General features: G+C 64.1%; 180 protein-coding genes and 1 riboswitch (1 of these 181 cut by a window edge). Of the genes, 75 read left to right on the top strand and 105 right to left on the bottom strand.

What is annotated here, in order from left to right; all coding sequences use genetic code 11:
* Nucleotides 1-193 precede the first annotated feature (193 nt).
* The 6 genes from ACIPY3_RS09885 to ACIPY3_RS09860 all read right to left on the bottom strand — a co-directional run bounded on the left by ACIPY3_RS09885 (nucleotide 194) and on the right by ACIPY3_RS09860 (nucleotide 5,435).
* Nucleotides 194-427 (bottom strand): hypothetical protein, encoded by a 234-nt coding sequence (locus tag ACIPY3_RS09885; RefSeq protein ID WP_400333252.1) that lies wholly within the window; start codon nucleotides 425-427, stop codon nucleotides 194-196.
* Nucleotides 428-676: 249 nt separating this feature from the next.
* On the bottom strand, nucleotides 677-1,426 hold the full coding sequence (locus ACIPY3_RS09880) for an SDR family oxidoreductase (protein WP_400333249.1): 750 nt from the start codon (nucleotides 1,424-1,426) through the stop codon (nucleotides 677-679).
* A 72-nt stretch (nucleotides 1,427-1,498) separates the two neighbouring features.
* Nucleotides 1,499-2,839 (bottom strand): MFS transporter, encoded by a 1,341-nt coding sequence (locus ACIPY3_RS09875; protein WP_400333246.1) that lies wholly within the window; start codon nucleotides 2,837-2,839, stop codon nucleotides 1,499-1,501.
* Between the two features lie 58 nt (nucleotides 2,840-2,897).
* Nucleotides 2,898-3,911 carry a biotin-dependent carboxyltransferase family protein gene (locus ACIPY3_RS09870; RefSeq protein ID WP_400333244.1) on the bottom strand — a complete coding sequence of 338 codons (1,014 nt, stop codon included), beginning with the start codon at nucleotides 3,909-3,911 and terminating at the stop codon, nucleotides 2,898-2,900.
* On the bottom strand, nucleotides 3,908-4,645 hold the full coding sequence (locus ACIPY3_RS09865; protein ID WP_400333238.1) for an allophanate hydrolase subunit 1: 738 nt from the start codon (nucleotides 4,643-4,645) through the stop codon (nucleotides 3,908-3,910). Before ACIPY3_RS09865 ends, ACIPY3_RS09870 begins: the two co-directional genes overlap by 4 nt.
* A 1-nt stretch (nucleotide 4,646) precedes the next feature.
* A complete protein-coding gene (locus ACIPY3_RS09860; protein ID WP_400333233.1) occupies nucleotides 4,647-5,435 on the bottom strand; it encodes a LamB/YcsF family protein in 789 nt (262 codons plus the stop codon).
* 330 nt (nucleotides 5,436-5,765) lie between these two features.
* Here ACIPY3_RS09860 and ACIPY3_RS09855 point away from each other — a divergent pair, with 330 nt between their 5' ends.
* Both ACIPY3_RS09855 and ACIPY3_RS09850 read left to right on the top strand, forming a co-directional pair.
* A complete protein-coding gene (locus ACIPY3_RS09855) occupies nucleotides 5,766-6,710 on the top strand; it encodes a LysR substrate-binding domain-containing protein (protein WP_400333231.1) in 945 nt (314 codons plus the stop codon).
* 124 nt (nucleotides 6,711-6,834) lie between these two features.
* A complete protein-coding gene (locus tag ACIPY3_RS09850; protein ID WP_397324515.1) occupies nucleotides 6,835-7,056 on the top strand; it encodes a hypothetical protein in 222 nt (73 codons plus the stop codon).
* A gap of 360 nt (nucleotides 7,057-7,416) precedes the next feature.
* Here ACIPY3_RS09850 and ACIPY3_RS09845 read toward each other — a convergent pair whose 3' ends face one another.
* A complete protein-coding gene (locus tag ACIPY3_RS09845) occupies nucleotides 7,417-8,091 on the bottom strand; it encodes a 4-carboxy-4-hydroxy-2-oxoadipate aldolase/oxaloacetate decarboxylase (protein WP_400333228.1) in 675 nt (224 codons plus the stop codon).
* Between the two features lie 13 nt (nucleotides 8,092-8,104).
* Nucleotides 8,105-9,313: an aspartate transaminase gene (locus ACIPY3_RS09840; RefSeq protein WP_400333225.1), complete on the bottom strand. Its 1,209-nt coding sequence runs from the start codon at nucleotides 9,311-9,313 to the stop codon at nucleotides 8,105-8,107.
* A 298-nt stretch (nucleotides 9,314-9,611) separates the two neighbouring features.
* Here ACIPY3_RS09840 and ACIPY3_RS09835 point away from each other — a divergent pair, with 298 nt between their 5' ends.
* Together ACIPY3_RS09835 and ACIPY3_RS09830 are read left to right on the top strand one after the other, a co-directional pair.
* Nucleotides 9,612-10,211: a hypothetical protein gene (locus ACIPY3_RS09835; protein WP_400333222.1), complete on the top strand. Its 600-nt coding sequence runs from the start codon at nucleotides 9,612-9,614 to the stop codon at nucleotides 10,209-10,211.
* A 143-nt stretch (nucleotides 10,212-10,354) separates the two neighbouring features.
* Nucleotides 10,355-10,711 carry a nuclear transport factor 2 family protein gene (locus ACIPY3_RS09830; protein ID WP_400333219.1) on the top strand — a complete coding sequence of 119 codons (357 nt, stop codon included), beginning with the start codon at nucleotides 10,355-10,357 and terminating at the stop codon, nucleotides 10,709-10,711.
* On the opposite strand, the gene ACIPY3_RS09825 is transcribed toward ACIPY3_RS09830, so the two are convergent.
* From ACIPY3_RS09825 to ACIPY3_RS09795, 7 genes are all read right to left on the bottom strand, one after another.
* Nucleotides 10,712-11,146, bottom strand: coding sequence for a hypothetical protein (locus tag ACIPY3_RS09825; protein WP_400333216.1), 435 nt, complete (start codon nucleotides 11,144-11,146; stop codon nucleotides 10,712-10,714).
* Between the two features lie 45 nt (nucleotides 11,147-11,191).
* Nucleotides 11,192-11,995, bottom strand: coding sequence for an HpcH/HpaI aldolase/citrate lyase family protein (locus ACIPY3_RS09820; protein ID WP_400333214.1), 804 nt, complete (start codon nucleotides 11,993-11,995; stop codon nucleotides 11,192-11,194).
* Nucleotides 11,980-12,765 (bottom strand): 2-oxo-hept-4-ene-1,7-dioate hydratase, encoded by a 786-nt coding sequence (gene hpaH / locus ACIPY3_RS09815; protein ID WP_400333211.1) that lies wholly within the window; start codon nucleotides 12,763-12,765, stop codon nucleotides 11,980-11,982. The genes ACIPY3_RS09820 and hpaH overlap by 16 nt, the downstream gene beginning before the upstream one ends.
* Before the next feature lie 4 nt (nucleotides 12,766-12,769).
* Nucleotides 12,770-13,861, bottom strand: a complete 1,092-nt coding sequence (hpaD, locus tag ACIPY3_RS09810) for a 3,4-dihydroxyphenylacetate 2,3-dioxygenase (protein WP_400333208.1) — start codon at nucleotides 13,859-13,861, stop codon at nucleotides 12,770-12,772.
* Between the two features lie 117 nt (nucleotides 13,862-13,978).
* Nucleotides 13,979-15,490, bottom strand: a complete 1,512-nt coding sequence (gene hpaE, locus ACIPY3_RS09805) for a 5-carboxymethyl-2-hydroxymuconate semialdehyde dehydrogenase (RefSeq protein WP_400333205.1) — start codon at nucleotides 15,488-15,490, stop codon at nucleotides 13,979-13,981.
* A 12-nt stretch (nucleotides 15,491-15,502) separates the two neighbouring features.
* Complete coding sequence (locus tag ACIPY3_RS09800) at nucleotides 15,503-16,156, bottom strand: GntR family transcriptional regulator (protein WP_397324501.1); 654 nt, start codon at nucleotides 16,154-16,156, stop codon at nucleotides 15,503-15,505.
* Entirely contained in the window at nucleotides 16,149-17,672 is a 1,524-nt protein-coding gene (locus ACIPY3_RS09795; RefSeq protein ID WP_400333202.1) for a fumarylacetoacetate hydrolase family protein, read from the bottom strand. Before ACIPY3_RS09795 ends, ACIPY3_RS09800 begins: the two co-directional genes overlap by 8 nt.
* Nucleotides 17,673-17,910: 238 nt before the next feature.
* Here ACIPY3_RS09795 and ACIPY3_RS09790 point away from each other — a divergent pair, with 238 nt between their 5' ends.
* Entirely contained in the window at nucleotides 17,911-18,615 is a 705-nt protein-coding gene (locus tag ACIPY3_RS09790) for an alpha/beta fold hydrolase (protein WP_400333199.1), read from the top strand.
* 178 nt (nucleotides 18,616-18,793) lie between these two features.
* Here ACIPY3_RS09790 and ACIPY3_RS09785 read toward each other — a convergent pair whose 3' ends face one another.
* Entirely contained in the window at nucleotides 18,794-19,210 is a 417-nt protein-coding gene (locus tag ACIPY3_RS09785; RefSeq protein ID WP_400333196.1) for a hypothetical protein, read from the bottom strand.
* Nucleotides 19,211-19,394: 184 nt separating this feature from the next.
* Here ACIPY3_RS09785 and ACIPY3_RS09780 point away from each other — a divergent pair, with 184 nt between their 5' ends.
* From ACIPY3_RS09780 to ACIPY3_RS09765, 4 genes are all read left to right on the top strand, one after another.
* A complete protein-coding gene (locus ACIPY3_RS09780) occupies nucleotides 19,395-19,583 on the top strand; it encodes a CsbD family protein (protein ID WP_397324497.1) in 189 nt (62 codons plus the stop codon).
* A gap of 317 nt (nucleotides 19,584-19,900) precedes the next feature.
* A complete protein-coding gene (locus ACIPY3_RS09775; RefSeq protein WP_397324495.1) occupies nucleotides 19,901-20,170 on the top strand; it encodes a GlsB/YeaQ/YmgE family stress response membrane protein in 270 nt (89 codons plus the stop codon).
* Nucleotides 20,163-20,420 carry a hypothetical protein gene (locus ACIPY3_RS09770; RefSeq protein ID WP_400333193.1) on the top strand — a complete coding sequence of 86 codons (258 nt, stop codon included), beginning with the start codon at nucleotides 20,163-20,165 and terminating at the stop codon, nucleotides 20,418-20,420. The genes ACIPY3_RS09775 and ACIPY3_RS09770 overlap by 8 nt, the downstream gene beginning before the upstream one ends.
* Before the next feature lie 189 nt (nucleotides 20,421-20,609).
* Entirely contained in the window at nucleotides 20,610-21,482 is an 873-nt protein-coding gene (locus ACIPY3_RS09765) for a helix-turn-helix domain-containing protein (protein WP_400333190.1), read from the top strand.
* Nucleotides 21,483-21,612: 130 nt separating this feature from the next.
* On the opposite strand, the gene ACIPY3_RS09760 is transcribed toward ACIPY3_RS09765, so the two are convergent.
* The 3 genes from ACIPY3_RS09760 to ACIPY3_RS09750 form a co-directional block, all read right to left on the bottom strand.
* Nucleotides 21,613-22,446, bottom strand: a complete 834-nt coding sequence (locus ACIPY3_RS09760) for a DUF1206 domain-containing protein (RefSeq protein WP_400333187.1) — start codon at nucleotides 22,444-22,446, stop codon at nucleotides 21,613-21,615.
* A 59-nt stretch (nucleotides 22,447-22,505) separates the two neighbouring features.
* Nucleotides 22,506-22,706, bottom strand: a complete 201-nt coding sequence (locus ACIPY3_RS09755; protein WP_400333184.1) for a hypothetical protein — start codon at nucleotides 22,704-22,706, stop codon at nucleotides 22,506-22,508.
* A gap of 100 nt (nucleotides 22,707-22,806) precedes the next feature.
* Complete coding sequence (locus tag ACIPY3_RS09750) at nucleotides 22,807-24,705, bottom strand: DUF2264 domain-containing protein (protein WP_400333181.1); 1,899 nt, start codon at nucleotides 24,703-24,705, stop codon at nucleotides 22,807-22,809.
* 177 nt (nucleotides 24,706-24,882) lie between these two features.
* Here ACIPY3_RS09750 and ACIPY3_RS09745 point away from each other — a divergent pair, with 177 nt between their 5' ends.
* The 5 genes from ACIPY3_RS09745 (at nucleotide 24,883) to ACIPY3_RS09725 (ending at nucleotide 30,395) form a co-directional block, all read left to right on the top strand.
* Entirely contained in the window at nucleotides 24,883-25,989 is a 1,107-nt protein-coding gene (locus ACIPY3_RS09745; protein WP_400333179.1) for a substrate-binding domain-containing protein, read from the top strand.
* Nucleotides 25,990-26,179: 190 nt separating this feature from the next.
* Nucleotides 26,180-27,487, top strand: coding sequence for an ABC transporter substrate-binding protein (locus tag ACIPY3_RS09740; protein ID WP_400333177.1), 1,308 nt, complete (start codon nucleotides 26,180-26,182; stop codon nucleotides 27,485-27,487).
* A 63-nt stretch (nucleotides 27,488-27,550) separates the two neighbouring features.
* A complete protein-coding gene (locus ACIPY3_RS09735; RefSeq protein ID WP_400333175.1) occupies nucleotides 27,551-28,483 on the top strand; it encodes a carbohydrate ABC transporter permease in 933 nt (310 codons plus the stop codon).
* A complete protein-coding gene (locus ACIPY3_RS09730; protein WP_400333173.1) occupies nucleotides 28,480-29,394 on the top strand; it encodes a carbohydrate ABC transporter permease in 915 nt (304 codons plus the stop codon). The genes ACIPY3_RS09735 and ACIPY3_RS09730 overlap by 4 nt, the downstream gene beginning before the upstream one ends.
* Nucleotides 29,391-30,395 (top strand): hydroxyacid dehydrogenase, encoded by a 1,005-nt coding sequence (locus tag ACIPY3_RS09725; protein WP_400333171.1) that lies wholly within the window; start codon nucleotides 29,391-29,393, stop codon nucleotides 30,393-30,395. The genes ACIPY3_RS09730 and ACIPY3_RS09725 overlap by 4 nt, the downstream gene beginning before the upstream one ends.
* Nucleotides 30,396-30,474: 79 nt before the next feature.
* On the opposite strand, the gene ACIPY3_RS09720 is transcribed toward ACIPY3_RS09725, so the two are convergent.
* The 3 genes from ACIPY3_RS09720 to ACIPY3_RS09710 all read right to left on the bottom strand — a co-directional run bounded on the left by ACIPY3_RS09720 (nucleotide 30,475) and on the right by ACIPY3_RS09710 (nucleotide 34,577).
* Nucleotides 30,475-33,069, bottom strand: a complete 2,595-nt coding sequence (locus ACIPY3_RS09720) for a GH32 C-terminal domain-containing protein (RefSeq protein ID WP_400333169.1) — start codon at nucleotides 33,067-33,069, stop codon at nucleotides 30,475-30,477.
* Nucleotides 33,070-33,096: 27 nt separating this feature from the next.
* Complete coding sequence (locus ACIPY3_RS09715) at nucleotides 33,097-34,302, bottom strand: NosD domain-containing protein (protein ID WP_400333167.1); 1,206 nt, start codon at nucleotides 34,300-34,302, stop codon at nucleotides 33,097-33,099.
* Nucleotides 34,303-34,382: 80 nt separating this feature from the next.
* On the bottom strand, nucleotides 34,383-34,577 hold the full coding sequence (locus tag ACIPY3_RS09710) for a hypothetical protein (RefSeq protein ID WP_400333166.1): 195 nt from the start codon (nucleotides 34,575-34,577) through the stop codon (nucleotides 34,383-34,385).
* 905 nt (nucleotides 34,578-35,482) lie between these two features.
* On the opposite strand from ACIPY3_RS09710, the gene ACIPY3_RS09705 reads away from it, so the two are divergent.
* The 7 genes from ACIPY3_RS09705 (at nucleotide 35,483) to ACIPY3_RS09675 (ending at nucleotide 43,888) form a co-directional block, all read left to right on the top strand.
* A complete protein-coding gene (locus ACIPY3_RS09705; protein WP_400333165.1) occupies nucleotides 35,483-36,769 on the top strand; it encodes an ABC transporter substrate-binding protein in 1,287 nt (428 codons plus the stop codon).
* Nucleotides 36,770-36,857: 88 nt separating this feature from the next.
* Entirely contained in the window at nucleotides 36,858-37,745 is an 888-nt protein-coding gene (locus ACIPY3_RS09700; RefSeq protein ID WP_400333163.1) for a carbohydrate ABC transporter permease, read from the top strand.
* Nucleotides 37,745-38,779 carry a carbohydrate ABC transporter permease gene (locus ACIPY3_RS09695; protein ID WP_400333162.1) on the top strand — a complete coding sequence of 345 codons (1,035 nt, stop codon included), beginning with the start codon at nucleotides 37,745-37,747 and terminating at the stop codon, nucleotides 38,777-38,779. The genes ACIPY3_RS09700 and ACIPY3_RS09695 overlap by 1 nt, the downstream gene beginning before the upstream one ends.
* A gap of 84 nt (nucleotides 38,780-38,863) precedes the next feature.
* Nucleotides 38,864-39,904: a LacI family DNA-binding transcriptional regulator gene (locus ACIPY3_RS09690; RefSeq protein ID WP_400333161.1), complete on the top strand. Its 1,041-nt coding sequence runs from the start codon at nucleotides 38,864-38,866 to the stop codon at nucleotides 39,902-39,904.
* Between the two features lie 42 nt (nucleotides 39,905-39,946).
* On the top strand, nucleotides 39,947-41,512 hold the full coding sequence (locus ACIPY3_RS09685; RefSeq protein ID WP_400333160.1) for a glycoside hydrolase family 32 protein: 1,566 nt from the start codon (nucleotides 39,947-39,949) through the stop codon (nucleotides 41,510-41,512).
* A gap of 13 nt (nucleotides 41,513-41,525) precedes the next feature.
* Nucleotides 41,526-42,455 carry a carbohydrate kinase gene (locus tag ACIPY3_RS09680; RefSeq protein ID WP_400333159.1) on the top strand — a complete coding sequence of 310 codons (930 nt, stop codon included), beginning with the start codon at nucleotides 41,526-41,528 and terminating at the stop codon, nucleotides 42,453-42,455.
* Between the two features lie 41 nt (nucleotides 42,456-42,496).
* Entirely contained in the window at nucleotides 42,497-43,888 is a 1,392-nt protein-coding gene (locus ACIPY3_RS09675; RefSeq protein ID WP_400333158.1) for a right-handed parallel beta-helix repeat-containing protein, read from the top strand.
* On the opposite strand, the gene ACIPY3_RS09670 is transcribed toward ACIPY3_RS09675, so the two are convergent.
* The 3 genes from ACIPY3_RS09670 to ACIPY3_RS09660 form a co-directional block, all read right to left on the bottom strand.
* Entirely contained in the window at nucleotides 43,871-45,751 is a 1,881-nt protein-coding gene (locus ACIPY3_RS09670) for an acyltransferase (protein WP_400333157.1), read from the bottom strand. The two genes, ACIPY3_RS09675 and ACIPY3_RS09670, sit on opposite strands and share 18 nt — an antisense overlap.
* A 68-nt stretch (nucleotides 45,752-45,819) precedes the next feature.
* On the bottom strand, nucleotides 45,820-46,884 hold the full coding sequence (locus tag ACIPY3_RS09665; protein ID WP_400333156.1) for a substrate-binding domain-containing protein: 1,065 nt from the start codon (nucleotides 46,882-46,884) through the stop codon (nucleotides 45,820-45,822).
* A gap of 59 nt (nucleotides 46,885-46,943) precedes the next feature.
* Entirely contained in the window at nucleotides 46,944-47,405 is a 462-nt protein-coding gene (locus ACIPY3_RS09660; protein WP_400333155.1) for a phage tail protein, read from the bottom strand.
* A 173-nt stretch (nucleotides 47,406-47,578) separates the two neighbouring features.
* Here ACIPY3_RS09660 and ACIPY3_RS09655 point away from each other — a divergent pair, with 173 nt between their 5' ends.
* Nucleotides 47,579-48,808 carry an ATP-binding protein gene (locus ACIPY3_RS09655; protein ID WP_400333152.1) on the top strand — a complete coding sequence of 410 codons (1,230 nt, stop codon included), beginning with the start codon at nucleotides 47,579-47,581 and terminating at the stop codon, nucleotides 48,806-48,808.
* 281 nt (nucleotides 48,809-49,089) lie between these two features.
* Here ACIPY3_RS09655 and ACIPY3_RS09650 read toward each other — a convergent pair whose 3' ends face one another.
* Nucleotides 49,090-50,427, bottom strand: coding sequence for a protein kinase (locus ACIPY3_RS09650; protein ID WP_400333149.1), 1,338 nt, complete (start codon nucleotides 50,425-50,427; stop codon nucleotides 49,090-49,092).
* 199 nt (nucleotides 50,428-50,626) lie between these two features.
* Between ACIPY3_RS09650 and ACIPY3_RS09645 the strand changes: the two genes are divergently transcribed.
* Together ACIPY3_RS09645 and ACIPY3_RS09640 are read left to right on the top strand one after the other, a co-directional pair.
* On the top strand, nucleotides 50,627-51,142 hold the full coding sequence (locus ACIPY3_RS09645) for an amidohydrolase family protein (RefSeq protein ID WP_400333146.1): 516 nt from the start codon (nucleotides 50,627-50,629) through the stop codon (nucleotides 51,140-51,142).
* A gap of 100 nt (nucleotides 51,143-51,242) precedes the next feature.
* Nucleotides 51,243-51,836, top strand: a complete 594-nt coding sequence (locus tag ACIPY3_RS09640; RefSeq protein WP_400333143.1) for a histidine phosphatase family protein — start codon at nucleotides 51,243-51,245, stop codon at nucleotides 51,834-51,836.
* An 18-nt stretch (nucleotides 51,837-51,854) separates the two neighbouring features.
* Here ACIPY3_RS09640 and ACIPY3_RS09635 read toward each other — a convergent pair whose 3' ends face one another.
* The 3 genes from ACIPY3_RS09635 to ACIPY3_RS09625 form a co-directional block, all read right to left on the bottom strand.
* Nucleotides 51,855-52,139 (bottom strand): hypothetical protein, encoded by a 285-nt coding sequence (locus tag ACIPY3_RS09635; protein ID WP_400333141.1) that lies wholly within the window; start codon nucleotides 52,137-52,139, stop codon nucleotides 51,855-51,857.
* Between the two features lie 168 nt (nucleotides 52,140-52,307).
* A complete protein-coding gene (locus ACIPY3_RS09630) occupies nucleotides 52,308-52,538 on the bottom strand; it encodes a DUF6458 family protein (protein ID WP_400333138.1) in 231 nt (76 codons plus the stop codon).
* Between the two features lie 318 nt (nucleotides 52,539-52,856).
* Nucleotides 52,857-53,810 (bottom strand): SDR family oxidoreductase, encoded by a 954-nt coding sequence (locus ACIPY3_RS09625; RefSeq protein ID WP_400333136.1) that lies wholly within the window; start codon nucleotides 53,808-53,810, stop codon nucleotides 52,857-52,859.
* Nucleotides 53,811-53,942: 132 nt separating this feature from the next.
* On the opposite strand from ACIPY3_RS09625, the gene ACIPY3_RS09620 reads away from it, so the two are divergent.
* On the top strand, nucleotides 53,943-55,817 hold the full coding sequence (locus tag ACIPY3_RS09620; protein WP_400333133.1) for a glycoside hydrolase family 15 protein: 1,875 nt from the start codon (nucleotides 53,943-53,945) through the stop codon (nucleotides 55,815-55,817).
* Between the two features lie 266 nt (nucleotides 55,818-56,083).
* Here the strand turns inward: ACIPY3_RS09620 and ACIPY3_RS09615 are convergent, their stop codons facing one another.
* Nucleotides 56,084-56,290 (bottom strand): hypothetical protein, encoded by a 207-nt coding sequence (locus ACIPY3_RS09615; RefSeq protein WP_400333130.1) that lies wholly within the window; start codon nucleotides 56,288-56,290, stop codon nucleotides 56,084-56,086.
* A 144-nt stretch (nucleotides 56,291-56,434) separates the two neighbouring features.
* Between ACIPY3_RS09615 and ACIPY3_RS09610 the strand changes: the two genes are divergently transcribed.
* The 3 genes from ACIPY3_RS09610 to ACIPY3_RS09600 all read left to right on the top strand — a co-directional run bounded on the left by ACIPY3_RS09610 (nucleotide 56,435) and on the right by ACIPY3_RS09600 (nucleotide 60,766).
* Nucleotides 56,435-57,835, top strand: a complete 1,401-nt coding sequence (locus ACIPY3_RS09610; protein ID WP_400333127.1) for a glutamate decarboxylase — start codon at nucleotides 56,435-56,437, stop codon at nucleotides 57,833-57,835.
* Between the two features lie 42 nt (nucleotides 57,836-57,877).
* Nucleotides 57,878-58,744, top strand: coding sequence for a class II glutamine amidotransferase (locus tag ACIPY3_RS09605; protein ID WP_400333124.1), 867 nt, complete (start codon nucleotides 57,878-57,880; stop codon nucleotides 58,742-58,744).
* 63 nt (nucleotides 58,745-58,807) lie between these two features.
* Nucleotides 58,808-60,766 (top strand): HNH endonuclease signature motif containing protein, encoded by a 1,959-nt coding sequence (locus tag ACIPY3_RS09600; RefSeq protein ID WP_400333122.1) that lies wholly within the window; start codon nucleotides 58,808-58,810, stop codon nucleotides 60,764-60,766.
* 237 nt (nucleotides 60,767-61,003) lie between these two features.
* Here ACIPY3_RS09600 and ACIPY3_RS09595 read toward each other — a convergent pair whose 3' ends face one another.
* Complete coding sequence (locus ACIPY3_RS09595; RefSeq protein ID WP_400333119.1) at nucleotides 61,004-62,191, bottom strand: 4-hydroxybenzoate 3-monooxygenase; 1,188 nt, start codon at nucleotides 62,189-62,191, stop codon at nucleotides 61,004-61,006.
* 110 nt (nucleotides 62,192-62,301) lie between these two features.
* Nucleotides 62,302-63,042 carry an IclR family transcriptional regulator gene (locus ACIPY3_RS09590; RefSeq protein WP_400333116.1) on the bottom strand — a complete coding sequence of 247 codons (741 nt, stop codon included), beginning with the start codon at nucleotides 63,040-63,042 and terminating at the stop codon, nucleotides 62,302-62,304.
* A gap of 148 nt (nucleotides 63,043-63,190) precedes the next feature.
* Here ACIPY3_RS09590 and ACIPY3_RS09585 point away from each other — a divergent pair, with 148 nt between their 5' ends.
* Nucleotides 63,191-64,495: an MFS transporter gene (locus ACIPY3_RS09585; RefSeq protein ID WP_400333112.1), complete on the top strand. Its 1,305-nt coding sequence runs from the start codon at nucleotides 63,191-63,193 to the stop codon at nucleotides 64,493-64,495.
* A gap of 66 nt (nucleotides 64,496-64,561) precedes the next feature.
* Here ACIPY3_RS09585 and ACIPY3_RS09580 read toward each other — a convergent pair whose 3' ends face one another.
* The 20 genes from ACIPY3_RS09580 to ACIPY3_RS09485 form a co-directional block, all read right to left on the bottom strand.
* The gene (locus ACIPY3_RS09580; RefSeq protein ID WP_400333109.1) at nucleotides 64,562-65,032 is read right to left on the bottom strand and encodes an Hpt domain-containing protein; all 471 of its coding nucleotides are present in this window, start codon (nucleotides 65,030-65,032) and stop codon (nucleotides 64,562-64,564) included.
* Nucleotides 65,025-65,813, bottom strand: coding sequence for a signal peptidase I (locus tag ACIPY3_RS09575; protein WP_400333107.1), 789 nt, complete (start codon nucleotides 65,811-65,813; stop codon nucleotides 65,025-65,027). Before ACIPY3_RS09575 ends, ACIPY3_RS09580 begins: the two co-directional genes overlap by 8 nt.
* 581 nt (nucleotides 65,814-66,394) lie before the next feature.
* Nucleotides 66,395-67,000, bottom strand: coding sequence for a TasA family protein (locus ACIPY3_RS09570; RefSeq protein WP_400333104.1), 606 nt, complete (start codon nucleotides 66,998-67,000; stop codon nucleotides 66,395-66,397).
* Between the two features lie 217 nt (nucleotides 67,001-67,217).
* A complete protein-coding gene (locus ACIPY3_RS09565; protein ID WP_400333101.1) occupies nucleotides 67,218-68,510 on the bottom strand; it encodes a hypothetical protein in 1,293 nt (430 codons plus the stop codon).
* A 167-nt stretch (nucleotides 68,511-68,677) separates the two neighbouring features.
* Nucleotides 68,678-68,938, bottom strand: coding sequence for a GlsB/YeaQ/YmgE family stress response membrane protein (locus ACIPY3_RS09560; protein ID WP_397326500.1), 261 nt, complete (start codon nucleotides 68,936-68,938; stop codon nucleotides 68,678-68,680).
* Nucleotides 68,939-69,003: 65 nt separating this feature from the next.
* A complete protein-coding gene (locus ACIPY3_RS09555) occupies nucleotides 69,004-69,924 on the bottom strand; it encodes a serine/threonine-protein kinase (protein ID WP_400333097.1) in 921 nt (306 codons plus the stop codon).
* Entirely contained in the window at nucleotides 69,921-70,340 is a 420-nt protein-coding gene (locus ACIPY3_RS09550) for a hypothetical protein (protein ID WP_400333095.1), read from the bottom strand. The genes ACIPY3_RS09555 and ACIPY3_RS09550 overlap by 4 nt, the downstream gene beginning before the upstream one ends.
* Nucleotides 70,341-70,394: 54 nt before the next feature.
* The gene (locus ACIPY3_RS09545; RefSeq protein WP_400333092.1) at nucleotides 70,395-70,904 is read right to left on the bottom strand and encodes a MarR family winged helix-turn-helix transcriptional regulator; all 510 of its coding nucleotides are present in this window, start codon (nucleotides 70,902-70,904) and stop codon (nucleotides 70,395-70,397) included.
* Between the two features lie 296 nt (nucleotides 70,905-71,200).
* On the bottom strand, nucleotides 71,201-72,253 hold the full coding sequence (locus tag ACIPY3_RS09540; protein ID WP_400333089.1) for an FUSC family protein: 1,053 nt from the start codon (nucleotides 72,251-72,253) through the stop codon (nucleotides 71,201-71,203).
* 269 nt (nucleotides 72,254-72,522) lie between these two features.
* On the bottom strand, nucleotides 72,523-73,794 hold the full coding sequence (locus ACIPY3_RS09535; protein WP_400333086.1) for an Ig-like domain-containing protein: 1,272 nt from the start codon (nucleotides 73,792-73,794) through the stop codon (nucleotides 72,523-72,525).
* Nucleotides 73,791-74,300, bottom strand: a complete 510-nt coding sequence (locus ACIPY3_RS09530) for a hypothetical protein (RefSeq protein WP_400333083.1) — start codon at nucleotides 74,298-74,300, stop codon at nucleotides 73,791-73,793. The genes ACIPY3_RS09535 and ACIPY3_RS09530 overlap by 4 nt, the downstream gene beginning before the upstream one ends.
* Nucleotide 74,301: 1 nt before the next feature.
* Nucleotides 74,302-75,168: a hypothetical protein gene (locus ACIPY3_RS09525; RefSeq protein ID WP_400333080.1), complete on the bottom strand. Its 867-nt coding sequence runs from the start codon at nucleotides 75,166-75,168 to the stop codon at nucleotides 74,302-74,304.
* A gap of 92 nt (nucleotides 75,169-75,260) precedes the next feature.
* On the bottom strand, nucleotides 75,261-75,716 hold the full coding sequence (locus ACIPY3_RS09520) for a hypothetical protein (RefSeq protein WP_400333077.1): 456 nt from the start codon (nucleotides 75,714-75,716) through the stop codon (nucleotides 75,261-75,263).
* A gap of 624 nt (nucleotides 75,717-76,340) precedes the next feature.
* On the bottom strand, nucleotides 76,341-77,348 hold the full coding sequence (gene lipA / locus ACIPY3_RS09515) for a lipoyl synthase (RefSeq protein WP_400333074.1): 1,008 nt from the start codon (nucleotides 77,346-77,348) through the stop codon (nucleotides 76,341-76,343).
* A 103-nt stretch (nucleotides 77,349-77,451) separates the two neighbouring features.
* Nucleotides 77,452-78,879 carry an L-serine ammonia-lyase gene (locus ACIPY3_RS09510; RefSeq protein ID WP_400333071.1) on the bottom strand — a complete coding sequence of 476 codons (1,428 nt, stop codon included), beginning with the start codon at nucleotides 78,877-78,879 and terminating at the stop codon, nucleotides 77,452-77,454.
* Between the two features lie 1,214 nt (nucleotides 78,880-80,093).
* Nucleotides 80,094-81,413: a serine hydroxymethyltransferase gene (gene glyA / locus ACIPY3_RS09505; RefSeq protein ID WP_400333069.1), complete on the bottom strand. Its 1,320-nt coding sequence runs from the start codon at nucleotides 81,411-81,413 to the stop codon at nucleotides 80,094-80,096.
* On the bottom strand, nucleotides 81,410-81,793 hold the full coding sequence (gene gcvH / locus ACIPY3_RS09500; RefSeq protein ID WP_400333066.1) for a glycine cleavage system protein GcvH: 384 nt from the start codon (nucleotides 81,791-81,793) through the stop codon (nucleotides 81,410-81,412). Before gcvH ends, glyA begins: the two co-directional genes overlap by 4 nt.
* A gap of 433 nt (nucleotides 81,794-82,226) precedes the next feature.
* Nucleotides 82,227-83,348, bottom strand: a complete 1,122-nt coding sequence (gene gcvT, locus ACIPY3_RS09495; RefSeq protein ID WP_400333064.1) for a glycine cleavage system aminomethyltransferase GcvT — start codon at nucleotides 83,346-83,348, stop codon at nucleotides 82,227-82,229.
* Nucleotides 83,349-83,359: 11 nt separating this feature from the next.
* Nucleotides 83,360-86,230 (bottom strand): aminomethyl-transferring glycine dehydrogenase, encoded by a 2,871-nt coding sequence (gene gcvP / locus ACIPY3_RS09490; RefSeq protein WP_400333061.1) that lies wholly within the window; start codon nucleotides 86,228-86,230, stop codon nucleotides 83,360-83,362.
* Between the two features lie 157 nt (nucleotides 86,231-86,387).
* A riboswitch (glycine riboswitch) is annotated at nucleotides 86,388-86,487 on the bottom strand.
* 84 nt (nucleotides 86,488-86,571) lie between these two features.
* On the bottom strand, nucleotides 86,572-88,065 hold the full coding sequence (locus ACIPY3_RS09485) for a PucR family transcriptional regulator (RefSeq protein ID WP_400333058.1): 1,494 nt from the start codon (nucleotides 88,063-88,065) through the stop codon (nucleotides 86,572-86,574).
* Nucleotides 88,066-88,230: 165 nt separating this feature from the next.
* On the opposite strand from ACIPY3_RS09485, the gene ACIPY3_RS09480 reads away from it, so the two are divergent.
* The 5 genes from ACIPY3_RS09480 (at nucleotide 88,231) to ACIPY3_RS09460 (ending at nucleotide 93,307) form a co-directional block, all read left to right on the top strand.
* Complete coding sequence (locus ACIPY3_RS09480; protein WP_400333055.1) at nucleotides 88,231-89,613, top strand: MFS transporter; 1,383 nt, start codon at nucleotides 88,231-88,233, stop codon at nucleotides 89,611-89,613.
* A complete protein-coding gene (speB, locus tag ACIPY3_RS09475; RefSeq protein WP_400333052.1) occupies nucleotides 89,610-90,605 on the top strand; it encodes an agmatinase in 996 nt (331 codons plus the stop codon). Before ACIPY3_RS09480 ends, speB begins: the two co-directional genes overlap by 4 nt.
* A 440-nt stretch (nucleotides 90,606-91,045) precedes the next feature.
* On the top strand, nucleotides 91,046-91,495 hold the full coding sequence (mscL, locus tag ACIPY3_RS09470) for a large conductance mechanosensitive channel protein MscL (protein WP_400333049.1): 450 nt from the start codon (nucleotides 91,046-91,048) through the stop codon (nucleotides 91,493-91,495).
* Between the two features lie 761 nt (nucleotides 91,496-92,256).
* On the top strand, nucleotides 92,257-92,520 hold the full coding sequence (locus ACIPY3_RS09465) for a hypothetical protein (RefSeq protein WP_400333046.1): 264 nt from the start codon (nucleotides 92,257-92,259) through the stop codon (nucleotides 92,518-92,520).
* A gap of 181 nt (nucleotides 92,521-92,701) precedes the next feature.
* The gene (locus ACIPY3_RS09460; RefSeq protein ID WP_400333043.1) at nucleotides 92,702-93,307 is read left to right on the top strand and encodes a T6SS immunity protein Tdi1 domain-containing protein; all 606 of its coding nucleotides are present in this window, start codon (nucleotides 92,702-92,704) and stop codon (nucleotides 93,305-93,307) included.
* An 82-nt stretch (nucleotides 93,308-93,389) separates the two neighbouring features.
* Here ACIPY3_RS09460 and ACIPY3_RS09455 read toward each other — a convergent pair whose 3' ends face one another.
* Complete coding sequence (locus ACIPY3_RS09455; protein ID WP_400333040.1) at nucleotides 93,390-93,908, bottom strand: hypothetical protein; 519 nt, start codon at nucleotides 93,906-93,908, stop codon at nucleotides 93,390-93,392.
* A gap of 309 nt (nucleotides 93,909-94,217) precedes the next feature.
* Here ACIPY3_RS09455 and ACIPY3_RS09450 point away from each other — a divergent pair, with 309 nt between their 5' ends.
* Together ACIPY3_RS09450 and ACIPY3_RS09445 are read left to right on the top strand one after the other, a co-directional pair.
* Nucleotides 94,218-94,619, top strand: coding sequence for a hypothetical protein (locus ACIPY3_RS09450; RefSeq protein ID WP_400333037.1), 402 nt, complete (start codon nucleotides 94,218-94,220; stop codon nucleotides 94,617-94,619).
* A gap of 110 nt (nucleotides 94,620-94,729) precedes the next feature.
* Entirely contained in the window at nucleotides 94,730-95,152 is a 423-nt protein-coding gene (locus ACIPY3_RS09445) for a hypothetical protein (protein ID WP_400333035.1), read from the top strand.
* A gap of 114 nt (nucleotides 95,153-95,266) precedes the next feature.
* Here the strand turns inward: ACIPY3_RS09445 and ACIPY3_RS09440 are convergent, their stop codons facing one another.
* Complete coding sequence (locus tag ACIPY3_RS09440; RefSeq protein ID WP_400333032.1) at nucleotides 95,267-95,965, bottom strand: hypothetical protein; 699 nt, start codon at nucleotides 95,963-95,965, stop codon at nucleotides 95,267-95,269.
* Between the two features lie 949 nt (nucleotides 95,966-96,914).
* Here ACIPY3_RS09440 and ACIPY3_RS09435 point away from each other — a divergent pair.
* From ACIPY3_RS09435 to ACIPY3_RS09410, 6 genes are all read left to right on the top strand, one after another.
* Entirely contained in the window at nucleotides 96,915-98,255 is a 1,341-nt protein-coding gene (locus ACIPY3_RS09435) for an MFS transporter (RefSeq protein ID WP_400333023.1), read from the top strand.
* A 97-nt stretch (nucleotides 98,256-98,352) separates the two neighbouring features.
* Nucleotides 98,353-99,042 carry a GntR family transcriptional regulator gene (locus tag ACIPY3_RS09430; protein ID WP_400333015.1) on the top strand — a complete coding sequence of 230 codons (690 nt, stop codon included), beginning with the start codon at nucleotides 98,353-98,355 and terminating at the stop codon, nucleotides 99,040-99,042.
* Nucleotides 99,039-99,869: an aspartate/glutamate racemase family protein gene (locus ACIPY3_RS09425; protein ID WP_400333010.1), complete on the top strand. Its 831-nt coding sequence runs from the start codon at nucleotides 99,039-99,041 to the stop codon at nucleotides 99,867-99,869. Before ACIPY3_RS09430 ends, ACIPY3_RS09425 begins: the two co-directional genes overlap by 4 nt.
* 22 nt (nucleotides 99,870-99,891) lie before the next feature.
* Nucleotides 99,892-101,307 carry an amidohydrolase family protein gene (locus tag ACIPY3_RS09420; protein WP_400333007.1) on the top strand — a complete coding sequence of 472 codons (1,416 nt, stop codon included), beginning with the start codon at nucleotides 99,892-99,894 and terminating at the stop codon, nucleotides 101,305-101,307.
* Between the two features lie 9 nt (nucleotides 101,308-101,316).
* On the top strand, nucleotides 101,317-102,264 hold the full coding sequence (locus ACIPY3_RS09415) for an aspartate/glutamate racemase family protein (RefSeq protein WP_400333005.1): 948 nt from the start codon (nucleotides 101,317-101,319) through the stop codon (nucleotides 102,262-102,264).
* A gap of 58 nt (nucleotides 102,265-102,322) precedes the next feature.
* Nucleotides 102,323-102,754: a hypothetical protein gene (locus ACIPY3_RS09410; RefSeq protein ID WP_400333002.1), complete on the top strand. Its 432-nt coding sequence runs from the start codon at nucleotides 102,323-102,325 to the stop codon at nucleotides 102,752-102,754.
* A gap of 20 nt (nucleotides 102,755-102,774) precedes the next feature.
* On the opposite strand, the gene ACIPY3_RS09405 is transcribed toward ACIPY3_RS09410, so the two are convergent.
* The 6 genes from ACIPY3_RS09405 to ACIPY3_RS09380 all read right to left on the bottom strand — a co-directional run bounded on the left by ACIPY3_RS09405 (nucleotide 102,775) and on the right by ACIPY3_RS09380 (nucleotide 107,562).
* On the bottom strand, nucleotides 102,775-103,122 hold the full coding sequence (locus ACIPY3_RS09405) for a hypothetical protein (protein ID WP_400332999.1): 348 nt from the start codon (nucleotides 103,120-103,122) through the stop codon (nucleotides 102,775-102,777).
* 159 nt (nucleotides 103,123-103,281) lie between these two features.
* Nucleotides 103,282-104,022 (bottom strand): hypothetical protein, encoded by a 741-nt coding sequence (locus tag ACIPY3_RS09400; RefSeq protein WP_400332996.1) that lies wholly within the window; start codon nucleotides 104,020-104,022, stop codon nucleotides 103,282-103,284.
* Between the two features lie 26 nt (nucleotides 104,023-104,048).
* A complete protein-coding gene (locus ACIPY3_RS09395; RefSeq protein ID WP_400332993.1) occupies nucleotides 104,049-106,337 on the bottom strand; it encodes a hypothetical protein in 2,289 nt (762 codons plus the stop codon).
* 37 nt (nucleotides 106,338-106,374) lie between these two features.
* On the bottom strand, nucleotides 106,375-106,893 hold the full coding sequence (locus ACIPY3_RS09390) for a DUF6507 family protein (protein ID WP_400332990.1): 519 nt from the start codon (nucleotides 106,891-106,893) through the stop codon (nucleotides 106,375-106,377).
* Nucleotides 106,894-106,918: 25 nt separating this feature from the next.
* Nucleotides 106,919-107,218, bottom strand: a complete 300-nt coding sequence (locus tag ACIPY3_RS09385; RefSeq protein ID WP_400332988.1) for a pore-forming ESAT-6 family protein — start codon at nucleotides 107,216-107,218, stop codon at nucleotides 106,919-106,921.
* 5 nt (nucleotides 107,219-107,223) lie between these two features.
* Complete coding sequence (locus ACIPY3_RS09380) at nucleotides 107,224-107,562, bottom strand: hypothetical protein (RefSeq protein ID WP_400332986.1); 339 nt, start codon at nucleotides 107,560-107,562, stop codon at nucleotides 107,224-107,226.
* A 263-nt stretch (nucleotides 107,563-107,825) separates the two neighbouring features.
* Between ACIPY3_RS09380 and ACIPY3_RS09375 the strand changes: the two genes are divergently transcribed.
* Complete coding sequence (locus ACIPY3_RS09375) at nucleotides 107,826-108,263, top strand: Rid family hydrolase (RefSeq protein ID WP_400332983.1); 438 nt, start codon at nucleotides 107,826-107,828, stop codon at nucleotides 108,261-108,263.
* Nucleotide 108,264: 1 nt separating this feature from the next.
* Here ACIPY3_RS09375 and ACIPY3_RS09370 read toward each other — a convergent pair whose 3' ends face one another.
* The 3 genes from ACIPY3_RS09370 to ACIPY3_RS09360 are packed head-to-tail and all read right to left on the bottom strand — an operon-like array spanning nucleotide 108,265 to nucleotide 111,157.
* Complete coding sequence (locus ACIPY3_RS09370) at nucleotides 108,265-109,638, bottom strand: NAD(P)(+) transhydrogenase (Re/Si-specific) subunit beta (protein WP_400332980.1); 1,374 nt, start codon at nucleotides 109,636-109,638, stop codon at nucleotides 108,265-108,267.
* Entirely contained in the window at nucleotides 109,635-109,964 is a 330-nt protein-coding gene (locus ACIPY3_RS09365) for an NAD(P) transhydrogenase subunit alpha (RefSeq protein ID WP_400332977.1), read from the bottom strand. The genes ACIPY3_RS09370 and ACIPY3_RS09365 overlap by 4 nt, the downstream gene beginning before the upstream one ends.
* Entirely contained in the window at nucleotides 109,964-111,157 is a 1,194-nt protein-coding gene (locus tag ACIPY3_RS09360) for an NAD(P) transhydrogenase subunit alpha (protein ID WP_400333699.1), read from the bottom strand. The genes ACIPY3_RS09365 and ACIPY3_RS09360 overlap by 1 nt, the downstream gene beginning before the upstream one ends.
* Nucleotides 111,158-111,344: 187 nt before the next feature.
* Here ACIPY3_RS09360 and ACIPY3_RS09355 point away from each other — a divergent pair, with 187 nt between their 5' ends.
* Entirely contained in the window at nucleotides 111,345-111,956 is a 612-nt protein-coding gene (locus ACIPY3_RS09355) for an NADPH-dependent FMN reductase (protein WP_400332974.1), read from the top strand.
* Here ACIPY3_RS09355 and ACIPY3_RS09350 read toward each other — a convergent pair.
* Complete coding sequence (locus ACIPY3_RS09350; RefSeq protein ID WP_400332971.1) at nucleotides 111,953-112,636, bottom strand: HAD family hydrolase; 684 nt, start codon at nucleotides 112,634-112,636, stop codon at nucleotides 111,953-111,955. The genes ACIPY3_RS09355 and ACIPY3_RS09350 overlap by 4 nt on opposite strands.
* Nucleotides 112,636-112,902: a hypothetical protein gene (locus ACIPY3_RS09345; protein WP_400332967.1), complete on the bottom strand. Its 267-nt coding sequence runs from the start codon at nucleotides 112,900-112,902 to the stop codon at nucleotides 112,636-112,638. Before ACIPY3_RS09345 ends, ACIPY3_RS09350 begins: the two co-directional genes overlap by 1 nt.
* Nucleotides 112,903-113,049: 147 nt before the next feature.
* Here ACIPY3_RS09345 and ACIPY3_RS09340 point away from each other — a divergent pair, with 147 nt between their 5' ends.
* The 3 genes from ACIPY3_RS09340 to ACIPY3_RS09330 all read left to right on the top strand — a co-directional run bounded on the left by ACIPY3_RS09340 (nucleotide 113,050) and on the right by ACIPY3_RS09330 (nucleotide 116,348).
* A complete protein-coding gene (locus ACIPY3_RS09340) occupies nucleotides 113,050-113,691 on the top strand; it encodes an NADPH-dependent F420 reductase (protein WP_400332965.1) in 642 nt (213 codons plus the stop codon).
* 127 nt (nucleotides 113,692-113,818) lie between these two features.
* A complete protein-coding gene (locus ACIPY3_RS09335; protein WP_400332962.1) occupies nucleotides 113,819-115,453 on the top strand; it encodes a phytoene desaturase family protein in 1,635 nt (544 codons plus the stop codon).
* A gap of 121 nt (nucleotides 115,454-115,574) precedes the next feature.
* Nucleotides 115,575-116,348: a VOC family protein gene (locus ACIPY3_RS09330; RefSeq protein ID WP_400332958.1), complete on the top strand. Its 774-nt coding sequence runs from the start codon at nucleotides 115,575-115,577 to the stop codon at nucleotides 116,346-116,348.
* A 152-nt stretch (nucleotides 116,349-116,500) separates the two neighbouring features.
* Here ACIPY3_RS09330 and ACIPY3_RS09325 read toward each other — a convergent pair whose 3' ends face one another.
* The 9 genes from ACIPY3_RS09325 to ACIPY3_RS09285 all read right to left on the bottom strand — a co-directional run bounded on the left by ACIPY3_RS09325 (nucleotide 116,501) and on the right by ACIPY3_RS09285 (nucleotide 127,257).
* Nucleotides 116,501-117,400 carry a PaaX family transcriptional regulator C-terminal domain-containing protein gene (locus tag ACIPY3_RS09325; RefSeq protein WP_400332955.1) on the bottom strand — a complete coding sequence of 300 codons (900 nt, stop codon included), beginning with the start codon at nucleotides 117,398-117,400 and terminating at the stop codon, nucleotides 116,501-116,503.
* A gap of 120 nt (nucleotides 117,401-117,520) precedes the next feature.
* Nucleotides 117,521-118,633 carry an EAL domain-containing protein gene (locus ACIPY3_RS09320; RefSeq protein ID WP_400332952.1) on the bottom strand — a complete coding sequence of 371 codons (1,113 nt, stop codon included), beginning with the start codon at nucleotides 118,631-118,633 and terminating at the stop codon, nucleotides 117,521-117,523.
* Between the two features lie 418 nt (nucleotides 118,634-119,051).
* Nucleotides 119,052-119,519, bottom strand: a complete 468-nt coding sequence (locus tag ACIPY3_RS09315; RefSeq protein ID WP_400332949.1) for an acyl-CoA thioesterase — start codon at nucleotides 119,517-119,519, stop codon at nucleotides 119,052-119,054.
* A gap of 7 nt (nucleotides 119,520-119,526) precedes the next feature.
* Nucleotides 119,527-120,897 (bottom strand): MFS transporter, encoded by a 1,371-nt coding sequence (locus ACIPY3_RS09310; RefSeq protein ID WP_400332946.1) that lies wholly within the window; start codon nucleotides 120,895-120,897, stop codon nucleotides 119,527-119,529.
* Between the two features lie 2 nt (nucleotides 120,898-120,899).
* Complete coding sequence (locus tag ACIPY3_RS09305; protein ID WP_400332943.1) at nucleotides 120,900-123,290, bottom strand: bifunctional salicylyl-CoA 5-hydroxylase/oxidoreductase; 2,391 nt, start codon at nucleotides 123,288-123,290, stop codon at nucleotides 120,900-120,902.
* 13 nt (nucleotides 123,291-123,303) lie between these two features.
* Entirely contained in the window at nucleotides 123,304-124,971 is a 1,668-nt protein-coding gene (locus tag ACIPY3_RS09300; protein WP_400332940.1) for an AMP-binding protein, read from the bottom strand.
* A gap of 46 nt (nucleotides 124,972-125,017) precedes the next feature.
* Nucleotides 125,018-125,884: an acyl-CoA thioesterase gene (locus ACIPY3_RS09295; RefSeq protein ID WP_400332938.1), complete on the bottom strand. Its 867-nt coding sequence runs from the start codon at nucleotides 125,882-125,884 to the stop codon at nucleotides 125,018-125,020.
* Between the two features lie 3 nt (nucleotides 125,885-125,887).
* Entirely contained in the window at nucleotides 125,888-126,370 is a 483-nt protein-coding gene (locus ACIPY3_RS09290) for a cupin domain-containing protein (protein ID WP_400332935.1), read from the bottom strand.
* Nucleotides 126,371-126,405: 35 nt separating this feature from the next.
* Nucleotides 126,406-127,257: a fumarylacetoacetate hydrolase family protein gene (locus tag ACIPY3_RS09285; RefSeq protein ID WP_400332933.1), complete on the bottom strand. Its 852-nt coding sequence runs from the start codon at nucleotides 127,255-127,257 to the stop codon at nucleotides 126,406-126,408.
* 137 nt (nucleotides 127,258-127,394) lie between these two features.
* On the opposite strand from ACIPY3_RS09285, the gene ACIPY3_RS09280 reads away from it, so the two are divergent.
* Both ACIPY3_RS09280 and ACIPY3_RS09275 read left to right on the top strand, forming a co-directional pair.
* The gene (locus ACIPY3_RS09280) at nucleotides 127,395-127,793 is read left to right on the top strand and encodes a RidA family protein (RefSeq protein ID WP_400332931.1); all 399 of its coding nucleotides are present in this window, start codon (nucleotides 127,395-127,397) and stop codon (nucleotides 127,791-127,793) included.
* Nucleotides 127,794-127,834: 41 nt separating this feature from the next.
* Complete coding sequence (locus ACIPY3_RS09275) at nucleotides 127,835-128,179, top strand: iron chaperone (protein WP_400332928.1); 345 nt, start codon at nucleotides 127,835-127,837, stop codon at nucleotides 128,177-128,179.
* Nucleotides 128,180-128,258: 79 nt separating this feature from the next.
* Here the strand turns inward: ACIPY3_RS09275 and ACIPY3_RS09270 are convergent, their stop codons facing one another.
* From ACIPY3_RS09270 to ACIPY3_RS09215, 12 genes are all read right to left on the bottom strand, one after another.
* Nucleotides 128,259-129,056 (bottom strand): IclR family transcriptional regulator C-terminal domain-containing protein, encoded by a 798-nt coding sequence (locus ACIPY3_RS09270; RefSeq protein ID WP_400332925.1) that lies wholly within the window; start codon nucleotides 129,054-129,056, stop codon nucleotides 128,259-128,261.
* 139 nt (nucleotides 129,057-129,195) lie between these two features.
* Nucleotides 129,196-129,864: a 3-oxoacid CoA-transferase subunit B gene (locus ACIPY3_RS09265; RefSeq protein ID WP_400332922.1), complete on the bottom strand. Its 669-nt coding sequence runs from the start codon at nucleotides 129,862-129,864 to the stop codon at nucleotides 129,196-129,198.
* 2 nt (nucleotides 129,865-129,866) lie between these two features.
* Entirely contained in the window at nucleotides 129,867-130,553 is a 687-nt protein-coding gene (locus ACIPY3_RS09260) for a 3-oxoacid CoA-transferase subunit A (RefSeq protein ID WP_400332920.1), read from the bottom strand.
* A 5-nt stretch (nucleotides 130,554-130,558) separates the two neighbouring features.
* The gene (locus ACIPY3_RS09255) at nucleotides 130,559-131,776 is read right to left on the bottom strand and encodes a thiolase family protein (protein WP_400332917.1); all 1,218 of its coding nucleotides are present in this window, start codon (nucleotides 131,774-131,776) and stop codon (nucleotides 130,559-130,561) included.
* A gap of 98 nt (nucleotides 131,777-131,874) precedes the next feature.
* Nucleotides 131,875-132,339: a 4-carboxymuconolactone decarboxylase gene (gene pcaC, locus ACIPY3_RS09250; protein ID WP_400332915.1), complete on the bottom strand. Its 465-nt coding sequence runs from the start codon at nucleotides 132,337-132,339 to the stop codon at nucleotides 131,875-131,877.
* Nucleotides 132,336-133,139, bottom strand: a complete 804-nt coding sequence (locus ACIPY3_RS09245; protein WP_400332912.1) for an alpha/beta fold hydrolase — start codon at nucleotides 133,137-133,139, stop codon at nucleotides 132,336-132,338. The genes pcaC and ACIPY3_RS09245 overlap by 4 nt, the downstream gene beginning before the upstream one ends.
* Nucleotides 133,132-134,646 (bottom strand): adenylosuccinate lyase family protein, encoded by a 1,515-nt coding sequence (locus ACIPY3_RS09240; protein WP_400332909.1) that lies wholly within the window; start codon nucleotides 134,644-134,646, stop codon nucleotides 133,132-133,134. The genes ACIPY3_RS09245 and ACIPY3_RS09240 overlap by 8 nt, the downstream gene beginning before the upstream one ends.
* A complete protein-coding gene (gene pcaG, locus ACIPY3_RS09235; protein WP_400332906.1) occupies nucleotides 134,643-135,230 on the bottom strand; it encodes a protocatechuate 3,4-dioxygenase subunit alpha in 588 nt (195 codons plus the stop codon). Before pcaG ends, ACIPY3_RS09240 begins: the two co-directional genes overlap by 4 nt.
* Before the next feature lie 4 nt (nucleotides 135,231-135,234).
* Nucleotides 135,235-136,104, bottom strand: coding sequence for a protocatechuate 3,4-dioxygenase subunit beta (gene pcaH, locus ACIPY3_RS09230; protein ID WP_400332903.1), 870 nt, complete (start codon nucleotides 136,102-136,104; stop codon nucleotides 135,235-135,237).
* A gap of 41 nt (nucleotides 136,105-136,145) precedes the next feature.
* Nucleotides 136,146-138,017, bottom strand: coding sequence for a bifunctional sugar phosphate isomerase/epimerase/4-hydroxyphenylpyruvate dioxygenase family protein (locus ACIPY3_RS09225; RefSeq protein ID WP_400332901.1), 1,872 nt, complete (start codon nucleotides 138,015-138,017; stop codon nucleotides 136,146-136,148).
* A complete protein-coding gene (locus ACIPY3_RS09220) occupies nucleotides 138,017-138,919 on the bottom strand; it encodes a shikimate dehydrogenase (protein ID WP_400332898.1) in 903 nt (300 codons plus the stop codon). The genes ACIPY3_RS09225 and ACIPY3_RS09220 overlap by 1 nt, the downstream gene beginning before the upstream one ends.
* A gap of 201 nt (nucleotides 138,920-139,120) precedes the next feature.
* Nucleotides 139,121-139,891, bottom strand: coding sequence for an IclR family transcriptional regulator (locus ACIPY3_RS09215; protein WP_400332895.1), 771 nt, complete (start codon nucleotides 139,889-139,891; stop codon nucleotides 139,121-139,123).
* A gap of 204 nt (nucleotides 139,892-140,095) precedes the next feature.
* Between ACIPY3_RS09215 and ACIPY3_RS09210 the strand changes: the two genes are divergently transcribed.
* Nucleotides 140,096-141,418: an MFS transporter gene (locus ACIPY3_RS09210; RefSeq protein WP_400332892.1), complete on the top strand. Its 1,323-nt coding sequence runs from the start codon at nucleotides 140,096-140,098 to the stop codon at nucleotides 141,416-141,418.
* Between the two features lie 113 nt (nucleotides 141,419-141,531).
* Here the strand turns inward: ACIPY3_RS09210 and ACIPY3_RS09205 are convergent, their stop codons facing one another.
* Nucleotides 141,532-144,270 carry an FG-GAP-like repeat-containing protein gene (locus ACIPY3_RS09205; protein ID WP_400332890.1) on the bottom strand — a complete coding sequence of 913 codons (2,739 nt, stop codon included), beginning with the start codon at nucleotides 144,268-144,270 and terminating at the stop codon, nucleotides 141,532-141,534.
* 271 nt (nucleotides 144,271-144,541) lie between these two features.
* Here ACIPY3_RS09205 and ACIPY3_RS09200 point away from each other — a divergent pair, with 271 nt between their 5' ends.
* The gene (locus ACIPY3_RS09200) at nucleotides 144,542-144,778 is read left to right on the top strand and encodes a hypothetical protein (protein ID WP_400332887.1); all 237 of its coding nucleotides are present in this window, start codon (nucleotides 144,542-144,544) and stop codon (nucleotides 144,776-144,778) included.
* 47 nt (nucleotides 144,779-144,825) lie between these two features.
* Here the strand turns inward: ACIPY3_RS09200 and ACIPY3_RS09195 are convergent, their stop codons facing one another.
* From ACIPY3_RS09195 to ACIPY3_RS09185, 3 genes are all read right to left on the bottom strand, one after another.
* Nucleotides 144,826-145,113 carry a MoaD/ThiS family protein gene (locus tag ACIPY3_RS09195; RefSeq protein ID WP_400332884.1) on the bottom strand — a complete coding sequence of 96 codons (288 nt, stop codon included), beginning with the start codon at nucleotides 145,111-145,113 and terminating at the stop codon, nucleotides 144,826-144,828.
* 7 nt (nucleotides 145,114-145,120) lie between these two features.
* The gene (locus ACIPY3_RS09190; protein WP_400332881.1) at nucleotides 145,121-146,365 is read right to left on the bottom strand and encodes a WD40/YVTN/BNR-like repeat-containing protein; all 1,245 of its coding nucleotides are present in this window, start codon (nucleotides 146,363-146,365) and stop codon (nucleotides 145,121-145,123) included.
* 83 nt (nucleotides 146,366-146,448) lie between these two features.
* Nucleotides 146,449-147,216, bottom strand: coding sequence for an IclR family transcriptional regulator (locus ACIPY3_RS09185; protein WP_400332878.1), 768 nt, complete (start codon nucleotides 147,214-147,216; stop codon nucleotides 146,449-146,451).
* 130 nt (nucleotides 147,217-147,346) lie between these two features.
* On the opposite strand from ACIPY3_RS09185, the gene ACIPY3_RS09180 reads away from it, so the two are divergent.
* The 3 genes from ACIPY3_RS09180 (at nucleotide 147,347) to ACIPY3_RS09170 (ending at nucleotide 150,140) form a co-directional block, all read left to right on the top strand.
* On the top strand, nucleotides 147,347-148,093 hold the full coding sequence (locus ACIPY3_RS09180; RefSeq protein WP_400332875.1) for an aspartate dehydrogenase domain-containing protein: 747 nt from the start codon (nucleotides 147,347-147,349) through the stop codon (nucleotides 148,091-148,093).
* Between the two features lie 59 nt (nucleotides 148,094-148,152).
* On the top strand, nucleotides 148,153-149,481 hold the full coding sequence (locus tag ACIPY3_RS09175) for an MFS transporter (protein WP_400332872.1): 1,329 nt from the start codon (nucleotides 148,153-148,155) through the stop codon (nucleotides 149,479-149,481).
* Between the two features lie 143 nt (nucleotides 149,482-149,624).
* Nucleotides 149,625-150,140: a flavin reductase family protein gene (locus ACIPY3_RS09170; protein WP_400332869.1), complete on the top strand. Its 516-nt coding sequence runs from the start codon at nucleotides 149,625-149,627 to the stop codon at nucleotides 150,138-150,140.
* 56 nt (nucleotides 150,141-150,196) lie between these two features.
* Here the strand turns inward: ACIPY3_RS09170 and ACIPY3_RS09165 are convergent, their stop codons facing one another.
* The 7 genes from ACIPY3_RS09165 to ACIPY3_RS09135 all read right to left on the bottom strand — a co-directional run bounded on the left by ACIPY3_RS09165 (nucleotide 150,197) and on the right by ACIPY3_RS09135 (nucleotide 155,660).
* Complete coding sequence (locus ACIPY3_RS09165) at nucleotides 150,197-151,264, bottom strand: LLM class flavin-dependent oxidoreductase (RefSeq protein ID WP_400332866.1); 1,068 nt, start codon at nucleotides 151,262-151,264, stop codon at nucleotides 150,197-150,199.
* Nucleotides 151,189-151,521 (bottom strand): 4-oxalocrotonate tautomerase family protein, encoded by a 333-nt coding sequence (locus tag ACIPY3_RS09160; RefSeq protein WP_400332863.1) that lies wholly within the window; start codon nucleotides 151,519-151,521, stop codon nucleotides 151,189-151,191. Before ACIPY3_RS09160 ends, ACIPY3_RS09165 begins: the two co-directional genes overlap by 76 nt.
* 11 nt (nucleotides 151,522-151,532) lie before the next feature.
* Nucleotides 151,533-153,020 carry an aldehyde dehydrogenase gene (locus ACIPY3_RS09155; protein WP_400332860.1) on the bottom strand — a complete coding sequence of 496 codons (1,488 nt, stop codon included), beginning with the start codon at nucleotides 153,018-153,020 and terminating at the stop codon, nucleotides 151,533-151,535.
* Nucleotides 153,010-153,747 (bottom strand): alpha/beta fold hydrolase, encoded by a 738-nt coding sequence (locus ACIPY3_RS09150; protein ID WP_400332857.1) that lies wholly within the window; start codon nucleotides 153,745-153,747, stop codon nucleotides 153,010-153,012. The genes ACIPY3_RS09155 and ACIPY3_RS09150 overlap by 11 nt, the downstream gene beginning before the upstream one ends.
* A gap of 12 nt (nucleotides 153,748-153,759) precedes the next feature.
* Nucleotides 153,760-154,314, bottom strand: coding sequence for an amino acid synthesis family protein (locus ACIPY3_RS09145; protein WP_400332853.1), 555 nt, complete (start codon nucleotides 154,312-154,314; stop codon nucleotides 153,760-153,762).
* Complete coding sequence (locus ACIPY3_RS09140) at nucleotides 154,311-154,913, bottom strand: amino acid synthesis family protein (protein WP_400332850.1); 603 nt, start codon at nucleotides 154,911-154,913, stop codon at nucleotides 154,311-154,313. Before ACIPY3_RS09140 ends, ACIPY3_RS09145 begins: the two co-directional genes overlap by 4 nt.
* 63 nt (nucleotides 154,914-154,976) lie before the next feature.
* Nucleotides 154,977-155,660, bottom strand: coding sequence for a GntR family transcriptional regulator (locus tag ACIPY3_RS09135; protein WP_400332847.1), 684 nt, complete (start codon nucleotides 155,658-155,660; stop codon nucleotides 154,977-154,979).
* Between the two features lie 140 nt (nucleotides 155,661-155,800).
* Between ACIPY3_RS09135 and ACIPY3_RS09130 the strand changes: the two genes are divergently transcribed.
* The 8 genes from ACIPY3_RS09130 (at nucleotide 155,801) to ACIPY3_RS09095 (ending at nucleotide 163,109) form a co-directional block, all read left to right on the top strand.
* Nucleotides 155,801-156,739, top strand: a complete 939-nt coding sequence (locus ACIPY3_RS09130) for a flavin reductase (protein ID WP_400332845.1) — start codon at nucleotides 155,801-155,803, stop codon at nucleotides 156,737-156,739.
* A 105-nt stretch (nucleotides 156,740-156,844) separates the two neighbouring features.
* On the top strand, nucleotides 156,845-158,275 hold the full coding sequence (locus ACIPY3_RS09125) for a purine-cytosine permease family protein (protein ID WP_400332842.1): 1,431 nt from the start codon (nucleotides 156,845-156,847) through the stop codon (nucleotides 158,273-158,275).
* Nucleotides 158,272-158,808, top strand: coding sequence for a cysteine hydrolase family protein (locus tag ACIPY3_RS09120; protein ID WP_400332839.1), 537 nt, complete (start codon nucleotides 158,272-158,274; stop codon nucleotides 158,806-158,808). Before ACIPY3_RS09125 ends, ACIPY3_RS09120 begins: the two co-directional genes overlap by 4 nt.
* A gap of 35 nt (nucleotides 158,809-158,843) precedes the next feature.
* Nucleotides 158,844-159,266, top strand: a complete 423-nt coding sequence (locus tag ACIPY3_RS09115) for an NUDIX domain-containing protein (protein WP_400332836.1) — start codon at nucleotides 158,844-158,846, stop codon at nucleotides 159,264-159,266.
* Between the two features lie 27 nt (nucleotides 159,267-159,293).
* Nucleotides 159,294-160,778 (top strand): NAD-dependent succinate-semialdehyde dehydrogenase, encoded by a 1,485-nt coding sequence (locus tag ACIPY3_RS09110; RefSeq protein ID WP_400332834.1) that lies wholly within the window; start codon nucleotides 159,294-159,296, stop codon nucleotides 160,776-160,778.
* A 141-nt stretch (nucleotides 160,779-160,919) separates the two neighbouring features.
* On the top strand, nucleotides 160,920-161,936 hold the full coding sequence (locus tag ACIPY3_RS09105; RefSeq protein WP_400332826.1) for a zinc-dependent alcohol dehydrogenase family protein: 1,017 nt from the start codon (nucleotides 160,920-160,922) through the stop codon (nucleotides 161,934-161,936).
* 45 nt (nucleotides 161,937-161,981) lie between these two features.
* Nucleotides 161,982-162,377 (top strand): cupin domain-containing protein, encoded by a 396-nt coding sequence (locus tag ACIPY3_RS09100; RefSeq protein ID WP_400332824.1) that lies wholly within the window; start codon nucleotides 161,982-161,984, stop codon nucleotides 162,375-162,377.
* Nucleotides 162,378-162,521: 144 nt separating this feature from the next.
* Nucleotides 162,522-163,109, top strand: coding sequence for a TetR/AcrR family transcriptional regulator (locus tag ACIPY3_RS09095; RefSeq protein ID WP_400332821.1), 588 nt, complete (start codon nucleotides 162,522-162,524; stop codon nucleotides 163,107-163,109).
* A gap of 6 nt (nucleotides 163,110-163,115) precedes the next feature.
* On the opposite strand, the gene ACIPY3_RS09090 is transcribed toward ACIPY3_RS09095, so the two are convergent.
* Both ACIPY3_RS09090 and ACIPY3_RS09085 read right to left on the bottom strand, forming a co-directional pair.
* Nucleotides 163,116-164,627, bottom strand: a complete 1,512-nt coding sequence (locus ACIPY3_RS09090; RefSeq protein ID WP_400332818.1) for an APC family permease — start codon at nucleotides 164,625-164,627, stop codon at nucleotides 163,116-163,118.
* A gap of 197 nt (nucleotides 164,628-164,824) precedes the next feature.
* On the bottom strand, nucleotides 164,825-165,238 hold the full coding sequence (locus ACIPY3_RS09085; RefSeq protein WP_400332815.1) for a cupin domain-containing protein: 414 nt from the start codon (nucleotides 165,236-165,238) through the stop codon (nucleotides 164,825-164,827).
* Between the two features lie 355 nt (nucleotides 165,239-165,593).
* Between ACIPY3_RS09085 and ACIPY3_RS09080 the strand changes: the two genes are divergently transcribed.
* From ACIPY3_RS09080 to ACIPY3_RS09070, 3 genes are all read left to right on the top strand, one after another.
* On the top strand, nucleotides 165,594-165,971 hold the full coding sequence (locus ACIPY3_RS09080; protein WP_400332813.1) for a cupin domain-containing protein: 378 nt from the start codon (nucleotides 165,594-165,596) through the stop codon (nucleotides 165,969-165,971).
* A 39-nt stretch (nucleotides 165,972-166,010) separates the two neighbouring features.
* Nucleotides 166,011-167,405 carry an NAD(P)-binding domain-containing protein gene (locus ACIPY3_RS09075; RefSeq protein WP_400332811.1) on the top strand — a complete coding sequence of 465 codons (1,395 nt, stop codon included), beginning with the start codon at nucleotides 166,011-166,013 and terminating at the stop codon, nucleotides 167,403-167,405.
* A 70-nt stretch (nucleotides 167,406-167,475) separates the two neighbouring features.
* Complete coding sequence (locus ACIPY3_RS09070) at nucleotides 167,476-167,715, top strand: hypothetical protein (protein WP_400332808.1); 240 nt, start codon at nucleotides 167,476-167,478, stop codon at nucleotides 167,713-167,715.
* An 80-nt stretch (nucleotides 167,716-167,795) separates the two neighbouring features.
* Here the strand turns inward: ACIPY3_RS09070 and ACIPY3_RS09065 are convergent, their stop codons facing one another.
* Entirely contained in the window at nucleotides 167,796-168,875 is a 1,080-nt protein-coding gene (locus tag ACIPY3_RS09065; RefSeq protein WP_400332805.1) for an Ldh family oxidoreductase, read from the bottom strand.
* A 106-nt stretch (nucleotides 168,876-168,981) separates the two neighbouring features.
* Between ACIPY3_RS09065 and ACIPY3_RS09060 the strand changes: the two genes are divergently transcribed.
* On the top strand, nucleotides 168,982-169,299 hold the full coding sequence (locus tag ACIPY3_RS09060; protein ID WP_400332803.1) for a putative quinol monooxygenase: 318 nt from the start codon (nucleotides 168,982-168,984) through the stop codon (nucleotides 169,297-169,299).
* Between the two features lie 7 nt (nucleotides 169,300-169,306).
* Here the strand turns inward: ACIPY3_RS09060 and ACIPY3_RS09055 are convergent, their stop codons facing one another.
* On the bottom strand, nucleotides 169,307-170,023 hold the full coding sequence (locus tag ACIPY3_RS09055; RefSeq protein WP_400332800.1) for a GntR family transcriptional regulator: 717 nt from the start codon (nucleotides 170,021-170,023) through the stop codon (nucleotides 169,307-169,309).
* 129 nt (nucleotides 170,024-170,152) lie between these two features.
* Between ACIPY3_RS09055 and ACIPY3_RS09050 the strand changes: the two genes are divergently transcribed.
* Genes ACIPY3_RS09050 through ACIPY3_RS09035 form a run of 4 tightly spaced genes read left to right on the top strand, consistent with a single transcriptional unit; the run spans nucleotide 170,153 to nucleotide 173,744 of the window.
* Nucleotides 170,153-171,592 carry a CitMHS family transporter gene (locus tag ACIPY3_RS09050; RefSeq protein ID WP_400332797.1) on the top strand — a complete coding sequence of 480 codons (1,440 nt, stop codon included), beginning with the start codon at nucleotides 170,153-170,155 and terminating at the stop codon, nucleotides 171,590-171,592.
* A gap of 27 nt (nucleotides 171,593-171,619) precedes the next feature.
* Entirely contained in the window at nucleotides 171,620-172,993 is a 1,374-nt protein-coding gene (locus ACIPY3_RS09045) for an NAD-dependent succinate-semialdehyde dehydrogenase (RefSeq protein ID WP_400332794.1), read from the top strand.
* An 11-nt stretch (nucleotides 172,994-173,004) separates the two neighbouring features.
* Nucleotides 173,005-173,448: a cupin domain-containing protein gene (locus ACIPY3_RS09040; RefSeq protein ID WP_400332791.1), complete on the top strand. Its 444-nt coding sequence runs from the start codon at nucleotides 173,005-173,007 to the stop codon at nucleotides 173,446-173,448.
* Complete coding sequence (locus tag ACIPY3_RS09035) at nucleotides 173,445-173,744, top strand: antibiotic biosynthesis monooxygenase family protein (RefSeq protein ID WP_400332788.1); 300 nt, start codon at nucleotides 173,445-173,447, stop codon at nucleotides 173,742-173,744. The genes ACIPY3_RS09040 and ACIPY3_RS09035 overlap by 4 nt, the downstream gene beginning before the upstream one ends.
* 129 nt (nucleotides 173,745-173,873) lie before the next feature.
* On the opposite strand, the gene ACIPY3_RS09030 is transcribed toward ACIPY3_RS09035, so the two are convergent.
* Nucleotides 173,874-175,103 (bottom strand): amidohydrolase, encoded by a 1,230-nt coding sequence (locus tag ACIPY3_RS09030; protein WP_400332785.1) that lies wholly within the window; start codon nucleotides 175,101-175,103, stop codon nucleotides 173,874-173,876.
* A gap of 25 nt (nucleotides 175,104-175,128) precedes the next feature.
* A complete protein-coding gene (locus tag ACIPY3_RS09025; RefSeq protein WP_400332782.1) occupies nucleotides 175,129-176,595 on the bottom strand; it encodes an MFS transporter in 1,467 nt (488 codons plus the stop codon).
* An 84-nt stretch (nucleotides 176,596-176,679) separates the two neighbouring features.
* Here ACIPY3_RS09025 and ACIPY3_RS09020 point away from each other — a divergent pair, with 84 nt between their 5' ends.
* The 3 genes from ACIPY3_RS09020 to ACIPY3_RS09010 all read left to right on the top strand — a co-directional run bounded on the left by ACIPY3_RS09020 (nucleotide 176,680) and on the right by ACIPY3_RS09010 (nucleotide 180,122).
* Nucleotides 176,680-177,696 (top strand): Lrp/AsnC family transcriptional regulator, encoded by a 1,017-nt coding sequence (locus ACIPY3_RS09020; RefSeq protein WP_400332779.1) that lies wholly within the window; start codon nucleotides 176,680-176,682, stop codon nucleotides 177,694-177,696.
* A gap of 42 nt (nucleotides 177,697-177,738) precedes the next feature.
* Nucleotides 177,739-178,641: a LysR family transcriptional regulator gene (locus ACIPY3_RS09015; RefSeq protein WP_400332776.1), complete on the top strand. Its 903-nt coding sequence runs from the start codon at nucleotides 177,739-177,741 to the stop codon at nucleotides 178,639-178,641.
* Between the two features lie 110 nt (nucleotides 178,642-178,751).
* Nucleotides 178,752-180,122, top strand: a complete 1,371-nt coding sequence (locus ACIPY3_RS09010; RefSeq protein WP_400332774.1) for an L-serine ammonia-lyase — start codon at nucleotides 178,752-178,754, stop codon at nucleotides 180,120-180,122.
* Between the two features lie 3 nt (nucleotides 180,123-180,125).
* Here the strand turns inward: ACIPY3_RS09010 and ACIPY3_RS09005 are convergent, their stop codons facing one another.
* Together ACIPY3_RS09005 and ACIPY3_RS09000 are read right to left on the bottom strand one after the other, a co-directional pair.
* A complete protein-coding gene (locus tag ACIPY3_RS09005) occupies nucleotides 180,126-180,506 on the bottom strand; it encodes a nuclear transport factor 2 family protein (protein ID WP_400332771.1) in 381 nt (126 codons plus the stop codon).
* Between the two features lie 113 nt (nucleotides 180,507-180,619).
* Complete coding sequence (locus ACIPY3_RS09000; protein ID WP_400332764.1) at nucleotides 180,620-181,210, bottom strand: TetR/AcrR family transcriptional regulator; 591 nt, start codon at nucleotides 181,208-181,210, stop codon at nucleotides 180,620-180,622.
* Nucleotides 181,211-181,320: 110 nt separating this feature from the next.
* Here ACIPY3_RS09000 and ACIPY3_RS08995 point away from each other — a divergent pair, with 110 nt between their 5' ends.
* Both ACIPY3_RS08995 and ACIPY3_RS08990 read left to right on the top strand, forming a co-directional pair.
* A complete protein-coding gene (locus ACIPY3_RS08995) occupies nucleotides 181,321-182,433 on the top strand; it encodes an ABC transporter permease (RefSeq protein WP_400332762.1) in 1,113 nt (370 codons plus the stop codon).
* A 175-nt stretch (nucleotides 182,434-182,608) separates the two neighbouring features.
* Nucleotides 182,609-183,610, top strand: partial view of an ABC transporter substrate-binding protein gene (locus ACIPY3_RS08990; protein ID WP_400332760.1) — the 5' portion only. It continues 549 nt past the right edge of the window; only the first 1,002 of its 1,551 coding nucleotides appear in the window; it begins with the start codon at nucleotides 182,609-182,611; its stop codon lies beyond the right edge, outside the window.

Genomic DNA, 183,610 nt, shown 5'->3' with positions numbered 1-183,610 from the left:
CCGGGGCGCGTACCCGCCGTCGAACGCTTTCGCCGAGCGGCATGGCCACCGGGGCGCGTACCCGCCGTCGAACGCTTTCGCCGAGCGGCATGGCCACCGGGGCGCGTACCCGCCGTCGAACGCTTTCGCCGAGCGGCATGGCCACAGGGGCGCGTGATTGCCGGACGTAGGAACAATCCCCCGGTACGCGCGCCTACTGCAGGTACCGGAACACGGTCCAAGCCTGGGCATTCAGGCAGCAATCGGAGAGGTGCCGCGCGCTGAAGGTTGCTTTGCGGGTGTTTCCTGCGGAGCGGAAGATTGCCTTGCCTCCGCAGGCGAGGCACACGAATTGCTGCCGGCGGGGTTCCTGCCGGTTGTTATCCAAGTTGTCGAAATCCTCTGCGTCCCAGTCTTTGCGGTCAGCGAGGCACAGTGCCCTTCTCATGCTGTGACTTTCATTCAGCGCGGATGCGAGTTGACCCCGGGATGCGCGTCAAACCCGGACTGCGGGTTGGCTTCGGGGTGCTCAAGCGGGTAGTAATACGGGTGCTGGCGGCCGCGTGGGACGCGGCCGCCAGCTTGTGCTTTCCGGTGACGGGAGTGTGTGCCACCGGAACCTGTGGGAGCGCTGCACTGGAAAGTGACAGCGCCGGAAAGGGTTCAGCGCCGGAACGGGTTCAGCGCCGGGGAGGGGTTAGCGCCGGTCGAAGGTGAGTCCGCCGGGGACCTGGAAGGTGGGCATGAGTTCGAGCATGCCCACGTTCACGTGGCGCGGGGTTTCGATCGCGTAGTCCAGGGCGTTGACGATGTCGTCGGTGGTAAGGGATTCGTAGCCCTCGTAGTACGTCTTCCACGCCTCTTCCATGGCCTCCGGGGAGCCGCCCATGTTCCGGCCGAAGATCTCCGTCTCCACCCGGCCCGGGCAGATCTCGGTGACACGGATGCGCTTGCCCACGGTGTCGTTGCGCAACTGGCGGGAGATCTGGTGCACCGCGGCCTTGGTGGCGTGGTAGACCGTGTGGCCGTAGAAGTTGTACAGCCCGGCGATGGAGCTGATGTTCACCACGTGGCCCAGGTCCCGTTCCACCATGCCCGGCAGGACCAGGCGGGTGAGCTGGAGCAGCCCGCGCAGGTTCACGTCCACCAGTTCGTCAATGTCCTGTTCAGAGGAATCCAGGATGTTCCCGGGACGGGACACCCCGGCGCAGTTGACCAGCACGTCCACTTTGAGGTCCCCGACGGCGGCGGCCAGCGCGGCGGTGTCGGTCAGGTCCACCACGTGCGGGACAGCACCGGTGCGCTCGGCCAGTTCGGCCAGGCGTTCCTCGTTCCGGGCCACCGCGTGGACCGTGAGGCCGCGCTTGGCCAGGCGCTCAGCGATCGCGGCGCCCATACCGGTGGACGCACCCGTGACCAGGGCGGTGGTGTAATCGGAAAAAGACATGGGATCCTCCAAAAAGGTGGGAAAAGGGGCGGGCACCATCGCTCAGCGACAGCACCCGCCGGTTGTAGATACTTAGGCGTCGCGCAGTGGTTCGTGCGCGCGATCCTTGACGGTGCTGACCGCAATGAGCGTGCCCAAGGCGGTGACCACTGCATAGAAGGCCGGCATGTAGATGTTGTTGGTGCTGCTGATCAGCCAGGTCATGAGCAGCGGTGCGGTACCACCGAACAGGGCCGAGGAGATGTTGTAGCCCACGCCGTAGGCGGAGTAGCGGACGCGGGTGGGGAAAAGTTCTACGAGCAGGATGTGGATCACAGCGGTGTGGCCGGCAAAGATGACCGCCATGATGCAGGCACCAAGGATGGCGAGGCCCATCTGGCCGGTGGCGATCAGCGCGTAGGACGGGATGCCAAGGACAGCCATGGCGATGGCCGAACCGGCAATGACTTTCTTGCGTCCCAAGCGGTCGGAAAGGGCGCCCATGAACGGGATGGCAATGCAGATCACCACGAGGCTGCAGGCGGTTACCAGCAGGGCTTCGCCGATGGTGAAGTTGAGTTGCTTGCCCTTGAGGAACGTGGGCATGTAGGAGAAGAGAACGTAGTAGCCGGAGCCGTTCATCAGCGGAATGAAGAGTGCCAGGAGCATGGCGCGGCGGTGGACCGGGCTGGCCAGGGCTTCCTTGAGCGGGTTCTTCGACAGGCCGCCCTCTTCCTTGAGCTTTTCGAAGTTGGGGGTGTCGCTGATGGCCTTGCGGATGTACCAGCCGATGATGCCCATGGGGATGGCGACCAGGAACGGGATGCGCCATGCGAAGGAACCGAAGCCGCCGCCGTCGATCGCTGCCTGGGTGAGCCACGGGGACATGGCGTAGGCAACCAAGGTACCGGTGAGCAGTGCCGCGAAGGACGCGATCTGGGCGTAGGAGGTGATGATGCCGCGCTTGCCCTCGGGGGCGTGCTCAGCAAGAAAGGTCATGGCGCCGGCGGCTTCGCCGCCCACGGAGAAGCCCTGAACGAGGCGCAGGAGGACCAGCAGGATAGGGGCAGCAATGCCGATGGCCGCATAGGGCGGAAGCAGGCCGATGCCGGCGGTGGCGATGCTGATGAGCATGATCACGAAGACCAGTAGCTTCTGCCTGCCGATCCGGTCGCCGAGGTAGCCGCACACAATGGCGCCGAGCGGACGGACGAAGAAGGAGACCGCGTAGCCCGCGAACACAAAGAGCAGGGCGTTGTCCGGGTTTCCGGGGGCCAGGAACACGAGTGCCAGCGTTCCCGCCATGAAGGCGAAAATGCCGTTGTCGTACAGTTCCACGAAGATGCCAACACAACCTGCGGTGACAACCTTGCGGGTTTGGCGGCCTGTGAGCCGCTCATGCTGCTCCGGCGCAGCATTTGCTGGTGCGGTCATGACTTTTCCTTACTGGGGATGAACGTAGCAACGCCTACGGGTTACGAGGACAGGTTCTTCAGCTGCATGCCGCAACCGGCAAGTCCTGCCATTGGGGCCGGCATCCAATGCCGAGGAGTCCAAAAACGGTGGTGACGGATTCGCGGAGGATTTCAAGCTGGGAACGCGAGCGTCGATGGGCGGCAGTTGCTTCTGCCACCGAAGTCTTGCGGAACCGGACCTTGTCCCCCGGCCGCGCCTGGGCCAGGACATCCAGTCCGTTGCTGGTGACCACTGCAAGGACGGGATACCCGGCGGTGACGCCGCGTCCGCGGTGCAGGACCAGCAATTCTTCCCTTGAGGGAACCTCGACGGCGCCCACTGGCACACCTCGGGAAAGCACCTCGCCGCTTGAGGTTCTTTCCGGCAGTTCACCGCCAAGACGCAGGCCGATGTGGTTGCTGCGGCCGCTGACGGTGTACTCGGAGGTGAAGAGCAACTCACCGGACTCACCGAATTCGGTCACGTCCGGCCCGTCGGTTACGTCGACGAACAGGTTCGGTCCCATGCTGGGCCGCTCAAGATTCAACCGGAAGAGCGGGAGGTCGAAGTAGGGTTGCCGCACCGGACCGACCGTGCGCCTGGTGGCAAGGGTGGTTCCTTCTTTGAGCTGCAGGCCGAAGCCCACCACGGTGTCCGGAGCGACGCTGTCCAGCAGTGTCTCCGCTTCCACCGAACCGTGAATTGCCAGGTAGGCGCGGAGGCCGCTGTGAATGCCACGGATGGAAACCGACTCACCGGCACGGACCGAAACCGGCTCCCACTGGCTGCACGGGCGCCCACCGACAGTGAGCGTCAAGGGTGCACCGGTGACCGCGATCAGGATGTCTACGGTGGTGGTCATCCGGAAATCGAGGGCAGTGATCTCCACGAGGGGTTCGTTGTCCAGGTTGCCGGCAAGGATGTTGGCCGCACGAGCGGAGTATTGATCAAGTGCACCGTTCACGGGCAGCCCGAACCGTGGTCCCCGGAAGCGGCCCAGGTCTGTAACTACTGAATTGCCGGGCTGCTGGATGCGGATTTCGCCGATCATGGCCGTGCCTCCGCTTCCCGGGGTGCCAGTTCGTTGCCGGCCAGCGCGTCAAAGTCCTCCGCGGCGATCTGGCGGAACCGGAGGATATCGCCCGGCTTGTACGGGACCAGCGGTTCGCGGCGGATGTTGAGCACGGTCAAGGGAGTCTGGCCGATGACGCACCAGCCACCTGGTGCCACTGCCGGGGCAATGACGGCTTGGCGACCGGCAACCGAGACAGCGCCGGCTGGAACGCTGAGGCGCGGATCCTTCAGGCGGGGCACGGGCTTGGGGAATGCCGGCCCGTCCATCATGGGGGAACCGGCGGGTGCTCCCAGGCAACGGATGGTGTACGTCTTTTCGGTGTGGAGGCGGATGACGTCCTCGGTTGAGATGCCTTGGTAGTCGGCAACTTTCTCCAGGTCCGGGCCAAATTCGCCGCCGTAGATCACGGGAACGTCGAACTCACGGGGAGACGCCGGAGAACCTGCGGATCTGCCGAGTTGGCCCAGTCCAAGCTTGACGAAGGCGCGCATCTGGCCGGCGGACACCATCACGGGATCGAACTCAACCAGCACGGAGTCGTAGGTGGGAACCGCAGCATGAAGGCCCTCGGCACCGCAGTCCTCCAGCCAGTCAGCCAAGCGGTGGACCGTCATCCAGTTGTCTTCGCTGGCTGCCGAGATCGCTACCACCCGGAGCGCGGAATCACCCGATTCGTAGATCTCGGTGGGAGCCACTGTCAGGACGGACATGTCAAGCCGCCTTCCTCTTGGCATCCATGACCTCAGCCAGCGGAGCAATGCGCACGCCGGCTGCGATCAGCTCGGAGCGGATCAAGCGGGCGAGGTCCACGGCGCCGGGGTTGTCGCCGTGCAGGAGGACCGTGTCCACGTCGATGTCCATGTCTACGCCGTTGGCGCAGCGGAGCTTCCCTTCGACGACCATGCGGAGGGTCCGCTCCACGATTTCTGCGGGGTCGTGGAGGACGGCGCCGGGCTGGCTGCGGGGAACCAGCGTGCCGTCTTCCTGGTAGGCGCGGTCCACAATGCCGACGATCGCGACATCCAGCCCTGCTTCACGGGAGGCTTTGGCGAGTTCACCTTCCTGCGCCACGACGATGAGTTCGTTGTCCACGCGGGCAGCTGCGTCAGCGACGGCCTTTGCGTAGTCGGCGCGGACGGCAACCAGGTTGCCCAAGCGTCCGTGGGGCGCAAGGTGGGTCACCTTGGTGCCGTGGAAGGCCGCGAAACCATTCAGGGCGCCCATTTGGTACAAGACATCGTTCTGGACTTCGCCCGCAGAAAGGCCCATGTCCCTGCGACCGAAGCCGCGGAGGTCGGGAAAGCTCGGGTGTGCTCCGATGCCAACTCCGCGCCGCACGCACTCGGCCACAGTTGCTGCCATGATGTCCGGATCGCCGGCGTGGAACCCGCATGCGATATTGGCGCTTGAGACGATCTCCAGGAGTTCCGAGTCGTCGCCAATGGTGTAGGCGCCGAATCCTTCTCCGAGATCCGCAACAAGATCAATCATCCGGTTCACGTGGTTCTCTTTCCGTGGTTCTGCAAATATGGTCCGGACAATAAACAGCCTTCAGAAAGGCAAAGGATAATTTCCGGAGAATGGCAATCGCTGCTGGAATTCCCAAACGTTGCCGCAAGTTCTTTCCAAAAGTCTCGCACTGGTCAACCACGTTGCACAAAGACCTAATAGCTATCCCGTGATAGCTCTCCGTTATGACGTGCACCACCGTGGGCTGTGTCCGCGGTCCCACCAACCACGCGCTGGCAGTGCCGCTATATTTGATCATCGGGACTTGCCACCCTGGGACTCCCCCACCCGGCACTCGTGACTCCCAAGGAAGGTAGATCCATGGACACGCGGAAGCTTTCATACTTCGTCCAAATCGTCGATTCAGGGAGCATCACCAAGGCCGCTGCGGCCCTGCACGTGGCGCAGCCGGCGCTGAGCCAACAGGTCTCCGCGCTGGAAACGGACCTCAAGCAACGCCTGCTGATCCGCAGCAAGCAAGGGGTGGAACCCACGGCCGCGGGCCACACGCTGTACCGCCACGCCCAGTCCATCCTTCGCCTGGTTGAGCAGGCCAGGCAGGACGTTGCAACATCGGGCGCAGCACCGTCCGGGCGCGTCTCCATCGCGATCGCCCCGTACAGCATGGCTTCCAGCCTGACGCCCCAGATCATCAGCGAAGTGGGGCGGCGCTACCCGGACATCGTGGTCCACCTGACCGAGATCTTCGGTGGCGTCCTCAGCGAGGCCATCAAGAATGGCCGCCTGGACATGGCACTCATCTACGAGCCCGGGAAGATCCGGGGCGTGCAGTTCACCACCATGATCGTGGAGGACCTCCACCTGGTGGTCCACCCTGACGTGGACCTGACCCATGGCAAGAGCACCATTACCCTCAAGGAAGCCAGCTCGGTGGGGCTCTTCCTGCCAGAAAAGAACCACACCTTGCGCCAGATCATCGAGAAGGGCATGGCAGACCAGGGCCTCGAGCTCCGGCTGGTGGGCGAAGTGGAGTCCGTCCCCTCGCTCACGCGCCTCATCAGGGCAAACCTGGGTGGAACCGTGGTCCCCAAATCGGCGGCCGATGCCCTGTTCCCGGACCAGGACTTCAAGGTGCTGCGGATCGTCGAACCCGGGCTGCAAAGCAAGATTGCCCTCTGCACCCCGGACCATGAGCCGCTCTCCGAGGCTGCCTCGGCCGTGCTCCTGGTGGTCAAGGAGATGCTGCACCAACAGTTGATCTCGAAGTACGGAACGGACCCCGTGCAGCTGCCCGCGCATCCATAACAAAGTCTTATCCGGACAGACAGCTTTGGTCTTATTCAAAACCGTGTGAGTTACCTAATATCGAATTAACAAGAAATTCGAAATACAGCTCACGGAATCGCGGGCCTGTTCAAAGGATAGAACGGTGAAAAAGATCAACTCGACCGGGTGGGTTTCCAATCCAACCCGCGGAACGATCAGCGCACGTACCGGATTTCACTGCCCTCGGAATGGTTTCTGGCGTCCCATCGGCGGAGTCGGCGAACCCTTGTTCGTCTTCGAAGGCAGCCTGATGCCGGCACACGCCGGAAACAGCATCGAATGGCACCTCGTGGACACCCGCCCCGGACACGCGGGCCTCGACTAGACTCCCACGCCCCCGGCGGGCGGCCTGCCAAACCCAGCCAGCCGCCGTCGTACGGCACCGCCAAACCCGGCCAGCCGCCGTCGTACGGCACCGCCGAACCCGGCCAGCCGCCGTCGTACGTCAATCCAATCACCGCCGCACCGCACCCAAGGCGCCCTGCCGGACCCACAGTCCAGGCAAGGCGCCTTACTTGTGCGGCGCCTACTTGTGCCCGGCGCTGGGCACCGGATTGCGCCCTGCCACGCGGCACCGCCACGCCGCCCACGAACCGCGCCGGCCGCGCAGCCAGCAGCCAGCAGCCTGCACAAGCCAACGCCAAAAGGGCCGGTCACCGTGGTGACCGGCCCTGTGGCGTGGGATCTAGTCCTCGACCAGCAGGCCCTTCTGCTTGAGCTTCTCGGTCAGGCCGCAGAGCTCGATGGTGTTGCCACCGTCGTGGTAGAGCTTGATGAGCTCGCGCTCGTGGTCGTCGCGGGCCTGGGAGAGTGCGATGACTTCCTCGGCCTCTTCGCGACGGACAACCACTACACCGTCCGCGTCGCCGCGGAGGATGTCGCCCGGGTAGATGATTTCGTCGCCGAAGACGATCGGGTGGTTGATCGGGCCGAGGGTTTCCTTGACGGTGCCCTTGATGGACACGCTGCCGGAGAACACGGGCAGGCCCAGTTCGATCAGGTCCTGGGTGTCGCGGACACCGGAATCCGTGACCATCGCGGCGATGCCCTTGGCTTTCATGGCGTTGCCCAGGACGTCGCCGAACGTGCCGGCCTCGGCCATTTCCTGCGCGCCGACCAGGACGACGTCGCCGGCCTGGGCGTAGTGGATGGCCACCTGGAGCATGAGGTTGTCCTGGGGAGCGCAGGCGACGGTGACGGCCGGGCCACAGAAGGACATGGAGCGGTCGATCGGCTTGATCTTGGAGCTCAGTGCACCGCGGCGGCCTTGGGCCTCGTGGATCGTCGCTGACGAAAAGGCAGCGAGGCGGGCGACGACATCGGCGTCGGGGCGCTCGAACTTGGTCTTGACGTGGATCATTTCCTGAATCTTTCTAGTTGAGGGCGTTGACGGCGTCGCGGATGGAGTCCACGCCGGCGTTGATGGTCTCCAGCGAGGTGGCGAAGGAGATCCGGAAGTACGGGCCCAGGCCGTAGGCCGAGCCTTGGATGACGGCCACGCGGGCAGCGTCCAACAGGTAGAGCGTGAAGTCCTGGTCGTTGCCGATAACACGGCCGTCGGGCGCGGTCTTGCCGATCACGCCGGAGCAGTTCACGTAGGCGTAGAACGCGCCTTCCGCCGGCGCAACGGACAAGCCGTTGATGGCGTTCAAACCCTCGACGGCGGCATCGCGGCGCTTGCGGTAAACCTCCACACTGTCGCGAACGAAGGACTGGTCACCGTTGAGCGCGGCGGCTGCGGCCGCCTGGCTGATCGACGACGGGCAAGAAGACGTTTGCGACTGCAGCTTGTTCATCGCTGCGATCAGCGGAGCCGGCCCCACGCCGTAGCCCAGGCGCCAGCCCGTCATGGCATACGCCTTGGACACGCCGTTGACCAGCAGGATGCGGTCCTTCAGCGCCGGGGCTGCCGTGACCAAACTGGTGACGCGGCCTTCGCCGAAATACACCTCGTCGTAGATCTCGTCGGTGAGGACGAAGACGTGCGGGTTTGCTTCGAGGACGGCGCCGAGGGCCTGGAGTTCCTCACGGGAGTAGACGGCACCGGTGGGGTTGGATGGTGCGTTGAGGATGAGCCACTTGGTCTTGGGGGTGATGGCTTCCTTGAGTGCGGCCGGGGTGAGCTTGAAGCCGGTTTCCTCGCCGCACGGAACGATCACGGGAGTGCCGTCGTTGGCCAGGACCATGTCCGGGTAGGACACCCAGAACGGGGCGGGGACAATGACTTCGTCGCCCTCGTTGAGGGACGCCATGAGCGCCACGTAAAGGACCTGCTTGGCGCCGCCGCCGATGGTCAGCTGATTGCCTTCGTAGCTGTGACCGGTGTCCCGCTGGATCTTGTTCAGGATGGCTTCCTGCAGTTCAGGAGTGCCTGTCACCGAGGTGTACTTGGTCTCGCCTGCGTTGATTGCCTCGATCGCGGCGGCCTTGATGTGGTCCGGGGTGTCGAAGTCCGGCTCGCCGACGGTCAGGTCGATGATCGGGATGCCTTCAGCTTTCAATTCGCGGACGCGGGCGGCCGCGGCGACGCTGGCTGAGGCCTTGATGCGGGTGACCCTCGACGCCGGCAGGAACTCGGACATGTCTCCTCCAGGAATGTGGAACTCGGGACGCGCGGATTCGCGGATCCCTTTGTTCGAGACTAAGTACGTCCGGGGTGCCGTGGATAAGACCTAATGTGCGTGGATTCATAAGGGGGCCTTATGACGTGGGTCTCTTTATGGGTTAACCGAGCCTGAAAGCGCATGATGAGGCGCATAGGGGCCCGCATCCATGCACTTTGCTTATGGGTTCACGCGGTATTGGTATTTCCACGGGCGGGTGAACGGTGCCTAGATTCGAGGGGTCAGCAGTGTCCGAATCCTCTGTGAAAGGGAGCCCATGCCAGCGCGAACCCGGCCATCCCAGCACCCGGCTGCGGCATCACCCACGATCCAGACGGGTTCGGCACGGTCCGGTGAGCCGCACCAGGTCCAGGGGCGTTCGGCCGCGGGGCGTTACACCTACCGCGCCAACTCCAAGGTGCGGCCCGTTTCAACGCCCGACGCCGAGCACGCCAAACTCACGCACGCGCTGGGCGTCCATCGGCAGCTCCTCTCACACGCCGCCAGTTCCATCAGGACGCTGACTGCGGCCAGGAACGACCTGATCGCGCAGGCTGTGGAGGACGGACTGTCGCTGGCCACCGTCGCAGCAGTCACCGGGGAGAACCTCCGCACCGTCCGAACCATCGCTTTGGCTTATGACGATCTGCACGTGAGCGGCCTCCCCCGCCAGGCCCAACTGGATGCGCTCAAGGCCAAGAGCCAGGAGTTGCAGGCGGCCGAACACCATCGGGGGCAGATCACCGAGCGCCGGGAAGCACTGATCGTCCTGGCTTTGCGCAACCAGGTGTGCGACGACCTTGAACTCGCTTCGCTGACCGGCCTGACGCCGGACCACATCCGCCGCTCCACCCGTGGCATCGCCCGCGCTACTTAAGGGCGGGCTGCGCACTCCCCCACACACTGCAGGCACCGCACAAGGCGGGAAGGCAGCGGAAGCCGGCGGACCGCCGTCGTACGTCCGCGCGGCCAGTAGGACGGACCGTTGTCTCCCGGCGGTCGCGCCGGTAGAACAGAGTGATGAGCGACGTGAATTCGTGGATGGACCTGTACCAACGCGCGTGGACCTCGAACGAGCCGGAAGACATCAAGGCTTTGTTTACCGAGGATGCCGTCTACAACACCCGGCCCCAAGACAAGGAGGCCTGGCGCGGGCACGAGGCAATCGTGAACGAGTGGACGGGCGATTCCTCCGATAAACCCGAGGACTGGACCTTCGAGTGGACCCTCCTGGGCCAGGACGGCGACACTGCGTTCGTCCAGGGCCTGACCACCTATCTCAACGGCCAACCCGCCTACGACAACCTGTGGGTCATCCGGTTCGCCGAGGACGGGCGGGCACGCGAGTTCACGGAGTGGTACATGGCCCGGAAATAGCTACCGGGGGCTGACCAGGACGTTGTCGTGGATCTTGGTGAGTCCCTGGAACTCAGGGCGGGAAGTGTCCACGCCGTCGTTGACCAAGGTGGACTCTGAACCGTCGACGCTGGTGACAGTGACAATCCGCTGGGCGACCCCGGCCGCCGCGCAACCGGTCACCCACCGTTCGGGAAGTCCCGCCGGGACCACTGTCAAACACACGGCGCCGGCGGTTTTGCTCCTGCCGGCGTAGTACTTCACATCGTGGTAGGTAGCGAGCAGCCGGGTCGACCCGGGCTCCACCTCGAAATCCACACCGGAAAGACCCACGGAACCCGGCAACGTGTCCTCCGCCGTCGTCTCCCGGTCCAGCACCTTCAATCCGGCCGGCTGCGGCGTGCACGCAACAAGTGCGGCCAACACGGCACACACCAACAACACACGGCTCTTCATAGCTCTGCCCCCTCAGGCTGTAGATCCTTCGAGCCTACCCGAGGGTCAGTAACTGTCCCGCTCGGCCTTCTCCGACGCCGGGATGAACGTCTTCGCGAAACCCTCCGACGCGCGGGCGAGCACGGCGACATCCGCACCAACCAAAACGAAGGAGGCTCCGGCGTCGAGATACGCGCGGGCGGTGTCCGGGTTGAAGGCATTGACGCCGGCGGGCTTGCCTGCCGCTTTCGCGGCTTCCAGGCAATGCTCGACGACGGCCCTCACCAACGGGTTTTCCTGCTGTCCCAGCAGGCCCATGGACGCTGCGAGGTCCGAGGGGCCGAGGAAGATGCCGTCCACGCCGTCGACAGCGAGGATCTCTTCCACGGCGGACGCGGCGGCCTCGGATTCGATCTGGACGGTGAGGCTGATGGTTTCCGATGCCGTGGCGAGATAGTCCGGAACCCTGTTCCAGCGGGAGGCCCGGGCCAGCGCGGAGCCGACCCCGCGAACCCCGTGGGGCGGGTAACGGACGGCGGCGACGGCGGCAGCGGCCTCTTCAGCGCTGTTCACCATCGGGATCAGCAGGTTCTGCACCCCGAGGTCCAGGTACTGCTTGATCACCACGGTGTCGTTGACCGGGGGCCGGACCATGACCTGCAGCGGGTATCCGCTCACTGCATGGAGCTGGGACAGGATCGATTCGAGGCCGTTGGGGCTGTGCTCGGCGTCGATCAGGAGCCAATCCAGGCCAGAACCAGCACAGATTTCAGCCACGAGCGGGCTCCCGGAGCACACCCACATTCCCGTGAGCGGCCGGTCCGCCTCCGCAAGCGCGCTGTAGAAGGTTGGGGTCAGTTGAAGTGGCATGTGACAACTCCCAACGGTCCGTAATCAGCGTGGACGGTATCACCTTTGTACACCCAGAGGGGCCGGGTGAACGAGCCCGCCAGGATGATATCTCCGGCCTTCATCGAGTCCCCGTGGGCGGCGATTTTGTTGGCCAGCCAGTGGACTCCGTTGGCCGGGTGATCCAGCACGCCGGCCGCGACTCCGGTTTCCTCGACGGTCTGGTTTTTGTACAGGATCGCCGAGACCCAGCGCAGGTCCACGGCGTCGGGCTTCACCGGGCGTCCGCCGATCACCATGGCGCCCATCGCCGCGTTGTCCGAGATGGTGTCCACGATGGTCCGGCCCTCCATTTCGATCCTGGAATCCAGGATCTCGAGGGCCGGAACCACGTAATCGGTGGCGTTGAGGACATCGAAAATGGTGCAACCGGGACCCTTGAGCGAGTCCTTGAGGACGAACGCCAACTCCACCTCAACCCGCGGATGGGTGTACTGGTCCCAGTCCACGGAGCAGCCGGTTTCGAAGACCATGTCATCGAAGATCGCACCGTAATCCGGCTCGGTGATGCCCGTGGCTGCCTGCATGGCCTTGGACGTGAGTCCGATCTTCCGCCCCACCAACGTGCGGCCGGCTTCCTCGTTCCGCTGCCGCCAGAGCTGCTGCACGGCGTAGGAGTCCTCCACCGTCATCTCCGGGTAGCGGGCGGTCAGCCGCGGCACCGGTTTGCGGTTCCGGCCCGCTTCCACCAGTTCATCGGCAATGGCTTCGATCGTCTTCGCGTCCAGCATGGTTTTAGACCTGCGCTCCCAGTTTGAATCCTTCGGCGGAGTTGCCCTCGGTGGGTCGGGTGTAGGAGAAGCCGTCGGCGCCCACGGTCACGGCCATTTCGGACTTCTCTTCGCGTTCGATCACCGGTTGGGGGTTGCCGTCGAGGTCCAAGACGAGGGAGGCTTCGGTGTACCAGGACGGGACGACGGGGTTGCCCCACCAGTCGCGGCGCTGGTTGTCGTGCACGTCCCAGGTGATGGTGGGGTTGTCCGGGTCGCCGGTGTAGTAGTCCTGGGTGTAGATCTCGATGCGGTGCCCGTCGGGGTCCAGGATGTAGAGGTAGAACGCGTTGGACACGCCGTGGCGGCCGGGGCCTCGTTCGATCCGGTCGCTGATGCGCAGGGCGCCCATCTTGTCGCAGATCTGGATGATGTTGTGCTTCTCGTGCGTGGCGAACGCGACGTGGTGCATGCGGGGTCCGTTGCCGCCGGTCAGGGCGGTGTCGTGCACGGTCTGCTTGCGGTGCATCCACGCGGCGTAGGTGACGCCGTCGGCGTCCTTGATGTCTTCGGAAACGCGGAAGCCGAGGTCCTCGAGGTACTTCCGGCCGCGGGGGACGTCCGGGGTGACTTGGTTGAAGTGGTCCAGGCGGACCAGTTCACCGGCGGAGTACAGGTCATAGCGCTGGGTGAGGCGCTCGACGTGCTCCACGTCGTAGAAGAACTCGTACGGGAAGCCCAGCGGGTCCTCGACGCGGACGGAGTCGCCCACGCCCTTGGTGAAGCCTTCCTTCCGGCGCTCCACCCGGCACCCGAGTTCGCGATAGTAGGCCTCGGCGGCGTCCACCTCAGCCGGGGACTTCACCCGGTACGCGAACGCGGCGACCGCGGCCACCGGGCCCTTGCGCAGGACCAGGTTGTGGTGGATGAACTCTTCCAGGGAGCGCAGGTAGATCGCGTTCTCGTCTTCCTCGGTCACGTGCAGTCCGAGGACATCGACGTAGAACTCGCGGGACTTGGCCAGGTCAGTGACCACGATGTCCATGTAGGCGCAGCGGACAATGTCCGGGGCCGGGACGGTCGGGGTGGGGATGGGGCCGGTGAAGGGGTTGCTCATGATGGTCTCTCTTCGTTGAAAGCGTTTGTTTGTGGTTACCCAACTGGGTCGCATTTGTGCGCGTTATGACGGCTCAAAACGCGCACTATTGCGACTCAGTTGGGCGAGGGTTGCGTGTTAGGCGCCGAATTTGGGGGTGTGCACAGAGCCGAGGGTGATGTGCACGGCCTGCTGGTCGGTGTAGAAGTCGATGGAGCGGTAGCCGCCCTCATGGCCCAGGCCGGAGGCCTTGACGCCGCCGAACGGGGTGCGCAGGTCGCGGACGTTGTGGCTGTTGAGCCACACCATGCCGGCCTCGACATTCTGGGAGAAGTTGTGGGCCCGGGTCAGGTTCTGGGTCCAGATGTAGGCCGCCAGGCCGTACTTGGTGTTGTTCGCCAAGGCGAGGGCCTCGTCGTCGTTCTCGAACGGGGTGATGGCCACGACGGGACCGAAGATTTCCTCCTGGAAGATCCGCGCGTCAGGTGCGACGTCGGCAAACACCGTGGGTGCGATGTAGTTGCCTTCCGGCAGGTGCTCGGGTCGGCCGCCGCCGGCAAGGAGGCGGCCTTCGGACTTGCCGATCTCCACGTACGATGCCACTTTGGCGTAGTGCTCGGGGTGGACCAGTGCACCCACCTGGGTCTTGGGATCGTGCGGGTCACCGACCACGATGTTCTTGGCCCGGGCGGCGTACTTTTCGCAGAACTCCGCGTAGACGGCCCGCTCAACCAGGATCCGGGACCCGGCGGTGCAGCGTTCGCCGTTGAGCGAGAACACCCCGAACAGGGCCGAGTCGATCGCGGCATCCAGGTCAGCATCGGCGAAGACCACGCACGGAGACTTGCCGCCGAGCTCCATGGACAGGCCCTTGAGGTTGGCAGCAGCGTTTCGGAAGATCGTCTGGCCGGTGGTGGTTTCGCCGGTGAAGGAGATCAGCGGGACCTCGGGGTGCTTCACCAGCGCGTCGCCGGCTTCTTCGCCCAGGCCGTTGACCAGGTTGAACACGCCATCGGGCAGGCCGGCGTCCTTGAAGATCGTGGCCCAGAGCGATGCAGACAGCGGGGTGAACTCGGCCGGCTTCAGGACCACGGTGTTACCTGTGGCCAAGGCCGGGGCGAGCTTCCAGGACTCGAGCATGAACGGGGTGTTCCACGGCGTGATCAGGCCGGCGACGCCGATCGGCTTGCGGTTGACGTAGTTGATCTGCGACCCCGGGACCTTCATGGCATCGTCGAACTGCGCCACGATCAGGTCTGCGAAGAACCGGAAGTTCTCCGCAGCACGCAGTGCCTGGCCCTTGGCCTGGGTGATCGGCAGGCCGGTATCGAACGTCTCCAGCTCGGCGAGGCGGGCTTCCTGGGCCTCGACGGCGTCGGCGATCTTGTTCAGCACGCGGGCGCGTTCGCGTGGCTTCATCTTCGGCCACGGGCCGTTGACGAACGCTTCGCGGGCGGCGGCGACAGCGAGGTCGATGTCTTCCTTCTGCCCTGCTGCGGCGGTGGCGTAGTTCTGGTTGGACACCGGGTCCAGGGCATCGAAAGTCTTGCCGGAGACCGAATCAACGAACTCGCCGTTGATGAAGTGCTGGATGTGCGTGGGCAGATCCTCGGGAACGTAATGCTTGGTGGTTTCTACGGAGGTCGTCATCGTTGAGTTCCTTTAGTTGGTGGTTGCCAGATAGGCGTCGAGGGTGGCGGCGCGGTGTTGGCGGGCTGCTTTTTCGATGGTGTCGGCGTCCGCTCCGGACTCGATGAGCTGGAGCAGGGCCTCGTGTTCGCGCACGGATTCCTGGGCACGGCCGGGCACGAACCGGAACGTGGACGAGCGCAGGGACGCCAGCCGGTTCCAGCCGCGGTGGACCAGGTCAAGGATGTGCGGGTTGGGGCAGTGTTCAAAGAGGACGCTGTGGAAGTCCTGGTTCAGGGTGGTGAATCGTACGGGATCGAAATGTTCCAGGCACTCCCGCATCTCGGCATTCACCGCACGGGCCCGGGCGATCGTCGCAGGGTCGATCAACGGAGCAGAGAGCGCCGTGGCCGCCCCCTCCACGATGCTCAGGGTCTGCATCGTGTACAGGTACTCGGTGGGGTCGATCCCGGAGACCGTCGCGCCGACGTTCCGTTCGAATTTCACCAGTCCTTCAGCTTCGAGGCGGCGGATCGCTTCGCGGACCGGGACCACGCTGAAGCCCAGGTCCTCGGCGATCTTGGCGAGCACCAGCCGGTACCCCGGCGTGTAGGTGCCCTCCACGATCCGGGCCTTCACGGCCTCATACGCCTGCTGGGATTTGCTCCCGACGGCGGTTTCAGTCACCTTGGGCTCCTTCCGGGCCTTGTTTGGCCAGCCATTCGGCGTACCGGGCCTGCCAGTCCTTATTCATCGGGTAAAGGCCATCCACGCTGTTGCCTTCCTGGACCATCTGGAAGATGAAGACTTCCTCTTTTTCCTGGGCGATGCAGTCATCCACGAGTTCCTCGGCGATGGCCGGAGGGATCACCAGGATGCCGTCGGAGTCTGCAACGATGATGTCCCCGGGCTGCACCGTCGCTCCACCGCAGGCGATGGTGATGTCCGTGTCCCACGGGATGTGCCGGCGTCCCAGCACAGCCGGGTGCGGGTTCGCGAAGTAGGTAGGCATGTCCAGGTCCGCCACGGCCGAGTAGTCCCGGACACCGCCGTCGGTAATGATCGCCGCGGCACCACGGACCTGGGCGCGCAGGGCCAGGATGTCCCCCACCGTGCCCGTGCCCTTTTCGCCGCGGGCTTCCATGACAAGGATTTCGCCCTCGTTCACCGAATCAATCGCGCGTTTCTGGGCGTTGAACCCACCACCGTGGGTCTTGAACAAGTCCTCGCGGTTCGGAACGTAGCGCAGGGTGCGGGCCAGGCCCACCACCTTGCGGTCGGGGCGGGTGGCCTGCAGGCCGTCGATACTCACGTTGTTCAGGCCGCGCTTGCGCAGCTGCGAAGACAACGTGGCCGTGGCAACGGATTCCAGCTTGGCCTTCAACTCCGGGGTCAGCACGCTTGCGGTGGAAGCATCGGGCGCGTCCGGTGCCAGTCCAGCGGCTTCGCGGGTACCGTAGGCCTCTTCCCGCTGGGTGTCATCGGTCTTGGGGCGGGCACCAAAGTCCGCGAACGGCGTCGTACCTTCCGTCACCTTGGTGGTGAGGCGTCCGGTGCTGAAATCGCCTCCGGTGACCTCAATTTCGACGACGTCCCCCGGTACAGCCACGGAAGCTCCGGCGGGAGTGCCGGTGAGGATGATGTCGCCCTCTTCGAGGGTCAAAAGTTGGGAGAGGTCCGCGACGAGCTGCGCAAAAGGAAAGAGGAGGTCCTCGGTGGTGTCGTCCTGGACGAGTTCACCGTTGTGCCAGGTCCGGATCCGCAACTGTGCGGGGTCCACGGCGTCGGCCGGGATCAGCGCCGGACCGACCGGAGTGAAGCCGTCGCCACCCTTGGACCGGACGTTCGAGCCCTTGTCCGCGTAACGGAGGTCGTACACGCCCAGATCGTTGGAAGCAGTGACCCACTCGACGTGGCTCCACGCGTCTTCCAAACCAACGCGGCGGGCAGCCTTGCCGATCACCAGCGCGATCTCACCCTCGTAACCCAGCAGCTCACAACCGGCCGGACGCTCCACCGTGCCCGGAGCATCCGCCGAACCCAACGCCAACGACGACGACGGCTTCAGGAAGTACGACGGCTGCGCAGGGGTCCGCCCACGCTGGGCAGCACGGCTCGGGTAATTGATATGGACCGCGATCACCTTGCGCGTCCGGTCCAGCACAACCTGGCCCAACTCCTGCGTCCGGAACTCCACTGTCACGAACCGCTCCCTCCAAATATCTGATTGCCCTTCGCTATCAGGTACGAAATCGTATACGAAAACTATGGCGCGGTTTGCTGATGGCGTCAACCCCCTGTTTATCGGCGTCGGTTTTGCTGGATCGTTCGCCTGGACGCCGGCAAGTTCGCGCGAAGACGGGGCTTGCCTCCCTGGCCGAGGCAACGATCCGGCAAAAAATGGGTTCATTCTGTCAGTGGCCTCCCGTAGGGTCGGGGGCATGGACATCATCCTGGTACCTGGTTTCTGGTTGGACGCGTCGTCATGGCAGGAGGTAACACCCGCCCTCGTGGATGCGGGCCACACAATTCATCCCTTGACTTTGCCGGGCTTGGAGTCCGTTGATGCTTTACGGTCCGGGATTGGCCTGCGGACGCACATCGATGCGGTGATCGAAAAGGTCGATTCGCTGGACGGTGACGTGGTCCTGGTGGGGCACTCGGGCGGCGGCGCCATCATCCACGGCATTGCAGATGCCCGTCCGGACCGGGTTGCCCGCGCCATCTATGTAGACAGCGGACCACTCGGGGAGGGTGCCGTCATCAACGACGAACTGCCCAATGATGGCGATGACATTCCCCTGCCACCTTGGGAAGGCTTCGAGGACGCGGATCTGGTGGACCTGACGGACGAACTCCGCGACATGTTCCGCGCACGGGCCATTCCGCAGCCCAAGGGAGTGGCCTACGACCAGCAGCGTCTCCACGACGTTCGCCGCTACGAGGTTCCGGCCACGATCATCGCGTGCGAATTCCCGTCCGCCATGCTCACCGAAATGATGGACGCCGGGCATCCGTTCACCGAGGAACTGGCCCGCATCCGCGACGTTGAGCTCGTGGACCTGCCCACGGGACACTGGCCGCAGTTCACCAAGCCCGCTGAATTGGGCCAGGCGATCCTCAGGGCAGTTGAGCGGAGCGCTTAACGCAGGAGCCGGCGTCGGGCGTTAATGCCCGACGCCGGCCATCGCCTTGGGTGCGCCGCCAACGGCCCGGCCCGGCTGGGCTGAGGCGCTGCCAGGCTGGACTGACAGGCGGCCCGGCCAGGCCGAAGCGCTGCCCGACTGGACTGACAGGCGGCCCGGCCAGGCTGGCTTGCCCCGGCTAGGCCTTGGGCGGCGTGTTGGTGGCCGGGCCTTCGGGAGCTGCCCCGCCCTCGCCCGTCCAGTCGCTGCCCGTGGTGTCGTCGAGCGCGGGATCGGAGACCACATCACCTTTGACCGTAGGAACCGTGGCGGGCTCGCCTGTGGAGTGCTGGCCGTTCTTGGAGTCCAGAATCCCCGGGAACATGGTTTCGGCCTTCTCCATAAGTTTCTTGCCGGCCGCGTAAAGGTTGTCGAGGATGTCCGGAACTGATTCCTGGACGGTTTCGGCCGCGTGGTGGACGTTTTCCTGCACGTCCGGGTTCTTCCACACCTTCTCCGAGCCTCCCCGGATCCGCCGGTACACCTCCGGCCAGGACTTGGACCCCCACACGTAGCCCACAGCCACACCCGCCGCGAACAAAATCTTCCCTTTCACAGGAATCACTCCTTTCGAGGTGCCATTTCCCTTATTGACCCTAGTACCCACCAAGACACACTGTCACGCACGTTTCGGGGGCCAAATGATGGCGCATTTGCCGAATTGCCCGCAGCGGCTAAACTTTTATGCCAACCAGCGGAAAACCGCCGGCAAGGACATCGCAACCCGAGGAGTGAAAACCATGGGACTGGGTGACAAGATCAAGAATGCCGCCGAAGAACTGGGCGGAAAAGCCAAGGAGAAAACCGGCGAGGCCACTGGCGATCCGGAACTGCAGGCAGAGGGCCAAGGAGACCAGGCCTCCGCAAACCTGAAGCAGGCCGGAGAGAAGGTCAAGGATGCAGCGAAGGACCTGTTCGACAAGAAATAGGGGTCCAACTGGGCAGATGCAGCATCGCCAGGAGCCTCCGGCAACGCGGACCACGAAATAATCAGGTTACTTGCTGTTACCCCTGCGAGCGGCTAGCGTTACTGGTGTAGTGCCGACGTCGAAACAGATCGACAGGAGTGCTCTTGGCTGCATTTAACAAATGAATCGCACATTGCAGACACCACTTCATCCCCCTATTTACCGGGTCGCGACGAAGTCAAAATCACAGCGCCCGGGAACCCATATAAAAAACCCGGTGATCAACACCTTTTCATCGGGTTCCTGAAATTTTCACCATCAAGAAAGTAGGAGCAAAAATGGGTTTCTTTGGATTTCTTTTGCTCGGCCTCCTGGCAGGCGCCATCGCCAAACTGATCCTGCCGGGACGCCAAGGCGGCGGCTGGCTGGTAACCCTCCTGCTCGGCGTCGTGGGCGCCCTGCTGGGTGGCTGGATCGGAGGCCTCATCTTCGGCGAGGGACTCACGCAATTCTTCGCCATCCGGACCTGGCTCCTGGCCATCGGCGGTTCCATCATCGTGCTGCTGATCTGGGGCATGGTCACCAACCGAAGGGCACACCATGGCTGACGAAAACACGGGCGGCACCAACGAAGACCTGGAAGGCCAGTACCCCGAGGGCGATTACGGAACCGGAGGTGCTTCTCCTGAGGCATTGAAGGACGATGCCGGCGGCGACTACACCGCAGGAGACTACGCCGAGAAGACTGTCCCTTCCGCCGATGCGGAGCTGGACGAGAAGAACACCGAAGACGTCCCCGCGGATCGGCCTTTCTCGTCCGAGCCGGATGATGAGGCCGCAGGCACGGGACACCCGTAGGCCGCGGAACCAAACCACGCAAAGAGAACCCGGAGGCAGCCGTTCCTGTCTCCGGGTTCTTGCTTGCCAGCATCTTCTACGCACCACGCCCGTACGGTGGTCCAAGGTGTCCTGATACTTTCGGGCAAGGATAGTCGGGGCGGGACGCATGCCGTCCCCGTAGCGTGATTGCCAGGAATGGAGGTGCCCGTGCAGGAGTGGAACAGGGCCATCGAGCTCATTGAGAAGGACCTGACCGCCGAGGTCGATGCCAAAGCACTGGCCAGGACTGCGTTGACGTCGGAGTACCACTTCCGGCGCATGTTCGCCTCCCTGGCTGGATTGCCGATCTCCGAGTACATCCGGAGGCGCCGCTTAACGGCGGCCACTGCGGAAGTCATCGCGGGATCCACTGTCTTGGACGTTGCCGTGCGGTATGGCTACAGCTCAGCGGAGGCCTTCAACCGGGCCTTCAAGGCCTTTCACGGATTGACTCCGTCGGAGGCCAGGCTGCCCGGAGCCGTCCTCCATTCCCAACCACAGTTGAGGTTCCACCTCCGCGTCGAAGGGAATACCGCCATGAAGCACCGCATCGTCACCAAGTCCGCCTTCCGGTTGATCGGACGAAAAACCCGCGTTCCGCTGGTCCACGAAGGTCCCAATCCGGCCATCATCGAGTTCCAACGCAGCATTGATCCGTCCGACACCAAACGGCTCATCGGGCTGTCCAACACCGAACCCGGCGGGCCACTCTCGGTCACGGACAACCTGGACGACGGCCGGGCCGAAGGCAGCGAGCTCGACTATTGGCACGCCGTCGCCTCCACCGAAACCGCCCCCGCTCCGGATGGCTTCGACGTGCTCGAGGTCCCGGAGGGATGGTGGGTGGTGTTCGAAACGGAAGGAAAGTTCCCCGAGGCATTGCAACGGCTGTGGGCGGACGCAGCGACGGAGTGGTTTCCGGCCAACCCCTACCGGTGGGCACCCGGGCCGGAGTTGCTCAGCGTCAGGGCAGAGCCCGGGGGAACCCACGGCAGCGGGCAACTCTGGATTCCCGTGGAGCCCGAGGGGCAGTCAGCCTAGGGGCTGGAGCAGCGCGAGCACGTCGTCCAGTGGCAGCACCCTCTGCCGGCACTCACGGACCAGGCGCGTGATCAGCCCGGTACGTGCCTCTCAGTGAGGCTGTACCCCTCCAGCCCTTCGGCAAACCGTGTCAGGCGCGCATCGTCTTGGCCTTCACCATCAGGAACAGGCCATAAGCGATCAGGCCAACAGCCACTGCCACCAACAGGTACGGCCCGTAAGGCTGCTCCTTCAGTGCCTTGAGGCTGCCGTCCAGGCCGGTTGATTGCTCGGGCCTGGCGGACACTGTGGCAATGACCACCAGCAGACCAACCAGCAGCAGGGCGATGCCTTTGGCGATGTACCCCACGGTGCCAACCACTATCTGGAAGGTCCGGAAACCCTGACGGGAGGACAGGACCAGGTCTTTCTTGAACGACCGCGTGAAACCACGGACCGCAAAGACAACTCCGGCGATCATGATGCCGGCGCCGACGGCCACCAGCAATACCACCCCGAAGGGAGCCTGCATGAGCGTGGCTGTCCCGTCGCTGGTCGATTCACGGCTGTTCTTGGCCTGCCCCACGGCGAAGGACATGATGGTCAACGCCAAGCCTGCGAAGACGATGCCCTGGCCCGCTTCCGAAAGACGCTTGGTCAGCTTGGGATTCGTTTGCCTGCGGTGGCCAAAGATCGCGTTGGTCAGTTGCCAGAGGGCCAGCGCGGCACAGGCCGCGAAACAGACCCACAGCAGGAGCGGCCCGAATGGCTGGGAGGCCAGTTGCGCGATGGCACCGGAGACATCAGCCTCTCCGCTGTTGCCAAATGCCAGTTGCAGCGCGATCAAGCCGATCAGCACATGCAGGATGCCGCTGACGGCGAAGCCCGAACGGGCCGCTATTTCAAAGGCTCGCGAGTTCGAAGCTTCCTCGGCCGCGTCCGCGGCCTTCTTTATCTCTTCCTTGATGGCAAGCCTCCTGATCAATCATGGCGTGCACACCATGGTGCCACCGGATCACCCTCAAGGCCACGTTCCGGAAGTACCTAGTAACCGCACACGGATTGGGGCCAAATGCTCCGCAGGCCAACACCCAGGGGATTGAACGTCTCGCGGACGGACGTCACTGCGCGGTTCTGGCCGTCACCACCGGAGTGGAATCCCTCCGCTGCTCCGCCAGGACGGGAATCGGCCGCTGCGCGGGCCGTACCTGTGTTCGAGGACGGGAGGATGATCTGGTCAGGCATGTCGGCAGTCCTTCCAAGGGTTCCCGTCAGCCCGCTTGGCTGACAGTTCAACCATCGGACGGGGTCCTCAAGAACGACGCCGGGTCATCTCAAGATTTGCTCAAGATTTGGCCGGCGCCTCGAAAGTCACCTTGAGCTCCTGGCCACCTGGCAATTCAACACACGCCTCGATCAGCGCGCCGTCGAGGTGAAGTTCGACGGCGGCAGGCTCCCCGGCGGGCGGCTCACCACCGAGATACACCAGGGAAGCGAAACCGGAGCGGTCTCCGGTGAGCGGTCCTTCGAGGTAGGGGCAGCCTGCGAACGTGCCCAGTGGCGAAACTCCCTCGATGGTCAGGACTCCTGTTGAGGAGTAGCCGTGAAGCGGCCACATACGGGTGTGCAGATTGCCCGCCGAGAGGACTTCCCCGGATGATTGCACCGGTACTTCGGATGCCAACGCATATCCGCCCTCCCGCACGCCCAACCCTGGTGATCCGGGACCTTCCACCACGTGGACGCGCAGCTCATAACCGTGGGCGGCCGCCGTCCCCGTGGCAATCCGCCAGGCGGACTGCGCGGGATCGTCCGCGTCGCTCCATACAGGAGCGTGCCAACTCGCCGCCTGTCCGGATCCGGCCTCGAGGCGGTTGATCCGGGCACGGCGGCTCGGCGTCCCGGACGCGTCGAGGACGGCGACATGGTTGTCCACGGGACAATCCGTGAAGAGCGGGGCCGTGTGGCTCGAGTAGGCCAGGCGCCGGTACTGCGGATCGTCCGGGCCGGGCGCATAGTACTTGTCGCTCCCGTGGTTCAGCACGCGGGCCACGCCGTCAGCGCCAGTTGAATGCAGGAGGTAGTTGGGCCCTTCCACCCGCCTGAGCATGTCTTCGTTCTCCACAGGCGACGGTTCCTCCACAGCAGTCCACACCGGATGATCGGCGGGCAGGAGCAAGCCGACGAACGCCTTCGACGTCCAATACGGCGACGCCGGACCGGAGTACTCCTGGGTCATCGGCTCAAAAGCGCCGAACCACCCGAGGGACGGCAGGCCGCCGTCGTACGCTCCGTTGTCCAGGAAGTATTTCGCTGCACCGCTGGCAATCCGGCGGGTCTGCCCGGGGTTCAGGGGCGTGGCGCAGATGGCCTCGCCGAGGAACAGAGGCGCGACGGCGGCATAGCGGTAAATCAGGGACCGGCCTTGGAAGACAGGGGCGCCGTTTGCGCCGAAGAAAGCCAAGTGGTCCTCGAGGAACGCGGCCAGGCGGGTCCGGTACAGCTCACCTTTGGCGTCCGCCCCTGGATGGCGTCCGGCCGCGAACTCGGACCACAGCACGGGGTACAAATGAAGGGCCCAACCGCAGTAATAGTCGAAGAAATCGCCGGTGCCGTGATTGTCGCCGTCCCGGTACCACCCTCCGCCCACATACCAGTCTTCAAGGCGCTCCAGTCCATGCTCGATCTGCCCCGCGTTGTGCTCAAGACCAGCACCGGCCAGGAATTCGGCGATGAGCACTTGGAACAAGACCCAGTTGTTATCCACACAAGTGCTGGTCGAGGAACCTTGCAACCAGGCCGCCACCTGGGCTTGCTCAGCTGTGGACAACGTGTCCCACAGCCAGGGCTTGGTCAATTGGAGGCCCAGCACTATCGATGCCGCCTCCACGATGGGTTGTGAACGGTCCCTGATGGGCAACCACTCCTCGCCGCTGCCGGGCCGGGTTCCCTCCAGGAGACCGGCACGGTACAGGGCGAGGTGGCCATGGGGATCGTCGCCCCGCTCCCCCGCCACCCGGAACGCGGCAAGCATGAACGTACGCGCGAAGCCCTCCATGCCGTCGGACAGGACGCCCGACGACGACGGCCGTCCCGCCAAAGGGATCAAGGCCTTGCCCTCGGAAAAGTACGGGCGCACCGCCAGGAGCTGTTGGTCGGCGAAAGCGAGCCAGTGCTCCCTGGTCCACCCGGTGATGGGGCTCAGCTGGTAGTCCGGATGGGGCATGGTGAAGCCGGTAGCCATGGGTCTCCTGCGTTGTGCGGCGTTGCCTGCCTACCCTAGGCCAGCTGTACAGCCTCCGGAGCGAGGTGAACAGAAGTGAACGAACGGAATCCCGGGGCTTCGGACGTTCGGCCGGGTTGTCCCGTAGTCCATAATGAACAAACTGAACACAAGTGAACTTCGATAGGCGGGAACCGCATGCTGTCCGAGGATCGTCAACAGCTCATCTTGAAAGAACTGGCCCTGCACGGTTCGGTGAACGCCGCCGAATTCGCGGCAAAGCTGGGGACCTCCGGGATGACGGTGCGGAGGGATCTGGCCCTCCTCGCCGGACAGGGTTTGATCGAGAGGGTCCACGGCGGAGCGGTCCTGGCCGGTGGCCGCGCCGCCACCCCGAACCCAACGCAGCAACCATCCACGTCGTGGCGGCCGGGCGGGAGGCGTCCCCTGGCGACGATCGGCATGATTGTGCCATCGGCGTCGTACTACTTTCCCGGCGTGATCCGCGGCGCCGAAGCGGCGGCCCAGGAGTTGGGCGTCCGGCTGGTGCTGGGCGTGTCCAACTATTCAGGAGTCGAAGAACGGCGCCAGCTCCGCAGGCTCTTCGAACACGGCGTGGACGGCATCCTGGTGACTCCGAGCGAGCAGTCGTTGGCGGGCACGGAGACTCTTGAGTTGCTGGCCGAGGCGAAAGTGCCCGTGGTTGTGGTGGAGCGGTCCATCGACAACGCCCTGGACCACGGCCGGCTCGAATCTGTCCGGAGCGACCACGTCCACGGCGCCGAAATCGCGGTGAACCACCTGCTGGGACTGGGACACCGGAAGATTGCGATGTGCCTGCGTGAAAACAGCCCCACGGCACCGCAGCTGATCGACGGCTACCTCCTGGCCATGCGGCGCGCCGGGCACGATGAGAGCGACTCAATGGTCCGCTCCATGTCCCGCGCGCAGAATGATCCACAGGCTCATCGGCTGGTGGTGGACGGCATCCTGGACTGGTGCGCGGAGAACCACGTGACCGCCGCAATCGTCCACACGGACGAGGACGCCCTCCAATTCGCGAGCGCCTGCCAGGAACGCCGGATCCGCGTTCCGGAAGACTTGGCGATCATCTCCTATGACGACGAGATCGCCGCCTTGGGTGCCGTCCCGCTGACGGCGGTGGCACCGCCAAAGTACGACGTCGGCCATCAGGCTTTGGTGATGTGCCTCAACCGGATCGGAGCGAGGCTCGGGAGCACCACGGCGCTCCAGCGGGTGAACCTGTCCCCGGCGCTCGTGGTGCGGGACTCAACCCAACCGTAGGGCCACCCAAGCGGCCTCGAGGCCGAGGTTTGGCAGTACGCCAACTCGCGGAAGCAGGCCTTGTTCAATTCTGTTCATTTTGTTGAGCATGTTCACTTTTGTGGATTTTATGGATCGTAGTCACCGTGCCGGAGCCTTCCAGGTTTCCTGCACTCACGACTTCGCATCGTGAACTTCAAAGGAGAACAGAATGAAGCGTCGCCAGCTTCTGCTCGGAGCAGTAGGCCTCATGGCCAGCACTGCCCTGGTGGCCGGGTGTGGCAGCACCCCGGCAGCTACCCCCACGCCAGCGCAGGATCCAACCGGGAACATCACCTTCTGGTCCTCGATGGCGGGCATGGACAAGGTGGCCGAGGCCTTCAACGCCAGCCAGGACAACATCAAAGTAACTTTCGAGACGGTCCCCAACGGTGCCAGCGGCGGCTACGCCAAGCTCTCCACGGCCATCACCGCGGGCAACGGCCCCGACGTCGCCACCATTGAATACCCCCAACTGCCTCAGTTCGTCAGCAACGGCCAACTCCAGCCGCTGGACGGGCTGATCGACAAAGCTGCCACTGTGGACAAGCTTTCCGAGGAAACCAAGGGCTTGGTCCAGTTCGGAGACCAGACGTACGCCCTCCCCTACGATGCCGCGCCGATGATCATGTGGTACCGCAAGGACATGCTGGACAAGGCAGGCGTGGGCGTGCCGAAGACCTGGGACGAGTTCGAGGAAGCAGGCAAGTTGATCAAGGCCGTGGCGCCCGAAGCGCACCTTGCGAGCTTCAACCCGAACGAGGCTGCACTGACCGCAGCCCTGTCCTGGCAGGCAGGCGCCAAGTGGTTCGGCACCGAGGGCGACAACTGGAAGGTGGGCGTCAACGACGCCGCCACCCAGAAGGTAGCCACGTACTGGCAGAAGCTGATCGACGAAAAGATCGTGAAGGTCCAGCAGTCCTTCAGTGACGAATGGTCGGCAGATCTGGCGAGCGGCGCCGTCGTGGGTGTCCTGGGCGCCAATTGGAGTGCCACCGGCATCCAGAAGCGTACTGAAGCCAGCGGCCAGAAGGGCCAGTGGATCGCGGCCGAAGTGCCCAACTGGGGCACGCCGGCGGACGCGTTCTATGGGGGATCGAGCTTCAACATCACCAAGAGCAGCAAGAACCCCGCTGCAGCGGCGAAGTTCATTGAGTACTTGGCCACGAACCCTGACGCCATCAAGGCCCGCGGGAACACCGGCTCGGCCTTCCTCGCCTTCCCCGGCCTGACGCCGGTGGCGCAGAAGGCCTTCGACGCCAGCTACTTCGGCAACGACATCTACCAGGTCTTCGACAAGGCCTACGGCACCATCACCCCGGGCTGGCAGTGGGGACCCAACTGGGACATCACCAATACCGCCCTCAAGGACGCGTACGGAAAGCTGACTTCCAGCGGCAAGGTGAGGGACGCCGTCGAGACCGCCCAGACCGCCACCGTGGCCGGACTCAAGCAGAACGGCCTCTCCGTCAAGGAGTAGGCCCGCGTGGGCGGGCGGATCTGCACCACAAGGCAGAGCCGCCCGCCCGGCGAGGAGCACATCATGGCCCTGACCAAAACAGCCCCTGAAGCGCGGCGTAAAAGCCGTTCAATGTCCGGAACCGGCGGCCGCACCGCAGCCCTGTTCCTTACCCCCTTCTTCGCCGTCTTCGCCCTGGCGATGGTGGCACCAGTGATCTATTCGATCGTCCTCAGCTTCTTCGCCCAGCAGAAGTCGGGCCTGGGTTTCGGCCAGGCGAAGACCTCGTTCGTTGGCTTGGAGAACTACCTTCAGGTCCTGCAGTCCGAGAGCTTCGTGGGTGGCATCGGCGGGCTTGCGTTGTACTGCCTGATCTACATCCCGTGCATGGTGGGTGGCGCCCTGGCTTTCGCACTCCTGTTGGACGCGGCCGTAGCCAAGGCCAAGAAGCTCTTCCAGCTCCTCGTCTTCCTGCCGCATGCCGTGCCCGGCGTCATTGCTGCGCTGATCTGGGCGTACCTTTACACACCGGGCGTCAGCCCGATCGTTTCGGTCCTGCAAGGCGGGGGCATCTCGCTGAACTTCCTGGACAACCAGCTGATCCTGCCGTCCATTGTGAACATCGCTGTGTGGGAGTGGACGGGCTATAACGTGATCATCCTGTTCACGGCGTTGCAGGCCGTGTCCCGCGAAGTACTGGAAGCGGCACGCGTTGACGGCGCCGGGGAGATCCGCGCCGCGGTCAGCATCAAGCTGCCCCTGATCCTGCCTGCTTTGAGCGTGATCATGCTGTTCACCGTGATCGGCACCCTGCAGCTCTTCACCGAACCGTCCATCATTGGCAAGGCGACGGCCTCTGTTACCAGCACCTGGGTCCCCAACATGTGGGCCTACGACGCCGCGTTCAACAGGCACAACCTGAACCAGGCGGCCGCGGCTTCCATCCTGATCGCCCTGCTGGCAGCCGTGCTGTCCTGGGCCGTGACCCGCTTCAGCTCAAGGATGAACAAAGCATGAGCGCCCAAACACTCACCCGGCCCAAGGCAACCAGCAGGCCCGCACCCCGCGGAAACCGCAGCCGGTCAGCCCGCACCGGCGGATTCGCCAGCAAGATCACTGTCAACGCGCTGCTGCTCCTGGGCTGCGCGTACATGGTCCTCCCCGTGCTGTGGTTGTTCTTCGCTTCCACCAAGAACGCCTCGGACCTCTACGCCACCGGCGCGTACAGCTTCGGGCAGCCCGCGTTCTTCGACAATGTGGCAGCTGTCATCAACCAGGACGGCGGCGTGTTCCTCCGCTGGATGGCGAATTCCATGTTCTACGCGGCATTCGGCGCAGTCTTCGGAGGACTGATCTCCGTGATGGCTGGATACGCCTTCGACAAGTTCCAGTTCCGCGGCAAGGACTCCTTCTTCGGGATCGTCCTGGTGGGCGTACTGATCCCGAACACGGCCACGGTGCTGCCCATGTACATGCTGGCCTCCGTCTTCGGGATCACCAACACCATCTGGGCCATCCTCATCCCCGTGCTCTGCAACCCGTTCGGCGTGTACCTGGCGAGGGTCTACTCGGCAGCGTACGTTCCCGCAGAGACACTCGAGGCCGCACGGGTTGACGGCGCGGGTCCTGTCCGGAGCTTCTTTTCATTGGGCCTTCCCATGATGATGCCGGGCTACATCACCATCGCCCTGTTCCAGTTCGTGGGGGTATGGAACAACTTCATGCTCCCGCTCGTGATGCTGCAGGACCAGAAACTGCTACCCGTCAGCGTGGGCATCTCCATCTGGCAGGGCTACTCCCTGCCCCAGCCGGAGTTCACGCCCATGGTGATCACGGGCTCACTGCTCTCCGTGATTCCGCTGCTGGTGGCGTTCATCCTGCTGCAGCGTTTCTGGAAATCGGGACTCACGGCAGGGAGCGTCAAGTGACTTTGAACGTTGCCTTGGCCATGCCGGAACAAACCGCCCGGGCCGTGTTCCCTCCCCGCAGCCTGGATCCCCTGCGGCCGGCACTCAACCTCTTGGCCCGTGACCCCATTCAGGACTTCCACTCTCCCGAGGGCCAGGCACTCCTGCGGGACGCGGACATCCTCCTCACCGGCTGGGGTTGCCCCATGATCGATGATCATGTCCTGGACCACGCCCCGCGGCTCAAGTACGTCCTGCACGCCGCCGGCAGCGTGAAGCACCACATCGGCGAAGCCTGCTGGGAACGCGGCATCCAGGTCAGCTCAGCCGCGGATGCCAACGCCATTCCGGTGGCGGAGTACACCGTGGCGATGATCGTCCTGGCCAACAAACGCGTCCTCCAGATCGCCCGGGCCCTCCACAGCACCCGCACCGAAGTCCTGCCCGAACAGCTTTTCCCGGACATGGGCAATTACCGCAAGCGCGTGGGCATCATCGGTGCGTCCAGGATCGGCCGGCACGTCATCCGGCTCCTCTCCGCCTACCAGCTCGACGTCGTGGTTTCGGATCCCTACCTCAGCGCCGCGGAGGCGAGCGCCCTCGGCGTCGAACTTGTGGGCCTTGACGAGCTGGTGGCGAGCAGCGACATCGTGAGCCTCCACGCCCCGTCGTTGCCGTCCACCAGGAACCTCATCGATGCGCGGCTGATCAACCTGCTTCGTCCACAGGCTACGTTTATCAACACCTCCCGGGGCGAACTGGTGGACCAGGATGCGCTGCTGGCCCGGGTGGAGCGCGGCGACCTCTTCGCGGTCCTCGACGTGACGACCCCGTGGGTGCTGCCCTCGGGGTCGGCGTTCTACACCCACCCGAACGTGCTGCTGACACCACACGTGGCCGGCTCGCTGGGCAGCGAACTGGAGCGCATGGCCGCGAGCGCGGTGGAGGAAGCCCTGCGGGTTTACCGCGGGGAGCCGCTGCGGTTCCCCGTTCGGGCGGAAGATCTCGCCTTTACGGCGTAGTGGCTTGGGGGACGCACGACGACGGCTGGTGGGCTTTAGCGCCCTGCGGAACCAGCCGCCGTCGTGCGTTAACCGAACGTCACCACATCGCTTTATTGAGTGGCGTAACCGTCAGGCTTTCCAGCCGTGCGGTGCCTCCTTCCGAAAAGAGGGCCAGTCCATTGGCGCCCGCTGCCGGGAAAACCTGGTCCGTCAGGGTTGCCAAGCCGTCCTGGGCGAAAACTTCCACTGAGGCCCGGTCCACGTACAGCCGAAGCGTGAGCTTTCCGTTGATGAGCTGGACGGGCACATCGTCAACCGAGGCGAAGGCGGGGTGGAAGCCTTCGTTCCCGGAGTTGGTCCGGTCGATGGAGAGGCGGCCGGAGGCTGTTGTATATCCGATCTTGGTTGCTTCGGTCCCGTTGCCAAGCACCTTCAAGCCAAAGGCCGAGGCTGTTCCGGGCGAGAACTCCGCATCGAGCTGGACAACATCCCCTGTGATGGGGAGGTTGTTGGTCCCAGGAGCCAGGTCCGTTGCGGACGCTGTGTAGGCCGCTGCCGTGTTCTTCAAGGTGTCCACCTGCTGTACCGCTTTCTGGCTGAGCCTTGGACCTTGGCTGGTTTGCGTGAGGGTCACTTCACGGGGAAGGGCCATGGTTCCCCGCCCTGTGCTGCTTGGGGTTGACTGCCCGTAGTCCCAGTTGTTCATCCAGCCCAGCATGATCCGTTTCCCGTTCGGCGCATTACTGAAGGAAACGGCGGCGTAATAGTCCTTGCCCCAGTCCAGCCAATCGTGCTGCTCAAGCCGGGTGATGTCCGAGGCGACAAACTCATCGGCCAGGATGTGCCCCCAACCACCGCGGTTGTTGTCCACGATCCGGATGGTGGCCTGGCTGCCCTTGAACCCGCTGACATCCCACGTTTTCCAGTCCAAGTGTTCAGAGTCAGACCCTGTGGTGGTGCGGACCGCTTGGCCGTTGACCATAAGGTTCACCGTGGTTTCACTGCTCCGCGGCTTGGCAGGTTCCGAACCCAGGACCATGTTGTCCAAGGTCAGGTGGCCCCACGCACCGGTGGCGTTGTCCACGATGCGGATCCGGGCGATCTGGCCGTAGTACTGCGAGACATCCCAGTTCTTCCAGTTCAGGTCACCCGAGTTGCTGCCCGTGGTGGTCCGGACCGGAACGCCGCCCACCAGCAGTTCCACTTGGAGCGAGCCGTCAGTGCGATTACCGCCACCCAGCAGGAACCCGATGTTGGTGTTGGTGAGGTAGAACTCCGGGGAGGTGATGGTTCCCGTGTTGTTGTCCGCATTGGGGCCGCCCTCGAAAGTGTTGATGCGTTTTCCGATGGCGTACTCACCGCCGACCGTGGAGGGGTTCCTGGCCGCCTCGAAGTCTCCGGTCAACTGCCAGCCGGCTGAGCTCAGGGTTCCGGGGTAGTCGAAGCCTTCGAACAGCAGATAGCCCGGAGGTGGCGTATTTCCTGGTTGTTCTCCGGCTTGCCTCGGGTGGTTGCCGCCGCCGGCCAGGAAATTGATGTAGTCCTTGGTGACCGTGAAAGGTGCAGACTCCATGGTGCCGGTGGGGTTGTCTCCTCCGTTGAAACCGTTGACGAGGCCGGCACCGATGGACCCCGACACTGTTTGTTGTCCAGGCAGCGTTCCCGTGGCTGGCGAGTTCCCCCACGGACCTGATGGGTTGGCCGGGTCGTTGGACACAGTCCATCCGTTGTAGTTGCCGCCGTTGAACCCTGCGAGGAGGTTGCCTAGCGGTGGAACATCAACCGGATCGGTGGTTTCCGAAGTGAAGGTGGTGCCATCGAAACTGCCCACGAAGTACTGGCCCCCGCTGCCACCGGCCACTGCACCGGGGTTGATGTTGACCACCAGGACCCACTTGGTGTTGTCAGGGTTCCCGTCCACGGCCAACGGGAAGAGATCGGGGCACTCCCACTGACCGCCCGTGGCGTTGGCCGGCTTGAAGTCGTTCAGATAGGTCCAGTTCTTGAGGTCGGCGCTCTTGTAGAAGAGGACCCTGTGTTCATTGGCCTCGACAGCCGCCATCACCCAGTAGGAACCGGCTTGGTACCAGAACACCTTCGGATCGCGGAAGTCGCTGGTGTTCCTGTTCAGGACAGGATTGCCCCCGTACTTGGTCCACGTTTGGCCGCTGTCCGTGCTGTACGCCAGGGACTGGGCTTGCTTGCCGGCGAGCGTGGGGTGGCTGCCAGTGAAGTTGCTGGTGTACACGGCCACCAAGGGCGGATTCTGCACTGTCCCGAATCCACTGGTGTTTTGCGTGTCCGCCACGATCGATCCGGAAAAGATGTCCTCCGTGGCCTGGCCGTTGCCGTTGAACGTCTGGGCAATGGCCAGTGGCTGCTCTGTCCAGTGCAGGAGATCCGTGGAACTCGCGTGGCCCCAGCTCATGTTCCCCCACGTGGTTCCGGAGGGGTTGTACTGGTAGTACATGTGGTAGGTGCCGTTGTAGTAGACCAGCCCGTTGGGATCGTTCATCCAGTTCTTCACGGGCGTGTAGTGCAGGTAGGGCCGGTACTGCTGGGTCGCCGGATCAGGATCGCTGGCCTGCGCAGGTGTGGGCACGGTGGCCGCGGCCAAGACCGCGGCAAGTGAAACAACGACGGCGGCCGCCAGCATGGCGTGCACGCTTGGTTTGGTGCGTCTTGTCCTCATTGACAGTCCTGCTTCCTTCGCGTCGGGTCAGGGTGTGGCCCGGAACGAATAGGAACTGGAGTAATGCACGAATTCGCCTGTCCCGCCGCTGTCCAGCACTTTGGTTCCAGTGGTGGAGCCATCCAGCACTACCGTGTTCGCCGCCACGGATGACACCGTGTTGTTCGCGGCGATGTAGTTGTTGGCGCCCGAGGCCACCAGGATGATGGTGGGTTTCTGGCCGGACGGACTCACGGAGCCGGACGGGACGTCGTAGCTGAAATGGTTCCCGGTCACTGTGTTTCCGCTGCCGGCAAGGTGTACCAGTCCGAAGAGGTCATCGAGTCCGTTGTTGTACGGCTTGAGGGGATCGAAGGGTTCCATCTGCCGGAGGAAATGGTTGGCCCCCACGAGGTTCTCCGTGCAGCTGCCTTCGAAGTTCACCATGCCCGGATAGAACGCGTGGAAACGGTTGGCCGTGATGGACGACCGCGTGCAGTTCTTGAAATGGACGCTGCTCTTGCCCCGGGGGAACACGTTGTTGGCGCTGACCAGCAGGCCCATGTGCCCCTCGGCGAAGATGGAGAAGCCCACGTACCCCGCGCCGATCAAGTTGTCCGTCACCTTGGAGGCCTGCCCGGATCCCGTGAGTTCGACGCAGCTTCCGCACTCTGCCAGGAAGTTCCCGCTCACGCTGAGCGCGTCAGTGTCCCGGACCACCAGGCCGTGCTCCAGGTAAACCATGCCCATGCCTTCAATCCGGCAGGAGTCGTTTGCCGAATCGAAGCGGATGCCCGTCTTACCGTTCACATAGGAGTTCTGGTTGGAGTTGAAGGACACCCCGTCCAGGCAAAAGTTTTGGAACACGATGGAGCTGAGCCGTGGATCGCCCGTGCGGTAAACCCTGAAGGCATCGGAGTTGCCATCGGTGTTCTCCACGCGGATGCGGCTGCCGCCTGGATTGATCTCGTGCCAGCTTGAGGTGTTGCCCGCGTTGTAGCGGATGCTGCTGGACGTGAAGCCGTGCCCGGAGCCCCTGATCGTGAGGAAGCTGATGTCAACGTTGACGCGGGTCTTCAACGAGTAGTCGCCCGGCGGGATATAGATGACCGCTCCGGGTTTGGATGCCTGGCTGGTTTGCTGGGATTTCACATCGGCGATGATGCTGTTGATGATCAGCCCAATATCGTTGTAGGGCGTGGCGGACGGATTGCCGGGGACGGACCAGGTGGTGACGTCGTAAACAGTGGTCACTGCGTGTTCTCCTCACATCGTTGGGGGTAGTGCTTGAGTGGCCTGGTACTTGCGTTGCTGGTGTTGCTGACTGCTTGCTTCTAGAGCACCCCGATGATGCTGCGATGCCCTCGGGGTGCCTGGATAGCCTCGGCGGAGTGCTCCTGGTTTCGCGCCGGAGCGCTGTCCTTCGCCAGTGCCTCCCTGGCCGATAGCACGACGGCGGCGCCCGCTACTGCCGCTGCGGGAAACAGCCGGAGGATACTCCTTCGGCTGAGGGATGGGGGTCGATTCATGACTCTCCTTTGATTCGTTGACGATCTTGGATTGTGGTTGGCGTGGGCGGGCGCTGGGTTGGTGGGTGGAAGGACACTCTTGAGTGCTCGAGCGCGGGCGGCCCTACCTAGCCACGGCGCACCCCTTCGTGAAACGCGGCGCACCCGATCCCGCCCCACGCACCCCGGGGTACGGGTGCGAACGGCGCAAACAGGTGCGACCCAAGCCCACGCACCCCGGGGTACGGGTGCGAACAGCGCAAACAGGTGCGACCCAAGGAAGCAACCCCAGGCGCGCCCTTTCCCGCCCAGCGCACCCCTTCGGCGAGGCCAACGCACCCGATCCCGCCTTGCGCACCCCGGGGTACGGGTGCGAACGGCGCAAACAGGTGCGACCCAAGCCCACGCACCCCGGGGTACGGGTGCGAACGGCGCAAACAGGTGCGACCAAAGGAAGCAACCCCAGGCGCACCCTTTCCCGCCCGGCGCACCCCTTCGTGAAACGCGGCGCACCCGTTCCCGCCCGGCGCACCCCTTCGTGAAACGCGGCGCACCCGATCCCGCCTTGCGCACCCCGGGGTACGGGGGCGATCGGCGCAAACAGGCGCGACCCAATCCCACGCACCCCGGGGTACGGGTGCGAACGACGCAAACAGGTGCGGGCCTGAACAGGAAGAGCTATGCCAAACACTTGCCACATCAGCCAAAATATGCCAAAACGATTTGCCCTGCGGCGGGGATCACTTTATGGCCGCAGAATCTCCGGCGTCAAGGGGCCGAAAAATTTTCGCGACCACCGTTGACACATCAGCCTGCCCGGCCCTAATGTCGTTGCCAAGTCGTTTTGGCAAAACGATTTTTCAAAGCCAAAAGCAATCCCCACATCTCTCTGCAATTTCCGTTCAAGAGAAAGTGAGTCGACAGCGATGTCCACTCGAAAGACCATCTCCAAGCTCGTCTCCCTCGGCGGGCTGTGCACCGCTGTCGCACTCGTAGCCACCGGTTGTGGCGCCGGCGGACCCGCACCATCGTCCGGTGGATCGGGCGGCTCGAGCACCGTCAACGTCCTGGTGGAAGCCGGCGGCCATGCCGAGCTCACGGGCGTAGCCGAACAGTGCAAGAAGGACGCCGGAGTCGACGTCAATTTCGTGGAACTCCCCTACGACGGCATGTTCAACCGCCTGTCCAGCGAGTTCTCCTCCGGCAACGTCTCCTTCGACGTAGCAGCCCTCGACTCAGTGTGGCTCTCCAGCTTCAAGGACGCCGTCCAGCCCATCGACGAGCTCTTCACCGATGAGGCAAAGAAGGACATCTTCCCGGCCCTGGTGAAGGAAGCCAACGTGGACGGCCACTTCATCGGTATGCCGGCCTGGACCAACGCCGAGATCATCCTGTACCGCAAGGACCTGTTCGAGGACGCCAAGAACAAGGCTGATTTCCAGGCCAAGTACGGCTATGAACTGGCTGCCCCCAAGACCTGGAAGCAGTACCAGGACGTCTCCGAGTTCTTCACCAAGGACGGCATGTTCGGCACGGACGTCAAGGGTGCCGTGGAAACCGAATGGCTGGCCCATGTCCTCCAGGCCGGCTCCCCGATGGTCCTGGACAAGGACAACAACGTGGTGATCGACAACGCCGCGCACAAGCAGGCGCTCGACTTCTACGTGAGCCTGGCCAAGGACGCCCCAAGCGGCGCGGCGCAGGTGGACTGGGCGGCAGCACAGAACCTGTTCAACCAGGGCAAGACCGCCATGACCCGTTTCTGGGCCCACGCCTACCGCCAGATCCCCGCCGATTCCCCGGTGGCAGGAAAGGTGGGAGCGGCAGCAATGATTGGCGGCAGCGCCGGCGTCGCGGGCGTCCCCGGACCGTGGTATCTGTCCGTTCCCAAGGCCACCAAGAACACCGAGGCAGCCAAGAAGTTCGTCAAGTGCGCCTACGACTACAACAGCATGGGCATCGACTCCAAGCTCGGCCTGGCGTCCCGCATCAGTGCGTTCGAAAAGTACCAGGACAAGCCGGGCTACGAGAGCTTCAAGCCGCTTATCGAAACCCTCAACGCTCCAGCCACGGCAACCCGACCGGCAACGGCCAAGTGGCAGCAGATTGTTGACACCGTCCTGATCCCGCTGCTCCAGAAGGCGGTGGCCGGTGGCGACACCTCGGCCCTCCTTGCCGACGCCAAGAAGCAGATCCAGGACCTCCTGAAGTAGCGACTCCGCGGCCGGCACCGTCCGCAGGCAAAGGACGGTGCCGGCCGCGGCCCCAACCAGCAGAACAAACCCAGCAGAAAAGAAAACCGTGCGTATCTCCGATCGCCGCTTCGCCCTCTTCCTGATGACGCCAGCGGCTCTGTTCCTGGCAGTCTTCGTCGCCTACCCGCTGTTCCGCCTGGTGGCAGACAGCTTCTTCAAGATCTCTCCCATCGCCGGCGGACCCCGCGACTTCGTGGGTTTCCAGAACTACGTCACCGCCTTCACTTCCGAGGCCTTCACCAGCGCAGGCTGGCGGACCATCGCCTACACCGTGGTGGTGGTGACCTTGGAGTTCGCCCTCGGCCTGGGCATGGCCCTCCTCTTCACCACGCTGGGCAAGAAGTCCCAGATCTGGCGGACCGTCTTCCTGTACCCGTTGATGATCGCCCCGATCGTGGCCGGCCTGCTCTGGAAGTTCCTGATGATCGACAACTTCGGCCTCATCGGAACCCTCCTCCACCAAGCAGGACTCCTGGAGAATCCGAACCAGATCGGCTGGTTGTCCGACCCCAACATCGTGTTGTTCTCCGTCGCCATCCCGGACATCTGGCTCACCACCTCCTTCATGTGCCTCGTCCTCTTCGCGGGCCTCCAGAACATCCCCGGCGACCTCATCGAGGCAGCCCGCCTGGATGGCGCCCGGGCACCGGACCTCCTGTTCCGCATCATCATCCCGCTGCTGCGGCCAGTAATCGCCGTAGCGCTGGTGGTCCGCGGGATCGACGCAGCCCGGGCCTTCGACACCATCCTTATCCAGACCAACGGCGGCCCCCAGTCTGCCTCCGAAACCATGAGCCTGCTGATCTACCGCACCATGATCCGCTTCGGCGATCCGGGCCTCGCAAGCGCCATGGGCACCATCTACCTCATCGCGATGCTCGCCGTCGCCTTCTTCGCGGTGGCCACCATTTGGCGGCCAGGAAAGGACAGCTGATGAGCACCGCAGAATCCACGTACGACGGCGGCAGGACGGGTACCGCTTCCGCCTCACCGGAGCGCGGAACAGGCATCGCCGTCCGGCTCGCGGCGACAAATCACCCCAACGTACCTGCCGAACACAGCGGGCCGCGAGTGCCGGCGTCGAACGCTTCCGATGCCAGGCCGCCACGCAGGCGCCGTGGAGTCAACCGCGAAGGGCTCGAAGCCGGACGCCGGAGCACCCGGACCATCCTCTGGATCCTGTTGGCAGCTGCGATGGTGCTGTACGGTTTCCCGTTCCTGTACTTGCTGTTCACGTCCTTCAAGACGCCGATCGATACCATCGCGGTCCCGCCCACCATCCTCCCGAAGGAATGGACACTGGAGAACTACATCAACGCGCTGGGCAGGGGCGGAGTGGTGGCGTCGTTCATCAACTCCATCCAGACTGCGGTGATCAGCACCTTGCTTTCCCTGGTACTGGCTGTCCCCGCAGCGTATGGCATCACCCGCTACAAGACCCCGAGCGGCAGGGTGTTCATCATGGCCGCACTGGTAACGCGCATGGTGCCGCCGGTGGCCATCGGCATTCCGCTGGCGTCCATGATGGCTTCGATTGGCCTTGCGGACACGCCCATTGCACTGTCCATTGCCCACACCACCATCTCCCTGCCGCTGTCCATCTGGCTCATGTCCAGCTTCTTCGAGGCCGTTCCGCGGGACCTGGAAGAAGCGGCAACCGTTGATGGCTGCAGCAGGCTCGGCGCGCTCTGGCGGGTGGTGATCCCGGTGGTGTCCGGCGGCATCGCAGTGACGGCCATCTTCGCCTTCCTGGCGTCCTGGAACGAGTTCCTGTTCGCACTGCTCATGACGGCCATCCGTTCGCAGACCACGCCCGTGGTGATCGCGAACTTCCAGACGCAGTTCGGCCTGGACTGGGGTTCAATGACAGCCCTCGCGGCGGTCTATTCCATCCCGGTGATCCTGCTGACCCTGCTCCTGCAACGCAAGATCGTGGCGGGAATGACGCTCGGCGCAGTCAAGGGTTAGCTGGCAACACCAGCCCCGGCATCAACGAGTAGCCTACTGATAGCCCCTCCCGGGCATCGCAAACCATAAGGACGTGGAAGACAGATGAGCAACAAGAACATCGGTATCAAGGATGTGGCCGTCGCTGCCGGTGTGTCCGTTACTACCGTCTCCCATGTGCTCAACGAGGTCTCCTACGCCCGGGTCAGCCCTGAAACCAGGGACAAGGTGCGGTCCGTTGCCGAGGAGCTCGGCTATGGCCCCAACCGGCTGGCCCAGGCACTGCGCACGCAGCGGACAGGCATGCTGGGGTTGGTCAGCGAGGAAATCGCCACCACACCGCACGCGGGGCGGATCATCCTCGGCGCGGACGAAGCCGCGAAGGCCCGCGGGTACAACCTCATGATCATCAACACTCCGGGGTCGGCCAGCCTCGAGTCACGGCAAGCTGATGTCCAGGCCCTCCTGGAGCGCCGCGTGGACGGCATCCTGTACGCCACCATGTACCACCGGAACGTGGAACTGCCGTCCAACCTCGGCAGCGTTCCCTCGGTCCTGGTGGACTCTGTGGCCACCGGAGGAAACATCACGGCAGTGATCCCGGACGAGGACGGCGGCGCACGGGCTGCCGTCGGAGCGTTGCTGGCAGCGGGCCATAACCGCGTGGGCTTCATTAACAACACCGATGATGTTCCTGCCACCCGCGAGCGCCTCCATGCTTTCAGGGCCACGCTTTCGGAGGCGGGGCTCGACGGCGGCGCGGCGCCTGTCGAGTCGGAGGTTTCCGAAGTGCAGGGCGGCTATGAGGCCGCCAAGCGGATCCTGTCCCGGGAGGACCGGCCCACGGGCTTGTTCTGCTACAACGACCGGATGGCGATGGGCGCCTACCGCGCTGCGGCAGAGTTGGGCCTGAACATTCCGGCGGACCTCTCCGTAGTGGGCTTCGATGACCAGGAACTTATCGCGGCCAACCTGTACCCGGGCCTCACCACTGTGGCCCTCCCGCACTACGAAATGGGTGCCTGGGCCACAGAGCACCTGATTGACGCCATCGAGGGAAAGACAGACCTTGCCCCGATGGCCCTCCACCCCACAGTCCTGGGCTGCCCCTTGGTCCGGCGCGAATCCATCGCGGCCCCACGGTAAGCCCCACCCGAACCCTTCACCGTCCCAAAAGGAACGCACACCATGTCCAGTAGCCTTGATGCCGTACGCCCGGAAACAGCCCCGGCGGCCACTCCCTGGTTCCGGCCCGCCATCCATTTCACGGCGGCGGATACCTGGCTCAACGATCCCAATGGCCTGGTTTTTCACAACGGCCTCTACCACCTCTTCTTCCAGAACAACCCCTACGGAAATGTCTGGGGCAACATGTCCTGGGGCCATGCCACCTCGCCCGATCTGCTGCACTGGACCGAACACCCTGTGGCCATTGCCTGCGACTCCACGGAAGATATCTTCTCCGGCAGCGTAATAGTGGACCACGGCAACACCTCGGGTTTCGGCTCGGCTGCAGCGCCGGCCCTGGTGGCGGTCTACACGAGCGCCTTCAAGGACACCTCGGCGCACAGCGGCACCCAGGCCCAGTCGCTCGCATACAGCACGGACGGGGGAATGACGTGGCGCAAGTACAGCGGCAATCCTGTCCTGACCCGTCACTCGGCGCACTTCCGCGACCCCAAAGTCTTCCTCTACGAAGGCGACGCCGGCACGTATTGGGTGATGGCCGCCGTCGAGGCCCAGCAGCAAAAAGTCGTGTTCTACCGCTCGGAGGACCTCAAGTCCTGGGACTTCCTCAGTGACTTCGGACCGGCCAACGCCGACGAAGGCGAATGGGAATGCCCCGACCTCTTTCCCTTGGAAGTTGACGGTGATCCGGACAACGTCAAATGGGTGTTGATCGTCAACGTCAATCCCGGCGCGGTGGCGGGAGGCTCCGGTGGGCAGTACTTCGTGGGAGCTTTCGACGGCGTGAGCTTCGTTGCGGACGCCGATTCGCTGGTGGCGCCTTCCGGGGTCTCGACCGTCGCCAACGCCAGCGGGCGGGCAGAGGCCCTGCAGCAAAGCCTGTGGCTGGACTGGGGACGTGACTGCTACGCGTCTGTCTCCTTCAGCAACGCGCCGGACGGCCGCCGGATCATCATCGGGTGGATGAACAACTGGGACTACGCCAACCACCTGCCAACCTCCCCGTGGCGTTCCTCCATGACCTTGGCCCGGGAACTGCGGCTCTCGGGCGTCGGCGGCGTCCCGCGCCTGGTCCAACAGCCCGTGTTGCCCGCGTTCAAGGACCGCGGGCTCCCTTGGACCGAGGGTCCCTTGGAACTGGCGGATTCATCACTCAAACTGCCGGACGCCCTACCAGGCCGCGCCCAAGTGATCGAGGCCGAGATACTCCTCGGAACCGCGGAACGCCTTGGACTCACGCTCCTGGAGAGCAGCGACCGCTCCCTCGGCACGGTGCTGCGCTACGACACGGCCACTGCCCGGCTCACGCTTGACCGCACGCAATCAGGCGACACCGGATTCCACGCGAAATTCGCCTCCGTGGAATCAGTTCCAGTGGCTCCCGTGGATGGCGTGCTGAAGCTCCTCGTGGTGATGGACCACGCTTCCGTGGAAGTCTTCGCCCAGGATGGAACCGCCGTCCTGACGGACCTTGTCTTCCCCCACCCCGGACAAACCGGGAACCGGCTGGTGGTGGAGGGCGGCACGGCAACGGTCCTGAAGCTCACCGTCTCGGCACTCGCCTAAAGGAGAAACCGCAATGCACACCATCCAGCAGACACCGGACGTGGTTGTTGTTGGCGAGGCGCTCATGGACATCGTCGTCTCGCCGCAGGGCTCCGTGGAACACCCGGGCGGCTCGCCCGCCAACGTCGCCTACGGGTTGGCGCGTTTGGGGGTACCGACCGGCCTGCTCACCTCCCTGGGCGAGGACCACTACGCCGCCGCGATCGAGCAACACCTCCATGGCGCCGGCGTCAACCTCCTCTCCGGTTCCAAGCGACCGGGCAAGACCGCGACGGCGACCGCCACCCTGGCGCCCGACGGTTCGGCACTCTATGACTTCGACATCGCCTGGGACCTGCCCCTGGCGGCTCCAACCGGCCTTCCCAAAATCCTGCATACCGGCTCGATCGCGGCTTTCCTTGAGCCGGGCGCCACAAAGGTCAAGGAGCTGCTCCTGCACGCGCACAAGCGCTGCGTCATCACCTTCGACCCAAACATCCGCCCCGCCTTGCTGGGCAGCCAGGCGGAGGCCAGAATCAGCTTTGAAGATCTCATCCCTTTCACGGACGTCGTCAAACTCAGCGATGAAGACGCACTATGGCTCTATCCAGGCCTCTCGCTGGAAGACGTGCTCCAGCGGATCCTTGAATGCGGTGCGGGCCTGGTGGTTGTCACCAGAGGATCGGAGGGCTCCGTGCTGTCGACGCGAGAGGCAACAATCGTTGTTCCGTCAGTGAGGTCGGCCGTGGCAGACACCATCGGGGCCGGCGACTCCTATATGTCCGCGCTGGTTTACGGGCTCCTTCAGCATGGCGGGGCAGGTTTGACGCCAACAGCACTCGAATCCTTGGGGCACATGGCAACCAAGGCGGCGGCAATCACCGTACGCAGGCAGGGTGCCAACCCGCCGACGTTGGAGGAACTGCAGGGAGAACTTCCGCAGTTCCAAACAGCCACCCAGTAGCTCCCACCAACTCCCGCACCACCACACAGAGGGAACAAGCCATGACCAGCAACAACTACTACGACGTCACCACCTGGCCCGTCGGCAACCCGGCCGAGGACATTGGCGAAGTCATCAACAGCATCATCGCCGACATCAAAGAACGGCAAACGGACAGCGACGTGAACGACGGCGGCAAGCCGGGTGGCGTTATCTACTTGCCGCCGGGGGACTACCGCCTGCGGACCCAGGTGCTGATCGACATCAGCTTCCTGAAAATCCAAGGCTCGGGGCATGGCTTCACGTCGTCGAGCATCCGGTACAACGTGCCGCAGGAAGAATGGCCCGGCTTGCACGAGCTCTGGCCCGGCGGGAGCCGGATCCTGGTTGACCTTTCCGTCGGCTCCGACGCCGGGCAAGCCGAGGGAGCAGCCTTCCTCATCAAAAGGGAGGGCAGCCCGCGCGTCAGCTCCGTGGAGTTCACCAACTTCTGCATCGATGGCCTGCACTTCACCGCGGATGGCTCCCAACTGCCAGCCGAAAACACGTACTCCAACGGCAGGACCGGCGTTTTCGTGGCCAGTGCCAATGACTCCTTCCGTTTCAACGGAATGGGTTTCATCTACCTTGAGAACGCCCTGACCATCCACAACGCAGATGCCCTGTCCATCCACGACAACTTCATCGCAGAATGCGGCAGCTGCATCGAACTGCGTGGCTGGGGACAGGCCTCGAAGATCACCGACAATCTGATCGGGGCAGGTTTCAAGGGCCATTCGATCTTTGCCGAGAACCACGGCGGACTCCTGGTTACAGCCAACAACGTCTTTCCACGCGGTGCCAGCAGCATCCACTTGGAAGGCGTCACCCGCTCCAATATCTCCAACAACCGGTTGCACTCGTTTTATCCGGGAATGGTGGTCCTGGGATCGAACAGTTCCGAAAACCTTGTTGCCACCAACCATTTCCTCCGCGACCATGAGCCGTGGGCGCCCTTTTTCGGGATCGACAACGGCCTTGACGACATGCACGGACTTCTCAGCGTGGACGGAAGCGACAACACACTCGTTTCAAACCACTTCTCGCTGGTCATCGGGTCGGACAGCATCAAGCCGCAGGGCGCAACGCCCGTGGCCATTCGGTTGAAGGAGGGAAGCGGCAACTTCGTCTCCACCAACCACGTGGTGGCGAAGGATGTCCATGCCACCTCGAGTGAATCCTGCTTCGAAGCCCAGGTGGACGCCTTGTTGGCAGCCCGGGGCACCAACAGCCTGGACGTCACCACCGTCATGGTGGATCCCGCGTCCACACGCAACACCATCCTGGATTCCGGTACCGATGCGCAGGTGGTCGTGGACAGGGCAAGCAATGCCCTCAGGGCAACTCCCGGCATTGGCTTCCTGGCCGGGCCGGTTTCTTCCCAGATGGGCGAGGTGTCACAGCCGCGGCAGTGAAAACGCCGGCTCTGGCCTGTGCACGCCACGTGGTCGGTAGCCCAGCGCCTCGGCATGGCCGGCCATGTCAGCGAGGTACCAGATGATGGCCAGCCACATCTCGGTGCCCTGCAATGTCGGCAAGTGCTGCACGCCGCTCTCCGGCGAAGCGCTGAAGGACATGCCCTCGCCGGGGTGCCACCAGGTGATCGCCTGCTCCAGTTGGCGCGTGGCCCACGCTTTCCCGTCGCCGGCACGGTACGTGGTTTGCTTCGAGGCCAGCCACAGCGGATGGACCACGTCCAGCACGTTGCAGGCATTCTGGCTGCCTGCGGCGAAGTACCGTGGATCGGCTCCGTGTTCCAGGACCGTGTCCACGAGGTTCTCCACGTGCGGAACAGGGAGGCCAAACTGGGCGAACGTGCCTCTGGTGAGCCGGTAGTAGCCGTTCACCACTTTGAGGCGGGTGTCATGTGCCGGCGTTCCCCAGGTTCCACTGGCTGGATTCACCCGGGCCAGCAGCCAGCCGAACAAGGCCTCCACGGACCCGGCGCTGTGGGGGTTGACCCCGCTGAGCGAGTCCAGTCGGCTGGATCCGGTGGCCGCGGCAGCCAGGCGGTGCTGCCGGGCAAGGTTCCAGTAAGCCGCTGTTCCCCACGCATCCACCCATGCCCCGGACTCCCACGCTTCCTTGCGCCACGGCAGGGCCTCCAGTGCCGACACCAACTCAGCGGCGCCCGTGTTCGCGACGGCGTGGATGGGGTGCGAGAAACCGCTGCCCAGAAGGTCCAAGGCGTAGCCGACGGACAGCACGTGATAAGTGGCCGGGCCCTTTCCGAACTCAAGGGAGGCGTCCGGTTGTGTCCCGAATTCGGGAACCAGCCCTGTCACCGGATCCTGCAGCCCGGCCAGTCGACGGGCCTGTTCGGAAGCCGGCAGTTGTGGGGGCGCTGAGCCGAGCAGCAAGTCCGCGATCTCCACGGCATCGCACTGGGCGCGTACCGTACGGGCAGCACCCGGCCGGTCAACGAAATACCCGTCGTCCTCGCCTACCCAGCACCGGGCCAGCACGTCCGTCGCCTGGGCGCGTGCCGCGTCAGCGAACGCTGCGAGCCTGGACCGGAGGCCGCCGTCGTTGGCGCTGCCGGGTACCAAACCAGCCTCCGGACCTGCGACGACAGAGACCAAACCAGCCTCCGGACCCGCAACGACAGAGACCAAACCAGCGTCCCGACCCGCGATGACCGGTACCAAACCATCGTCCGGACCCGCAACGGCAGGGACCAAACCAGCCTCCGGACGCGTGCTCGCAGAGGAACCTGCCACACCATCCCGCCGGTCCCGCAGCTGCCGGGCCGGATTCCCGCCCACCACGGACCACTCCGGCACGTCCTTGGTCACCACGGCCCCTGCTGCGAGGACTGCGTGCGATCCCACGGTGACGCCGTCCAGCACCACCACGTTGGAACCGATCCAGACGTCGTCCCCGATCACGATGCCCCTGCTGCTGAGCGGCTGCCTGAAGACTGATTGGGCCGGGTCCATGGAGTGGTTGAAGCCAAGGATGGAGGTATGCGCGCCGATCCGCACGGCATCGCCCATGGTCACGGCACCCCGCACCACCGTGAAGGCGTTGATGGTGCAGTTCTCCCCCATGGACACCTCGCCCGTGACGTAGGCGTGGGCGGCAACATACGAATCCGGGCCGATGACGAACGTCTCCGCGTCTACATTGGCAAGCGGGGACAGGAATGCACGCTCCCCGATGGTCACGCCGTCGCGTTGGGCCAAGGCCTTCTGGTGCTCGATTTGTGCTTGGTGTTCCTCCGCTGAGGCGTTGTTCCAGAAGGTCCAGGGCGAGTAGTCGTAACTGAGCGCATGCATCCCCTCATTGTTGGTGGACGCCCAGGAAGGGTCAACGAACCAGTGCGCAATCGATCATTATCGGTCACCTAGATGTACCTGGTGGTGGAATTCCGCACGGCCAGTCCCGGCAGCAGGGACAAGTGCTGGACGGGCAACTCACCGCCGTCGGCGAGGCTCTGCACCCGCGACTGGAGGAGGCGCATCGCCGCGGCGCCCACCGCCTGCTTGGGAGGTGCGACGGCGGTCAACGGCACCATGGAAAACGCGGCCACTTCGTCGTCGTACGCCACGATGGAGAGGTCTTCGGGGACCCGGAGTCCGCGGGCAGTAGCCAGTTCCACCAAGCGGGAAGCGTGGGCGTCCACGTGCACAATGGCGGCACGGGTTCCCGCGGCAAGGCAGTCGTCGAGGAACAGGTTGAGGACCACATCCGCACCAGCCGGGTCCCTGCCAAGGTCCGGCAGCGCGCGGAAGGGTGCATCGCCGTCGAGCCCCAGCGCCTCCACGGTGTCCCGGTATCCGGACGTGAGGAAGGCCGCCGTCGGGGTTTCCTTGCGGAGGGCGAGGCCGATTGACCGGTGACCCAAGGCGGCGAGGTGGCGGACTGCCACCACGCCACCGTAGGCATGATCGGTGCGGACGGTGTCGTATTCACGGGCCGTCTGGGGGTAGGTGATGGACCGTTCCATGAGGACCACCGGAACCTCCAGCGAGTCCAACCACGCTCCGGTGTCCGTGGCTGTGGGTTCGTAGGTGCTGGTGGCCACCACGACGCCGCGGACGCCCAGGCCCACCAGGCGCCGCACCCGCTCCTGCTCGGTTTCCCGGTCATAGTGGGTGACGCCGAGCACCAGCCGCGTGCCCAGTTGGGCTGCGACGCTCTCCGCGCCGGCAATCACCTTGGCGTAGTAATAGTCCGACGTCGGTACCACCAGCCCGGTGATGGAACCATCCGCCGGGGTGGCCAAGCGGCCCGGCAAGGTTGCCCCGCCGTGGACACGGACCAACAATCCGGCGGCGGCGAGGTTGTTGATGGCACGCCTGGCCGTGATCTCGGAGATGCCCAGCTCCCTGGCGAGGGCAGTGGTGACCACGCGGCCATCGCGCCGGGCGAGGGTGAGGATGCGCTGGTCGCGTTCGGCAGCAAGCATGGGGCGATCATAACTGATCGAATATGACCGTTTGAATGGCGGGGGCTAGGCAGCGTGGGCTAGTACTCGCCCTTGATCACGAAGAACGAGCCACGGATTTCGCCGGCCAGCTTGGACTTCTGCCGTGCGAACTTGAAGTTGGCAGCCAGTTCTTCCGGCACCTCCATGCCCTGGGAGAGCTTGAAGCCGACGGCCCGCTTGGAACCTTCTTCGAGGCCGTAGAGCACGTTGATGGACAGCCCGGATTCGTAGAACACATAGGTCCAGCGGGTGCCCTCCACCTCGAACGAGGTCACTTCCAACGGCCGCGACTGGATCACGAGGTCCCGCTCCTTGAGCACCCGGTTCACGTAGTCAACGATCTCCGGCGACTCCTCGGCAGGCACCACGGTAAAGACGTGGTCGTACTTGTTCTTGAAGTACCGTGCTTCGTTTGCCCTCAGTCCTGCCAAGGCGTCTACTACGGGAGATGATTCCAGCCCGACGGTGGAAACGTCCTGGAAGTCTACGGTGTACGGCATGTGTCCTCCTGGGTTGTGAATTTTCTGTGTTGGCTTCACCCTACGTCCGCTGCCCACGGGCCGGCTTCTTGAATCCTGCTCGGGTTTTGCGCCCGACGACGTGACAGGAGGGCGCTCCCGCCGACGGGTATCATCAGCAAGGAATCCTAGAGAAGCTTGGGGGACAGACGTAGATGGCGCATGGACAGGGACAGCTCGCATTCACGGACGAGGTCAGCCGGGACCTGACCTTGCGTGAATATGGCCTCGACCCGTCATTGGATTCACCCCTTCTTCCCAACGCGGCCGTACTCAGCGCGCTGCAGAACCTCGTCCGGCTCGCCACGGAACTGTGCGGCGCCCCATTCGGCGTGGTCAACATCATCAGCGCCGAGTACCAGCACCAGGTGGGTGCGTGGGGCGTGGACCCGGGCGTCTGCTCCCGCGAGGATTCCATGTGCGCCAAGGTCTTCCTCTCGCGCGAAAAAACGGTGGTTCCGGACGCCAGCCTGGACCCCCGCTTCGCGGACAGTCCCTTTGTCACAGGCGAGATCGGCAACGTCCGCTTCTACGCGTCCGTTCCTCTCCAAACCGACTCAGGCTTCGTCCCCGGCACGCTCTGTGTCTTCTCCGACAAGCCCCAGGAGCTTCGACCTGAACAAGTGGGCATGCTCGAGGTCCTGGCCCGCCAAGTGGTGGAACTGCTCGAACTCCAGCACCGGACCGCCCAACTGGACCGCACGTACGCCGAGTTGCGGGACAGCAACGCCAAGCTCGCCGGTTTCGCGGGCCGGGTCAGCCACGACCTCCGGATTCCGCTGACCACCATCCTGGGGTACGTGGAACTCGTGGAGGACGATCCCGATGTCCAGACCGGCACCAGCACGGCCAAGTACCTGGACAAGATCGGCGCAAGCGGCCGCCGGATGCTCGCGATGCTGGAGGACGTGCTGAGCTACTCCCGCGTCGGCGGGGGCATCCAGCCGTCATACTCCTCGCTCAGGGAGGTGGCCGGTGAGGTTTCGCGGGACCTCGGAATCGACGACGACGGCATTCTGGACGTCCAGGACCTGGCCGTTTACGCCGATCGCGGACAACTCCGGACCTTGCTCCAGAACCTGCTGACGAACGCCATGAACTACCGCAGCCCGGAGCGCGAACTCAGCATCAGCATCGGCGGGGTTGCCAATTACCACGGCGCCACGGTCTACGTGGCGGACAACGGCAAGGGCATTGCCCCCGAGGATCGCGCCAAAGTCCTGGAACCGTTGGTGCGGCTCCGGAGGCCGGGCGACGGTTCCGGCTCTGGACTCGGCTTGGCCACGTGCAGCAGCATCGCCAAAGCCCATGGCGGGGACCTCACGCTCTCGGAAACCCCCGGCGGGGGACTCACGGTGGCGGTCAGCTTCCCGGCTGGACTCTAGCGGGACACCGGCGGGTCAACCCACGACGCCGGGCCAACGCCCCAGCGCGCGGCACCGCGGCGACTCAATCCACGACGCCGGGCCAACACTCCGCCGCGCGCGGCACCGCCGCGAGTCAGCCCACGACGACGGGCCAACGCCCCAGCGCGCGGCACCACGGCGACTCAATCCGCGACGGCGGGTCAACGCCCCCCGGGGCGTTGACCCGCGGCGACTCAACCCACGACGGCGACCTCCCGCCGTCGTGCCTTCACAAACTGGCAGTCCGGGCTGCTGCGGGCTTACCGCTGGTTGTCATTGCCCTTGTCCTTGGGCGTCTTTTTGTCGCCTTTGCTGTCGCTCTTGCCGTCACTCTTGACGGTTGCCAGGTCCCTGCCGCTGGCTCCGCCCGTCGGACCGGAAGTAGTGCGCGGAGCCGGGGCTGGCTCCTCCGGCAGGTTGGCGTGGACGGGCTGGACGGGTTCCTGCACGAGCTCGACGTTGGCTGCAGGCACCGCTTCTGCCGGGACGGTGTTGACCGGACCCACGGGAATGCTCGGCTGGCGCTCAGTGACGGAAATGCCCGGATCAGCTGTCCGTGAAGGCTCGGGTGTCCCGGTGACGGCACCTCCCTGAAGGACGAGTGCCAGGGCTACGGGGATCCCGGCGGCGGCTACGGCCACGCCCCCAAGGAGTTTGCGCCTGGACTTCCGGGGCGCCTTTGTCCCGGGAAGGGCACGAGGTGCATGGGTGGGCACCGGCGGAAGGAGGGCCGTCCGGCCGGCCGCAAACCTACGCCGGGGACTGGTCAGGACCGCCTCCACCTCGGCTGCCTTGGGACGCCGCCCGGGGTCCATGTCAGTCATGGCGCGCAGGAGCGTGCGGAGCTTCTCCGGAACACCCAGGGGAACTTCCGGCGCACGGTGGAGCCTTGCGGCGGCGCTTTCCACTGGTGTCCCGGGGTACTCCGCCTTGCCGGTGAGGCATTCCAGCAACACCAATCCGAGCGAGTAGATGTCGCTCGCCGGAGTCAGATGGAGGCCTTGTGCCTGTTCGGGGCTGAGGTATTGGGCTGTTCCCACGGTGAATCCGGTTGCGGTCAGGCGGCTTTCCGACATGACCAGCGCTACGCCGAAGTCGGCCAGTTTCACGGACCGTGCGGTGCCGGAGCCCTCCGAAACCAGGATGTTCGCCGGCTTGATGTCGCGGTGGATCACGCCTTGCCGATGAACCTGCGCCAAGGCACCGGCCAGCCGCGAACCAATGGCCCAGACATCGCTGACCTTCATGGCGCCTTCGGCCAAGGTGGCGCGCAGGTCCCGGCCTTCTGCGAGCTCCATGCCCAGGTAGGCCCGCTCGTCGTTGTTGCGGGCATCTACTCCGGCGTCGAAGGCGCGGACCAGCCCCGGGTGGTCGAAGGCTGCGAGCAGCCTCATCTCCGTCTGCTGGCGCGTCCGGAAGGATTCGTCACCGGAACCGGGCAGGAACAGCTTGACTGCCACGTCCCGCCCGAGCCGCACGTCCTGGGCCCGGTACACGGTGGACATCGCACCACGGCCCAGGACCTGGCCCAACTGGTAACGCCCACCCAGTAATTCTTCACCGGAGCCGGATACCACGGCTTCGTCGTTAGTGCCCACCAATTGCCACGCCCTCCGGGCGCACCTGGGTGCCTTGGACCTGCCAACTGTCCACCGCTACCAGGCAACGCCGTCGATCAAACTTTCACGGTAGCCGCTCGGGCCAACCTTCAGTGGTCAACGCCGTGCGGCTCGAGCAAATCCTGCGTCAGAACAGCATCATCCGGTTTCTCCAGATTGGTAATCAGGATACTTACTAATGCCGGAGGAGGGCAACCTGCCGGACACGCTCCTGCACCTACAGGGCCACTCGCAAGCCATCAACCGCGGCGCGCAGGCTGCCGATCCCGCGATCAGCGACAACTGGTGCGCCAAACTGAACGACCACCGCGTCAAGGAAGGCTTCGCATGGCCGTGGATGACGGAGGCGGGAGCACGGTTGGCGTTTGGTACCGACTCCCCCACGTCACCCCACGCACCGCTGCCCAACATGTACGTCGCCACCACCCGGGCCTCTGCTTTGGACAGTTCGGCGGGCACCAACGTCCCGGAGTTCGCGCTGCCCCTGGCTGAGTCGATCGAGCACGCCACCCGGGATTCCGCGTGGACGTGCGGCGCTGAGCATGAGGTGGGACGGCTGGCGGCCGGACTTTATGCCGACTTCGTCGTCCTGGACACCGACGTCTTCAGTGCCGGGAGCCCCACCGCCCTGCTGGAGGCCAAGGTACTCCGGACCGTAGTAGGCGGGAAGACGGTGTACCAGGAAGGACGCTAAGTCTTGGAGGGCATCAGCCTGCCCTTCCTGATGGGGTTGGCAGCGCTCAAATTGCTCCATGTGGCGCAGGAAACTGCGGCAGACGTGGAGGCAAGGCAAAATGGAAGGCATGACCCTCACAACTTTTGCCCTCGTCCGCCATGGCCAGACCGACTGGAACGCCGAGCGCAGGTTGCAGGGAGCCACAGACATTCCCCTCAACGGGATCGGCCGGCAGCAGGCCCGCGACGCCGTCGACGTCCTGTCCGGCTACGAGTGGGACACGATTGTTTCCTCGCCGCTGAGCCGGGCAGCCGAGACCGCCGACCTGATCGCGGAAGGACTCGGCTTGACGGTGGCACGCCGCGTTCCCGAGCTGATCGAGCGCAGTTTCGGGCCCGCCGAAGGCCTCCAGGCCGGACCTGAACTGGAGGCACTGCGCATCCCCGGAGGCTTCCGCGGTGGCGAGAGTGACCACGACGCCGCAACACGCGGAACGGCGGCCCTCGAAGAGCTGGCCCGCGAGTTCACAGGCCAGCGTGTGCTGGTGGTCAGCCACGGGACGTTGATCCGGCTCACCCTCAACCGCGCCATCGGCCGCACCCTGGACAGCGTCCAGAACGCGGCGCTGAACCTGGCACACCACCACCCGGTGGAGGGTTGGGAGCTTGAGTTCTACAACGGCGAGCGCCTCACCGCAGAGGTTGCCGGCTAGGCGTCCTTCGGCCGGGATTCAGCCTGCCTGCAGGCGGCTGCGGAGCTTATCGGCATAGTCCTCGTAGGCTGCAGCGATCTCCTCAAGATCCACCGTCAGCGGGAAGTCGATCACGGGCTGGTGCTCGGCCATGAAGTTGGCGGTTTCCTCCACCACGGCCTGCTGGTCGAAGCCGTCCAAGCCAATTTCGGCGAGGAAGTCCGGGGTGACCCGCACCACGGATTCACCCGACTGCCCCTCGGCGGCCCAGCGCACTGCGTATTCGTCCTGGTTCACACGTTCAATGTCGAAAGACTTCTCCATAGGAGCAGCCTACGCGGTCAAAAGAGCACGACGGCGGGGCTGCCGCCGTCGTGCTTATCGCTTTCGTCAGTCACTGCCAGGCCCCAAGTGACGGCGCACCCCGACCGCAACACCCGGCATGACCGCTATCTCCGCGGCGGCTGCCGCCGCTGACCGGCTGGCACGACGTCAGACTTCGGGGCGCCGTTCCACGATGGTGTCCGGGGCGGTGCGCCGCTCCACCACGGTATGGCGGGTCCTGCTGGACATGACGATGGAGATGATGAGGCCCAGGACTCCAACGGCCATCAGGATGTAGCCGATCAGGACTTGGTCGATGAAGGGGATCAGCCCTGGCGTCAGGGCAAAGGCCAGGATCGCTCCGATGGCTATCAGGGCTATGGAAGAACCTATTCTCATGATGTGCTCCTCTGTGTGGCGTTCGGCCCAAGGGGGAACCACTGGCCGACCGGACATGATCAGCCTACTTATCACTTTGTGATGACGCCAGCCTTTGCGCTCCGGCGGGACCGCACCGGTTCACGCCAATCGCACACCTACCCCAGGGTGCGCCGAGCGGGAACGGGTGCGCCGGGCGGAAACTGATGCACGCGCCGTGCGCTCCGGCGGGACCGCACCGGTTCACGCCAATCGCACACCTACCCCAGAGTGCGCAGGGCGGGAACGGGTGCGTCGCCAGCCCGGGACGGGTGCGTGAGGCGGGAACGGGTGCATCCGTCAGCGACCGTATTTCGCGGCGAAGCGGGCGATCGCTTCCTCGGGGGTCGGTACGGTTCCGAAGACTTCGGCTTGGCGTTCGGTTTGGGCAACGTAGCGGCCGGTCTCGAACCATGCGGACATGCTCGCCATATCTCCCACCAGCGGCGCGAATCGGGACGTGACCTTGCCCGCGAACTGGAGTATCGGCGTCGGAATGGACGCGACTTTGATGTCGCGGGTGCCTGGCTCCTTGGCGGTGCCGTCCGGCGACGTCGCCGAATTGTCCGGCGACTTTGCGGTGTGCCTGGACAACATCTTCGCTGCCTCAAGCATGCTTACGGGCCTGGCCCACCCGATGTCGATGCGCTCCCCGTCGGCGGTATCGGCGTCGACTGCCGCGGCGAGGTACTGCGCGAGGTCGCTGGTCAGGACGAAGGTCAGCGGAACGTCCTTCCGGCCGAACCACATAATGCGCCCCTTCTGGAAGGGATCGCCACGCATTCCGACGATCTGGTCGAAGAAGGCCCCCGGCCGCAGCGCGACAAAGGGGACGCCCAGCTCCTGCAACTTGTCCTCGGCGAGTTTCTTGTGCCAGAAGTGCGGAACCTGCGGGGTTTGATCGCTGGTGAGGATGCTGATCAGGACGAACCGGCGGACTCCGGCGTGGTTCGCTGCAACGGCCAGGTTGTTGTTGCCGAAAGTGTCGATCGCCTCGGCGTTCTTGTCATTCCGGGTGTAGCCGGCAGCCGTCGAGATCACGGCATCCACGCCGGTCATCGCCTGGATGAGCGAACCGACGTCGAGCATGTCGCCGCGGGCGATCTCGACTCCCTTGGCCTGAAGCTTGGACGGATCCGACGCGTCGCGCACCAGCGCGCGGACCGGCTTGCCGTGTGTGAGCAACTGATCCACCACCTGGCCACCCAGGTATCCTGTGGCACCAACAACGAGGACGGGTTTTTCTCCAGCCATGGCTCCTCCTGGAATCGATGCTTCCAGAACACGGGAGTGGTGTACAGGTACGGCGGCGCCTTGTACGCAAAGCACAGAAAGTACGGGTAGCGTCGGGCTTAGTCCAGCCTGTCCGAACGCAAAGGAGCTGACATGGCGAGAATCGAGGATTACGCACTCATTGGCGACCTCCACACCGCTGCCCTGGTGGGCCGCAACGGATCCATCGACTGGATGTGCCTCCCCCGGTTCGATTCGCCCGCGTGCTTTGCCGGGCTGCTCGCCGATCCGGAAGCGGGCCGGTGGCTCGTAGCCCCGGCCAACCCCGACCCCGCGAACGGCGGCAACTGCACCCGGAGGCAGTACCGGGAGGACACCCTGGTACTGGAGACGGAATGGGACGTGGAGGGCGGCAGTGTCCGCGTCATCGACTTCATGCCCGTGCGCGACGACGCCGTGGACCTGGTCCGGATCGTCGAAGGGATCAGCGGCGAAGTAGACATGAAGATGGAGCTGGTGCTCCGGTTCGACTACGGCCGGGTGGTGCCCTGGGTACGCAAACACGGCCAAGGGATCAGCGCCGTGGCGGGGCCGGACTCCGCCTACATCACCACGCACGCGCCCTTGGAAGGACGCGACAACCGCACCGTCAGCGAATTCACCGTCAAGGCCGGTCAGCGGGTCCCGTTCGTGCTGCGTTGGGCGCCCAGCCACGAGCCTGAACCGCGGCGCATCGACCCCGCGCGGGCGCTCGCCAACACCACCACCTTCTGGCGCGAGTGGATCGACCGCAGCGAAATCACCGGAACATACAAGGAGCCGGTGGAGCGGTCACTGATCACGCTCAAGGCCCTGACCTACGCCCCCACCGGAGGGATCGTCGCGGCAGCAACAACCTCCTTGCCGGAGCAACTCGGCGGCTCCAGGAACTGGGACTACCGCTACTGCTGGCTGCGGGATGCCACCTTGACACTGCAGTCGTTGCTCGCCGCCGGATACACCGAAGAGGCCTCGGCGTGGCGGGACTGGCTGCTGCGAGCGATCGCCGGAGATCCTGCCGACCTGCAGATTGTGTACGGGCTCGACGGCGCCAGGCGGCTTCCCGAAATGGACCTGCCTTGGTTGGGTGGTTACGAAGGCTCAGCGCCGGTACGCATTGGCAACGCCGCCGCGCCGCAATTGCAGTTGGACGTGTGGGGCGAAGTCCTGGACGGCCTTTCCCTGACACGGGCGGCTTCGCCTGCAGGGACGGTGGACAGTTCGTGGGACATCCAGGTAGCGCTCATGGAATACCTCGAAGGTGCGTGGGACCAGCCCGATAACGGGCTCTGGGAAATGCGCGGACCACGGAGGCATTTCACGCATTCCAAGGTCATGGCCTGGGTGGCCGCGGACCGGATGGTCAAAGCCGTACGCAAGTCGGGGCTGCCGGGTCCTGGAGACCGCTGGGCCGATCTGAGATCCACCATCCATACAGAGGTCATGACCAAGGGTTTCAACGAGGACCTCAACACGTTCGTCCAGTCCTACGGAAGCAAGGAACTGGATGCGAGCCTGCTCCTCATCCCCCGCGTCGGTTTCTTGCCGCACCACCACTCCAGGGTGGTTGGCACAGTGGAAGCCGTCCAGGAACGGCTCACGGAAGACGGGCTGGTCCTCCGCTACCGGACCGAGTCCGGGCACGACGGCCTGCCCGGCGACGAGGGGGTGTTCCTGGCGTGCTCGTTCTGGATGGTGGACGCGTTGCTGGGCATCGGCAAACGGAGCGAGGCGACGTCACTGTTCGAACGGCTCTTGTCTTTGCGGAACGACGTTGGACTGCTCAGCGAGGAATGGGACCCGCGTACTCAACGGCAGCTCGGCAATACGCCCCAGGCCTTCAGCCATTTCCCACTGATCCACTGTGCGTTGCAGCTCCACCACGGGCAGGCCCCCGGGAGTGACACGCCTATCGGGGGCCACGGTGGCGACGCGGAGATGTCCAGGAACGCAGCGCCGACGCCGGGCAAGCAAACGGCGCAGGGCTGAGCAGGCGCCGGGTCGGGTACGGCATACGGGACACGTGAGGTGAGCGCGTGCGTTGTTCGCCTGCCCGCGAGGCCGAGTGGCACCGTGGTGCGGCTGCCCGCGGGGCCGGGTCCCGCCGTCGCGCGTCTACGCTCGGGGCCGAGTGGCACCGTGGTGCGGCTGCCCCGGAGCCGGGTCCCGCCGTCGCGCGTCTACGCTCGGGGCCGAGTGGCACCGTGGTGCGGCTGCCCGCGGGGCCGGGTCCCGCCGTCGTACGTTTGCCGCGGTCAGCTTTCTGTCTTCTGGTCGTCGGGATCCGGAGCCTCGGCTCTTTGCTTGGCCTCCTCCAGGTGCTGGTCCAGTTTCCGCTCGGCCTCGCGCCGGCGCTGGCCGACGGTGCGCATTTGCTGGGTGGTGGGCGAACCGGCGTCGCTATCCTGCCATTGCCGGTCGTCCCCCGAGGCTGAGGGCTTCTCGATGTGGTCTTGGCCCATAGGAAAATCGTCCCATTCATGGCGGCGACGCAACACCCCCGGCTCTTGGGCGCCGCAGGATCGGCGGGTAGCGTGAGCCCTGAATGAGCGATTCCACCAGCCACCTTGCCTGCAGCTTCACGGCGAAACCCCAGGAGCAGTCGAATGAGCAGAGCCCACCGGACGCACAGCGATGAGTCAAACGCCGCCGTCGAGCTGAATCCCCTGTTCAGCAGGCCGGGCGAGTCCACCCTCTTCCCCCGTTTCGCCATGCCGGACGGCGAATCCCTTCCCGGAACGGCCTATCAGGTGGTCCACGACGAGGCGATGCTGGACGGGAATTCCCGGCTGAACCTGGCCACGTTCGTGGGCACGTGGATGGAACCCGAGGCGTCCAGGCTCTACGCGGAGACCGTGGACAAGAACATGATCGACAAGGACGAGTACCCGCAAACAGCCCAAATCGAGACGCGGTGCTGGCGGATGCTCGCTGGGCTGTGGAACGCGCCCGATCCGGCGAAGGCCATGGGCACGTCCACCATCGGATCGTCTGAGGCGTGCATGCTGGGTGGCCTCGCCATGAAGCGGCGATGGCAACACCAGCGCAAGGCCGCCGGCCTGGCCGTGGACAAGCCGAACCTGGTGCTGAGCTCGGCCGTCCAAGTGTGCTGGGAAAAGTTCTGCAACTACTGGGATGTGGAACCGCGGTTTGTGCCCGTCTCCAAGGACCATCCGATGCTGGACGGCCATGACCTGGACGAGTACGTGGACGAGAACACCATTGGTGTCGTCGCCATTATGGGTGTCACGTACACCGGCGTGTACGAACCCGTGCATGCCATTTCGGCCGCCTTGGACCAGATCCAGGAACGGCGGGGGCTGGACGTGCCCATCCATGTGGACGGCGCATCGGGGGCCATGGTGGCGCCGTTCCTGCAACCCGAGACGGTCTGGGATTTCCGGCTGCCGAGGGTGGCATCCATTAACACGTCCGGGCACAAGTACGGGCTGGTTTATCCCGGACTGGGGTGGGTTGTGTGGCGGGACGCCGAGGCGCTGCCCGCGGACCTGGTCTTCCACGTCAGTTACCTTGGCGGCGACATGCCCACCTTCGCCCTGAACTTCTCCCGCCCAGGCGCCCAAGTGTTGCTGCAGTACTACCTCTTCCTCCGTTTGGGTTTCGCGGGGTACAAGTCGGTCCAGTCCACATCGCGGGATGTCGCTATGTACCTTTCCAGCGAAATCGGAGCCATGGACGCTTTCACGCTGTGGAGCGACGGGTCCGACATCCCTGTTTTCGCCTGGCAACTCGCTGACGGCCACACCAAAAACTGGAACCTGCACCACCTGTCCGAGCGCCTCCGGATGAACGGCTGGCTGGTTCCGGCCTATCCGCTGCCCGACGACCTCAGTAACGTGACCGTCCAAAGGATCGTTGTCCGTAACGGCTTCACCCGCGACCTCGCCTCCAGCTTCCTCGCCGACCTCACCAAGGAAGTGGAGTACCTTGACCAGCTCACCGCGCCGATGCCGTCGGACGGGGCGGCCCAGGCGTTCCATCACTGATCTCTACTTCACCACGGATGTCTTCAGAGAGAGGGGTACAGGATGTGCCGGCTCTTTGGCCTGCATGCAGGTTCGCGTCCCGTGCGCGCCACCTTTTGGCTCCTGGACGCGCCGGACAGCCTGTCCGTCCAGAGCAGACGCGAACCCGACGGAGCAGGAATTGGGACCTTTGCGCCTGATGGTTCGCCAAAAGTCACCAAGCGACCCCTCGCGGCGTGGGAGGACCACGCGTTTGCCCGGGATGCACGGGTCCTCCGGAGCACCACCTTCCTGGCCCACGTCCGCTACGCCAGCACCGGCGCGCTCACGGTGGCCAACACGCACCCGTTCGAACGGGATGGGCGGCTGTTTGCCCACAACGGCGCGTTCTCCGGCTTGGCGGCGCTCGACGGTCGGCTGCGCTCGCTGGAGGTCATGGACCTGGTGCAAGGCCAGACGGACAGTGAACGGTTCTTCGCACTCATCACCGCAGAGGTACGGTGCAACGGTGGCGACGTTACGGCCGGGATAGCCCGGGCTGTCAGCTGGATCGCGGCCGAACTGCCGGTGTTCAGCCTCAACTTCATCCTGACCACGGCGACGGACGTCTGGGCTTTGCGATATCCGGCGACGCACGGGCTTTACATGCTTCGGAGGGATCCCGTCACGCCCGCTCCGGCCGCTCCCTTGGACGTCCGAAGCAAACGGATCCACTCGCGGAGCACGGAACTCGCCGGCTCACCGCACGTCCTCTTCGCTACAGAACCCATGGATCACAACCCTGGCTGGCGGCCCCTGGAATCCGGCGAACTGGTGCATGTTGGCCCCGCTCTCACGGTGGCATCCACGTTCCCCTTCCCGGCTGCTCCGGCACATCAGCTCACGCTCGCAGACCTCGACCCTGCAGCCGCGGAGTCGCAGCGTCCCTGAGGGTTTTCCACATAGGCGTTGTGGGTTGTTCTGTGGGTGTGGGGGTGGTGTCAGGGTTGGTTTATGGGAATCGGTGGTGGGTTTGAGGCGGTAGAGGTGGCGGAGCCGGGTTCCGGTGCCGTCTCGGATGTCGCCGGGCTGCTGCTTGATGCCAAGGGTGTGACGGAAAAGATTCCGGGTAACTCGGAGCAGCACCGGCCGGGGATACCGGCACCCTCCGCACGGGCCTGCCCTGAGCCTGTCCAGGACGCCGTGGGTGGTGCCCTGGATGACCCTTTGAGTGATGCTTTGGATGATGGGGCTGCGGCCCTTGAGGCCCTGCGGGATACGGCCCTGCCGGCAGCGCGGATGTTCGATGTCGGCGAAGCGGCGGATTTCGCCGACCGCATCGAGGACCTCGCCCGCAACCTCGAGTACCTGCAAATCGTCGCCGCCCAAGCCGTGGAACGAACCCGCGAAGAAGCCAAACACGCCCGCACCGCATCCGCGTCCACGGACGGCAGCCCCGGATGGCGGACCGGCTGGACCGAGAACGACGCACCCGCCGGTCAAGGCCGTCAAACCGCCGGGAGCGCGGCCCAGGGTTCTGTTCTTGATGACGGGTACCGGAACGCCGCGGAGTTCCTTCGCGCAAGGTTGCGGATCGAGATCCGCGAAGCCCGACGCCGCCTGTCCCAAGCCGCGGCCCTCCTGCCCACCACCACCCTCACCGGCGAACCCCTCCCACCCCGACACACCGAACTGGCCCAAGCCCTGGCCACGGCACTCATCCCCTCCCGCACCGCGACCATCATCACCGGCGCCCTGGACCAGGCAGCACTCATCGCCCACCCCGAGACCCTAACCGCCATGGAACACGCCCTGACCCGCACCGGAATCGAAACCGACCCCGACTTCGTCAGCAAAACCGCCCGCCGCTGGATCAACCGGATCGACCAAGACGGCCCCGAACCCAGCGAAGAAGAACTCCGAACCCTCCAAGGCGCCTTCATCCGCAAACCCCGACGCGGACTCCACCACATCGAAATCTTCGCCACCACCGAACAATACGAAACCCTCACCACCCTCATGAACACCGCCACCAACCCCCGCCTCACCACCACCACCACGGATGACAGCACCCAAGCAACCCCAGCCCCACCCCAAGAAACCACCACCACAACACCCGCAACCACCCACCACGCCGGACAACCCGGACAGGGCGGACAGGGCGGGCAACCCGGACAGGGCGGACAGGGCGGGCAGGGCGGGCAGGGCGGGCAGGGCGGGCAGGTCCTGGAACTGGACCGCCGCTCACGAGCCCAGAAACTCCTCGACGGCCTCGTCGGCGGCTGCGCACTGGCCCTGAAAACAGGCCGCCTCCCAGCCAACGGCGGCCTCAAACCCCAACTCACCGCCTACATCAACGCCCACGAACTCCTCCCCCAACTCCAAACCAACCCCACCAACCCCGCACCCGACACCACCAGCACCACCCGTACCAACCCAGGCACCACCGGCCCGGGCAGCGCCCCCAGCAACCACACCGCACCCGGCACCACCAGCAACACCGTCACCAGGCCCGGCACCACCGGCACCACCGGCAAGGCACTCAGCAGCGCATCAGCCACCTTCGCCGGCCCGATCCACCCCAGCACCCTCCGCAAAATCGCCTGCGACGCCGACATCCTCCCCGTCCTGCTCGGCAGCGACGGACAAATCCTGGACATCGGCCGGACAACCCGGATCTTCCCACCCGAAATCCGCAAAGCCCTCAACGCCCGCGACCAAGGCTGCGCCTTCCCCGACTGCACCATGCCCGCACCCTGGTGCGAAGCCCACCACATCACCTACTGGTCACACGGCGGACCCACCAGCGTCGACAACGGCGTCCTGCTCTGCTCACACCACCACCACCTCATCCACAAAGAACAATGGAAAATCACCACCACCAACGGCATCCCCTGGTTCACCCCACCACCACACCTCGACCCCACCCAAAAACCCCGACGAAACCACCACCACACGTCTCACCGCACCTAAGGAAAAGGACGCGGGGTTTTATCCATGGCGCCGGCTGTCGGTTCCAACCCTGTCCGCGCACACGCGCCACTGTCGAGACCAACAAACGCAAGACCAACAAAACCAAGAAGCGCCCGCCGGCGAGTAACCGCCGTCGGACGCTTCCTGAATCGACCACATGCGGCGTAGACAACCGCCGAGAAGACAACCCCTACTCGCACCAAAAGAATGGAGCAGTCATCAATACGAGCTCAATCCCTACCGCGAATTTGGCCATCCCGTGTATGACTCCGCCAGGTACGCCTTCGCGTGCTCGGACGACACCACGGAGTGGAGCTCACCAAGCTGTCGGGCGCGGTCGAAGTCGTCGGCGCCAGGCACCGTGTGCAGCATGGAAGTCATCCAGTAGGAGAAGTGCTGGGCCTTCCAGACCCTGTCCAGCGCTCGGTCGCTATAGGAGTCCAGCAACAGGGTGGAACCGGTGGAGTAGAAGGAGTCGAGCCCCTCAAAGAGCACCTTGACGTCGTGAATGGCGAGGTTGAGCCCCTTCGCGCCGGTGGGCGGGACGGTGTGGGCGGCGTCTCCGGCCAGGAAGAGGTTGCCGTGGCGCATGGGTGTGTGCACAAAGCTCCGGAACGGCAGCACCATCTTCTCCAGGACCGGCCCCTCCTTGAGTTCGAAACCGTTACCGTTGACGCGCTTGCGGAACTCGGACCAGATGCGTTCGTCGTCCCACTCGTTCACGTTTTCCTTGGGATCGCACTGGAAGTACATCCGCTGGACGGTTTCGGTGCGTTGCGAGATGAGGGCGAAGCCGTGCTCGGAGTTGGCGTAGATGAGCTCGTCGGCGCTATGGGGTGCTTCGGCGAGGATCCCGAACCAGGCAAAAGGGTACTCGTGGAAGAACCACTTGCGGTTGGCCTCGGGAATCTGGAACCGGCAGTGGCTGCGTGATCCGTCGGCACCGACCAGGAAGTCGGCAGTGATCTCGAATTCCTGGCCGTCAGCGTCGGTGAACCAGACCTTGGGCTTGCCTTCGAGGTCGTGAACTGTGGTGTCGGTGACGCTGTAGCGGATGTCGCCGGCGTCGGCTTCGCGTCGAGCGGCAAGATCCATAAAGACGTCGGTCTGGGGGTAAAGCCACACGGACTCACCAACGAGTTCCTTGAAGTTGATGCGATGGCTTTCCCCATTGAAGCGCAGTTCGATGCCGTCGTGGCGATCGCCTTCACGCAGCACACGGTCAGACACACCTGAGTCCACCAGCAGGTTTACTGTTCCATGCTCCAGGATTCCGGCGCGGACCGTTTCCTGGATGGTCTGGCGGCTGCGGATCTCCACCACCACGGATTCGATGCCCTGCTTCGCGAGCAGGTGGGACAACATGAGCCCGGCAGGACCGGCGCCCATGATGGCTACCTGGGTGGTGATGGGTGTGCGTGCCATGGTTTTCCTCGCTTCGTTGCGGTCCCGCGGGGTCGGGATGAGCCTCGACCCAGTGTGGCCCGCGACGAGTGACTGGCGTTACATGAATTCCATTGAACGGAAGAAGAAGATCACTCCGAGAGCTGGCGACCGATCCCCCGTGCGGCGGTTTGGAGCGCAGGAACCAGGGCCTGAAGACGCATCTCGGCAAGCGGAACCACCACGCCGAGCGCGGCAACGGTGCGCCGCTTCGCGTTGGTTACCGGAACGGCGATACCCCAGGTATCCGGATCCACCACGCCGGCAAGTTGCGCGTAGCCTTGCTGCGCGGACTCAGCAAGAAGGTGGCGTACGACGTCGGTACTCACCTTCCCGGCCGGGTCACGGAACTGCTTGAGGTACTCCGCCTGCAGCTCGCGCGGTTGATGCGACATGAGGGCGATCCCGGCCGAAGAAATGTGGACTGGCATCCGCCCGGCAATTTGGGCGCGGTTGGCCACCGATCCACGGCGCGAAAGCCGCTCCACGAACAGGGCTTCCCAGCCGTCGAGCACCGCCAGGTTGACGTTCTGGTTGAGGACTTGCTGAATGTCCTCCATGAAGGGCATGGCTGCCTGCCGGAGGGCCAACGTGGGCGAGTTCCGGTTCACAAGCTCCCATAACCGGAGGCCAAGCCGGACGGTGCCTGCGGCCCCGAGGTCCAGCAGGCCATGCTCCGCGAGCTGTCGAACCAACCGATGGGCCGAGGAAAGCGGCAAACCAGCGCGCTCGGACAGCTCCGTCAATTGGAGGGAGGTCACGCCGGCAGGGAAGGCTTCAATCAGCCTGACAACGCGGTCCACCACCGAATCGCCGGACGCCGAATTGGCCATCACGAACTCCTTTGCTGCGCCGGCATCCAGCCATCGCTTCCATTCAATGGTAGAACGTGTGCCCGGTTACAAAGCGCGGTGATACAAATCTCATATCCGACCGATCGTTCTGGTGGTCGGGCTCCATCGAAGAAGTACCGAGGACGCTATGCCAACGATGTCATCTTCCCAACGCTCCCAATGGCCCGTCTGGCTTTGCTGGTTGGCCATGGTCCTGGACGGTTTCGACCTCGTGGTCCTTGGAACCGTCATCCCTACCCTCATCAAAACCGGTGAACTCGGTTTCGACGCCGTTGGAGCCACCTTCGCCGCAACGATCTCCCTGGTCGGCGTTGGGCTCGGCGCACTGTTCATCGCACCGCTTTCGGACAAGCTCGGCCGCCGCAAGCTGCTCATCGCCTGCGTGGCAGGGTTTTCGATCTTCACGATCGCCGTGGCCTTCGCACCCAACGTGGCCGTCTTCTCGACATTCCGGCTGGTGGCAGGACTGGGGCTCGGCGCGTGCTTGCCCGCTGCGTTGGCCTACATGAACGACTATGCACCGGCGGGCTCGGCGGGTAAGTCCACCACCCGGACCATGACCGGTTACCACGTGGGCGCCGTCGCCACGTCGTCGTTGGCCCTCCTGATCATCCCCAACTGGCGGCTGATGTTCATCATCGGAGGCTTGGCCGGGCTGGTGCTCTTGCCGTTCCTGTGGGCCAAACTCCCGGAGTCCCTGCCCGAGGCAGCCTCAGCAAGAGAAGCAGCCCACGAGAAGGCCGGCGCAACATCGGAGCCGGCGCCCGCCGTCGTACATTCAGCCGGAGCGGGCACCCCAGAGGCCGCCCCGAAAGCCGGTTTCCGGGACCTGCTCCGGAAGCCGTACCCGCTGGTGGCCGTGGGAATCGGCGTCGCGTCGTTCATGGGACTGCTGCTGGTGTACGGGCTGAACACATGGCTTCCGCAGATCATGGCGGCGGCCGGCTACACAGTGAGCACCGGGTTGACGCTGCTGCTGGTCCTTAACGTTGGTGCCGTGGCAGGGCTGGTGCTTGCTGGCATCCTGGCCGATCGGCACGGCACCAAGAAGATCGTGCTGCTGTGGTTCGGGTTGTCCGCCGTCTTCCTTGCCCTGCTCAGCGTGAAGATCCAGAGTGAATTCCTGCTCAACGCAGCAGTGTTCGTGACCGGCATCTTCGTCTTCAGCTCGCAGGTCCTGGTCTATGCCTGGGTCAGCCAACTCTTCCCGGCCAACCTCCGCGGAACCGCCTTGGGATTTGCCGCTGGCGTGGGCCGTCTGGGTGCAATCCTTGGGCCCGCGGTGACGGGAACCCTGGTTGCGGCGAACATCGTGTACCCGGCAGGCTTCTACGTTTTCGCCGCTGCCGGCGTGCTGGCCGTCGCAGCGTTGACGGTGGTGCCGCACAAGATCCGGGCCGGGAAAACAACCGTGCCGGCGGGAGAACGGTAACCGCCGGCACGGAGATTTACAGGCCCCGCGAACCGATTCCCAGAGAGGTTCACGGGGCCTGTGGCTTCAGGAGTCGCAATCCAGGGCTTGCCGCCCCAGGGTTTCCCGTGCCCGTCCCAGCAACTGTGGCCGGGCGGCGACGCAGCGCTCGGTGTACTGCTGGAGCGCCGGGAGGGCCTGGACGGCGAAGTCGATGTGGTCTTCGCGGATCATGTACTCCATGGCCCGGCACTGGTTTTCCGTTTCGCGGGCTCCCACCATCGCCGAGGAAATCTTGAGGCTGAGGACAGCTTCCATGCTGGCATCAACGTCGTTATCGCACAGTCCGCGGGAAATGCGGAGGATCCGGCTGGGGAGCATCGTCAGGTAGGTGGACAGCAGGCGCAACACGGGCTTGGAATCGCCCAGTTCGTTGGCGAGGTTCTGCAGGGTTCGGACTTCCAGGGAAGGAATCTCGAAAGCGGGAACTTCCTGGGCCTGGAGATCTGCGGGCAAGTTCCCGGGGACAGGAACGCTACGGTCCTGGTACTCACTCACCGCTGGCCGCCTGCACTGCTGCCGATTCCCCGGACGAGGCCTTGGCGGGGTCCTTGGTCCAGATGGAGGCGAGCATTCCGATGACCAGGACAGCCGGGGCACCGTACATGAGGATGTTCAGGACGATCGGTTCGCGCAGGGCACGGATGGCGTTGCCGACGTAGGGGATCGTGGCGACTTGCTTGTCCACGGTTTGGCCCTGCAGGGTGGCGATCCAGGGGTCGATCCCATTGTTCGCGTCGCCCTTGGTCTGCACTGCTACGCCGCCATCGGCGGTGGTGGTGATCTCGGTGATGCGGTGCGTTTCCACTCGCTGGTCCTCAACCGGGATGTGGTAGGTGATGATGTCGCCCACCTTGATGTCCTTGACCGGCGTCGGGACGGTCACGACGACGTCGCCCGGGTTGATCAACGGGGCCATGGAACCGGTAAGCATGGTGGAGGTCTGGTAGCCCAGGATGCGCGGCCCGATCGCGAGGAAAACGAACACCAGCGCAGCGAGCACCAGCATGCCGGCACCAACGACTTTGAACGTCTTGCCCGCGATGCGTCGGAACGCACCGGGAGCTGCTTCGGTGGAAACCACGACGGCGGCCGGTGGGGTTGCTGCTGTGGGCTTCAGTACCGCCGCGGACTGCTTCACGGCGGTGGTCGTGGGGGCGCCGGGCTTGGCGGGCTGCACCGGCTTGGCGGGCTGCACCGGCTTGGCGGGCTGCACCGGCTTGGCGGCGGAACGCCGGCCATGGAGGGCGGGGGTGTTGATGCTGGTCAGTGCGCTCATGATCCTGGCGTTCCTTCCGTGGTGTTGTTCATCGTCTGGTTAAGAGTCTGTACCGCCTGACTCAGGCTTCCTGCTGGAAATCCTCAAGTCTGGCTCAGGATTATCCGGCGGGCCTGATCAGGAAGGGGGGATGCCTGACCAGGCCCGGCGGGGTCTTGGATCCCCGGCGTATCGACGGCCGGGGAATGCCGGCGCCCGACGGACCTTGCGCTGGGCGACGGCTTGGGCCGCGCCGCGCTTGTCGGACTTTGCGCTGGGCGACGGCGAGTTGGGCCGCGCCGCGCTTGTCGGACATTGCGCTGGGCGACGGCGAGTTGGGCCGCGCCGCGCTGGACGGACCTTGCGCTGGGCGGCGGCGAGTTGGGCCACGCCGCGCTTGTCGGACTTTGCGCTGGGCGACGGCGGGATTGGGCGGCGGGTTGATGGTGTCGCCAGGCCTGATCGGGCTGGGGTTGGTGAATCCGATCAGGCCCGGCGAGGCCCGGTGTGCCGGGTCATCCCGGCGGTTCGTGGAACCGGAGGCCCGGCCGGAAGGGCAAACAGGCCGGACCTCCGGGGCGTGAAGCCCGGAATCGTCCTGGTTACTTGACGGTTTCGGTGCGTTGGGTGCCGGTGAAGGAGAAGGCGATGGTGGAGGTGGCGCCTTGGAAGGTGTTGTCTGCGGTGGTGGGGAACGCGGTGGTGACTTTGAGGTTGTCGGTCTTGGCCGAGGTCAGGGAGGTCAGGTTGTTCAGGACCTTGTTCGCACCGATCACCGGGGCCGAGGCCAGCACGGTGGTTTTGGTCCCTGCGCAGGTGTACGGGGCAGCGGACCCGGTCCAGGCAACACTGCAGTTTTCGATGGTCAGCTGCAAACCATTGGTCGTGTCGGTGGTCAGCAAGGAAGAAGTGGCGCCGGCGGAGGTGGTGAGGGTGACGTTGTTCAGGTCCGAGTTGCCGGTGTTGGCCAGGGTGACGAGCTTTTCGACCTTGTCACCGGGCAGCAGGCCCGCGACCGGGACGTTCAGGGTGTTCGATGCCCCGGTGCCCAGGGCGATGGTCACGGTCCCGGCGGTCACGGCCTGGGAAGCGGAGGTGGAGGAAGTGAACGCACCGTAGGTGCCCATCCCGGCGACGGCGGCTGCGGTGCCGACCAGGGCGACGGAGGCGAGGATCTTGCCGGAGGTGGTCTTGAGGCTGATGGCCATGTGAATCAGTGTCCTTTTCAAAGTGGCCACCGTTTCCCCGGACGGCCGTTTCCTTGTTTCCAGCCTTACTGGCTGACAAGAAATACTCTGACGGCCCCACCTCAAGAACCCCTCCTGCAATCAATCAACAGTTCCTCAGGAAAGCCTCAAGAGTTTCGAGGCCTCGACCGCGTGTCGAAAGTCGTCCCGGAAGCCGATTTCCACAGGAACCATGCACTCAGTGCGGCAGGAGCCCCAGCACCGGAAGGACCACCGCCGTCGAAACGGCCATGGCCGCGGTGTTGCCGATCACCGGATGGAAACCGGAAGGCAGCCAAGATGCCACCAGACGGGCAAGGGGTGGTGCCAGCAATGCACCCAGGAAGGCGCCGCCAATGATTGAGGCCAAGGATCCGTTGAAAGCAAGGACCGCTGCCGGGGCCACCGAAACTACAGGAGCGTAGGTGGCCGCCCAGCCGCCGTTACGGAACCATCCCCGCCACAGCACCACGCCCACCGCCGACGCAATGGCCTGGGCGCACAGGATGTGGGGCACCAGGTGGGAGCCGTAGGCAGGAAGGGCCGGATTCAGGACGAAAGCGGCCGCCACCCCCAGGATCACTCCGATGCCCGCCACCTCGTTCGCGAAGAAGAACGTTTCCGTGAAGTCCTTGAGGACCCGCCTCGCAGCCCAGTGGACTTCGTTCCGAAAAGACATTCCCGACGCCGGTGGGCCCGGTTTTGCTGCTGCCTCCGGCATCCCGTCTGCAGGCAAAGGGTCCCCACCGGCCAGCAACCCCGGCACGTCTTCACGATCGCCGGCAGCACCTTGTGTGGCCCCCACCAGCCCGGGCATTCGCTGGATGACCAGGAACGATACCGCTGTCCCGATGGACATCGCCGCGACATTGGCCACTGAGGACGGCAACCCCAGAGGGTCCGATAACAGAGCACTTAAGAGCACCGCCAAGGGTGTGGTGCTGGCGGCTCCGAGCATCGCCCCCGTCACGCACGTCTTCCATCCGGGACCGTGAACCAGAACCACGGCGGGCGCGACGCAAACAAAAGGGACGAACGTCGGCTGCCACCCGCCGTCGAGCATCCAACCGAAAGCTGCGTTGGAGATCAGGAGGCTGAGACACGCCGATGCCATCACCCACGGCCACAGCCCGGTGCCGTAGCTCAATTCGCCCGCCCAACGGCAACGACGGCGGCCGGCCCACCACGCGATCAAGGCGCCTGCCAGGAGCCCGATAGTGGCGAGTTCGGATTTGTAGAACAACGGTTCGGTCATGTCGCCCACGAGCCACCGAAGGGCGGACAAGGGCGATTGGTCCACAGCTTCAGCCCACCCCGAAAAGACCGGACCGATCCGCGGCGATTGCGGGGCGGTCAGAAGGAGCAAACCGGCGAAACCGACGATCACTGCGGCTATGCCAAAGGCGCCAACGACGGTCCCTGCAATGGTCCGGCTGACACCCGGTTTCACGTCGGGGCTAACGGGGGTGGCAACTGCGGCAATGAGGGTCATGGATGGTCCTGGCGTCCGAAGAGGCGGTGTTACGGTGCAGCGTAACCGCGCGTCGAACGCGGCCCACAATGCGGGCCGAACCATCGGATTATGACCGGAACGCGAGAGGCCCCGGCCCGGTTGTCAGCAAGTCACAACCGGGCCGGGGCCCTCAACGTTTCAGGCGGTCAGGCCTTCTTGCGTGTCAGCAGTCCCCAGATGATCAGGACGATCAGGGAGCCGCCAATGGCCAGCAGCCACGTGGAGAGCGACCAGAACTCGTTGATGCCCACGTTGAAGAGTGCGCTTCCGATCCAGCCGCCCAGGATTGCGCCCACCACTCCGAGGAGCAGGGTCGCCAGCAGTCCGCCACCCTGCTTGCCCGGCTTGATGGCCTTGGCGATAGCACCGGCGATGAGGCCCAGAATGATCCATCCAAAGAATCCCATTTTTCTTCTTTCTCTCGTGCGGTGGCCCTTGGCTACGCCGTTCGGCGCTTACCAGGAACCCTCATTTATGCCCGCCAGCGGAGTCGCCGGAACATACCGACGACTTGGCTGGCTGACGGCCTGCCGGCAGGGTCGGGGTATGTCATGGCGTGCAACACCATGGACCAGCGCCGCCGGACCGTGCCGGGAACCCGTGGTTCGCTCAACGTCCTTGCCACCATGGACTCGAGCGGAGGCCCTGGAAACGCCTTGGTGCCGGTGAGGCACTCAAGGGTCACCAATCCCAGGGCATAGATATCGCTGGCCGGGGTAGGCGTTTCACCCCGGACAGCTTCGGGACTCATGTAGTGGGGCGTCCCCGACGACGAACTGCGCGGCGCGTGGCCCGGACTGATGGCGATGCCGAAGTCGGTCAGCATCGCCCGCCCCGCATCTGTCGTGCCCGGGACCAGGATGTTCCCGGGCTTGATGTCGTTGTGCACCACGCCGCGACGATGGATGTAAGCGAGCGCCTTGGCAACATCGCTCATCCACGCCATGGTCGGAAGCGGCCCGGCAGGAGCCTCGCGCAGGACGGCCCGGAGGTCCTTGCCGTCCACCAGATCCATAACCACGAAGTTCCGGACCTGCCCTTCGACGGCCAGCTCGCCCGAATCGCGCAGCCGGACGATGTTCCGGTGACGCAAGCGCCTGTGAATGTGCAACTCCTGGTGGAAAGCCGTGGACGTGCCGGGCTGCGGGTCAAGGGTTTCAGCTCCACGGAAGATCTTGGCTGCGCGCAACGTTCCCGTCCGCTCGTCCCACGCTTGGTGCACCTGGGCTTCCGATCCGCCACCGAGCCAGCGCCCCAGCCGGTATCGCCCGCCCAGCAGCAGGCTGTGGCTTCCGCTCCCAGCCGCCGCTTCCGAGCCCATCGCTTCGTGATGCAGGCTCGACGGCGGTGTTCCCGGCTTTGTGGGGCCGGTTGGTGTAACGAGCGAAGTCACTGAAGGAGTGCTTCTACGTCCGCTGGGACAACTCCGACTGCCCGGGCCAACGCTTCGCGCTCAAGTCCGCTGTCCACAGCTTTCTTGAAGGCCAATTGGAAGGTGTTCCTTGCGATGGCCAGTTCGTGTTCAAGGCTCTGCCAACGCTGGGCCGCTACCCATACACTGCTGACGGGATCCATGGCATCGATGTCCATCCGGAATCCGCAACCGCAAGCCCATTCGGGCCATATCGGCTCAACCGAGGTCCACTGCATTGAGGCACTGCCCGGCCCGGAAGAGATCGCCATGCTGGAGCCACAGTGCGTGGGTCCAGCGAGGACGGACACGTCCTGGCACGCGTCTCCATGGTGCACGTGATCCGTTCCGCGAAGCGGCTCATCCGCGGGAGCGTGCTCCCTCACTACGACAGTCATTGTCTCTCCCACACCCTGGTAAGTAACTCGACTATCTAGTTATATGTTTACTTATCAATTCTGTCCAGTTGGCTTTACGTCGGGTTCCACCTGATCAATCGCCTCGCGGATGCGACGCAGGAAGTCCATAACCACCAAGGATTCGCCGCGGCTCAGGGAAGCAGCGACATCCAGCATCCGCCCATGCATCCCGCTGAGGGTGTTGCGAACTTCAAGGTCGGAGCCCTTCGTGGGCCGCAGCACCAGGGCACGCCGGTCAGTGGGGTGGGGTTCGCGCACAACATACCCGGACCTGACCAATCGATCCACCAGGGTGGTCATCGACGCGGAGGTAATACCCAAGCGGGCAGCAAGCTCCTTCGGCCCCACATCCCTGCCGGCACGCTCGTTCTCGAGCAGGTAGCGCAAGGCGAGCAGGTCGGTTTCACCCATCCCCATGGACGATCCGGTGCGCCGCCGCATTGCAGCCTCCGCACTGCGGTAATCCCGCAGCGCATTCAGTACTTCGACCGCTGCGGTCTCCTGCCCGTACCAATATCCTTCCTTAACGGCATTCGCTGTCATGAAAAATCCTTCGTTAGACGAGTAACACGGTTGTCTAAGTTCTTTCATCTTAGCGAAGGGTACGGAGTCAGCAACCTTTCACGACGGAGGCGGGCAGGCCGACGTCGTGCGTCTGCCGAACCGCGCCCAATATAAGGCCGCGCACCTGGCGGGCTCCGCCCGCCCACCTGCGGGGGCCATGCGCGAGAGACAGTCCGCGCGTTGGCCATGCCGCGCGTTGGCCGTGCCGCGCGTTGGCCGTGCCGCCTCGCCGGCCGCACGTTTGGAAGGGCCCCGCATTCAGCAGGAAGGCGTCGTCAGGCCGGGCGCAACCGACGCCAAACGGCAGGCGCCACCACCACCGCAACGCCGATGGCGGCACCGATCACCGTCTCGACGATGCGGTCGCGCAGCAGCAGCCCGGGATCGACGGGAGCTGCAAGCAACGTGGCGAACAAAGCCAGGGGCGTCACAAAGACCTGGGCCACGAGGTACTGGCGCGCTATGAAGAGCTCGGCGCCGAACTGGCAGGCAGCGATCACCAACACCATGGCCCAGGGTGCGGGGTTGAGCCACAAGATACCGGCCAGTAGAACCAGGCCAATCACGGTGCCCGCGATTCTTTGGATGCCGCGGCTGACGCGGTGCCTGGTGGAATGACCCACGAGCGGAACCACTGCAGCCACCATGGCCCAGTAGGTGTGCCCGAAACCGAGCCGCTCACCCACCAGCGTCGCGATGGTTCCTGCAAGGCCCGCGGCCACGAGGTACCCACCACCCTCGAGCCAGAATGCGCGCCTCTCAAGCGGCGTGTGCCGGATACGGGGCGGGCGCTTCCACGGCGTGCGGTGGCTCTTGACCACGCGGGCCGACATCCCGATCAGCAAGCACAGGACGGTGGTCAGCACGGAAACGAGCATCGCCTCCCACAGCGGTGGCTGGGCGGCAATGGACGCAATCGCGGCGAAGGCGAAGATATGAAAGAGCGAGCCGCCCGGACGCAGCCGCCACGCCGCAACAACCACGGAACACAAGCCCGCAACCAGCGTGGTCACGGCCGTGAGGAGCCAGGAATAGGCGGTTCCATCGATCCCGAGCGACTGTGCCACCCGTGCCGTCAACGTCGCCAGCAGGATCACCAAAAGCATGAAGCCACCTGCCCGGAGCTGGCTGCGGAAGCGGAGGCTGTGCGGCTCGTTCCGGCCGTAAATGCCCGTAAACGCACCGAACGAGGCAAAAACCGCAAGATCCAGGCGACCCATGAGCAACAACGTAATCAGCGGAACAAAAACACCAACAGCGCAGCGGAGGGCCGGGTGATGGTCCTTGTTACCGGGACCCATCGTGAACATTTCCGCTACAGCCTTCAAGGGGCGGCTCGCCTTTCGTCGCAGGATCAAACGCACGACGGCGGCACTGGCGTCCGCTTCGAATCTTACGCCCGGGCCCGTCGGCCGGGATTGTGGGTGGTTAGTGCGCCTTATCACTGGCGGCTCTGGCCGCGGGCTTCTGCCAGCAACTGCTCCGTCGGAGGGCCAGGGGACCTGCCGCAAGCCCAGACCGCACGGCCCGGAGCTTGCATGCGGGTTCCTTCCCGGAAGGGCAAACCAGGTGGTCGCCTGCACACAAGCTCCGGAGTCTAGAAGCTCGTAGCGTTCGGACTGGTGACCTGTGTGGTGGCCAGCGTGTTGCCCGCAATATCCGACAATCCGGACGACGGGGTGAACTTGGCTGCGGCTGCCCCCTGGGCTGTTGTGTTGGGGCTTCCCGAAGAGAGGGCACCCAAGGTGATCGTCAGGGTCTTCGCCGTTGGGTTCCACACCAGGATTGACGCGCTGGTAGTGGACCCCTTGAAGGACACAGACCCTGAATTTTCATAGTCCTTGCCGAGGGACACCGTGCCAAACCTGAAGGTGGAGCATGCACTGTTGGTGACGCTGACAGTGAGGCTGTCGGACGAGTTGATGGTAACCGTCACCTGGTTGCTGCCACTGATGGTCTGAGTAGCGGTGTCGCTTGACCAGGCGCTGCAGATCTTACTGGCGTCCAAGGCTTCCGAGTACGTGACGGTGATGGTGTCGTTTTCTTCGACCTTGCCGAGGTTGCCGCCACCGTTGCCAAGTTGAATGTTCGTGACGGTTGGGGCCGTGACATCCTTATTGGACGTATCCAGGCCGGGTTGGCTCGTATTTCCTGCGGCGTCGGTGGCCCGGGCGGAGTACGTTATTGTGCCGTCGTTGAGAGTACTCAGATTCAGGCCGCTGGTGGACCAATTGCCGGAGCCGTTTGCCGTGCGGGTCTGCGTCACGGTGTGTGCAGCGCCTCCGTCGGTGACGGTCAGCACAATCGTCGAGTTTGCCTCAGCAGTACCAGTGACAGGCACATTGGAAACATTGGAAGCTGTGACCAGCGTCGGTGCATTCACCGACGGTGCGTTGGGAGCTGTTGCGTCCACCGTGGTCGCGGTACTCCGCAGGCTCTCGCTGCCCTGCCACTGGGAGATCATTGGCGTCACGGCGTAGTACCAAGTACCCGTCGTTGCCGTGTCCGTGCAATTCAGGGCCGACACGGTTCCAGTACAGGTGCCGGATCCAGCCACTTTGGTTCCGCCGCTTGCAGCGGTGTAGCGGGAAATGCTGTACCCGACCACTGGCTTTCCTGCCGCCGTCGAACTTGCCGCCCAGGTGACCGTCACATTGCCGGCAAGCCCTACTGTGGCGACCGGCTTGGCGCCCTGTGCCACCGTGTCCGCCTTGGCGCCGCCGGCATTGCTGCTGACAGTCGTCCAGAATGCGCTGGCCGCAGGACCACCCCACGAAACCAGGAGTATCCCGAGCAAGACCACCATGACCCGGTTCCACCTGCCCATGGTGAACTTCTCCGGGGCTCCTTGGTTTGCTCGGCGGTTCACTTCTTGACCTCCAAGGTGACTGGGACGCTGAAGAGGGAGCCTTGGCAGGCAGACAGCGAGGCTGTGCTCATGCTTGCTGCGTTCGGGAGCCTCAATAGCGCCGAGGAATTGGCCGGAATGGTTACTTGCTGGGGTAGCGCCGGCGTAAGCGTCACGCCTGTTGTGGTGCAGCCAGGATGGGAGGCGTCGGCCGTGACTGCCCCATTCGGAGTGACGCCGATGACGGTGACGGCGTACGGATTGGGGTTGGTGGCGCGGAGTATGGCGTCCGCGGTCCCGCCTGGAACGAGGCTGTTTTGGGGAGTGTCACCACCGAGGAGTGCAACCACCGTGACAGTCTGCATGGTCCCATTAGTCGCAGCGCCAGCGCCTGCCCCGGTGGTGGCCCAGTAGGCGTAAGCGGAACCAACGCCGCCCAGGATGCACAACGCAACCGTGGCCGCCGCCGTTCGGGCGAACCTGCCTGGCTGCGTGGGCCTGACGCGGGGCGCGCGGGAGAAGTTCATGTCAGTTGCCCTGTCCCGTGCCGGAGTAGGTGAGTTGAAGGGTGGCGCCTTTGCAACCGTCTTGAAGGAGAGGCGTGTCCAGCATGGTGATCCGGGGCCAGCCCGTTTCGGCTACGCCCAGGCCGGAAAGTGAGCTGGGACCGGGTTGAACGGCAAGCGGATAAGCCCCGGTGTACTGCGTGATGCTGTAGTCAGCAGCACTGCAGGGAAGGCCCGCTGCAACAGCTGCAGGCGTGCGCACTACCTGGCCAATGGCGACAGCGAGGTTCGTCACGGCAATGCTCTTGCGTTCAGGGTTCGAGATCTGCAGGTCCAGGGGGAGGGAAACACCGGGAGCGAGCGCACCGGACAGCGAAGCGGAAACGCCGAAGGTCCTCTTGACCTCCTTGACCTGCAACTGCGCTTTCGCCGTGTTGGACTGAACCGCCCCGCTGGTTGCCGTCACGGTGAAGTCGGATTTTCCCGCGGGTGTGGTGGGTGACGTCGAGACGGTCAGAGTCGCTTTTGCCGAACCGCCGGATGCCAGAACCACCGACGACGGCGACCAACCCGCCGTCGTTCCCGTGGGGAGTCCGGCGGTGGACAGAGAGACGGTCCCGGAGAGACTTCCCGTAGCCGAAACAGATACTTCGTAAGTGGCCGACTGTCCTTGATCGACACTGCGGCTGGCAGGTGACAGCGCCACAGTCAGGCCCTTGGATCCATTCCCTGACGCGGCCTGCCCACCATTTTGCCCGACACGAAGGACACCGCAGGCGGCCAAGGTGGTCACCACGGCCAAGACAACCAGCAGTCCCAGGATGGATGTGCGGATTGCTGCTCCGGGTCCACGGAAAAAGCTTGTGCCAAACACTGGGAGGTGGGCCATGGGGTCTCCTTCCGGGCTGAAGCGATGAGATCTTGACGGGACGAACCAGCCGGGGCCCTCCTCGTTCGAGGCGGTCCCCGGCTGGCGGAGTGTTAGTTGCTGGTGACGTTGACCGTCACGATCGCCGACTTGCAGGCGTCCTGGTTCACGGTGGCGTTGTCGTTGAACTTCAGGACGCCGCTGCCCACAGATGTGCCGGTCGCGTTGGCGGCGACGAGTGAATTGCTGGTCACCGCAGTGACTTCGAACCACGCCGGAAGACAGCCGGCAACGTTGGTGGTGACGTTCGCCGTGAGTGCACCAACCACAGTGCCGGTGGTGGTGGAGTTGTCCGCAGTGTAAGCAACATTGACCTGGTTGCCTGGCGCCAAGCCGCCCGCAAAGGTGGCGTGCAGCGTGACCGTACCGCCGCCGGTGGAGTTCGTGGCTGAGCCGCTTCCGGAACCCGTGGTGGTCCAGTAAGCGTAGGCTGCGCCGCCACCGACGGCGACGAGTGCCACGCCTGCGACGGCGGCGGTGATACGGCTCTTCTTGGAAAGCTTGCGCATGGTAAGGCTCCTTGGTTGATTCACAGTCCAGGGAGCCGCGTCGCAACCCCCAGCATCCGATCGTTGTTGTTCGGATGAAGCGATGCCCCCAATGGTTCAGGCAGTCCAAGGCCCGTGGCTACTCTCGGATGTACCCCACTTTTCTTCTCGAACAAGGGGCTGGAAGTACCCTCATTCCGCAGGCAAGTACTCAGTTTTGGGAAGTCCGGCTACTTGGTTTCGTTGACCCGTTGCAGTTCGCCGGGGTCACGCTGATGGTGCTGGCCCGCTGTTCAATTCCGCGCCAACACGGGGCTCCGCACCCGCAGGCGCCGCTCCCGCACTCGGCCTTCCCGCTCGATGGAAAGGGCCCTTTGCTTTGTCCTTGATTTTTAGGGTCCGGCTCTTGCCGCACCGGGCCCTCCCGAGGCGTGCTGCGCGAACTTTGTGCCTGTCTTGAGCAAAAACTGCGCTGATGTTCGAACGGTCCGGGTGTGTGACTTAACCACGACGGCGGTCCGGTCGCCTTCGCGAGGTGACCAGACCGCCGTCGTACTTCTCTGGCTGTTGTTGCTCCGCGTCTGACTCGAACACCTCCGTCATGCCGGCGGATTCGCAGTCCCGCTGCGGTGCTGCGGTTTTTGGTTAGCCGTGTGCGGCGAGGATGGTGGAGGCTTCCTGGCGGGTGGTGCCGGAGGATTCGATGTGGGCGAGGGCTTCGGGGATGTCCCAGCCCTTTTTGCGCATCGCGGTGGCCCAGAGCCGGCCGGCCCGGTAGGAGGAGCGGACCAGGGGCCCGGACATGACGCCGAGGAAGCCGATCTCTTCGGCCTCGTGCTGGAGGTCCACGAATTCCTGGGGCTTGACCCATCGGTCCACGGGCAGGTGCCGCTCGGACGGGCGCAGGTACTGGGTGATCGTGATCAGGTCACACCCGGCGGCGTGCAGGTCCCGGAGGGCTTCGGAGATCTCGTCCCGGGTTTCGCCCATGCCCAGGATCAGGTTGGACTTGGTCACCATGCCCAGGTCCCGGCCCTGGGTGATGACATCCAGGGAGCGTTCGTACCGGAACGCGGGACGGATCCGCTTGAAAATGCGGGGTACGGTCTCGACGTTGTGCGCGAACACCTCGGGCTTGGACTCGCAGATCGCGGCGATGTGTTCGGGTTTGCCGGAGAAGTCCGGGATCAGCAACTCCACCCCGGTGCCGGGGTTCAGTTCATGGATCTTGCGGACCGTTTCGGCGTACAGCCACACGCCCTCGTCTTCGAGGTCGTCACGGGCCACCCCGGTCACGGTCGCGTACCGCAGCTGCATGGCCTGCACGGACCGGGCCACCTTGGTGGGTTCGAACCGGTCCAGCGGGGAGGGCTTGCCGGTATCGATCTGGCAGAAATCACAGCGCCGCGTGCACTCGGACCCGCCGATCAGGAACGTCGCTTCCTTGTCTTCCCAGCACTCGAAAATGTTCGGGCACCCGGCCTCCTCACACACCGTGTGCAGGCCTTCCTTCTTCACCAGGTTCTTCAACCCCACGAACTCCGGCCCCATCTGGACCTTCGCCTTGATCCACTCAGGCTTACGCTCAACAGGGACTTGGGCGTTGCGGGCCTCGACGCGCAGCAACTTACGGCCTTCAGGTGCCAATGTCATGGGAGTTCCTTCGTTGTGTTCTGTAGATTCGTGCCGACTGTGCGTTGTGGGCCCGTTGTACATCCCCGCTGCGGAATTAACGCGCAAAGCGGGCCTGGCAATCTCAGCATTCGACGACGTTGACGGCCAGGCCGCCCATCGCGGTTTCCTTGTACTTATGGGACATGTCCTTGCCCGTCTCACGCATCGTGACGATCACTTCATCCAACGACACCCGGTGCGTCCCATCCCCCCACAGCGCCATCTTCGCCGCGTTGATCGCCTTCGCCGCCGCGATCGCGTTCCGCTCAATACACGGAATCTGCACCAACCCGCCAATCGGATCACACGTGAGCCCCAGGTTATGTTCCATCGCGATCTCCGCCGCGTTCTCCACCTGCCCCGGAGAACCACCCATCACCTCAGCCAACCCCGCAGCAGCCATCGACGACGCCGACCCCACCTCACCCTGGCACCCCACCTCAGCACCGGAAATCGACGCCTGCTCCTTATACAACACACCCACCGCACCAGCAGCCAACAAGAACCTGACCACCACATCATCACGGTCAGCCTGGGACGCCTGATCCATGCCCGGGGCGTAATGCAACGCGTAATACAACACCGCCGGAATAATGCCCGCCGCACCATTCGTCGGAGCCGTCACCACCCGCCCACCGGAAGCGTTCTCCTCATTCACAGCAAGAGCGATCAGGTTCACCCACTCCTGCCAATACTTCGGATCGTTCCGGTCCTTGTCCTCCTTCAACAACCGCTCCAACCAATCAGGAGCACGACGCCGGACCCGCAACCCGCCCGGCAACACACCCTCACGCTTCAAACTGGTTTCGACACAGGCCTCCATCACCGCCCAGATATGCAACAAACCCTCCCGGATCTCCCCCTCGGACCGGGACGCCCGCTCGTTGATCAGCATGATGTCACTGATCCCCAACCCCTTGGACTGGCACCGGCCCAACAACTCCGCCGCCGTCCGGAACGGCAACGGCAACTCAGCCTTGGACTCCTCCAACTCCGCCTGAGCCGAGTCCTCCTCGCCCTCACGCACAATGAACCCGCCGCCCACCGAGAAGAACGTCGCCTCCCTCAAGACAACCCCCTCGGCATCGCTCACCGCGAACTTCATCCCGTTCGTATGCCGCGGCAGCACGGTCAACGGATGAAGCACCATGTCCTCCACGCCATACGGCAAACGGACACCACCGCCGGCGCCGGAACCACCAACAGCACCAGCCAGGTTCAACACACCGGTCTCAGCGATCGCCGCCAACCGCTCCTCCACCTCATCAGGCAGAATCAACTCCGGCTCGAACCCCTCCAACCCCAGCAACACCGCCGTGAACGTCCCGTGCCCCTTACCCGTCGCCGCCAACGAACCATACAAATCAACCCGCAACCCCGCCACAGCAGACAACACACCCGACTCAACCAACTCCCGGGCAAACACCGCCCCAGCACGCATCGGACCCACCGTATGCGAACTCGACGGACCAATACCCACAGAGAACAAATCGAAAACACCAACAGCCATGGCCGGGATCCCTTTCGGGGTTGAAGGACAAACAAGATGGGAGGCAAAACAAGAATGTGGGGCCGGGCCAAATCCCGAGCCAAGGCGGCCCGGCCCCCGTGGAGGTCCCAGTGCGAACCTCCAAACCCGGTAATGACGTGGGGCATCCGTTCCCAGCGAATGCCCCACCCGGGTAGATCAATATGCAGCGAGTGCACTGCGGCCCTAGGCAACGCCCCGCCACTCAAGCGGCCGCTCGGGCGACGGCCAGCCTCACCAGCAGCCACTCGGGCGACCACCAGCCTCACCAGCAGCCACTCGGGCGACCACCAGCCTCACCAGCAGCCACTCGGGCGACCACCAGCCTCACCAACGGCCCGTCGGGAGCGGGGTCCTCTGCGGCCTCGGTCGCTTAGGCGCCCGCTGGGCGGACGCGAAGCTCCCTTGGACGGCCGCTGCCGGACCCCACTCCCAAAGGGGCCACCTCCAGGTCACCTCCGTTTCGAGGTACCGCTGCCAAACATGCCGTGCGCACGGCACACCCCGCAGCAATCCCCCGAATCGGTGAACGAGCCCACACCCAAACCAACCCGCGCCCCGGCACACCCCCGGTAGGTGGACCCCCCAACAACCAAACCCACGAACCGGAGAGCCCGCACACACCCAAACCAACCCGCGCCCCGGCACACCCCGGCAGGTAGATCCGTTTCCCAACAAACGAACCCGCGAACCCGTCTCGGCCACTTCGACCCGGACCACCGGCCTGGCACACCCCGGGCAGGTAGACCCCCAACAATCAAACCCACAAACCGGAGAAGGGGCCCACACCCGAACCAACCCCGCGCCCAAGGACCACTTCGGCAGGTAGACCCATTACCCCAAGAAACGAATCCGCGAGTCCGCCCCGAACACCGGCCACCCCGATGCCAGCTCCTATGGGGTTGGCACCCGGACGCTGGCTCCTTGAAGGCCGGCGTCCCGAGGCTGGCCCCTTTGTGGCGGGTATCCGGAAGCGTGCGTCCAAGGGAGCATCGCATCCGCCCAGCGGGTACCTTTGCGACCGAGCACGCGGAGGATAACTGCCTCAACGGGCCCCAACTGCGGAGGACGTCGGCCCCTGCGGGCCTGGGGTCCGGCAGCGGGCGTCCAAGGGAGCATCGCATCCGCTCAGCGGGTGCCTTTGCGACCGAGCCCGCAGAGGACCTCAGGCTCGCCGGGCGAACGCAACCTACAACCTAGCTAAGGCCAGCTACGCCAGGGTAAAGGGGATGGGTAGAGGCTAGTATCTCGACGCGGTGACGGAGCCCCGAGAGGTCCGCATCGGCGTCGGCGATCAAGGCTTCGGCGATGATGTCCGCAACCTCGCGGAAGGCTGCTTCACCGAATCCGCGCGTAGCCAACGCAGGCGTGCCGATGCGCAGGCCGGAGGTGACCATGGGCGGGCGCGGGTCGAAGGGGACGGCGTTGCGGTTGACGGTGATGTCGATCGCGGCGAGGCGGTCTTCGGCTTGCTGGCCGTCGAGTTCGCAGTTGCGCAGGTCCACGAGGACCAGGTGGACGTCGGTGCCGCCGCTGACAACGGAGATACCTGCCGCTGCTACGTCGGGCTGGACCAGTCGTTCGGCGAGGATCCGGGAGCCAGCCAGAACGCGGGACTGGCGCTCACGGAACTCTTCGGAGGCGGCGATCTTGAATGCCACGGCCTTGCCCGCGATCACGTGCTCCAGCGGTCCACCCTGTTGACCGGGGAACACGGCCGAGTTGATCTTCTTGGCGATGTCGGCGTCGTTGGAGAGGATGATGCCTCCACGCGGACCGGCCAGGGTTTTGTGGGTAGTGGAGGTGGTGACGTGGGCGTGCGGGACGGGCGAGGGGTGCAGCCCCGCGGCAACCAGGCCGGCGAAGTGCGCCATGTCCACCATCAAGTAAGCCCCAACAGAATCGGCGATCCGGCGGAACTCGGCGAAGTCCAACTGCCGCGCATAAGCGGACCAGCCGGCAACGATGAGTGCGGGCTTGTGCTCCTGGGCCAAGCGCTCAACCTCGGCCATGTCCACGGTGTGGGTGTCCTCGCGAACGCCGTAGGGGACCACGGTGTAGAGCTTGCCGGAGAAGTTGATCCGCATGCCGTGCGTGAGGTGGCCGCCGTGGGCCAGGTTCAGGCCCATGATGGTGTCGCCCGGCTTGATCAGCGCGTGCATCACTGAGGCGTTGGCCTGGGCACCGGAGTGCGGCTGCACATTCGCGTACTCGGCACCGAACAAGGACTTGATGCGGTCGATCGCGAGCTGCTCGATCACGTCAACGTGCTCGCAGCCGCCGTAGTAGCGCTTGCCCGGGTAGCCCTCGGCGTACTTGTTGGTCAGCACCGAACCCTGCGCCTGCATCACGGCAACCGCGGTGTGGTTCTCGGAGGCGATCATTTCCAGGCCACCGCGCTGGCGGCCGAGTTCGTCGTCGATCTTTGCCGCGATCTCCGGGTCCAGCTCGGAGAGCTGGGCGTCCAACGACGGCGAGACGACCTGCTCGAATTCAGTCACGGATACCGGGTTCACAGTTCACCTCCGTTGGCTGCGGCGTATTCCTCGGCCGTCATGAGCGGGCCTTCTTCAGTGGCGGCAACCTTGAAGAGCCAGCCGGCACCGTAGGGATCGTTGTTGATGAGGGCGGGATCTCCGACCACGGCGTCGTTGATCTCGATCACTTCACCGGTCACGGGCGAGTACAGGTCGGACACGGACTTGGTGGACTCGACCTCGCCGCAAGTCTCCCCCGCGGTCACCGTGGAGCCGACCTCGGGCAGGTCCACATACACAATGTCGCCCAAGGCATCGGCGGCCACGGCCGAGATCCCAATCCCCACAGGCCCACCCCCATCGGCAGCAACCCACTCATGCTCAGCCGAGTACTTCAGCCCGGCAACTACTTTGCTCATATCAATTCCTAACTTCTCGTTTGTCTAGAAACTCTTTGTGTCCTGGAACCCGGTTGGGTGGCGGGGAACCGGATCCCTCCGCGGGCTCGGTCGCGAGGACGCCCGCTGAGCGGACGTGTCGCTCCCTTAGACGCCCGCTTCCGGGATCCGCTTCCTCGCCCGCCGATCGTCACCACCACGCCACTCGCCATGGGAAAACCGCAAACCACCGCTTGGAACCAACCTGCGGCAGGTTGACCCGCATCCCCAACGCTTAGTAGTTCACACATCGCCCAAGTCACCCGCCGAACAGGTGACAAGAGCGCCCCTTCGGGTCCGGCGTCCGGCAGCGGGCGTCTAAGGGAGCATCGCATCCGCTCAGCGGGTGCAATTGCGACCGAGCCCGCAGAGGACGCCGGACCCGACGGGCCAGGTGACCCACGGCGTCGCCGGGCTACTTGGAACGTTTGTAGAACGGCAGCGGCACAACTTCGAACGGCTCGGCTTTTCCGCGGAGGTCCACCTCAACCACGGTGCCCACAGCGGAATGCTCGACGTCGACATACGCCAGCGCTACCGGGTAACCGAGCGTGGGGCTCGGCTGCCCTGAGGTCACTTCGCCGATCAGGGAACCGTCCTTGAGGACCGAGTAGTGGCCGCGGGCCGCACGACGACCGGCCCCCTTGAGGCCCACGAGCTTCTGCCCGATCGTGGCGCCGACACCGGCTGCCTTGATCGCGGCCAGCGCGTCCTTGCCCACGAAGTCGCCTTCCTTGGCCAGGGCAACCACGGGTCCGAGTCCGGCGGCATAGGCGTTGACGTGGCGGGAGAGCTCGTTGCCGTAGAGCGGCATGCCGGCTTCGAGGCGCAGGGAGTCGCGGGCTGCGAGGCCGGCGGGGATCAGGCCGTGGCCTTCGCCGGCTTCCAGCAACGCTTCCCACAACGCAGGTGCGTCTTCGTTGGGGACATAGATCTCGAAGCCGTCTTCGCCGGTGTACCCGGTGCGGGCCAGCAGGAGCTCGTCACCGGCGATGGTGACCTCAACAGCGGCGTAGTACTTCAGCTCCGTAACCAGTGCGTGCTGCTCGACGGGGACCAACGTTAGCAGGATGGCCTCGGCGTTGGGACCTTGCACAGCGATCAGCGAGGTCTCAGCGGAGGCGTCCTCCACCACAACGTCGAACCCGGCGGCACGCTTCAGCAACTCCGCGGCCACAACCGCAGCGTTACCCGCGTTCGGAACCACGAGGTACTTCTCGGGACCGCGTCGGTACGTGATGAGGTCGTCGATGATCCCGCCGTCGTTGTTGCAGATCAGCGAGTACTTGGCCTTGCCGTCGGCGATCGCGGACAGCTTGCCCACCAGTGCGTAGTCCAGGAAGGCGCCGGCGTCAGGACCGGTGACCCAGACTTCGCCCATGTGGGAGAGGTCGAACAGGCCTGCGGCGTTGCGCACGGCGTGGTGCTCAGCAAGCTCGGACTCGTACTTGAGGGGCATCTGCCAGCCGCCGAAGTCGGTGAAGGAAGCGCCGGCCTTTTTGTGCTGCTCGTAGAGAGCGGTGTAGTTCTCAGACATGTCGGGATCCTTTAGTTCTCAAACTCTGCTGTGTTTTCCTCGAACGCTTCGAGGGGAGGGCAGGAGCACACCAGGTTGCGGTCGCCGGCTGCGCCGTCGATGCGGCCGACGGGCGGGAAGTACTTGTCCTGCTTGAGGTTCGGCACTGGGAAGGCGGCCTGCTCACGCGTGTAGTCACGCTCCCAGGAGGAACTTACGACGGCGGCTGCCGTGTGGGGTGCGTTGCGCAGCGGGGAGTTCTCCACGGAGAAGTCACCGGCAGCAACCTGTTCGATCTCGGCCCGGATGGTGATCATGGCTTCGATGAACCGGTCGATCTCGGCGAGGTCTTCCGACTCCGTCGGCTCCACCATCAAGGTCCCGGCCACCGGGAACGCCAGCGTCGGAGCGTGGAAGCCGAAGTCGATGAGGCGCTTGGCCACATCCTCAGCCGTAACGCCCGTGCGGGCAGTGAGTTCGCGGAGGTCCAGGATGCACTCGTGGGCAACGAGTCCGCCTTCGCCTGTGTAGAGGATCGGGAAGTGCTCGTCCAGGCGGGAAGCAACGTAGTTCGCCGCCAGCAGCGCCGACTTGGTGGCCTCGGTCAGTCCTTCGCCGCCCATGAGCTTCACGTAGGCCCAGGAGATCGGCAGGACACCGGCCGAACCGAAACGGGAAGCCGAAATCGCCACGCCACCCTCTGAAGAAGATGCGTTGTTGGCGTCGCCAGGCATGAACGGCGCCAGGTGAGCCTTCGCAGCGACCGGACCAACACCGGGTCCGCCGCCGCCGTGGGGGATGCAGAAGGTCTTGTGCAGGTTCAGGTGGGATACGTCCCCGCCGAACTTACCCGGCTGGGCCAGGCCAACGAGCGCGTTGAGGTTCGCCCCATCCACGTATACCTGGCCACCAGCCTCATGCACGGCATCGCACACCTCAACGACATCGGCGTCGTACACACCGTGCGTGGACGGGTACGTGATCATGATGCACGAAAGCACCTCACGGTTGGCCTCGATCTTGGCCTTGAGGTCATCGTGGTCGATGGTGCCATCAGAAGCCGTGGCCACCACCACCACCTTCATGCCAGCCAGCACAGCCGAAGCAGCGTTCGTGCCGTGCGCAGAAGCCGGAATCAAACAAATGTTCCGCTGCGAATCGCCGTGGGAAAGGTGGTACCCGCGGATCGCCAAGAGACCTGCGAGCTCACCCTGGGAACCGGCGTTGGGCTGGATGGAGACCTGGTCGTAGCCCGTGATCTCCGTCAGATCAGCTTCCAACCCGGCAATCAGCTCGCGCCAGCCAGCGGTCTGGGAATCCGGAGCGAACGGGTGGATAGATGCGAACTCCGGCCAGGAAATGGCTTCCATCTCAGCCGTGGCGTTCAGCTTCATGGTGCACGAACCCAACGGGATCATGGTGCGGTCCAGCGCGAGGTCCCGATCGGACAGCTTGCGGATATAGCGCAACAGCTGCGTCTCGGAACGGTGCGTGTTGAACACCGGGTGCTGAAGGAAATCCGAGGTCCGGACAACATCTGAAGGCAGCTGGAACCCTGCAGCGTCCCCTACCGGACCGGCACCAAAGGCGACGGCCACCGCGGACAGGACCTCCGGCGTCGTGGTTTCATCAAGCGAGACACCCACGGTGTCCTCATCGATGAAGCGGAGGTTGATGCCGCGTGCTTCGGCGGCGCCGATCACCTTGGCGGCCTTGCCTGGGACGCGGACCGTGAGGGTGTCGAAGAAGGAGTCGGCCACGAGTTCGCGCCCGGCCTTCTCCAGCGCGGTAGCCAGGACACGGGCATGGCCGTGGACGGTTTCGGCGATCGCCTTGAGCCCTTCGGGACCGTGGTAGACCGCATACATCGAGGCGACAATGGCGAGCAACGCCTGGGCCGTGCAGATGTTGGACGTGGCCTTCTCGCGGCGGATGTGCTGCTCGCGGGTCTGCAAAGCGAGGCGGTAGGCGGGCACGCCGGCGTTGTCCTTGGACACACCCACGATGCGGCCCGGAAGCGTACGCTCCATGCCATTGCGGACAGCCATGTAAGCGGCGTGCGGGCCACCGAAGAACAGCGGCACGCCAAAGCGCTGGGCGGTTCCGACGGCGATATCGGCACCTTGTTCGCCCGGGGGCGTGATGAGGGTGAGCGCCAGCAGGTCGGCAGCGACGGTGACCAGGGCACCGCGTTCCTTGGCAGCAGCAATCACCGGAGCGTGGTTGAAGACCCGGCCCGAGACGCCGGGCTGCTGCAGGACGATACCGTTGATGTCGCCGTCGGGCAGGCCGTCGGAGAGGTCCGCAACAAGAACCTCGAAGCCCAACGCCTCCGCGCGGCCCTTCACGATCGCGATGGTCTGCGGCAGGAGGTCGGCATCCAGGACGGTCTTGCCATCCTTCGCGGACTTGTCCTTGTTCGCCCGGCGCATGAGCAGCACAGCCTCGGCCACAGCGGTGGCTTCGTCCAACAGCGAAGCGTTGGCGATCGGCAGGCCGGTCAGGTCCTGCACCATGGTCTGGAAGTTCAGAAGCGCCTCAAGGCGACCCTGCGAAATTTCCGGCTGGTACGGCGTGTAGGCCGTGTACCAAGCGGGGGATTCGAGGATGTTGCGGCGGATCACCGGCGGCGTCACGGTGTCGTAGTAGCCCTGGCCGATCATCTGCACGGCGGTCTTGTTCTTGGACGCCAGCCTGCGGAGTTCGGCCAGGACCTCAACCTCGCTCAGCGCCTTCTGCAGCGTGAGCGGTGAGGACTGGCGGATGGAATGGGGAACAGCGACGTCCACCAGGCCGTCGACGGAGTCGTAGCCGATGGCCTTGAGCATGGTGTCAATATCGGCCTGGCGGCGGGCGCCGATGTGCCGATCCGCGAATGCGGTTGGGGAGGATTGAACAGTCAAGAGGAACTCCAGGATTCAGGCGCCCGCTGAGCGCCATGGTGAATATGGGTTCCTCCCCGCTCTGTATTGGACCTGAGAGATTCCGTGAACTGTGGTTCCGCATAGTTCACTTGCACCGTCGGTGAGCCCGGTTGCCCGGACTGCTTTCCAGAGTTGCCTCGCCGCGGCGGTACATGGGCCTGAGAGATTCCTGGGGAGGATTTGCTCCTACGGCGCCTGACTGGATGTACCCGGCAGGACTCTCCCGCCGCAGATCAAAAGCGTTTGCGCCACCTCAGTGACACGCTTCACACCATAGCGGGTCACGGCGAAAAAGCGCAAGGCAGGTGTTCTCCCGGAGGCTAGCAGTGCATCGCCTCGTGGACCTGCAACGCCAGCCACAGCTGCGCCAACGTTGACGTTTCACCCATGTCCAACCCCGTCAGCTCACCGATTTTCCGGATCCGGTAGATGATGGTTTGCCGGTGCGTGAAGAGCGCGGACGCCGTTTTCTGCCAGGAACGCTGCGAGTCCAAGTACGTCTTCAGGGTGACCATCAGGTCGCCGTCCTGGCGCTGTTCGTAGTCGAAAACCGGGCCCAAAAGTCGCTGGACCAATGCTGTTCCCTCTTCGAATCCGGTCAACCCCAGCCAGCTCGGCCCTTCCGCGTCTCGGGCCAACCCGAGCTTGTTTGCTTTCGCCGAACCCAGCGCCCAGAGCGACTCCTGGAGTGCCTGCTGCAGTCCCCCAACCGCTGCCGCGGAGCTCACGCCAATGGTGGTTCCAGCTGGGGCGCAGTGCCTCAGGAGTTCATCGGCAACCTCCGACGCAACCACCATGTGCAGCCGGTCGTTCCGTCGCAAGGAGGCCGCCGCAGTCCCGTGCCGCCACAGGTCGACGTGCACGTTGGCCAGCCTGTCGCCGTCGTCCGCTGACAGCGAGGCGACCACGAAACTTTGGGCAGGCACCCCGAAAGCCTCCAGCCGCCGTTCCATTTCCGCCGTCCCCAGGCGGCCGTCCAGCGCTTGGAGGAGGAACTCGCCGGCCAGCCGGTGCCGCCCCTCCAGCGAGAGCACGATGCGCGCCAACTGCAGTCCCAGCACGGTTGCGGCATGCAAAAGTACGACGGCGTCAGGGTGCGGTTCGCTGGTGGGCAGCACCACCAGGAGCGCATTCGCGTGCGCGGGAATGTCCATGGTCAGCACATGCCTGCCGCGGATCCGGTGCCATTGGAAGTTCTTGCCCGCAACGGACACCTGGCCCGGATGCGGTGACCATTCGTCCACCAGGAAGTTCGGCAGGGCCTGGCCGTCCGGATGCCACGGGTGGAGGCAGCTTCGGTCCACCACGAAGAGCTCGGCGTCCAGCTCCGTGGCCAAGCGCAGCACCAGGCTCTGCCAGTGGTCCTCGGAAGCACCGGCGGTGCGCAGGAGGTCGTAGACCCGGGCCGTTTGGCGGAGCCTGCGGGACTCTTCGAGCAGCGACGATTCCGCTACGGACCTTGCTATGGCAATGAACGGCAGCGGATACGGGATGTTGATCAGCGGGAGTGGCAGGTTGTCGCATGCCTCAAGGAATTCCGCGGTGAGGGGCGGGGCGTGCATCTTCTCGCCGATCGCGAGTGCGCTGGCACCGGCGTCCATCAGGGCCTGGGCGAGCGCCACTTGGCCCTCCGGGTCTGCCGGCACGGAGAGTCCGTTGGTCATCATGAGTTCGCCACCAGTGACCCATTCCCAAAGGCGCGGCAGGTCCGAGGTGTGGGCCCAGGTGACGCGGTTGTCCGCCCCTCCCCCACCCGCCAGAAGGGTGAGTCCAAGCTGCGGTTCGGCGACCAGTTCGGCGACGGTGATGGCCACGGGATGCGCTCCAGTTCTGCGTACTTTCGGGGTGCTTAGACGTTCGTCTAAACCGATTCGTCAGATGTAAACAATGCACGAATATACGCGGTGACGCGCATCACGAAAACTGAAACCACTAACTTCACCCGCTCAATGACGAGCATTCACGAGAGAGGGTTGGCAATGAGCGCAACCAGCAACCTCATTGATGACGCCCCACTAACCCGGTTCCACAAAAAGTTGACGTTCTTCGCGTCCGGCGGACCTTTCATCGACGGCTATGCACTGTCCATCATCGGCATCGCCCTGATTACCATGGCCCCCGGCCTGGACCTGTCCCCGGCGGAGGTTGGCCTGGTGGGCGCCGCCAGCCTGGTAGGCATCTTCTTCGGTGGCGCTGTCTTCGGATGGCTGACCGACAAGATCGGCCGGCACAAAATGTACATCGCGGACCTCATCGCGCTGGCCCTGTTCTCTGTCCTCAACGGTTTCGCCACCGATATTTGGCAGGTGGTTCTGTGCAGGTTCTTCCTGGGCATGGCCATCGGAGCGGACTACCCGATCGCAACGTCCCTGCTCGCCGAATTCCTGCCCAAGAAGCATCGTGGACGCCTCCTCGGCGCCACCTTCGTGGTCTGGGCCATCGGTGCCGCCGCAGCCTACGCAGTGGGTTACTTGTTGCGCGACGCCGGTCCGGATGCCTGGCGCTTCATGGTTGCCAGCCCGGCGGTCTTCGCCATCATCACGCTTCTGTGCCGCTTGGGCACGCCCGAATCCCCGCGATGGCTTCTCTCCCGCGGCCGCCGGGACGAGGCCGATGCCGTCATCAAGAAGGTGTACGGCTCGCAGTACGGCCTCAGCGACATCACTTCCGACAGCGAAGGACCTCAGAGGCAAGGCAGTTTCCTGGACATCTTCAGGGGCCAGTTTTGGAAGCGCACGCTCTTTGTTTCCATCTTCTGGACTGCGCAGGTCATCCCGCTCTTCGCCGTTTACACCTTTGCCCCGGATCTCCTGACGTCGTTTGGCATGCACGGCGACGCCAACCTGTACGGCGGCTCGTTCCTGATTTCCATGTTGTTTGTGGTCGGCGGCATTCCCGGCCTCTGGCTCGTGGAAAAGATCGGACGCCGAAAGCTGCTCTTGTGGACGTTCGGCATCATTGTGGTTGCCTTGGCGATTCCGGCCTTCATCCCCAACGTGGAGGCAGCACCACTCTTCATCGCCTTGGCCATCTTCGCGCTGGCCTCCGGCGCCTCCAGCTTCCTTGAAGTGGTGTATCCCAACGAGCTGTTCCCCACAGAGATCCGTGCTACGGCCGTCGGCTTCGGCACGGCGATCAGCCGGGTTGGTTCGGCAGCCAGCACCTACCTGATGCCCCTGGCCATCGTGTCGTTCGGAGCAGCCGGCTCACTGCTCATCGGCGCGATCATCTCCCTTGTGGGGCTCGTTGCCACCTTCCTCCTGGCTCCCGAAACGGCCAACAAGTCACTGCACGAGCTCACCTCCGAAAAGCAGCCTCCTGCACCATCAGACCCCAAGATCAACGAAGGATCCCTGTCATGAGCAACCACCAGCCAATCGGCCCCGTCGACGCCACTCAAGTTCCCCGCTTCGCCGGACTGGGCACGTTCGCCCGGATTCCACAACTGGACCGCGTCCCGGACTACGACATCGCCATTGTGGGCGTTCCGTTCGACGGCGGAACCTCCTTCCGCCCCGGCGCCCGCTTTGGTCCGGCCGCTGTCCGTGAAGCCTCACGACTCCTGCGCCCGGGCTACCACCCCGAACTCGACGTTGAGCCCGTCAACGAAGTCCAGGTTGTGGACGCCGGCGACATCGCCTGCACGCCCTACGACATTGGCAGGGCCGTCAAGGAGATCAAGGAGCAAGCCAGGCCCCTGATCGCCCGCGACAAAAAGCTGATCACCATCGGCGGCGACCACACCATCGCCCTTCCCATGCTGCAGGCGGTCAACGAGGTCCACGGCCCGGTGGCGCTGCTCCATTTCGATGCGCACCTGGACACCTGGGATACCTACTTCGACCAGCCCATTACACACGGGACGATCTTCCGCCGGGCCTTCGAGGAGGGGCTGCTTGTTGAGGACAAGTCAATGCATGTGGGCATCCGCGGGCCTGTGTACGACCGCAACGACTTCCTCCGGGACCATGACTTCGGATTCCAGATCATCCGCTGTTCCGACCTTGACGTCATCGGCGTCCCGGCGGCGATCGAACGGGTCAAGCAGCGGCTGGGAGATACGCCCGTCTACGTCTCCATCGACATCGATGTCCTGGACCCCTCTTACGCCCCTGGAACCGGAACGCCGGAAATGGGCGGACTGCATTCCCGCGAACTGCTTGCCCTGCTCCGCGGCCTGAACGGCATCAACATCGTGGGTGCGGACGTGGTGGAAGTGGCTCCCGCCTACGACCACGCCGATATCACGAGCGTGGCCGCCGCAACAGTCGTCTTCGATTTGCTGGCACTCATGGTTAATCGTGGAAAGGCAACCGCAGCGGAAGAACCTGCCTTGGAGGCAGCCACAGCCTGACGTATTTAGCACAGGCGTGCTGCGCCAACCGCGGCGCAACCACGACGTCGGCACCCACCAGGGTGCCGACGTCGCCCGCTGTCCGCTCCCCCCGGCCGCTGGACCGGGGCGGAGACCGCCGGGTGTGGCGGCAGCGATAGTAGGAAGTACCGGGCGCCGCCTCTGGGATAACGACGCCCGGACTCCCGGCAGGTGCCCAATGCATGCCACCCGCCATTCCCACGAGGGGTATGGCCGGATCGTCATGCGTGCGGTCCCGCCATGATTAGTAAAGTTGCTTACTATCCCTCGGCGCACGAGTAGTCGGTACTCATGTTTTTGGACGCCCGGCGGCGGGACTACGTGGTTTTCGATCAACCAGCATCGCCCCATTGATACCTGCGAGTGGTAGTTTGATCTCTGCTTGAGCCATACGCACCGTACCGATCAGAGGACATTCCATGTTTAAGGGATTCAAGGACTTCATACTCCGCGGCAACGTGATCGAACTGGCCATCGCCGTCGTCATCGGCAGTGCCTTCACCGCACTGGTTACCGCCTTCACCAACAACATCATCAACCCCGTTATCGCCGCAGCGGGCGGCGTAAACGCCGATGGCCTGGGCTTCCGGATCTGGGCCGACAACGAGGCCACGTTCGTGAACTTCGGCGCCGTGGTCACCGCCTTGGTCACCTTCATCATCACCGCCGCCGTGGTCTACTTCATCTTCGTGGCGCCCATGAACAAGATCAACGCCATGGTCAAGGACCGCCTCTCCACCGAGGAACCCGAAGAAGAGCCCATCCCCGCCGATACAGCCCTCCTGGCCGAGATCCGTGACCTGCTCAAGGAAGCCGCCGCCAACAACGGCCGCGGGCAGCGCGACCTGGACGAGGATTCAGTCCGCTAGGACGCCCGCAGCGCCTCCCTGTCGTTGCGGTCAATCCGAACGAAGCCCGGCATCCTCCATCGGAGGACGCCGGGCTTCTGCGTTTCCGCTGACGCCTACGGCCATACTCGCCTTGGAAACATCACGCGGTTACTGTCGCCCTGGCGAAACTTGTCCAGACGATGCCCGGGCGGAGGGGTTGCCTAGCACTTCGCACCTCCAACCCAAGGGGACTGTTACCTTCACTGGATGCTGTCAAACCCGACGGGACCTGGCCGACTCGGTGTGTAGCGTTTGGCGTACCTTCACCGGGCATTATTGCGGGCGGGTCACACGGGACACCCCAAACTCCTGCACCGCGACGCTGCAGATCAAAGCCGAGTTGTCCCGGCAAGGGACCGGCTTACGGGCGCTAGCTACTTTACGCGGACTGTAGGTTTGCGATGGCCTTCGCGGAGTACGTGACGGAGAATGTCGCCATGGGCGGATCTATGTACGAACGCAGGGATTCTGTACCGCACAGCTCGCTGCGTAGTCGCATGCTGGCCGAACTAGAATGTTTTGGAGCCTATGCAGTTGGCACGGACACCAAGGGAGTCGAACCTAGCAGCGTATCCGCACCTGCCATGCGTGGCATGACCGGTGCGACTGTCGTTGCACACTTCACCATCGCATCAGGACCGGGAGCCGGAGCCGACGCACCAGAGTGCTTGGCGACCTTAAAGCCCACTCACCCCGGCCCTCATCATGCAGCATTCCTTATCACTGCGCTTGCCAGTGAAATGAGCAAATTCGCCAGTACGCGGGTGCTCTCGGACCTTGCCGACACCCTCAAATCCATCACCGTCACGCAAGGCACCGCACATCACGTGAACATCGACGGCGAGCCTGCCCTTGGTTGGGCTCTACTCGCGACCGGCGCTACTGGAATAGCCTGTCAGTACCACGACCGCGTAGTCATGTGGCTTGGAACGGAGCAGGCGGTCATGCCCGGGTCGATCCGCACCACAATGGCCCTTCCGGACCAGGCGGGTCGTATCTTCTGAGTCCTGCCAGGCAGTGTGGCCGCTGTCGACGATCGCACGCATCCGACTGGCACCGTCCGGAAAAGGGTGGTTCAAACGAGGCGCCGACGTCCGCTTGGGGATCGGCTTAGGTGCAGCGGACCAACCACAAGGTGGCCTTGAGGTTGGGCCGTTCACCGATTTTATGGGGCATGATGTTGCCATGCTCGAGATCTTCGGTGAGAGGTTCAACGTCACGGATGGAATCCCCGGGTCTCCTGAGAGCGTGGGGAACAACGTTGCCTACTTATTCGGCCGCTATGGCGGCTGCACGTTCAATGGCGGCCTATACCGGGTGCATTCGACAGAATCATTTCGCAAAGCATCGACGATGGTGGCTGAGGCCTACCCGGAGTTCGGCTTTCCACTCATCCCTTTCGGCTTCGATTGGTTGGGCCGTCAGTTTGTCCTTGACCTGCGAAGTGGCGAGGTGGATCCCGAAATACTCCTTCTGGAACCGGGAACGGGTGAGGCGTTAGAGATCCCAAGGAAGTTCTCGACCTATCACGACGACGAGTTGGTCCGGGATCCGGAACCGAGCCTATGTGTGAGCTTCTTCAATGAATGGAAGTCTGAGAACCCTGCAGACTTGGCTTTCGACCAGTGTGTCGGCTACAAAGTACCTTTATTCCTCGGCGGCCCAGACTACGTCCACAACCTTGAGGTCAACGACATTGAAGTTTACTGGTCACTGATGGGCGAGCTCCGTCTCGCTACGATGAACCTCGCTCCTGGCACGCCGATAAGCGGGATCGAAATCGGTGAATAACGCTTCAGCACGGCCCCGTTATGCCGGTAGAAATTGCAGTAATGCGTCCGGTTAGGGATCGGCTATCGGGCGTTGGTTCATTTCAGTCATCTGAAGCGACAATGACGTGAAGCGTGCTGAGAACCCGATCAATCACAATGTACTCGTGGAAACCCAGGCTGCCGGTGACGAAGCCGTAGTCATGTTCTGCTTCACGCGGGGGATTTTGCAGCTTCCGGACAGAACCTGAGTCCAAGAGCGAATAGATGGTTCCCAACCGTTGAATGGCATCGGCAGGTTGGGAGAACTCCGGGTCCGTCCAATCTTGGTCATTTGCCCAGACATCGATCTCGGCTCTCGCAGCTTCGGCCGTCGATGCCTGGAACAGACCCGGATGGATGGCATCAATCCTCCACCGCCCGTGGATTCCCCATGCGCGGACTTCCGTTGCCGGAGGAAAGGGGGATGCATAGTCGTGCTGGTACCCGGGGCTCTGTATCAAGCTCTCGAGAATGGACTGCTCGTCCTGGCCCGGATCGATGAGGAAATGCGTCAGGGCGACCCACATAAAAGTACCGGGCCCTAGATGGACGGTGTCATCTCCAACAAGGGGCAACGTCATTGCTCAAATGTATTTCAGGATTCGGTGGCTGGGCGGTTGGCGACGCGTGCTCCAAGTAGATCGCCGCCCGGCCACTATCTCTCACCTGCCACAAGGCGATCGGCTTACGGAAGCCACCTCGGGTCTGGCAACAGATCACTTCCACTACCCCTACACGATCTGAGCGATGATTGTGCCCATGACATCGGATCTTGATTGGACGCACTTCCACAGGGCCTTTGGGGAAGACCCCGGCGCGCTCCCTGATAGCGAGGTACTCGGGAGTGCAGAACACGATTGGGATGCAGGGGACGTCCGTATGATCCAGTTATGACAGTTCCGGACCTTTCTGCAAGCCAGCGCATCCTTTTGTGGCAGGCAGTCGAGGACTACGGAGGATTATGGGAATCGCCCTGGGAACTCCGAGCGCTCTACCCGTCTGCCAGTGAAGAATCTCTAGTCGAGGTGGCAAAGAAAGTCGTCTCTGAACTCCTCACCATGGGACTTGTTGAGCTCTACTACTGCCAAGAACCTTACGGCGAAATGACGCTGCTTCCTGATGCCGAAGCCTCCGAATTGTTGAGCACCTGCGATATCTGGAAAGTTCCTCCGCCAGGGGCCATTTCGGTGCGGTTCTCGGCAACAGAAGAGGCCACCTCCGTTTTCTTCAAAAAGGACACACCTTTAACCGGAAGTCGCTCGACGAACTCCCGCCCGATAAAGGATCCTTGAGTGGGCACGACCTCTGCCTTTTAGACAGCCGGCGCGCCCGGAGTGAGCCAACTGCAATCATCGGCGGACTCGATCAATGTGGCGGTAGCATTCTGGCTATGCAGCCACTCTTGACTACTTCCATCCGGCGGTCATTTCACTGGGGAATTGTGATCATTGCCGATGCTGACTCAGGGGGCAAAATTCCGGAAGTGGAACCCGCTAAGGCTGTCTCGTCCAACGAACACGGCATTATTGCGTTGGTCCGTCATGCCCAGGACATCGACTCGTTCGAGGGCGAATTCGACTGGGCCGAAAGCCAAGTGACAATTCGGCTTCTAACCGAAGCGGAGCTTCCCAACGTGGACAGAAGCGAAGTATTCCGAGGAAGGCTAAGTGTAGCCAACGGCAGAATCACAGTTGGCGACGCCGACAGTGACGTCGAAATCCCCGCTCACCGCGGTTGGAATGAGCTCATTGTGACGGTTGCAGCCGACGGCCTTGGTGATAGTGCGCCAGACGAGCTGCGCATTGACCTCATTCCCAGCGTCTAACTGTCTCAGGCTTGATGGGTCCGTCTCACTTCGTCTCTCGCGAATCAAACGCCCGGTAACCGACCCTTTACCGGGCTGCGATGGGACGGAAAGCAAGAATCTAGCGACACGAGGCTACCAAGTGATCAGGACCCACTCGCCGGGAAGGTCGCCGTGTCCAATAGCTGTTATGGCACGTACATGAGCTTCTTGCACATCTGAGCCCTTGTAAGACCACAAGGGCTCCTCAATGAACGTGCCGTCACTTTGGTAGTCCCTGACATCCAACCCAAGCACCAAGCGACCTGAGCCTGTAAGCGCTTCGATCACGGCCGGTGCTTGGGCTGCTGGCCAACTTACTTCGCCGTTCGGATCACGCAGTGCTCCCTTTTGTAGATCTGGATGAAGAAACGAAAGGTCAGTGACTGTCACAGCTGGACCAGAAGGGTTTCGTTCACGAGCTTCTTCTCTCTGGACGTTCGCCCGCGAGTCCGTCCTCGACGGGAAAAACTGTTCGTACTGTGTCTTCATGCTTGGGCCAAGAAGAAGAACAACATCAGCATCTGGTCGCTCTGATGGCAAGGGCAGATGCTCAATGAATGAGACGGCTATGACGTTGTCAACGTCGTCCTTTACACGCCCTTCGCATGCAAGGTGAGCCTCTAGCCACGACAGAAGTTGCAGAACACGAACTGGATTGGATTCTTGCTCTGCCACAGCCCATTTGCATACTTCGGCCATCAGTAAATGAGGCAGGAGATCCCCATAGTTGTCCTCCAGAAGCTGCCGATAGATCTGTCGGAGATGCGGGTGATCAACGATCAGTTCCCGCATGAACTGCTGGGAGTCTCGCCTGCCCATACTCATCCATTACTCCCCCCACATATTGCATGCCCTTCTACCTTCCACCTTCACGATAGGGGCTGTGATGGCTGTGGTTCTTCGCTCCTTGACCTGCCCGTAAGCGGATCCTTATCCGGCAGTCAGAGTTGGGCGGAGTCCCCGATCGCTCCCGTAGTGCGGTGGGCCTCCCGGACCTGGCCTGGCTCGAACAGGCAACCACCCTCTCCAAACTACGGGCTGGACACGCACTTACCGGGTATACGCATCTTGGGCAGGTTCGATCCGAGCATATGTTGAGAAATCTGAGAATTGAAGTGGGCTTCTATCGAGCCGCCACGCCAGTGTCCGGCCAGGGATCTGATACCGGCGCGCACTGGCTGTGCAGACGACTTTGGGAATTTGTGCGGATGACTTCGGAAAATGACATGACAAAGGTCTGATGCATAAAGGCAGTGCCTTCGTGAGCGGGGTGGCCGTACAACAAGTCCAAGCTGGCGGGAATCCTGGCATACGGTCCGGCGGTTTCGGGACCTCCCCGGGCTAGCGGTATCCCAGAACTCCCGCCACACCCGCACAGCTAGACTCCCGAAAACCCGGTGCCTCCCCGGGTTTTCGCACGTTAAGAGTGAAAACCGCTAAAACAAGGGGGCGGGAGCGACCATACTCGGTCCCCTCAGTCACAATCCGTCAGAAGCATCTGTATACCAAAAGCCTTGACAGTGCTGTCCGTCACATCTAACTTTGATTTTGGGATCCCAAAACGGGATCCCAAAAGATCCAACACCGGCTGCGGCCCTGCTCCATCAACGGGCAGGAACCGCAACAGTTGCCGCCGGCACGGGTCAGGCTGCAGCGGTATCCCGCCCGGCTCATCCCCCCAAAAAAGCCCCAAAAGCCCAAAGACATTCCCATCCCGTTGACTCCTACTGAAGGAGAAGCTGTGTCTCTCGAAAACACGCAACTGGCAACCCAGGACAGCGACCAGAAACCAGGCAAGGACGGCGTGCAGCGACGCACCAACGTCCGCTGGAAGCTCTTCATCCTCTTGTTGGTCCTGGTGGCGGTCAATTACATCGACCGCGGCTCCATCTCCGTAGCCCTTCCCATCATCCAAAAAGAATTCAACCTGGCCCCCGAACTGGTGGGCCTGCTCCTCTCGGCCTTCTTCTGGACCTACGCCCTCATGCAGATCCCCGTCGGCTGGCTGATCGACAAGTTCGGTCCCCGCAAGGTGGTCACGGCTTCCTGCATCGGCTGGGGCGCGGCCACCGCGGCCTCCGGTTTTGCCGGTGGATTCCTGAGCATGTTCATTGCGCGCTTGGGCATCGGCGTCACCGAGGCGGGCGTCATGCCTGCCGGCGGCAAGCTCAACGCCATCTGGATGCACCGGAAGGAACGCGGCCGCGGAGCCACCATCCTCGACGCCGGAGCTCCCCTCGGGGCCGGCTTGGGCGGCATCCTCATCACCTGGCTGATCGCTTCCACGGGCAGCTGGCGGATGTCCTTCATCATCGCCGGCGCAGCCACCGTCCTCATGGGCCTGGCCGTCTGGTGGTACATCCGGGACAACCCGCGCCAGCACAAGGGCGTCAATGACGCCGAGGCCAGCTACATCGAAAGCTCCCACGCTGAGGAAGACGCCGAAGCCGCCCGCGAAGGTGCCCGTGGCAAGCGCGCGCTCCTCCCCTACCTGAAATTCCGTTCCTTCTGGGCCATGTGTTTCGGTTGGCTTGGCTTCAACGGCGTGTTCTACGGCCTGCTCACCTGGGGTCCGCTCTACCTGGCCCAGGCCAAGGGCTTCGACCTGAAGACCATCGGCTGGTCCACGTTCGTGATCTTCGGTGCCGGATTCGTCGGTGAAATCCTCGGAGGCGCCATCGCAGACAAGTGGCGCGCAACCGGTGCATCGGCGAACAAGGTCATGCGGACCCTGCTGGGCATCTCCAGCCTGGTGGTTGTGGGCGGACTCGTCGGCGTTACCGTCGTCCCGGACCCGATCACCGCCGTCGTTCTTCTCTCGGCAGTGCTGTTCTTCCTCCGCTGGGTTGGCCTCTTCTGGTCCATCCCGTCCATCCTGGGTGGCCGCACCAACGCCGGCGTCCTGGGCGGGGCCATGAATTTCAGCGGCAACATTGCCGGGTTCATTACCCCGATTGTGGTAGGCCTGATTGTCGGGGCCACTGGCTCCTACACCTGGGCACTGCTGTACTTCGTTGGATCGGCAGTGGTCATGGGCATCTCCGTCCTGGCGCTGGATTACAACAAGCGACTCCCGGTCTGACTCGCACTCGCCGGGCCGGCCGCGGGTCCTGAACCACCCAAGGCCGGACACCGCCGGGCCGGGCGCACGCCTTACACATCACGGAAATGGAGCTGACATGCTGACCGCAGAAGACACGAACACCACGGACCGCCCCCTCCGGGAGTCCGTCCGTGACACGCTCCGTACCCGGATTTTCGAAGGCCACTATGCGCCCGGCACCCGGCTGGTGGAGCGGGACCTTGCCGCCGAGTTCAACGTCTCCCGGCTCCCCATCCGCGAAGCTCTCCGGATGCTCCGGCAGGAAGGACTTATCCGGGACCGCTCCGGTCGCGGCTCGGAGGTCAGCGGCCTCAGCCCCAAGGACGTGGAGGACCTGTTCGACGTCCGGCAGTCCCTCGAAGTCCTGGCCTGCCGCCTTGCCGCGAAGCGCGCCACCACTGAAGACCTCCAGCACCTCGCCGGACTCCTGGACCAGGCCGAACACTTCCTGGCCAAGGGATCCATCCTGGAGGCCCACCGCGCCAACAGCGAGTTCCACGATGCCATCACCCGCATCGCCAACAACGACTTTCTCCGCTCCGCGCTCGAACCCCTCCAGGGCCGCATGCACTGGCTGTTCCGCCACGTCAGCGACCTGCCGGAACTGATCCGCGAACACCGCGAACTCTACGCGGCCATCGCCAGCGGCGACGACGACCGCGCAGCCGCCCAATCGGCGTCGCACATTGGCAAGTACCGCGAGCAGTTCCCGGAGGACTACAGCGCCACCGAGCCCCAACCCAGAAACGCACGGAAGAAGCCATGAAACTCCTGGTCATCAACCCCAACATCAGCGACGACGTCACAGCCCTCATCGAGGCTGAGGCACTCCGCTCCGCGAGCGCAAGCACTGAACTGATCGTCCGGACCGCCGGGCACGGCATGGAATACATCGAGACCCGCTTCGAGTCGCTTATTGCGGCGGGCGCGGTGGCCGAGCTGATCGCGGAATACGCTTCGGTTCGGGAAACAGCGCACGACGGCGGCACTCCAGCCGCGGACGCAGCTGCAGGTTCCGCTGTGGACGGTGTCGTCGTGGCCGCGTTCGGCGACCCCGGCATGCCCGCCCTCAAGGAGCTCGTGGACGTACCGGTCATCGGCATCACCGAGGCCGCTCTCTGCGCCGCTGCGCTGCAGGGCCAGCGTTTCTCCATCATCGCCATCTCGGATCGCATCCAGGCCTGGTACCGCGACTGCGTGGAACGCTTCGGCTTCAGTAGCCGGCTCGCTTCCATCCGTTCCATCAACCAATCCCTCAACTCAATCGGCTCCGTGCAGGCCGATTTCAAGGAAACCCTCCTGGCACTGAGCCGGCAGGCCGTCGCGGAGGACGGTGCCGACGTCGTGATCCTGGCCGGTGCGCCGCTCGCTGGACTGGCCCGCGAGCTCGACGGCCAGATCCCGGTTCCGGTGGTGGATGGCATTTCCGCCGGTATCCGCATGGCCGAGGCCGTGGTTTCGCTGCAGTCCGGCGCCCACCGCGGCGGCTCGTTCGCGGCCCCGCCCGTAAAAGCGCGACGCGGGCTCTCCGAAAACCTCGGCGCCGCCCTGGCCGCTGCTCAGTCGGCCCAGCTTTCCGCCGTCGCAAACTAGCCCAACACAAAGGAGGACGACGATGTCCCAACTCCCAGACCTCGTGATCGCCAATGGCACGGTGGTGAACAGTTTCGGGCGGCAGGCCGCCCATGTAATCGTCGACGGCGGCAAGGTCACCGGCCTGCTCGACGCCACCGAGCCCGTACCCGCAGCTGTCCGGACCGTCGATGCAGCAGGCAAGCTGGTCATCCCCGGCGGCGTGGACGGACACTGCCACGTTGCCCAGGTGACCGGGCGGTTCCGCACCCTGGACGATTACGCCATCACCTCCACCGCCGCGCTGTGGGGCGGAACCACCACCATCATCGACTTCGGCATCCCCCGCGATGCGCAGGAAACCCCACTCGATGCCGTCTTCAACAAGAAGCGCCTCGCCGAAGAATCCCGGTGCGATGTTGCCCTGCACGGCTCCGTGATCTCGTGGGACGAGACGGTGCCCTGGCAACTGGAGCAACTGGCTGCCGAGGGTGTGCGCTCGGTGAAGATGTACACCACCAACCGCGGCTCCACGATGGCTGACAACGACACCATCCTGAAGGTCATGCGGGAAATGGTCCGGCTGGACGGGCTCACCTACATCCACGCCGAGCACGACGCCATCATCACCGACTGCACCGAAGAGCATGCGGCGGACGGCCTGATCGGGATCGAACACCTGCACCGTACCCGGCCTGAGCTCGCCGAGGAGATCTCCGTGAAGGAGACGCTCGCCATGGCCGAGTACACCGGGGCACCCGTGTATTTCGTGCACCAATCCACCCCCGGCGCCGTTGACTTGGTCACCGAAGCCCGCGAGCGCGGCCTGGAAGCCTACTCCGAGACATGTCCGCACTACCTCACCCTCGATGACACCGTCTATGGCTCGACGTTCCCGGAGTGGTACGCCTGCTGCCCGCCGATGCGGAGCGCCGAAACCGTAGCCGCCTTGAGGGAAAGCCTCGCTGCCGGCGCCATTCACACCGTTTCCTCGGACCACTCCTGCTACGACCTCTCGCAGAAACGCGAGCGCACCGACGACGTCCGTTTCATGCCGCACGGCCTGCCCGGCGTCGAGACCCGGATGCCCGTCACGTTTACTGCCCTGGTCACGGAGTCCGGTGGTTCGGTGGAGGACTTCGTTGAGGTCTTCTCCGCCGGCCCTGCCCGGATCAACGCGCTCCCTTTCAAGGGTGCGGTTGCGGAGGGCTTCGACGGGGATCTTGTAGTTTTCGATCCCGCCACCCAACAAACAGTCGACGGCGGTGCGCTGCACATGGGGACTGACTTCTCACCTTTCGAAGGGAAGACGTTGAACGGTTGGCCCGCCGTCGTGGTTTCAGCTGGACGGGTGGTCCTCGACGCCGATGGCTTCCACGATCCGGGGCCCGTGGGCCGCTTCGTTCGCCGGAACGGCTTCACCGAGCACCAGTCAGTCCCTGTTCCTGCTATTGCCTAGGAGTTCTTGATGCCTACTATCGACCGGCCGACCCGCATCGGCATGATCGTGCCGTCCTCCAACACTTGCCTTGAGCCGCAGACCTACCGGATCCTGGGGGACCGGCGAGACGTCACTATCCACTCAACCCGCATCCCGGTGACGCGGATCGCCCTGGATGACTCCTCGGACAAGCAGTTCGACTCAACCGTTATGCGTGCCGCCGCCGAACTCCTGGCCACCGCCAACGTGGACGTCATCGCATGGAACGGAACCTCTGGATCTTGGCTCGGAGCCGCCCACGACCATGCGATGGTCCAGGAGATCACCGAAGCCACCGGCATCCCCGCCACCACCTCTACGCTTGCCTACCTGTCCGCGTTTGAAGAGTTCGGGACGGAACGGATCGGGCTGTTCACGCCCTACACCTCGGACGTTAATGACGCAGTGATCGCCTCATACGCCCGTGAGGGAATCAAGACCATCGACCACCGGCACCTGGACCTCAGCGACAACGAGTCCTTTGCCCGGGTGACCGACTCGGAGATGCTGCCGGGCTCGCTCGAACTCGCTGCAGCCCAGCCCGATGCCCTGGTTTACCTCTGCACCAACCTGTACGGAGCCAACATCACGGCGGAGGTGGAGGCCCGCACCGGAGTACCCGTTCTCGATTCCGTGGCGGTCACCCTCTGGCACGCCTTGAGCTGGCGGGCGCACCCTTGCTGGACCCCAAGTGGGGGCGGCTGCTGGGGTAGCTTCGCGGCAGTTCCCTGGACGGGCTCGTGTCGCATTGCGTCGCGAGCCCGCCGTCGTGCGAATATTTGTCCACCATTCGCATTCTTCCCACGGGGGACCCATGTCCGAAAACACTCACTCCAGCGCGCCCGAAACCGCTGGCAACAACAACGCACCCGAGCCGCAATACGGGGTTCGGGTTCCCGAAGGGGCCGCACCGGGTGTTCCCGCCTGGCATCCTGAAGCTGCCGAGGCCCAGGCGGGCCACGCCTCCTACGTCCCCGCGACACCACGCGAGGACGTGGGCCGCGGAACCATCTTCGCCCTGGCCGCGCTGCCTATCGGCGTCATCCTCTGGATGGTCATCTGGAGCCTCGGCTGGATGTCCTCCTTCGTCACCTTCGCGGCAGCGTTCATGGCGGCCAAGTTCTACGTCACAGGCGCAGGGGCCTTGAGCCGGAAGGGCGTCTGGATCGTGGCAGGCATTACCGTGGTCACAGCCCTGCTGTCATTCCTTGGCGGAGTTTGGCTGGACGCCGTCCAGTTCCTCGGCCGCGAACCCATGGCCATGGTGTTCGATTCCGAGCCATGGGCCCTCATGGCCGACAACTTCGCTTACAACCCGGACTTCGTCAGCAATTACATGAAGGACTTCCTGCTCGCACTGCTGTTTGGAGCGCTCGGATGCTTCTTCACGCTGCGCCGGTTGTTCGCGGACACTAAGGCGTCGTAGCGCGGCGGGACGCCTTCGGGTTACTCCTTGTCGATCAGGTCCAGGAGTTTGCCCAGGGCGTCCCGGATGTCGTCGTGGTCGTATTGCCCGGCGCGGCTTTCGGCCGAGATCACCCCGCAGCGGTGGACTATCCTGAAGTCGCCGATCGGGAAGTTGTAGTGGCCTTTTTGGTCGTCCGGATGCTCGTCATCGACGCCGAGATACCACTTGCCGTACTCAGCGAAGTCGTGTTTCTCCAGGAACGCGTTCTCTTCCTTGGTTGAGGGAGCGTGTTCACTCCAGTCATCGCGCTCGTCTTTGGCGGCCTTTCCATCGCGGATCAACTTCTTGGCGTGGTCGAAGGCCTTCTTGTTGAGTTTCACTGTCACTCTGCACCTTTCTCTACAGCGCCATACACCGCCCGCAGGACTTCTGGTCAGGGCGTCTTGGCGTCCCCATCAGCAGCGTCTTCTGCAGTTTGTACATGAAACCATGGAGTCCACGAGATGCAGTGCAGAGCGAAGCCTGGTGGCGATCTCCCTTGGGAGTCAGTTTGGAGCCTTCCGGGCTCCTGCAGTGACTGCCCTGAATTCGCGTTGGTACGCGAGGACTGCGTCGAGCGTCCAATCCTTGAGGACCGCGAGTGTTCCGTTTTGAAGTGGACGTAGGTCCACGAGGGGGCTGGGCGGAAGAGTGTATCCGGAGCCGTTAGCCATGTACGTCAAAACTCCCACCGGCGGATACCAGAGGGGGTGGTTTTCGCTCTGCTTAGTAACTTCGTATCCGAAAACGCCTCCACGGATGGGACTCCAAATGTCGACAAGGGATGCGACGCATTCGGTTATTGCTTCTCGTCCGGAAACCAGGGCTTCATTCAACTCCAATTCGAACGAGTTCCTCGATCCGGGTTGGTCCTCTCCGTCTGAGACAGAGAAGCTGAATGGGCAGAGGCTTCTGTCCGACCCTGCAAGGAAGCCGAGCACCGAGAGGTAGTAACCCCAACTCGGGTAGAAGTTGCCCGCATCATCCTTGCGGGCGCCGTCTCCGACCCTTAATTCCATTTCGTGAACGGAGCGAGGTATTGCTTCTTTCGTCGCCGCACTGCGTCCGGGGTACAAAACGTCAACCCACTCGATTGGCCTGGCATCCAGGTGCTCCAAGGCGCTCAAGGTCGACAGAATCCTCCCGGCAATTTCTGCAGGGCGCGCGGGCCGTCCGCCCAGCAGGAAATCTAGGTCAATGTCATCGAGTTTGGGGTCGAAGTAGGACTTCGCGGCTCGTTCAGGCACACCGGCTCCTGGTAGTTGGGTTTGGTCTAGGCTTCAAGCGGTACGTACTTAACAACAAAAGAGACGGTGGACTTCTCCTTCGCCATCGATTTGCGCAGTGCTTTGTCCAGCATCTCAGCGAATTCAGGATTGTGGGTGAAGACCCATTCGAGTTGGCTGCCCGGTGCTTTTGCTTCCAACATTGCTAGCTGCTTGCGGGCCGTCTCGACCCAGTACTTCAACGCCGCTTGGGGCGCTAGGTTGCGGAGGTACTGTCCATTGAAGATCCCTTTGTGGATCAGATCGTAGTTGCCTTTGATTTCTTGGAAGATCTCCAGAGGTGGGCGTCCTCGCCAGAGGTGTCCGTCGAAGGCGATCGACTTCTTATCACCGCGGGCGCTGATGGAGTTCATGACATATTCCAGAAGGTTGCCTTTTGGCCCCGTAGACGTGACTCCTGTTGCGAAGATTTGGTCGGACACACCATGGGAGTTTCGTGCGACGGGTTCTTGCCAGGTGCCGGGGCCGCCGTCGGTGTCGCCGATGGTGGGTTGGAGGTCGGGGTGGCGTCCGGGGAGGGTGTGGTCGCCGAGGCGTTGGTCGTAGGTGCCGGGCGGTCCGGGCGGCTTTGCTGGAGAGGCGGTCGGTGGGGCGTGTTCTGCTGCTGGTGGGGGCGATTCAGGGCTTTGATGGGCACCGGATGTGTCTGGCCCGGTGTGTGAGCCGCCGGGTGGTTCCGGGTGGGTGTGCGGGACGCCGACGGGGTCGGTGGTGGTGGGGTTGAGGCGTTGGTTCAGGCGGGCCCTGTCGATGGGGCTGGGGTTGGGTCCGGTTTCGGGGGCGGGGGTGTTCCTGGCCCGGTTCTTGATGTCGTCGCTCCAGCGGCCTTGGGACGGTGTCCGGGTCGCCGGGGTTGGGCCGGGTGTGGGGTTGGTGTGGTGTTCGTTGAGCCAGCGGGTGGCCGGACCAGGCCGACCAGTACCGGCAGAGGCAACCCCTGGTGTGGTCGTTCCTGTGGGTATCCCTGCGGTGGCTGGGGCGGGGTTGTTGTAGTCCTCGATGGTTCTACCTACGGTGGTCAGGAATTCCTGGACGCGGGCGATGCCCGTGTCGAGGTTCTTCGCCCACTCGGCGGCCGTGGCGGATCCGAGCACGGCGCTGGATTTAGTGGCCGTGGTCCCGAGCGCGGCAGCGGCTTCCTCCGGCACGGCCGTTCCCGCCGCACCGGCACCGGCACCGGCACCGGCTTCGGTGATCGTCGTTGTTTTGCTGATTGTGGTGGGTAGGCCGCGGAGCCGATTGGTGAGGGCCGTGATGCGGGCCTCGAGGGTGAGGCCGCCACCGGCGCCCCCTGTTGCTGCGGTGGCCAGGTCGAAAGCGGTTTGTCCGCCGGCGCGCCAGTAATCGGTGGCCCATTCATCGGCGTGCACGGTTTCCCGGATCGCAGCGGCGGCGGTCAGGAGCGCTTCGATATCGCCCTCGTCCATGTCCGTGAAGCCCCGGTCGATCACGGCTTTGGACCGGAACACCGCAGCACCCAACGCCCCCACACCTTGCCAGGCCTGTGCTTGCTGGGTTTTGTCTTTCGTTCCGAACAGCGTGTACAGGCCCTGGACCGCCCCGACGGCGGCGGTCCCGAAACCCTGCACCGCGGACAGGCGGCCCTCGTGCCGGATGGACACCGCCGGCCCCCAGGGCAGGTCAGGGACCACCGCGTCGGTGCCCAACTGGTGCTGCAGCCAACTGAACCCGTTCGCGACCTGGTCCGTGGAGGCGAACACGCGCCGACGCGGGACCTCCACCGGGGTGTAGCCGGGCCCGTGCGTCAGGGCGGAGAGTTCGTTCGCGCATTGGGTGTCCGAGTCCAGGATCGCCTGGGCGAGCCCGGACGCGGAGGACATGAGTTGTTGGTGGGTGTCCACGATCTGGGCCTTCGAGTGCCAGTCATCGTTGGCCAGGATCACCGCGTCCAGCGCCTGCACCTCAGCCCGCAAACCAGTGATGCGGCGCTTGAAGTCCCTCGCCCGGTCCGCGTATCCGTACAAGGCCCGGGCCGCGGCCCCGGTCAGGTCCTTCACCCTGGCCGCTTTGGCCAGGGCCGGGGTGAACGCGCCGAGTACTTGTTCGGCGTCCGGGGTCCGGTAGAACGCCCGGAGACCGGCCCAGTTCCGGGCCGCGTCCTGCACCCCGTTATGGAACCCGACCCCGGCAAAGATCATCGACTGGACCTGGGCGTCCAACACCTCCGGATCAGGCAACGGCGGCAACGCGTCCACATTGATCCCCGACCCACCACCACCGGACGGGACACACACCTGCGTGAAATCCCCACTCATTCCCAAACTCCCGTCAAACGAAAGACGACGTCACAGCTCATGGCAGCTTCCACCGCGGACCGCCCCCGCCGGCTCCCGAAGGCTGGGCGCCGGCGTCGGGGAACGGCGACCCGCCCCGGCCGGCACCGGAAGGCTGGGCACCGGCGCCGCGGAATGGCCACCCGATGCCGGCACCAGCGGGGTCGGTGCCTGGTTCGATGCCTTGGGCGGCTGCCAGGCCGGTGCCGAGGGCCGGGCCGGTCCCGGCCGCTATCAGGGCGCTCTTCTGCGCGATGGTGGCCATGGCCTGGTCCCCGGCCACGTAATGCCCCACCGCCTCCGTCGTCCCGGACAAGGCCGCGCCCGCGGAGAGCACGGCCCCGGTGAGGTCAGGGCTCAGCCCGTCCTCGGCGAACACGCCCAACGCCTGCACCACCACCGTCGAGGGGACCGCCCCTGCGACCCCCTCCAGCGCGGCACCGAGGCTCTTGACCGGGGTCTGCAACCCCGTCACGGCCTTCGAGGCCGCGGCCAGCACCCCGTGGGTGCCGGGCACGTCGATATCCCACACAGCCATCCCAGAAACCGCCAAGGAACGGGGGTTAGCCGATGCCTTGCACGGCGTTCCGTGCAGCTGACACCGCGGTGGTGGCCGTGTCGTCGGTTTGGGCGAGGGTGGAGCGGACCAGCGCAACGATGGCCCGGACTTCGGAGGCGGCGGAGGTCCACCGGGCTTCGACTGCCTGGTATTCGGCGTCGACGCCGTCGGCGCGGAAGTCGGCCATGGCGTGGTTCACGTCCTGCTGCCGGGCGGTGATGAGGTTCTCCAACTGCGCAGCCAGGGCTTGGATGTCGGATTGGACCTGGGCGGAGACGTTCGTGTCGTAAGCAATGCGGCTCATGATGGCTAGGCCCTTCCCTGGAAGCGTGCGGCATCGAAGTTCGCGGAGCCCTCTGAGCGGCGGGCCGTATCGGAGGCGGCCTGGTCGCCTTGGGCGAAGGCGGTGTCCATCCCGGACTGGCCCTGGACGATCGCACCCAGCGCCGTGTTCAACTCCGAAGCCACCACATCCGAGCGGCTCTTGAACGAATCGAACGCGGCCTTGCCCGCACCGCTGAACTTCCCCTCCAACGGGGTCACGGCGTCCACGAACCGGCGCACCAACGCCCCCAGGTCCTGATGCGAAGCATCCGTTTGCTTACCCAGGGTGGCGAGCGTCTGCGCGCCCAGATCAAAAACAGCCATACAAAAGGCCCCCAATAGCCCTCGAAACAAACCCACCAACCAGTGGGTGCCCGCGACCGGAAATGACCGCGCAACCGGGGACATTGTGAACACACGAAAATGCCTCTAGGTGGCGAAAAAGGCTCTCCCTAGACCCAAACGAGGGAAATTAGGTAGTCAAAACCCAAAATTAGGTGCTGAGAAAAATCATCTAGGTGGTCGCCGGAAACCGGCAGACTACTATGACGCCAGAACCCACGCGACCATCCAGCAAGGAGACAACCATGGCGAATGCCATCGACCTCATTCGATCAGCGCATCTCAGTTCGGCTGCCCAGTACGCGTACGCCTCGACGGTTCCGACCGGCATGCGGCTCATTTTCCTGGCTGGCTCCTGCCCGCTGAACGAAGACGGAACCACCGCCGGCGTTGGGGACTACCGCTTGCAAGCAGATAAGGCGATCGAAAACATGGTGGTTGCTTTGGAAGCCGCCGGGGCAGGGATCAAGGATGTCGTCGCCACCAGGGTGTTGGTGGCATCGTCCCAGCAATCCGACCTGGTCTGCGCCTGGAACGTGGTCCGCGAAGCGTTCGCCGACCATGACGTCCCCAGCACCCTCTTGGGAGTCACCGTGTTGGGATATCCGGACCAGCTCGTGGAAATTGAAGCGACCGCAGCCGTGCACGACAAAAAAGGGTACGAAGGACCGGAAGGGCGCTGAGCTACAGCGCCTTCACGGCACCCAGGACTTTGGTCAGCGAATCCTTCGCATCTCCGAACAGCAGCGTGGTCTGCGGCTCATACAGCAGGTCGTTCTCGATGCCAGCGAATCCGGGGCGCATGGAGCGTTTGAGGAACACCACTTGGCGGGCGTCGGCGACCTCCAGGATCGGCATGCCGTAGATGGGCGAACCGGACGTGGTTTTCGCGGCAGGGTTCACCACGTCGTTGGCGCCCACCACCAAGGCGACGTCGGCCGTCTTGAATTCGGAGTTGATGTCACCCATTTCCTTCAATGATTCGTACGGCACGTTCGCTTCGGCCAGCAGCACGTTCATGTGCCCGGGCATGCGTCCGGCCACGGGGTGGATGGCGAAATCGACTTCGGTCCCGCGCGATTCCAACGCCAACGCAAGCTCGGCCGCCGTGTGCTGGCCTTGGGCCACCGCCAAGCCGTATCCAGGGACGATGATCACCCGCTGCGCGTAGCCCAGGAGCACCGCCACGTCCTCTGCGCTCGACGAGCGCACGGGTCGTTCGCTCACGGCGGTGGATCCCGCCGTCGAACCTCCCTTGAAGGCGCCGAACAGGATACCTGCCACGCTGCGTCCCATCGCAGCTGCCATAGCCCGGGTAAGGATGGTACCCGAGGCGCCCACCAGCGTTCCGGCGACTACCAGCAGCACATTTCCCAGCACCAGCCCGGAGGCCGCCACCGCCAGGCCGGTGAACGCGTTCAAGAGGGAGATGACAATCGGCACGTCGGCACCGCCAACCGGCAGCACCAGCAGGACGCCAACCACTAGTCCCAGTGCCAAGAGGACAACCGCCCACCCCGGAGCACCGGCCAGGACCACCACTACCCCAGCGGCGAGTGCCGCGAGCAATACCAGCGCCATGAGCACGGGGAGTCCCGGGAAGAGCACGGGCCGCGTGGTCATGAGCCCTTGGAGCTTGGCAAACGTGACAGCCGAACCGGCGAACGACACCGCACCCACCAGCAGGGTGAAAACAATGGCGAGCCGCACCCAGGCATCCTCGGTGTGGGGCAGCTCCAGCAGGGCGACCAACGCTGCCGCTCCGCCGCCTACACCGTTGAACAGCGCCACAAGTTGCGGCATTTGCGTCATCTGGACACGCCTGGCCACGGGCGCAGCGACTCCGGCACCAACCACGATCGCGCCAAGGATCCACGGAACGTTGTCCAGTTTCACGGAGACAAACACGGTGACCACGGCCAACAACGCGCCAAACGCACCAATGAGGTTGCCCCTTCGGGCAGACTTGGGCGAGCTCAGCCCTTTCAATGCGAGGATGAAACAGGCGGCCGCCGCTAGGTACAGAAGGGCCGTCCAGGTTGGGTTCAGGAGCGTCACGGCTGACTCTCCCCTGCTGCTTTGTCGGCTTTGACGTCCGACGGCGGCCGCTGCTTTCCGCGGAACATCTCCAGCATGCGGTCGGTCACCACAAAGCCGCCCACAAGGTTGGCGGTGGCGAGGACCACCGCGAGGAGTGCCACCACCAGTACCCACGGCTCGGACGCCTGGCCGGCCACGATGATGGCACCCACCAGGATGATCCCGTGGATCGCGTTCGCCCCGGACATCAGCGGCGTGTGCAGGGTGCTGGATACCTTGGAGACGACCTCGAATCCCACAAACACCGCCAGCACGGTGATCGTCAGCAGGCTCATGCCATCCATCAGTGCGCTCCTTCTGTCCCGTGGGTTGAAGCTTCAGCGGCCGTCTCCCCGGCGAGCGCAGCGAGTGCCTCCGCCGTGGGCGCATGCCGGATGACGCCGTCGTGCGTTAGGCAGGTGCCCGCCACTACCTCATCGGAAAAGTCGGGGGCGACCACGCCGTCCTTGGTCATCAGGGCGATGAGGTTGGCGACGTTCTTGGCGTAGAGCCGGGACGCGTCGGCGGGCATGGCGGACGCGGGGTCCTTGAGGCCCACCAGGGTAATGGTGCCTTGGCCGTCGGCGGTTGGAATGTGGAGGTCCTGCCCTGGAATGACGCCCTCGACGTTGCCTCCGGACTCCGCCGCGAGGTCCACCACCACCGAACCCGCACGCATGCCCTGGACCATCTCGCGGCTCACCAACAGCGGCGCTCTCCTGCCCGGGACAGCCGCGGTGGTGATGAGGACATCTGCTTGGGCCACATGCGGCGCCAAGAGCGCGCGCTGCAGGGCACCCCGGTCCGCACTGAGTTCGCGGGCGTATCCGCCGGAAGCTTCGGCCGTTTCGAGGTCGAGCTTGATGAACGTGCCGCCCATGGACGCGACTTCGTCGGCCGAGGCAGGCCGGATGTCGTTCGCGGACACGCGGGCGCCGAGGCGCTTGGCTGTTCCGATGGCCTGCAACCCGGCCACACCGGCCCCAAGAACCAGCACGCGGGCCGGCGGGATGGTTCCGGCGGCCGTCATATAGAGCGGGAAGAAACGCGGCAGGCGCATTGCGGCCTCAAGCACACAACGGTACCCAGCCACGAGCGCCTGGGACGTGAGCGCATCCATGGACTGGGCCCGCGAAATACGGGGAACCAGTTCCAGGGCAAACGAAGTGATGCCACCTGTGGCGAGCGCCCGGACAGTAGGCAACTCCGACGACGGCGACCCCAACCCCACGGTGACGGCTCCCCGGCGGAGGGCTCCCGCCGTCGTCGGGTCCAAGGGGCGAACGTGGCAGTAAATATCGAGTGTGCCGAGATCCAGGGAGGGAACCAAAGTGGCGCCGGCGGCACGGTAATCATCGTCGCTGTGGCCGGACGCGACACCGGCTCCTGACTCGACCTCCACAGCCAGGCCCAAGGCCACCAATTGCTTGACCGTTTCCGGTGTGGCCGCCACCCGCCGCTCGCCGTCGAGCGTCTCGCGTGCTATGCCTGCTTTCACCCGCCACCCCTTCCAGGAACCGGCCCAGAACTCAGTTGCCACGAGTTTATGCACGTGGGAGGGGCTGCGGTAGTAGGGGGCTGCGCTATGTGCGCAACTGAATTAGGGTCGAACGTGAGCCGGGGCAACCAGCCTCCGCACCGTCGTCGAGCCGGCTCCGGCCGTGCCGTCGGGAAGGAACGCCGCCATGGACACATTCAAGATCGGCTATTTCGTAGGAAGCCTCTCAAGCACCTCCATCAACCGGACCCTCTCCAAGGCGCTGATCAGCGTAGCGCCGCCCGAACTCGAATTCCATGAGATCGAAATCAAGGACCTGCCACTGTACAGCTCCGACTACGACGCTGATTTCCCGCCCGCAGGCAAGGCGCTGAAGGACGCGATCGCCGCGTCGGACGGCATCCTGTTCGTCTCCCCCGAGTACAACCGCTCCATCCCCGGGGCACTGAAGAACGCCATCGACTGGGGTTCACGCCCTTGGGGCACCAACTCCTTCGCGCGGAAGCCCACGGGCATCATCGGCGCTTCGCCGGGCGGCATCGGCACCGCGGTGATGCAGTCGTCCATGCGCAGCGTCCTGAGCTTCCTCGACGCGCCGCAACTGAACGCGCCTGAAGCGTACATCCGCTTCGTCGCAGACGCTTACGACGCCGATGGGACAGTTAAGGACGAAGGCACGGCGGCGCTGTTGCGGCACTACATGGAGGAATACAGCGCTTTCGTCCAGCGCGTGCTGGCCGCCAACGCACCCGGCCACATTGGCGACCAGGAACCTGACGCCAACAAGCTGAACCGCTAGCCACCACTCCCTGTAGCCAACCCGCCCAGCGCACTGCGCTCGAGATTCTCCAGGAGGTGCCGCGGATTTCGGTAGACTTCCGCGGCACCGGCCTCCCGGAGTTCCGCTTCACTGATTCCTCCGCACGTCATGGCGATGGCGGGAACACCGATGCTGGAAGCCGCCTTGACGTCCCACACCGCATCACCCACGAACACCACGTCCTCGGGGCGCAATTCCAGCTTCTCCAAGCAGGCCACCAGGATGTCCGGCGCGGGCTTGCTCTCCTCTGCATCATTGGAGCTGGTCCACTGATCAATGGAAGACCCGGCGTCCAGGACACGAAGACTCACGTCCAGGTCACGTTGCTGGGCGGAGGAAGCCAGCCCAACGGCAAGGCCAGCGTCGGAGCAGGCGGCGAGGAGGTCCCGTGCGGCATCGAAGGCGCGGAGTGCCGGCCAAAACGTCGAGAACACCGCCCCGTGGCTCGATTTCAAGGATTCCAGCAACTCGTCGGAGCAATCCGCAACCAAGTGCCTGACCAGCTTGTCCCCACCCATGCCCACGCAACGGTGGATATCGGAGACCTGGATGTCCAAGCCCTCACGACGGAACGCCTGCCACCATGCGAGCGCATGGAAATAGCTCGAATCGATGAGGGTTCCGTCAACGTCGAAGAGTACGCCTTTGCGCTTTGCCATCACCGCATCTCCACCTGCTCCGGAGCCGGCCCAGCGAGTGCCCGGTCCATCATGAATTCCTCGGATTCCAGCAGCGCGTACCGATCCGCCGAACCCTGGCGCAGCAGCCCCGTCCCCGCCACTTCACGGAGGCCCTCCACGGCCTGTACCGCTTCGTCCACCGATGCGTAACGCCTGGACAGGCCCATCAGCGAGTCATCACCATCCACCATCAGCACGCGGTAGCCCCCATCGGGCGCGTCAACCAATTCCAAATGTCCAGTCATCCCAACCCCCTCGTTCCTGACAGCCCACCTGCTTAGTAAGATTACTTAGTATATATCCGGAATGCAGGGCACCGGACGCCCCGACCTCACGGGGACATATTGCGTAACGCTGGAAATACGCGCCTGCAACTTCTTGTTGCACCCAGCATGACAACAATCGGAATCATCGGTGCAGGACATATTGGCAGCCAGGTTGCGCGCAAGGCCGTGGAGCTGGGCTACGACGTCGTGATCAGCAATTCACGGGGTCCGGAAACCTTGGCGGATCTCGTCGCCGAACTGGGGCCGCGCGCCCGGGCTGCGACGGCAGGTGAGGCAGCAGCGGCGGGCGATTTCGCCGTCGTGACCGTTCCCCTCAAGGCCTACCAGGACATCCCGGTCGAGCCGCTCGAAGGCAAGGTCGTGATCGACACCAACAACTACTACTGGGAGCGCGACGGCCGCATCCCCGAACTCGACAAGGGCGAGGCCACCACGTCCGGGCTGCTCCAGAAGCACCTCCCCACCTCCAAGGTGGCCAAGGGCTTCAACCACATCTTCGCGAAGGACATCACCACCGACGGAACACCTGCCGGCACGGAAAACCGCCGCGCACTCGCCACAGCCAGCGACTTCCCGGAGGCCGCGGAGCTGGTCACCAGGCTGTACGACGAATTCGGTTTTGACACCGTCAACGTCGGAACCCTCGATGAGAGCTGGCGCGTCGAGCGCGACCGCCCCGCGTATGTCATCCGGCAGAACGCCGTCGAGCTCCGGGACAACCTGGCCAAGGCGACCCGAACAGTCTGAGAAACAGCGCACGACGGCGGGCGAGCGGCTTACGCTTGCCCGCCGCCATTGCTTCGCAAGACCAAGCATCGCTTACTTTAGAAAGTTATTTCAGTAAGTAACACCATTGCATGGCTACTCTCGCCACATGGAAAACACACACTTCGACGCCGTCATTGTTGGCGGCGGCCACAACGGATTGACCGCAGCCGCGTACTTGGCCCGAGCCGGCAAGAGCGTCGCCGTCCTGGAACGCGATGACCATTTTGGCGGCGCTGCCATCTCGGCCACCGCCTTCAAAGGAGTCGACGCCCGGCTCTCACGGTATTCGTACCTCGTCAGCCTGTTCCCGCAGCGCATCATCAGCGAACTTGGCCTGGACATCGCCCTCGCCCGGCGCCGCTACTCCTCCTACACACCCAACCCCGGCAACACCGAAACAGGCTTGCTGATTGACGGTGGCGATCCCCGCGCCAGCCGCGAATCCTTTGCGCGCGTTGGCGCCGAAGCCGACTTCGATGCTTTGGAGGGCTTCTACGCGGACACCGAAAAGTTGGCCAAGGCCCTGTTCCCCACCGTCTGCGATCCGCTGCCCACGAGGTCCGAAGCCCGCGAACTGGTGGGTGACGACCAACTGTGGCACGACTTCATCGAGAAACCCCTGGGCGACGTCATCACCAGCAGGCTCTCCGACGACCTGGTGCGTGGCCTCGTCGCCACGGATGGACTCATCGGCACGTTCACGTCCCTGGACGACCCTTCGCTGGACGCCAACCGCTGTTTCCTCTACCACGTGATCGGCAACGGGACCGGCGACTGGGACATCCCCCTGGGCGGAATGGGTTCCGTGACTCGCGAACTGGAACGAGCCGCCCGCGAGGCCGGTGCCGTACTGGTTTCCGGAGCTGAAGTCACAGCCCTGTCCGACGACGGCAAGGTCACGTTCCAGCGCGGGGGCGTCGAGGAAGTCTTCACGGGCGTACGAATCCTGGCCAATGTCTCGCCGTGGGTGCTTCAGGGACTTCTGCCGTCGGGAGTTGGCGGGGTTGGTGGCCCGGTGGAGCGGCCTGAAGGCGCCCAGATCAAGGTCAACCTGCTCCTGAGCCGGCTTCCCAAGCTCCGCGACACCTCCGTGGCACCCGAGGCCGCTTTCGGCGGGACCTTCCACATCAACGAACGCTATGGACAGCTCGAGGACGCCTACAAGACGGCCGAGGGCGGCGGCATACCCTCCCCTTTGCCCTGTGAAATCTACTGCCATTCCCTCACCGATCCCAGCATCCTGTCCGACGATCTGGTGGCTGCCGGAGCGCAAACGCTCACCGTGTTTGGCCTGCACGCTCCCGATCGGCTGGTCACCGAGGAGAACAACGATCGCGTTCGGGCGGAACTCCAGGCCGCAGTTCTGGCCTCGCTCAATTCCGTCCTGGCCGAACCGATCGAGGATTTGCTGCTGACCGACGCCGACGGCAATCCCTGCATCGAGGCCAAGACCACGCTGGACCTGGAGCGTGCCTTGAACATGACCGGCGGCAACATCTTCCACGCCAAACTGCAGTGGCCGTTCCTTGACGACGATGAGCCGCGGAACTCCGCGGCCGAGCGCTGGGGCGTCGCTACGGGCCACGAAAGGGTCTTCCTGTGCGGGGCAGGCGCAAGGCGTGGCGGCGGAGTCAGTGGCCTGGGCGGACACAACGCGGCCATGGCAGTCCTGGAGGAGCTGGACAACCAGGAATTGGACAACGAGGAATTGAAAAACCCGGAGTTGGAAAACCAGCACTGAAACGGTGACACGAATCGGGTCCGGCGCCTACATGATGGGTGGCTGCCTCTCCAGACCATGCGCGTGGGCTTTCCCGGGGAGGCAGCCATCCACATGAGAACGCCAACTCCGAGGAGTCACCATGTCCACCAAGATTTCCAAATGGCCTGCTGGCACGCCCATGTGGGTTGACCTGTCCGTTGACGACGTGGAGGCGGCCAAGTCGTTCTACTCCAAGCTGTTTGGGTGGGACTATCTCACGGGCGAGGGTGATTACCTCCTGGCCCAGATTGCCGGCCACGCCGTGGCGGGCCTCGGCCCCAAGCTGGATCCCGCCCGTCCCGCGGCATGGACCACGTACTTGGCCTCCGAAAACGTCGATGCCACCGCCGAGCTCATCAAGGCGGCCGGAGGGCAACTGCTGGTCCCGCCATTCGACGTCATGGACTCCGGACGCATGGCCGTCGCCGCGGACAGCGTGGGAGCCGCCTTTGGGGTATGGCAAGCCGGAAACCACATTGGCGCCGAACGCTTCAATGAGCACGGATCCCTCTGCTGGAATGAACTCCACACCCACGACTGCGCCTCGGCCAGGGCTTTCTATGCCGAGGTTTTCGGCTTCGCCTACCACGACGTGGACGGCGAGGACATGGTCTACTCCACGTGCCTGCGCGCCACCGACGGACGTGAAGTGGCCGGCATGCACTACGACACCGAACTCCCGGAGACCATGCCGGATTACTGGCTGACGTGGTTTGCCAGCGACGATGTTGCCGCCACGGCCTGCCAGGCCGAGCAACTCGGCGCGTCCCTGCTGATGCCGGTTTCCTCAACACCGTTCGGCCGGATGGCCATCATCGAGGGCCTGCAAGGAGACGTCTTCGGGGTCATCGCCGTAGCACCGGCCAGCAGCTGAGCTGCCTGCGTGCCGCAGCGACCCACTTTGGACCGCACCCTCCGCGACACGCCGCAAGAATGACTTTCCCGGCCTCCGCGAGGCTCAAAGCAGGTCGTCGGGGTACACCTTCCAGCCCCCGCAGACCGTGGCGCGCGTACCGCCGTCGGGCCTTAACCCAGCTTCAGCGCCGCGGAATCCTGGCCGGCTGCCGGGTCCATGGCCCCGACGATGACGTCGTGGGCGAACTCAGCGGCAAGCGGGGCGGCCAGACGGTGTACGGACTGGAAGATCCTTCGGACGGCGGGACCATGCCAGTCCGCAGGCAGGTAGTCGGCGGGAAGATTGGGATCCTTGTAGGGAAACCTGCGCCACATGGTGAGCATCGGGATGTAGTAGCGGAACGCGTCCCGGCGCACTTCCTCCGTAACCTCGGCGGGTTGGTCCTCAAGACGCCCGGACCAGTCCTCCTCAGCATTTCCATACAGCTCAAGGAACTCCGTGAACTCTTCGTCGAGCTCCTTCAGGTCCCACCACTCGGAGATCTTGGGCCGCATGGGGCCATCGAAGACGTAGTCGCTGCGAAACAGGTCCACGAACTCGATCAGCCCGCTTGCCGTAAGCCGCTCCTTGGCCTGGTCCAGTTTGTGGGCGGGCGCGATCCAGACGCCCGAGGCCACCGACCCAAAGCCCAGCCCGGACAAGGCCGAGCGCAATTGGTGCCGGCGGTTCCTCATCGATTCGGGCACGGAAAATACGGCCAGGACCCACGTATCCACCGGCGCGGGCTGTTCGGGAGCGAAGATCCGCCGGTCACCCTCCCGGAACACGTCGCTGACGGACTCGGCAATCTTGTACTTGGCGATCCCGTCCTCGCGAACACTTTTCAGCACCCCCTTGGCCTTGAGCCTGGAGACGGATGATCGGACGCCCGGCGCGTCGTAGCCCAGGGTTCCCAGCATGGAAATCAGTGCAGAAACCGGCAAGGCGTCACCGGCATTCCGGCCATACAGACCGAAAATCGTGACGAGCAACTGCTGGTGGCGCACCGGGGGTGCCGGGACGGCGAACATCGAAAAGGGTCCTCATTTCCGCGCCCGGTCCGGGCGCCAGTCATGTTCATCATAGGGCGGAGACTGTCCCGTTCCCTGAAGACCACGACGGCGGCAGGCAGCTGACGCTGGGCAGGAACCCTAACCGACCGACTGCACCTCGGGCTGGGAGTGCAGGGTCCACGAAGACCAGTCAAGCGGGTGCACGGACGGACGGCCCAGCAAGTACCCCTGGGCTGCGGCGACGTGCAGTTCCGTGGCTTCGCGCAGTTCGGCTTCGGTCTCGATGCCCTGCGCTACGACGGATGCACCAAGCTCCCTGGCCAGCTCAACAACGGCGCGGGCACGGATGCGCTGTCCCTCGGAGCTGTCGATGCCGGCGATCAGGTGCCGGTCCAGCTTGATGATGTCCGGACGCAACTCCTCGATCCTGTCCATGGAAACGAAGCCCGCACCCGAAGCGCTGACGGCGAGCCGCATGCCGCGTCGACGCAGTGGCCCAAAGCCGTTCTCGCCCGCCAGGCCATCGGCTGACTCCAGGCTTCCAGTGAGTTCGATGACGATCCTCGACGGATCAAGCCGCGCCTCTTCCAGCAAGGCCCTGACGCGGGGGTCCCGGGAGGATTCCGGTGTCAGGTTGAAGGCCACGAACATGTCCTGGGGCATTTCCTCGGCAGCGGCCAGGGAACAGTGCAGGGCAGCGATCTCCAGCTCGGTACCAAGTCCGGCTTGGGACGCCTCGCGGAACCAAACGTCCGCCGCCGCGCCGTCCTGCTCCACGAAGCGGATCAGGGCTTCAACGCCGATGACGTCACCGGCTGGGAGTTCATGGATGGGCTGGAAGGCCGTGAGCAGCAGCTTGTCCCGCAACACGGACTGGATGCGCTTGCGTACTTCACTGTTGACCGGGACCGTCACCGTATGCGGAGCCTCGGCCGACGCCCGGTTCAGGCTCATGGATTCCTGGTGTCCCGCGGACTCGTCCGGCACCACGATGCCGGTGCGGGTCTGGATCAGATGCTCCAGCAGGACGCCCTTGGGGTCGCCGGGATGCTCGGCCAGCAGTTCCTGGAGGTTCCTGCGGGCCCACTCGCTGCGCGGATCGGACTCGCTGAGGATGTCCTTGATGATTTCCAGCGCCTGCTGACGCACGCGGGCATCGTTGACAGGCGGGAGCGGTGGAGCCTGGACGGCGTCGTTCGCTGACGGTTCCATGGCACCACCGAAGGGAAAGGAGAGCCCACTTCTAGACATCGACAATTCCTTCAATGTGAACTTGTGCCGGCTGCGCCCAGTACACAACCAGCTACGCTTCGCTCCGCTGGCCCCCAAGGACGTCCCGGAACGGAGCAGCCCAGTCGTGCATCCGCGCAACCAGGCTTGTGACGAATCCTACAAGAGAATCCCGCACACGTGGACCAAGCTGGCACTCCACGGCCGCCGAGACGCCCCCCCCCTTCACCAACGCTCTCTCACGCAACACCCCCCTTTCACCAACGCTCTCTCACTTCCCGCCTTTCGCCAACGCTCTCTCACGAAACACCCCCCTTTCACCGACGCTCTCACTTCCCGCGGTCGGACCCGTGGGAAGTGAGAGAGCGTCGGGTCTTAAGGGCTATTTGGTGAGAGAGCGTCGGGCTTTTAGGGCTGTTTGGTGAGAGAGCGTCGGGTTTTAAGGGCTGTTAGGTGAGAGAGCGTCGGGGGTGAGGGCTTGGACGAAGTGCGGGGGCCAAGGCTGCGCGGTCGCGGAGCTGGCGGGGACGTGCGCCGTCGTGACCGTCCCGTAGGCGGCAACGACGGCGGCTGCCGGACTGCCGGCGTCGGGGGTTCCGCCGTCGGGGGTTCCTGCCGAGGCCGGCAGCGGGTGGCCGAGTACCTCGAATTCCAGAGTGAGCGAGGTCCGGCCGAGCGCTTGTACCCGCACCGACGCGGTGATGCGCTGGCCGAACCACAGCTTCGCTTGGTAGTTGATGACCTGCTGGACGCGGGGCGCGCTGGGGAAGTAGTCGGGCAGGGCCAGCGAACGGAAGAGTTCGGCCTCGGCGGCCTCCACCCAGCGCAGGATCGCCGAGTTGTGCTGATGGCCGGAGGCGTCGGTGTCCACCCACTCCACCGTCCGCTGGACGCTTGCTTCCGGCATGGTTCTCCTAGCCGACGCTGACCGCAGCGTCTTGCTCGTCGGGGTCAGCGGTTGCTTTCCCTTCGGTCACCCGCGCTTCCTGCTGCGGCTTCGGGATCAGTGCGACGGCGGCAGCGGCCAGGACCGCGATACCGGCGAAGATTCCGAAGTTCGCCTCAAACGGGAGCTTGGAACCTGCGATCCACCCTCCGATCAACGGGCCGGAGATAGCGCCGAGCCGGGCGAAGCTCAGGGCCCAACCCGTCGCCGTGCCGCGGACCTTTGCCGGGTAGTAGTCGGCGATGTAGCCCGTGAGGACGAGGGATGTGGAGATGGACCCGACACCGGCGAAGGCCACGAACAGCAGGTTGACCACCATGGTGTTGGGGAAGACCAGGAGCATGATGCCCAGGCCGCCCAGGATGTAGAACACCACCAGGATGAGTTTCTTGCCGTATTTGTCTGCCGCGCGGCCCAGAAGCAGGCCACCAATCGCCGAGGCGAGGCTGAAGACCAGGAGGAACGTCAGGGACGAACCGAGATCGTAGCCGGCCTTCTTCATGATGCTCGGGAGCCAGGTGTTCAGTCCGTAGACCAGGAGCAGGCCGCAGAACAGCGAGATCCAGAAGAAGACGGTCGAGCGGAGATACTGCAGGGAGAACATGGTGGTGATGGTCTTCCACCACGGGTCTGCGGCTTGGTTGCCGGCAGGCTTGGCAACCAGCACCGGGCGGTAGTCAGTGATTCCGAGCCTTGCCGCCAACGTCTTTGCCTCTGAACTGCGGCCTTTCGACTCTAGGTACTCAAGGGATTCCGGCAAGAACTTCCAGATGACCGGCAGCAGGATCACGGGGGCTGCGCCGATCGCGATCACCGCCCGCCATCCACCCAGCGGAAGGACGAACAGGGCTGCCAGCGCGGCCGCGACAATCCCCAGCGAGTACCCGGAATACATGAGTCCATAGTTATAAGAGCGCTTGTTCGGAGCGGAGTACTCGATGGTCAGTGCCGCTGCCACGGGGATCACGCCGCCCATGCCGAGCCCACCGATCAGGCGGAAGAGGCCGAAAAGTTCAGGCGTAGGCGCCCAGGCTGCCCCGGCCTGCGTCAGCGTGAAGATGATCATGGACGCGAGCAGCATCTTCTTCCGGCCCACAAGGTCGCTGAGGGTGCCGATGAACAAGGCACCGATAAGCATGCCGATCAGGGCATATGACCCCAAGCCGCCCAGAGCCAGCGGCGAGAGATTCCACTCTTTGTACTCGGCGAGGGCCGGGAGCACGGCGCCGAGGACGCCGACGTCGTAGCCTTCGGCGAGAATCGCCAGCCAGCAGCAGAGGAGCACAACACCTGTGGTGCGCTTAGGCACGTTCCAGGTGTTCAAAGGTGCGGCGGCCACGGCTACTTCACCAGGACCGATGCTGCGGCGGCCGCAGGGGTCCAGCGCAGGTGCGTGATGGCTTCCTCGGCGTCCAGTTCCTTGAGCAGGGACAACCGCGGACGGACGGCGTCCGTGCGCGAGCTCGGCGGCTTGCGGCGGCCGGCGCGGAACTGCGGGATCCACTGAGCGCCTGGGCCGTGGTACTCCTGCTCGGCGGCTGCGTGGAGGGTCCATTGGGGATCGTAGAGGTGCGTGCGGCCCAGGGCGATGAGGTCGGCACGTCCTGCGAGGAGGATCGAGTTGACGTCGTCGTAACTGGAGATGGCGCCGACAGCGATCACTGCCACGCCTGCCGGGGCGGCGACTTCCTGGCGGATGCGGTCCGCGAACGGGGTCTGGTAGCTGCGTCCGAACGCGGGCTTCTCTTCCTTGGCTACCTGGCCGGTGGAGATGTCCAGGCCGGCAGCGCCGTGGTCAACGAACGCCACGGCGATGTCGATGGAGTCATCCGAGGTGTTGCCGCCGTCGATCCAGTCCGTCGCGGAGATGCGTACCGTTAAAGGCTTGCCGGCAGGCCACGCCGCGCGGACGGCGTCGAACACTTCCAACGGGAACCGCAGCCGGTTCTCCAGGCTGCCGCCGTATTCGTCCGTGCGCTGGTTGGAAACGGGAGACAGGAAGGAGGAGAGCAGGTAGCCGTGGGCTGCGTGGATCTCCAGGAGGTCGAAGCCGGCTGCCTCGGCGCGCTGCGTCGCGGCGACGAACTCGGCCTTGATGGCGTCCATCCCGGCGCGGTCCAGTTCCAGCGGGGTCTGGTTTTCGGGGCCGTACGGCAAGGCGGAAGGCCCGACGGCGGTCCAGTTGCCGGAGTCGAGCGGCTGGTCGATGCCTTCCCACATGAGCTTGGTGGAGCCCTTGCGGCCGGAGTGTCCCAGCTGCGCACCGATCTTCGCGGTGGAGCGGGTGTGCACGAAGTCGACGATTTCCTTCCAGCTGTCGCGCTGTTCGTCGGTGTAGAGGCCGCTGCAGCCGGGGGTGATGCGGCCGGATTCGGAGACGCAGACCATTTCGGTCATGACCAGCCCGGCGCCGCCCAGGGCCTTGGAGCCGAGGTGGACCTTGTGGAAGTCGCCGGGGACGCCGTCCGTCGCGGAATACATGTCCATCGGCGAAACAATGATCCTGTTCTTCAGCTCGAGTTCGCCGACGCTGAAGGGCTGGAACATGGCCGGTGCCACCTGGCTCAGCCCCTGCGAGGAAGCGAAGTTGCGGTCCACTGCCTCCGCGAACTCGGGATCGCGCAGGCGCAGGTTCTCCTGGGTGATGCGGCGGCTGCGGGTGAGCAGGTTGAACGCGAACTGCGTGGGGTCCTGGTCCTTGTACTGGCCGATCCGTTCGAACCACTCCAGCGAAGCTTGCGCGGCACGCTGGGTGGACGCAACCACCGGGCGGCGCTCGGCTTCGTAGGCTTCCAGGGCCTCTGCGACCGTGGGGTGCTCGTGCAGGCAGGCAGCCAGTGCGAGGGAGTCTTCCATGGCCAGCTTGGTGCCCGAGCCAATGGAGAAGTGAGCCGTGTGCGCGGCGTCGCCCAGCAGGACCACGTTGCCCTTGCGCCAGCTCTGGTTGCGGACAGTGTTGAAGGTGATCCACTTGGAATTGTTGGACAGGACCTCGTAACCGGCCAGCTCCTCGGCGAAGATCTCGCGGATCTTGGCGATGGCCTTCTCGTCGGAGACACCTGGTGCGAAGACCTCGTCGGCGGTCTCGTCGAAGCCCGCCGCGTGCCAGACGTCCTGGTGCATTTCGACAATGAACGTGGAGCCTTCATCCGAGTACGGGTAACCGTGGATCTGCATGACACCCCACTCGGTTTCCTTCACGAAGAACTTGAAGGCCTCGAACACCTGGTCCGTTCCGAGCCACATGAACTTGTTGGTGCGCGGGTCCAGGTCCGGGCCGAACGCGTCAGCGTACTTGGCGCGGATCTGCGAGTTCACGCCGTCCGCGGCGAGCACCAGATCGAAGCCGGCTTCGAGTTCCTCGATGGCCGGGGCCATGGTGCTGAACCGGACATCGACGCCGAGTTCGATGCACCGGCGCTGCAGGAGTTCCAGGAGTTCCTTGCGGCTCATCGCGGCGAAGCCCTGGCCGCCGACAGTGATCATTTCGCCGCGGAAGTGGATGTCGATGTCCGACCAGCGGGCGAAGCGCCGGCTCATGTATTCGGCCACCACGGGATCGGCGTTGCCGATGCCACCGAGGGTCTCATCAGAAAACACGACGCCGAAGCCGAACGTGTCGCTGGCAGCGTTGCGTTCCCAGAGGGTGATGTCGTGGGACGGGTCCAACTGCTTCATCAGTGCTGCGAAGTACAGGCCACCCGGGCCGCCTCCGACGATTGCGATTTTCATGGTGGTGCTCCTTCTACGCCTGGCCCTGGCCGGCGGGGGTAAGTTCGTGGGTTGCTGTTTCCTCTGCGAGGACACGGTCGCGCAGTTTGAAGTGCTGCAGCTTGCCGCTGGGGTTGCGCGGCAGTTCGGTAACGAACCGGACATCCCGCGGATACTTGTACGGGGCGATGGTCTGCTTCACGAAGTCCTGAATTTCCTTGCGCTTCGCGGGGTCGCCAATGACTCCTTCGCGCAGGACCACGAACGCGCACACGATGCTGCCGCGCTGCTCGTCCGGGATGCCGATGACAGCGTTCTCCACCACGTCCGGGTGCTGGTCGATCGCGGCCTCAACCTCGGGGCCGCCAATGTTGTAGCCGGAGGAGACGATCATGTTGTCCGAACGGGCCTGGTAGGTGAAGTAGCCGTCCTCATCCATGGAGAAGGTATCTCCGGTGACGTTCCAGCCGTTCACCACGTAGTTCAACTGCCGGGGATCGTCGAGGTATCGGCACCCGGTGGGTCCAATGATCGCCAGCCGCCCGGACTGTCCCGGGCCGAGTTCCTTGCCCTCGGGATCGAGGATCGTGGCGCGATAGCCCGGAACCGCTTTGCCGGTCGTCCCGGGGCGGATGTCATCCCCTGCAGCAGATATGAAGACATGGAGCATTTCCGTGGCACCGATCCCGTTCACCAGGCTCAGTCCTGTGGCTTCATGGACGGCTTCCCACGTTTCCTTGGACAAGTGCTCCCCGGCGGAAACGGCAATCCGAAGACGGCTCAACAGCTCGCCGCGGTTCTCCTTGAGGATGGCCCGGTACGCTGTCGGAGCCGTGAACAAGATGGTGGCTCCCGCCTCGGCAGCGCGTTCGGCCAACTCCACCGGACCGGCCTTCTCGGTCAGGAGCGAGGACGCCCCGAACCGCAGCGGGAAGACCACCAGTCCACCCAGCCCAAACGTGAAGGCCAGCGGAGGGGAACCGGCAAAAACGTCGGACGCGGTGGGCTCCAGGATGTACCGGGCAAAGGTATCCGCGTTCGCCAGGATGTCCCGGTGGAAATGCATGGTCACCTTGGGCACACCCGTGGTGCCGGACGTCGGACCCAGCAAGGCAACATCGTCCGAGGACGTGTCCACCGCAGTGAACTCCCCGCTCTTGCGCCCGCAGCGGGCGGTGAGGTCGCCGTCGTCGTGCGCTCCATAGCTGAGGACGGCAACGTCATCCCCGGCAGCGATAGCGAGTTCGTCCACGAAGCGGTGGTCCGAGATGGCGACCACGGGCTTGGTCAGCTGGATGATGGTGGAAACCTCGGTGGAGCGCAGCATCGGCATGGTGGTCACCACCACGGCTCCGGCCTTGATCACGCCCAGCCAGGCCGCGACGATCCACGGGTTGTTCGGGCCGCGGAGCAGGACCCGGTTGCCGGGGACGATTCCGAGGTCTTCTGTGAGGACCTGGGCCACCTGGTTGGAGCGGAGCTGGAGTTCCCCGTAGCTCCAGACTTCGCCGTCCGGGGTACGGAGTGCCGGGCGGTCTGCGCCGAACTGTTCGACAGCGTCGTCGATCAGCACTGAGGCGGCGTTGAGCCGGTCCGGGTAGTTGAGTTCGGGGAGGGTGAATTCGAACGCCGGCCAGGTTTCGGCGGGCGGCAAGTGGTGGCGGGTGAACGTGTCCACGTGGGCCGATGGCAACATGCTCATGGCCGTTCCTTTCAGTGGTGCGTCGTTGGGGCTGGGGATGGGTGAGTCAGGCGCGGATCATGCCTTCTTGGGCGACGGTGGCCAGGAGCCTTCCTTGCCGGTCGAAGAAGCGGCCCATGGCCAGGCCGCGGTTGCTTTGGCCGGAGATGGCTTCCTGGGCATATAGGACCCAGTCGTCCACGCGGCCGTCGCGGTGGAACCACATGGAGTGGTCCAGGCTGGCGGTAGCGAGTCCGGGGCTTGACCAGTTCAGGCCGTTGACCCGGAGAAGCGGTTCAAGGATGGTGTAATCGCACACGTACGCGAGGGCGGTGCGCTGGAGGTCTTTGCTGTCCGGGAGTGAGTCGAACGCCTTGACCCAAATGGCTTGCTGGGGCGCGTTCCCGCCCTCAAGCTCGACATATACCGGTCCGGGAATATGCCTCATGTCGAAACTGCGGCCGGTTCCCCAGTAATCGGCCGCGCTTCCTCCAGTCCCGGCCAGCACTTCGGCTGCCGAACGCAGGGATTCAGGTTCGACGGCGGCAGGCGCCTGGGGCTGGAAGTCCGGGCCGTCCTCGGGAACCTGGAAGGAACCCATCGCGGCATACACGGGCTTGCCGTTCTGGAAACCCCGGACCGTGCGGGTGGAATAGCCCCGGCCATCGCGCAGCCGCTCCACTTCGTAGCGGACCGTGGAGCCGATATCCACTGGGCGCATGAAGTAGCTGTGCATCGAGTGGAGGTTCCTGTCGGCATCCACCGAGCGCATCATCGCCGCTGCGGCCTGGGCCACCATGTCTCCACCGTAAGCCTTGGGCCACGGAACGTACTGGGTGGTCGCTTCGTAGGCCTCGTCGAAGACCTGCGCCTCGGTTTCCGTGAGCTCAACAGCCCGGAGGAACGTCTCCGACGTCAGGGTTCCCGTGATCATGGCTTAGGCCCGGCGGTAGTCGGCGAGGGTTTCGTCCGGGACGTCCTCGAGGTTGACTACGAGGTTCTCCGGGGTCCGGGCGGTCAGCCAGACGAGCTCCTCCGTCACGGACATATTGGCTTCGACGTGCGGCATGAACGGAGGCACGAAGACCCAGTCGCCCGCCTTCATGTCGATGAACTCGCTGTAGTTCTCACCGAAGTAGATCCGGCCGTGGCCCCGAAGGACGTAGCCACCCGTTTCAGCTTCGCCGTGGTGGTGCGGAAGGGAACGGTAGCCGGGAGTGTTGGACACCTGCCCGAACCAGATCTTGGTTGCCGGTGTGTGCTGGATGCTGACGCCGGAGACGCGGACACAGTCGCCGGACTGCATCGTGTTGGTGTCCTCCTCGCCCGCGCGGGTGACGACGGGAACAACCTTGCCGTCAGGCTGGGCGTAGATGGAGTTGTCGCCTTCGAGGCTGTACTCGGTGGTGGTCTGGCTCATGGGTTTCTCCTTGTGTCTCTTACGCTGAATGTCTCTTACGCTGAGGCGGTTACGGGTGCGTGGATGCGGAACTGGTTCTCCAGCCGGCCGATTCCGTCGATTTCGGTGACCAGGGTGTCGCCGTCGTTCAGGAAGCGCGGCGGGGTCATGCCCATGCCGACTCCCCCGGGCGTTCCCGTCAGGACGAGATCGCCCGGGCGGAGGACCGTGAATTGCGAGATGTAGGACAGCAGCTGCGCGGGGCCGAAGACCAGGGTCCGGGTGTTCCCGTCCTGCACGAGTTCTCCGTTGACATAACCGCGGACCTGGAAGTGCTCTCCGGCTTCATCTGCGGTCACCATGACCGGCCCTACCGGCGTGGTGCGGTCCCAAGCCTTGCCCTGGAACCACTGCAGCGTCCGGCTCTGCCAGTCCCGCATGGAGACATCGTTGGCCACGGTGTACCCGGCAATGGCTTCCCGGGCCTGGTCCTCATCAGCCCGGTACAGTTCCGAGCCCACGACGACGGCCAATTCGGCTTCCCAGTCGACGCGGGCACTCCCCTGGATTTCCACGGCATCGTTCGCGCCAACCAGGGTGTCCGCGTACTTGGCGAACAGCGTGGGGTACTCGGGAAGGTCGCGGCCCATCTCCTGGATGTGGTCCCCGTAGTTCAAACCGCAGCAGATCACCTTGCCCGCGCTGGGCAGGAGGGGCGCGAAGTCGGGGTTGGTCAGGACTTCCCCGTTCGCTGCTTCAGCCACGGTCTTTTCAGCCACTGCCCGCCAGTTTTCCTGGGCCAGGAGCGCGCCAACGTCACTGGCCGGGAGCGCGAGGTATGTGCCATCGCCCGCGGCGAGTGCCGCCGTCGTACGTCCGTCTGCGATGCGCAGAGTGGCAAGTTTCATCGGTTGGTTTCCCTTCGATTTTTTGATGTGTCGACTTTTTTACGATCGTCACATATGCTCAACGTAGCAGGGCGGGAATGATCTGCATAGGGGCTTTTCAAAACTTTTCGCAACTGCCACAACCGAGGAGGACCACCATGAGCCACAAGACCATCAACCCGGAATCTCTGCCCAAGCCATCGGGTTTCGCGCACGGCATGCTCGCCGGAAATACCGTGTTCCTGGGCGGGCAGACAGCTCTTGATAAGGACATGAACATCGTGCCGGGCGGCATCGTGGAGCAGTTCACGCAGGCCTTTACCAACGTCCTCACCACGCTCCGCGAAGCCGGCGGACAGCCCGAGGACCTGGTCAATGTGACCATCTACCTCACCGACGTGGACGATTACATGGCGAACGGCCGGGAAATCGGGCGCATCTGGCGCGAGATGGCCGGCTCGCAGTACCCGGCGATGGCGGGCATCGGCGTCACGCGTCTGTGGCAAAAGGAAGCCCTGATCGAGATCCAGGGCATCGCCGTCATTCCTGAGCGGTAAGCCTCTGGCCTTGGCTCTTGGGCGTGCGGCAGCATAGCCGTATGGGAACCGTGACTGAATACTTGGAAAACGTCAGTGCTGCCAACCGACCGGCGTTGGACCGGATTGTTGCCATTGCGCGAGAGCTTGCGCCGGAGGCCGAGGAAGGCACCAGCTACGGCATGCCCGCCCTCATGGTTGAGGGCAAGGGCTTCGTGAGCGTCCTCGAAACCAAGAAGCACTTGGCGCTGTATCCGTTCAGCGGGCAGATCCTGCCTGAGATGTCCGAGGAGCTGGGTGGGTACTCGTGGTCACCGGGCACGCTGCGGTTTTCCGTGGAGAATCCCGTGCCCGATTCCATGGTGCGGCGGATCCTCGAGACCCGTCTGGCGGCGATCCGCAAGTAAGCCCTCCCCCGCGCCCAACTGGGTCGCAATTAAGCGCGTTTTGACCGCTGAAAACGCGCTTAACTGCGACCTACTTGGGTCAGTGTTTGGCGGAGACGTCTTGGGAGATCGCGTCCGCAGTTGCCACGACTTCCGCGCGGACCGAATCGAGGTAGCCTTCCGGCTGGGCAGCGACCGCCTGGGCCTGCAAGGACACGTTGATGGCCGCGACGGTGTCGCCGTTGTTGCGATTGTGCACGGGCGCCGCAATGGACATGAGGCCGAGCTCCAGCTCCTGGTCCAGCAGGCACCAGCCTTGCGTTCGGACACGCTCGACGGCGGCCCTCAAGTCGGTCGCGTTGGCTACGGTTCGCGGGGTGAGGGGCGCGAGTTCGGCCTTCTCCAGGTAGGCGTCGAGCTTGGCCGGCGGCAGACCCGCGAGCAGCACCCGGCCCATCGACGTCGCATATGCGGGGAAGCGGGTGCCCACGGTGATTCCCACGTTCATGATCCGCTTGGTAGCGACTCGGGCAACGTAGAAGATGTCCTGCCCGTCCAGGACCGCAGCCGACGTGGACTCCCCCAGCTTCAGGCTGAGTTCTTCAAGGTGGGGCTGGGCGAGCTGCGGCAGGGACAAGGCCGAAAGGTACGAGTACCCCAACTGCAGCACCTTGGCTGTGAGCGCGAACGTCTTGCCGTCGGTGCGGACGTAGCCGAGTTCAACCAGGGTGTGCAGGAAACGGCGTGCGGTGGCCCTCGTCAGGTCCGTGCGGGCGGCGACTTCGCTGAGGGTCATCACCGGGTTGTTCGCATCGAAAGCCCGGATCACTGCAAGGCCCCGGGCCAACGACTGCACATACTGGTCGCTGGCTTGCGGGGTCACTGCGGAGTCGGTCATGGTTACCAATCCTAAAGTGCGTTACGGGGCCTGCTCTGCGGGCTATTCCTAACAGCGCCCACGCCGCCCGGGTTCCCTGACCGAGCTTGCGAGGTTAGGGAGGCGGTGGGGATGCAGAGCAGGCCCCACAACGGGAGACCTAGGCTCCGGCCTTGAGGGGCAGGTGTACGAGTTCCTGGATTTCTTCGAAGGTGCAGCCGAAGGTTTCGCGGACGGTGACGCCGTCGGGGCCGGTGAGGAACACGGCCTTGTCCGTGTACACGCGGGTGACGCAGCCGACGCCAGTCAGAGGATACGTGCAAGCCTCCACGAGCTTTGAGGCACCCTCGCGGGTCAGCAGGGTCATCATCACGAACACGTCCTTGGCGCCGGTGGCCAAGTCCATCGCTCCACCGACGGCCGGGATCGCGTCCGGGGCGCCGGTGTGCCAGTTGGCGAGGTCACCGGTTGCCGAGACCTGGAAGGCCCCAAGGACGCAGATGTCCAGGTGCCCGCCACGCATGATCGCGAACGAGTCGGCGTGGTGGAAGTACGAGGCTCCGGGGAGTTCGGTGACGGGGATCTTGCCGGCGTTGATCAAGTCACCATCAATGGCATCCCCTTCAGCCGCCGGGCCCATGCCGAGCATCCCGTTCTCCGTGTGGAGCGTGATGTTCTGTTCCTCGGTCAGGTAGTTCGACACCAGGGTCGGCTGGCCGATGCCCAGGTTCACGAATGAGCCCGGGGCGATGTCCCGGGCCACCAGCTGGGCCAACTCGTCACGGCCCAGGGGCTTCTCAGAGGTTTGGATGCTTGTCTGCGTGCCCATGATCAGGCCACCTTTCCGTTATCAGCTGCGGAATCAACCCGCACCACGGCGTTGACGTAGATCCCCGGTGTCACCACGTTCTCCGGATCCAGCGAACCGGTAGGCACGATCTCGGAGACCTGGACGATGGTGTGCTTCGCCGCGGCGGCCATGATCGGGCCGAAGTTCCGGGCCGTCTTGCGGTACACGAGGTTGCCCTTCCCGTCAGCCTTCAACGCCTTGATCAGTGCAACGTCGGCGTGGATCGGGGTCTCGAACACCTGCCACTTGCCATCCAGGAAGCGCGTTTCCTTGCCCTCAGCCAACGTGGTGCCATACCCGGTGGGGGTGAAGAACCCGCCGATACCGGCCCCCGCCGCGCGGATGCGTTCGGCCAGGTTTCCCTGCGGCACGAGTTCCAGTTCGATCTCCCCGGCGTGGTACTTCGCGTCGAAATGCCATGAATCGGACTGCCGCGGGAAGGAACAGATCATCTTCTTCACCCGGCCTTCCTTGATCAGCAACGCCAGGCCCTGGTCGCCTTGGCCAGCGTTGTTGTTCACCACGGTCAGGTCTTTGGCGCCGCAGTCCATCAGCGCGTCGATCAGTTCGAACGGCTGCCCGGCGTTGCCGAACCCGCCGATCATCACCGTGGAACCGTCCTTGATCCCGGCCACGGCCTCGCCAACAGTGTCAATGAAATTCAACATCGCCCCTACGCTCCTTCAACGCCAGCGGTTACGTTTTCCAGCACCACGGCCAGGCCCTGCCCCACGCCGATGCAGATCGCCGCGACGCCCCATCGCTGCCCGGAAGCCTGCAACGATCGTGCCAGCGTGCCCAGGATGCGGGTACCGGAGGCCCCCAGCGGGTGGCCCATCGCGATCGCGCCGCCGTGACGGTTCACGATGGACGGGTCGATCCCCCACGCGTCAACGCACGCCAGGGACTGGGCGGCAAACGCCTCGTTAAGTTCGACGGCGCCAACCTGGTCCCAGCCGATGCCCGCCTTCGCGAGGGCCTTGTTCGCGGCCTCCACCGGGGCGAACCCGAAGAACTGGGGATCGTTGCCGTGCGCGCCACGGCCTGCGATACGAGCCAACGGTTCCAGCCCCAGAATCCCAGCGGCGTTCTCGGACCCGATCCACGCCGCCGAAGCACCATCAGACAAAGGCGAGGCATTCCCGGCGGTGACCGTGCCGCCGTCGGGCCCTGAACCTTCGGGACGGAACACCGTCTTCAACCCGGCCAGCTTCTCCGCGGAAGACCCAGCACGGATCCCCTCGTCACGGACCAGGTCAGTGCCCGGAACCTGCGAAACAAGGTTGTCGTAGAAGCCTTCGTTCCACGCAGCATCAGCCAGGTTGTGCGAGTCCGCCGCGAACGCATCCTGCCGCTCGCGGGTTATCCCGTACTTCTCGCGCAGCCGTTCGGTGGCTTCGCCCAGTGAGATGGTCCAGTCCTTGTTCATGGCCGGGTTCACCAAACGCCAACCCAACGTGGTGGACGCCAGGGTCATGTCCCCTGCCGGGTACGGCTTGGACGTCTTGGGCAACACCCACGGCGCACGCGACATCGACTCCGCGCCGCCCACCAGCACCACGTCGGCGTCACCAGCATTGATCTGCCGCGACGCGATGATCGCCGCATCCAGGGATGAACCGCAGAGACGGTTCACCGTCGTGCCAGGAATCGAGACTGGCAGGCCCGCCAGCAGCGTAGCCATGCGGGCAACGTTGCGGTTTTCTTCGCCGGCGCCGTTCGCGTTGCCGAACACCACCTCATCGATCCGCTCAGGATCCAGTCCGGGAGCCCGGCGAACGGATTCACGGACCACGTGCGCGGCCAAATCATCGGGGCGGACAGCAGCCAGCCCCGAGCCGAACTTGCCAAACGGCGTGCGCACGGCATCGTACACAAAAGCCTGGTTCATAAGAGTTCCTTCGTTTCTACGTACCCAACTGGGTCGCAGTTGTGCGCGTTATGAACCGTCAAAACGCGCACTAATGCGACCTAGTTGGGTGAGAGGGGTTAGTTGGGGGTGGGGGAGGCAGCAGCGTCGATGTCCTGGAATACTTTCTGGGCCGTCTTGAACGCCGAGTTGGCCGACGGAACGCTACAATAGATCGCGGTCTGCAGCAGGATTTCCTTGATCTCGTCCCTGCTCAGTCCGTTGTTGAGGGCCGCCCGGACGTGCATGGCAAGCTCCTCCCAGTGACCGTGCGCCACCAACGCCGTGAGGGTGACCGCGGACCGCATCTGCCGGCTCAGGCCGGGCCGCGTCCAGATCCCACCCCAGGCGATCCTGGTGATCATGTCCTGGTAGTCCTCGGTAAAGGAATCCGTGTTGGCGTTCGCCCGGTCCACGTGCGCGTTGCCGAGCACTTCGCGGCGAACCACCATGCCGGCGTCGTAGATCTCCTGACCGGTAGCCTCGGGCTGCACGGCTCCGTAGCGCGACGGATCACCGCTCCGCTGGGGGTTTACTGCGTTCACAGCCCGTTCTCCTTCATGAAGTTCCGCATCAAACCAGCCACGACTGAAGGCGCCTCGGCCGGCGCAAGGTGCCCCACGCCGTCGAGCGCTTCAACAACGGCAGTACCGCCCCCCGCGCGAATGCCGGCGGCAGTCTCCTCAGCCACCGACGGCGGCGCCACCGAATCCTCGACGCCGGCAATCGCCTGCGTGGGGACGGTGATGCTCCCGAGTTGCTCGCGGACGTCGAATGCGGCGAGGGCTTCGCAGCAGAACGAGTAGCTGAAGCGGTCGGCGTCGCGGAGGGCGTGCAGGAGGCGGCTGCTGATGTCCGGCTGGCGATCCATGAATCCCTTGGCGAACCAACGTTCCGCCGAACCCTGGATCATCACAGGCGTGCCGAGCGAGCGGACGGTTTCCGCGCGCTCCAGCCAGCCTTCGGGCGTGCCGAGCTTGGCGCCCGTGCACTGGACAGAAAGGCTGCGCAGCCGGTCGCCGTGCTTGATGCCGAGCTGCAGTCCGGTGGCCCCGCCCAGCGAGACGCCAGCGTAGTGGAACCTCGCGCCCGGGACTACAGAGTCGACAAGATCGACGACGGCGTCAGCCAGTTCCGCTACATCGAAGCCTTCCGAGGCGGTCGGCGAAATGCCGTGGCCCGGCAGGTCCCAGCCGATGACGTCGAACTCGTCACCGAGCAGGGCAGCGGTCTCGGACCACAGAATGGTGGACGTGCCCAGCGACGGGCCGACCACCAGGAGCGGCTTGGCTCCCAGTTCGCGCTGCGGGGACAGCAGCACAGCCTTGACGGTTGGCTTAGCCACGTGGGGCTCCCTTCGTTGAAGAAGTGAAATCGGGGTAGGCGGCGAGGATACGACGGCTGATTTCCGTGGCCTCGCCCAGGTAGCTAGCGGGATCCAGGAGGGCGTCGAGCTCATCGTCCGGGAGCTTGTCCGCGGGTACCGCTTCGCGCAGGAGCTTGCGGTAGGTATCCGACTGCTCGGATGCCGGTGCCGTGAGCGTTTCGTCGACGACGGCCTGCAGCTTCTGCTTTCCGTCATCGCCCAGGCGAGGTGCGACGGCGGCCGACACACCTTCGCTGACGAGCAGCGGACCCGAGATCTCCAGGTTCCGGCGCATCGCCTCGGGGAACACCCGGAGGCCCTCAGTGAGTTCGCGGAGCTGGATGGCAGCCCCGATGGTGAGCGCGAGAAGGCGCCGCAGGGCCGGCCATTCCGTGTGCCACGCGCCGTCGGGGCGCTCATCATTGAAGGTCGCTGCAGCCAAGTGCAGCTGTGATGCGAGGCCCGGCGCCTGGAGTGCCGCACTGCGGACCAGCACGGACAGCACGGGGTTTTGCTTCTGCGGCATGGCCGAGGAAACACCGCGGCCGGCAGCCATGGGTTCGCCGAGTTCGGCCACCTCCGGGCGGCTCAGGAACAGCAGGTCGGCGGCGATCTTGCCGAAGGAATCCACGAGTGCAGTCAACGCATCGCCGAGTCCCGTGACGGCCAAACGGTGGGTGTGCCACGGGGCAACTGCCGGCGAGAGCCCGAGCTTGGAAGCCAAGGAATCGGCCAGCGTGAACGGGGTTGAGCCCGAGCTAACCGCGGAGGCTGGGCCCGAACCCGGGCTAACCGCGGAGGCTGGGCCCGAACCCGGGCTGACCGCCAGGCCTGAGGCGGCAGCCGAGCCAGAACCGCCGGTGAGCTTGGTACCCGAGGCCAACGTCCCTCCCGCGCCGCCGAACTGCACGGGCAACTCCAAGGATGTGAGCCGCGATGCAGCAGCAGCCACACCCTGAAACCACTGCGCAGACCTGAGCCCAAAGCTGTACGGGAGCGCATGCTGCGTCAGGCTCCGGCCCACGCACAGCGTGTCTGCGTGCTGCTCCGCCGAGGCGGCGAGCGCCGTCGTCGTTCCTTGCACCTCGGCGAGCAGCGCCGAAACGGTGCGGCTGGCCAGGAGCATGAGGGCGGAATCGAGCACGTCCTGACTGGTGAGAGAGGTATGCACAGCGGAAGCTGCCCCGATGCCGTCAGCGTCCAATTCGCGGACCTTCGCACGGAGTTCGCCGAGGAGCGGGATCACCGGGTTGGCGCCGCCCTGAGCGCGTTCGGCGATGAGGGCGAGGTCGTAGTGCCGGGGGTCGGCGGCTTCGGCCACCACAGCGGCGGACCCTTCCGGGGCGAGCCCGGCATCCTCAAGGACGGCCGCCCAAGCGGACTCGACGTCGAGGATTGCCGCGATCACGGCACGGTCGCCCGTCAACGCCGTCACGGCAGGTGAGGCGGTGACGGGGCTGAGGAGGCCGAAGTCGCCGTCGATCATGGCTGTTCCGAAAGATCCAGCGACCCGTCCTGCTGGAAGTCCAGGAACACGGTCTCGTCGCCGCCCTGGAGTCGGATGTCCCAGGTGAGTCCACCATCGGCGTCGCGGCGCGCGATGAGGGTCTTGCGGCGCTCGGGATCGAGGGAGCTCAGCAGCGGATCGTTGGCCAGCGCTTCCTCGTTTTCCGGCAGGTACACGCGGGTGAAGAGTCGGTTCATGAGGCCTCGGGCAAAGACGGCCACGGAGATGAAGGCCGCAGCGCCAGGCTTGGTCGGACCGGGGTTGACCGTGGTGAAGGTGTAAACGCCCGAGTTGCCAACCGATCCGCGGCCCCAGCCGGTGAAGGTGTAGCCGTCGCGGACCAGCGAGCCGGTGCGCTGGACGATGTTGCCTTCTGAGTCCGGCTGCCAGATCTCAAGGATGGCATCCGGGATGGTGTTGCCCGCGCCGTCGTACACCGTGCCCTGAAGGCGGATGCTGCCGGGGCTGCCGGGTGCCAGGAGTTCGTTGTCCTTGGTGAAGGGGAGGGCGTAGCCGTAGAAGGGGCCAACGGTCTGGCCCGGTGTGGGTGTCAGCTTGCTCATGTGCTTACTCCTCGTCCCCGGCGTCGCCGTATGCTTCGTTTTCGGTCCAGGTCCGCTTGGAACCGGTCAGGATGATGTCCCACTTGTAGCCGAGGGCCCATTCGGGGCTGGTGAGCTCGTGGTCGTACTGGGCTACGAGCCGGTCGCGGGCGTCCTGGTCAACGATCGACTGGTAGATCGGGTCCAGCGGGAAGAGCTGGTCGCCCGGGAAGTACATCTGGGTGACGATGCGCTGAGTGAACTCCGAGCCGAACATGGAGAAGTGGATGTGCGCCGGACGCCAGGCGTTCAGGTGGTTCTTCCACGGGTAGGCGCCGGGCTTGATGGTGGTGAAGGAGTAGGAGCCGTCCTCGCCGGTGATGCAACGTCCGACGCCGGTGAAGTTCGGGTCGAGCGGGGCGGGGTGCTGGTCACGCTTGTGGATGTAACGGCCGGCGGCGTTGGCCTGCCAGATTTCCACGAGCTGGCCGGCAACCGGGCGGCCGTCGCCGTCGAGCACACGGCCGGCAACGATGATGCGCTCACCCTGCGGTTCGCCGTTGTGCTGGATGGTCAGGTCCGACTCCAGTGCGTGCACGTCCTGGTGCCCGAACGCCGGCGAGTAGAGCTCAATGGTCTCCGGGTCCGCGTGGTGCAGGCTCTTGGTGGGGTGGCGCAGGATGGAGCTGCGGTAGGGCGCGTAGTCCAGGCGCGGCATGGTCTCGGGAGCCTTGCCGTTCTTCAGCGACTCCGCGTAGCGCTGCTTGATGCCGTTGATCTCGGCACTGAGGTCTGCCTGCGTTTCCACCTTCTTGGAATCGTGCGCGGCGTGTGGCTCAGCTGGCGGCACGAGTTCCTCGGATTCGAGAGCTTGTGCGGTGTTGTCTTGCGGCACAGCCGGCTCCTTTCTATGGATTCTTTGTCGGGTTCGGGCGGCTATGCCCGGTGGAGCGAGTCGTATTGGACGGCATGGCGCACAGGGGCGTTGGGCGCTCCGTAGCCGTCGTAGGTGCCGCGGCGTTCCACCATCTCGAAGAACACGCTGCCCACAGTGGCCGTGTAGAAGTGGAGGAATTCGCCGTTGGCGTCCCGGTCATACAGGAGGTTGAGCTCCTGGAGCGTGTCCAGGAAGCCGGGTTCAAGATCGAACCGGGCGTCCAGGTCCTCGTAGTAGTTGGCCGGAATCTGCAGGAACTCAAGGCCGCGCTCCCGGGCCGACCGGGCAGTTGCCACGAGGTCGTCCACGGCGAACGCGATATGTTCCTGGTAGGTTTTGCGTGCTTTGTCGGCCTGCTGCGCCGGGGCCAGGTTCAGCACCAGCCGTACCGCGCCGTCGGTGGTCTGCATGACCTGCGAACGCACCAGGCCGCTGGGGCTGGGTACTTCGGCGAACGGCTGCGGCTCGAGGGCCAATGCGCTGGTGTAGAAGAGGACAGCCTCGTCGAAGTGCTGCCACGGCTGGGCGAGGTTCACATGGTCAATGACGGCGTTTTGATGTGTAGCCGGGTGTTCCAGCCCCTCGCCGAACTCGTGCGTCCAGGCGGCCGTGCCGTCAGGGCTGCCTTGGCACAGGAAGATCTCGGTGGAGTCCGGCGCGGCGATGCCTTGGAACACTTCCTCGTCTGCCTGGACCTTCCGGGCCACCACCGGCGCCTTGAGTTGCTGGGCGCGGGCGGAGGCAATCACGGGAGAGTCGACGTCGAACCCCAACGCGGCGATCGCCGGTTCGGCGTGCGAGGCGGCTTGTTCGTTGATGATCACGCGGGCCTGGCCCATGGTCCACAGCTGGACATCCTTGGTGCGGTGGCGGCCCTCGAATTCGAAGCCGAGCTGGCCAAGGAGCTTCTCCAGTTGGGCGGTGTCGTCCGCCTTGACCTCGGCGAAGTTGAAGCCGGCGGGCTCGTTCACCTTGGGCAGCGTGGCCAGTTCCATGGGATAACGACGGCGGCCGGGACTGCCGTTGCCGGCTGCGGTTTGACTGGACGTGCCCGCCAGCCACTTGGCACTCTGTTCCTCAAGCCAGATGAGCGAGCGCATGGCATCCACGGCCGTCCGCTCCACGTCCGACTGCCGGAACACATCGTTGAACACCTCCAGGGAAACCGGGCCGGTGTAGCCCGCCCGGACCACGTGGCCCATGAACTTGGCGAGCTCGAACTGACCCTCCCCGGGGAAAACCCGGTAGTGACGGCTCCAGGACAGCACATCCATGGAGAGCTTGGGAGCATCCGCCACCTGGACGAAGAAGATCTTCTCCGCGTTGATGTCCTCGATCGGGGCAGTGTCCCAGTCGCGCGAAAGAATGTGGAACGAGTCCAGGCAGGTGCCCAGGTTGGGGTGGTCCACCATCTCTACCAGGCGGTAGGCGTGCTCGTAGTCATTGACGTACTTGCCCCACGCGAGTGCCTCGTACGCCACTTTGACGCCGTGGTCCCCCGCCAGTTCGGCGAGTTCGCGGAGCTGTTCGGCCCGCAGGTCGTCAGTGTCGATGGTTGCCGTAGCCACGTTGGAGCACACCAGGATGGTGTCCATGCCCAGGCGTTCCATCAGGTTGAACTTCGCCTCGGCCCGCTTGAGGTTGGCCTTCAGCAGGTCCGGAGTGACGCCGTCGAAATCGCGGAACGGCTGGTACAAGTCAAGGCCCAGGCCCAAGTCCGCCGCCATCTTCCGGACATCCTCCGGGCTGAGCGAGGACGTGACGAGGTCCTGCTCGAAGATTTCAATTCCGTCGAAGCCCGCGATGGCGCAGGCCTGCATCTTCTCCTTCAGCGTGCCGGAGAGGCAGACGGTTGCGATTCCGGTGCGCATCAGTGAGCCGCCTTTGCCAGTGCGGGTGCTTGCTCTTCGGAAGCGATGAGTTCAAGGAAATGTTCACGCATGCGGTCGCGGTCAGCGTCCTTTCCGGTAAAGATCTTGAAGGCGTCCGCCGCCTGCCCAACTGCCATGCGGCCGCCGTCGAGCACTTTGCAGCCTTTGGCGCGCGCTTCGCGGACCAGTTGCGTTTCGATGGGGCGGTAGACGATGTCCGCCACCCAGTGGCGGGCATCCAGGAGCTCGATGTCCAGCGGCAGGCCCGGGTGCGCGGCCATGCCGATGGGGGTGCAGTGCACCAGGCCGTCGGCGAGCGGCATGACCTGTCCCAGTTCGGCGATGCTCCGCGGGGTGACTGTCGCGTCGGGGAAGAGTTCGCTGAGTTCGGCTGACCGTTCCGCGGCACGCTCAGGGTCCATGTCCACGAGATCCAACTGCTTGGCGCCTGCCTTAAGCAAGGCGTACGCGACGGCGGATCCGGCACCCCCAGCGCCCAACTGGACGACGCGATCGAGTTTGGCCTCCGGAAGCCCGTCGGCCAGCGCCGAACCGAAACCGGAGAAGTCCGTGTTGTGGCCGACGAACCGGCCGTCGTGGATCAAGACCGTATTGACGGCGCCCAGGCGACGGGCGTCGTCGGAAATTTCGTCAAGGTGCTCCAGCACCAGCTGCTTGCACGGATGCGTGATGTTGAGGCCGTTGAAGCCCATCTGCCGGGCCGCTTCGAGCAGACTCCCGACGGCGGTGGCCGGCAGCGCGAGCTCCAGCAGGTCGATGGGGCGGTACAGCAAGCGAAGGCCCTGCACGTCGGCCTCGCGTTCATGCATGGGCGGAGTGAGCGAGGGCATCACGCCTTCGCCAATCAGGCCCACCAGAACGGATTCGGCTCGGTTGCTCATCCTCAAGCTCCTTTTACTTTCACGTACCGCCGGTGCGTATCAACGCGGTCCCGACCGGACGTATGACTCAGGTTACTACAGTTGTTCATATTCCGCACGCTTGTTCTTATCGCGAACATTTCGGTTGCGCCTGCACCCAACTAGGGGACAGCAGACGCTGCACTGGGCGCTGATTGCGACAGGTACTGTCCCCTAGTTGGGTCAGCGCTGGGGCAGGCGGGCCGCGAGTTCTGCCGCGGCTTCCTGCAGGGTGGGAACGTGCGCCACGAGTTCCTCCATGGTCAGGCGGAATACCGGCACGGCCACGGCGATCGACGCAAAGGCATTGCCTTGGGAGTTGAGAATCGGTACGGCAACGGCGCGCATGCCGATCTCATTCTCCTCATCCATCACGGCATAGCCCTGGCGGCGGACCTGCTCGATCTCCTCACGGAACTTGTCCCGATCGGTGATGGAGTGCTCTGTCAGGGCCTCGAGGGGAAGTTCTTCGAGCAGTCGCTTGCGCTCGATCTCCGCCTCGAACGCCACGATCGCCTTGCCCACGGACGTGGTGTGCAAGGCGCCGAGGTGTCCGGGGTCGCTCGTGACCCGGAAGGATTTGGGCCCGTCCACCTTGTTCACCGTGAGGTGATGGTCGCCGTCGCGAACGGAGAGGATGGTGGCCTCATGGGTGCGTTCGGTAACCCGCTGCAGTACAGGCAGTGCAGTTGCCGCAAAACCGTGATGATTCGAAACCCGCTGGCCGAGCTGGAACACGCGGAGGCCCAGATGATAACGGCGCCCATCCGGCTCGTAGTCCACAAAGCCATCCCTCGTCAGCGAGCCCAGCAGGCGATAAGTGGTACTGAACGGCAGGCTCGCACTCCTGGCAAGATCCGCAGCACTTGCCCCCTTCGGCTCGTTGCCCAGCAGTACCAAAAGGCTCAAGGCCTTGCCGACCATGTCGGTCTTTGTGTCCTCTTTCACACTCATAGGTGAAATGCTCTCACATTGTGAGAGCTATTTCTAGATGGTGATTACTTCTCTTGACAAGTGACCCCACTCACAGCCACTATTGCTGTATTACACAAGTAGCTCTCACCATGTGGTTACTTATCGGGAAGCTCCAGCCGCACCTCGCTCGGGATCCCCGCACAGCTTTATCCGCGACATCGTCGTCACAGAAGGAACACCCCCATGAGCCAAACAATGCCGTCAGCGACGCCAGGCACAGAAACAACCAAGGGAACGCCCAAGAAAGCCGCACTCGCCAGCTTCCTCGGCAGCGCCGTTGAGTACTACGACTTCTTCATCTTCGGATCGGCCGCCGCGCTGATCTTCCCGCACGTTTTCTTCCCGGACGCTGACACCAACGCCGCAGTTATGTCCTTCGCTACGTTCGGTTTCGCGTACGTCGCCAGACCCGTGGGCGCAGCTTTCCTGGGCCACTTCGGTGACCGGATCGGCCGCCAGAAGGTCCTGATGTTCACGCTGGTCCTTATGGGTGCGGCTACGTTTGTGATCGGCTGCCTTCCGGACTTCAAGACCATCGGCTGGTGGGCACCTGTCCTGCTGGTGCTGGCCCGGCTGGCCCAGGGTCTCTCCGCCGCCGGCGAGCAGGCCGGTGCTTCATCCATGACCTTGGAGCATGCTCCGGACAATCGCAGGGCCTTCTTCACTTCATGGACCCTGACCGGCACGCAGGGTGGCCTGATTCTCGCGTCCCTCGTCTTTATCCCGGTAACGGCGCTCCCGGACGACGTCAAGTACTCCATCGGATGGCGCATTCCGTTCTGGCTCAGTGCCGTGGTGGTGATGGTCGCGTTCTTCATTCGTCGCACGCTCCACGAGCCGCCCGCGTTTGCCGAGGCGCAGAAGACCAAACAGATTGCCAAACTCCCTATCGCCGATCTCCTGAAGCAGCACTGGCGCGACGTTGTGCGTGTGATCTGCTGCGCGTTTATTGCCGCTGTCAGTACCGTCTTCAGCACCCTGGCCATCAAGTACGCCACAGACGTAGCCCAAGTGAACAGCTCCATCACCCTCTGGCTCGTGGTTGTAGCGAATGTGGTGGCTCTCGGCACCCAACCACTCTTCGGCATGCTTGCGGACAGGATCGGCCGAAAGCCGGTGTTCATCTACGGAGCCGTCGCCAGCGCCATCATGACGCCGTTCTTCTTCCTTAGCTTTGAATCCGGCTCAACGCTGGTGATGTTCGCGGCTGCGGTTGTCTACTTCTCCTTCGGTTACGCAGCTGCCAACGCAGTGTGGCCGTCGTTCTACGGCGAAATGTTCAGCACCAGGGTCCGTTTCTCCGGCCTGGCTATCGGCACGCAGCTTGGATTCCTTGCGGCAGGCTTCGCTCCGACCATCGTCACGGCAATCGGTGGAACCAAGCCCGGCGGATGGGTTCAGGTTTCAGTCTTCACGGCTGTCATCTGCGTGATCGCAGCAGTCTCTGCCCTGACAGCCCGCGAATCGGCAAAGATCCCCACCGCCCAGCTCGGCCTGACCAAATAATCCAGGCTTTAGCGGAGGAGCGCTCCTTCCCGGCTCCCGGGAGCGCCCACCAGTGACGACACACAGAAATGCCCGGCATGTTCCCCAACATGCCGGGCATTTCAGCGACCCGCCTACCGCGGGTTCAACGCCACAGGCATGAACTTCCCAGCGCCTGTTCCGGAGTACAGCAGCAACGAACCATCCCCGGCTACCCCCACCACTGACGGGTCACCAGTCCCGGTAAATCCGTTGCCGAGCGCCGCGATGCCGGAGAACATGTTCCACCCCGATCCCAGGAAGGAACGCGACAGGAAGCCACCGGATCCGTCGCCCGGGTAGAGCCACAATCCACCATCGTTGCTCCGGCCCAGGATGTCCTCCCGGCCATCGCCATTGAAGTCGCCGGCCTGCAGCACCAGGTTGAACATGTCCCAGCCGGAGCCGATCTGTTTCCGGGCCAGGAACCCGCCGCTGCCATTCCCGGGATAGGCCCACAACGTTCCATCCGAGGACGCCGCCACGATGTCCGGCTTTCCGTCACCGGTGAAATCGCCGGGGGCAAGCATTTGCGTGAACCACTGCCACCCCGTGCCGATCTGCTTCCGGGCCAGGAACTGCCCCTTGCCGTCCGTCGGGTAAAGCCACAGCGTCCCATCGGTTGCCCGCGCCACCAGATCGGGACGGGAATCGCCGTCGAAATCGCCGGCGCTGAGCACCGTGGTGAACATGTTCCACCCCGTCCCGATCTGCTTGCGCGGCAGGAAGCCCCCCGAACCGTTTCCCGGGTAAAGCCACAGAACCCCGTCCTTGCCGCGCGCCAGGACGTCAGCCACGCCGTCGCCGTCGAAATCACCGGCCTCCCAGACCTGGCTGAACGCGGTCCAGCCCGCACCGATGGCAATCCGGTCAGCGAAACCGCTGCCGTCACCCGGGTACAGGGTCATGCCGCCGCCCGGCGCGGCCGCCAGGACATCCGCTGACTTGTCACCCGTCAGGTCCGGGCCGCCGATGAGGTCGCCGGCACCGTTCCAACCACTTCCGACGGCGGCACGCGGCTTGAAGCCGCCCTCACCGTCGCCGGGGTAGACATAGAGGGTCCCATCACTGGCCCGGGCGAGGAGTCCGGCAGTGCCGCCGCCGAAGGAACCCGCCGGCGCGAGAGTGTTGAAGACATCCCAGCCTTGGCCGATCTGCGTCGCGGCCAGGAAGCCACCCGAGCCGTTGCCCGGATAGAGCCACAAGCGTCCATCGTTACCGGCGGCAAGGAGGTCGTTGCGCGAGTCGCCATCGAAATCCCCCACGGCCACAATCTGCGAGAAACCCTGCCAGCCGAAGCCCACTTGGCTCCGGGCCAGGAACCCTCCCTTGCCGTTGCCGGGGTAGAGCCACAGTCCGCCGTCGCTGGCCCGCGCGATGATGTCCGCGAAGCCATCACCGTTGAAGTCGGCCGTGCCGAGGACCGCGTTGAAGATGCCCCAGCCCGATCCGATCTGCACCGGATCTTTCAGGCGGTTCCCGGGCTGGCCGCCGAAGAGAAGGAGCGAGCCATCAGCCTCGCGGGAGATCACGTCGGGGAGTTTGTCGCCGTCGAAATCCCCTGCCGAGAAGCGCATGCGGCTCTTGAGTTTCGGATCGGCATTGATGGTGATCGTGGCGGACGTGCTGGAGACCGCGTTGATGGTGACCTGGGTGCCGGTGTACGTCGTGAACGTGCTGCCGGCCTGCCACGCGTGGTTCTTGGCGTACCAGGGTTCGGTGAACGGGATAGTGGAAGGCATGAGGATCAGCGACGACGCGATGGTCGCGCCCCCACGTTGGACGATCTTCACGCCGCGGTTGCCCTCACGGCCCGCCGCGGAGAGGTAGCTGTCGTAGCCCACCGGCTGGCGGAGCTCGAGGTAGTAGACCTCCTTGCTCACAGGGTCCGTGAACTTGATGGCCCGCTGCGCGTCCGTTCCGCCCCACGGTTTGAGGGTGTAGCTCTTGACTCCGCCGGCAACCCCCACGTCCCGGATCTCGTCTCCCCGCCCGAAGCCCGCGTAGTCCCAGAACGACGAACTCACCACCGGCTGCGCATATTGCGCCGCACCCATGATGTCCGTGGTGTCACCGTACTCGCGGATGTAGCAGGAGGGGTCCGTGAACCTGCCGCTGCTGTCCGTCCCGACGTCCGGCACACCGCTTCCGCACTGCAGGGCGTCAGCGTGCATCAGGCCGATCACGTGTCCGAACTCGTGGGTCATCACATTGCTGGAGAAGCTGCTGAGCTGCGGCATCAGCACCCGGCCGCTATAACTTCCGCTGCTGTAACCGGCACCCAGTGCGTTGCCGGACAAGGTGGAGCTCGGGATGAAGATGACCAATGCCGTGTAGGGGCTCGCCGACCATTTCAACTCGCTGGTGATGGTGGAGATGATGGTGCCGTAGCTGTCCGTGGAGCGGGCGCTCGACTGGAATCCGGCCACCCGGGAGTCCACAGTCATGGACAGCCGGCCCGCCGTCATCGCCTTCCAGTAGCCACTGGTGGCTGCCACTGCCTGCTCGGCTCCGCTCATGGACACCGTGTTGGTATTGTCGGCCAGCTTCGCGGTGACGAGCCGGATCCGGATGTCACCGTTGGGACCCGTCGCGGCCACGCCGTCGCTGAGGCGGCGTTCGACGTCGGTGGATCCTTGGGAGGGTTGCGGCGCAACAGTGGGCGGCGTCTCGAAGACGTGATCCGAGTGCGGTGTGCCCTCGACGAATCTGACGTTCGGATTATCGGGGCTGGGCAGCGGCACGGCCGTTGCCGGGGCCTGGACAAAAAACAGGCCGGTGGCACAAACCACCAAGCCCGTGGAAACCGCAATTGCACGCCGCAGCAAACCCATGGAATCTCCCAGAGACCGAGCCTTCGGTTCCCGTGAGTCCCAAGAACCGACATCAGGCTACAACCGGCCCCGCTGACTGCGGCGGACGTTCGGGTCAAGCGTCGGCGCGTCACCCCGCCGGTGGGGCGTTCCGGCGTCGGGCATTTCCTGAAACTCCGGCAGCGCCCAATGCTAACCGGACCCTAACCATGCCGAAATACCCCGGCAACAATGCCCCGCCACACTGGAATAGCCGGCAAGTGCAGGCACCAGCTCCAGCCAGGAGGACACCATGCTGAAGGAAGTCAAAACTCGAATAACACGTATACGCGCGATCAGCCAGCTCCACCGCGGAGACGAAATCGAGGCCCGCATGTCCGTGGGACCGGCCTACGACGATGTTGTGATCCGTCGCGGACTCGTCCAGGAAACAGCGCCGGGAATCGGCGTTGTCTGGATCATGGACCGCGTCTCCGGGATGAGGAAAGCCATCAATACCGACGAGTGCAGCGTTTGGCGCGTCGCCTGAGCCACTACCCTCCGAGTTTTGGGCACGGGCCCAACCCAGGCACCCGCTCAGCCGCCGGCCACGGACTGGATAATCAAGACCTCCTGGCCGCCAGAAACTTCCGTATCAAGCCCTTTGAGTCGCCGGACCTCGTCACCGTTCACGTAAATATTCACGAAACGGCGGAGCGCACCGGTTTCGTCACGCAAGCGCCGGGCCAGGACCGGGTATTCACCGGTCACAGTGTCCAGCAACTGTCCAACGGTTACAGCCCCGTCGGCGGACGCAGTCAGATAGGACTGTCCGCCGACGAGTGGCTGCAGGACACCAGGCAGCAGAACCGTTATGTCAGTCACAACGGACCTAAGCGGGTGCCGGGGCGCCGGTAGGATCTTCGGGCGCCCCGGCTGCTTTCGCAGCTGTCTCCACGATCTCGGCCGCCTCCGCCAGTACCGTCACTTCGGCGGCCGCCAGCGGGGCTTCCACGCCCGCCGGGTCTCCAACCACGACGGCGGCCCTCACGCACAGCACGTCCGGCAGGTGTGAGGCGACTTCGGTAAAGGTCCCGCCCTCGTCGGCGCTGGCATAGACGGACCCGCCGCGGGTTCCGAAGTACACGCCGACGGGGTCTCCGGTGTCCACGGCGGCAGCGTCACGCAGCACCGCGTTGTACTCGTGGTCCGGAAGTCCCGTGTGCAACTCCGTCCAGGTGTTGCCGGCGTCCTCGGTGCGGTGGACGCTCAACTTGCTGTCCGGCGGGATGCGTTCACCGTCGGCCTTCAACGGGATCACCCACGCCGTGCCTTCGCGGCGCGGGTGGGTCAGCATCACGAATCCGAAGTCTGCGGGAAGTCCTTCGGCGATCGAGTTCCAGTTCTCCCCGTTGTCATCCGTGCGGTACACGCCGTGGTGGTTCTGGGCGTACAGGCGGCCCGCCACCGTGGCATCGGCTGCAATCTTGTGGACGCACTGGCCGAACTCCGGGTTGGGATCGGGCATGAAGTAGGCCGAGATGCCTTTGTTCCGAGGCTCCCAGGAGGTGCCGCCGTCGAGCGATCTGTAGACGCCACCCGTGCTCATGGCTATGTGAACCTGCTCGCCGGAGGGGTCCACGACGATCGAGTGCGCGGCCGCGCCACCGTAACCGGCACCCCACTCGCTGCGATGCGGGTGGTCCCACAGTCCGCGGTTCAGCTCGAAGTGCTCACCGCCGTCGGTGGACTTCCACACCGAGATCGGTTCGCAGCCGGCCCAGACGACGCCGGGGCGGGATTCGGCGTCGGGGTAAATCTGCCAGATGCGTTCCAGGGCGGCATCGGTGCCTTCGGGGAACGTGATGGCACCGTTGTCAGGCTCGGTCCACGTGGCACCAAAGTCATCCGAATGTGCCACGGTGGGTCCCCAGTGCTCAGAACGGACGCCCACCATGATTCGTGTTTTGCCGGCCCGCGTATCAATCCCGATGCTCGGTATCTCGTTCATCAGGAAGTGGGGGCCGGAGAGGGACCAATCCTTGCGGTCAGGGCTGGTTGCCAGCCACAGACCCTTTTTGGTCCCGATCGCCAAGACATAACTCTGTGCGGTATGTGGGGTTGCCATGAGTCCCATCGAACCATCGTGGGACGGGGAGGGCAATGGGTATGCGGCTTATGTGGATAGCCCGGTGCCCCCAACATGCGCCTACCAAGGCGTCAGAAGGTCAGCTCAGCGGAGATCCTGTCCGCGTGGGCCCGGAGCTCCTCGAGAAGTGTCTGGCCAGATGAGTTTCCGGGGCGCTCACTCGCCCCGAAGCGCGACGACGGACCACTGACGGTGAGTGCGCAGAGGGTCCTGCCCTTCGGACGCTTAACCGCAACCGCGAGCGCAGCGACTCCCGGTTCCACCTCGTTGATGCTCTGCCCGAAGCCCTGCTCGCGGACCCGGCGTACCTCTGCCACGAACCGCTCCATCGACGTCGTGCCCGCCGCTGTCAGGGCAGCTGGCAAGCCGTCCGCATAGAGACCGGCCAACTCGGCCTCGTCCCGCAGGGAAAGGAGCAGCTTTCCGGAGGCCGTGGCGTTGGCAGGCATCAACGTCCCCACGCGGCTGGTAACCCGCATGATGTTTCGGGACTCGACGCCGGCAACGAAGCGGATCGATGCCTTATGTAAAACGGCCAGTTGGACGGTCTCGCCGGATACGTCACGCAGGCTCTCCATATGTGGCTGGGCCTTTTCGATGCAGTGCTCGATGGCTGATGCGTCGTTGGCACCCAGCATGGCTGGACCAAGACGGTATTTCTTGCCGGTCGTGACTCTCTGCACGTAGCCGGCCTCGGTCAAGGTGGAGATCAGCCGGTGCGCTGTGGACATGGCACACCCGAGTTCCTTGGCTACATCAGTAATTCCGAGCTCGGACCTGGTTTGCAGGGAGTCGAGGATTCGGAGGGCCTGTTGAACTGATTGCAGGGTGTCACTCACGGGTTCATCACCACTAAATTCCGCATAAAGGAATACTAATCCAAACTATTCCGCCATGCGGAGACCAAAGCTAGATTTAACCATCTGCCGCTGATCGAGCGGCAACTTCCAGCAGAGATCAGGAGCGGTTGTGGCGGGAATCGGCGTAATTGGCGGCGGTGGAATTGCAACAAGCATTGCGTCGTACGTTCTGCAGGCGGCGAGCCACCAGTTGACCTTCGTCCAGGGGCGCTCACTGGGCGCTGGAATTGCCACAACCACCTTGGCCACTGAGGACGAACTTCGCGAAACCGATCTTGTGGTTGAGGCGGCCCATCCCGACGTAGTCAAGGAACACGGCGCGCGGATCCTTAGGACATCGGACCTTATGGTACTTTCGTGCGGGGCCGTGGTGGACGACGACGTCCGGAATGCTCTGGCTGAAACCGCAACAAAGCATGGGACTCGGCTGATCCTGCCGCACGGAGCCCTGGTGGGAGTCGAAAGCTACCTGCCCCAGCAATGGGAGTCGGCGACCATCGAATTTGTGAAGTCCCCGTCCAGCCTTGAGCCGGCACCCAAGCACACGGACAGGCGGATGGTCCTCTACGACGGACCCGTGCGGGGAATCGCCGCACTGTACCCAAGGAACGTCAACGCCATGGTGACGTACGCGCTGGCAACGGTGGGTCTGGATCATTGCCGCGCGCGGCTGGTCAGTGACCCCGACGCAACCGTGGGACGCCTGGAAACAAGCGCCGCAGGAGCCGATGGGTCGCGCCTCCACGTCATCAAGGAGCAGCCCATGAAAGGTGTCTCCGGCACGGAAATGGCCGCTTCCGTTCTCGGAAGTCTGCAACAAGCCATGGAACAGCGGCCGGGCCTGGTTTTCGGCTGATCACTACCCCCCTGCGCCCGGGCAATGACGCCTGCGCATACAAACAAACGAGGTGAACTGTGAAGGAAACGATCTCCCCCGAGACTGTCTCAAACCAGAATCCGGAATCCCGCCCATCACTCAGCAAACTTGCCGTGGCGTCCTGCGCCGGCACGGCGATCGAGTACTACGACTTCCTGGCCTACGCGATCGCAGCGTCAACGGTTTTCAACGCCGTGTTCTTCCCGGCCACGGACCCGGCAATCGGCACACTGTTGTCCTTGGCCACCTTCGCCACAGGTTTTCTCGCCCGGCCTCTGGGCGGAATCATCATCGGGCACTTTGGGGACCGGCTCGGGCGCAAGAGAATGCTGCTCCTGACCCTTGTTTGCATGGGTGGCGGCACCGTTCTTATCGGCGTGCTTCCCGGCTACGCCCAAATAGGGATCTGGGCGCCCATCATCCTGGTCCTCCTGCGGCTTATCCAGGGATTCGCCGCGGGTGGCGAGTTTGCCGGGGCCGCGCTGATCGCCATCGAACATGCTCCAGCCAATAAGCGGGGGTTCTACGGAAGCTGGACCATCCTGGGCGTGTCCATCGGCGCACTGCTGGCAACCGGAGCGTTCTCCTTGCTGGGTGCGCTGCCCAAAGACGACTTTGCTGCCTGGGGCTGGCGGCTGCCTTTCCTTGCGAGCATCGTCATTGGCGCTGTGGGACTCCTGGTCCGGTTTGGCATCGACGAAACACCGGCGTTCCTCAAGAACCAAGACGCGTCCAAACCGGCGAGGCTCCCGTTGGTGGAGGTTATCCGCAAGCAACCCAAGGCCATCCTGTTGTCCACGGGAGCGCTGGTGGGCTATTCGACGTTCGTCTACGTCGTCTTCACGTTCCTCCTCAGCTACGGTACGCAGGAACTGGCGCTTCCCCGCACGTTGCTGCTCAACGCCTCGATGCTGGGTCTTCTGCTGCAGGTCGTCACCGTTCCAGCCTGGGCAGCACTCTCCGACCGGATCGGCCGGAAGCCAGTGATGCTTCTCGGCGGGGCCTTCCTGGTGGTCTTTGCCTTTGCATTGTTTCCGCTGGTCCGGACCGGCAACACAGGTGTCATCCTGGCGGCCGTAGTCGTTGCGTACAGCGGCTCCGCAGCCATCCACGCACCCATGGCGGCGTTCTTCGCCGAACTCTTTGGCACTGGCGTCCGCTACAGCGGCATCTCCCTGGGCTACCAGCTCGGCAACGTTTTGGGTGGAGGCCTGGCGCCGGTCATTGCCACAGCCCTCTTCGCAACGAGCGGGAAAAGCACGGATCCAGTCGCCCTTTACCTTGCCGTGACCGCCGTGGTGAGCATTCTTTGCCTGCTGGCCCTGCCCAACACAGGCCGGAAGGGATCCCTGGACCTTGAAGCCTGAGTCCCAGGCCGCCACCACCTGCCGTCGTTAGCCACGTACGGCCGTGGCAGCCCCTGCCCCGCACGGATTGGACTTCAACTAATGTTGAGGTTTTAGGGTAGGAGAGGCTCCGGATTCCCGGGCCAGCAACGAAAGCACAGGTTATGCCCCTCTCCAGCGCCCCGGCCGACACAACCCACCATCTTTTCCGCAGCGCGTTCCGCACCCACCCCGCCGGCGTGGCCGTGGTGACCGCGGCGGGCGAAGGGGGACCCGTAGGGCTCACCGCGTCCTCGGTTGCTTCGGTGTCCGCCGATCCTCCGGCACTTTCCTTCTCTTTGTCCGGCAGCAGATCGGCGGAACAGCTCATCCAGGCCGAAACAGTGGTGGTCCACATGATGGATGCCGCCCAGCTGAAACTGGTGAACATCTTCTCCCGGCCAGGGACTGAACGCTTCACCGCCGGCATGGACTGGGTCACGCTGCCCACGGGTGAGCCGTTGCTCCGGGCAGCACCGTGGGCCTTGCGTTGCCGTATCACCCACCGGGTCCCGGTGGGTACATCCATCCTGTTGGCCGCGGAGGTACTGGAGATCCACGGCGCACCAAGTACCGCTGAGCCGTTGGTCTATCACGACCGATCGTTCCACCGGCTCACAGACGCGTCCCGCATCGGCTAGGAACGCCCGACGGCGGATGGTCACCAAGGCGACCATCCGCCGTCGTTGTTTGTGCCTCAGTTGGAAACAGCGGCGGGCTGCTCCTGGAAGGCGGGCACCACGTGCTCGATGAAGAGCTCAAGGGAGCGCTTCTTTTCTTCGTGGGTGAGGCTGTTGTCGGACCAGACGCTGAACTCGGTGACGCCCAAGGATTCGTAGTGGCGGAGCCGTTCGATGATCTCGTCCGGAGTGCCGATCATGGCAGTCTTGTGGAGCGATTCGGGCGTGAACTCAGGGCGCTCGGCGAATTTCTCTTCGGGGCTGGGCTCGAGGAATCCGTTGACGGGCGTGGTCTTGTTGCCGAACCACGCGTCGAACGTCCGGTAGAACTTGTTGATGCCTTCGGCGGGGCGGCGCCAGCCTTCGGGTTCGTCGGCGGAGTGGACGTGCGTGTGCCGGAGGACCATGAGGTCCGGGCGGGGAACGTCCGGGTTCTTTTCCACGGCGGAATCGAACTTCCGGGCGAGGTCCTCCACTTCCTCGTCGCCCTTCATCAGCGGCGTGACCATGACATTGCAGCCGTTTTCCACCGCGAACTCGTGGGAGGAGATGTCCCGCGCTGCAATCCACATGGGCGGTGTGGGCTTCTGGAGGGGTTTGGGGACACTGGTGGAGGTGGGGAATTGCCACACTTCGCCGTCGTGGGCGTAGTCGCCCTCCCACAGCTTCCGGACGGCCGGGACAAGCTCGCGGAGGTGCTTGCCGCCGTCGACTGCTGACATACCGCCCATGAGGCGGTCGAACTCGAACTGGTACGCGCCACGGGCCAGGCCCACTTCTGCGCGGCCGTTGCTGATGACGTCCAGGAGGGCGCACTCACCTGCTACACGGAGGGGGTTCCAGAACGGGGCGATGATGGTGCCGGCGCCGAGGCGGATGCGCGAGGTCTTGGCCGCCAGGTAGGCCAGCTGCGGCATGGGGCTCGGGGAGATGGTGTATTCCATGGAGTGGTGTTCGCCGATCCACACCGTGCTGAATCCGCCTGCCTCGGCCATGAGGGCAAGCTCGGTCAGGTTTTCGAAGCATTCCTGGTGCGAGACGGACTCGTCCCAGCGTTCCATATGGACAAAAAGGGAAAAACGCATTGGTAACTCCTTTGGTTCACGGCGAGGCGTACCGCCGCTGTGGGTGGCTGCGGATACCGGGATGATGCCGCGTTGCGCTCGGCGATGGTTTGGTTGCCGCGGGACCAGTGTTCGTGCTCGATTTCGCGGATAATGACCGTGGTGTTTTCCGGGACCGCACCCACTGCCGTTTCGGCGGCGCGGTGCAGTTCGGTGATGAGCGAGCGGAGCTGCTCGGGCGAACGGCCTTTGGCGATGGAGACTTCGATAAGTGGCATGCGGGACTCCTTTAGCTGCGCAGGACGAAGGGATCGGATACCGGACCCTCATCGGTGTTGATCCACACGCTCTTGAGGCGCGTGTACTCGTGCATGGACTCGAGTCCGTGCTCAATGCCCACGCCGGAATTCTTGAACCCCTGCCGAGGGGACATGGGAGACATGGCGCGGTAGGTGTTCACCCAGACCGTTCCGGCTTCAAGCCTGCGGGCCATGCGGTGGGCACGGGCCAGGTTTTGGGTCCAGATGCCGGCAGCGAGTCCGTACTCGGTGTCATTGGCCAGGCCCACTACCTGATCCTCGGTGTCGAACGGCATGATCGCTGCGACAGGACCGAAGATCTCCTCCCTGACCACTTGCATCGTGTTGTCCACGTCGGTGAGAACGGTGGGCGAAAAGAAGTAGCCGGGGAGATCGATGTCCGGCCGCTTCCCGCCGGTGCGTACCGTTGCGCCCTCACGGACCCCGATGTCCACGTAGGAGCTCACCTTGTCCAGCTGGGCTCCGAACGCGAGCGGTCCAAGTTCGGTTGAGGCGAGGAGCGGGTCTCCGATGATGATCGAGGAGGCACGCTCTGCAACGCGTTCCACCAGTTCGTCGTAGACGCTGCGGTGGGCGAACACCCGGCTGCCCGCAATGCAGGTCTGCCCCGCAGCAGCGAAGATTCCTGCGATGACGCCCATGGCGGCGTTGGACACATCAGCGTCCTCGAACACGATGTTGGGGCTCTTGCCGCCCAGTTCCAAGGTGGAGCCGATGAAGCGTGACGCTGTTTCGGAGGCTATGCGCGCCCCGGTTTGGGTGGACCCGGTGAAGGAGATCTTGGCGAGCTTGCGGTGGCTCACCAAGGCAGCACCGGCTTCCTGGCCGAATCCCGTGACTACGTTGACCACGCCGTCCGGGAACCCGGCCTGGCTGGCGAGTTCGGCCACGCGGAGAATGGTCCGGGACGTGTACTCGCTGGGCTTGATCACCAGGGTGTTTCCGGCCGCCAACGCGGGGGCCAGCTTGGACGTGGTCAGGGTCAGCGGGGAGTTCCACGGGGTGATGGCGCCAACCACGCCCAGCGGCTCACGCTGCGTGTAATTCAGCATGGTCACGGAGTTCGTGGGGATCTGGCTGCCCTGCACCTTGTCCGCGAGACCTGCGTAGTAGTAGAGGTACTCCGGGAGCGAGGCCAGCTGCCCGCGCATTTCGCGCAGGAGCTTGCCGTTGTCCAGGGTTTCCAGCTGGGCGAGTTCTTCGGCGTTCTCGCCGATCAGGTCGCCCAGCTTCCGCAGGAGGTGGCCGCGCTTGGTCTGGCTCAGGTCCCGCCAGGCGGGATTCGCGAAAGCCGCACTCGCGGCAGTAACGGCACGGTCGACGTCGGCCTCGTTGCCCCGCGCTGCCTGGTACAGCACCTCGAGGGTTGCCGGATTGGTGCTGTCGAAGTAGTCACCGCTGGTGGGCGGGACCCATCCTCCGCTGATGAAGTGGTCGTAGCGACGTTCACCGGACATGTGAATGCTCCTTGATGAAAGCTGTGATGGTGGTGGCGAGTTCCTGGGGGCGTTCCACGGGCATCATGTGGCGCGTTCCTTGGATGACGGAGTACGTGCTGCCGGGAATGGCCGCAGCGAGCCTGGCGCTCATGTCCGGGGTGGAACCGGGATCCAGCTCGCCCGTCACGGCATGGGCCGGAACGGTGATGCACGCCAATTCCGGGGCGATCTCCGCGTCAGCAGTGGCGAAGACCCGGTAGCAGGCCAGAAACGACTCGGGATCGTTCCTTTGCAGGACCGCCCGCGTTTCCTCGATGACCTGGTCCGGAACACCGGACCCCTCCGGGAACCATCGCCGGATGGAGGCTTCCACTGTTGCCGGGAAGTCCGAGGCCGCCGACGCGAGGCGGACCATGACCGCGGCGTGTTCTTCGGACGTGCGGGCGCAGACCGAGGCGACGGATACCAGCGTGGACACGAGATCGGGCCTGAACCTGGCCAGGTGCTGGGCCACCAGGGCTCCCAGCGAGAAACCCACCAGGTGCGTTCCCGGCTGGAGTTGCCCTGCGATGTCCGCCGAGAGTTCCCCGAGAGTCACACCGTCAGGGGCCTTCGCCCGGCGTCCATGGCCCAGGAGTTCCAGGACCTGGACCTCATACTCCGGCTCAAGGAATTCGCGCAGTGGCGCCCACATGGATCCGTCCAGTCCCACTCCGTGGATCAGGGCTATGCGCTGGCGGCTCACGGCGGAAGGCACCTACTTCGATTCGGTGGAGAACGCTGCCAGGCGCTGCTGCGGACGTCCCTGTGCTGCGGCTGCGAGGGCGATCACGATCTCGTCGGCATGCGGGGCATCGTTGATCCGGACCTCGATGGTCTGGTGGTGCGAGCGGATGGTGGCGTCCGTGATGTGCTTGAGCGGGATGTCGAACAGCACACCTGCGGGACCACGCTTCTCGACAGCCGGCAGGAGCGTGGTGGCGTTGGCGGCTTCGCGGAAGTGGTTCCCGAATGCCAACGTGTGGATCAGGCCCGAACCGTGTTCGATTTCGCCGTTGAGGCCCACGATCGCGGCCTTTCCGTAGGCTTCTGCCGGAGCACCAAGGGCTTCCAGGACGCGCGGTGCCAGCAGGGCGCCGATGTCCGAGGCGTTCTCATCGATACCGGGTGTGAGGTCTTCGACGAAGCCCTGGCCGGCCCACGGGTTCTTCACGATCGCCGCGACAACGGCGACGCGGGCTGCCGGGCTGACTTCCCGGCCCCCTTCCAGGAGGACGTCTTCGGTGAAGGTAACAATTTTTCGGATGCTCATGAGACAAGTTCTCCTAGTGTTTCTGCTTTGACGATCGGATCGGTGAGGCGGTCGCCGATCCTTGAGTGCGGCCGCGGGCCAGTGGACGCGGCGAGGACGACGACGATCTCGCCGGGGCGCGGAGCGTCACCGATGCGTGTGGTTGCGGTTTGGTAATGGGTGCGGGTGGCGGCGGCGTTCTTGTGCCACAACGGCACGACGAGGGAGGCGCCTGCGTCGGCCCTGTCGTCGGCGAAGCAGATGATCGATTCGCCTTCGAAGTATTCGCGGACCAGGTTCCCGAAGAACGGGGTGTGGATGAGGGCCGCTCCGTGTTCGATTTCACCGTCGGCACCCACCACGGCCGCTTTGCCGAAGGCTTCGATCGCGACCACGCCGCCCAGGTTGGCAGCGAGGATGTCGGTGAGTTGGCGGGCCAGGACGGGAGCTACCTGGATGACCTCCGGACTGAGGTCATCAGTTGCTGTTCCCTCAAGCCACGGGTTCGCGATGACCGCGGCAACCGTGGCCCGGACAGCAGGGACTGCCGGGGTAGCGTCGTTTTCGAGCAGGATTTCTTCGCTGTAATAGACGATTTTGCGGATGCTGGGCCCGGTCATGGTTTGGTTCCGGGGTGGTCAGGCAGGCTGAAGAAGCGCATGGCTTCCTTTCGGTTTATGGGGTCAGTGCTTGTGATCGGCGTCCGGACCCGGCATGAGGGCTTCACGCGAGGAAGCGTGGACGTGGTTCCGCATGGCGGCTTCGGCACCGAAGGGGTCTTTGTGTTCAATCATTTCCAGGACGGCACGGTGTTCCCGGGTGGAGGCTTCGATGCGCCCCGGGTGCTCCACGGTCTGCAGGACCAGCCGCTGGTAAGCCAACTGGTTCATGAGCCGTTCGTAGTGCTCAACAAGTTTGCGGTTGTCCGAACCCCGGACGATGGTCCAGTGGAACTCGTGGACCAGCCGGGCGTACGCGTCAGGATCGTGGGTGAGGCCGGCCATTTCAGAGGCCTCGAGGTTCCGGCGCAGTACGTCCAGTTCCGGAACTTCGCCCCGACGGGCCAGGAGCGACGCGGCGAGGCCTTCCAACGATTCCTTGAGCTGGAAGAGCTCGATGATCTCCCTGCGCGTAGGTTCGCGGACAAAGGTGCCCACCTTGGGCCGGATCTCCACCAGGCCCTCATGCTGAAGCTGCTTGAGCGCTTCCCGGATAGGAGTGCGGCTCACGTCGAACTCCTGCGCCAGGAAGGCCTCCGGGAGGACCGCGCCCGGAGGGAATTGTCCCCCGAGGACCAGTCGCCGGATCTTGCCGAGGAGGCCGTCCTGCTCAGCGGATTCGCTCATAACTACGAGTTCGTCTTGCATACATCACAGCGTATGTTGCATGCATCAGGGCGTCAACAGCTGGGCTCCAACTTTTCCGAAATCCCAGCATTTGCAAGGGACTTGCCTGAATATAAGCAGAGTATTGACCTTTCCTTGTGAGCTGGCTTACTGTCATTGGTATGCAACAGACGTTGGAACCGCTCATCACATCAGCATGGTTGGCAGCTTGGGACAAGGGAGACCTCGACGCTCTCGACGCCCTCATGGCGGTCGGCTACATACGCACCAGCAAGGCGACAGGAGCAACCGTCGATCTTGCCGGCCTCAAGGCCGAAATCGCTGCGGTCCGGGAGGCTTTCCCCGATCTGAGCACTACCGTTGACGACGTGGTTGAAGGAGACGGCACTGTGGCCGTGTTCTGGACTTCCACCGGCACACACACCCACGAGTACCTGGGCGTTCCGCCCACTGGGCTGACCGTCCAGACCCGGGGCTCGAACATCCTGGCCCTGGACAACGGGAAGATCATCCGTGAATCCGTGACCTGGGATGGCAGCGAATTGCTCGCGGGCCTGGGCATCCGCCCGCTCCGCGGCATTGCGGCACCCGTAGTGCCGGACGTTGTGGACCTGCCCGAGTTGGACCCGGACCTGATGAAGGCGTTCAACCGCCAGTTCATCACCGGCGTCACGGTAGTCACCACCAAGGAAGGCGACACTCCCAAGGGGCTGGCAGCGAACTCCTACTGCTCCGTCTCCCTCGAACCGCCGCTGGTGCTCGTCTGCGTCCAGAAGACGTCCAGCACCTACTCGGCACTCTTTTCCTCAAGCCACCTCGGCATCAACATCCTGGGTACGGACCAGCGCGAAACCGTCCGTACTTTCGCCTCCAAAGCCGCGGACAAGTTCGCAGAACTTCCCTGGCACGACGGACCCAACGGCAGCCCGCTCCTGGACGGCTCCGCTGCCTCGCTTGAGGCAGAAATCCAGGAACGTTTCCAAGCCAAGACCCACACGGTCTTCATCTGCCGGGTCCGCCATGCGGAAACCGGCGGCTCGGCACCCATGGTCTACAAAGCCGGTCGATTCTTCGACGGCGACGCCCTGGCCGAACTCTAAAGAGCCGGCGCGGCTGCCCAACCTCGGACAAAGGAAAACAGCCACGCCAGCCTGTCTGCTCGTAAGCAGTGCACCTAGGTGCGCTTCCCACATTAGGACACAATCATGAGCCCTGAAACCATGCGCGCCGCCGAAGACAGCGTCGCCGAAGATCGCGGCTACCGCGACAGCCTCACCAAGATCGAGCCCTATGGCATCGAACATATTCCGGACGTCGAGCGCCACGGCAAGCCACGTTCGCAGTTCTTCCTCTGGTTCGCCGCCGGCATGAACTTCCCCATTGTGGTCCTCGGCTTCAGTGCCACGTACTTTGGGCTTCCGTTCTGGGCGGCTGTCCTGGCCATCATCCTGGCAGGCGTCATCTCCTCGGCCGGCATGGGTTACCTGTCCGCCATGGGTGTCCGGCTGGGCATTCCACAGCAGATGCAAGGCCGTGGTCCGCTGGGCTTCGTGGGGAACTTGTTCCCCGTGGCGTACGTGAACGTCTTCGCCGGCATCGGCTGGGCGGCCGTAACCGTCATCCTGGGCGGACAAGCGATCGCCCTCCTCACGGACATTCCTTTTTGGGTCTCGTCCCTGATCCTCATGGGAATCCAGCTGGGCGTTGCCGTGATCGGCTACAACCTCATCCACTTCCTCCAGCGCATCCTGTCCTTCGTCCTGGTGATCGGTTTTGTCTTTATCACCATCGTCGCCGCCGCCAACGGCAAGGTGGTCAACGTGGCCAACGAATCGGCTCCCGGCTTTGACGGCGTGGGCGGCTGGATCATCTTCTTCGGCTGGTTCTTCTCCTTCATCGTCGCCTGGATGCCTTTCGCTTCCGATTACTCCCGCTACCTGCCCAACACCGCCGCCAACCGCCGCGGTGCCGGTTGGGCAACCATGCTGGGCAACTTCATCACCCTTGTATGGATGGGCATCCTGGGCACCCTGCTCGGCTCTACCACCACCGCGACGGACAGCATCGGCGCCTTGAAGGAAGTCATGGGTCCATGGGCCGCTGTGGGCCTGTGCGTCGTCGCACTGTCTTCCTTCACGCAGAACTTCCTCAACGTGTACGGCGGCGCTATCTCCATCCAGACCATGGGGGTACCGGTCAAGCGCCATATCGCCGTGATCGTCATCTGCGTGGCCTCCTACCTGGTGGCACAGTGGGGCCAAACCGGCTTCAACGAGGGCTTCACCGCCTTCCTCAACCTCACCGCCTACTGCATCGCCCCTTACGTCGCCGTCCTGGTGTGCGACTACCTCCGGGGCGGCCGCCGCACCGAAAGGGGCCTGCGCGAACTCTTCGACAAGACCCGTAAGTTCGAGTGGGGCTTCGTGGCCTGGGCGGCCGGCGTGGTGCTCTCCTCGCCGTTCTGGATGTCATCCATCTACACCGGCCCCATCGCTGCAGCCTTCCCCGGCATCGGTGACCTCTCCTACTACGTGGGTGGTGCTGTCGCAGCTGGCGTCTACTTCGCCACCCATCGCCGCAAGCGCCTGTCCGGGCTGGAGATGCTGGACCGCCGTCCGGAGGCACAAACCCTGTGACGCGCTTGGTAGTGGTGGACATGCAACGGGCTTTCCGCGACGCAGGGCAATGGCAGGTCCCCCGGTATGAGGAGATTGTGCCGGTCATCAGCCGCCTGCAGGAGAACATCGGCCCCCACACGGTGTTCACCCGGTTCGTCCGGGACCAGCAGGAAAACGGAGCTTGGTCCGCCTACTACCAGCGCTGGGACCAGATGCGGTTTCCGCCGGAGGCCGCGGCCTGGGACATCACCATGGATGTCCCAGGCACGGCAACGGTGGTGGACGCACCCACCTTCTCCAAATGGGGTCCGGAGCTCGCGGCCTTGGTGCCCGCGGGTTCGGAAATGGTGCTCACCGGAGTCGCCACGGACTGTTGCGTCCTCTCTACCGCCCTTGGCGCAGTGGACGCAGGCAGGTTTGTCACCGTTGTATCGGACGCCTGCGCCGCCGTCAGCGACGCAGCCCAGGAACAGACCCTCGCGCTCCTGAAACTGCTCTCACCCCTCTGCGAAGTCCTGACCAGCGAGCAATTCCTCCACCGGAACGCCTGATGGATGCCCCAACCCTCCAAGGGGCGGCCCCTGAAATGACCGAAGCGTCTGCCGGGCCGCCCCGCGAAGTTATTGCCGCCGTCGTGCAGTGGCGCGGACGGCTGGCCCTCTTCAAGCGCAGCCAGAGCGTGGGACACGAGCGGGGACTGTGGCACTGCATCACCGGTTACCTCGAAGCGGGCATGTCCCCCGAGCAGCAGGCCCTCACGGAACTCCGCGAAGAAGCCGGGCTTACCCGCGCGGATCTCACCACCTTCCACCGCGGAGAGCAACTCCTCATCCCGGATGCGGAGGGCAACCCGTGGCTGGTCCACACGTTTACGGCCGTCAGCACGCAGCGACGACTCACCCTCAACGACGAACACGATGCGTACCGATGGACCCTTCCATCCAAGATCAGCCGGTTCTGCAACCGCGTTCCCTGGCTGGACACCGTCATCCAGGCCGCGGGCAAGTGAACCGGCCGCCTATCTCCTAGGAATCACATGACCACTTTGACGATTGACCGTGAAATGTCCCTGCTTGCTTCGGTGCCGACCGGGTTGTTGATCGGCGGGCAGTGGCGGGACGCGTCCGACGGCGGCACGTTCGACGTGCACGATCCCGCCACCGGGGAGGTACTCGCCACGCTCGCTTCAGCCACGAGCGAGGACGCGATCGCCGCCCTGGACGCGGCTGACGCCGCGCAGGCCTCCTGGGCCAGGACCGCACCACGGGTTCGGGCCGAGATCCTCCGCAAAGCCTTCGACCTGGTCACCGAACGCGCCGAGGACTTCGCGCTGTTGATGACCCTGGAAATGGGCAAACCCCTGGCCGAAGCCCGCGGCGAGGTCAGCTACGGGGCCGAGTTCCTGCGCTGGTTCTCCGAAGAGACCGTCCGCGATTACGGGCGCTACCTGACCACCCCCGAGGGCAAGAACAAGATCCTGGTCCAGCACAAACCCGTCGGCCCGTGCCTGCTCATCACCCCGTGGAACTTCCCCCTCGCGATGGCCACCCGCAAAGTAGCCCCCGCCGTCGCGGCCGGGTGCACCATGGTCCTCAAACCTGCCAAGCTCACACCGCTCACGGCCCAGTACTTCGCCCAAACCATGCTCGACGCCGGCCTCCCGCCCGGAGTCCTCAACGTCGTCTCCTCCGCCTCAGCGTCCGGCATCAGCGGCCCGCTCCTGCAGGACTCCCGCCTGCGGAAAGTCTCCTTCACAGGCTCCACGCCCGTGGGCAAGCGCCTCATGGCCGACGCCGCCCAGAACGTGCTCCGCACCTCCATGGAGCTCGGCGGGAACGCACCGTTCATCGTGTTCGACGACGCGGACCTGGACGCCGCCGTCGAAGGGGCCATGGCCGCGAAAATGCGGAACATGGGCGAAGCCTGCACCGCAGCGAACCGCTTCCTCGTCCACGAATCCGTCGCCACCGAATTCACCGCCAAGTTCGCCGCCGCGATGGGCGCCCTGACCACCGGCCGTGGCACCGAACCCGCAACCCAGGTAGGGCCCCTTATCGACGCCGGCGCCCGCGACGACGTCCACGCCCTGGTGGCTGCCGCCGTCGACGCCGGAGCTACCGCCCTCACCGGCGGGCAGCCCGTGGACGGCCCGGGCTACTTCTACCCACCCACCGTCCTGGCCAACGTCCCCAACGACGCCGAAATCCTGTCCCAGGAAATCTTCGGACCCGTCACCCCCGTCACCACCTTCACGGACGAAGCCCACGCAATCCGCCTCGCGAACAGCTCAGAATACGGGCTCGCGTCCTACCTCTACAGCCGCGACATCAACCGGCTCCTGCGCGTGGCCGAACAGATCGAATTCGGCATGGTCGGCTTCAACGCCGGAGTCATCTCCAACGCCGCAGCACCCTTCGGTGGCGTCAAACACTCCGGCCTCGGACGCGAAGGCGGAACCGAAGGCATCAACGAATACACCACCACCCAATACATCGGCCTCGCAGACCCCTACGGCCGTTGATGGCACACATGGGTTAATCGATCTGCCTGGTGCAGCCGACTGCCCGGTGGGAGGTACTGCCATAACCCGTACCCGCCGTACCCTCGCTAACTTTCCCCGCACGGGGTTTAGTAGAGGAACCTAGGGAACGGAGACGTGCTGATGCGCGCAACAATCATCCATGCACCCGGCGATGTCCGGGTGGAGGAACGGGAAAAGCCCACCATCCAGGAGCCCACTGATGCGGTCATCAAACTGGTGGCTGCTTGCGTGTGCGGTTCGGACCTGTGGCCATACCGTGGCGCTGACACCATCGAGGAACCCCGGCCGATGGGCCACGAGTACGTGGGGATCGTGGAGGAGGTTGGCGGTTCGGTAGGCAATGTGCAGGTTGGACAGTTCGTGGTGGGCTCTTTCTACGCCTCGGACAACACCTGCGACATCTGCTTGTCCGGTTACCAGTCGGGCTGTATCCATCGCGAAGGCGTGGGCAGCGCCCAGGCCGAGTATCTGCGTGTGCCCCTCGCGGACGGCACCCTGGTTGCCACCCCGGAAATGCCCGACGCCGGCAAGGTCGCCTCGCTGCTGGCCGCGTCCGACGTCCTGGGGACCGGCTGGTTCGGCGCCAAAGCCGCCGAAGTGGGCCCCGGCAAGACCGTCGCGGTGGTGGGGGACGGCGCCGTCGGGCTTCTTGCCGTCCTGGCCGCCAAGCACATGGGCGCCGAACGCATCATCGCCATGTCCCGCCACGCCTCGCGCCAGGCCCTTGCCCGCGAATTCGGCGCCACGGACATTGTTGAAGAACGCGGCGACGAGGGCGTCGGGAAGATCAAGGAACTCACGGACGGCCTGGGTGCACATTCGGTGATCGAAGCTGTTGGCACGCAGGAATCCATGATGCAGGCCATCAGGTCCACACGCCGGGGCGGACACGTCGGTTATGTAGGGGTTTCCCACGACGTGGAACTCCCCGGCCGGGAATTGTTTTCTTCCCACGTCCACCTCCACGGCGGACCGGCGCCCGTGCGCGACTACCTGCCCGAACTGATCGACTTGATCTTCAAGGGCGAGATCAACCCCGGAAAGGTCTTCGACCTGGAGCTTCCGCTGGAGGAGGCCCCCGAGGCCTACAAGGCCATGGACGAGCGCCGGGCCATCAAGGTGTTGCTGCGGCCGTAATCTACGTGCCCTGCGAGATCTACGTTCCCTGCGAGGAGGAATGCAATGAAATACACACAAAGCGGCGGCCAAACCGGAGCCGGACCTGCGGAGTGGTTCACGGGCACGGTGCAGATTGACACGATCCGTACCCCCGATGACCAAACGGCCATCGGCTGCGCCCACGTCCGGTTCGCGCCCGGTGCCCGCACCGCCTGGCACCACCACCCCAAGGGCCAGACGCTGTACGTGACGGACGGCATCGGCTGGGTTGCCCGCCGAGGAGGAGAAATCCAGGAGATCCGTCCCGGCGATGTGGTCTACATCGAACCGGGCGAGGAACACTGGCACGGAGCCACGCAGGACAGGTTCATGGCCCACATCGCCCTTCAGGAAGCCGACGGAAACGGGCAAGTGGTGACCTGGCTGGAACACGTGAGCGATGAGGAGTACGGACTGTAGTTGAACACAGCAGTGCCCGGAGAACCTTTAGCGGTTCCCCGGGCACTCCTGTGCTTTCCGCTGCTCATGTCCCCCGTCGATGCCCACGGGTGGTTTCCGGAATACTCTTGTAGGAAATGACGCACCGTGTGCAGGGAGGAAACCGTGCGAATCCCCTCAGAGGAACGAAAAGAACAACTCATAGCCGCCACCGTGGAATTGATGAAGCGTGAGGGAGTTCAATCGGTAACCATGCGTGCCATAGCCAAGGAAGCCAATGCCCCGTTGGCTACGGCACATTATTGCTTTGACAACAAAGACGTTCTCATGGAGGCCGCCGCTGGCGCTTGGCTGAAAAACCTGGGCCGTTTTTCCCGTGACCTGCCACTGCATTTGGGGTTGCGCAAGACACTGGAACAGGTAGCGGAAGGATACTGGCGGTCCCTGGAAGAAGAACCCGCGAGTTTGCTCGCAGAATTCGAGCTCATCCTCTGGGCAACCCGCAACATCGGTTCAAGCCAGGTTGCGGCGAAGATTTACCCGGCGTACGTCGTCGAACTGGGAAAATTGCTCTCTGAAGCCGCCGGTTATGATTCCGAGGTGTGCCGGATGGACATCGATACCTTGGTACGCGCGTTCCTGATGATTTTTGATGGGGCCTCCATTCAATACATCACCGATCCCGAGGCAGTCGATCACCGTGCCAACTACTTCATGATGATCGACGCGCTATTGATCAAGGCAGGGCTCTAAGCGGCACTAGGACCGGGAGACCAGCGTGGAATCGCCATCCCGTTGGGGTTCGTTGTCCGCGGCGGGTACAGCGCCTGACTCGGATCCTTTGGCAGCAGCCGCCCTCTCGTGGCGCGTCTGCTCGTACTGCGTGAAGAACCAGATGGGAACGTAAAGAGCCAGCGCAATGAACCCGAGCCACGTAGGGGCCCAACCGATCTCCAGGCTGTTCAGGTAGACGACGCCCACCACGCAAAGGGGCAGATTGAAGAGGCCAAAGAACATCGCCACCTTGGTCCATCCACGGGGTGCGCGGAAGGGCCGGTCCAAGCTGCTGAAGGACGGGTGTTTCTTGGCCTTGACGTAGGCAAACAGGCTGATCCCGTTGGCACACGTGTAACCGATGGCTGCGGCCGCAAGGATTGCCGGAATCGATCCCAGGGAGATCAGGGCCACGTTGAAGGCAGCCGTGAAGAACATGGCAACCCAGGGAGTTCCGTGGCGGTTGGTCCTTCCGAACACCTTGGGAAGGTTTCCTTCCACCGACATCGAGTGCATGGCCCGTGATGAACCAAGGTAGGCCGTCTGGATGATCAGGACCATGGCGGCTATCAGCATGATGATGGTGACCACAGATCCAACACCGCCAAAGACGGCTTGTGCCACGGGAATCAAGGGCGAAATCGGTTCGGCCATCACACCGTCAACACCAAGGACACCGATGACGGCTGCTTGGACAAGCACGTAGGAGAAGAAGCAGATGATGCCGCAGGAGAACAGCGCCTTGGGTACGTCTTTTCCTGGCTTCTTGTACTCCGGACCGTAGATGGCTGCCGTCTCCCAGCCGCAGGCACTCCATTGGGCGATGGCAAAGATACCGAAAAGGATGAGGACGTGGTGCATATCCCATGACCAATCGGCGGGCGCCCAGTTTCCGCTGATGTGCGCGAAGTCCACATGCCCGGTCGCAAACGGGGCAACGGTCAGGACGACCAGGGGGATCAAAGAGACGGCGGCAAGGATGTACCCCAGAATGGCGCCGTCCTTCAGGCCGAACCAGTTGACGATGGACAGGACCACAAAGATGGCCAGGCCTGCGATCAGGGAGAGCTGGTACTCGGTGAAGGCTTCAGCCAGGGCCGGAAACAACCCATGCAGGTAACCTCCTACCAGCATGGCGAAGATGGCCAGCACCGGATTCCAGGCGAACCAGTAGCTCCACGCACTGAATCCGCCGATTAGCTGTCCTTTATTGAACCGGCCCTTGTGGTTTTCGGTACGGAAGACGTGCTGGGCAAATCCAGGAAGACCGGACGCCTTGGGAAAAGTGGTGGCCAGTTCCGCATAGGCCGTGTTCTGGAAGAATCCTTGAACCACCGACAATCCCCAGATAAGAATTGCCGCTGCAGAAACGTACATGGGCAGGTAGCCCAGGGAAGGAAGGATCAGCAGCGGCACGCCCAGCGAAATGGCCAGCCCCTGTTTCCAATCGATTGACCGTTTAAGGTGGTCCGCTCCGTTCAAACTGTCTTGACTCATTGATTTCTCCTTTGAATGGCAATGGAATCTGCAAACCGGGATGTTTACAGGCAGGACAATGTCACTGCATGCCGAATGGAGTTGTTCCAATTGATGATCAGAATGCAGTTACTTGCGCAGCATTGCGTCCATGGATGCGGGAAATGGCGTTTGATGTGGACGCAGCTGTTCGCCGCGTACTCCGGATACGGAGCGGTTTAGATTTCGAAGTAACGGAATGAATCCGACTCCAGGCCTTCAGGGTTGGGGCCGTAGATGGTGACCATATGGGCGTAAACCGGCGCCCAGTAGCGGCCGAGTTGGCCGGGGTTGACCCGGGCAACGTCGCCTGGTTTCAGGATGACGGTTTTGCCTTCACTCTCAACGTAGAGTTCACCCGCAAGAAGCACGTTGGTCTCGGTGTGGGGGTGGAAATCCTCCCAGCCACACGCTTCCAACTCCCACTCGGACAGAATGAAGTCCGCCCAGCGGCCAACAGGCTTGGAGTTGATGAATCGGCACCGCAACCGTGGCCATTCCGCTTTCATGGGCGTCATGGGTTCAGCTGGCCAGAGGTCCAGTACCTCCCCCGTCATTGGGGTCCAGGACTGCAGCGCGGGGGTTGTGGTCATAGTTCTCACCCTTTCGTAGGCGTGGCCGACTGCCCCGCGGAATCAAAGGGAATTCGTGGCACATCGCGCCAATATGATGCGGGTCACAGCGAGGTCAACTGTGACAGGAACAGATGTTCAAGTCAACGGTTCAAGAAGAAGAATTCCTTAGGAAGGAGATCCGATTAATTTTTCATGAACGGTTGACTTGTACAGGCGTTCATGTCAACGTAATTCAGGCAAGGGAAGTGACTCGTATCACAGATCCAAGGCCTTCGAGCCGACTCGTCCGGCGGTCAATGGGCGATGAAAATTACCAACCAGTCCCTTGGCGCAGCTCTGCCGAAAATCCCACCAGATCCCTAAGGAGAAAATCATGGAAACGCTTAACGGAACCCTGAGCAAGGCTGGATCCATCCACAAGGTTGAGGGCGGTTTCCTCAACCTTCCATCGATGAACGAGGAGGGTTGCGACGCAGCCATCGGCGACTCGCTCTCCAACCCGGCCGGCTCGGTCATGTGTGCCGGATTCTTTGAACTGAAGGCGTCCAAGCCGCTCGTCTACACCTACACCTACGACGAAATGAAGGTGGTAGTGGCCGGCGAATTCATCCTCACCGACCAGGCAACGGGCGAAGTCACCCATGCCAAGGAGCGGGATGTCCTCTTCTTCCCCAAGGGGACAACCGTCAAGTTCGAAACCCCCGACTACGCCCTCGGGTTCTTCGCCGGCGACCGCGACTTCGCTGCCTAGGCTTCGGCACCTTCACACCATCTGAAAGAGGTAAGCAGCATGACACTTCGAGTCGGAATCATTGGCGCAGGTCCCAGCGGCCTGGCCCAACTGCGCGCGTTCGAATCAGCGCGCCAAAAAGGCATCGACATCCCGGACATCAAGTGCTTCGAGAAGCAGGACGACTGGGGAGGCCAGTGGAACAACAGCTGGCGCATCGGCCTGGACGCCAGCGGCGAGCCGGTCCACTCCAGCATGTACCGGCACCTCTGGTCCAACGGACCCAAAGAGTGCCTGGAGTTCTCGGACTACTCGTTCGATGAGCACTTTGGACGGCCCATCTCCTCCTTCCCGCCCCGCGAAGTGCTCTTCGACTACATCAAGGGCCGGGTGGAAAAGTCGGACGTGCGCAAGTACGTCAAGTTCAACACCGTGGCCCGCCACACCACCTACAACGACGAAACCCAGGAATTCACGGTGACCGTGGAGGACCTGAAGACCAACCTCACCGAAACCCATGTGTTCGATAAGCTCGTGGTGGCCACCGGGCACTTCCACGTTCCTGCCGTACCCGAATTCAAGGGCATCAAGTCATTCCCCGGCGAGGTCCTGCACGCCCACGACTTCCGTGGAGCCGAGCGTTTCGTGGGGAAGAGGCTGCTGATGATCGGCAGCAGCTATTCCGCCGAGGACATCGGCATGCAGGCCCACAAAATGGGCGCCGCCTCCATCACCATGAGCTACCGGAGCAACCCCATGGGCTACCACTGGCCATGGAACACGGTGGAGCGCCCGCTCGTCACGCACTTCGAGGGCCGGACGGCCTACTTCAGCGATGGCACCCATGACGACTTTGATGCCGTGGTGCTTTGCACCGGCTACCAGCACAAGTACCCGTTCCTGCCCGGCGAACTCTCGCTGAAATCTCCGAACGTGCTCTACCCGGGGAACCTCTACAAGGGCGTGGTGTGGCAGCAGAACACCAATCTGTTCTATCTGGGCGCGCAGGACCAGTACTACACCTTCAACATGTTCGACGCCCAGGCCTGGTTTGCCCGCGACGTCATGACCGGCGTCGTCGATCTGCCGACCCTGGCCGACCGCGAGGCGGACATCGCGCTTTGGCTGGAGCGCCAGGCGGCCCTCCAGGACCATGATGCCGAAGCCGATTTCCAGTCCGATTACCTGCGCGAGCTCATCGACGCCACGGACTACCCGCCCTTCGACCTCGACGCCGTCTCCCAGCTGTTCAAGGACTGGATGCACAACAAGCACACCGACATCCTGGGCTACCGCGACGCGGTGCACCGCTCAGTGGTTACCGGCACCATGGCAACCAAGCACCACACCCGGTGGATCAACGCCATGGATGACTCCCTGGACCGGTACCTCAACGGCCCCTCCCAGGAGCTGGCCAGCGGGTCGCCTAAAGTCCTGGCTGACGAACGCGCCTGACGCACGCGGTTGGCCCTTCGCCGGCTGGAGATACCGGCGAAGGGCCAACCATGGAACAACGTGGAGAATCGTGGTGAGAAGAGCCTATTGCCTGGCGGACCGGGAGGAGTGGGAAGCGGAACTCTTCGCCTCCCTCAGCAGGACCGTCCGGTACGAATTGCGGCATGACCTGCGGTGCCTTGCCTGCGGCGGCAAGGCGTTGTTCCGCAGCGCGTCCGCACGTCGGCCCGCCATGTTTGCGGCCCGGCATTCGCCGGCCTGCCTCCTCATCAACCACCCGGCGTGGGGTGTCTTCAGGTATCTCCAATAGGCTTCCGCGAGGCGCGGGGCGGTTTCCCTCGAGCGCCGTGGGAGACCCGCACTTCCGTCCTTGATTCGCAGCCCGAACCCTTACGGCCGCTCGCCAAGAACCGCCGTGGCGTCCAAGCCAGACTGTTCGGCAAGCAGGTGAAGATCCTCCAGTGTCTGCTTCGGCAGGACCAGTCCGCCCTCGGCTCGGTTCAGGGCATTGTTGCGGTCCTCGATCTCCCCTGGATAAAAGATCTGCGTCGCATCCTGCGCCAGCGGGGTGGCCTTCACGTCCTCGATGAGCGCCGCCACCTTGTCCTGGAATTCCTCCGGAGACCCCAGGGTTGCTACGTCAATGGCCAGGAACATGTGCCCGCATCCGCTTCGCTTGTCCGCCATGTAGGGGCCGTTAACGCCCTTGCCCACCTGACTGCCCGTGAGCGCCCCGCTGAGGACGTCCATCATGAAGGAAATTGCGTAGCCTTTGTGGCCGGCCATCGGAAGAATCACACCATCGACGGCGGCTGCCGCGTCCGTGGTTCGCGCACCTTCGGGCGTCAGCGCCCAGGAATCGGGAATGGTTTCGCCACGCTGGCGCGCCAAGTAGATCTTCCCGCGGGCAACCGCCGTATTCGCAATGTCCACTGCCACGGCAGAATCACCGTAGGGCGCAGCGATGGACCACGGATTGGTACCGATCAGCTTTTCCCGCCCTCCCCATGGAGCCATGGCCGGTGACGCGTTGGTAGTGAGAATGGCAACGCATCCGTCAGCCGCCGCCCGCCGCGTGAAATACATTGCAGTGCCAAAGTGGTTTGAGTTCCGCACACCAACCGCACCCACGCCGTGGGCCTTGGCTCGTGCGACCGCTTCCACCCTCGCGCGGTCTGCCAGGACCTGACCGACGCCGTCGTTTCCATCCAGCAGCAGGAGTGCGCCCGTATCCACCAACGTTTCGGGGGCGGTGACTGCCCTCATGGCACCTTGGCGGATGCGCTCTACATACCAGGGAAGACGCAGCACACCGTGTGACTGATGGCCCCAAAGGTCTGACTGGACCAGGCTGTCTGCCACGAGTTCCGCATCGCCTTGGGGCACGCCGTTCGCGAGCAAAATACGGGCTGCCAGGCCAAGGAGGCGTTCAGGTACCAAGGTGGCTTGCGTGGTTTGGGTTGCCTGCATGGTCTTTGTCCTTTCGGGGGCAGGGGAGCCGCTCCATTGCCGGTCCTGCTTGTACACTTAGATGTATACAATAGCACGTACCGCTTCAATGAAAAGGAGAAAATCCATGTACAGCCTTTGGGTAACCCTCGACGTCATGCCCGCACACCGCGGGGAATTCCTGGCAGCCATTGCAGAGAACGCCCGGGCCTCTGTGCGGGACGAGCAGGGATGCTTCCGCTTCGACGTGGTGGAACTGGGCGAAGCTGGCTCAAACCACTTTGCGTTTTACGAGGTCTACCGTGACAGGGAGGCATTTGAGCAAGAGCACAAGAACGCGCCGCACTATTTCGCCTATCGGGACGTCTCCGCACGGGTGGTAGTTCCCGGCAGCCAAGTCAACGTTGGCGGCGAACTGCACAACACCTTTACGTGGGTAGAGTGAGGTCCGCTTAGTTCGTGAGGTCGATGTCGCGGCCCTTGGTGTCGCGCCCTGACAGCAGTGCCTGGAAGATCGCCTCGTCAACGTGGACCAGGTGGAGCCGCAACGCCTCAGCCGCGGCGTCAGCGACGCCGTCGAGAATTGCCCGGCACATGACCCGATGCTCTTCGATCGCGTCCAGGAGCCGCCCCCGGTTTGCGTGCGCAATTCGCCGCAGCCGGGCCGTGTGCGGCCGAAGTTCACGGATGGCGCGGGACAGGTGCGCGTTCGGAGTGGCCTCAATGAGCGCCGTATCAAATTCCTCCGCCAACGCGCGGTAATCGGCAATAAACCCAGCCGATTGCGGCTGCCCGGCCAGTTCGGCAAACCTCCCCTCGATCTCCGCGAAGCGGCTTGCGACGGACGGGTCTTCCGTGGACTCCTCCACCACCATCCGGATTGCCGCAGGCTCCAGGACGCGGCGGTAGTCGAACAGGTCACGGACGCTTCGCAGTGAAATGCGGGCAACCGTCGCGCCAACGCGTGGCGCGATGTTGACCAAGCCTTCGGCGGCCAGCCGCCGCAAAGCCTCGCGCACGGGCGTCCGGGATGCGCCTGTGTGTTCCACGAGCATGAATTCGGTCAGGGCCTGGCCCGGCTCGAAGTCGCCGTTTTCGATCTCCGATTTGAGCCGGAGGTACACAGCCTCGGTTTTGCCCAGGGGCTTCGCGTCCACTTGTTCAACCATGCCATCAGTATAGGATGCGCCGATGCGTACCCACTTGTGCACAACATTGTATACATGTACTCTCGTTGTGTGCCCAGTCACTTCCGCCCCCTGCGGATCCCCCTCTTTTGCAGCTAGTAAGGAGCGACGATGCTCGTAGCACTCGGCTTTCTGATGATCGCCCTCTTCATGTATCTGGTCATGGCGAAGAAGGCCACGCCCATAGCCACCCTGATCCTTGTTCCGCTCGCTTTCGGCCTGTTCGCAGGTGCCGGCCTTGGCATCGGCGACATGGTGATGGAGTCAGTAGGTAAGCTCGCACCCACTGCGGCGCTGTTGTTCTTCGCCATCATCTTCTTTGGCACCATGATCGACGTCGGACTTTTCGACCCCCTGATCCGGGCCATCCTCAAGTTCGCTGGCAACGATCCCATGAAACTGGTCATCGGCACCGCACTGCTGACCACCATCGTTTCCCTCGACGGCGACGGATCCACCACGTTCATCATCGTCACCTCGGCGTTCCTGCCGCTCTACCTTCGCCTCGGCATGAGCCCGGTTGTCCTCACAGTGGTCGCGGCGATGTCCAATGGCGTCCTCAACACCGTCCCGTGGGGCGGGTCCACCTCCCGTGCGGCAGCAGCACTGAACGTCTCCCCTATCGACATCTTCGTCCCGATGATTCCGTCCATCATCTCGGGACTCGTTGCCGTACTGGTCCTGGCTTATTTCCTGGGCCGACGTGAGCGGAAGCGCATCGGCGAGGTCTTCCTCGACGACAACCGCGGCGTCCTGGGAGTCCGAACCGTTGAGCGGGAAACAGTTTTGGTCACGTCCGACGGCGGAACCACCTCGCGCGGCACCGGCAAGGAATCCGCTGGCCATGGCAGCGAGGGGTCATCTGTGGTCATCGCCAACGACTTCTCCGCTTCCTTCAGCGAAGACGGCAAGTTCATCGAACGCCCCAACGCCAAGCCCAAGCTCATCTGGATCAACTTCGCCCTCACCATCGCGGTGATGGTCACCCTGGTCATGGACATCGTGGCCCCGGCACTGATCTTCATGACCGCCGTCGGCATTGCCCTGGTGATCAACTTTCCCCGCGTCGCCGAACAGTCCGCCCAGATCAAGGCCCACGCCTCGTCTGTCATTTCCGTGGTCGGCATGGTCTTCGCAGCGTCGGTCCTCACCGGCGTCATGAACGGCACCGGCATGGTCAAAGCCATGGCGGGCTGGCTGGTCCAGATCATCCCGGACTTCATGGGCCCCTTCATGGCGGTCATCGCCGGAGTCCTCAGCATCCCGCTGACCTTCATCATGACCAACGATGCCTTCTACTTCGGCGTCCTGCCCATTCTCTCTGAAACCGCCGGACACTTCGGCATCGAACCGGTCGAGATGGCCCGCGCCTCCCTCGTCGGACAGGCCCTCCACCAGTCCAGCCCGTTGGTTGCCTCCTTCCTGCTGCTGATCGGCCTGGCCAACGTCAACCTCGGCGACCACTTCAAGAAGGTCATCTGGCGTGGACTGATCGTCGCCCTGATCATGCTGGTCGTCGGCGGAATCCTCGGCGCCTACCCGCTCTTCTAACCACACCCCTTACAAGGAGGAACAACCATGATTTCGACTATCAACCCGTCAACGGGTGAACACGTCCGGTCTTTTGATGCGCACACCACTGAGCAGGTTGATGCTGTTCTGGATGCTGCTGTCGCGGCGCAGAAGCAGTGGCGCCTGGTCCCGGTGGAGGACCGGGTGCAGGTGTTGCGGAACACCGCGAAGGTCCTGCGTGAGAACAAGGCCCAGTACGCTGCCCTGATCACCCTGGAGATGGGCAAGCCCGTGGCCGAGGCTGAGGCCGAAATCGAGAAGTGCGCGGTCACGGCGGAGTATTACGCCGAAGCCGCGCCCGCGCACCTGGCGCCGGAGCGGATTGCGTCGTCTGCTGCGTCGTCGGGGGTGGTGTTTGATCCCCTGGGTGTGGTGTTGGCGATCATGCCGTGGAACTACCCGTTCTGGCAGTTCTTCCGCTTCGTGCTCCCGGCCGTCGCCGCCGGCAACGGGGCCATCCTGAAGCACGCCAACAACGTCCCCCAGGCAGCCTTGGCTGTGCAGGACGTCATGGACCGGGCGGGCCTGACTGCCGGGTTGTTCGCCACCGTCCTGATCGAATCCTCCGCCGTGGCCGGACTGATCGCCGATGACCGGATCGCCGCCGTCACGTTGACCGGGTCCACGCAGGTCGGTTCCATTGTGGCGTCCCAGGCCGGGTCTGCGTTGAAGAAGCAGGTCCTGGAGCTGGGTGGTTCGGACCCGTTCATTGTCCTGGCCGACGCCGATATCCAGGCCGCAGCGAAGACCGCGGTCAAGGCCCGGTTCACCAACAACGGACAGTCCTGCGTGAACGCCAAACGCTTCATCGTCCACGAAGACATCGCCGATGAGTTCGTGGCCGCGTTCACCGCCAACACCCAGGCCCTCATCGTCGGGGACCCGACCGACCCCGCCACGACCATCGGCCCGATGGCCCGGGAGAACCTCCGCACCGAACTGCACGACCAGGTCACCCGCACCCTCGCCGCCGGCGGGAAACTGGTTTTGGGCGGAAACATCGTGGACGGCCCCGGGTTCTTCTACGAACCCACCATCATCGACCACGTCGCCCCTGGCCAGGCCGCGTTCGATGAGGAAACCTTCGGTCCCGTCGCCGCGATCATCCGCGTGTCCTCTACGGAGGAAGCCATCACCTTGGCCAACCAGTCCGAGTACGGCCTCGGCGCCGCCCTCTGGACCGGTGACACCGCCACCGCCACGGCGGAACTGCTGCCCAGGATCGATGCCGGTGCAGTGTTCATCAACGGCATGGTCGCCTCCGACCCGCGCCTGCCCTTCGGCGGGATCAAGAAATCCGGGTACGGCCGGGAGCTCGGCTCCTATGGCATCCGCGAGTTCACCAACATGAAGACCTTCTGGACCGGCCCCGCCAACTAAGGAACCCCACCATGACCCGAATCCCCACCTCCATTTCCTCCGTGGACGCGGTGATCCTCCGCCCCAAGGAACTGCCCCGCAAAGACCGCGGCAACGGTGCCTCCACCGTGCCCTTGGTCGGTTCCCACCTCGGTGCGACCTCGTTCCTGAACGGCATCACCACCTTCGCCCCGGGAGCTGCGATCGGGCACCACTCGCACAACTGCGTCGAATCGGTGATGGTCATCGAAGGCACCGCCTACGTGGACATCGACGGCACCGAACACTACCTGGACACCTACGACACCACCTTCGTGCCCGGCAACATCATCCACCGGTTCCGGAACGCCTCCGAGACCGAAGAGATGAAGATTTTCTGGACCTACGCCTCGATCGACGCGACCCGCACCATGGCCGGCACCACCGACCGCAACCGCATCGACGAAGAACAAGCCACGGAAGGAGCCAGCGCGTGATCACCGAATACGCGACCCTCACCATCAAACCCGGTTCCGAAACGGACTTCGAAGCAGCAGCAGCCCAAGCAGCGCCTTTCTTCCAGAAGGCGCCCGGGGCGTTGAGCATGCGCATCGAGCGGACCATCGAAACCCCCAACGAATACACCCTCATCGTGCAGTGGGAAACCCTCGAACACCACACCGTAGGATTCCGCGAATCAACAGAATTCCAGCAATGGCGCGAACTCGCCGGACCACACTTCGCCGCACCACCCCAGGTCAAACACACCCAACACACCTACCTGGGCTTCTAGGCTGCGGTATCCACAAGCTGATTGTTCCGGGGGGAAGGGCACTGCTCTCCGGTAACGGTCACACGCGACGGCGGCCTCTCCACAGCGAGGCCGCCGTCGTACTTTTGTCTGGCTACAGCCGCGAGGCGCCTACGCCTCCAGCGTGCTCGTCGTCGCGCCCGGCTCGCGGGCTGCCTGCAGTTCCAACAGCTCAGACCGCAAAGCAGGATCCAGCGCCGCGTCCAGCACGGTCAGCGCAAGAACCGTGGCGCCGTCAACCACGGCGTCGTCGGCTTCGGGCGTGATGGCGTCTGCCGTGAAGTCCGGGTGGTGCGGAACGGCGGTGCTGTTGCGGACTACCACCATGCCATGCACTGAGGGAAGGACCTGCGACACATTGCCCATATCCGAGGACCCGCCGCCGAAGATCGGCGTGTGGTCCACTGGACGGCCGATGCCTTCCATGTTGGCATCCCACAGTTTGCCCAACCCGGCATGCGTGTCGATCGGCGCGTAGGGGTGTTCGGTCTGTCGGTGGGTCCAGGTGCATCCGGTGGCGATGGCCGCACCTTCGAAGCAAGCGAGCACGCGGCGCTTGAGGTCCCGCCACACGTCAACGTCCCCCGCGCGGACCTCCACCTGTACCGTGGATTCCCCGGCGATCACGTTGGTGGCGCCGCCGCCGTGCGAGATGAAGGCGTTGGTGTTCGCGTTCTCCGGCAGGTGCTGGCGCAACACTGCCATGTTCATCAGGGCCAGGCTCGCTGCCGCACCGGCATTGATGGCCTTGTCAGGGGCACCGGCCGCGTGGGCTTCGCTGCCCTTGAACTGCACCTCGAAGCGTTCCACGGCAGCCATGCTGAAGGCCGTGGCGCTGCGCTCCACCCCCGTCATGCCGTGCACCATGAGCGAAAACGCGGCGTCCTCCCAGGCGCCGGCCTGCAGGAGCGACACCTTGCCGCCGCCGTGCTCTTCGGCGGGAGTGCCCAGAACCTTGATGCGCAGTCCGGCGGCGTCGGCTACGGGCTTGAGCGCCAAAGCGGCACCGACGCCCGCCGCCGCGATGATGTTGTGGCCGCACGCGTGGCCCACCTCGGGCAGGGCGTCGTATTCAGCGCAGATCACTACCGTCAGTTCGCCCACACCATAGGTGGCCTCAACCGCCGTCGGAATTCCATACGCACGTTCGGCGACGTCGAAGCCGCCCTCACGCAGCACCGCGGCCACGGCCGCCGCCGACTCATGTTCTTCCCACGAGACTTCGGCCAACGCGTGCACTGTGTGGCTGAGTTCCAGGATGGAAGGTACGACGGCGGTCGCGGCCTCGCGTACGGCGTCGCGCAGGGTTTCCTTGGAGGTGATGTCAATCGAAACGGTCATTGTTTCTTTCCTTGTCTGTTGAGGTTCAGTTGGCTGGTTCGAGGGCTTGCTCGGCGGCAGGGTCCTGTGGCCTGGATGCCTGGTGCCCGGCGGATTCCGGGGCCACTTTGGCCGTCCGGATGAAGAGCACGGCGACGGCGAAGAGGACACACAGTCCGGCGCAGATCCACCAGACAGCGTGGAAGGAGAACTGCGTGGCTACGCGTGTCCCCGACGCGGAGGGAGCAGTCAGGGCGGACATCAGCAGCGCGAAGAGCGCACCGGCAACGCCGCCCGCGGCCGTGCGGGCCGTGTTGTACAGGCCGGACGCGATACCCACGGAATCGGCGGCGGCGCGCTGAACCACCAGCGTGGGAAGCGTTCCGCTGACGATGCCCGTGCCGAGGCCGGCCACCACCAGCCACACCGTGAAGGTGACCAGCGTTCCGGGGGCCAGGATCATGAGCAGGTAGGCCACGGCTCCGAGGAGTCCACCGAGGGCAACGGTTCGTGTGCCGCCCAGGATGCGGGAGACGCGGTCCGCGAAAGTTGCTCCGAGGAATGCCGCCAATGCCATGATGCTGAGCAGGATTCCGGCCGCGGAGGCAGCAGCACCGAAACCGAATCCGAGCGTCGCTGGATCTGAACGCAGGTAGACCGAGATCGGGGCCTGGGCTCCGAACAGCTGTGCACCGAACAGGAAGGCCACCACGATCGGCAGTCCGATGCCGCCTCGAAGCAGCATGTTCAGGTCAACCAGCGGGTGTTTGATGCGACGGGCGGACACTACCCAGCCCGCGAGCAGTGCCACGCCGACGATCATGGCGATGCCTACAGTCAACGGGGGCCACGTGGCCAGGTTGGATGCACCGCCCAGGACGGCCACCAGTCCGCCACCCAGGAGGGCAGCGCCGAGGTAATCCACTTTGCCTTGGCTGCGAAGCGGGGTTTCCTTGACGAAGATGGCGATTCCGGGGATGCACAGGGCCATGAAGATCGCCGGGAACAGCAATGTCAGCGAGAGGCTGCCGACGGCGTCAAGGACGATGCCCGACAAGAAGCCGCCGATCGTGGCACCGAGGGTCAGCGCGGCGACAAGCCGGCCGATGCTTCGGCCCGACCGTTCCGAGTCACGCTGGTGGACAATGGCGAATTCCAGGGGCAGGAACACAGCCAGCGGTGCCTGGATGGCGCGGCCCACCAGGAACAGTTCGTAGTTCGGCGCGAACGCGACCAGGACGGACGCGGCTGCGACGATCGCCGTGGCGATCATGAGGACGCGCTTGTGTCCGTGGATGTCGCCGAGCTTGGACAGGAGGGGAACAACCAGGACCGTCGCCAGCAGGTAAGCGGCACTGATCCAGTTCAGCGAGGCGGCCGAGACACCGTGGTGTTCTCCGATCGATGAAAACAAGGGACTCAACCAGCCTTGCAGGATGCCGCTGCCAAGCTCCATGACAACCAGGAAGCCGACGGCTCCGGCAGCGGTGGTTTTCTGCGCAGTTGTACGCATATGCGCTCCGATGTGATGAGAAGTGAACGGGATCACACCATGATGGAAGCGCCGTGTTTCCGATGGATGAAATTGAAGCTTTCCATGGATTATCTTGCTGATATGCAGGAATACATGCTCGATCCCCTTGAAGAGCGCATCATCCATGCCTTGCAGATCGAAGGCCGGGCCTCGTGGGCCGAGCTTTCGCCCCTCCTCGGCGTGGACGCGGTGACACTTTCGCGGCGCTGGGAATCCCTCCGGGAAAGAGGACTTGCCTGGGTGACGGGGATCTTCACCGAAGGGGCCAGTGCCCTGGTGGACATCACCTGCATGCCCCAACACACAGCGAAGGTGGCGCAGGAGCTGATAAAGATTCCGGCTGTGATGACCCTGGACCACACCTCGGGTGGCCGGGACCTGCTGGCCACGTGCCTCGGGGAGAATCCTCTGGCGATCTGGGACGTGGTGACCAACCAAATCGGCGCCCTGGATGGCGTCCGGAACACGCAGACGCACCTGGTCACCGAAATGATCATGGAAGCCTCGGCCTGGAGGTTGCGTGCGCTCACGCCCGCAGAGGCGGGCAAGGTGGCCAAGCCCAAGCCCCCGCGCGCCAGGGCCCCGCGGTCTGTACATCCCGACGTCGAATACGCCCTCCGGCACTGCCTGCTGGAGGACGGGCGCCGTCCCGTGAGCCGCATCGCCGCTGAACACGGGCTCAGCGAACAACGCGTCGCGGACGGACTGGCCCGGCTGCGGGCCGACGGACGGCTGCGGCTGCGCACGGATGTAGCCCGCAGTGTCACCGGCTGGCCCGTCTACGCCTGGTACTTCGTGCGGACCGCAGCCAAGCACATCCAGCAAATGCGCGGGCTCATGGCCCAGATTCCGGAGGCCCGCACGGCCTTGGCCGTGGCCAGCCAATACAACCTGGTGGTGGCCGTCTGGCTGCGGGAAATGACCGACGTGATGCGCTTCGAGGCGGCCCTTGAGGCGGCGGTTCCGAGCGCCCGGATCGTGGACAGGAGCGTGGTCTTCCGGATGAGCAAACACCTGGGCCATGTCATTGATGACGCGGGCAGGGCCACGCTCGGGTTCGTCCATCCCTTCACTCCGTAGCAAGGAGTGCGGTTAAGTAGAGCTAAACCGAAGGGAGGGTCAGTGCTGGACATCCGACGCCTGCATATCCTCAAGACCCTTGAGCTTGAGGGCACCATGACCGCCGCCGCCGCCAAGCTGCACATGACGACCTCAGCCGTCAGCCAGCAATTGGCCGTGCTCGAGAAGGAGGCCGGCCTCGCGCTGCTGGTCCGGACGGGCCGGAAGGTCAGGCTGACCGAGGCGGGCGCCTTGCTGGTGGAGCACTTTGGCCGGATCGCCTCGGAAGTGGAAGCCGCCGAAGCCACCCTGAAGAAATTCCAGACCGACGTCCGCGGCCGCCTGGCCATCAGCGCGTTCCCGAGTTTCTGCAGCACCGTGCTTCCCTCGGCTGTCATGTCCCTGCAGGCGGCCTACCCGAGGCTGGACGTCACCATCTCCGACCTCGAACCGTCCGAAAGCGTGGCCCAACTCCGCGCCGGAAACATTGATATTGCCGTGGTGGACGACCTCAGCGAAATCCAGGACGAGGGCCTGGTAAAGACCGTTTTGGCCCGCGACGAGATCATCCTGGTCCTGCCCCGGGACCGGCCCGTGCCGGACAGCGGCACTCCCGTCAGGCTCCCCGACTACGCCCATGAAAGCTGGATTTTGGACCAGGAAGGCAGCGTCTTTGAACGGTTCGTGCTGCAGACGTGCCGCGAAGCCGGCTTCACTCCCAAAGTCATCGCCAATTGCCGGAACCTGATGGCCACGCTGGGCCTGGTCCGTGGCGGGCTCGGGGTGGCCCTGATGAGCGAGTTGAATCTTGGCCGCGAGACCCAGGATCTCCAGGTCCGCCGCGTCGATCCGAGCTGCGGCCGCAACATCATCATCCTGTACCGGGCCGCGGGCAAGGCCGCTCCCGCCATAGCCGCTGTCATCGAGGAACTCCGGATCGCCACCGAGGCCCGGCCCACGGCCTGATCGTTAAGCGCAGCTTGACGGTTGTTTCACTAATTCCCGATGGACGCGCGCGCCGCCACCCTCCACAGTTGAAAGGGAACCCAGCCCCTATTGCTCCCTTGGAGGATCCCATGGCATTGAGCGCCCTCGACCTGTTCTCGATCGGCATCGGCCCGTCGTCGTCCCACACCGTGGGTCCCATGCGCGCGGCCCGCACCTTCGTCGACGCCTTGGAACAGGACGGAAAGCTCGACGCCGTTGATCGGGTTCACGCCGGACTGTTTGGTTCGCTGGGGGCTACTGGAAAGGGACACGGCTCGGACAAGGCCGTGATCCTCGGTTTCATGGGCGAACTCCCGGAAACGGTTGACCCCATGGCCGCGGACCGCATGGTGGCCGAGGCTACGGAAGCGAAAAAGATCCTCCTGGCCGGACGCCGGATGGTCTCCTTCAACCGGGCAAAGGACGTGGTGCTGCATATGCGCCAGTCCCTGCCGGCCCACCCCAACGGCATGCGCTTCCAGGCCTTCGACGGCCAGGGAAACCTTGTCTCCGAGCGGGTGTTCTACTCCGTCGGCGGCGGTTTCGTGGTGGACGAGGACGCCGTAGGGCAGACGCAGCAGGACGCCGTGGCGTTGCGTTTCCCCTTCAGCAACGGACAGGAACTGCTGGACCACTGCGAGCGCGAAGGCATGTCCATCAGCGACGTCATGCTGGCCAATGAAAGCGCCTGGCGAAGCGAAGAAGATACCCGCGCCGAGCTTCTGCGCATCTGGGAAACCATGAAGGAGTGTGTGTCGCGCGGCTGTAGCCGTACGGAAGAGCACCTGCCCGGAAACCTGATGGTCCGCCGTCGTGCGCCGCGTCTCTTTGCCGACCTGCAGACCAAAGACGACGCCACCGATCCCCTGCGCGCCGTGGACTGGGTGAACCTGTTTGCCTTGGCCGTGAACGAAGAGAACGCCACCGGAGGCCGCGTGGTCACCGCACCCACCAATGGTGCCGCCGGAATCATTCCCGCCGTTTTGCACTACTACATGAAGTTCGTTCCGGGCGCCTCTGAAGACCATGTGGTCCGTTTTCTCTTGACCGCTGCGGCCATCGGCGTGCTGTTCAAGACCAACGCGTCCATTTCGGGTGCAGAGGTGGGCTGCCAGGGCGAGGTTGGTTCCGCCTGTTCCATGGCCGCCGGTGCCCTGTGCGAAATCCTCGGCGGGACCCCGCTGCAGGTGGAGAACGCGGCCGAGATCGGCATCGAACACAACCTCGGCCTGACGTGCGATCCCGTGGGTGGCCTGGTGCAGATCCCGTGCATCGAACGCAACGCCATGGCCAGCAACAAGGCCATCAATGCGGCGCGGATCAGCCTGCGCGGGGACGGCATCCACCACGTGTCCCTGGACACCGCCATCAAGACCATGCGCGAGACCGGCGCGGACATGAAGAGCAAATACAAGGAAACCTCGCGCGGCGGCCTCGCCGTCAATGTCGTGGCGTGTTGAGGGCTACTCCGTTTCGACCCACGCTGACCGCCACTCCGGTGCTTCGAAGGCTTCGCTCCAATAGGCCGTTTCCTTGGCGATCCTGCCGTCCCGGAATTCGAAGATGAACACCGTCTGGTACTGCGGGCCGGCATAGTCCAGCAGTGCCTCGGCAACCACCAGGTCTCCGCCGCTGGTCATCCTTCGCGGGGTGATGGTGGGCAGTTGCGGGAACGCGTTGTAGATTCCGCGTCGGTTCTCCGCTCCACGCACCACCTCGCCGGATTGGGGCCAGTGCATGATCGCGTCGTCGTGGAAGAGTTCGTCCATGACGGCGATGTCGCGCGCGTTGATGCAGTCGATCAGCCGCTGCACCACTTGTTCGTTGGGCGTTGCTTCAGTCACGTGCACCCCTCAGGTTTGTGAGTCAGATACACGGATCATAGGAGTCCGGGGGCGCCAAGGGGAGAGGCTTTGGTGCGCTGCGTTGAGGTTCGTTTTCCGCACCGGACGCGGGCTTAGAGGCTTGCGAGGATGGCCCGGGCGGACTTGAGGTAGTCCGGGCCGGTGCCTTCCTTGCCAAGGGCGGACTGGATGGCGAAGCCCTGGATCAGCCCCATGACGGCCGGGGCCAGGCACCGGGCCGTGGCCTCGGCGTCCTCCTCCGGCCGCGATGCGCGGATCCACGCCTCCAGGTAGTTCTCAAGGTGCCCTCGGATTTGGACGAGGATGTTCTGCGCCACTTTGCCAAGTTGGTCATTCCGGACGGCCTCGCCCCACACTTGCACGGCGACATCCGGGAAGAAGTCCATGGCCATCAGGCCGGTCATGAGCCCTACTACGGCGTCTTGGGGCGGTGGGACGGGTTGGTGTGCGCCGAGGCGCTCGAGTGCCGCCATGCGTTCCTCGAAGACCCGCCTGCCGGCGTCGACAATCAGTTCCTCTTTGCTGCGGTAGTAAACATAGACGGCTCCGGCGGAGAGCCCGGCCTTGGCGATGATGTCCCCCATGGCCACGTTCGAGAATCCCTTCTCGGCAACGCAGGCGAGCGCGGCCCGCTGGATGCGCTCCCGCATTGCGGCACGGTGTTCCTCGCTGACTTTCGGCATGGGTCCACCGTACCGGAAAAGAAAACGAATGATCATTCTTGACGTTTCGCTGGTGGGGGTCGAAAATGAAGAACGAACATTCTTTTTGCACGATCCCGAGAGGACGCACCATGTCCGCCACCACCGAACGCACGGCAGCCCCGGAGCACCGTCAGGAGCCACCAACAGGTACCCATACCCCGTGGCCCCACGCACTCCGCACCGCCCTGCTCGCCGCCGTCGCCGTCTGCACGGTCCTGCTGGCCTTTGCCTGGCCAAGCGTCACCGCCAAGGTCCAGAACCTGCCCGTTGCCGCCGTCGGCAGCGCAGAGCAGATCGCCCAGATCACCTCACAGGCACCAGCAGGCGCCCTCGATGTGCGCACGGCCTCCAGCCGCGACGACGCCGTGAACCTCATCAGGCAACGCCAGGTGTATGGCGCGATCGTCCTCGGCACTTCTCCGGAGATCCTCGTGGCCAGTGCAGGCAGCCCGGTCGCATCCCAAGCACTGACGCAAATGGGCGCCCAAATGCAGTCACAGATCCAGGCCCAAGTCATCGCCAAGCTTCAGGCCGCCCTGGCCCAGGCGGCCCTAGGCGCGGCAACCGGTGCCCCGCCCCAGTCCGCGCAGGGCACGCAGCCCGCAGCAGTCCCCCAGGTGGCCGTCACCGACGTCGTGCCTCTTTCGTCCGACGACCCACGCGGCACGGGCCTTGCCGTCGCCGGCCTGCCCCTCGCCATGGGCGGCATGATCGGTGGCGTCCTCATCTCCCTTCTTGTCTCCGGAACCTGGCGCCGGCTGGGCGCGATCCTGGCGTACGGCGTCATCGCGGGCCTGGGACTCGCAGGTATCCTGCAGGGCTGGTTCCATACCCTCCAAGGAAGCTACTGGGCGAACGCCGGCGCGATCGGCCTCGGCGTTGTTGCGACGGCGGCGATCATCGTGGGGCTCAACGCACTGATCGGGCGGGCGGGCATCGCGGTAGGAGCGGTCATCACCCTGTTCGTGGGCAACCCTCTCTCGTCGCTGACGCAGCCCAAGGAATTCCTCCCCGCACCCTGGGGTGACGTGGGCCAATGGATGGTGCCCGGCGCCTCGGGAACATTGCTGAGGGACCTCTCCTACTTCCCGGATGCATCGGCAGCGTTCCCATGGCTGGTGTTGGCCTGCTGGGCCGTCGCCGGGGCCGTACTCATCGCCGTCGGCCACTTCCGGAACGCCCCGGCGGTGGCGGAGGGGTAGGGGCTGGAGAATTGTGGGGATGGTCTCATTGGCGTTCGTTTATGAAGGAAGTTGGTTGACCACTTCTTTGGTCTGAAAGTTAGGGCAGCCTACACTTAGTTCTGGCCCTGCGCACCCGGGCTGCCCCAACTTCGCCTGCCCCCGTTCGCAGGCTCCCCGTACCTTAGGTGGTTTCATGCGTTTTTCGTTTCCGTCTGCCCTGTCCGCAGGGCTTGTGGCGGTCCTGTCGTTGTCCGGCTGCGGCTTTACGGGGACCGCGTCGTCCGGGTCAGCGCCCGCCGTGGACAAGAACCAGCGCATCGTCGTCGACAACTTCCGCGCCCCGGTAGCGAATTGGGCCCTCGAAAGCGACGCTGCCTACATCCTCTCGCTCTCCGGCTGCTTGGAAACACTGACCCGGTACGACGAGTCGCAGGGCAAGATCGCGCCTTCCCTGTCTACTGACTGGAAGCAGATTTCGCCGCTGGAGTGGGACTTCACCGTCCGCGAAGGAGTGAAATTCCAGGACGGGACCACCTTGACGGCTGACACGGTGGTCGGGTCGCTGGACAAGGTCCTGAAGGCCGCGGTTCCGGCGCGCGCCTTCAACCCCAAGGTGGTCAGTTCGGTCAAGGCCGTTGACCAGCGCACCGTGCGGATCACCACCCCCACCGAAAGCCCGCTGGTTCCCTATCGCTTGGCCAGCGTCAACACGGGCATCCTCTCCCCCGCCGCCTTCACCGGGCAGGGAGTCGACCCGTTCGGTCACTGCACGGGACCCTTCACTCCCGTTTCGGAGAAGGCCAAGCAGTCTTTGACGCTGGACCGCAACGAATCGTACTGGGGTGGGGAAGTCCAGTTGGCAGGGGCGGAGGTCAGGTTCGTGACCGACGGCGCCACCCGCGCCACCCAGGTGAGGACGGGCGAAGCCGACATCTCGATGTCGATCCCGGTCTCCGCGCTGTCCTCCTTGGAAACGGACCCGAACGTCAAGGTCCTCAAAGCTGACTCTCCGCGGACGGCGACGCTCTACATGAACAACGCCAAGGCGCCGTTCGACAACGTCAACTTCCGCAAGGCCATCACGTCGGCACTTGACCTTGAATCCCTGGCAGCCAGCGTTTATGAGGGTGCGGCAGTCGCGTCCACCGGACCGTTCGCCCAGTCTGAACCGTGGGCAACCGAGGCCTCGGGAGCT

Origin of the sequence: Paenarthrobacter sp. NPDC089714 (assembly GCF_044748905.1) — a bacterium.
GTDB lineage: Bacteria > Actinomycetota > Actinomycetes > Actinomycetales > Micrococcaceae > Arthrobacter.
This window is presented reverse-complemented; position numbering and strand designations above follow the sequence as displayed.

Coding starts and splice junctions, on each gene's coding strand:
- ACIPY3_RS09140 (WP_400332850.1), bottom strand. CDS start 154,913: ATGACCGGGCCCAGCATCCGCAAAATCGTCTATTACAGCGAAGAAATC.
- ACIPY3_RS09745 (WP_400333179.1), top strand. CDS start 24,883: ATGCTGTCCGAGGATCGTCAACAGCTCATCTTGAAAGAACTGGCCCTG.
- ACIPY3_RS09265 (WP_400332922.1), bottom strand. CDS start 129,864: ATGGGCACGCAGACAAGCATCCAAACCTCTGAGAAGCCCCTGGGCCGT.
- ACIPY3_RS09380 (WP_400332986.1), bottom strand. CDS start 107,562: ATGGCTGTTTTTGATCTGGGCGCGCAGACGCTCGCCACCCTGGGTAAG.
- ACIPY3_RS09750 (WP_400333181.1), bottom strand. CDS start 24,705: ATGGCTACCGGCTTCACCATGCCCCATCCGGACTACCAGCTGAGCCCC.
- ACIPY3_RS09255 (WP_400332917.1), bottom strand. CDS start 131,776: ATGAACCAGGCTTTTGTGTACGATGCCGTGCGCACGCCGTTTGGCAAG.
- ACIPY3_RS08995 (WP_400332762.1), top strand. CDS start 181,321: ATGTCCGCCACCACCGAACGCACGGCAGCCCCGGAGCACCGTCAGGAG.
- ACIPY3_RS09870 (WP_400333244.1), bottom strand. CDS start 3,911: ATGATCGGCGAAATCCGCATCCAGCAGCCCGGCAATTCAGTAGTTACA.
- ACIPY3_RS09645 (WP_400333146.1), top strand. CDS start 50,627: ATGCCGGAGGAGGGCAACCTGCCGGACACGCTCCTGCACCTACAGGGC.
- ACIPY3_RS09115 (WP_400332836.1), top strand. CDS start 158,844: ATGACCGAAGCGTCTGCCGGGCCGCCCCGCGAAGTTATTGCCGCCGTC.
- ACIPY3_RS09605 (WP_400333124.1), top strand. CDS start 57,878: ATGTGCCGGCTCTTTGGCCTGCATGCAGGTTCGCGTCCCGTGCGCGCC.
- ACIPY3_RS09390 (WP_400332990.1), bottom strand. CDS start 106,893: ATGGCTGTGTGGGATATCGACGTGCCCGGCACCCACGGGGTGCTGGCC.
- ACIPY3_RS09710 (WP_400333166.1), bottom strand. CDS start 34,577: ATGAATCGACCCCCATCCCTCAGCCGAAGGAGTATCCTCCGGCTGTTT.
- ACIPY3_RS09460 (WP_400333043.1), top strand. CDS start 92,702: ATGCTCGAGATCTTCGGTGAGAGGTTCAACGTCACGGATGGAATCCCC.
- ACIPY3_RS09695 (WP_400333162.1), top strand. CDS start 37,745: ATGAGCACCGCAGAATCCACGTACGACGGCGGCAGGACGGGTACCGCT.
- ACIPY3_RS09045 (WP_400332794.1), top strand. CDS start 171,620: ATGATTTCGACTATCAACCCGTCAACGGGTGAACACGTCCGGTCTTTT.
- ACIPY3_RS09060 (WP_400332803.1), top strand. CDS start 168,982: ATGTACAGCCTTTGGGTAACCCTCGACGTCATGCCCGCACACCGCGGG.
- ACIPY3_RS09315 (WP_400332949.1), bottom strand. CDS start 119,519: ATGCCGGAAGCAAGCGTCCAGCGGACGGTGGAGTGGGTGGACACCGAC.
- ACIPY3_RS09210 (WP_400332892.1), top strand. CDS start 140,096: ATGAGCCAAACAATGCCGTCAGCGACGCCAGGCACAGAAACAACCAAG.
- ACIPY3_RS09080 (WP_400332813.1), top strand. CDS start 165,594: ATGGAAACGCTTAACGGAACCCTGAGCAAGGCTGGATCCATCCACAAG.
- ACIPY3_RS09190 (WP_400332881.1), bottom strand. CDS start 146,365: ATGGGACTCATGGCAACCCCACATACCGCACAGAGTTATGTCTTGGCG.
- ACIPY3_RS09550 (WP_400333095.1), bottom strand. CDS start 70,340: ATGACTGTCGTAGTGAGGGAGCACGCTCCCGCGGATGAGCCGCTTCGC.
- ACIPY3_RS09865 (WP_400333238.1), bottom strand. CDS start 4,645: ATGTCCGTCCTGACAGTGGCTCCCACCGAGATCTACGAATCGGGTGAT.
- ACIPY3_RS09525 (WP_400333080.1), bottom strand. CDS start 75,168: ATGGCCCACCTCCCAGTGTTTGGCACAAGCTTTTTCCGTGGACCCGGA.
- ACIPY3_RS09770 (WP_400333193.1), top strand. CDS start 20,163: ATGGCTGACGAAAACACGGGCGGCACCAACGAAGACCTGGAAGGCCAG.
- ACIPY3_RS09025 (WP_400332782.1), bottom strand. CDS start 176,595: ATGCGTACAACTGCGCAGAAAACCACCGCTGCCGGAGCCGTCGGCTTC.
- ACIPY3_RS09340 (WP_400332965.1), top strand. CDS start 113,050: ATGACAACAATCGGAATCATCGGTGCAGGACATATTGGCAGCCAGGTT.
- ACIPY3_RS09775 (WP_397324495.1), top strand. CDS start 19,901: ATGGGTTTCTTTGGATTTCTTTTGCTCGGCCTCCTGGCAGGCGCCATC.
- ACIPY3_RS09075 (WP_400332811.1), top strand. CDS start 166,011: ATGACACTTCGAGTCGGAATCATTGGCGCAGGTCCCAGCGGCCTGGCC.
- ACIPY3_RS09780 (WP_397324497.1), top strand. CDS start 19,395: ATGGGACTGGGTGACAAGATCAAGAATGCCGCCGAAGAACTGGGCGGA.
- ACIPY3_RS09295 (WP_400332938.1), bottom strand. CDS start 125,884: ATGATCACGGGAACCCTGACGTCGGAGACGTTCCTCCGGGCTGTTGAG.
- ACIPY3_RS09020 (WP_400332779.1), top strand. CDS start 176,680: ATGGATTATCTTGCTGATATGCAGGAATACATGCTCGATCCCCTTGAA.
- ACIPY3_RS09630 (WP_400333138.1), bottom strand. CDS start 52,538: ATGAGAATAGGTTCTTCCATAGCCCTGATAGCCATCGGAGCGATCCTG.
- ACIPY3_RS09425 (WP_400333010.1), top strand. CDS start 99,039: ATGAAACTCCTGGTCATCAACCCCAACATCAGCGACGACGTCACAGCC.
- ACIPY3_RS09215 (WP_400332895.1), bottom strand. CDS start 139,891: ATGAGTGTGAAAGAGGACACAAAGACCGACATGGTCGGCAAGGCCTTG.
- ACIPY3_RS09660 (WP_400333155.1), bottom strand. CDS start 47,405: ATGCCGTACACCGTAGACTTCCAGGACGTTTCCACCGTCGGGCTGGAA.
- ACIPY3_RS09170 (WP_400332869.1), top strand. CDS start 149,625: ATGCCCCTCTCCAGCGCCCCGGCCGACACAACCCACCATCTTTTCCGC.
- ACIPY3_RS09455 (WP_400333040.1), bottom strand. CDS start 93,908: ATGACGTTGCCCCTTGTTGGAGATGACACCGTCCATCTAGGGCCCGGT.
- ACIPY3_RS09730 (WP_400333173.1), top strand. CDS start 28,480: ATGAGCGCCCAAACACTCACCCGGCCCAAGGCAACCAGCAGGCCCGCA.
- hpaH (WP_400333211.1), bottom strand. CDS start 12,765: ATGCTGGACGCGAAGACGATCGAAGCCATTGCCGATGAACTGGTGGAA.
- ACIPY3_RS09065 (WP_400332805.1), bottom strand. CDS start 168,875: ATGCAGGCAACCCAAACCACGCAAGCCACCTTGGTACCTGAACGCCTC.
- ACIPY3_RS09240 (WP_400332909.1), bottom strand. CDS start 134,646: ATGATCGACGGCGACTTCGGCCTCCTCAGCCCCGTCACCGCCTCACCT.
- ACIPY3_RS09510 (WP_400333071.1), bottom strand. CDS start 78,879: ATGGCTGTTGGTGTTTTCGATTTGTTCTCTGTGGGTATTGGTCCGTCG.
- ACIPY3_RS09000 (WP_400332764.1), bottom strand. CDS start 181,210: ATGCCGAAAGTCAGCGAGGAACACCGTGCCGCAATGCGGGAGCGCATC.
- ACIPY3_RS09450 (WP_400333037.1), top strand. CDS start 94,218: ATGACAGTTCCGGACCTTTCTGCAAGCCAGCGCATCCTTTTGTGGCAG.
- ACIPY3_RS09465 (WP_400333046.1), top strand. CDS start 92,257: ATGAGCAAATTCGCCAGTACGCGGGTGCTCTCGGACCTTGCCGACACC.
- ACIPY3_RS09320 (WP_400332952.1), bottom strand. CDS start 118,633: ATGTCTAGAAGTGGGCTCTCCTTTCCCTTCGGTGGTGCCATGGAACCG.
- ACIPY3_RS09105 (WP_400332826.1), top strand. CDS start 160,920: ATGCGCGCAACAATCATCCATGCACCCGGCGATGTCCGGGTGGAGGAA.
- ACIPY3_RS09010 (WP_400332774.1), top strand. CDS start 178,752: ATGGCATTGAGCGCCCTCGACCTGTTCTCGATCGGCATCGGCCCGTCG.
- ACIPY3_RS09125 (WP_400332842.1), top strand. CDS start 156,845: ATGAGCCCTGAAACCATGCGCGCCGCCGAAGACAGCGTCGCCGAAGAT.
- ACIPY3_RS09355 (WP_400332974.1), top strand. CDS start 111,345: ATGGACACATTCAAGATCGGCTATTTCGTAGGAAGCCTCTCAAGCACC.
- ACIPY3_RS09345 (WP_400332967.1), bottom strand. CDS start 112,902: ATGACTGGACATTTGGAATTGGTTGACGCGCCCGATGGGGGCTACCGC.
- ACIPY3_RS09855 (WP_400333231.1), top strand. CDS start 5,766: ATGGACACGCGGAAGCTTTCATACTTCGTCCAAATCGTCGATTCAGGG.
- ACIPY3_RS09100 (WP_400332824.1), top strand. CDS start 161,982: ATGAAATACACACAAAGCGGCGGCCAAACCGGAGCCGGACCTGCGGAG.
- hpaD (WP_400333208.1), bottom strand. CDS start 13,861: ATGAGCAACCCCTTCACCGGCCCCATCCCCACCCCGACCGTCCCGGCC.
- ACIPY3_RS09160 (WP_400332863.1), bottom strand. CDS start 151,521: ATGCCACTTATCGAAGTCTCCATCGCCAAAGGCCGTTCGCCCGAGCAG.
- ACIPY3_RS09625 (WP_400333136.1), bottom strand. CDS start 53,810: ATGGCTGGAGAAAAACCCGTCCTCGTTGTTGGTGCCACAGGATACCTG.
- ACIPY3_RS09575 (WP_400333107.1), bottom strand. CDS start 65,813: ATGAGCGCACTGACCAGCATCAACACCCCCGCCCTCCATGGCCGGCGT.
- ACIPY3_RS09685 (WP_400333160.1), top strand. CDS start 39,947: ATGTCCAGTAGCCTTGATGCCGTACGCCCGGAAACAGCCCCGGCGGCC.
- ACIPY3_RS09565 (WP_400333101.1), bottom strand. CDS start 68,510: ATGACCCTCATTGCCGCAGTTGCCACCCCCGTTAGCCCCGACGTGAAA.
- ACIPY3_RS09835 (WP_400333222.1), top strand. CDS start 9,612: ATGCCAGCGCGAACCCGGCCATCCCAGCACCCGGCTGCGGCATCACCC.
- ACIPY3_RS09225 (WP_400332901.1), bottom strand. CDS start 138,017: ATGCGCACCGGAATCGCAACCGTCTGCCTCTCCGGCACGCTGAAGGAG.
- ACIPY3_RS09110 (WP_400332834.1), top strand. CDS start 159,294: ATGACCACTTTGACGATTGACCGTGAAATGTCCCTGCTTGCTTCGGTG.
- mscL (WP_400333049.1), top strand. CDS start 91,046: ATGTTTAAGGGATTCAAGGACTTCATACTCCGCGGCAACGTGATCGAA.
- ACIPY3_RS09610 (WP_400333127.1), top strand. CDS start 56,435: ATGAGCAGAGCCCACCGGACGCACAGCGATGAGTCAAACGCCGCCGTC.
- ACIPY3_RS09385 (WP_400332988.1), bottom strand. CDS start 107,218: ATGAGCCGCATTGCTTACGACACGAACGTCTCCGCCCAGGTCCAATCC.
- ACIPY3_RS09275 (WP_400332928.1), top strand. CDS start 127,835: ATGGGAACCGTGACTGAATACTTGGAAAACGTCAGTGCTGCCAACCGA.
- lipA (WP_400333074.1), bottom strand. CDS start 77,348: ATGACATTGGCACCTGAAGGCCGTAAGTTGCTGCGCGTCGAGGCCCGC.
- ACIPY3_RS09825 (WP_400333216.1), bottom strand. CDS start 11,146: ATGAAGAGCCGTGTGTTGTTGGTGTGTGCCGTGTTGGCCGCACTTGTT.
- ACIPY3_RS09880 (WP_400333249.1), bottom strand. CDS start 1,426: ATGTCTTTTTCCGATTACACCACCGCCCTGGTCACGGGTGCGTCCACC.
- ACIPY3_RS09285 (WP_400332933.1), bottom strand. CDS start 127,257: ATGAAACTTGCCACTCTGCGCATCGCAGACGGACGTACGACGGCGGCA.
- ACIPY3_RS09560 (WP_397326500.1), bottom strand. CDS start 68,938: ATGGGATTCTTTGGATGGATCATTCTGGGCCTCATCGCCGGTGCTATC.
- ACIPY3_RS09440 (WP_400333032.1), bottom strand. CDS start 95,965: ATGCGGGAACTGATCGTTGATCACCCGCATCTCCGACAGATCTATCGG.
- ACIPY3_RS09040 (WP_400332791.1), top strand. CDS start 173,005: ATGACCCGAATCCCCACCTCCATTTCCTCCGTGGACGCGGTGATCCTC.
- ACIPY3_RS09030 (WP_400332785.1), bottom strand. CDS start 175,103: ATGACCGTTTCGATTGACATCACCTCCAAGGAAACCCTGCGCGACGCC.
- ACIPY3_RS09545 (WP_400333092.1), bottom strand. CDS start 70,904: ATGACAGCGAATGCCGTTAAGGAAGGATATTGGTACGGGCAGGAGACC.
- ACIPY3_RS09690 (WP_400333161.1), top strand. CDS start 38,864: ATGAGCAACAAGAACATCGGTATCAAGGATGTGGCCGTCGCTGCCGGT.
- ACIPY3_RS09590 (WP_400333116.1), bottom strand. CDS start 63,042: ATGGCCAATTCGGCGTCCGGCGATTCGGTGGTGGACCGCGTTGTCAGG.
- ACIPY3_RS09820 (WP_400333214.1), bottom strand. CDS start 11,995: ATGCCACTTCAACTGACCCCAACCTTCTACAGCGCGCTTGCGGAGGCG.
- speB (WP_400333052.1), top strand. CDS start 89,610: ATGAGCAACCACCAGCCAATCGGCCCCGTCGACGCCACTCAAGTTCCC.
- ACIPY3_RS09615 (WP_400333130.1), bottom strand. CDS start 56,290: ATGGGCCAAGACCACATCGAGAAGCCCTCAGCCTCGGGGGACGACCGG.
- ACIPY3_RS09130 (WP_400332845.1), top strand. CDS start 155,801: ATGCAACAGACGTTGGAACCGCTCATCACATCAGCATGGTTGGCAGCT.
- ACIPY3_RS09205 (WP_400332890.1), bottom strand. CDS start 144,270: ATGGGTTTGCTGCGGCGTGCAATTGCGGTTTCCACGGGCTTGGTGGTT.
- ACIPY3_RS09640 (WP_400333143.1), top strand. CDS start 51,243: ATGGAAGGCATGACCCTCACAACTTTTGCCCTCGTCCGCCATGGCCAG.
- ACIPY3_RS09200 (WP_400332887.1), top strand. CDS start 144,542: ATGCTGAAGGAAGTCAAAACTCGAATAACACGTATACGCGCGATCAGC.
- ACIPY3_RS09595 (WP_400333119.1), bottom strand. CDS start 62,191: ATGGCACGCACACCCATCACCACCCAGGTAGCCATCATGGGCGCCGGT.
- ACIPY3_RS09570 (WP_400333104.1), bottom strand. CDS start 67,000: ATGGCCATCAGCCTCAAGACCACCTCCGGCAAGATCCTCGCCTCCGTC.
- ACIPY3_RS09155 (WP_400332860.1), bottom strand. CDS start 153,020: ATGTCCGGTGAACGTCGCTACGACCACTTCATCAGCGGAGGATGGGTC.
- ACIPY3_RS09480 (WP_400333055.1), top strand. CDS start 88,231: ATGAGCGCAACCAGCAACCTCATTGATGACGCCCCACTAACCCGGTTC.
- pcaG (WP_400332906.1), bottom strand. CDS start 135,230: ATGAGCAAGCTGACACCCACACCGGGCCAGACCGTTGGCCCCTTCTAC.
- ACIPY3_RS09740 (WP_400333177.1), top strand. CDS start 26,180: ATGAAGCGTCGCCAGCTTCTGCTCGGAGCAGTAGGCCTCATGGCCAGC.
- ACIPY3_RS09520 (WP_400333077.1), bottom strand. CDS start 75,716: ATGCGCAAGCTTTCCAAGAAGAGCCGTATCACCGCCGCCGTCGCAGGC.
- ACIPY3_RS09675 (WP_400333158.1), top strand. CDS start 42,497: ATGACCAGCAACAACTACTACGACGTCACCACCTGGCCCGTCGGCAAC.
- ACIPY3_RS09755 (WP_400333184.1), bottom strand. CDS start 22,706: ATGCCTGACCAGATCATCCTCCCGTCCTCGAACACAGGTACGGCCCGC.
- ACIPY3_RS09620 (WP_400333133.1), top strand. CDS start 53,943: ATGGCGAGAATCGAGGATTACGCACTCATTGGCGACCTCCACACCGCT.
- ACIPY3_RS09600 (WP_400333122.1), top strand. CDS start 58,808: ATGGGAATCGGTGGTGGGTTTGAGGCGGTAGAGGTGGCGGAGCCGGGT.
- ACIPY3_RS09415 (WP_400333005.1), top strand. CDS start 101,317: ATGCCTACTATCGACCGGCCGACCCGCATCGGCATGATCGTGCCGTCC.
- ACIPY3_RS09720 (WP_400333169.1), bottom strand. CDS start 33,069: ATGAGGACAAGACGCACCAAACCAAGCGTGCACGCCATGCTGGCGGCC.
- ACIPY3_RS09365 (WP_400332977.1), bottom strand. CDS start 109,964: ATGGATGGCATGAGCCTGCTGACGATCACCGTGCTGGCGGTGTTTGTG.
- ACIPY3_RS09375 (WP_400332983.1), top strand. CDS start 107,826: ATGGCGAATGCCATCGACCTCATTCGATCAGCGCATCTCAGTTCGGCT.
- ACIPY3_RS09665 (WP_400333156.1), bottom strand. CDS start 46,884: ATGCTTGCTGCCGAACGCGACCAGCGCATCCTCACCCTCGCCCGGCGC.
- ACIPY3_RS09220 (WP_400332898.1), bottom strand. CDS start 138,919: ATGAGCAACCGAGCCGAATCCGTTCTGGTGGGCCTGATTGGCGAAGGC.
- ACIPY3_RS09335 (WP_400332962.1), top strand. CDS start 113,819: ATGGAAAACACACACTTCGACGCCGTCATTGTTGGCGGCGGCCACAAC.
- ACIPY3_RS09260 (WP_400332920.1), bottom strand. CDS start 130,553: ATGTTGAATTTCATTGACACTGTTGGCGAGGCCGTGGCCGGGATCAAG.
- ACIPY3_RS09145 (WP_400332853.1), bottom strand. CDS start 154,314: ATGAGCATCCGAAAAATTGTTACCTTCACCGAAGACGTCCTCCTGGAA.
- ACIPY3_RS09430 (WP_400333015.1), top strand. CDS start 98,353: ATGCTGACCGCAGAAGACACGAACACCACGGACCGCCCCCTCCGGGAG.
- ACIPY3_RS09420 (WP_400333007.1), top strand. CDS start 99,892: ATGTCCCAACTCCCAGACCTCGTGATCGCCAATGGCACGGTGGTGAAC.
- ACIPY3_RS09300 (WP_400332940.1), bottom strand. CDS start 124,971: ATGAGCATGTTGCCATCGGCCCACGTGGACACGTTCACCCGCCACCAC.
- ACIPY3_RS09135 (WP_400332847.1), bottom strand. CDS start 155,660: ATGCAAGACGAACTCGTAGTTATGAGCGAATCCGCTGAGCAGGACGGC.
- ACIPY3_RS09530 (WP_400333083.1), bottom strand. CDS start 74,300: ATGAACTTCTCCCGCGCGCCCCGCGTCAGGCCCACGCAGCCAGGCAGG.
- ACIPY3_RS09885 (WP_400333252.1), bottom strand. CDS start 427: ATGAGAAGGGCACTGTGCCTCGCTGACCGCAAAGACTGGGACGCAGAG.
- ACIPY3_RS09705 (WP_400333165.1), top strand. CDS start 35,483: ATGTCCACTCGAAAGACCATCTCCAAGCTCGTCTCCCTCGGCGGGCTG.
- ACIPY3_RS09280 (WP_400332931.1), top strand. CDS start 127,395: ATGAGCCACAAGACCATCAACCCGGAATCTCTGCCCAAGCCATCGGGT.
- ACIPY3_RS09585 (WP_400333112.1), top strand. CDS start 63,191: ATGCCAACGATGTCATCTTCCCAACGCTCCCAATGGCCCGTCTGGCTT.
- ACIPY3_RS09330 (WP_400332958.1), top strand. CDS start 115,575: ATGTCCACCAAGATTTCCAAATGGCCTGCTGGCACGCCCATGTGGGTT.
- ACIPY3_RS09395 (WP_400332993.1), bottom strand. CDS start 106,337: ATGAGTGGGGATTTCACGCAGGTGTGTGTCCCGTCCGGTGGTGGTGGG.
- ACIPY3_RS09840 (WP_400333225.1), bottom strand. CDS start 9,313: ATGTCCGAGTTCCTGCCGGCGTCGAGGGTCACCCGCATCAAGGCCTCA.
- ACIPY3_RS09655 (WP_400333152.1), top strand. CDS start 47,579: ATGGCGCATGGACAGGGACAGCTCGCATTCACGGACGAGGTCAGCCGG.
- ACIPY3_RS09055 (WP_400332800.1), bottom strand. CDS start 170,023: ATGGTTGAACAAGTGGACGCGAAGCCCCTGGGCAAAACCGAGGCTGTG.
- hpaE (WP_400333205.1), bottom strand. CDS start 15,490: ATGACGACCTCCGTAGAAACCACCAAGCATTACGTTCCCGAGGATCTG.
- ACIPY3_RS09845 (WP_400333228.1), bottom strand. CDS start 8,091: ATGATCCACGTCAAGACCAAGTTCGAGCGCCCCGACGCCGATGTCGTC.
- ACIPY3_RS09830 (WP_400333219.1), top strand. CDS start 10,355: ATGAGCGACGTGAATTCGTGGATGGACCTGTACCAACGCGCGTGGACC.
- ACIPY3_RS09050 (WP_400332797.1), top strand. CDS start 170,153: ATGCTCGTAGCACTCGGCTTTCTGATGATCGCCCTCTTCATGTATCTG.
- ACIPY3_RS09680 (WP_400333159.1), top strand. CDS start 41,526: ATGCACACCATCCAGCAGACACCGGACGTGGTTGTTGTTGGCGAGGCG.
- ACIPY3_RS09790 (WP_400333199.1), top strand. CDS start 17,911: ATGGACATCATCCTGGTACCTGGTTTCTGGTTGGACGCGTCGTCATGG.
- ACIPY3_RS09165 (WP_400332866.1), bottom strand. CDS start 151,264: ATGCGTTTTTCCCTTTTTGTCCATATGGAACGCTGGGACGAGTCCGTC.
- ACIPY3_RS09875 (WP_400333246.1), bottom strand. CDS start 2,839: ATGACCGCACCAGCAAATGCTGCGCCGGAGCAGCATGAGCGGCTCACA.
- ACIPY3_RS09670 (WP_400333157.1), bottom strand. CDS start 45,751: ATGCATGCGCTCAGTTACGACTACTCGCCCTGGACCTTCTGGAACAAC.
- ACIPY3_RS09090 (WP_400332818.1), bottom strand. CDS start 164,627: ATGAGTCAAGACAGTTTGAACGGAGCGGACCACCTTAAACGGTCAATC.
- ACIPY3_RS09350 (WP_400332971.1), bottom strand. CDS start 112,636: ATGGCAAAGCGCAAAGGCGTACTCTTCGACGTTGACGGAACCCTCATC.
- gcvT (WP_400333064.1), bottom strand. CDS start 83,348: ATGTCTGAGAACTACACCGCTCTCTACGAGCAGCACAAAAAGGCCGGC.
- ACIPY3_RS09325 (WP_400332955.1), bottom strand. CDS start 117,400: ATGTTCGCCGTCCCGGCACCCCCGGTGCGCCACCAGCAGTTGCTCGTC.
- gcvH (WP_400333066.1), bottom strand. CDS start 81,793: ATGAGCAAAGTAGTTGCCGGGCTGAAGTACTCGGCTGAGCATGAGTGG.
- ACIPY3_RS09735 (WP_400333175.1), top strand. CDS start 27,551: ATGGCCCTGACCAAAACAGCCCCTGAAGCGCGGCGTAAAAGCCGTTCA.
- ACIPY3_RS09635 (WP_400333141.1), bottom strand. CDS start 52,139: ATGGAGAAGTCTTTCGACATTGAACGTGTGAACCAGGACGAATACGCA.
- ACIPY3_RS09305 (WP_400332943.1), bottom strand. CDS start 123,290: ATGAAAATCGCAATCGTCGGAGGCGGCCCGGGTGGCCTGTACTTCGCA.
- ACIPY3_RS09270 (WP_400332925.1), bottom strand. CDS start 129,056: ATGACCGACTCCGCAGTGACCCCGCAAGCCAGCGACCAGTATGTGCAG.
- ACIPY3_RS09290 (WP_400332935.1), bottom strand. CDS start 126,370: ATGAGCCAGACCACCACCGAGTACAGCCTCGAAGGCGACAACTCCATC.
- ACIPY3_RS09085 (WP_400332815.1), bottom strand. CDS start 165,238: ATGACCACAACCCCCGCGCTGCAGTCCTGGACCCCAATGACGGGGGAG.